General features: G+C 71.3%; 215 protein-coding genes, 1 tRNA gene and 1 pseudogene (2 of these 217 only partly in view). 108 read left to right on the forward strand and 109 right to left on the reverse strand.

The features are described from left to right. The 13 genes from AB0M56_RS14190 to AB0M56_RS14250 all read right to left on the reverse strand — a co-directional run. A protein-coding gene (locus AB0M56_RS14190) for a metallophosphoesterase family protein (protein WP_364175101.1) crosses the window boundary here: on the reverse strand, positions 1-301 show its start. Its footprint begins 1,259 nt before the window's first position; 301 of the gene's 1,560 nt are visible here — the first part of the coding sequence; the start codon lies at positions 299-301; its stop codon lies off the left edge, out of view. Between the two features lie 172 nt (positions 302-473). After that, entirely contained in the window at positions 474-1,010 is a 537-nt protein-coding gene (locus AB0M56_RS14195) for an HD domain-containing protein (RefSeq protein ID WP_364175104.1), read from the reverse strand. After that, positions 1,007-1,828, reverse strand: coding sequence for an inositol monophosphatase family protein (locus AB0M56_RS14200; protein WP_364175107.1), 822 nt, complete (start codon positions 1,826-1,828; stop codon positions 1,007-1,009). Before AB0M56_RS14200 ends, AB0M56_RS14195 begins: the two co-directional genes overlap by 4 nt. A gap of 76 nt (positions 1,829-1,904) precedes the next feature. Next, a complete protein-coding gene (locus tag AB0M56_RS14205) occupies positions 1,905-3,104 on the reverse strand; it encodes an alpha-D-ribose 1-methylphosphonate 5-triphosphate diphosphatase (RefSeq protein WP_364175110.1) in 1,200 nt (399 codons plus the stop codon). A gap of 34 nt (positions 3,105-3,138) precedes the next feature. Then, on the reverse strand, positions 3,139-3,876 hold the full coding sequence (locus tag AB0M56_RS14210) for an ATP-binding cassette domain-containing protein (protein ID WP_364175112.1): 738 nt from the start codon (positions 3,874-3,876) through the stop codon (positions 3,139-3,141). A gap of 5 nt (positions 3,877-3,881) precedes the next feature. Continuing rightward, positions 3,882-5,699: an alpha-D-ribose 1-methylphosphonate 5-phosphate C-P-lyase PhnJ gene (locus tag AB0M56_RS14215; RefSeq protein ID WP_364175115.1), complete on the reverse strand. Its 1,818-nt coding sequence runs from the start codon at positions 5,697-5,699 to the stop codon at positions 3,882-3,884. Continuing rightward, positions 5,699-6,814: a carbon-phosphorus lyase complex subunit PhnI gene (locus tag AB0M56_RS14220; RefSeq protein WP_364175118.1), complete on the reverse strand. Its 1,116-nt coding sequence runs from the start codon at positions 6,812-6,814 to the stop codon at positions 5,699-5,701. The genes AB0M56_RS14215 and AB0M56_RS14220 overlap by 1 nt, the downstream gene beginning before the upstream one ends. Beyond that, positions 6,814-7,395 carry a phosphonate C-P lyase system protein PhnH gene (phnH, locus tag AB0M56_RS14225; protein ID WP_364175714.1) on the reverse strand — a complete coding sequence of 194 codons (582 nt, stop codon included), beginning with the start codon at positions 7,393-7,395 and terminating at the stop codon, positions 6,814-6,816. Before phnH ends, AB0M56_RS14220 begins: the two co-directional genes overlap by 1 nt. A gap of 5 nt (positions 7,396-7,400) precedes the next feature. Further along, positions 7,401-7,835, reverse strand: a complete 435-nt coding sequence (phnG, locus tag AB0M56_RS14230) for a phosphonate C-P lyase system protein PhnG (protein ID WP_364175121.1) — start codon at positions 7,833-7,835, stop codon at positions 7,401-7,403. Further along, a complete protein-coding gene (locus AB0M56_RS14235; RefSeq protein WP_255637778.1) occupies positions 7,828-8,577 on the reverse strand; it encodes a GntR family transcriptional regulator in 750 nt (249 codons plus the stop codon). Before AB0M56_RS14235 ends, phnG begins: the two co-directional genes overlap by 8 nt. A gap of 98 nt (positions 8,578-8,675) precedes the next feature. Beyond that, complete coding sequence (phnE, locus tag AB0M56_RS14240) at positions 8,676-10,322, reverse strand: phosphonate ABC transporter, permease protein PhnE (protein WP_364175124.1); 1,647 nt, start codon at positions 10,320-10,322, stop codon at positions 8,676-8,678. Then, a complete protein-coding gene (gene phnC, locus AB0M56_RS14245; RefSeq protein ID WP_364175127.1) occupies positions 10,319-11,107 on the reverse strand; it encodes a phosphonate ABC transporter ATP-binding protein in 789 nt (262 codons plus the stop codon). Before phnC ends, phnE begins: the two co-directional genes overlap by 4 nt. Further along, on the reverse strand, positions 11,104-12,063 hold the full coding sequence (locus AB0M56_RS14250; RefSeq protein ID WP_364175129.1) for a phosphate/phosphite/phosphonate ABC transporter substrate-binding protein: 960 nt from the start codon (positions 12,061-12,063) through the stop codon (positions 11,104-11,106). The genes phnC and AB0M56_RS14250 overlap by 4 nt, the downstream gene beginning before the upstream one ends. Positions 12,064-12,513: 450 nt before the next feature. Between AB0M56_RS14250 and eno the strand changes: the two genes are divergently transcribed. The 3 genes from eno to AB0M56_RS14265 all read left to right on the forward strand — a co-directional run bounded on the left by eno (position 12,514) and on the right by AB0M56_RS14265 (position 15,376). Next, entirely contained in the window at positions 12,514-13,791 is a 1,278-nt protein-coding gene (gene eno / locus AB0M56_RS14255; RefSeq protein ID WP_364175132.1) for a phosphopyruvate hydratase, read from the forward strand. Positions 13,792-13,888: 97 nt separating this feature from the next. Then, the gene (locus AB0M56_RS14260) at positions 13,889-14,470 is read left to right on the forward strand and encodes a PadR family transcriptional regulator (protein ID WP_364175135.1); all 582 of its coding nucleotides are present in this window, start codon (positions 13,889-13,891) and stop codon (positions 14,468-14,470) included. A 6-nt stretch (positions 14,471-14,476) separates the two neighbouring features. Beyond that, positions 14,477-15,376 carry a LysR family transcriptional regulator gene (locus tag AB0M56_RS14265; protein WP_364175138.1) on the forward strand — a complete coding sequence of 300 codons (900 nt, stop codon included), beginning with the start codon at positions 14,477-14,479 and terminating at the stop codon, positions 15,374-15,376. Between the two features lie 15 nt (positions 15,377-15,391). Here the strand turns inward: AB0M56_RS14265 and AB0M56_RS14270 are convergent, their stop codons facing one another. Together AB0M56_RS14270 and AB0M56_RS14275 are read right to left on the reverse strand one after the other, a co-directional pair. Further along, positions 15,392-16,213 (reverse strand): serine protease, encoded by an 822-nt coding sequence (locus AB0M56_RS14270; RefSeq protein ID WP_364175140.1) that lies wholly within the window; start codon positions 16,211-16,213, stop codon positions 15,392-15,394. Between the two features lie 149 nt (positions 16,214-16,362). Then, complete coding sequence (locus tag AB0M56_RS14275; RefSeq protein ID WP_364175143.1) at positions 16,363-17,613, reverse strand: hypothetical protein; 1,251 nt, start codon at positions 17,611-17,613, stop codon at positions 16,363-16,365. A 286-nt stretch (positions 17,614-17,899) separates the two neighbouring features. Here AB0M56_RS14275 and AB0M56_RS14280 point away from each other — a divergent pair, with 286 nt between their 5' ends. From AB0M56_RS14280 to AB0M56_RS14295, 4 genes are read left to right on the forward strand one after another with little or no spacing between them, the layout of a single operon-like run. Beyond that, complete coding sequence (locus tag AB0M56_RS14280; protein ID WP_364175146.1) at positions 17,900-18,844, forward strand: ABC transporter permease; 945 nt, start codon at positions 17,900-17,902, stop codon at positions 18,842-18,844. Further along, positions 18,844-19,713, forward strand: a complete 870-nt coding sequence (locus AB0M56_RS14285; protein WP_364175149.1) for an ABC transporter permease — start codon at positions 18,844-18,846, stop codon at positions 19,711-19,713. Before AB0M56_RS14280 ends, AB0M56_RS14285 begins: the two co-directional genes overlap by 1 nt. Before the next feature lie 5 nt (positions 19,714-19,718). Then, positions 19,719-21,782 carry an ABC transporter ATP-binding protein gene (locus tag AB0M56_RS14290; RefSeq protein WP_364175152.1) on the forward strand — a complete coding sequence of 688 codons (2,064 nt, stop codon included), beginning with the start codon at positions 19,719-19,721 and terminating at the stop codon, positions 21,780-21,782. Then, on the forward strand, positions 21,779-23,611 hold the full coding sequence (locus tag AB0M56_RS14295) for an ABC transporter substrate-binding protein (protein ID WP_364175155.1): 1,833 nt from the start codon (positions 21,779-21,781) through the stop codon (positions 23,609-23,611). The genes AB0M56_RS14290 and AB0M56_RS14295 overlap by 4 nt, the downstream gene beginning before the upstream one ends. Before the next feature lie 79 nt (positions 23,612-23,690). On the opposite strand, the gene AB0M56_RS14300 is transcribed toward AB0M56_RS14295, so the two are convergent. Further along, positions 23,691-23,891: a hypothetical protein gene (locus AB0M56_RS14300; RefSeq protein WP_364175158.1), complete on the reverse strand. Its 201-nt coding sequence runs from the start codon at positions 23,889-23,891 to the stop codon at positions 23,691-23,693. A 482-nt stretch (positions 23,892-24,373) separates the two neighbouring features. On the opposite strand from AB0M56_RS14300, the gene AB0M56_RS14305 reads away from it, so the two are divergent. Next, on the forward strand, positions 24,374-25,462 hold the full coding sequence (locus tag AB0M56_RS14305; RefSeq protein WP_364175160.1) for an MFS transporter: 1,089 nt from the start codon (positions 24,374-24,376) through the stop codon (positions 25,460-25,462). Between the two features lie 68 nt (positions 25,463-25,530). Next, complete coding sequence (locus AB0M56_RS14310) at positions 25,531-25,887, forward strand: YrdB family protein (protein ID WP_364175163.1); 357 nt, start codon at positions 25,531-25,533, stop codon at positions 25,885-25,887. Here AB0M56_RS14310 and AB0M56_RS14315 read toward each other — a convergent pair. From AB0M56_RS14315 to AB0M56_RS14335, 5 genes are all read right to left on the reverse strand, one after another. After that, a complete protein-coding gene (locus AB0M56_RS14315) occupies positions 25,884-26,270 on the reverse strand; it encodes an Imm1 family immunity protein (RefSeq protein ID WP_364175166.1) in 387 nt (128 codons plus the stop codon). The genes AB0M56_RS14310 and AB0M56_RS14315 overlap by 4 nt on opposite strands. A gap of 97 nt (positions 26,271-26,367) precedes the next feature. Next, a complete protein-coding gene (locus tag AB0M56_RS14320) occupies positions 26,368-27,582 on the reverse strand; it encodes a DUF6596 domain-containing protein (RefSeq protein WP_364175168.1) in 1,215 nt (404 codons plus the stop codon). Then, complete coding sequence (locus AB0M56_RS14325) at positions 27,582-27,977, reverse strand: YciI family protein (protein ID WP_364175171.1); 396 nt, start codon at positions 27,975-27,977, stop codon at positions 27,582-27,584. Before AB0M56_RS14325 ends, AB0M56_RS14320 begins: the two co-directional genes overlap by 1 nt. An 86-nt stretch (positions 27,978-28,063) precedes the next feature. Next, entirely contained in the window at positions 28,064-28,537 is a 474-nt protein-coding gene (locus tag AB0M56_RS14330) for a DUF664 domain-containing protein (RefSeq protein ID WP_364175173.1), read from the reverse strand. 266 nt (positions 28,538-28,803) lie between these two features. Next, on the reverse strand, positions 28,804-28,959 hold the full coding sequence (locus AB0M56_RS14335; protein WP_364175175.1) for a hypothetical protein: 156 nt from the start codon (positions 28,957-28,959) through the stop codon (positions 28,804-28,806). Positions 28,960-29,190: 231 nt separating this feature from the next. On the opposite strand from AB0M56_RS14335, the gene AB0M56_RS14340 reads away from it, so the two are divergent. Continuing rightward, positions 29,191-29,634 carry a nuclear transport factor 2 family protein gene (locus AB0M56_RS14340; protein ID WP_364175177.1) on the forward strand — a complete coding sequence of 148 codons (444 nt, stop codon included), beginning with the start codon at positions 29,191-29,193 and terminating at the stop codon, positions 29,632-29,634. Positions 29,635-29,636: 2 nt separating this feature from the next. On the opposite strand, the gene AB0M56_RS14345 is transcribed toward AB0M56_RS14340, so the two are convergent. The 4 genes from AB0M56_RS14345 to AB0M56_RS14360 are packed head-to-tail and all read right to left on the reverse strand — an operon-like array spanning position 29,637 to position 33,527. Continuing rightward, positions 29,637-30,629 carry an LLM class flavin-dependent oxidoreductase gene (locus tag AB0M56_RS14345; protein WP_364175180.1) on the reverse strand — a complete coding sequence of 331 codons (993 nt, stop codon included), beginning with the start codon at positions 30,627-30,629 and terminating at the stop codon, positions 29,637-29,639. A gap of 48 nt (positions 30,630-30,677) precedes the next feature. Beyond that, the gene (locus AB0M56_RS14350; protein ID WP_364175183.1) at positions 30,678-31,922 is read right to left on the reverse strand and encodes an MFS transporter; all 1,245 of its coding nucleotides are present in this window, start codon (positions 31,920-31,922) and stop codon (positions 30,678-30,680) included. Positions 31,923-31,925: 3 nt separating this feature from the next. Next, positions 31,926-32,702 carry a GntR family transcriptional regulator gene (locus tag AB0M56_RS14355; protein ID WP_364175186.1) on the reverse strand — a complete coding sequence of 259 codons (777 nt, stop codon included), beginning with the start codon at positions 32,700-32,702 and terminating at the stop codon, positions 31,926-31,928. A 3-nt stretch (positions 32,703-32,705) separates the two neighbouring features. Then, positions 32,706-33,527, reverse strand: a complete 822-nt coding sequence (locus AB0M56_RS14360) for a creatininase family protein (RefSeq protein ID WP_285968457.1) — start codon at positions 33,525-33,527, stop codon at positions 32,706-32,708. 102 nt (positions 33,528-33,629) lie between these two features. Between AB0M56_RS14360 and AB0M56_RS14365 the strand changes: the two genes are divergently transcribed. The 7 genes from AB0M56_RS14365 to AB0M56_RS14395 all read left to right on the forward strand — a co-directional run bounded on the left by AB0M56_RS14365 (position 33,630) and on the right by AB0M56_RS14395 (position 41,432). Then, the gene (locus AB0M56_RS14365) at positions 33,630-34,853 is read left to right on the forward strand and encodes an NRAMP family divalent metal transporter (protein ID WP_364175190.1); all 1,224 of its coding nucleotides are present in this window, start codon (positions 33,630-33,632) and stop codon (positions 34,851-34,853) included. A 28-nt stretch (positions 34,854-34,881) separates the two neighbouring features. Further along, positions 34,882-35,646 carry a putative hydro-lyase gene (locus AB0M56_RS14370; RefSeq protein ID WP_364175717.1) on the forward strand — a complete coding sequence of 255 codons (765 nt, stop codon included), beginning with the start codon at positions 34,882-34,884 and terminating at the stop codon, positions 35,644-35,646. A gap of 9 nt (positions 35,647-35,655) precedes the next feature. Continuing rightward, entirely contained in the window at positions 35,656-35,862 is a 207-nt protein-coding gene (locus tag AB0M56_RS14375) for a hypothetical protein (protein WP_364175193.1), read from the forward strand. A 10-nt stretch (positions 35,863-35,872) separates the two neighbouring features. Continuing rightward, complete coding sequence (locus AB0M56_RS14380) at positions 35,873-37,150, forward strand: amidase family protein (protein WP_364175196.1); 1,278 nt, start codon at positions 35,873-35,875, stop codon at positions 37,148-37,150. A gap of 9 nt (positions 37,151-37,159) precedes the next feature. Beyond that, on the forward strand, positions 37,160-39,097 hold the full coding sequence (locus tag AB0M56_RS14385) for a prolyl oligopeptidase family serine peptidase (RefSeq protein ID WP_364175199.1): 1,938 nt from the start codon (positions 37,160-37,162) through the stop codon (positions 39,095-39,097). Positions 39,098-39,318: 221 nt separating this feature from the next. Beyond that, positions 39,319-40,671, forward strand: a complete 1,353-nt coding sequence (locus AB0M56_RS14390; protein WP_364175202.1) for an MFS transporter — start codon at positions 39,319-39,321, stop codon at positions 40,669-40,671. Continuing rightward, a complete protein-coding gene (locus tag AB0M56_RS14395) occupies positions 40,668-41,432 on the forward strand; it encodes an N-acyl homoserine lactonase family protein (protein ID WP_364175205.1) in 765 nt (254 codons plus the stop codon). The genes AB0M56_RS14390 and AB0M56_RS14395 overlap by 4 nt, the downstream gene beginning before the upstream one ends. A 5-nt stretch (positions 41,433-41,437) precedes the next feature. Here the strand turns inward: AB0M56_RS14395 and AB0M56_RS14400 are convergent, their stop codons facing one another. Continuing rightward, a complete protein-coding gene (locus tag AB0M56_RS14400; RefSeq protein WP_285968450.1) occupies positions 41,438-42,094 on the reverse strand; it encodes a TetR/AcrR family transcriptional regulator in 657 nt (218 codons plus the stop codon). Between the two features lie 94 nt (positions 42,095-42,188). Here AB0M56_RS14400 and AB0M56_RS14405 point away from each other — a divergent pair, with 94 nt between their 5' ends. Further along, positions 42,189-43,121: a shikimate dehydrogenase gene (locus AB0M56_RS14405; RefSeq protein ID WP_364175208.1), complete on the forward strand. Its 933-nt coding sequence runs from the start codon at positions 42,189-42,191 to the stop codon at positions 43,119-43,121. Next, positions 43,108-44,952: a TIM barrel protein gene (locus AB0M56_RS14410; RefSeq protein WP_364175211.1), complete on the forward strand. Its 1,845-nt coding sequence runs from the start codon at positions 43,108-43,110 to the stop codon at positions 44,950-44,952. Before AB0M56_RS14405 ends, AB0M56_RS14410 begins: the two co-directional genes overlap by 14 nt. Before the next feature lie 7 nt (positions 44,953-44,959). Here the strand turns inward: AB0M56_RS14410 and AB0M56_RS14415 are convergent, their stop codons facing one another. After that, the gene (locus AB0M56_RS14415; protein ID WP_364175214.1) at positions 44,960-46,132 is read right to left on the reverse strand and encodes a citrate/2-methylcitrate synthase; all 1,173 of its coding nucleotides are present in this window, start codon (positions 46,130-46,132) and stop codon (positions 44,960-44,962) included. Between the two features lie 194 nt (positions 46,133-46,326). Between AB0M56_RS14415 and AB0M56_RS14420 the strand changes: the two genes are divergently transcribed. The 7 genes from AB0M56_RS14420 (at position 46,327) to AB0M56_RS14450 (ending at position 52,706) form a co-directional block, all read left to right on the forward strand. Then, the gene (locus AB0M56_RS14420; protein ID WP_364175217.1) at positions 46,327-47,397 is read left to right on the forward strand and encodes an isocitrate/isopropylmalate family dehydrogenase; all 1,071 of its coding nucleotides are present in this window, start codon (positions 46,327-46,329) and stop codon (positions 47,395-47,397) included. Between the two features lie 35 nt (positions 47,398-47,432). After that, positions 47,433-48,764: an MFS transporter gene (locus tag AB0M56_RS14425; protein ID WP_364175220.1), complete on the forward strand. Its 1,332-nt coding sequence runs from the start codon at positions 47,433-47,435 to the stop codon at positions 48,762-48,764. Next, positions 48,761-49,504 carry an MBL fold metallo-hydrolase gene (locus tag AB0M56_RS14430; RefSeq protein ID WP_364175223.1) on the forward strand — a complete coding sequence of 248 codons (744 nt, stop codon included), beginning with the start codon at positions 48,761-48,763 and terminating at the stop codon, positions 49,502-49,504. Before AB0M56_RS14425 ends, AB0M56_RS14430 begins: the two co-directional genes overlap by 4 nt. Next, entirely contained in the window at positions 49,501-50,538 is a 1,038-nt protein-coding gene (locus AB0M56_RS14435) for an Ldh family oxidoreductase (RefSeq protein ID WP_364175225.1), read from the forward strand. Before AB0M56_RS14430 ends, AB0M56_RS14435 begins: the two co-directional genes overlap by 4 nt. Positions 50,539-50,543: 5 nt before the next feature. Beyond that, the gene (locus tag AB0M56_RS14440; RefSeq protein WP_364175228.1) at positions 50,544-51,377 is read left to right on the forward strand and encodes an amidohydrolase family protein; all 834 of its coding nucleotides are present in this window, start codon (positions 50,544-50,546) and stop codon (positions 51,375-51,377) included. 94 nt (positions 51,378-51,471) lie between these two features. Then, positions 51,472-52,272, forward strand: coding sequence for a thioesterase family protein (locus AB0M56_RS14445; protein ID WP_364175231.1), 801 nt, complete (start codon positions 51,472-51,474; stop codon positions 52,270-52,272). 113 nt (positions 52,273-52,385) lie between these two features. Beyond that, complete coding sequence (locus AB0M56_RS14450) at positions 52,386-52,706, forward strand: hypothetical protein (RefSeq protein ID WP_364175233.1); 321 nt, start codon at positions 52,386-52,388, stop codon at positions 52,704-52,706. Positions 52,707-52,709: 3 nt separating this feature from the next. On the opposite strand, the gene AB0M56_RS14455 is transcribed toward AB0M56_RS14450, so the two are convergent. The 3 genes from AB0M56_RS14455 to AB0M56_RS14465 are packed head-to-tail and all read right to left on the reverse strand — an operon-like array spanning position 52,710 to position 55,827. Beyond that, positions 52,710-53,897: an NAD(P)/FAD-dependent oxidoreductase gene (locus tag AB0M56_RS14455; protein WP_364175236.1), complete on the reverse strand. Its 1,188-nt coding sequence runs from the start codon at positions 53,895-53,897 to the stop codon at positions 52,710-52,712. A gap of 17 nt (positions 53,898-53,914) precedes the next feature. Further along, complete coding sequence (locus tag AB0M56_RS14460) at positions 53,915-54,850, reverse strand: alpha/beta fold hydrolase (RefSeq protein WP_364175238.1); 936 nt, start codon at positions 54,848-54,850, stop codon at positions 53,915-53,917. A gap of 14 nt (positions 54,851-54,864) precedes the next feature. Then, a complete protein-coding gene (locus AB0M56_RS14465) occupies positions 54,865-55,827 on the reverse strand; it encodes an ABC transporter substrate-binding protein (protein ID WP_364175241.1) in 963 nt (320 codons plus the stop codon). A gap of 240 nt (positions 55,828-56,067) precedes the next feature. Here AB0M56_RS14465 and AB0M56_RS14470 point away from each other — a divergent pair, with 240 nt between their 5' ends. The 3 genes from AB0M56_RS14470 to AB0M56_RS14480 are packed head-to-tail and all read left to right on the forward strand — an operon-like array spanning position 56,068 to position 58,413. After that, positions 56,068-56,895: an ABC transporter ATP-binding protein gene (locus tag AB0M56_RS14470; protein WP_364175243.1), complete on the forward strand. Its 828-nt coding sequence runs from the start codon at positions 56,068-56,070 to the stop codon at positions 56,893-56,895. Next, positions 56,892-57,659 (forward strand): ABC transporter permease subunit, encoded by a 768-nt coding sequence (locus AB0M56_RS14475; protein ID WP_364175246.1) that lies wholly within the window; start codon positions 56,892-56,894, stop codon positions 57,657-57,659. Before AB0M56_RS14470 ends, AB0M56_RS14475 begins: the two co-directional genes overlap by 4 nt. Next, positions 57,649-58,413 carry an ABC transporter permease subunit gene (locus tag AB0M56_RS14480; protein ID WP_364175249.1) on the forward strand — a complete coding sequence of 255 codons (765 nt, stop codon included), beginning with the start codon at positions 57,649-57,651 and terminating at the stop codon, positions 58,411-58,413. Before AB0M56_RS14475 ends, AB0M56_RS14480 begins: the two co-directional genes overlap by 11 nt. A gap of 81 nt (positions 58,414-58,494) precedes the next feature. Here the strand turns inward: AB0M56_RS14480 and AB0M56_RS14485 are convergent, their stop codons facing one another. Together AB0M56_RS14485 and AB0M56_RS14490 are read right to left on the reverse strand one after the other, a co-directional pair. Continuing rightward, positions 58,495-59,046 (reverse strand): MarR family transcriptional regulator, encoded by a 552-nt coding sequence (locus tag AB0M56_RS14485; RefSeq protein WP_220239102.1) that lies wholly within the window; start codon positions 59,044-59,046, stop codon positions 58,495-58,497. A 91-nt stretch (positions 59,047-59,137) separates the two neighbouring features. Continuing rightward, positions 59,138-59,674: a MarR family transcriptional regulator gene (locus AB0M56_RS14490; protein WP_364175252.1), complete on the reverse strand. Its 537-nt coding sequence runs from the start codon at positions 59,672-59,674 to the stop codon at positions 59,138-59,140. A 138-nt stretch (positions 59,675-59,812) separates the two neighbouring features. Here AB0M56_RS14490 and AB0M56_RS14495 point away from each other — a divergent pair, with 138 nt between their 5' ends. Both AB0M56_RS14495 and AB0M56_RS14500 read left to right on the forward strand, forming a co-directional pair. Next, a complete protein-coding gene (locus AB0M56_RS14495; RefSeq protein ID WP_364175255.1) occupies positions 59,813-60,376 on the forward strand; it encodes a flavin reductase family protein in 564 nt (187 codons plus the stop codon). Then, on the forward strand, positions 60,373-61,851 hold the full coding sequence (locus AB0M56_RS14500; protein WP_364175258.1) for a 4-hydroxyphenylacetate 3-hydroxylase N-terminal domain-containing protein: 1,479 nt from the start codon (positions 60,373-60,375) through the stop codon (positions 61,849-61,851). The genes AB0M56_RS14495 and AB0M56_RS14500 overlap by 4 nt, the downstream gene beginning before the upstream one ends. Positions 61,852-62,043: 192 nt before the next feature. Here the strand turns inward: AB0M56_RS14500 and AB0M56_RS14505 are convergent, their stop codons facing one another. From AB0M56_RS14505 to AB0M56_RS14525, 5 genes are read right to left on the reverse strand one after another with little or no spacing between them, the layout of a single operon-like run. Then, complete coding sequence (locus tag AB0M56_RS14505; RefSeq protein ID WP_220239106.1) at positions 62,044-62,391, reverse strand: cupin domain-containing protein; 348 nt, start codon at positions 62,389-62,391, stop codon at positions 62,044-62,046. 28 nt (positions 62,392-62,419) lie between these two features. Continuing rightward, on the reverse strand, positions 62,420-63,058 hold the full coding sequence (locus tag AB0M56_RS14510) for a DUF2848 family protein (RefSeq protein WP_364175261.1): 639 nt from the start codon (positions 63,056-63,058) through the stop codon (positions 62,420-62,422). After that, positions 63,055-63,864 carry a carbon-nitrogen family hydrolase gene (locus AB0M56_RS14515; RefSeq protein WP_364175264.1) on the reverse strand — a complete coding sequence of 270 codons (810 nt, stop codon included), beginning with the start codon at positions 63,862-63,864 and terminating at the stop codon, positions 63,055-63,057. Before AB0M56_RS14515 ends, AB0M56_RS14510 begins: the two co-directional genes overlap by 4 nt. Beyond that, entirely contained in the window at positions 63,861-64,796 is a 936-nt protein-coding gene (locus AB0M56_RS14520) for an ABC transporter substrate-binding protein (protein ID WP_364175267.1), read from the reverse strand. Before AB0M56_RS14520 ends, AB0M56_RS14515 begins: the two co-directional genes overlap by 4 nt. Before the next feature lie 32 nt (positions 64,797-64,828). Continuing rightward, positions 64,829-66,187 carry an MFS transporter gene (locus AB0M56_RS14525; RefSeq protein WP_364175270.1) on the reverse strand — a complete coding sequence of 453 codons (1,359 nt, stop codon included), beginning with the start codon at positions 66,185-66,187 and terminating at the stop codon, positions 64,829-64,831. A gap of 352 nt (positions 66,188-66,539) precedes the next feature. Between AB0M56_RS14525 and AB0M56_RS14530 the strand changes: the two genes are divergently transcribed. Further along, positions 66,540-68,081, forward strand: a complete 1,542-nt coding sequence (locus AB0M56_RS14530) for a UbiD family decarboxylase (RefSeq protein ID WP_364175273.1) — start codon at positions 66,540-66,542, stop codon at positions 68,079-68,081. Positions 68,082-68,120: 39 nt separating this feature from the next. Here AB0M56_RS14530 and AB0M56_RS14535 read toward each other — a convergent pair whose 3' ends face one another. Continuing rightward, entirely contained in the window at positions 68,121-68,414 is a 294-nt protein-coding gene (locus AB0M56_RS14535) for a putative quinol monooxygenase (RefSeq protein WP_364175276.1), read from the reverse strand. Here AB0M56_RS14535 and AB0M56_RS14540 point away from each other — a divergent pair. Both AB0M56_RS14540 and AB0M56_RS14545 read left to right on the forward strand, forming a co-directional pair. Next, positions 68,413-69,510 (forward strand): DUF3037 domain-containing protein, encoded by a 1,098-nt coding sequence (locus tag AB0M56_RS14540; protein ID WP_364175279.1) that lies wholly within the window; start codon positions 68,413-68,415, stop codon positions 69,508-69,510. The two genes, AB0M56_RS14535 and AB0M56_RS14540, sit on opposite strands and share 2 nt — an antisense overlap. Next, complete coding sequence (locus AB0M56_RS14545; RefSeq protein WP_364175282.1) at positions 69,401-72,688, forward strand: error-prone DNA polymerase; 3,288 nt, start codon at positions 69,401-69,403, stop codon at positions 72,686-72,688. The genes AB0M56_RS14540 and AB0M56_RS14545 overlap by 110 nt, the downstream gene beginning before the upstream one ends. Here AB0M56_RS14545 and AB0M56_RS14550 read toward each other — a convergent pair. The 4 genes from AB0M56_RS14550 to AB0M56_RS14565 form a co-directional block, all read right to left on the reverse strand. Continuing rightward, entirely contained in the window at positions 72,681-73,850 is a 1,170-nt protein-coding gene (locus AB0M56_RS14550) for a pyridoxal-phosphate dependent enzyme (protein ID WP_364175284.1), read from the reverse strand. The two genes, AB0M56_RS14545 and AB0M56_RS14550, sit on opposite strands and share 8 nt — an antisense overlap. A 251-nt stretch (positions 73,851-74,101) precedes the next feature. After that, positions 74,102-75,148, reverse strand: coding sequence for a M20/M25/M40 family metallo-hydrolase (locus AB0M56_RS14555; RefSeq protein ID WP_364175287.1), 1,047 nt, complete (start codon positions 75,146-75,148; stop codon positions 74,102-74,104). 125 nt (positions 75,149-75,273) lie between these two features. Then, complete coding sequence (locus AB0M56_RS14560; RefSeq protein ID WP_364175290.1) at positions 75,274-75,939, reverse strand: nitroreductase; 666 nt, start codon at positions 75,937-75,939, stop codon at positions 75,274-75,276. A 97-nt stretch (positions 75,940-76,036) separates the two neighbouring features. Next, positions 76,037-77,161, reverse strand: a complete 1,125-nt coding sequence (locus AB0M56_RS14565; protein ID WP_364175293.1) for a cysteine desulfurase family protein — start codon at positions 77,159-77,161, stop codon at positions 76,037-76,039. 77 nt (positions 77,162-77,238) lie between these two features. Here AB0M56_RS14565 and AB0M56_RS14570 point away from each other — a divergent pair, with 77 nt between their 5' ends. After that, the gene (locus AB0M56_RS14570) at positions 77,239-77,484 is read left to right on the forward strand and encodes a hypothetical protein (protein ID WP_364175296.1); all 246 of its coding nucleotides are present in this window, start codon (positions 77,239-77,241) and stop codon (positions 77,482-77,484) included. A 6-nt stretch (positions 77,485-77,490) separates the two neighbouring features. Here the strand turns inward: AB0M56_RS14570 and AB0M56_RS14575 are convergent, their stop codons facing one another. Then, the gene (locus AB0M56_RS14575; protein ID WP_364175299.1) at positions 77,491-78,882 is read right to left on the reverse strand and encodes an MmgE/PrpD family protein; all 1,392 of its coding nucleotides are present in this window, start codon (positions 78,880-78,882) and stop codon (positions 77,491-77,493) included. A gap of 52 nt (positions 78,883-78,934) precedes the next feature. Continuing rightward, positions 78,935-79,666 carry an FCD domain-containing protein gene (locus AB0M56_RS14580; RefSeq protein ID WP_364175303.1) on the reverse strand — a complete coding sequence of 244 codons (732 nt, stop codon included), beginning with the start codon at positions 79,664-79,666 and terminating at the stop codon, positions 78,935-78,937. 170 nt (positions 79,667-79,836) lie between these two features. On the opposite strand from AB0M56_RS14580, the gene AB0M56_RS14585 reads away from it, so the two are divergent. From AB0M56_RS14585 to AB0M56_RS14615, 7 genes are read left to right on the forward strand one after another with little or no spacing between them, the layout of a single operon-like run. After that, entirely contained in the window at positions 79,837-80,361 is a 525-nt protein-coding gene (locus AB0M56_RS14585) for a MaoC family dehydratase (protein WP_354872803.1), read from the forward strand. Beyond that, a complete protein-coding gene (locus tag AB0M56_RS14590) occupies positions 80,358-81,590 on the forward strand; it encodes a CoA transferase (RefSeq protein ID WP_364175305.1) in 1,233 nt (410 codons plus the stop codon). The genes AB0M56_RS14585 and AB0M56_RS14590 overlap by 4 nt, the downstream gene beginning before the upstream one ends. After that, a complete protein-coding gene (locus AB0M56_RS14595; RefSeq protein ID WP_364175308.1) occupies positions 81,575-82,741 on the forward strand; it encodes an acyl-CoA dehydrogenase family protein in 1,167 nt (388 codons plus the stop codon). Before AB0M56_RS14590 ends, AB0M56_RS14595 begins: the two co-directional genes overlap by 16 nt. Then, complete coding sequence (locus AB0M56_RS14600) at positions 82,735-83,598, forward strand: aldolase/citrate lyase family protein (protein WP_364175311.1); 864 nt, start codon at positions 82,735-82,737, stop codon at positions 83,596-83,598. Before AB0M56_RS14595 ends, AB0M56_RS14600 begins: the two co-directional genes overlap by 7 nt. Then, on the forward strand, positions 83,595-85,706 hold the full coding sequence (locus AB0M56_RS14605; RefSeq protein WP_364175314.1) for a hydantoinase/oxoprolinase family protein: 2,112 nt from the start codon (positions 83,595-83,597) through the stop codon (positions 85,704-85,706). The genes AB0M56_RS14600 and AB0M56_RS14605 overlap by 4 nt, the downstream gene beginning before the upstream one ends. After that, positions 85,703-87,517: a hydantoinase B/oxoprolinase family protein gene (locus AB0M56_RS14610; protein ID WP_364175316.1), complete on the forward strand. Its 1,815-nt coding sequence runs from the start codon at positions 85,703-85,705 to the stop codon at positions 87,515-87,517. Before AB0M56_RS14605 ends, AB0M56_RS14610 begins: the two co-directional genes overlap by 4 nt. Before the next feature lie 2 nt (positions 87,518-87,519). Further along, the gene (locus AB0M56_RS14615; protein ID WP_364175319.1) at positions 87,520-88,713 is read left to right on the forward strand and encodes an amidase; all 1,194 of its coding nucleotides are present in this window, start codon (positions 87,520-87,522) and stop codon (positions 88,711-88,713) included. Positions 88,714-88,893: 180 nt separating this feature from the next. Here AB0M56_RS14615 and AB0M56_RS14620 read toward each other — a convergent pair whose 3' ends face one another. Beyond that, on the reverse strand, positions 88,894-89,160 hold the full coding sequence (locus tag AB0M56_RS14620) for a hypothetical protein (protein ID WP_364175322.1): 267 nt from the start codon (positions 89,158-89,160) through the stop codon (positions 88,894-88,896). A 123-nt stretch (positions 89,161-89,283) separates the two neighbouring features. Between AB0M56_RS14620 and AB0M56_RS14625 the strand changes: the two genes are divergently transcribed. After that, positions 89,284-89,679 carry a hypothetical protein gene (locus AB0M56_RS14625; protein ID WP_364175324.1) on the forward strand — a complete coding sequence of 132 codons (396 nt, stop codon included), beginning with the start codon at positions 89,284-89,286 and terminating at the stop codon, positions 89,677-89,679. A gap of 715 nt (positions 89,680-90,394) precedes the next feature. Here AB0M56_RS14625 and AB0M56_RS14630 read toward each other — a convergent pair. The 3 genes from AB0M56_RS14630 to AB0M56_RS14640 form a co-directional block, all read right to left on the reverse strand. Next, on the reverse strand, positions 90,395-92,014 hold the full coding sequence (locus AB0M56_RS14630; protein WP_354872553.1) for an ATP-binding cassette domain-containing protein: 1,620 nt from the start codon (positions 92,012-92,014) through the stop codon (positions 90,395-90,397). An 87-nt stretch (positions 92,015-92,101) separates the two neighbouring features. Further along, complete coding sequence (locus AB0M56_RS14635) at positions 92,102-93,622, reverse strand: catalase (RefSeq protein WP_364175327.1); 1,521 nt, start codon at positions 93,620-93,622, stop codon at positions 92,102-92,104. 124 nt (positions 93,623-93,746) lie between these two features. Further along, positions 93,747-94,409: an FCD domain-containing protein gene (locus AB0M56_RS14640; RefSeq protein ID WP_364175330.1), complete on the reverse strand. Its 663-nt coding sequence runs from the start codon at positions 94,407-94,409 to the stop codon at positions 93,747-93,749. 148 nt (positions 94,410-94,557) lie between these two features. Between AB0M56_RS14640 and AB0M56_RS14645 the strand changes: the two genes are divergently transcribed. From AB0M56_RS14645 to AB0M56_RS14655, 3 genes are read left to right on the forward strand one after another with little or no spacing between them, the layout of a single operon-like run. Further along, positions 94,558-95,478, forward strand: coding sequence for a fumarylacetoacetate hydrolase family protein (locus AB0M56_RS14645; protein ID WP_364175333.1), 921 nt, complete (start codon positions 94,558-94,560; stop codon positions 95,476-95,478). A gap of 24 nt (positions 95,479-95,502) precedes the next feature. After that, positions 95,503-96,264: an alpha/beta hydrolase gene (locus tag AB0M56_RS14650; RefSeq protein WP_364175336.1), complete on the forward strand. Its 762-nt coding sequence runs from the start codon at positions 95,503-95,505 to the stop codon at positions 96,262-96,264. A gap of 40 nt (positions 96,265-96,304) precedes the next feature. Beyond that, positions 96,305-97,534: an amidohydrolase family protein gene (locus tag AB0M56_RS14655; protein ID WP_364175339.1), complete on the forward strand. Its 1,230-nt coding sequence runs from the start codon at positions 96,305-96,307 to the stop codon at positions 97,532-97,534. Positions 97,535-97,582: 48 nt separating this feature from the next. Here the strand turns inward: AB0M56_RS14655 and AB0M56_RS14660 are convergent, their stop codons facing one another. Both AB0M56_RS14660 and AB0M56_RS14665 read right to left on the reverse strand, forming a co-directional pair. Further along, complete coding sequence (locus AB0M56_RS14660) at positions 97,583-98,365, reverse strand: phenylacetaldoxime dehydratase family protein (RefSeq protein WP_364175342.1); 783 nt, start codon at positions 98,363-98,365, stop codon at positions 97,583-97,585. Positions 98,366-98,738: 373 nt separating this feature from the next. After that, positions 98,739-99,446 (reverse strand): SDR family oxidoreductase, encoded by a 708-nt coding sequence (locus tag AB0M56_RS14665; protein WP_364175345.1) that lies wholly within the window; start codon positions 99,444-99,446, stop codon positions 98,739-98,741. A gap of 82 nt (positions 99,447-99,528) precedes the next feature. Here AB0M56_RS14665 and AB0M56_RS14670 point away from each other — a divergent pair, with 82 nt between their 5' ends. After that, positions 99,529-99,990 carry a helix-turn-helix domain-containing protein gene (locus AB0M56_RS14670; protein ID WP_364175348.1) on the forward strand — a complete coding sequence of 154 codons (462 nt, stop codon included), beginning with the start codon at positions 99,529-99,531 and terminating at the stop codon, positions 99,988-99,990. Between the two features lie 4 nt (positions 99,991-99,994). Here the strand turns inward: AB0M56_RS14670 and AB0M56_RS14675 are convergent, their stop codons facing one another. The 4 genes from AB0M56_RS14675 to AB0M56_RS14690 form a co-directional block, all read right to left on the reverse strand. Then, positions 99,995-100,873: an SDR family oxidoreductase gene (locus tag AB0M56_RS14675; protein ID WP_364175351.1), complete on the reverse strand. Its 879-nt coding sequence runs from the start codon at positions 100,871-100,873 to the stop codon at positions 99,995-99,997. A 78-nt stretch (positions 100,874-100,951) separates the two neighbouring features. Next, positions 100,952-101,437: a hypothetical protein gene (locus AB0M56_RS14680; RefSeq protein WP_364175353.1), complete on the reverse strand. Its 486-nt coding sequence runs from the start codon at positions 101,435-101,437 to the stop codon at positions 100,952-100,954. A 94-nt stretch (positions 101,438-101,531) separates the two neighbouring features. After that, positions 101,532-102,746 carry an alginate lyase family protein gene (locus AB0M56_RS14685; protein WP_364175356.1) on the reverse strand — a complete coding sequence of 405 codons (1,215 nt, stop codon included), beginning with the start codon at positions 102,744-102,746 and terminating at the stop codon, positions 101,532-101,534. Positions 102,747-102,884: 138 nt separating this feature from the next. After that, entirely contained in the window at positions 102,885-103,373 is a 489-nt protein-coding gene (locus tag AB0M56_RS14690; protein ID WP_364175359.1) for a MarR family winged helix-turn-helix transcriptional regulator, read from the reverse strand. A gap of 120 nt (positions 103,374-103,493) precedes the next feature. Between AB0M56_RS14690 and AB0M56_RS14695 the strand changes: the two genes are divergently transcribed. Together AB0M56_RS14695 and AB0M56_RS14700 are read left to right on the forward strand one after the other, a co-directional pair. Further along, a complete protein-coding gene (locus AB0M56_RS14695; RefSeq protein ID WP_364175362.1) occupies positions 103,494-104,234 on the forward strand; it encodes an SDR family oxidoreductase in 741 nt (246 codons plus the stop codon). Continuing rightward, positions 104,231-105,103, forward strand: a complete 873-nt coding sequence (locus AB0M56_RS14700; protein WP_364175365.1) for a TIGR03620 family F420-dependent LLM class oxidoreductase — start codon at positions 104,231-104,233, stop codon at positions 105,101-105,103. The genes AB0M56_RS14695 and AB0M56_RS14700 overlap by 4 nt, the downstream gene beginning before the upstream one ends. Here the strand turns inward: AB0M56_RS14700 and AB0M56_RS14705 are convergent. After that, on the reverse strand, positions 105,088-106,143 hold the full coding sequence (locus AB0M56_RS14705; RefSeq protein WP_364175368.1) for an alkene reductase: 1,056 nt from the start codon (positions 106,141-106,143) through the stop codon (positions 105,088-105,090). The genes AB0M56_RS14700 and AB0M56_RS14705 overlap by 16 nt on opposite strands. 116 nt (positions 106,144-106,259) lie before the next feature. Here AB0M56_RS14705 and AB0M56_RS14710 point away from each other — a divergent pair, with 116 nt between their 5' ends. The 4 genes from AB0M56_RS14710 (at position 106,260) to AB0M56_RS14725 (ending at position 109,997) form a co-directional block, all read left to right on the forward strand. Continuing rightward, positions 106,260-106,889 (forward strand): PAS domain-containing protein, encoded by a 630-nt coding sequence (locus AB0M56_RS14710; protein WP_220239138.1) that lies wholly within the window; start codon positions 106,260-106,262, stop codon positions 106,887-106,889. After that, the gene (locus tag AB0M56_RS14715) at positions 106,873-108,006 is read left to right on the forward strand and encodes an aminotransferase class I/II-fold pyridoxal phosphate-dependent enzyme (RefSeq protein WP_364175372.1); all 1,134 of its coding nucleotides are present in this window, start codon (positions 106,873-106,875) and stop codon (positions 108,004-108,006) included. Before AB0M56_RS14710 ends, AB0M56_RS14715 begins: the two co-directional genes overlap by 17 nt. Then, positions 108,003-108,935, forward strand: coding sequence for a hypothetical protein (locus tag AB0M56_RS14720; protein ID WP_364175375.1), 933 nt, complete (start codon positions 108,003-108,005; stop codon positions 108,933-108,935). Before AB0M56_RS14715 ends, AB0M56_RS14720 begins: the two co-directional genes overlap by 4 nt. A 108-nt stretch (positions 108,936-109,043) precedes the next feature. Then, a complete protein-coding gene (locus tag AB0M56_RS14725; protein ID WP_364175377.1) occupies positions 109,044-109,997 on the forward strand; it encodes an alpha/beta hydrolase in 954 nt (317 codons plus the stop codon). 231 nt (positions 109,998-110,228) lie between these two features. On the opposite strand, the gene AB0M56_RS14730 is transcribed toward AB0M56_RS14725, so the two are convergent. The 6 genes from AB0M56_RS14730 to AB0M56_RS14755 all read right to left on the reverse strand — a co-directional run bounded on the left by AB0M56_RS14730 (position 110,229) and on the right by AB0M56_RS14755 (position 114,072). Continuing rightward, the gene (locus AB0M56_RS14730) at positions 110,229-111,281 is read right to left on the reverse strand and encodes a helix-turn-helix domain-containing protein (RefSeq protein ID WP_364175380.1); all 1,053 of its coding nucleotides are present in this window, start codon (positions 111,279-111,281) and stop codon (positions 110,229-110,231) included. A 455-nt stretch (positions 111,282-111,736) separates the two neighbouring features. Beyond that, entirely contained in the window at positions 111,737-112,192 is a 456-nt protein-coding gene (locus AB0M56_RS14735) for an HNH endonuclease (RefSeq protein WP_364175383.1), read from the reverse strand. A 35-nt stretch (positions 112,193-112,227) separates the two neighbouring features. Next, positions 112,228-112,301: transfer RNA gene (locus tag AB0M56_RS14740), tRNA-Cys, on the reverse strand. A gap of 438 nt (positions 112,302-112,739) precedes the next feature. Then, positions 112,740-113,105, reverse strand: coding sequence for a hypothetical protein (locus AB0M56_RS14745; RefSeq protein ID WP_364175386.1), 366 nt, complete (start codon positions 113,103-113,105; stop codon positions 112,740-112,742). A gap of 113 nt (positions 113,106-113,218) precedes the next feature. After that, a complete protein-coding gene (locus AB0M56_RS14750) occupies positions 113,219-113,653 on the reverse strand; it encodes a LysR substrate-binding domain-containing protein (RefSeq protein ID WP_364175389.1) in 435 nt (144 codons plus the stop codon). Next, positions 113,650-114,072 (reverse strand): LysR family transcriptional regulator, encoded by a 423-nt coding sequence (locus tag AB0M56_RS14755; RefSeq protein WP_364175392.1) that lies wholly within the window; start codon positions 114,070-114,072, stop codon positions 113,650-113,652. Before AB0M56_RS14755 ends, AB0M56_RS14750 begins: the two co-directional genes overlap by 4 nt. A 69-nt stretch (positions 114,073-114,141) precedes the next feature. Here AB0M56_RS14755 and AB0M56_RS14760 point away from each other — a divergent pair, with 69 nt between their 5' ends. Both AB0M56_RS14760 and AB0M56_RS14765 read left to right on the forward strand, forming a co-directional pair. Beyond that, complete coding sequence (locus tag AB0M56_RS14760) at positions 114,142-115,140, forward strand: EamA family transporter (RefSeq protein WP_364175395.1); 999 nt, start codon at positions 114,142-114,144, stop codon at positions 115,138-115,140. Then, positions 115,025-116,035 (forward strand): hypothetical protein, encoded by a 1,011-nt coding sequence (locus tag AB0M56_RS14765; protein WP_364175719.1) that lies wholly within the window; start codon positions 115,025-115,027, stop codon positions 116,033-116,035. Before AB0M56_RS14760 ends, AB0M56_RS14765 begins: the two co-directional genes overlap by 116 nt. On the opposite strand, the gene AB0M56_RS14770 is transcribed toward AB0M56_RS14765, so the two are convergent. Together AB0M56_RS14770 and AB0M56_RS14775 are read right to left on the reverse strand one after the other, a co-directional pair. Next, entirely contained in the window at positions 116,032-116,448 is a 417-nt protein-coding gene (locus AB0M56_RS14770; protein WP_364175398.1) for a Fur family transcriptional regulator, read from the reverse strand. The genes AB0M56_RS14765 and AB0M56_RS14770 overlap by 4 nt on opposite strands. Before the next feature lie 76 nt (positions 116,449-116,524). After that, complete coding sequence (locus tag AB0M56_RS14775; protein WP_364175401.1) at positions 116,525-117,325, reverse strand: IclR family transcriptional regulator C-terminal domain-containing protein; 801 nt, start codon at positions 117,323-117,325, stop codon at positions 116,525-116,527. 392 nt (positions 117,326-117,717) lie between these two features. Between AB0M56_RS14775 and AB0M56_RS14780 the strand changes: the two genes are divergently transcribed. Further along, positions 117,718-118,092 (forward strand): hypothetical protein, encoded by a 375-nt coding sequence (locus AB0M56_RS14780; protein WP_364175722.1) that lies wholly within the window; start codon positions 117,718-117,720, stop codon positions 118,090-118,092. Positions 118,093-118,306: 214 nt separating this feature from the next. Here the strand turns inward: AB0M56_RS14780 and AB0M56_RS14785 are convergent, their stop codons facing one another. Further along, the gene (locus AB0M56_RS14785; protein WP_364175404.1) at positions 118,307-118,774 is read right to left on the reverse strand and encodes a hypothetical protein; all 468 of its coding nucleotides are present in this window, start codon (positions 118,772-118,774) and stop codon (positions 118,307-118,309) included. A 109-nt stretch (positions 118,775-118,883) separates the two neighbouring features. Between AB0M56_RS14785 and AB0M56_RS14790 the strand changes: the two genes are divergently transcribed. Then, positions 118,884-119,612: a TetR family transcriptional regulator gene (locus tag AB0M56_RS14790; protein WP_364175406.1), complete on the forward strand. Its 729-nt coding sequence runs from the start codon at positions 118,884-118,886 to the stop codon at positions 119,610-119,612. A gap of 22 nt (positions 119,613-119,634) precedes the next feature. Here the strand turns inward: AB0M56_RS14790 and AB0M56_RS14795 are convergent, their stop codons facing one another. Further along, on the reverse strand, positions 119,635-120,249 hold the full coding sequence (locus tag AB0M56_RS14795) for a hypothetical protein (RefSeq protein WP_364175408.1): 615 nt from the start codon (positions 120,247-120,249) through the stop codon (positions 119,635-119,637). Positions 120,250-120,415: 166 nt separating this feature from the next. Here AB0M56_RS14795 and AB0M56_RS14800 point away from each other — a divergent pair, with 166 nt between their 5' ends. Beyond that, positions 120,416-120,769: a DUF488 family protein gene (locus AB0M56_RS14800; protein ID WP_364175411.1), complete on the forward strand. Its 354-nt coding sequence runs from the start codon at positions 120,416-120,418 to the stop codon at positions 120,767-120,769. A 246-nt stretch (positions 120,770-121,015) separates the two neighbouring features. Here AB0M56_RS14800 and AB0M56_RS14805 read toward each other — a convergent pair whose 3' ends face one another. From AB0M56_RS14805 to AB0M56_RS14815, 3 genes are all read right to left on the reverse strand, one after another. Beyond that, positions 121,016-122,641 carry a M4 family metallopeptidase gene (locus tag AB0M56_RS14805; RefSeq protein WP_364175414.1) on the reverse strand — a complete coding sequence of 542 codons (1,626 nt, stop codon included), beginning with the start codon at positions 122,639-122,641 and terminating at the stop codon, positions 121,016-121,018. A 214-nt stretch (positions 122,642-122,855) separates the two neighbouring features. Continuing rightward, on the reverse strand, positions 122,856-123,878 hold the full coding sequence (locus tag AB0M56_RS14810; RefSeq protein WP_364175417.1) for a serine hydrolase domain-containing protein: 1,023 nt from the start codon (positions 123,876-123,878) through the stop codon (positions 122,856-122,858). Next, a complete protein-coding gene (locus tag AB0M56_RS14815; RefSeq protein ID WP_364175420.1) occupies positions 123,868-124,671 on the reverse strand; it encodes an IclR family transcriptional regulator in 804 nt (267 codons plus the stop codon). Before AB0M56_RS14815 ends, AB0M56_RS14810 begins: the two co-directional genes overlap by 11 nt. A gap of 82 nt (positions 124,672-124,753) precedes the next feature. Here AB0M56_RS14815 and AB0M56_RS14820 point away from each other — a divergent pair, with 82 nt between their 5' ends. The 5 genes from AB0M56_RS14820 to AB0M56_RS14840 are packed head-to-tail and all read left to right on the forward strand — an operon-like array spanning position 124,754 to position 129,747. Beyond that, the gene (locus AB0M56_RS14820; protein WP_364175423.1) at positions 124,754-126,301 is read left to right on the forward strand and encodes an ABC transporter substrate-binding protein; all 1,548 of its coding nucleotides are present in this window, start codon (positions 124,754-124,756) and stop codon (positions 126,299-126,301) included. Further along, positions 126,298-127,272, forward strand: coding sequence for an ABC transporter permease (locus AB0M56_RS14825; RefSeq protein WP_364175425.1), 975 nt, complete (start codon positions 126,298-126,300; stop codon positions 127,270-127,272). The genes AB0M56_RS14820 and AB0M56_RS14825 overlap by 4 nt, the downstream gene beginning before the upstream one ends. Next, positions 127,269-128,162 (forward strand): ABC transporter permease, encoded by an 894-nt coding sequence (locus AB0M56_RS14830; RefSeq protein ID WP_364175428.1) that lies wholly within the window; start codon positions 127,269-127,271, stop codon positions 128,160-128,162. The genes AB0M56_RS14825 and AB0M56_RS14830 overlap by 4 nt, the downstream gene beginning before the upstream one ends. After that, positions 128,159-128,950, forward strand: coding sequence for an ABC transporter ATP-binding protein (locus AB0M56_RS14835; protein WP_364175431.1), 792 nt, complete (start codon positions 128,159-128,161; stop codon positions 128,948-128,950). Before AB0M56_RS14830 ends, AB0M56_RS14835 begins: the two co-directional genes overlap by 4 nt. Further along, entirely contained in the window at positions 128,947-129,747 is an 801-nt protein-coding gene (locus AB0M56_RS14840) for an ATP-binding cassette domain-containing protein (RefSeq protein ID WP_364175438.1), read from the forward strand. The genes AB0M56_RS14835 and AB0M56_RS14840 overlap by 4 nt, the downstream gene beginning before the upstream one ends. 16 nt (positions 129,748-129,763) lie before the next feature. Here AB0M56_RS14840 and AB0M56_RS14845 read toward each other — a convergent pair whose 3' ends face one another. Further along, positions 129,764-130,693, reverse strand: a complete 930-nt coding sequence (locus AB0M56_RS14845) for an ROK family protein (RefSeq protein WP_364175441.1) — start codon at positions 130,691-130,693, stop codon at positions 129,764-129,766. A gap of 41 nt (positions 130,694-130,734) precedes the next feature. On the opposite strand from AB0M56_RS14845, the gene AB0M56_RS14850 reads away from it, so the two are divergent. Together AB0M56_RS14850 and AB0M56_RS14855 are read left to right on the forward strand one after the other, a co-directional pair. After that, positions 130,735-131,484: a creatininase family protein gene (locus tag AB0M56_RS14850; protein ID WP_364175444.1), complete on the forward strand. Its 750-nt coding sequence runs from the start codon at positions 130,735-130,737 to the stop codon at positions 131,482-131,484. After that, the gene (locus tag AB0M56_RS14855; RefSeq protein ID WP_364175447.1) at positions 131,481-132,608 is read left to right on the forward strand and encodes an enolase C-terminal domain-like protein; all 1,128 of its coding nucleotides are present in this window, start codon (positions 131,481-131,483) and stop codon (positions 132,606-132,608) included. Before AB0M56_RS14850 ends, AB0M56_RS14855 begins: the two co-directional genes overlap by 4 nt. Here the strand turns inward: AB0M56_RS14855 and AB0M56_RS14860 are convergent. The 6 genes from AB0M56_RS14860 to AB0M56_RS14885 form a co-directional block, all read right to left on the reverse strand. Then, on the reverse strand, positions 132,598-133,182 hold the full coding sequence (locus AB0M56_RS14860) for a TetR/AcrR family transcriptional regulator (protein ID WP_364175450.1): 585 nt from the start codon (positions 133,180-133,182) through the stop codon (positions 132,598-132,600). The genes AB0M56_RS14855 and AB0M56_RS14860 overlap by 11 nt on opposite strands. Then, the gene (locus AB0M56_RS14865) at positions 133,183-133,479 is read right to left on the reverse strand and encodes an antibiotic biosynthesis monooxygenase family protein (RefSeq protein ID WP_364175453.1); all 297 of its coding nucleotides are present in this window, start codon (positions 133,477-133,479) and stop codon (positions 133,183-133,185) included. A gap of 11 nt (positions 133,480-133,490) precedes the next feature. Then, the gene (locus AB0M56_RS14870) at positions 133,491-134,387 is read right to left on the reverse strand and encodes a sulfurtransferase (protein ID WP_364175455.1); all 897 of its coding nucleotides are present in this window, start codon (positions 134,385-134,387) and stop codon (positions 133,491-133,493) included. An 89-nt stretch (positions 134,388-134,476) separates the two neighbouring features. Next, positions 134,477-135,649 carry a glycoside hydrolase family 64 protein gene (locus AB0M56_RS14875; RefSeq protein WP_364175458.1) on the reverse strand — a complete coding sequence of 391 codons (1,173 nt, stop codon included), beginning with the start codon at positions 135,647-135,649 and terminating at the stop codon, positions 134,477-134,479. A gap of 75 nt (positions 135,650-135,724) precedes the next feature. Then, positions 135,725-136,243 (reverse strand): lytic polysaccharide monooxygenase auxiliary activity family 9 protein, encoded by a 519-nt coding sequence (locus tag AB0M56_RS14880; protein ID WP_364175461.1) that lies wholly within the window; start codon positions 136,241-136,243, stop codon positions 135,725-135,727. Positions 136,244-136,393: 150 nt separating this feature from the next. Then, positions 136,394-137,284 carry a LysR family transcriptional regulator gene (locus AB0M56_RS14885; RefSeq protein WP_364175464.1) on the reverse strand — a complete coding sequence of 297 codons (891 nt, stop codon included), beginning with the start codon at positions 137,282-137,284 and terminating at the stop codon, positions 136,394-136,396. A 116-nt stretch (positions 137,285-137,400) separates the two neighbouring features. On the opposite strand from AB0M56_RS14885, the gene AB0M56_RS14890 reads away from it, so the two are divergent. Genes AB0M56_RS14890 through AB0M56_RS14905 form a run of 4 tightly spaced genes read left to right on the forward strand, consistent with a single transcriptional unit; the run spans position 137,401 to position 142,058 of the window. Continuing rightward, positions 137,401-138,603 carry an enolase C-terminal domain-like protein gene (locus AB0M56_RS14890; protein WP_364175467.1) on the forward strand — a complete coding sequence of 401 codons (1,203 nt, stop codon included), beginning with the start codon at positions 137,401-137,403 and terminating at the stop codon, positions 138,601-138,603. Continuing rightward, the gene (locus AB0M56_RS14895; RefSeq protein WP_364175469.1) at positions 138,600-139,730 is read left to right on the forward strand and encodes a maleylacetate reductase; all 1,131 of its coding nucleotides are present in this window, start codon (positions 138,600-138,602) and stop codon (positions 139,728-139,730) included. Before AB0M56_RS14890 ends, AB0M56_RS14895 begins: the two co-directional genes overlap by 4 nt. Beyond that, positions 139,727-140,740 (forward strand): 2-hydroxyacid dehydrogenase, encoded by a 1,014-nt coding sequence (locus AB0M56_RS14900; RefSeq protein WP_364175472.1) that lies wholly within the window; start codon positions 139,727-139,729, stop codon positions 140,738-140,740. Before AB0M56_RS14895 ends, AB0M56_RS14900 begins: the two co-directional genes overlap by 4 nt. After that, on the forward strand, positions 140,718-142,058 hold the full coding sequence (locus AB0M56_RS14905; RefSeq protein ID WP_364175475.1) for an MFS transporter: 1,341 nt from the start codon (positions 140,718-140,720) through the stop codon (positions 142,056-142,058). The genes AB0M56_RS14900 and AB0M56_RS14905 overlap by 23 nt, the downstream gene beginning before the upstream one ends. Before the next feature lie 56 nt (positions 142,059-142,114). On the opposite strand, the gene AB0M56_RS14910 is transcribed toward AB0M56_RS14905, so the two are convergent. Both AB0M56_RS14910 and AB0M56_RS14915 read right to left on the reverse strand, forming a co-directional pair. Beyond that, positions 142,115-145,954 (reverse strand): ABC transporter ATP-binding protein, encoded by a 3,840-nt coding sequence (locus tag AB0M56_RS14910; RefSeq protein ID WP_364175478.1) that lies wholly within the window; start codon positions 145,952-145,954, stop codon positions 142,115-142,117. After that, on the reverse strand, positions 145,951-146,400 hold the full coding sequence (locus tag AB0M56_RS14915) for a MarR family winged helix-turn-helix transcriptional regulator (RefSeq protein ID WP_364175481.1): 450 nt from the start codon (positions 146,398-146,400) through the stop codon (positions 145,951-145,953). The genes AB0M56_RS14910 and AB0M56_RS14915 overlap by 4 nt, the downstream gene beginning before the upstream one ends. Before the next feature lie 152 nt (positions 146,401-146,552). Between AB0M56_RS14915 and AB0M56_RS14920 the strand changes: the two genes are divergently transcribed. Continuing rightward, positions 146,553-148,067, forward strand: a complete 1,515-nt coding sequence (locus tag AB0M56_RS14920) for a long-chain fatty acid--CoA ligase (RefSeq protein WP_364175484.1) — start codon at positions 146,553-146,555, stop codon at positions 148,065-148,067. Positions 148,068-148,107: 40 nt separating this feature from the next. Here the strand turns inward: AB0M56_RS14920 and AB0M56_RS14925 are convergent, their stop codons facing one another. After that, positions 148,108-149,700 (reverse strand): cytochrome c biogenesis protein DipZ, encoded by a 1,593-nt coding sequence (locus tag AB0M56_RS14925; RefSeq protein ID WP_364175487.1) that lies wholly within the window; start codon positions 149,698-149,700, stop codon positions 148,108-148,110. A gap of 134 nt (positions 149,701-149,834) precedes the next feature. After that, the gene (locus tag AB0M56_RS14930; protein WP_364175490.1) at positions 149,835-150,407 is read right to left on the reverse strand and encodes an ABATE domain-containing protein; all 573 of its coding nucleotides are present in this window, start codon (positions 150,405-150,407) and stop codon (positions 149,835-149,837) included. A 295-nt stretch (positions 150,408-150,702) separates the two neighbouring features. Between AB0M56_RS14930 and AB0M56_RS14935 the strand changes: the two genes are divergently transcribed. From AB0M56_RS14935 to AB0M56_RS14975, 9 genes are all read left to right on the forward strand, one after another. Further along, a complete protein-coding gene (locus tag AB0M56_RS14935) occupies positions 150,703-151,164 on the forward strand; it encodes a DUF664 domain-containing protein (protein ID WP_364175493.1) in 462 nt (153 codons plus the stop codon). Between the two features lie 32 nt (positions 151,165-151,196). Continuing rightward, complete coding sequence (locus tag AB0M56_RS14940) at positions 151,197-151,631, forward strand: Ohr family peroxiredoxin (RefSeq protein WP_364175495.1); 435 nt, start codon at positions 151,197-151,199, stop codon at positions 151,629-151,631. A gap of 29 nt (positions 151,632-151,660) precedes the next feature. Next, positions 151,661-152,671 (forward strand): alpha/beta hydrolase, encoded by a 1,011-nt coding sequence (locus AB0M56_RS14945; RefSeq protein WP_364175498.1) that lies wholly within the window; start codon positions 151,661-151,663, stop codon positions 152,669-152,671. Between the two features lie 56 nt (positions 152,672-152,727). Then, positions 152,728-153,744 (forward strand): helix-turn-helix domain-containing protein, encoded by a 1,017-nt coding sequence (locus AB0M56_RS14950; protein WP_364175501.1) that lies wholly within the window; start codon positions 152,728-152,730, stop codon positions 153,742-153,744. 111 nt (positions 153,745-153,855) lie between these two features. Continuing rightward, positions 153,856-154,161 carry an antibiotic biosynthesis monooxygenase gene (locus tag AB0M56_RS14955; RefSeq protein WP_364175504.1) on the forward strand — a complete coding sequence of 102 codons (306 nt, stop codon included), beginning with the start codon at positions 153,856-153,858 and terminating at the stop codon, positions 154,159-154,161. Between the two features lie 37 nt (positions 154,162-154,198). Continuing rightward, positions 154,199-155,134: a polysaccharide deacetylase family protein gene (locus AB0M56_RS14960; protein ID WP_364175507.1), complete on the forward strand. Its 936-nt coding sequence runs from the start codon at positions 154,199-154,201 to the stop codon at positions 155,132-155,134. Between the two features lie 41 nt (positions 155,135-155,175). Beyond that, a complete protein-coding gene (locus AB0M56_RS14965; protein ID WP_364175509.1) occupies positions 155,176-156,033 on the forward strand; it encodes an alpha/beta hydrolase in 858 nt (285 codons plus the stop codon). A gap of 66 nt (positions 156,034-156,099) precedes the next feature. Beyond that, positions 156,100-156,561 (forward strand): hypothetical protein, encoded by a 462-nt coding sequence (locus tag AB0M56_RS14970; protein ID WP_364175512.1) that lies wholly within the window; start codon positions 156,100-156,102, stop codon positions 156,559-156,561. Positions 156,562-156,600: 39 nt separating this feature from the next. Then, positions 156,601-157,575 carry a zinc-dependent alcohol dehydrogenase family protein gene (locus AB0M56_RS14975; RefSeq protein ID WP_364175514.1) on the forward strand — a complete coding sequence of 325 codons (975 nt, stop codon included), beginning with the start codon at positions 156,601-156,603 and terminating at the stop codon, positions 157,573-157,575. 66 nt (positions 157,576-157,641) lie between these two features. Here AB0M56_RS14975 and hpnH read toward each other — a convergent pair whose 3' ends face one another. The 7 genes from hpnH to hpnC are packed head-to-tail and all read right to left on the reverse strand — an operon-like array spanning position 157,642 to position 166,154. Continuing rightward, positions 157,642-158,643, reverse strand: a complete 1,002-nt coding sequence (gene hpnH / locus AB0M56_RS14980; RefSeq protein ID WP_364175517.1) for an adenosyl-hopene transferase HpnH — start codon at positions 158,641-158,643, stop codon at positions 157,642-157,644. A gap of 3 nt (positions 158,644-158,646) precedes the next feature. After that, positions 158,647-160,119, reverse strand: coding sequence for a 4-hydroxy-3-methylbut-2-enyl diphosphate reductase (ispH, locus tag AB0M56_RS14985; RefSeq protein WP_364175519.1), 1,473 nt, complete (start codon positions 160,117-160,119; stop codon positions 158,647-158,649). After that, complete coding sequence (shc, locus tag AB0M56_RS14990) at positions 160,116-162,038, reverse strand: squalene--hopene cyclase (protein WP_364175522.1); 1,923 nt, start codon at positions 162,036-162,038, stop codon at positions 160,116-160,118. The genes ispH and shc overlap by 4 nt, the downstream gene beginning before the upstream one ends. Beyond that, positions 162,039-163,079 (reverse strand): polyprenyl synthetase family protein, encoded by a 1,041-nt coding sequence (locus AB0M56_RS14995; RefSeq protein WP_364175525.1) that lies wholly within the window; start codon positions 163,077-163,079, stop codon positions 162,039-162,041. Further along, complete coding sequence (hpnE, locus tag AB0M56_RS15000) at positions 163,076-164,428, reverse strand: hydroxysqualene dehydroxylase HpnE (RefSeq protein ID WP_364175528.1); 1,353 nt, start codon at positions 164,426-164,428, stop codon at positions 163,076-163,078. The genes AB0M56_RS14995 and hpnE overlap by 4 nt, the downstream gene beginning before the upstream one ends. Beyond that, positions 164,425-165,282 (reverse strand): presqualene diphosphate synthase HpnD, encoded by an 858-nt coding sequence (gene hpnD / locus AB0M56_RS15005; RefSeq protein WP_364175530.1) that lies wholly within the window; start codon positions 165,280-165,282, stop codon positions 164,425-164,427. Before hpnD ends, hpnE begins: the two co-directional genes overlap by 4 nt. Further along, entirely contained in the window at positions 165,279-166,154 is an 876-nt protein-coding gene (gene hpnC, locus AB0M56_RS15010; RefSeq protein ID WP_364175533.1) for a squalene synthase HpnC, read from the reverse strand. The genes hpnD and hpnC overlap by 4 nt, the downstream gene beginning before the upstream one ends. Before the next feature lie 154 nt (positions 166,155-166,308). Here hpnC and AB0M56_RS15015 point away from each other — a divergent pair, with 154 nt between their 5' ends. Beyond that, complete coding sequence (locus tag AB0M56_RS15015; RefSeq protein WP_364175536.1) at positions 166,309-167,505, forward strand: helix-turn-helix domain-containing protein; 1,197 nt, start codon at positions 166,309-166,311, stop codon at positions 167,503-167,505. Positions 167,506-167,647: 142 nt separating this feature from the next. On the opposite strand, the gene AB0M56_RS15020 is transcribed toward AB0M56_RS15015, so the two are convergent. Further along, entirely contained in the window at positions 167,648-168,406 is a 759-nt protein-coding gene (locus tag AB0M56_RS15020) for an SDR family NAD(P)-dependent oxidoreductase (RefSeq protein WP_364175539.1), read from the reverse strand. Next, positions 168,406-169,059, reverse strand: a complete 654-nt coding sequence (locus AB0M56_RS15025) for a VC0807 family protein (protein WP_364175542.1) — start codon at positions 169,057-169,059, stop codon at positions 168,406-168,408. The genes AB0M56_RS15020 and AB0M56_RS15025 overlap by 1 nt, the downstream gene beginning before the upstream one ends. Positions 169,060-169,175: 116 nt before the next feature. Between AB0M56_RS15025 and AB0M56_RS15030 the strand changes: the two genes are divergently transcribed. Together AB0M56_RS15030 and AB0M56_RS15035 are read left to right on the forward strand one after the other, a co-directional pair. Next, positions 169,176-170,144 carry a DMT family transporter gene (locus tag AB0M56_RS15030; RefSeq protein ID WP_364175545.1) on the forward strand — a complete coding sequence of 323 codons (969 nt, stop codon included), beginning with the start codon at positions 169,176-169,178 and terminating at the stop codon, positions 170,142-170,144. 10 nt (positions 170,145-170,154) lie between these two features. Beyond that, on the forward strand, positions 170,155-172,605 hold the full coding sequence (locus AB0M56_RS15035) for a WS/DGAT domain-containing protein (RefSeq protein WP_364175548.1): 2,451 nt from the start codon (positions 170,155-170,157) through the stop codon (positions 172,603-172,605). A gap of 4 nt (positions 172,606-172,609) precedes the next feature. Here the strand turns inward: AB0M56_RS15035 and AB0M56_RS15040 are convergent, their stop codons facing one another. From AB0M56_RS15040 to AB0M56_RS15055, 4 genes are all read right to left on the reverse strand, one after another. Further along, positions 172,610-173,374, reverse strand: a complete 765-nt coding sequence (locus AB0M56_RS15040; protein ID WP_364175550.1) for a DUF427 domain-containing protein — start codon at positions 173,372-173,374, stop codon at positions 172,610-172,612. Between the two features lie 170 nt (positions 173,375-173,544). Further along, a complete protein-coding gene (gene msrA / locus AB0M56_RS15045) occupies positions 173,545-174,051 on the reverse strand; it encodes a peptide-methionine (S)-S-oxide reductase MsrA (protein WP_364175553.1) in 507 nt (168 codons plus the stop codon). 9 nt (positions 174,052-174,060) lie between these two features. Then, positions 174,061-174,528 carry a peptide-methionine (R)-S-oxide reductase MsrB gene (gene msrB, locus AB0M56_RS15050; protein ID WP_364175556.1) on the reverse strand — a complete coding sequence of 156 codons (468 nt, stop codon included), beginning with the start codon at positions 174,526-174,528 and terminating at the stop codon, positions 174,061-174,063. A 91-nt stretch (positions 174,529-174,619) separates the two neighbouring features. After that, positions 174,620-175,546: a LysR family transcriptional regulator gene (locus tag AB0M56_RS15055; protein ID WP_364175559.1), complete on the reverse strand. Its 927-nt coding sequence runs from the start codon at positions 175,544-175,546 to the stop codon at positions 174,620-174,622. Positions 175,547-175,655: 109 nt separating this feature from the next. On the opposite strand from AB0M56_RS15055, the gene AB0M56_RS15060 reads away from it, so the two are divergent. Continuing rightward, positions 175,656-177,026, forward strand: coding sequence for an MFS transporter (locus AB0M56_RS15060; protein ID WP_364175561.1), 1,371 nt, complete (start codon positions 175,656-175,658; stop codon positions 177,024-177,026). Here the strand turns inward: AB0M56_RS15060 and AB0M56_RS15065 are convergent. The 6 genes and pseudogenes from AB0M56_RS15065 to AB0M56_RS15090 form a co-directional block, all read right to left on the reverse strand. Then, positions 176,957-177,295, reverse strand: a pseudogene (locus tag AB0M56_RS15065) (ATP-binding protein); the annotation flags it as partial. The gene AB0M56_RS15060 and the pseudogene AB0M56_RS15065 sit on opposite strands and share 70 nt — an antisense overlap. After that, complete coding sequence (locus AB0M56_RS15070; protein WP_364175564.1) at positions 177,292-178,869, reverse strand: GAF domain-containing SpoIIE family protein phosphatase; 1,578 nt, start codon at positions 178,867-178,869, stop codon at positions 177,292-177,294. The pseudogene AB0M56_RS15065 and the gene AB0M56_RS15070, both read right to left, overlap by 4 nt. Next, a complete protein-coding gene (locus AB0M56_RS15075; RefSeq protein WP_364175567.1) occupies positions 178,866-179,246 on the reverse strand; it encodes an STAS domain-containing protein in 381 nt (126 codons plus the stop codon). The genes AB0M56_RS15070 and AB0M56_RS15075 overlap by 4 nt, the downstream gene beginning before the upstream one ends. 101 nt (positions 179,247-179,347) lie before the next feature. Next, positions 179,348-179,809, reverse strand: coding sequence for a hypothetical protein (locus AB0M56_RS15080; RefSeq protein WP_364175570.1), 462 nt, complete (start codon positions 179,807-179,809; stop codon positions 179,348-179,350). A 221-nt stretch (positions 179,810-180,030) separates the two neighbouring features. Further along, the gene (locus AB0M56_RS15085) at positions 180,031-180,213 is read right to left on the reverse strand and encodes a CsbD family protein (protein ID WP_364175572.1); all 183 of its coding nucleotides are present in this window, start codon (positions 180,211-180,213) and stop codon (positions 180,031-180,033) included. 91 nt (positions 180,214-180,304) lie between these two features. Next, positions 180,305-180,460 (reverse strand): hypothetical protein, encoded by a 156-nt coding sequence (locus AB0M56_RS15090; RefSeq protein WP_326834498.1) that lies wholly within the window; start codon positions 180,458-180,460, stop codon positions 180,305-180,307. A gap of 309 nt (positions 180,461-180,769) precedes the next feature. Here AB0M56_RS15090 and AB0M56_RS15095 point away from each other — a divergent pair, with 309 nt between their 5' ends. Further along, entirely contained in the window at positions 180,770-182,131 is a 1,362-nt protein-coding gene (locus tag AB0M56_RS15095; RefSeq protein WP_364175575.1) for a PLP-dependent aminotransferase family protein, read from the forward strand. Positions 182,132-182,135: 4 nt separating this feature from the next. Here AB0M56_RS15095 and AB0M56_RS15100 read toward each other — a convergent pair whose 3' ends face one another. Next, positions 182,136-182,423: a putative quinol monooxygenase gene (locus AB0M56_RS15100; protein WP_364175578.1), complete on the reverse strand. Its 288-nt coding sequence runs from the start codon at positions 182,421-182,423 to the stop codon at positions 182,136-182,138. A 162-nt stretch (positions 182,424-182,585) separates the two neighbouring features. Here AB0M56_RS15100 and AB0M56_RS15105 point away from each other — a divergent pair, with 162 nt between their 5' ends. Further along, positions 182,586-183,158 (forward strand): response regulator transcription factor, encoded by a 573-nt coding sequence (locus AB0M56_RS15105; RefSeq protein ID WP_364175581.1) that lies wholly within the window; start codon positions 182,586-182,588, stop codon positions 183,156-183,158. Then, the gene (locus tag AB0M56_RS15110) at positions 183,155-184,150 is read left to right on the forward strand and encodes an NAD-dependent epimerase/dehydratase family protein (protein ID WP_364175583.1); all 996 of its coding nucleotides are present in this window, start codon (positions 183,155-183,157) and stop codon (positions 184,148-184,150) included. Before AB0M56_RS15105 ends, AB0M56_RS15110 begins: the two co-directional genes overlap by 4 nt. A gap of 412 nt (positions 184,151-184,562) precedes the next feature. Here the strand turns inward: AB0M56_RS15110 and AB0M56_RS15115 are convergent, their stop codons facing one another. Then, complete coding sequence (locus tag AB0M56_RS15115; RefSeq protein WP_364175586.1) at positions 184,563-184,937, reverse strand: hypothetical protein; 375 nt, start codon at positions 184,935-184,937, stop codon at positions 184,563-184,565. Positions 184,938-185,320: 383 nt separating this feature from the next. Between AB0M56_RS15115 and AB0M56_RS15120 the strand changes: the two genes are divergently transcribed. Continuing rightward, a complete protein-coding gene (locus tag AB0M56_RS15120; protein ID WP_364175588.1) occupies positions 185,321-185,674 on the forward strand; it encodes a hypothetical protein in 354 nt (117 codons plus the stop codon). 143 nt (positions 185,675-185,817) lie between these two features. On the opposite strand, the gene AB0M56_RS15125 is transcribed toward AB0M56_RS15120, so the two are convergent. Beyond that, a complete protein-coding gene (locus AB0M56_RS15125) occupies positions 185,818-186,360 on the reverse strand; it encodes a DUF2071 domain-containing protein (protein ID WP_364175591.1) in 543 nt (180 codons plus the stop codon). Positions 186,361-186,546: 186 nt separating this feature from the next. Here AB0M56_RS15125 and rpmG point away from each other — a divergent pair, with 186 nt between their 5' ends. Further along, positions 186,547-186,711: a 50S ribosomal protein L33 gene (rpmG, locus tag AB0M56_RS15130; protein WP_220239238.1), complete on the forward strand. Its 165-nt coding sequence runs from the start codon at positions 186,547-186,549 to the stop codon at positions 186,709-186,711. Positions 186,712-186,801: 90 nt separating this feature from the next. Here the strand turns inward: rpmG and AB0M56_RS15135 are convergent, their stop codons facing one another. Next, positions 186,802-188,277, reverse strand: coding sequence for a sialidase family protein (locus tag AB0M56_RS15135; RefSeq protein WP_364175592.1), 1,476 nt, complete (start codon positions 188,275-188,277; stop codon positions 186,802-186,804). A gap of 313 nt (positions 188,278-188,590) precedes the next feature. Between AB0M56_RS15135 and AB0M56_RS15140 the strand changes: the two genes are divergently transcribed. Beyond that, positions 188,591-191,443 (forward strand): BTAD domain-containing putative transcriptional regulator, encoded by a 2,853-nt coding sequence (locus AB0M56_RS15140; RefSeq protein WP_364175595.1) that lies wholly within the window; start codon positions 188,591-188,593, stop codon positions 191,441-191,443. 4 nt (positions 191,444-191,447) lie between these two features. On the opposite strand, the gene AB0M56_RS15145 is transcribed toward AB0M56_RS15140, so the two are convergent. Beyond that, positions 191,448-192,065 (reverse strand): LuxR C-terminal-related transcriptional regulator, encoded by a 618-nt coding sequence (locus AB0M56_RS15145; RefSeq protein ID WP_220239241.1) that lies wholly within the window; start codon positions 192,063-192,065, stop codon positions 191,448-191,450. Positions 192,066-192,271: 206 nt separating this feature from the next. Here AB0M56_RS15145 and AB0M56_RS15150 point away from each other — a divergent pair, with 206 nt between their 5' ends. The 13 genes from AB0M56_RS15150 (at position 192,272) to fgd (ending at position 206,130) form a co-directional block, all read left to right on the forward strand. Then, positions 192,272-193,303: a YcaO-like family protein gene (locus tag AB0M56_RS15150; RefSeq protein ID WP_364175600.1), complete on the forward strand. Its 1,032-nt coding sequence runs from the start codon at positions 192,272-192,274 to the stop codon at positions 193,301-193,303. Between the two features lie 135 nt (positions 193,304-193,438). After that, positions 193,439-195,082, forward strand: coding sequence for a sulfatase-like hydrolase/transferase (locus AB0M56_RS15155; protein ID WP_364175724.1), 1,644 nt, complete (start codon positions 193,439-193,441; stop codon positions 195,080-195,082). A gap of 46 nt (positions 195,083-195,128) precedes the next feature. Beyond that, the gene (locus tag AB0M56_RS15160) at positions 195,129-195,755 is read left to right on the forward strand and encodes a TetR/AcrR family transcriptional regulator (RefSeq protein WP_364175603.1); all 627 of its coding nucleotides are present in this window, start codon (positions 195,129-195,131) and stop codon (positions 195,753-195,755) included. Positions 195,756-195,909: 154 nt separating this feature from the next. Beyond that, positions 195,910-196,749 (forward strand): alpha/beta hydrolase, encoded by an 840-nt coding sequence (locus tag AB0M56_RS15165; RefSeq protein WP_364175606.1) that lies wholly within the window; start codon positions 195,910-195,912, stop codon positions 196,747-196,749. Positions 196,750-197,068: 319 nt separating this feature from the next. Beyond that, positions 197,069-197,794, forward strand: coding sequence for a class II aldolase/adducin family protein (locus tag AB0M56_RS15170; RefSeq protein ID WP_364175609.1), 726 nt, complete (start codon positions 197,069-197,071; stop codon positions 197,792-197,794). A 127-nt stretch (positions 197,795-197,921) separates the two neighbouring features. Then, on the forward strand, positions 197,922-198,785 hold the full coding sequence (locus AB0M56_RS15175) for an ABC transporter permease (RefSeq protein WP_364175612.1): 864 nt from the start codon (positions 197,922-197,924) through the stop codon (positions 198,783-198,785). A 28-nt stretch (positions 198,786-198,813) separates the two neighbouring features. Then, positions 198,814-199,596 carry an ABC transporter ATP-binding protein gene (locus tag AB0M56_RS15180; RefSeq protein ID WP_364175615.1) on the forward strand — a complete coding sequence of 261 codons (783 nt, stop codon included), beginning with the start codon at positions 198,814-198,816 and terminating at the stop codon, positions 199,594-199,596. A 111-nt stretch (positions 199,597-199,707) separates the two neighbouring features. After that, positions 199,708-200,754 carry an ABC transporter substrate-binding protein gene (locus tag AB0M56_RS15185; RefSeq protein WP_364175618.1) on the forward strand — a complete coding sequence of 349 codons (1,047 nt, stop codon included), beginning with the start codon at positions 199,708-199,710 and terminating at the stop codon, positions 200,752-200,754. Positions 200,755-200,920: 166 nt separating this feature from the next. After that, a complete protein-coding gene (locus AB0M56_RS15190; protein WP_364175621.1) occupies positions 200,921-201,694 on the forward strand; it encodes a GntR family transcriptional regulator in 774 nt (257 codons plus the stop codon). 109 nt (positions 201,695-201,803) lie between these two features. Continuing rightward, complete coding sequence (locus AB0M56_RS15195; protein WP_364175624.1) at positions 201,804-202,748, forward strand: alpha/beta fold hydrolase; 945 nt, start codon at positions 201,804-201,806, stop codon at positions 202,746-202,748. Then, positions 202,745-204,136, forward strand: a complete 1,392-nt coding sequence (locus AB0M56_RS15200; protein WP_364175626.1) for a dihydroorotase family protein — start codon at positions 202,745-202,747, stop codon at positions 204,134-204,136. The genes AB0M56_RS15195 and AB0M56_RS15200 overlap by 4 nt, the downstream gene beginning before the upstream one ends. Next, complete coding sequence (locus tag AB0M56_RS15205) at positions 204,133-205,116, forward strand: LLM class flavin-dependent oxidoreductase (RefSeq protein WP_364175629.1); 984 nt, start codon at positions 204,133-204,135, stop codon at positions 205,114-205,116. The genes AB0M56_RS15200 and AB0M56_RS15205 overlap by 4 nt, the downstream gene beginning before the upstream one ends. Before the next feature lie 15 nt (positions 205,117-205,131). Continuing rightward, positions 205,132-206,130 (forward strand): glucose-6-phosphate dehydrogenase (coenzyme-F420), encoded by a 999-nt coding sequence (fgd, locus tag AB0M56_RS15210; RefSeq protein WP_364175631.1) that lies wholly within the window; start codon positions 205,132-205,134, stop codon positions 206,128-206,130. A gap of 52 nt (positions 206,131-206,182) precedes the next feature. On the opposite strand, the gene AB0M56_RS15215 is transcribed toward fgd, so the two are convergent. Then, positions 206,183-207,346: an MFS transporter gene (locus AB0M56_RS15215; RefSeq protein WP_364175634.1), complete on the reverse strand. Its 1,164-nt coding sequence runs from the start codon at positions 207,344-207,346 to the stop codon at positions 206,183-206,185. Between the two features lie 138 nt (positions 207,347-207,484). Next, on the reverse strand, positions 207,485-208,774 hold the full coding sequence (locus AB0M56_RS15220) for an FAD-binding protein (RefSeq protein WP_364175636.1): 1,290 nt from the start codon (positions 208,772-208,774) through the stop codon (positions 207,485-207,487). A gap of 157 nt (positions 208,775-208,931) precedes the next feature. Between AB0M56_RS15220 and AB0M56_RS15225 the strand changes: the two genes are divergently transcribed. From AB0M56_RS15225 to AB0M56_RS15250, 6 genes are all read left to right on the forward strand, one after another. Continuing rightward, a complete protein-coding gene (locus AB0M56_RS15225; protein WP_364175639.1) occupies positions 208,932-209,792 on the forward strand; it encodes an NAD(+)/NADH kinase in 861 nt (286 codons plus the stop codon). A 310-nt stretch (positions 209,793-210,102) separates the two neighbouring features. Continuing rightward, a complete protein-coding gene (locus AB0M56_RS15230) occupies positions 210,103-210,612 on the forward strand; it encodes a sigma-70 family RNA polymerase sigma factor (RefSeq protein WP_364175642.1) in 510 nt (169 codons plus the stop codon). Next, complete coding sequence (locus tag AB0M56_RS15235; protein ID WP_364175645.1) at positions 210,609-211,196, forward strand: hypothetical protein; 588 nt, start codon at positions 210,609-210,611, stop codon at positions 211,194-211,196. Before AB0M56_RS15230 ends, AB0M56_RS15235 begins: the two co-directional genes overlap by 4 nt. Before the next feature lie 390 nt (positions 211,197-211,586). Then, a complete protein-coding gene (locus AB0M56_RS15240; protein WP_364175648.1) occupies positions 211,587-214,457 on the forward strand; it encodes an AAA family ATPase in 2,871 nt (956 codons plus the stop codon). 262 nt (positions 214,458-214,719) lie between these two features. Further along, positions 214,720-214,908, forward strand: a complete 189-nt coding sequence (locus AB0M56_RS15245; RefSeq protein ID WP_364175651.1) for a hypothetical protein — start codon at positions 214,720-214,722, stop codon at positions 214,906-214,908. A gap of 28 nt (positions 214,909-214,936) precedes the next feature. Then, positions 214,937-219,109, forward strand: a complete 4,173-nt coding sequence (locus AB0M56_RS15250; protein ID WP_364175653.1) for a carboxypeptidase regulatory-like domain-containing protein — start codon at positions 214,937-214,939, stop codon at positions 219,107-219,109. Positions 219,110-219,178: 69 nt separating this feature from the next. Here AB0M56_RS15250 and AB0M56_RS15255 read toward each other — a convergent pair whose 3' ends face one another. The 4 genes in view from AB0M56_RS15255 to AB0M56_RS15270 are tightly spaced (at most 36 nt apart) and all read right to left on the reverse strand, a layout consistent with a single transcriptional unit that may run on beyond the window. Further along, positions 219,179-220,345: an acyl-CoA dehydrogenase family protein gene (locus AB0M56_RS15255; protein WP_364175656.1), complete on the reverse strand. Its 1,167-nt coding sequence runs from the start codon at positions 220,343-220,345 to the stop codon at positions 219,179-219,181. A 36-nt stretch (positions 220,346-220,381) separates the two neighbouring features. Continuing rightward, positions 220,382-221,038, reverse strand: a complete 657-nt coding sequence (locus AB0M56_RS15260; protein WP_364175658.1) for a GntR family transcriptional regulator — start codon at positions 221,036-221,038, stop codon at positions 220,382-220,384. After that, positions 221,031-223,259: a penicillin acylase family protein gene (locus AB0M56_RS15265; RefSeq protein ID WP_364175661.1), complete on the reverse strand. Its 2,229-nt coding sequence runs from the start codon at positions 223,257-223,259 to the stop codon at positions 221,031-221,033. Before AB0M56_RS15265 ends, AB0M56_RS15260 begins: the two co-directional genes overlap by 8 nt. Continuing rightward, positions 223,256-223,410: the final stretch of an oligopeptide/dipeptide ABC transporter ATP-binding protein gene (locus tag AB0M56_RS15270; protein ID WP_364175663.1), read on the reverse strand. 811 nt of this gene lie beyond the right edge of the window; the window shows 155 of its 966 coding nt (coding positions 812-966); its start codon lies beyond the right edge, outside the window; the stop codon is at positions 223,256-223,258. Before AB0M56_RS15270 ends, AB0M56_RS15265 begins: the two co-directional genes overlap by 4 nt.

Raw genomic sequence — 223,410 nt, forward strand, 5'->3', positions numbered from 1 at the left:
TGCGCGTGTCGGCCTGCGCCACCGCGCCGAAGCCGCCGTCGAGCGTCCCGTACAGCACGCGCGGCTTGCGCACGGAGGCTTCGGTGATCCACGAGACCACCATCTGGCGCGCGGGGTCACGGCCGAAGGTGAGGTGCAGGCCCTGCACCGGTGTGGTGCCGGAGCCGACCTGCGGCACGAACGCGGCGCTCTGCGGCGCGGCGGCGGCCACTCCGGTGCCCAGCAGGGGCACTGCGGCGCCCGCGCCCAGCAGGCCCAGAGCCCCCCGGCGGCTTACGGTGTGTTTGCTGGTCTCGGACATGACCCTCCTCGGCTTCGGCCAGGAGAACCTAGGCGCGCAGGCCGACGCGGTGATGAACGAGACCTGTCAGCCGCGTGAAGTGTCTCCGAGCGCGGGTGTCCGCTTTGGGCCGGACGGTCCAATCAGGACACCCGCGCACCGGAACTTTTCGGGCATAGGCGGCGAAACCGCGTCAGCGGCTCGCGAGGAACCGGTCGTACGCGGCGACCACGTCGGCGGTCGCCAGCACCGGGCCGTTCGGGTCCTTGGCGTCGTCGTCCCAGCGGCGGACGAGCACGGCCTCCTCGGCGTTCGGGTGGGACGCGAACTCGACGACCTCCGGGGCCGTCATCGGGCCGCCCTGGACCTTCAGCGACGCGACGGACGCGGGGCTGAGGTGGTCGTGGTACTCGGCGTCGGTGGCGACGAGGTAGCGCTTGGCCGGCACGTGCTGCGCGATGATCCACGCGGCGCGCTCGCCGAGGTGGCGGCGCGCGAACTCGGCGCCGGACAGCTCGTGCGGCAGGCCCGGCCACTCCTCGCGGACGGCCCGGGCGCGGCCGATGTCGTGCAGCGTCGCGGCCAGGACGAGCTCGTCGTCGCCGCCGTGCCGCGCGGCGAACCAGCCGGCCTGCAGCGCGTGGGTGCGCTGGTCCACGGCCTCGCCGCCGTAGGGCAGTCCGGCAAGACCGTCGACGAGCTCGGCCAGCGCTTCTCGGGTGAGGGTCACGGCTTCTCCTCCAGCGTGCTGACGAGCTCTTCCGCGAGCTCGCGGGTGGCGGCGACGACACCGGACCAGCGGCGCGTCAGGTCGGGGTCGATCTCCAGCGGACGGCCGTTCACGTCGAGCACGGCGCCGCCGGCGGCGGGGACCATCACCATCGCCGCGGCGAGGTCCATGATCCGGTGGGTGTCGGAGCCCGCGTCGGCGAACGCGTCGGTGGAGCCCTCGGCGACCAGGGCCGCCTCGAGGCAGCTGGTGGACAGGATCCGCACGCGCGAGGCGCGCTTGGCCACGCGCCACCACGCGTCGTCGTCGGAGCCGTGCGGGCGCAGCAGGCTCACGGCCGCGCCGTCGAGCTCACGCCGGCCCGTGGTGCGATACGGCGTCGGCCGGCCGGCGACGGCGTGCCAGCAGCGGCCGGTGTCGAGCCAGCAGGTCAGGGCCTCGGTCGCGACCCCGTCCACGGCCACGACGCCGGCGAACGCCGAGAGCGGCACGCCGGCCGCCGCGTTGGCGGTGCCGTCGACCGGGTCGACGACGAGCGTCACCGACGAACCGTGGTCGATCACGCCGATCTCTTCGCTCAGCAGGTTCACGCGGTGGGAGTCCACGACCTCGGCGACGGCGGTGTCGACGAGGATGTCCAGCCGCATCGTCGGCGTCCCGTCGGCGCCGATCTGCACCTTCTCCGCCAGTTCCGCGCGGGTGTGCTTCGCCCGGGCCGCGGCGAACGCGGCGACGGCCGCGCGGGTGGCGTCGGCGAGGGCGGGGTGCGTGCCCTCGGGGATCACGGGCTCGGGCACGGGCCATCCGATGAAACTCATGCGCGCACCTCGCTGCGCTCGGCGCCGCGGCTGAGCCGCGAAGCGCTGTGTCGATTCGATTCCCTCGCGAGCCCGGTCATGCCTTGCTCACCAGGGTGGTGTGGACGACCGGCCACCGCGGGCCCGCCGCGATGAGGGCGAGGTCGGCGCGCCGGCCGGCTTCGAGCCGGCCGCGGTCGTCGAGCCCCGCGACGGCCGCGGGACCGCTCGTGACGAGCGCGATGGCTTCGGGCAGGGTCACGAGGCCGTCGTCGACGAGCGCGAACGCCGCCGCGAGCAAGCCCGAGGGCAGGTAGTCCGACGCGAGCGCCGTCACCAGGCCCAGAGCGACGAGGTCCCGGCCCGACGCGTTGCCGTTGTGGGAACCGCCGCGCAGCACGTTCGGCGCGCCCATCACCACGGGCAGGCCGTGTTCGCGAGCCTCTCGCGCCGCCTCGACGGTGGTCGGGAACTCGGCGACGGAACCGCCGCGTTCCACCAGCTCGCCGATTTCCTGCGCCGACGCCGGATCGTGGCCCAGCAGGCGGATCCGGCCCGCGCGGGCCTGCTCGCCGAGCCACCCCATCGCGTCCTCGCGCACGCCGAGCCGGCCGTCGCGCTCGGAGATCAGCTTGGTCACGTGGTCCGCCGCTTCCTGCTCCGACAGCCCGCGCACGCCCATGAGGTAGCGCTCGTAATAGCTGCGGTCGGCGTACTGGCCCTGACCGGGCGTGTGGTCCTCATGCGACACGAGCGGCGCGACACCGGTGTCCGGCGCCTCGGCGATCCGGCTCTGCAGCGCCTGAAGGCCTTCGGGGGAGCGGACGTCGAGCCGGTAGAGGATCCGGTGGTCCACCAGGTTCGCCGAGCGCTCGTCCACCGCGTGGCACACGTCGTGGGCGCGCTCGACCGTGCGGGCCAGCCCGCGGCTCTGCTCGAACCCGGCGCCGTGGAACGCGGTCGTCACCGCCGCCGCGCGCAGCTTGCCCTCGAACGACAGCAGCGCGAACTCCATCGGCAGCTCGGCGCCGGGCCGGGGCAGCCGCTCCTTCTCCAGCCCGTCGCTGTGCACGTCGACGAGACCGGGGACGCACAACAGGCCCTGACCGTCCACATCGGCCTCGACGCCGGGCGCGTGCGGCTCAACGGTGGCGACCACGCCGTCGCGCACCGCCACCAGCGCGTCGTCGAGCACGCGGTCCGGCAGCACCGCGCGCACGTGCCCGAGCACGTAGTCCGCGGGCGGCGCGCCGAGCGTCCACTGATCGGTTCGGGACTCGAACACTTCGGCAGTCATGCCGCCTCCGCGGTGGTGAGAACGTCGGCAGTCGTCATGCCACTTCCTCCAGGATTTCTTCAGGCGCGCCGTCGCGAGCGATGCGGCCGTCGCTCATCAGCACGACGCGGGAAGCCAGGCGCCGCATGGCGTCGAGGTCGTGGAACACAGCCAGCACGGCCACGCCCCGCGCGGTGAGCGAGGCGATGAGCTCCAGGGCGGACTCGCGGTTGGCCGGGTCCAGAGCGGACACCGGCTCGTCGAGCAGCAGCAGCCGCGGCGGCCGGACGGTGCCCGCGGCGAGGTTCACGCGCTGGCGCTCGCCACCCGAGAGCACCGAGCAGTCGACGTCCCACAGCGCCTCGTCGAGGTTGAGCCGCTTCAGCGCTTCGGCGGCGGCTTCCCGCGCCTCGGCACGATCCACGCCCCGCCGCCGGGCCGTCGCGGCCACGACTTCGAGCGGTCCGGTACGCGGGGGAGCGGCCAGGAACTGGGACACGTAACCGAATTCGCGGCCGCGCACCCGGGCCATCGCACGGTCGGGCAGCTCCGTCAGCTCGAGCTCGGTGCCGTCGGCGGTGCGCAGCCCGACCGAGCCGGAGTCGGGCAGGTAGGTGCGGTTCACGCAGCGCAGCAGCGACGACTTGCCGGCCCCGCTGGGCCCGGCGAGCGCCACGTGCTCGCCGGCGCGCACGTCGAGGTCGACGCCGTGCAGCGAGTGCACCGTGCGGCCGTCGATCGTGTGCAGCGTGAACGACTTGCGCAGGCCGCGCAAGGACAGGACGGGGGACACGGGGGTCACCTCCGGGCCGCGGCGACGAGCCGCTGGGTGTAGGGGTGGTGGGGGTCGTGGAAGAGCTGGTCGGTCAGGCCGCGCTCGACCACGCGGCCGAGCTGCATCACGATCGTGCGGTCGGTGAGCGCGTCGATCACGGAGAAGTCGTGGCTCACGACCACGGCCGCGATGTCGCGTTCGGACAGCAGGCCGCGCAGCAGGTCGAGCACGCCGGCGGCCACCGACGCGTCGAGCCCGGTGGTCGGCTCGTCGAGCAGCACCACCGGCGGCTCGGTGGCCAGGGCCTTGGCGATCTGCACGCGCTGGCGCATGCCGCCCGAGAACGTCCCCACGGGATCGTCCATCCGCGACAGCGGCACCTCCACGCGGTCGAGCAGCTCGGCCGCGCGCCGGCGGATGTCGTGGTAGCCGCGCCAGCCCGCCGCCGTGAGGCGCTCGGCGATGTTGCCGCCCGCGCTGACCCGCAGGTCCAGCCCGTCGGCGGGGTTCTGGTGCACCACGGCCATCGAGTCCACGCGCAGGCCGCGCCGCTGCGCGTCCGGCAGCGTCATCAGGTCCGTGCGGCCACCGTCCACAGTGGCCAGCCGGACCTCGCCGGCGGTGGCGCGCTCGTCGCCGATCACGCACGCCAGCACGGTCGACTTGCCCGAGCCCGACTCGCCGATCACGCCCAGCGCCTCGCCCGGCGCGACGTCGAAGGACACGTCCCAGGCCGCCACGATCGCGCCCGTCGCGGGGCTGACCGCCGTGCCGTGCTCGGGTCCGGTGCCGGACACCGCGTCCGCGCCGCCCGCGCCGTGCACCTTGCCGATGCCGGTGACCTTCAGCGCCCACTCCGGGGCGTCCGCGGCGATCTCGCGCCGCGGCATCTCCCGGTGCTCCGCAGTCACGGTGGCGCGGGCCCGCCGGTTCGGATCCGGCAGCAGGTTCAGCGGCGCGCGGTGGTAGTGGGCGTCGGCGTCGGCGTCGCCCGCGCGCACCCGGGCGCACCACTCCGTGTCGCTGCAGGCGTAGGCGCCGCTCGTGCCGGCGGCGACGAGGAACGTGTCGTCGCGTCCGCACAGCTTGCACACCGCGCCCGGCGTGTACTCGACCTCGAACGGCACGTCGTCGAAGGTCAGGGGTCTCACGTCGGTGTTCGGCGGCACGGCGTAGATGCGCTTCTCGCGGCCCGCGCCGAAGAGGTTCAGTTGCGGCGACTGGTGCAGCCTCGGCACGTCCCACCGCGGGATCGGCGTCGTGGCCATCACGTACCGGCCGCCGACGAGCACGGGGTAGCCGGTGGTACGGGTGATCATGCCGTTGCGGACGATGTCCTCGTACAGGCTCACCCACATCGCCGAGTAGTCGCCCTCGGCGTGCATCCGGCCGCATTCGGCCATGGACTTCTCGACGCCGCGCAACGGTTCCGGCACCGGCACCTGGTACACGAGCACGTCGCCTTCCGACAACGCCTCCTCGGGCACGCGGTGTCGCGTTTGGACGATCGTCGCCTCGCGCGTGTCGGCCGTCTCGGTCGCCCCGGTGGTGGCGGCGATCATCCGGCGCAGGTTGGTGGCGTTCACGCCGGCGTCGTCACCCTGGTCGATCACCTTCACGGTGTCGGCCGTGCCGACGACGGCGAGCGTCACCTGCAGGCCGCCCGAGCCCCAGCCGCGGGCCACCGGCATCTCGCGGGAGCCGAAGGGCACCTGGTAGCCGGGCACGCACACCGCGGTGAGTGCCGCGCGGCGCACCTCGCGTTTGCCGCCCTCGTCGAGGATGCCCGCCGGTTCGGCGACGGCTTCCAGTTCGGTGAGCAGTTGTTCGGTCGTGCTCATCAGCATTCCCCTCCGAAAGGCTCGGTCTGCCGGGGCGCCGGCCCTTCACCGGTGCCCGCCGCGGCCTGCAGAGCCCGCTTGCGTTCCACCATCGAGCGGAACGTGACGTAGTGCGGGAGCTTGAGGTGCTCCAGGAAACCGCCGGAGTCGAGCCCGTCGGTGGTCAGCAGCAGCAGCTGCTCGAGCGGGCCGGACTTGCCGAAGCGGCGGTTGGCGATGTCGAGGTTCGCCATCGCGATGGCCTTGCGCTCGTTGTGGCCGAAGCACAGTCCGTAGCCCACGTCGAAGCGGCTGCGGTCCTCTTCGGCGCCGTTGAGATCCTCGATGGCCTCGGCCTCGGTCACCCGGAAGTCGCCGACGGACACGGGGTTCCCGGTGTGCGGGTGCTTCACGCGCAGCGGCAGCCGGCCGTGGCGGACCTCGCCGAGCGTGACCTCGTGGAGGTTGCCGTCGGGTCCCAGGATCGAGCGGTACCACAACGACACCAGCGCGCCCGTCTCCGCGCGCGCCATGGCGGCCAGCGCGGCCGAGCGCGGGGCCGGCGGCCGGGCGGGCTTGCGGGTGAGGTCGAACGGCTCGGCGTCCTCGGCCTCGCCGCGGTGATCCACGGCCAGGTCGAGCTCGCGCAGCAGGTCGAGGAACCGCCGCGGCCGGCGCTGCTCGTCGGTGCGCGGCTTCGGAGTGCCCGCCACGTGCTCGCCGGCTTCCGGTGCATCGACCGGCTTTTCGAGCAGCCGCCCGGTGTAGTCGGTGGTGCGGCCCAGCAACTGCGGGCCGTCCGGCTCGCGGAAGGCCGGCACGATCCGGCGCAGGATCAGCATTTCGTCCGGGTCCACCGGCTCGCCCACGGCCAGGCGCGGCAGCGTGGAGCGGTAGGCGCGCAACAGGTGCGACGCCTCCAGCGGGTCGCCTTCGGCCTGGCGGAACGCCGCGGCGGCGGTGTCCTCGTCGAACAGGCCGGCCTCGCCCATCACACGGTCGACCGCGAGCCGGAACCGCGCGACGATCTGCCCGGTGTCGGCCCACGCCACCGGCGCGTGGTCGCGGGCGCGGCGCACCAGGTCTTCGGCCGCGAGGATGGCTTCGAGCCCGCCCCGGGCTCCCGAGTACCCCATCAGTCCTCCTCGACAATCGTGGTGGTGCGCGGCAGGCCGACGACGCGGCCGTCGTCCGTCACCAGCAGCACGTCGATCCCCGCCGGGTAGCCCGCCACGGCTTCGGCGCGCGCGGCGGCGAAGCCCTCCGGCAGGCCGCGCGGGGCTAGGGTCAGTTCGCCGGGCACACCCGGGCCGGAGATTCGCCAGCGGCGCTCGCCGCCGTCCACATCGGACACTGCGAGGGCGGCCAGCGCGGCGTCCTCCGGGGCCGGCGCGGTGCCGCGGCACAAGCGCGTGATCTCGTCGGCGGTCACCGGGCGCACGGCCGCGACGAGGCGGGCCAGCTCGAGCGGCCGGATCGGCGCGGACGTCGCCAGCGCGACGGCGTCGGCCCACTTCGTGCTCTCCTCCAGCACGCAGACGCTGGTGCCGAGGTCGGCGAGCGCGAGCACCGGCAGGACCGCGGGATCCGTGCTGCGCACCAGATCCTGGGGAAGGTCCTGCGGTGCACCCGGACGGGAAAGCGCTTCCAGCAGCGTGCGGAACACCTGCTGCGACCCCGCGGGGCGCAGGACGGCGGTGGGCGTGGTGGCGGTCATGGCGATCACGTCAGCTCCTCGAACTCGACCACGGTCGGGGCCAGCTCGGCCCATTCGCGTTCTTCCCGCTCGACGAGGCGGCGCGCGACCTCCCGGCACAGCTCGTCCACTTCGGCCGCGTGCGCGCGGCCGGCCTCGACCTCGGCGTCGAGCACCGCGGCGGCGAGCACAGCCGCGCGGTCGTCGCCCAGGCGCATCGCCCAGCCGCGATGCCCGGCGAGCTCCACCTCGGCGCGGCACGCGAGCACGTCGCCGAGCAGGAACCGTTCACCGGCAACGGGTTCACGCACCTGGGTCTGCACGCAGCCGACCTCCGGCGCGAGCAGCACCCGCACGTCGGCGCCGTCGGCGAGACAGGCGTCGGCAAGCGCCCGCAGTTCGCCGGGTTCGGCTTCGGCCAGCAGGCCGCAGCGCTCCTCCCGGCTCAAGGGATCAGTCACCCTGTTCTCCTTCACGTTTCGCGGGGAAAGCCGGGTCTTCCAGCTCCACCACCACGCGGACGGCGTCCATGCGCGTCCACGCGCTGCTGGTCATGAGGACCCGGCCGGATTCGGCGTCCCGGTTGACGCTTTCGATGCACCACACCGGGACCCTGGCCTCGATCTGCAGGCCGCGCAGCACCTCGGCCGGCGGGATGTCCACACTCGCCCGGAACCACGCGCGCACCGGCTGCACGCCGCCCAGCTGCCGCAGCACCAGGTCCACCGACTCCACGCTGTGCAGCGCGAGGTCGAGGTTCGGGGCCACGTCGACCGGGATCAGCTCCTCGGTCCAGGAGGCGAGCAGGTCGTCGATGTAGAAGTGGCGGATCACCCGGTGCACGGGTGAGCCCACCGGCCGCTCGAGCTGCCGGGCGGCCGCCTCGCAGGCCTCGACGCGTTCCACACCCTTGATCTGCGACCGCGGCGTCGCCCCGGCCGCCGCCACCGTGGCGTGCCAGGACGGCGGCCGGCTGTGCGAGATCACGTAGTCGATGCGCCGGCTCACGAACGTGCCGGCGCCCTGCACGCGGCGCACGAGCAGCCGGCGCTCCAGCTCCTGCAGCGCCGAACGGGCGGCCGCCCGGCCGACCCCGAAGCGGGTGGCGAGCTCCGGCTCGCTCGCCACCCGCGTCCCGGGTGCGTAGGCCACCAGCTCGGTGGCCAGCTGGTCGGCGATGTCGAGGTACCTCGTCGAGGTCATGTCACCCACAGTGCTCGCCGGGCTTGTCCGGACAACTGCGCCGTGGCCAACGCCCGCACGCCCGAAGGTGAACATCAGCGACACTTGTTGCCGGCGGCTCAGCGCACGACGTGCCGGAGCCAGACCGCGAGCAGTTCCACGAGCAGCACCGTGGCGAACACCAGCAGCAGGACGGTCGTGACCACACCGAACTCGATCACCCGGGAAGCGCTGAGCAGGTCGAAGCCGATCCCGCCCGCCCCCACGATGCCCAGCAGCGTCGCCGAGCGGATGTTCGTGTCGAGCTGGTAGAGCACGTGGGCCACGAACGCGGGGGCCGCCTGCGGCAGCGTGCCCGTGAAGAACACCTGCCACGGCCCCGCCCCGGTCGCCCGGATCGCCTGCTCGACGCCCGGGTCGACCTCCTCGAGCGAGTCGGCCACGAGCTTGCCCAGCAGCCCGACCGCGCCCACGGCGAGCGCCAGCGTGCCTGCCACCGCGCCGAGCCCGGTGATCACCACGAACACGATCGCCAGCACCAGCTCCGGGATGCCGCGGATCAGCACCACGATCAGCCGGAACGTGCGCGCGACCCATGCGGCCGGCGCGACGTTGCGCGCGGCCAGCGACCCGATCGGCACCGCCAGCACCGCCCCGAGCACCGTGGCGCCCAGCGCGATCTGCACGGTGACCCACAGGTCGTCGAGCAGCTGCCCGAAGATCCCGGCCGTCTCGGGCGGCCAGAACAGCCCGGCCGTCTGCCCGAGATTGCCCAGCGCGCCGAAGAACTGCGCGGGGTCGAGGTCGGCACCCCACGCGGACGCCGCGATCACCAGCACGGTCACCAGCGCGTAGGCGGCCTGGCCGACCCGGCGGAACGTCCACCCGGGACTGACCTGGTTCCCCCGTTGCACGGGGATCGCCACGATCTTGCGGGTGTCCTGCCCGCGCAGCAGCGCGCGGCGGATGGCGCCCGAGAGCAGCTCCACCGCCACGCACAGCAGCAGCACCACCAGGGCGAGAGCCATTCCGCGCGGGTAGTCGAGCTGCTGGAACGCCGTGGCGATCGCGTACCCGAGTCCGTCGACGCCGACGAACCCGAGCACCACCGAGACCCGCAGGTTGATGTCCAGCCGGTGCAATGCGGTCGCCACGAACGCAGGCAGCACTTGCGGGAGCACGCCGGTCACGAGCTCCTGGAACGTCCCGGCGCCGCCCGCCCGTACGGCTGAGCGGGCGCCTTCGTCGATCTGCTCGACCGCGTCGGCGTACAACTTGGCGACCATGCCGACCGAGTGCAGGCCCATGGCCAGCACCCCGGTCATGGCGCCGAGGCCGAAGATGCGGAAGAACACGATGGCGAGCACCACGTCGGGCACGGCCCGGGCCAGCACGATGAGCGTGCGGGCCCCGACGCGCATCGTGCGGTGCGGCGTCGTGTTCACGGCCGCGAGGATCGCCAGCGGCACGCTGATGATCACCGACAGCAACGTCGCGGACACCACGATCGCCAGCGTTTTCCCGCACAGCTCCAGCAGCTCGCCCACGGGCGGGAAGTCGAGCGGGAACATCCGGCCGGCGAAGTCGACGGCGTTGTCGGCGCTGTCGACGAATGTGGCGACGTTGATCTTCAGGTCGGCCACCGCCCACACGCCGACGGCGACGATCGCGGCGAGGACCAGCCACGCCGCCGTGCCACCGGCGCGGGGCCGCGCGAGGGACCGCTGCGCCACGCGGGCGGTGGACAGCGGCGGCGCGGCGGTCATCCGACGGCCGCGGGCACGGGCAGCGGGGCCGCGGCCACCTTGGCGTACAGGCCCATGGCCGCGTCGCGGTCCAGCCCGGCCACCGGGGTGTCGAGCACCGCCTGGCCGCCGCGCAGGCCGACCACCCGGTCGCCCCAGCTCAGCGCCAGATCGACCTGGTGCAGGCTGCACAGCACCGTGAGCTTCTGCTCGGCCCCGATCTCCCGGATCAGGGCCATGACCTGAGCCGACGACTCAGGGTCGAGCGAGGCCACCGGCTCGTCGGCGAGCAGGATCTCCGGCCGCTGCATCAGCGCCCGCGCCACGGCGACGCGCTGCTGCTGGCCTCCTGAAAGCGTGTCGGCCCGCTGGAACGCGCGGTCGAGCAGCCCCACGCGCTCGAGGTGGCCGAGTGCCTCGATCCGGACGGACTTCGGGTAGGTGAACAGGCCCAGCCGCGGCCCGCGCAGGCGTCCGAGGGCGCCCGCGCAGACGTTCTCCAGCACCGTGAGGCTGCCGATGAGGTGGAACTGCTGGAACACGAACCCGATCCGCCGGCGCAGGCGCCGCAGCTCACTGCCGTGGGCCTTGCCGACATCGGTGCCGAGCACCGTGACCGAGCCGCCGGTGGGCCGCTGCAACCCGTCGACGTGGCGCAGCAGCGTGGACTTGCCGGAGCCCGAGAGCCCGAGCAGCACCACGACCTCACCCGGGTGGACCTTCAGCGACACCTCGTCCAGCGCCCGGACTTCAGGCCCGAAGTGCTTGCTGACGCTGTCGAAGACGATGACCGGTTCGTCGGTCACGACGCGGTGCACTGCTTGTCCTTGGTGGTCGCGCAGACCTTGCGGACACCGGCGTAGAACGCGTCGTCGACCTTCGCGTAGCCCCAGTCGCCGGCGTCGTCGACCGCCTTGCAGGCGGTGGAGCAGAAGCCGTTGGCGGTGAGGTAGTCGACGTTGGCCTTGTTCTGGAACACGTCGGTGATCTTCGCCTTGAGGTCGGCGGAGAGGTCGTCGTCCACCGCGACCGGCGAGCCGGCGATGATGTCGGACTTCCAGACGGTGTTGATGTCGCCCTGCTTCAGCTGGCCCTTGTCGATCAGGATCTTGTCGACCATGACGTCCTCGGCGAAGCCGGCATCGCACTGGCCGCTATTGACGGCGAGCACGGACGCGTCGTGGCCGCCGGTCATCACCGGGGTGATGTCCTTGACCGGGTCGATGCCGGCCTGCAGCAGCGCGGCCTTCGGGTACAGGTAGCCCGAGGTCGAAGCCGGGTCGACGAAGCAGATCTTCTTGCCCTTGAAGTCGGCGATGCTCTTGATCGGCGAGCCCGCCTTGGTGATGCCGTAGGACTTGTAGCCGGGCGTTTCACCCTTGGTCGTGATCCCGGCGGCGATCGGGCTGGCCTTCACGCCGCTGTTCTTGGCGAGCACGTAGGAGAGCGGGCCGTAGTTGGCGATGTCGACCTTGCCGCTGCGCTGCGCCTCGATCACCGCGGCGTAGTCGGTGGCCGGCTGGAACTTGATCTTCTTGCCGGTCTCCTTCTCGAGGAGGTTGATCACCGGCTGGAAGGACTGCTGCAGGCTCTGCGCGTTTTCGGACGGAACCGCCGAGAAGACGAGCTCATCGGGGTTGCGACCGCCACCATCGGCTGCGTTGCCGGTGTTCGTCGCCGCGCTCTGGCCGCACGCGGCCAGGAGGAAGGCGGCGGCCACGCCGAGGACGGCCGCGGCCGTGCGTCGGGGGAGACGGGACATCGGGGACTCTCCTTTTTTTCGCCCGGGTAGGGCGGCAGGTGTTGACGTCCCGAGAGTCGTTCGGGCCGATGCAGGTGAGGAGAAGCCGTGGTTACGCTTCGCAGAACTCCGCACGTCCCTTGTCACAACCCGGGCGGAGGAGTGCCGTACCGGTGACCGGGATCGCCGACCGTGTGCGATCGCCTGCGATGGGTCATGACGCTCGGGCCGCGGTTCGTGATTCGATCGTGATCCTGAATCCGGGGAACGAGCGGTACGCGGCCGGGATCGTCGCGCAGCCGGCGGTTCGCGCGGGACGTGACCGGCGCGATCGTCCCCGGGAACTCCGGATCGATTCAGTGGATTTCTGCTAGCCTCCCCGTGATTCGCGGCTCACCGTGGTGCCGCCTGCCGCCGCAGTGCCCACGGTCTCGTCGACGAGCGCTCCGGCTTGAACCTCCGAGGAGCGACATGACAAGCATCGTCCGGGTCAAGGGCCGCGAGGTGCTGGACAGCCGCGGGAACCCGACGGTCGAGGTCGATGTGGAGCTGGCCGACGGGTCGCGCGGGCGCGCGGCCGTGCCGTCGGGGGCGTCCACGGGCACGCGCGAGGCCGTGGAGCTGCGTGACGGCGACAAGTCCCGCTACCACGGCAAGGGCGTGCGCAAGGCCGTCGACGCGGTGAACGGCGAGATCGCCGAGGCCGTGACCGGGCTCGACGCCGAGGCGCAGGCCGACGTCGACCGCGCGCTGATCGCGCTCGACGGCACCGCGAACAAGGCCCGTCTCGGCGCCAACGCGACGCTCGGGGTGTCGCTGGCCGTGGTGAAGGCCGCTGCGGCCGCCAGCCACCTGCCGCTCTACCGCTACGTCGGCGGGGTCTACGCGCACCTGCTGCCGATGCCGATGATGAACATCATCAACGGCGGCGCCCACGCCGACAACCCGATCGACTTCCAGGAGTTCATGATCGGCCCGGTCGGCGCCGAGACGTTCGCCGACGCCGTGCGCATGGGCTCCGAGGTGTTCCACACGCTGCGCAAGTCGCTGCACGAGGCCGGCCACAACACCAACGTCGGCGACGAAGGCGGCTTCGCGCCGCAGCTCGGCTCGGCCGACGAGGCGCTCGAGTTCGTGGTGCGCGCGATCGAGCAGACCGGCTATACGCCGGGCGAGGACATCGCGCTGCTGCTCGACCCGGCCGCGTCGGAGTTCTACACCGGCGAGGTCTACGACTACACCGGCGAGGGCCGCAAGCGCAGCATCGAAGAACACGTGGCCTACCTCGAAGACCTCACGCGGCGCTTCCCCATCGTGTCCATCGAGGACGGTCTGGCGCAGGACGACTACACCGGCTGGAAGCAGCTCACCGACACCATCGGCGACCGCGTGCAGCTCGTGGGCGACGACCTGTTCTGCACCAACGTGGAGATCCTGTCCGACGGCATCGAGCGCGGCATCGCGAACTCGATCCTCATCAAGGTCAACCAGATCGGCACGCTCACCGAGACGCTCGCCGCCGTCGAGACCGCGCACAAGGCCGGCTACTCCGCGGTCATGTCGCACCGCTCGGGCGAGACCGAGGACACCACGATCGCCGACCTCGCCGTGGCCACCAACTGCGGCCAGATCAAGACCGGCTCGCTCTCGCGCTCCGACCGCACCGCGAAGTACAACCAGCTCCTGCGCATCGAGGAGGAGCTCGGCACCGAGGCCCGGTACGCGGGGCGCGCCACGCTGCGGGGCTGAGCGCGGCCCGGCAGCGCTCGACGACAACGAGCGGCGGCCCGGCCCGATCTTCCACGACTAGTATCACCGAGACTACTCACGGGCTACAGTGTCGGACGTGGGAAAGTCGGACGGGGAAGACGGAGCCGGGTTGTCCGCTGGGTTGTCACTGAGCGAGTGGATCGTGCTCTGCCTGGTGGCGGAGTCCCCGACGCACGGTTTCGCGCTCGTGCGGCTCACGTCGGAGGCCGGCGAGGTCGGCCGTGTCTGGCGGCTGCCGAAACCCGTCGTCTACCGCGCTGTGGACCGCTTGCTGGCCCGCGGGTTCGTGGTGGGCGCGGGCACCGAACCCGGCGACTCCGGCCCGCCGCGCGCGCTCGTGCAGGCCACACCCGAAGGCCACGCGGCCGTGGCGGAGTGGCTCGCCCGGCCGGCCCGGCACGTGCGTGACGTGCGCTCGGAGCTGCTGGTGAAGCTCGCGTTGCTGGAACGGCGCGGGGCCGACCCGGCGCCGTTGCTCGGCGAGCAGCGGCGGGTGCTGGATCGGATCGTCGACGGGCTCGAGAAGCAGCAGAGCTCCTCCGACGGGTTCGACACCGTGCTGCTCACCTTCCGGTTCGAGAACGCGCGGGCCGCCGTCGCGTTCGTGGACGCGACCCTCGGCGGGCGGGCACCGCAGTACGCCGTCACGGGCGAGTAGGCGCCTGTGCTGGACGTCAGGCGCCTGCGGATCCTCGTCGCGGTGGTCGAAGGGGGTTCGTTCACCGCGGCCGCGCACCGGCTGCAGCTCACGCAGTCGGCGGTCTCGCAGCAGATGTCGGTGATCGAGTGCGAGGTCGGCATGTCGCTGCTCAAACGACTGCCGCGCGGGGTCGAGCTGACCCCGGCGGGCGAGGTGCTCGCCGCGCACGCGAAGAGCCTGGTCGGCGAGCTCTCGGCCATCGAGCAGGAGGTGCGCTCGTTCGGCACCGACCCGGCGGAGCTGCGGATCGAGGCGTTCGCGACCGCCGGGGTCGAGCTGCTGCCGCCGGTGGTGAAGGCGTTCCGCGAACAGCACCCCGGCGTGCGCCTGCGCCTGTCGGCCACTCACGGCGACGACGCGTTCAGCCGGCTGCGCGAGGGCGCCGCGCACGTGGTCCTCGTGTGGGGCTACGACTTCGCGCCGCAGCCCGTGGACCGCGCGTTGCACCACGTGGCCCTGCCAGACGACCCGCTGCACGTCGTGCTGCCGCTGGACCACCCGCTCGTCGACGCGGAAGAGGTGGCGCTGGCCGACCTGCCCGGGGAGCAGTGGGTGACGCGCACGCACCGCGCGCCGTACGAGCAGGCGTACGAGACGATCTGCCGCATCGCCGGGTTCGAACCCCAGATCACCTTCCGCGCGGCGGATTACCAGTCGCTGCAAGGGCTCGTGGCCGCGGGCATGGGTGTGAGCCTCGTGCCGCGGCTGTCGCTGGCGGCGCACCGCAAGGATCTCGCCGACCGTCCGCCGGCGGGTCGCGGGTTCGCCCGGCGCGTCACCGCGGTCACGCTGCCCGAGGCGCCGCGGTCGAAGCCGGTCGCGGATTTCCTCGAGGTGCTGCGCTCGTCGGTCGGCGCCGAGTAAGTCTAGTGTGGACCGTCAGTGGCCGCGGGTCTGCTGGGCGATCGCGCCGGCGAACGTGGTCACGCGCGTGTAGACGCCGGGCTTGCCGGGTTTCGCACAGCCGTCGCCGAAGGACACGATCCCGACGAGTGTGTCGCCGATGACGAGCGGGCCGCCGGAGTCGCCCTTGCACGCGTCGATGCCGCCCTGCCGGTACCCCGCGCACACCATGCTCGCCGGATCGTAGGAGTCGTAGGCCTGCTCGCACGTCGAGTCGCCGACCATCGGCACCACGGCGCTGCGCAGGTAGTCGGAGCGTTCGCCGCCGTCGGCGACGCGGCCCCAGCCGAGCACGGTGGCCTTCGTGCCCGGGGCGTAGCCGTCGGTGTCGCGGGCCACCGACGCCGCGCGGCCCGGCAGGAGGCCGCGCACGGTCAGCACCGCGATGTCGTCGCCCTCTTCGGCCTTCTCGAAGTCCGGGTGCACCCAGGCCTTCGTGACGGCGAACGTGCTGCCCTCGTTCGTTCGCTTGTCCTCCCGGCCGACGACGACGCGGATGTCCTTCGTGGCCACCGCTTCGGCGCAGTGGGCCGCGGTCGCGACCGCCGAGCTGCCCACGATCACGCCGCCGCAGAACTGCGTGCCCGCATCGTCCACGAGGTACACCGCGTACGGGTAGTCGGCCAGCGATGCCTTTTCCCCGCCCACGATCGCGCCTTGCGCGGCCGCTTCCGGGCCGGCGACCACAGTGGTCACCGCCGCCGCACCGAACACCGCGGCACTGAACAGTGAAGTATTGAGCACGGCCGCGGCCAGCACCGCGTTCGGACCTCTTCCGAACAGTCGTGTCCACGGCATGAAAACCCCCTCGGCGCAAAGAAAACGATGGCAGAAACGATAGCCGGGCCGAGGGGAAACCGGTGTCGCTGAACCGGGTGGAAAAAAGCGTTGCGGGTCAAGGTGAACGGTCCGGCGGAGTGTCCCCGCCGGACCGGTCACCGCCGAACTCAGGAGCAGAGCGGGGCGACGGGGAGGTCGGACCCGGTCTTCACGTAGGCATCGGAGATGAAGTTGTCCGCGCCGATGCGGTCCCAGATCGTGCTGGTGCCGAACGTTCCGGTCACCGAAGAACCGTTGACGTAGCATTCGATGCTGACCTTGGCGTAGTTCGCCGCGAGACCCTTGACGGCGGCCGTGGTGCTGGCGCTGGCGCGCACGTTCATCGGGTCGCCGGCGGTGCTCACGACGCCGGTGGCGGCGGCCGAACCGGTCCACAGGTAGGTCACCTTCACGTTGCCGTTGTCGGCGAGCCCGAGCCCGGAGTTGAACACGCCGTCGGCGAGGTCGATGCCGGCCGGGTTGCCCACGGTGTAGCCGAGGTCGTCCTTACCGCCGTTGTAGTGGTTGTGGTAGGCGGCATACGCCTCCGGCTGGCCCTGCGGCAGGTCCTTGTACTCCGAGCGGATCGAGGCCGGGTTCCAGTAGTCGTCCTTGGTGTTCCACGGGCCGACGTCCCATACCGGCGCGTACTCGCAGCGGCTGCCGTCGGTGCGGCACACCTTCACCGTGTAGTTCCCGGTGCCCTTGGGCGAGGTCGCCTTCCCCGAGGGCAGCGCGACGAAGTGGTCGTTGGCCGTGATCACGTGGCCGTTGGCGGTGGTGTGGCCGGTGAGGCCCTCCCGCGTGGCGTAGATCGTGTAGGTCAGCGGGGTCGTGACCGCGAGCGCGTTGGCCTGCGGGGCGAGCGTGCCGTCGAGGTCGACCTCGCGCACGGTCGGGCGCACGCCGTCGGTGGTGCTCGACAGCGAGATCCGCGCCTGCACCACGCTCACCGCGCGGCCGAAGGTCGCGGCCTGCCCGCCGGCCGGCGTCCACTCGGTCCAGTCGTCGGCGCCGGTGCGGCCGCGCACGTCGATCTGCACGTCGGTGCCCTTCGGCAGGTCCGCGGCGACCTTCGTCGTCACGCGGTTCACCGGCGAGGCGAGCTGCCGCGCGGCGGAGACCAGGTAACCCTGGCTGCCGGCGGTGAGCAGATCCGTTCTGTGCCAGGCGGAATCCTTCAGCGTCAGCGCTCCGTCCGCCGCCTCGACGTTGACGTCGTCACCGTCGACGTGGGACAGATCGGCGCGCCACGACCTGGCCGGCGCGGCATTCGCGGGCGCTGCCAGCGCCACCCCGCTCGTGGTGACCGCGCCCGCGGCCAGCACTGCCGCGACCACGCGGCGGGCAGTTGTCTTCCCGACTGTCTTCCCCAGCACGACACTCAGCTCCTTCACTCGTCCGTCGCGAACGGTGAGGAGTCTGTGCCCGTTCCGTACACGATCCGTACAACGCGGGGCAGGGTCGTGTATCACGGTGTGCCCCGGATTGTCCGGTTTGCCGATCATCTACATCGGACACTTCGGGAGCGCTAGCGCCGAAAGTAGGAAGATCACCAGGTGGGACAACAGCACGTCAGTTTCCGTGGACGCCGTGGACAGGTGAGCCGTTGCCGGTGTAGGTGTATGCACCAGGCAAGTACTGGAACGATCACGGGGACGGTTGATGGCGGGGTACCTGGGGCGCCGCGTCCTGCAGTCGGTCGTGGTGGTCGTGCTGGTCGCGGTGCTCACCTTCGTGCTGCTGCAGCTGCTGCCCGGTGGGCCCGCCCGGGCGATCCTGGGGCCGAAGGCCACGCAGCTGCAGATCCGGACCTTCCTCCACGACAACGGATACGACCGTCCGTTGGTCGCGCAGTTCCTCACCTGGGCCGGGCGCGTGCTGCACGGTGACCTCGGCTACTCGTACAAGCTCAACCAGCCGGTGACCGACGTGATCGCCGATCACCTGCCCAAGACGATCCTGCTCATGACACTGTCCACTTTGGTCGCTCTTGTGGTGGCGGTGCCGCTGGGCGTGTACCAGGCGCGCAAGCGCAACACGTTGGGCGACTACGTGGCCACGGGCCTGTCGTTCGCGTTCTACTCGATGCCGAGCTTCTTCCTCGGCGAGATCCTCGTGCTGTTGTTCGCGGTGCAGTTGCAGTGGTTCTCCCCGCTCGGGCCGAGCGGGGACTCACTGGGCGAGATCCTGTCGCAGGCGCCCGCGCTCGTGCTGCCCGTGGTCACACTGGCGCTGATCACCATCGCGTCGTTCAGCCGGTACGCGCGCTCGTCGGTGATGGAGAACCTGAGCCAGGACTACGTGCGCACCGCGCTCGCGGGCGGGGCGAGCGAGGGCAAGGTGCTCACGCGGCACGTGCTGCGCAACTCCCTCATCCCGATCGTCACGCTGCTGGGGCTGTCGCTGCCGCAGCTGTTCGCGGGCGCGCTCATCACCGAGCAGGTGTTCAACTACCCGGGCATGGGCTTCACGTTCATCCAGGGTGCCCAGGTGCACGACTACCCGGTGCTGCTGGGGATCGGGCTCGTCGTCGCGCTCGCGACGGTGGCCGGCTCCCTGCTCGCGGACATCGGCTACGCCGTGCTCGACCCGAGGGTGAACTACTGATGACCCACCAAGCGGCACCCCCGAGATCGGCGGCGCGGGCGACCCTGCGAGCCTTCCTGGAGAACCGCCTGGCGGTCGCGGGGCTCGTGCTGATCGTTCTGTTCGTGCTGTTCTGCTTCTTCGGCCCGCTCGTGTACCACACCGAGCAGATCGCGACGAACCTCGCGGGCGCCAACCAGCCGCCCGGCGCGGGCCACCCGCTGGGCACCGACGACGTGGGCTATGACGAGCTCGGCCGGCTCATGGTCGGCGGCCGGTCGTCGCTCGAGATCGGCGTCGCGGCCGCGGTGCTCGCAACCCTGTTCGGCACGTTCTGGGGCGCCATCGCGGGTTACGTCGGCGGGTTCGTCGACGCGGTGATGATGCGGATCGTCGACACGCTGCTGGCCATCCCCACGCTGTTCCTGCTGCTGATCCTCGCCGCGATCTTCACGCCGACGCTGGGGCTGCTGATCCTGGTGGTGTCGTTCGGCGCGTGGCTCAGTCCTGCCCGGCTCGTGCGCGGCGAGACACTTTCCCTGCGCACCCGCGAGTATGTGCAGGCAGTGCGGATGATGGGCGGCGGCGGGAAACGCGTGGTGCTGCGCCACATCATGCCCAACGCGATCGGCACCATCGTGGTCAACGCGACCTTCCAGGTGGCCGACGCGATCCTGCTCGTGGCGGCGCTGAGCTACCTCGGCCTCGGCATCGCGCCGCCGCACGCCGACTGGGGCAACATGCTGTCCAACGGCACCGAATTCGTGCAGAACGGCTACTGGTGGATGATCGTGGGCCCCGGCATCGCGATCATGCTCGTGGTCGTGGCGTTCAACCTGCTCGGCGACGCCCTGCGCGACGCGCTCGAAGTGCGGCTGCGGAGGCGCTGAACCCCATGAACCCCGTCTTGCGCCTGGAAGACCTGCACACCACCATCGACGTCCGCGACGGCGTCGTCCACCCGGTCGACGGCGTGACGCTCGAAGTCGGGCGCGGCGAGCTGCTCGGGCTCGTCGGCGAGTCCGGCTGCGGCAAGACGATGACGGCCCTGTCGATCCTGCGGCTGCTCCCGTCCGGCGGGCACATCGCGTCGGGGCGGATCCTGCTCGGCGGCGACGACGTCGCGGCCATGACCCCCGCCGAGCTGCGGGAGGTCCGCGGCAAGCGCATCGGCACGGTGTTCCAGGACCCGATGACCTCGCTCAACCCGTCGCTGCCCATCGGGCGCCAGGTGAGCGAACCGCTGGAGCTGCACTCGACGCTCTCTCGACGGGAACTGCACGAGCGCGCCGTCGCGATGCTGGAGCTGGTCGGGCTGCCGGACGCGCGCAAGCGGGCCGAGGACTACCCGCACCAGCTCTCCGGCGGCATGCGCCAGCGCGTGATGATCGCCCGCGCGCTGGTGTGCGAGCCGGAGCTGCTCATCGCCGACGAGCCGACCACCGCGCTCGACGTGACCGTGCAGCACCAGATCCTGGAGCTGATCGACGACCTGCGCCGGCGCCTCGGCATGGCCGTGATCCTGGTGACGCACGACCTCGGTGTGGTCGCGGGCCGCGCCGATCGCGTCGCCGTGATGTACGCGGGGAAGATCGCGGAGCTCACCGACACGCGCCGGCTGTTCGGCAATCCGCGTCACCCGTACACCGAGGCGTTGTTCGAGGCGCTGCCGGAGAATTCGGCGGAGTCGGGGGAGAAGCTCTACAGCATCCCCGGCCTGCCGCCGGATCTGCGCGAGCCGCCGGCCGGGTGCCGCTTCGCGCCGCGCTGCCGCTACGCGACCGATGAGTGCGTCGAGAAGGAGCCGGAGCTGCGCGCCGACGTGGCCGGGCACGAGTACGCGTGTTTCCACCCGGTCGGTTCGGCCGGCGTCGAGGAGCCGTCGGCCGTGGTCCGCGTGCACGAACGGGCGGGCGCGCCGGCCTCGGAGCCGACAGCGGGCGCGCCGCTCCTGGAAGTCGAGAACCTGGTGAAGGACTTCCCCGTCACCAAGGGCGCGGTGCTGCGGCGGCGCACGGGCACGGTGTCCGCGGTGGCCGGCGTGAGCTTCTCCGTGGCGGCGGGGGAGACCTTCGGCCTGGTCGGGGAATCGGGCTGCGGCAAGACGACCGTCGGCCGGGCCGTGGTCGGGCTCGACGAACCGACGGCGGGCCACATCCGGATCGGCGGCACGGAGCTGACTTCCTTGCGCGGGGCCGAGTTGCGACAGCGCCACCGCGACACACACCTGGTGTTCCAGGACCCGTACGCCTCGCTCGACCCGCGCATGCGCGTCGGCGCGATCCTGGCCGAACCGCTGGAGATCCACGGCGCCGGCACGCGGGCGCAGCGCAGCCGGCGCGTCCGCGAGCTGCTGGGCGAGGTGGGCCTGCCCGCCGACGCCGCGCAGCGGTACCCGCACGAGTTCTCCGGCGGGCAGCGTCAGCGCGTCGGGCTCGCGCGGGCACTGGCGCTGGAGCCGAAGCTGATCGTGGCCGACGAGCCGGTGTCGGCGCTGGACGTGTCCGTGCAGGCGCAGATCCTGAACCTGATGAACGACCTGCGCGAGCGCCACGGGCTCACGTATGTGTTCATCTCGCACGACCTGTCCGTGGTGCGGTACCTGGCGCAGCGCATCGGCGTGATGTATCTCGGCAAGCTCGTGGAGACCGGCCCGGCCGCCGAGGTGCACGGTAACCCGCGGCACCCGTACACCCGCGGGCTGATCGACACGGTCCCGGTCGCGGACCCGTGGGCCGCGCGCCACGGCGCCGGGGTGTCGGGGGAGCTGCCGTCGGCCATGTCGCCGCCGTCGGGCTGCCGGTTCCGCACCCGCTGCCCGTTCGCGCAGGAGATCTGCGCCGCCGAGGAGCCCGTGCTGCGGCCGTTCGGCGCCGGGCACGAGGCGGCCTGTCACTTCCCGCTCGACGCCGCTCGTGAGCACGACGCGACGAAGGTCTACCAAGGAGAGAACGGATGAGACTGCGCAAGGCACTCGTGGCGCCGGTGGTGGTGCTGGCCGCGGCCGCGCTCGCCACCGCGTGCAGCGGCGGGAGCTCGTCTTCCGGCGGCGGTACCCCGACCGAAGGCGGCACGGCCGTGTTCGCCGAACCGCCGGGCACTCAGCCGAACTGGATCTTCCCGTTCGTGGACTCGGCCCACAACAGCGGTTACGCCACCGGTGACCTGCAGCAGCTGATGTACCGCGAGCTGTACTGGTTCGGCGACGCCAACGGCAGCACCGGGGTCAACACGCGCAAGAGCCTCGCCGACCCGCCCGTGTTCAGCGACAACAACACGAAGGTGGTGATCAACGTCAAGCCGTACAAGTGGTCCAACGGCGAGACGGTGAACGCTCGCGACGTGGTGTTCTGGATGAACATGATGTTCGCGGAGAAGGCCAACTGGTACGGCTACGTGCCGGGCCAGTTCCCCGACAACGTGAAGTCGGCGACGGCGACCGGGCCGCAGCAGGTGACGCTGCAGCTCACGGACTCGTACTCGCCGACGTGGTTCACCGGCCAGGAGCTCGCGCAGATCGCGCCGCTGCCGATGGCGTGGGACAAAACCTCCGACTCCGCGGCGGCGGGCAGCGGCGGCTGCGCGGACGACCGCGCGAAGTGCGACGCGGTGTACAAGTACTTGTTCACCAAGAGCAAGGACCTCTCGACCTACGCGACGGATCCGTTGTGGCAGGTCGTGGACGGCCCGTGGCACCTCACGTCGTTCGATGCCGAGGGGAACATCAGCTACGACCCGAACCCGAAGTACAGCGGGCCGGACAAGCCGCACCTCGCGCACTACAAGATGCAGCCGTTCACGAGCACCAGCGCGGAGTTCAACACCCTGCGCAGCGGCCGGACCATCTCCGTCGGCGGCGTGCAGGGCGCGGACCTGCCGCAGAAGAAGGCGAACGAGAAGCTGCCGGCGACGAACCCGTTGCAGGCCAACTACAACCTCGTGCCCGCCGCGGCGTGGGGCTGGAGCTCGACGATCCTGAACATGGACAACCCGAAGTTCGGGGCCGTGTTCAAGCAGCTCTATGTGCGGCAGGCGTTCCAGCAGACCCTGGACCAGGTAACGGACGTGAACGTCGCCTACCGCGGCTACGCCACCGTGACCACCGGCCCGGTGCCGATCAACCCGGACAATTCCTACGTGACCGCCGCCGAACGGGGCGCGGGCCCGTACCCGTTCGACAAGGCGAAGGCGAAAGCCTTGCTGACGTCGCACGGCTGGACCCTGCAGAACGGCGCCATGACGTGCACCGCGCCCGGCACCGCTCCGAACCAGTGCGGCGCCGGCGTCGCGGCCGGCACGCGGTTGCAGCTCACTTTGCAGTACTCCACCGGCAATCCGGCGTACGGGCGGATCATGCAGCAGTGGAAGTCGGACGCCGCCGAGGCGGGCATCGTGTTCGACCTGAAGGGCCAGGAGTTCAACGCGGTGCTGAGCGACGTCAGCGACTGTCACGGCTCCGGCCCCGCGTGCGACTGGCAGATGGGCTACTTCGGGTACCAGCAGTACAACGCCGTGCCCACCGGTGACCAGCTGCTGCTCCCCGGCTCCACCGGCAACATCGGCAACTACGACGACCCGCAGCTGGACAAGCTCATCGAGGCCACGCTGCACAGCGACGACAAGAACGCCTTCGCCGCCTACGAGGACTACGCGACGAAGACCCTGCCGGGCCAGATCAACATGCCCCTGCGCGGCACGACGGAGGTCGTCGCGAAAGACCTCGGCGGCGTCTCGTTCCCGGCCGTGCAGACGGCGCGCAGCCCTGAGGATTGGTACTTCACGAAGTAGGGCCTTCTTTTCCGGGGCCGCCCTTGTCCCTGGGGCGGCCCCGTTCTTGTGCCGTTGGGCCCTGGTTGCCCGGGATGGTTCAGTCGTCGTCTCTTCGCCCCAGCCGCAGCAGCTCGAACACGAAGATCCACGTCAGCAGCCCCACCAGCAAGCTCCCGCCCAGCCAGCTCCACCACGTGGCCGCCGACCACCACAGGCTCGCCACCAGGAACCCCAGCCCGGCGACGATGCCCAGGCCCGCCATCTGGACCGTGCGAATCCCGGTCCTTCGGTCGTTCATGGCGGAGAAGATTACTGAGACCCACGGTAGAGCGACGCCGCCGAACGAAGGACACGATCCCGGCTCGCTGCTCCGTTCGAGCGCTACCCATCGTGACCACTGCCCGGAACTACCACCGAGGGTGGCCCTTGGCCTCTTGGCAGGTGATTTTTGCGGCCCATGGCCCGTTTCGGCGCCGCGAATCCCGGCGCAGGCCCGCGTGGTCGGGCGGCCCCGGTGGAAAACCGTCCGGCACCACCACGCGGCGCTGCTACCGTGCGCGCCGTGGGGAGTCCTGAGGCCAACAGAGTGGCGCCACCGGTCGAGCGGTGGCGTTGCGGGGTCTGTGTTCTTTAGCGGCCGTGTTCTTTAGCGGCTGTGTTCCCTGGTGGCCGTGTTCCCCGGGGCTGTGTTCCCTAGGGCTGACGCCACGCGCTCCGATCGATCGTGCCTTTTTCCACCGTCCGAACAGGACGGTCACGTCGATCTCAGGAGTGTCTGTCTTGCGTGTTTTGCCGTATCTGCTCGCCCTGGCCGTGTTCGCCCAGGGGACGTCGGAGTTCATGGTGTCGGGCCTGGTGCCCGAGGTCGCGCGGGACCTGGGGGTTTCCGTGGCCGCGGCGGGGTCGCTGACTGCCGTGTTCGCCGTGGGGATGGTGATCGGGGCGCCGGTGCTGGCGGTCGCGGGCCGGGGGTGGCCGCGGCGGGTGGCGTTGCTGGGATACCTCGGGGTGTTCGTCGCGGTGCACGTGGCGGGGGCGCTGGCGCCCGGGTTCGGGGTCCTGCTCGTCACGCGGCTGGTGGCCGCGCTGGCGACGGCCGGGTTTCTCGCCGTCGCGCTGACGGTGGCGGCCGATACCGCGCCCGGAGCCGAGGGGAGGGCAACCGCCGTCGTCCTGACCGGGACCACGCTGGCGTGCATCGCCGGGGTGCCGGCGGGCGCCGTGCTCGGGCAGGCGTGGGGGTGGCGCTCGGCGTTCTGGGCGGTCGCGCTGGTGTCCGTGCCCGCGTTCGCCGCCATTGCGCGGTGGGCGCCCGAGACGGAGATCGCGAGCGTGCCCGTCAAAGTCGAGTTCGCGGTGGTGAAGCGGCCGCGGGTGCTGGCCGCGCTCGGCAGGGGCGCGCTCGTGAACGGCGCCACCTTCGCCGTCTTCACCTACCTCGCCCCGCTTGCGACCTCGCAAGGCGAAGGCCGGCTGCCCGTCCTCCTCGCGTTGTTCGGCATCGGCGCCGCCGCCGGGGTCGCGCTCGCCGGTCGGCGTCCGGCTACGCGAAAAGCGCAGGTGGCGCTCGCCGTCGGCTGGCTCGCCCTCGCGCTCGGCGCGGGGAATACGACAGTGCTGTTCGTCCTGGTCCCGCTGCAAGCGCTGCTGTCTTTCGCCGTCGGGTCCACCGCCGTCGCGCAGGTGCTCCGCGCCGCCCCGGACGCGCCGGCGCTCCGGGGCGCGTTCGCCACTGCCGCGCTAAACGTCGGCGCTGCCGCCGGGCCGTGGCTCGCCGCCGCCCTCATCGGCACCGGTTACCGCGCGCCGGTGTGGCTCGCTGCCGTCCTCGCGGCCGCCGCCCTGGCCATCCGAGAGCAGTGCTCTTGACAACGCCAACACGACGGGTGAACACTGCTCCCAACAGAGAGCACTGCTCTCACGTCAAGGAGGCGACCGTGATCGAGTCCGTGTGGCGCTGGGGAAACCTGGGCCTGGCTTTCCTGCTGGAGCTGGCCGCGATCGTCGCGCTGGGGTACTGGGGCTTCCACGCGGGGGAGTCCACCGCGGGCAAGCTGCTGCTCGGCCTGGGCGCGCCCGCCGTGGGCATCGGCCTGTGGGCCCTGTTCGCCGCGCCGACCGCGAAACTGCACACGCCGCTGCTCTACGCGCTCACCGTCGTGGTGGTGGTCGGCGGCGCCGGCATGGGCCTGTGGTTCTCGGGACTGCGGACGCTCGGGCTCCTGCTGCCCGCCCTGTTCGTCGCGAACCTCGCCGTGGTGAAGCTGATGCACCTCGACGTGGCGACGGCCTAGGGCAGCTTCCAGGCGACGCACTCCGGCCGGACCCGGGTCTGGGCGAACTCCCGCACCGCGCGGAGCACGAGCTCGGCCGGCACCTCGCTGCCCGCGGGCTGCGGGAAGTGGCCGCCCTGCAGGCTGTAGTAGTCGGCGGCCGCGGCGCCGGCGCCGTCGGCGGGCAGGTGCGCGGCGCCGTTCTCCTGCCACACCAGGGCGCCGCGCTCACCGCGCAGGCCGACGACGAGGTGGGGCGTGCCAGGGCCCCGACCGGCGTAGATCCACCAGACGACCCCCGTGGTGGCCGACGGCGGCACGGCAGCCTGCAGCGCGGCGAGCACCGTCTCGGCGGGCACGCTCGAGATGTCGTACCCCGTCCGCCGATCACCCGTGGTGGCCATGGTCCGCTCCGCTTCCAGTGAGGATCGGTGCTGATCCTAACGGGCCACAGTGTGAGAGCGAAGTGTGGAACATCAACTGAGTGTCCGAAGAGGACAGTCAGGGGTGGTCCGCCCGCAGCCGCGCGGCGCGAACCGTGAGGTAGCGGCGTTCCGGGGCGTTGGTGGTGCGCGCCGCGGCGGCCTCGTAGCAACCGATCGCGGCCGTGGTTTCGCCCGCGCGCTCCAGCAGGTGAGCGCGTACGGCGTCGAGGCGGTAGTGGCCGGCGAGCTGCTCGTCGAGCGTCGCGAGCAGGTCCAGACCGGTGGTGGGCCCGTGGACCATCGCGGTCGCGATCGCGCGGTTCAGCGTGACCATCGGGTTGTCCCCCAGTGTTTCAAGCCGCAGGTAGAGCGCCAGGATCCGCGGCCAGTCCGTGTCCTGCGCGCGCAACGCGATGTCGTAGCTCGCCGCGATCGCCGCCTGCAGCCCGTACTCACCGGCTGGCCCGTCGGAAAGCGCCGCAGTGGCAAGCGAGACGCCTTCCCTGATCAACGACCGGTCCCACAACGAACGGTCCTGGTCCTCCAGCGGCACCAGGTCTCCGTCGGGCCCGGTCCGCGCGGGGCGCCGCGCATCGGTGAGCAGCATGAGGGCCAGCAGGCCTGTGACCTCGCCGTCCTCGGGCAGCACCCGGTGCAACAGGCGCGCGAGCCGGATCGCCTCGCCCGAGAGTTCCGCGCGGTGCAGGCTGGCCCCGGCGCTGCTGGTGTAGCCCTCGTTGAACACCAGGTAGAGCACGTGCAGCACCGATTTCAGCCGCGTCGCGCGTTCGTCGCCGGCCGGCAGCCGGAACGGCACACCCGACGTCTTGATCTTCCCCTTTGCCCGGCTGATCCGCTGCGCCATCGTCGCCTCGGGCACGAGGAACGCGCCCGCGATCTCCGCCGTCGTCAGGCCGCCGACGGCCCGGAGCGTGAGCGCGATGGCCGAAGCCGACGTCAAAGACGGGTGACAGCACAGGAACAGCAGCGTGAGCGTGTCGTCCTCGTCCGGCACCTCGGCGCCCGCCGGCTCGGCGAACACCGCCAGCTCACGCCGCGCGCGGGCTTCGTCACTGCGGTACGCGTCGGTCAGCCGCCGCGCCGCCGCCTGGATCAACCAGCCGCGCGGGTTGTCCGGCACGCCGTCGTCGGGCCAGTGCAGCGCCGCGGCGAGCAGCGCCTCCTGCACGGCGTCCTCGGCGGCGTCGAAGTCGCCGAACCGCCGGGCCAGCACGCCGAGGACCTGCGGCGCGAGCGTGCGCAGCAGGTCCTCGATGCGGTCGGCCGTCATCAGGCCGGCGCGCTCATCACCTGGCGGACCTCGATCGGCTGGCGGATCGGCGTGCCCCCGAGCCCGGGGGCCGCCGAGAGCCGCGCCGCGATCTCGAGCGCCCGCTCTTCCGAGTCGACGTCGATGATCCGGTACCCCGCGAGCAGCTCCTTGCTCTCGGTGAACGGCCCGTCGGTCACCACGGTCCCGCCCGCCCCGCCGGACACGACCTTCTTCGCCGCCTCCGGCCCGGCCAGCCCCTGCGCGTCCACCAGCTCGCCCTTGTCGGCGAGCTCCTCGTTGAGCGCCCGCTGGAACGCGACGTGCGCGCGGATGTCGTCGGGGGACCACTCGGTCATCGGCACGTCGCAGGCCTCGCCGCCCGAGTACGTCTGCATCACCATGTACTTCGTCATCGTGGCTCCTCCGCCCTTCCGGCGTGCCGCGCGTCGGCACGCTCACTGTAAGGACGGAGCCGCCCTCGTGTCCTCTACACAGCCTTCTACACAGTTTTCTCCACGCGTCCGAGCAGCACGTCGCGGGTGAGGTCGAGATGGCCGCGGTGCTGGGCCAGCTCCTCGTACACGTGCAGCAGCGCCGCGCCCTGAGCCGCGCCGATCGGGGTGTCGCGGTACTTCGGCGGGACCTCGCCCTTCGGCGGCGCCTCCGGGGCGCACCCGGCGACATCGGCGCCGAATCGCTCCCGGACGGCCCGCATCCGCTCCACCAGCGGCGCGACGGGTCCCGCCGCCTCGAACTCCGCCGCCCGGTCGCGCGTCACGTCGCGGCCCGCCACGACCTGGCCACCCCAGAACGCCATCACCCCGAGGCAGTGCGTGACGATCGCGTACGGCGAGTTCGTCCCGGCCGCCCCGGGGCGCGCGTTCGCGAGCTCGTCGCCGAGTTCGGTGAGCGTGGCCGCCATCCCGTCGAGTGCGCGGTCGACGAGGTACAGGTATCCGTCCGTGGTGATCACGCGGGTGAGCGTAGCCCCGCGATCGCGGCTGGGTCCACTGTGGACCGTCGCTCGTCGCCGTCCTGAAGAACGGCAGCGCGGGCAGCTTCACCCTGACCGCCCTCGGTGAGGTCATCACCGCGGAGAACGTGGCGCACCTCAGCAAGGTCGACTTCTGGACATGGACCTGTTCGCGGCCGCCATGAGGGAACGCAACGCACCGGCGGCCGTGGTGACGGCCCGGGCGGTTGCGGGGGCCGGCGGGTTGGTGGAGTTGATGAGGACGCTCACGAAGTAGCGGTCAGCGTCTCCCGCAGCAGCCCGGCGTCACGTACCTCGACCGGCGGCTCGACGCGCAACGGCCCGGAGGCCGAGGGCACCAGGGGTTGGCGAATCGGCGCGGAAGGCGCGCCGATTCGCACGAGCCACAGTGTGAGCTTCACAGCGCCCACCTCGGCCGTCTCCGCATCGAGCGTCCGGGCCGTCGCGGGCGCCAGAGGGAACCGAACCCCGAAGCCAAGATGTCGAGCATGGCCGGGCAAGGTCCGCCGAGGCGCGCGAAAACTGCGGACCGTTCACCGGATCGAGGGAAGCCGCGGCGGCCGGAACTGTCGGTGCCGGGTCCTACCGTTCTCGGCTACGGGACCCACCCGGATCGAGAACAGGACAGCCCCATGACCGTGGAACACCTCGAAGACTTCGCCGCCCTCGACCCGTTTTTCGGTGTCGTCCAACGAGGCCTCGCCGGCCTCGCTGAGGGCGAGCACTTCTTCGACCTGCTCGCCGAAGATCTCGTCACCGAGTTCGTCGTCACCGTCCCCGGCTACCCGAAAAGAGTCGAAGGCCGCGCGGCGCTGGCCGAGCTCTACCGTGGCTACGGCGACGCCATCGTGCTCGACGGGGCCGGCGACCTGGCCGTGCACCACGACCGCGAGAAGTCCGTGATCACCCTCGAGTACTCGGTGCGCGGCCGGATCGTCAAAACCGGCCGGCCGTACGAGAACCGCTTCGTCTCCATCGTCACCGTCGCGAACAGCAAGGTCGTGCACTGGCGCGACTACCTCGACTCGCTGGCCGTGGTGCAGGCGTTGGGCGAAGCGGTTCCCGTGCGGGACTGAAACTAGCCCGCGGCCAGGCGGGGGCCGATGACGTCGGCGAACGCGGCGACGTCGGCCTCCGGCAGGTCGTAGCCGCTCTCGGCCGTGTGCGACGGGAAGAAGAACACGTGCTCCACGCCCGATTCCTCGCGCGCCTGCAGGAGCCGCTCCGCGCAGTACTCGGCGGGCCCGAAGAGCCCGAACGCGTCACTGATCTCCTTGGCCTGCGCGGAGGTGAACGCGGTGGGGTCGTGGTCTTCGGGGATGTCGAGGCCGGCCGCGCGCAGCCAGCGCAGGTTCGCCGTGCTCGGGTAGTTGAGGAACGGCTTGTCCGGCCGGAAGTAGCGCCGCACCCACTCGCGCGCGGTGTCGAACGGCTCGATCGCCGTCGGCACGATGAGGATCTCCTGCACGGACTCCGGCGCGCGACCGGCCCGCTGGGCACCCGCACGCACGTGCGAGCGCGCCGCCTCGATGCTGTCCGGGTGCAGGCCCGCGAGCATCACCACGCCGTCCGCGACCTCGCCGGCCAGCTCCAGCATCTTCGGCCCGGCGGCGAGCACGAAGATCCCGGGCGCGGGCTTGGCCACGTTGTTCATCTTGATCTCGTGACCGTCCACAGTGGCCGTTTCGCCGGCCACGAGCTTGCGGATGGCCGTGACCGCCTCGCCGAGCTGCTCGCGCCGCCCCTGCGGGCGGCCCGCCTTCTCGACGGAGAGGAACCCCGGTGCGAGGGTGAGCAGCACACGGCCCGGGCCGATCTCGGCGAGCGAGTTCGCGATCGCCGCGAGCACGAGCGGGTGGCGCGTCACCGTGTTGGTGGTGGCCGGGTACAGCTGCAGCTTCGACGTCGCCGCCGCGGCCAGCGTCAGGGCGGAGTAGACGTCGCGGCCCGAGTGGTGGTGGTCGTGCACGCCGACGCCGTTGAACCCGGCCTCTTCACACGACACGATGAACTTCGTCAGCTCGGGCAGCGGGCGGCCGACGGGAACCCGGATGTCGACCTTCACGGTCATGGGTGGTCCTTTCTTCCAGCGAGAAGCACTCAGTCCGGCGAGAAACACTCAGTCCGGCAAGGGTTTGCCCTTGGTCTCGGGCAGGAACAGCACGGCGAGCATGCCGAGCAGGTAGATCGGGGCGAAGATCGCGGCGGCGTGGCCGAACCCGCCCACGGCCGAGGCCAGCGGACCGATCAGCACGGCGCCGGCCATGGCCAGGTACCGCGAACCGCTGAACACCACGCTGATCGCCGTCGCGCGGATCGACGTGGAGAACAGCTCCGGCGTGTGCACGGTGTACCAGCTGTACACGCCGCCGGTGAGGAACCCGGCGACGAGCTGCAGCCACGTGGCGGTCGCCGCGTCGTGCACCAGCAGGAACACGATGGGCACGATCGCCACGCACCCGGCGAAGTACACCTGGATCGAGAGCTTGCGGCCCCAGCTCTCGGCGAGGAACCCGAGCAGGACGCAGCCCGCGATCTCGCCGAGGTTGTACAGCGCCCCGGCCCAGCCCGTGTAGAACGCGACGCGCTTCGGATCGTCGACGAGCCCGCCGACGAAGCTGGGCAGGAACGAGCTCACCGCCCACCAGCCGCCGGTGATCGCGATCGAAACCGCCAGCGCGCCCAGGAAATTGCGTCGCACGCCGGGCGCCAGCAGCTCGCCCAGCCCGACTTTTCGCTTGCGTTGCGCCGCCCAGCGCGGGGATTCGGGGATGCTGCGGCGCACCAGCAGCACCACCACGAGCGGAATCACCCCGAACAGGTACATCCAGCGCCACGACAGCCCGAGCGTCGAGCCGAGCAGCACCCACAGGCCCGACACGAGCACGCCGCCGACGGAGAACCCCGCCTGCAGCAGGCCGGCGCCGCGGGCGCGCCACCGCTCCGGCCACACCTCCTGCAGCAGCGAAGTGCCCACACCCCACTCGGCGCCGATCCCGAGCCCGGTGAGGAACCGCGTGAGCCCGAAGATCCACCAGTTCCCGGACAACGCCGAGCACGCCGTGAAGACGCTGTACACGGCGACGGCCACGATCATGGTCCGCCGCCGGCCCAGCCGGTCGCCGAGCACGCCGCCGACGATCCCGCCCGTGGCCCAGCCCGCGAGCGTGATGGCGACCAGGTAACCCTGGTACGTCGTGAGGTGCGGCAGCTGGTCGTGCGGCAGCAGCTCGGTGAGCGTCGGCCGCGCGGTGATCAGCAGCACGAACGTGTCGTAGCCGTCGGCGACCCAGAACACCAGGGTCAGCGCCAGCACGCCCCACGCCTTGCGGTCGAGCCGCGATGGGTTGGCCAGTGTGGTCATCTCTCACTCATCGAGGTAGGTCCGGATCACGGAGAACCGCAGGTACTCGTCGTTGACGTGCGCGATGGTGACGGCCACGGGCTGCTCGTCGGCCCGGATGTGGGTGTGGCGCAACCGAAGCAACGGCTGCGTCGCCGGGATCTTCAGCGCCGCGGCCACGTCCGGCGGTGGCAGCACCGGCCGGACCTCGGCCACGGAGTAGCACACCGGCGGGCCGAGGTGGCGCTCCACGAACTCGAACGTCGACTGCGCGGGTTCCGGCGCCCGCGGGTCCTCGCCGAGCAGTCGCACCGGGAAGTGGTCGACGCTGTGCACCGCGGGCTGACCCGAGGCGGCGAAGACGCGCTCGATCCGCAGCGCCTGCTCGCCGGCCGGGATCTCCAGCGACGCCGCCATATCCGCCTCGAGCGCCGCCACCCGCTGGTCGGCCGTGCTCACCGACGCCTCGTGACCGGCCTTGGCGAGCAGGTCCAGGAACGCGCCCGCCTCGGCCAGGTTGGCGCCGAGGCCCAGCGCGTGGCGGTTGATGAACGTGCCGTGGCCGTGCAGCCGGCGGATCCGCCCCTCTTTCTGCAGCGACTGCAGCGCCGAACGCAGCGTCGCCCGGCTCACGCCGAGCGCGGCCGAGAGCTCCGCCTCCGACGGCAGCCGCAGCCGGCCCGCCTCGCCGAGGCGGGTGATCACCTCGCGCAGCCGGTCCTTGACCTGCCGGTACGCGTCGGACGTGATCGCCGTGAGGTCGGCCGGCAGAGCGGGTTCGGGGTGGATCCGCGTGACCACGGGTCAGTCCTCGCGGCGGCCGATGGGGCCGTCGTACGTGCGCAGCCAGTCGACCAGCTCGCCCAGGCGCCCGACGATGTGGTCGTGGTAGCGCTTGCCCTTGTCCTCCGAGAGGCCCTTCGACGAGCTGAAGGAGCCGGTCGGGGTGAACGCGCGCTGCTCGTCGCCGGACCAGATGATCTCGACGCCGTCGGGCGCCGGGCCGAACAGGTCGTTGCCGACGAAGCCGCCGAAGACCTTGTCGAAGTCGACGGAGGCGTCGGTGAGCCGGTCGGTGCGGATCTTGCCCGGGTAGCGGTAGTGCACGTGGGAGAGTTCGAGCTCACCGGCGTGGTGCTCGTTGGTCTCCTTGATCGTCGGCGACGCCGACCGCGCGAGGTGCAGCGGGTCCGCGACGGCGAAGAGCACCTCGGGCAGCTCCTCGTCGTGCAGCACGCGCACGGCGCTGTTGAGCGCGGGCAGGTTCGAGCCCTTGTGCCCGTTGAGCAGGATGATGCGGGTGAAGCCGTGGCGCGCGAGGCTGCGGGCGACGTCGCGGATCAGCAGCGTCAGCGTGTCCGGGCGCACCGTGATGGTGCCGGGGAACGCGCCGTGGTGCGACGAGTCGCCGTACCAGATGGGGGGCGCGACCAGCACGCCCTTGCGCTCGGCCACGTCCTCGGCCAACGTGATGGCCACGTACGAGTCGACTCCCAGCACACCGGCCGGGCCGTGCTGCTCGGTGCTGCCGATCGGCACGATCACAATCCGCTCGTGCTCCAGGTACGAGCTCACTTCTTCCCAGGTCAGGTCCTGGATCCAGACCGAAGGCAGGGTGTCCGCCACGGGTACCTCCCAGATGGTGAAACAGGTCGTAAGACGTCAGACGTCTAACTTAAGCTGCGCGGCAACCCCCGCCAATCGGGACCAAGGAGTGGGATGGAAAGCGTGACCAGGACCGACGGCCGGCCTGCCCGGCCGGGCAGGCTGCGCGTGCCGCCGTTGTTCGGCGCGGCGCTGCTGATGGCCATGAGCGCGGCGGGACCGGGGTTCATCACCCAGACCGCCTCGTTCACCGTGCTCTACGGGGCCTCGTTCGCGTGCGCGGTGGTGGTCTCGATGATCATCGACGTCGCCGTGCAGCTCAACGTCTGGCGCATCCTCGGCATCTCGGGGCAGCGCGCGCAGGACATCGCGAGCAAGGTGTTCCCGGGCGCCGGCCAGGTGCTCACGGTGTTCGTGGTGCTGGGCGCGGTCGTGTTCAACATCGGCAACATCGCCGGCACCGGCCTCGGCCTGCACAACCTGCTGGGCATCGACCCGCGGATCGGCGCGGCCATCAGCGGCATCCTCACCATCGCGATCTTCCTGGTCCGCTCGGTGCTCACGGCCGTGGACCGCGTGATGGTGGTGCTCGGGTTCGTGAAGATCGCGCTGATCATCGCGCTGGTCGTGGCCACGGCGCCGCCGGTGGGCCAGGCCGCCGTGGGCACCGTCGACCCGAAGGGCCTGCCGTTCCTGCCCATCCTCACGCTGATCGGCGGCACCGTCGGCGGGTTCATCACCTACTCCGGCGCGCACCGGCTGATCGACGCCGGCATCACCGGGGTGGCGAACCTCAAGCGCATCAACCGCGGCGCGTGGACCGGCATCCTCGTGGCCTGCGTGCTGCGGATCGTGCTGTTCCTCGGCTTCTTCGGGGTGGTCGCGACCGGCGCGACGCTGGCGAACAAGAACGACGCCGCCGGCTCGGCGTTCCTCTCCGCGTTCGGCACGGTGGGGCTGCACCTGTTCGGCCTGGTGTTCTGGGCCGCCGGGATGACGAGCGTGATCGGCAACTCCTACACCACCGCCACGTTCCTGCAGTCCTACGTCAAGCCCGTGCGGACGCACTTCAACCGCGCCGTGATCGTGCTGATCGGCCTCGCGACGATCATCTTCATCGCCGCTGGACAGACGCCGCAGTCGATGCTGGTGTTCGCGGGCGCGATCAACGGGCTGGTGCTGCCCATCGGCCTGGCCATCATCCTGTGGGTGGCGCTGCGCCGCCGCGACCTGATCGCGGGCTACCGCTACCCGAAGGTGCTGCTCGGCGTCGGCATCGCCGCCTGGCTGTTCACCGCGTACGCCGCCGTGGAATCCCTGACCTCACTCGGTTCGATCTTCTCCTGAGGAGTTGCTGATGACTGTCACCCCCGCTCTGAGCCCGGCCGAATCCCGCGAAGCCTTCCGCGGCGGCCTGCGCGTGCCGACCGCCGGCTGGGCGCCGGGCTACGCCCAGGCCAACATGATCATCGTGCCGCGCGAGTACGCCTACGACGCGCTCCTGTTCGGCCAGCGCAACCCCAAGCCGTGCCCGATCATCGGCGTCACCGACACCGGCAGCCCCCACACCGACCTCGCGCCCGGCGCCGACCTGCGCACCGACCTCGGCGCCTACCGCGTCTGGCGCGACGGCGAGCTGGTCGACGAGCCGGACGACGTGCTGGAGTACTGGAACGACGACCTCGTCACGTTCCTCATCGGCTGCAGCTACACGTTCGAGACGCCCATGGTCGCCGCGGGCATCGAGGTTCGCCACATCAGCAAGGGCCAGAACGTCTCGATGTACAAGACTTCCCGCGAGTGCGCCCCCGCGGGCCGCCTGAGCGGCCCCATGGTCGTCTCGATGCGCCCGATCGCCGCCGACCGCGTCGCCGACGCCGTGCGCATCTCCGGCCAGTTCCCGTCCGTACACGGCGCGCCGGTCCACATCGGAGCACCCGAAGCCCTCGGTATCGAGGACCTGTCGAAGCCGGACTTCGGTGACCCGGTGGAGATCCGCGAGGGTGAGGTGCCGGTGTTCTGGGCGTGCGGCGTGACCCCGCAGGCCGCGATCATGCGGTCGAAGCCGCCGTTCGCAATCACGCACGCGCCGGGGTACATGTTCGTCACCGACGTGCCGGACTACACGTACGCCGTGTGAGACTTCGCCGTGCTCGACCTCGAGACGGTGACCGTCGCGCAGCTGACGGAGTTGCTCCATACCCGGCAGCTGTCCGCCGTGGCCCTCGCCCGCGCGTGCCTCGACCGCATCGCGGCACTCGACGAGCGGGGCCCGGCGCTGCACGCGCTGCGCGCGCTGAACCCCGGCGCGCTGGCCGACGCGCAGGCGGCCGAACCAGCGGTTGCTCGCGGGTGAGGGCGGCCGCTTGACCGGGATCCCGGTGCTGCTGAAGGACAACATCGACGTCCTCGGGATGCCGACCACCGCGGGCTCCCTCGCGCTGGAGCACTCGTACCCGGCGGCCGACGCGCCGCTGGTGACCGCGCTGCGCCGGGCGGGCGCCGTGGTCCTCGGCAAGGTCAACCTGACCGAGCTGGCGAACTTCCTCACCGTCGGCATGCCCGGCGGCTACAGCTCGCTCGGTGGCCAGGTGCTCAACCCGTACGACGTGACGCAGACGCCGAGCGGGTCGAGTTCCGGGTCGGCCGTCGCGGTGGCGGCGGGGTTCGCACCGCTGAGCGTCGGATCGGAGACGTCGGGCTCGATCCTCGGGCCGGCCTGCGCGAACTCCGTGGTGGGGCTCAAGCCGACGGTCGGGCTGGTGCCGCGCACGGGGCTCGTGCCGATCGCCGCCAGCCAGGACACCGCGGGCCCGCTCGCCCGCACGGTCGCCGACGTGGCCGCGCTGCTGACCGTCCTCGCCACGCGCGACGAGCGCGACCCCGCGACGGCCGCGAACCCCTTGGTGGACCACGACTTCACCGTCGACCTCGACCCCCAGGCCCTGCGGGGCCGGCGGATCGGCGTCGTGCTGGGCAGTGCTCCCGCGGGCGACAATCGGACCCTCTGGGACAACGCCACGCAGGCGATGCGCGACCTGGGTGCGACCCTGGTGCCCGTCGAACTCGACACGCGAAGCGGCATCGAGGACGGCTCATCGGTGCTGACCTACGAGTTCCGGCGCGACCTCGACACCTATCTGTCCGGTTTGCCCGACGACGCGCCGTGCCGCTCGCTCGCCGACCTGATCGGCTTCAACGAAGCGCACTCCGCGGCCACCCTCAAGTTCGGCCAGACCCGCGCACTCGCCGCGCAGGCCAAGGACCACGCACCCGGCAGCGCCGACACCCGCAAGTACCTCGCCGACCGCGCGCAGGACCTCGCCGAGAGCAAGGACCGCCTCGATTCGCTGCTGCAGTCGGAAACCCTCGCGGCCCTGCTGTTCGCCGGCTACCCGGGCGCGAGCCTCGGCGCCCGGGCGGGATACCCCTCGCTGGCCCTGCCCGCCGGCTACCGCGCGGCGGACCGCCGGCCGTTCAGCATCACCCTGCTCGGCCCGGCGTGGAGCGAACCGCTGCTCCTCGCCCTCGGCTACGCGTTCGAACGGGCCACCCAGCTGCGGCGCGCGCCGTCGGTGGTCAATCCGGCATTGTCGCGCGGCCGTCGGTGCAGTACGGCCGACGAGACACGCGAGATCGGCTAGCGTGGCGCCGTGCAGATCTCCGAGTTCGGTTCCTGGGCCACACCGTTCACCGCCGACCTGATCACGCAGAGCGCCGTGCGCGTCACGGATGTGCGCGCCGATGGGCGGGCCGTGGTGTGGTCGGAGGCGAGGCCGGCGGAGGGTGGGCGGGTGCAGCTCGTGCGGCGGGAAGCCGACGGGAGCACCGCCGACCTGCTGCCGGAGGGGTTCGGGGCGCGGACGTCGGTGCACGAGTACGGCGGGGCCGACTGGTGGGTGCGCGACGGCGTGGTGTGGTTCGCCAACTGGGCCGATCAGCGGCTGTACCGCCTCGGCCGCGACGGTGAGCCGGAAGCCGTCACCCCCGAGCCCGAGGTCCCGCGCGGCGATCGGTACGCCGACGGCGACCTGACCGCCGACGGGACGCGCCTGGCCGTGGTGCGTGAGCACCACCCGAAAACGAGCCGGGGCGCGGCCGACGTGCGCAACGAGATCGTGCTGCTGACCGGGAACACGGAGCCCGAGGTGCTCGTGTCCGGCCCGGACTTCGTCGCGAGCCCGCGCTTCTCGCCCGACGCGGGGAAGCTCGCGTGGGTCGCGTGGGACCACCCGAACATGCCGTGGGACTCGACCGAGCTGCGCGTGCGCGACCTGGCCACCGGCGAGGAGACCGTGGTCGCGGGCGGGCCGGGGGAGTCGGTGTCCGAGCCGCGCTGGCACGCCGACGGCACGCTGTACTTCCTGTCCGACCGCACCGGCTGGTGGAACCTCTACCGGCTCGGCGAGAGCGGCACCGTCGAGCCGGTGGTCGTGCTCGACGCCGAGATCGGCGTGCCGGCCTGGGGCCTGGGCACGGGCCGGTACGTGGTGCTGGCCGACCACCGGGTGGTGTTCGCCCGCTGGTCCGGCGGCATCGACGGGCTCGCCCTCGCGAGCCCGGACGGCACCGTGACCGACCTCGACACCCCGTTCACCGCGATCAGCGCGCTGCGCCCGGCCGGCGGCGACGAGCTGCTCCTCATCGCCGGCTCGCCCACCGCCGAGCCGAGCGTGTACACGCTGACCGCCGAGGGCAAGGTCGCCACCGTGCGCGAACCCCGCGACACCGGGATCGGCGCCGAGTACGTGTCCGCGCCCGAGGCGATCGACTTCCCGTCGGGCGAGCGCGTGTCCCACGCGTTGTTCTACCCGCCCGTGAACCCGGACTTCGAGGGTCCCGCGGGGTCGAAGCCGCCGGTCGTCGTGGTCGTCCACGGTGGACCGACGTCGCACGCGGTTCCCGTGCTGTCGGCGGGTATCCAGTACTGGACCAGTCGCGGGTTCGGTGTCGTGGACGTGAACTACGCGGGCTCCACCGGCTTCGGCCGCGCCTACCGCGAGGAACTCCACGGCACGTGGGGAATCCTCGACGTCGCCGACTGCATCGCGGCCGTCCGCTGGCTCGCCGCCGAAGGCCGCGTCGACGGCGACAAGCTCCTCATCCGGGGCGGCTCGGCCGGCGGGTACACGGTGCTGGCTGCCCTTTCGCGTGCTGACACGCCCTTCGCCGCCGGCACCGATCTCTTCGGCGTCGCCGACCTCCAGGCGTTGGCTGCCGACACGCACAAGTTCGAGAGCCGCTACCTCGACCGCCTGATCGGCCCGTACCCCGAGCTGCGCGATGTCTACCTCGACCGCTCGCCGATCCAGCACGTCGACGCCTTCACGCGGCCTCTGCTCGTGCTGCAGGGCGCCGACGACCCCGTCGTGCCGCCCAACCAGTCGGAGCTCATCGTCGACGCCCTGCGCTCGCGCAAGGTGCCCGTCGCCTACCTCCTCTTCGAAGGCGAGCAGCACGGCTTCCGCCGCGCCGAGAACATCCGCCGGGCCCTCGACGCGGAGCTGAGCTTCTACAGCCAGATCCTCGGCTTCGACCTCCCCGAAGGTGAGGCCATCGAGCTGGTCGAGGTGGAGAACCTCCGGCCGTAGCGCTCCCGGCCCGCCGGAAACCACTGGCCATCACGGGTTTCCGGTGCGTTTCGCGCACCCTCCACAAAGGATCACTCCGCGGTCCGTCGCGCCCGGACGGAGTCGATCTTGTGTCGAAACTCGTCCTTGACAACCTCGGGTGCGCCCTTCACTCTCTCTAATTAACCGCACGGTACATTAGCCGTCGGGCGAGGCAACGGTGCACCGCAGAGGAGACAAACGTGAACGGTCGAGCAGATCGAGCGGCGCCCGCCGCGGGCCGGCCCGCGAAAGCGGCGCTCGCCGCCTGGATCGGCAGCGCGCTCGAGTACTACGACTTCTTCATCTACGGCACCGCGGCCGCGCTGGTCTTCGGCAAGATCTTCTTCCCGGCGTCCTCACCGGCCGCGGGCACGCTGCTCGCACTCTCCACGTTCGGCGTCGGCTACGTCACGCGTCCCCTCGGCGCGCTGCTGCTCGGCCACCTCGGCGACCGGTTCGGCCGCAAACGCGTGCTCATCGCGACATTGCTGCTCATGGGCCTGTCCACTGTGCTCGTCGGCTGCCTGCCAAGCTACGAGGCGATCGGTGTCGCGTCGCCGGTGCTGCTCGTCGTTCTGCGGCTGCTGCAAGGGCTTTCCGCCGGCGGCGAGCAGGCCAGCGCCAACTCGATGAGCCTCGAACACGCGCCGGAACACCGCCGCGCGTACTACACGAGCTTCACCCTCAGCGGCACCCAGGCCGGCCAGATCGTGGCCACGGCGGTGTTCCTGCCCGTCGCCGCGCTGCCGCAGGACGCGCTGCTGTCGTGGGGCTGGCGCGTGCCGTTCTGGCTCAGCGCCGTGATGGTCGCGGTCGGGTACTTCATCCGCCGCTCGGTGGAGGAGACGCCGGTGTTCCGCGAGGAGGTCGCGGCCGGCGAGGTCGTCCGGCTGCCGCTCGCCGTGCTGCTGCGCGACCACTGGGCCGACGTTTTGCGCGTGATCGTCGCCGCGCTCATCGCGTCGGTCAGCACGATTTTCACCGTCTACGCGTTGAGCTACGCAGTGAACACGGTGGGGCTGAGCAAAACGCCGATGCTGTGGGTCGGCGTGCTCGCCAACGTCGCGGCGGTGATCTCGATCCCGCTGTGGGCCAAGCTGTCCGACCGCAAGGGCCGCAAGAAGATCTTCATCGCGGGCTCGCTGGGTTGCGCGGTACTCATCTTCGGCTACCTCGGCGCGATCGCCGCCGGCAGCTACTTGTGGATCTTCGTCCTCGGCATCGGCATGTTCGGCATCGTCTACACCGCGACGAGCGCCATCTGGCCCTCGTTCTACGGCGAGATGTTCCCGGCCCGCGTGCGCCTGTCGGGTACCGCGATCGGCACGCAGATCGGCTTTGCCATCAGCGGTTTCCTGCCGAGCGTGGCGGCGGCCGTCGCCGGTGACGGGCGGGGCGCGTGGCTCGGCGTCGCGATCTTCACCGCGGGCCTGTGCGTGGTCAACGCGATCGCCGTGGCCACCGGCCGCGAGACCTACCGCGTCCCGACCGCGTTGCTCGGCCTGAAGAACGCGCCGGCGCGGCAGGCGAGTGAGGTCGGCGTCCAGCAGTGAGCACGTTCGAGGTTCACGCTCTGTGCTACGCCCGGCGCGACGGCGTCCGCGGAGACCACTTCCTGGGCTACCGCACCGATTCCACCGAGCCGCACCCGACGGCGTACTACGTGTGGCTCGCCGTCTCACCGGAGCACACGGTGCTCGTCGACGCCGGGATGCGCCCGCAGCGCGCGGCGCGAGTGCCCGGACTGGAGTACACCGACCCGGTGGAGTTGCTCGCGGAGTTCGGCGTCGAGCCCGAAGGCGTGGACCACGTGGTGCTCACCCACCTGCACTACGACCACGCCGGCCGGGCGAGCGCCTTCCCGGACGCGGCCCACGTCGTGCAGCAGTCCGAAATGGACTACTGGACCGGGCCGTGGGCCAAGCGCATCACGCGGGAACACTGGCTGCTGGACGAGGTCGAGCTGCACCGGCTCCGGGCCCACGACCGGCTGCGGCTCGTCGACGGTGACGCCGACGTCGTGCCCGGCCTCAGCGTCCACCTCGTCGGCGGGCACACCGCCGGCACGCAGGTGGTGCGGATCGCCACCGCGGCCGGCCCGGTCGTGGTCGCTTCCGATGCCAGCCACTTCTACGAGAACCTCGAGGCCGACCTCCCCGCGCCGTTGCTGCATTCGACCACCGGGGTGTACAGCGGCTTCGACCGCATCCGGGAGCTGGCCGGGCCTTCGGGGATCTTCCTGCCGGGCCACGACCCCCGCGTGCTCGACCGCTACCCGACACACCCGTCGGGCCGGATCGCGAGGATCGCGTGAAGGCCTCAGCTCGCGGTCAGGTAGCTCACGAGCAGGTCGCCGAGCATGCGCCGGTGGTGCTCGCGCGTGGCCGGGTCGAGCAGGTCGCGGCCGAAGATCGCGTTGAACGTGTAGCGGTTCGCGGTGCGGAACACGCAGAACGCGCTGATGGCCATGTGCACGTCGAGCGCGTCCACGTCCTCGCGGAAGAGCCCGGCCGCGCGGCCGCGTTCGAGGATGCGGGTGAGTACGTCGAGCGCCGGGTTGGCGAGCGTCGACAGCGTGGTGGAACGCGCGATGTGCTCGGCGCGGTGGATGTTCTCGATGCTCACCAGCCGCACGAAGCCGGGGTGGGACTCGTGGTGGTCGAAGGTGAGCTCGGCGAGCTGGCGGATCGCGTCGACCGGGTCGAGGTGGTCGACGTCGAGCTCCTGCTCCAGCGACCGGATCACCGTGTAGGCCCGCTCCAGCACGGTGACGAAGAGCTGGTCCTTGCTGGTGAAGTAGTAGTAGATCATCCGCTTGGTGGTGCGGGTCTTCGCCGCGATCTCCTCCACGCGGGCGCCGTCGTAGCCCTTCTCGGCGAACTCCGCGGCGGCGACGTCGAGGATCTCGGCCTTGGTCCGCTCGGCGTCGCGGGTGCGGTCTTTCCCGGCGGCGTCTTCCGGCGACGGTGCGGCCACGGACGTCCCTTCTCCCTCCCGACGGATCTCGTCCCACTGTAGGCCGCTTCACCGCGAACCCGCCCGGCACCACCGGCCTGTCGAAAGGAAACCTGTGTACCCAGCCACGGTCGTGGACGCGGTCCGCGAGCACGCCCGCCGCTCCGGCCCGGGCACCGTGCTCGCCGGGCTCGTCGGTTCGGGCATCGGCCCGTCGCTGAGCCCGCCGCTGCACGAGGCCGAGGCGCGCCGGCTCGGCGTGCGCCTGGCCTACGGCCGCTTCGACCTCGACGACTGGGGCCTGCCCGCGAGCGCTGCGGGCGACGTGGTGGCGGCCGCGCGCGCCGCGGGCTACGCCGGCCTCAACGTGACGCACCCGTGCAAGCAGGTCGTGCTGGACCACCTCGACGAGCTGTCGGCCGACGCCGCCGCGCTCGCCGCCGTGAACACCGTGGTGTTCCGGGAAGGCACGGCGGCCGGGCACAACACCGACTGGTCCGGTTTCGCGCGCGGCCTCGAAACGGGACTGCCGGGCGTGCCGCTGGGCTCCGTCGTGCTGCTGGGCGCAGGCGGCGCCGGCGCGGCCGTGGCCCACGGCCTGCTGACACTCGGCGCGGGCCGCGTGCGGGTGCTCGACCTGGACCCCACGCGGGCCGAGGCGCTCGCCGTGGCACTGCAAGCGCGCTTCGGTACTGAGCGGGCTTCGGTCGGCGGCTCGGTGGCGTCGGCGCTGGCCACCGCCGACGGTCTGGTCCACGCCACTCCCGTCGGCATGGCCGCGCACCCGGGCCTGCCGCTGCCCGCCGAGCTGCTGGACCCGCGGCTGTGGGTCGCCGAGGTCGTGTACCGGCCGCTGGAGACGGAGCTCGTGCGCGTCGCCTCCGACCGCGGCTGCCGCGTGCTCGACGGCGGCCGGATGGCCGTGTTCCAAGCCGCCGACGCGCTCGCGTTGTTCACCGGCGCCGAACCCGACGCCGCCCGCATGCGACGGCACTTCGACCGCCTCGCCGCCCCAGGGGAAAGGGAACCTGCCGATGTCCTCGACTGAAGCGCGGACTGAGTTCCGTCGCGCGATCGCCACCGTCTGCCTGTCCGGAACGCTGGAGGACAAGCTGACCGCCGCCGCGGCCGCCCGGTTCGACGGCGTGGAGATCTTCGAGAACGACCTCCTCGCCTCGCCGTGGTCGCCGAAGCAGGTGCGTGAGCACTGCGCGGACCTCGGCCTGTCGGTGGACCTCTACCAGCCGTTCCGTGACTTCGAGGCCGTGGCTCCCGCCGTGCTCGCGGCGAACCTGCGCCGCGCGGAGCTCAAGTTCGACGTGATGGAGCAGCTCGGCGCGGACACGATGCTCGTGTGCTCCTCGGTGTCCCCGGACGCGGTCGACGACGACGATCTCGCCGCCGAACAACTGCACACGCTGGCCGAGCGCGCCGCCGCGCGCGGGTTGCGGATCGCGTACGAAGCCCTGGCGTGGGGCCGGTTCGTGAACACCTACGAGCACTCGTGGCGGATCGTGCGCCGCGCCGCGCACCCCGCGCTCGGGCTGTGCCTCGACAGTTTCCACATCCTGTCCAGGGGCAGTGATCCCGCCGCGATCCGGACGATCCCGGGGGAGAAGCTGTTCTTCCTCCAGCTGGCCGACGCGCCGCGGCTGGAGATGGACGTGCTGCAGTGGAGCCGCCACCACCGGCTCTTCCCGGGCCAGGGCGCGTTCGACCTCACGGCCTTCACCGGCCATGTGCTTGCGGCCGGTTACGACGGGCCGCTGTCGCTGGAGGTGTTCAACGACGTGTTCCGCCAGGCCGACCCCGGCCCGGCGGCCGTCGACGCCATGCGATCGCTGCTGGCGCTGGAGGAATCGCTCGGCGCGACGACGTTGCCGGCCGCACCGGCGCTGAGCGGGCACGCGTTCACGGAGATCGCCACTGCCGGTGCCGAGGTCGGGCAGGCGTTGGCGGCACTCGGTTTCGCGCACGTCGGGCAGCACCGGACGAAACCCGTGGCGCTGTGGCAGCAGGGCGAAGCGCGGATTCTCGTGAACTCCGCTTCGCCCACCACAGTTTCCGACACTGCCTCGGGCAAAGCGGCCGGCGAAAGCGCCTCGGTGGCCGCGCTGGGAGTGGAGAGCGCGGACCCGGTGACCTCGGCGGACCGTGCGCAGCGGCTGCTCGCGCCGGTGCTGCCGCGCACGCACAGCGTGGGGGAGGCCGACCTGTCCGCGGTCGCCGCGCCCGACGGCACCTCGGTGTTTTTCTGCCGCACCGGTCCCGGCGACAGCTGGCTCGACGATTTCGCCGCCGTGGCGGGAAAAACCGTCGATGCCGGAGTGACGGGTGTGGACCACGTGTCGCTGACGCAGCCGTTCGACCACTTCGACGAGGCCGCGCTGTTCTACCGCGCGGTGCTCGGCCTCGAACCGGATCCGGTCACGGAGTTCGCCGCGCCGTTCGGCCTGGTGCGCAGCCGCACGGTCAGCGGCGGCACCGTGCGCATTGCCCTGGACTCCGCCCTGCTGCGCCGCGGCGACTGGGCCCCGGGCGTGCGCGAACCGCAGCACATCGCCTTCACCACGGCCGACGCGCTCGCCAGCGCCCGCGCGATGCGCGACCTCGGCGCCCCGCTCCTGCCGATCCCCGGTAACTACTACGACGACCTCGACGCCCGCTTGGCCCCGCCGCCGGACCTGCTCGAAGCCCTGCGTGCCCACTCGATCCTCTACGACCGCGACGAACACGGCGTCCTGCTGCACTTCTTCACCGAGATCCTGGGCGGGCGCGTGTTCTTCGAGGTCCTGCAACGCCTCGACGGCTATGCCGGCTACGGCGCCGTCAACGCGCCCGTCCGCATGGCCGCCCACCGCCGCAGCCGGCTCGCCTGAGGCGTCCTCACCGGACGGTGTAGGTCTCCAGCGAGTGCGCGATCCACCCCGCCGTGCGCGCGATCACGAACACTGCCTCACCGGCGCCCTCGGCCATGCCGTGCACGAAACACAACGCGCCCAACGCGAACTCGACGTTCGGCTCGAGATCGCGCCGGCGGCGGACGAGGTCTATGGCGGCCCCGACGATCGCGAGCCGTTCGGGGTCCGCGGGCGCTTGGGCGAGCAGGCGCAGCAGCTCCGACGCGCGTGGATCGGCACTGCGGTACCTAGGCTGCCCGAACCCGGACAGCCGGTCGCCGCGCAGGAGGCGTTGTTCGAGCACCCGCGAAACGGAGGCGGGCGAGGCGATATCACCCAGCCACGCCTGCACAGCGAGTGAGGAACCACCGCCCAACAACAGTCCACTCGCGACACTCATGCCCGCGAGCACGGCCGAATACGGGTCCGCCGCCTTGGCCGCGGCCTCGCGCACGGCACGCGTCGACGGGCCGAGGCCGTGGTCGGCCAGCAGGACCAGCGCGGCCGAGAGCACCGCGATCCGTTCCGGCGTCGCGGGTTCCGCCGTCAGCCGGCCCCACAGCCGCTCCGCGATGGGCCGGCCGCGCTCGCACACCGCGCCCGGCTGCGGCAGCGACTCCACGAACGCGGGCGCCATCGTGCGCGCCGCCGAGAGCACCGACGGCACGGACAGGTCGTAGCGGAACGAGTCGCGCGCGCCGAGCAGCGTCGCGGTGACTTTGAGCCGGTCGAGCGGCAGGCTGTCGGCCGGCATCGTGTCCTGCAGCCGGCGGATGGCGGAGACGAGCTCCGGTTCGAGGTCCCGCGCGGGCGCCACGTCGGGCTGCTCCCACAGCAGCTCGGCCACCTCTTCGTACGACGCCGTTCGTGCGAGCTCCACGGCGTCACGCTCGCGGTAGAGCAGCGTGTCACCGTCGAGGCGCGCGACCTGGCTGGTGTCGGACGAGACCGCCGGCTCGTCGTCGTGCAGGAGCGTGCGCGTGCCCTTGCGCTGCCCGAAGCCCTCGACCTCGCTGCGCGAGAGCCAGCTGCGCCGGTCGCGGGGGAGCCGGTGGCGCTTCAGCAGGCCACGGCTGATGTAGGCGTACACCGTGCTCTGCTTGACCCCGAGGACGTCGGCTGCCTCGGCGATCGACAGCACCTCAGTGTCGGTGCTCACGACTGATGACCCCTCCTCTTCCGGCGATCTCGTGTCGCGTTGACGATTCGCGGCGAGTCTAGTGACCACTGATGCTTGTCACGGAACAGAAACATCGGGTTGACAACGGATTCCGGACAGGCCTACGGTCTCGTCGTTCTCGTCAATGTTGACTCTCAATGTTGATTGTATTGATTTTCCGAGGTGGAGCGCCAGTGCAGGTTCACGACATTGCCGTCATCCGCGGGGACGGGATCGGTCCCGAGCTGGTCGACGCCGCGCTCACCGTGCTGGGTACGGTCACGGCCAAGAGCGGCTTCGAACTGCGCTACACCGACGTCGACGCCGGCGCCGACACCTACCGCCGCACCGGCGTGGCCTGCTCACCCGAAGACCTCGACTACCTGCGCACGGCCGTCGCGGCCACGCTCAAGGGCCCGGTCGGCCTGCCCGACGTGCGGTTCCCGGACGGCACCGAGGCCGGCCTGCTCGGCGGCATCCTGCGGATCGGGCTCGACGCGTACGCCAACGTCCGCCCCGCGCTGCTGCTGCCCGGCGTCACGTCGGCGCTGGGCGGAGTGAAGGCCGGCGGCATCGACTACGTCATCGTCCGCGAGAACACCGAAGGCCTCTACGCCTCACGCGGCAAGGGCGTCGGCAACCGCTGGGCCGTGTCCGACACGCTCATGACCACCCGCGAGGGCACGCTGCGAATCTGCCGTCGCGCGTTCGAGCTCGCGGCGGCCCGCGGCGGCGCGCCCAGCGATGGCAAACACCGCGTGACCTGCGTGGACAAGAGCAATGTGCTGCGCAGCCACGCGCTGTTCCGGGAGATCTTCTTCGAGGTCGCCGCCGGCTTCCCGGACATCGAGACCGAGGTCCTCTACGCCGACGCCGCGGCCCAGGCCCTGGTGCTGCGCCCCGGCGACTTCGACGTGCTGGTGATGGAGAACTTCCTCGGCGACGTGCTCAGCGACCTCGGTGGCGCGACCGTCGGCGGTATCTCGCTGTGCGGCTCCGGCAACATCGGCGACGTCAGCGCGTACTTCGAGCCCATCCACGGCAGCGCGCCCTCGATCGCCGGCAAGGGTCTCGCGAACCCGATCGGGCAGATCCTCGCCGCCGCGATGATGCTCGACCACCTGCACCACGCCGCCGAGGGGGACCTCGTGCGCGCGGCCGTCGCCGGCGCGCTCGAGGCCGGCGACATCGGCATCCGCCCCGACGGCTCGGCGACGGGCGGTCCCGAGGCCGTCGCGGAAGCCGTCGCGGCGCGACTCACCTGACTCCTTTCCCGATGAAGAGAACGGAAACACCCGTCATGAACACGGAGCTCGAGTTCACCGGCGCCCGCCGGCGCCGCATCATCATCGCGGCGTCGGCAGGCAACTTCGCCGAGTGGTACGACTGGGGCGTCTACGGCGTGGTCGCCACGATCATCGCCGCGAAGTTCTTCCCCGGCAACGATCCCGCCGTGGCGCTGCTCAACACCTACGCCGTGTTCGCGCTCGGCTACATCGCCCGCCCCATCGGCGGCATCTTCTTCGGCTGGATCGGCGACAAGTACGGCCGCCGCCGCGCGCTGTCGATCTCGATCCTGTTCACGTGCTTCGGCACCGCGCTCATGGGTGTGCTGCCCACCTACGCGCAGATCGGCCTCCTGGCACCCGTGCTGCTGCTCGTCTGCCGCCTCGCGCAGTCGATGGGTGCGGGCGGCGAGTACGCGAGTGCGATCAGCTTCGTGTTCGAGCACAGCCCGGCCGCGAGGCGCGCCCGCAACGTGAGCACGCTGATCGCCACCACGTTCATCGGGATCCTCTGTGGATCGCTGCTCGCGCGGGTGTTCTCGAGCATCCTCACGAAGGACGAGTACCAGACGTTCGGCTGGCGCATCCTGTTCCTCGTCGGCCTGCCGCTGGCCGCGTTCGGCGTGTACCTGCGCTCGAAGGTCGAGGAGAGCCCGGAGTTCGAGCTGCTGGTCAAGGCGCGCGAGAAGGCGAAGGCCGCCGCCACTCCGCTGCGCGACGCCCTGCGGCTGCACTGGGTGCCGATCGTCATCTTCATCGTCTGCACCGCGAGCTACGCGCTGCTGAGCACCACGATCACGTCGTTCCTCACCACGTTCCTCATCAACGTCGGCAAGCTCGACAGCACCGAGGCCTACAACGCGACGATCGTGAGCAACGTGCTCGTCATCGCCGGCACGCTCGTGATGGGCCCGGTGGCGGACAAGATCGGGCTGCGCAAGGCGCTGAGCCTGACCGGGCTCGTGGTCGCGATCCTCGCGGTGCCGTCGCTGGCGCTCGCCGCGGGTGGCGGGGTCGGCGCGTTCACCGGCGGCGCGCTCATCGGTGCCTGCAAGGGTCTGCTCGCGCTGCCGGCGCTGCTCGCGATCAGCCAGATCTTCCCGACGGCCGTGCGCGTCACGGCGGGGGCGCTCGCCTACAACGTGGCGCAGGCCGTGTTCGGCGGCACGGGCCCGATCATCGGCGTGTGGCTCAACGACGTGACCGGCGGCCCGTACGGCCTCGGTGTGTACCTGGCCGTGCTCGGCCTGGTGACGGCGATCGTCGCGTTCCGCGCGCGGCGTACGTTCGACCACGACGAGGTTGTCGTCCCCGCCACCGACACGGTGTCCCCGGAGGCGCGGTGAACATCCTTCCGTTGACCCAGGGTTATCCCGGCAAGAGCACCCAGCACGGCGGGCTCGGCTGGAGCAGCGTCACGCTCGTGCGCCACGGCGAGCGGCTGATCCTGGCCGACACGGGCTCGTTCGGAATGCGCTCTCTGCTCGCGCAGCGGCTGGCCGGCCACGGCGTGGATCCGCGCGAGGTCACCGACATCCTGCTCACGCACGCGCACTACGACCACGCCGCGAACTACCTGCTCTTCCCCTCGGCCACCGTGTGGGTGGGCGCGGCGGAGCTGGAGTGGGCGGCGGGGCGCGAGCCGGGGTTCGACCCGTTGCCCGAGCTGTACGCCGCCGATCTGGCGAGCAACCCGCGGACGCGGCGGGTGAGCGAAGACGGTGAGCTCTTCCCCGGCGTCGAGGCGTTCGCCGCGGCCGGGCACACGCCGGGCTCGCTCGTGTTCCGGGTGGCAGGTTCCGTGCTGTTCAGTGGCGATGCCGCGAAGAACCGCGCGGAGCTGCTGGGCGGCGATGTCGACATGACGCTCGACCGCGACGCGAGCCGCGCGTCTTTGCGCAAGATCCTCACCCTGTGGCGGGAACACCCGGACACGCTGCTCGTGCCGGGCCACGACGTGCCGATGCTGTGGCACGACCGTCCTGTTTACACGGACACCCGGCGAGCCGGGATCCGTTCGTGGTTCGGCGAAGACCTCGTCGCGACCACCGAGTTTGACCTCACCGAAGGAGAAGAGCACCGATGACCGGCGACACCCAGATCACCGCCGAGGACCTGCGCGGGCTGGCGGCCCGCGCGCTGGCGGGGAACGGGATGTCCGAAGAGGACTCCGCGCGCGTCGCCGACGTGCTGGTGCTCGCCGACCTCTTCGGCATCCGCACGCACGGCGTCGCGCGGATCCCGCAGTACCTCGACCGCGCGCGCCTCGGCGGCGTCGACCTGCACGCGAAGGTGGCGGTGGACCAGGTCGCGCCGGCGTTGTCCCGAGTGGACGGTGCCAACGGCATCGGGCCGCTGGTCGGCTCGCGCGCGCTGGACGCGGCGCTGGATTCGGCCCGGGCAACCGGCCTGGGGGCGGCTTTTGTGCGTGGCAGCAACCACTTCGGGCCCGTGATGCCGTACCTGTTCCGCGCGGCGGAGCAGGGGTTCGCGGCGATCATCGCGAGCAACGCGACCACCACGATCGCCCCGTGGGGCGGCCGTGAGGCGCGGCTGGGCAACAACCCGCTCGGCATCGGCGTGCCCACGCCCGGCGGTGACCCGGTGCTGCTGGACATCGCGATGAGCGTGGCGGCGCGCGCGAAGATCCGCGCGGCCGCGGCGGCGGGGGAGTCCATTCCGGACACCTGGGCCACCGACCGCGACGGCAAACCGACGACGGATCCGGCAGCCGCGTTGGACGGGTTCCTGCAGCCGCTGGGCGGGCACAAGGGTTACGGCCTGTCGGTGATGGTCGACCTGTTCGCCGGCGTACTCTCCGGTGCCGGGTACCTCACGCGCATCAGCTCGTGGAGCGTCGACCCGGAGCGGCCGCAGAATCTGGGCCACGTGTTCTTCCTGATCGACGCGTCGAAGCTCGTGCCCGGCGCCGAGCTGGCGTCCCGGATGGACGATTTCGCCGGGATCCTGCGCACCACGCCGCCCGCGGACCCGGCGCAGCCCGTGCGGCTGCCGGGTGAGTTCGAGCTCGCGCGCTACCACCGGCAGCTGCGCGACGGTGTGCCGGTCGAGGACGGCGTGCTGGCCCGGCTGTCCGAGTTCGCGGGCGCCGTGCGGTGACGGTGGTGCCCTCGGGTTCGTGCGACTGTCACGTGCACGTCTTCGACCCGCGGTTCCCCTACGCCGGGGACCGGGCCTACACGCCCGGCCCGGCGAGCGGCGAGCAGCTGGACGAGCTGCACTGGCGGCTCGGCGTGAGCCGGGCGGTGCTCGTGCAGCCGAGCCCGTACGGCACGGACAATTCGTGCCTGCTCGCGCAGCTGCGCGTCCGGGGCGACCGGGCGCGGGGTGTGGTGGTGTTCGACCCCGCCGCTCCGGCGCCGCTGGGGGAGTGGCATGCCCTTGGGGTGCGCGGGGCGCGGGTGAACCTGGCGACGTTCGCGGTCGACGACCCGGCCGTGGCCCTGGCGCCGCTGCGCGCGACCGCGGCGGCCATCGCGGACCTCGGCTGGCACCTGCAGGTGTTCACGGAGCTGTCCGTGGTCGCGGCGCTCGCCGACGACCTCGCGCGGCTGCCGGTGCCGGTCGTCCTCGACCACTTCGCGCTCGCTTCTCCCGACCTCGGTCAGCCCGAGTTGCCCGAGCTGACCGACCTCCTGCGATCCGGTGCGGCGTACGTCAAGCTCTCTGCGCCGCACCGGATTTCCACTGCTTTCGACCACGCGGACGTCGCGCCGCTGGTTCGCGCGTTGGCGGCCGCCGCCCCGGACCGGTTGTTGTGGGGCACCGACTGGCCCCACACCGGGGGCCGGCCGCGCACTTCGGGCAACCGCCTGAGCGTCGAGCCGTTCGAGCCGATCGACGACGCGCGGGCCCTGGCCCGCCTGCTCGAATGGACCGGCCCGGACGTGGGCCGGCGGATCCTGGTCGACAACCCGGTCGGGTTGTACGGGTTCTGACCGGGGTGGTTTCCGTCTCACTCGACGGGCACGCAGGAGCCGGGCGAGCTAAGTTGCGCGGAACAACCCTCTGCCCGGCGAGGAGGCGGTCCCGGTGAGCACGACGACCTTCGCCGCGGTGTCCGCCGTCAAACGGCGGTCGCCCGGTGGTTTCGACGCGGACATCAGCCCGCAGTGGACGATCGGCGGCAAGCCCAACGGCGGCTACCTGCTGTCGCTGCTCGCGCGCGCCGCCGTCGTCGAGCGCGAGCACTCCGACGTGCTCGCCGCCAGCGCCCACTACCTGCGCTCACCCGACCCGGGCCCGGCCGAGGTCGAGATCGAGACGCTGCGCACCGGCCGCGGCTCCAGCCAGGTGCGTGGCCGCCTCGTCCAGAACGGCAAGACGGCCGTCGAGGCCCTGTTCACCGTCGGCCCCCTCACCGAAGGCGAGGTGTACTGGCAGGACGGCCGGCCCGACCCGCGCCCGGACATCGAATCGACGTTCCGCGTCCCGGGCACCACGCCGCTCGGCCTGCCGGTGGCCATCATGGACGAGATCGAGGTCCGCCTCGACCCCGACAGCGCCCGCGTCTTCACCGACGGACCGTCCGGCCGCGGCGAACTCCTGGGCCGCCTCGCCCTCCCCGGCGGCGAACCCTTCGACCCGATCAGCCTCCTGTTCGCCGTCGACGCCTTCCCGCCCGCGACGTTCGACATCTCGGCCAGCGGCTGGGTGCCGACCCTCGAGCTCACCGCCTACGTCCGTGCCCGCCCGGCCCCCGGCCCGCTCCGCGTGCTGCACCGCGCCCACCTGATCACCGACGGCCGCGTCGACGAGTCCTGCCACGTCTGGGACAGCACCGGCACATTGGTCGCCCAGGGCACCCAGCTCGCCGGTATCCGCCTCGGCTGACGCTCGTTTCACCTCACGCTGGGACGTTCGGCCGCCGAAGTGCCGCCGTCCGGACCACCGGCAGACGCCTTCCCCTGTGATCGGATGAAAGGTCTGGACCAGGGGAGGGCGCGGTGCACATCAGAGGAAGACGCCGTTCGATCGACTTCGACGGCCGGAAGATCACGCTGAAGATCGCGGTCAAGTACGGCGTGTCGGGCTCGGATCGCAAGTACGAGTTCCCGGTGCGCAGTCTCACCGGGTTCCATCACCAGCAGGCCACGGCGTGGAAGCGCGGCCGGCTGGAGTTCACGGCACCGGCCCTTTCCTCCGCGATCGTCACGGACGTGCCGCTGTTCGCGGACAAGTTGCCTGGCAATGTCTTCGAATACGGCTACGGCGACGAAAAGCGCGTGAGCGCTTTCGTCGCCGCAGTGAACAAAGCCCGAGGTTGAGCCTCAGCCGAGCGACTCGGCCCGTGCCACGCTGTTGAGCAACGACGAGTTCATCAGGAACTTCAACTCCAACTCGGCATCGTCGCCCAGCGCCGCGAGTTCCGCCAGCCGTTCCTTCCGCCGCACCGGGTCCTTCTCCTCCAGTCGGCGCTTGTTCGTCACCGTCTGCTGCTGCACGAACTCGATGTTCACCGTGCGGCGGCGCAGGTCGTAGCGATCGAGCACGGATTCGTCGCCCGAGGAGGCGAACGCGTGCAGCGAGGAGGCCAGCTCGACGGCGTCGTGGATGCCGCAGTTGAGGCCGAGGCCGCCGATCGGATTGTTGACGTGGGCGGCGTCGCCGGCCAGGAAGACGCGGCCGGAGCGGAAGCTGGCCGCCACGCGCTGGTGGACGTTGTACAGCTTGCGGTGCACGAGCTGGTCCGCCGGGTTCGCTGAGAGGGCCAGGCCCGAAAGCCGGGCTCGCGCGCCCTCGTCACCGACGGCTTCCTCGTCGGTTTCGCCCACGGTGGTGGGGAAGACGGCGCGCCAGCGGCCCTTGCCATCGTCGCCGGCGACCTTGAAGAGGTTGACCCACTCGCGCGGGTCGGCCCAGTAGTTGCGGTAGCTGCAGTCCAGTTCGGACTGGAAGTCGAACAGCGTGGTGAGCACCAGGAACCGCTCGGGCCACGTGTAGCCCTCGAACTCGATCCCCAGCGCCTTGCGCACGGTGCTGCGCCCGCCGTCGGCGCCGATCACGTAGTCGGCGGTCACCGGGCCCTCGGACGTGTGCACGGTGGCGGAATCCCCGTCCTGCGTCACGCCCGTCACCGCGGCGCCGAAGCGGACGTCCACTCCGGACAGCCGCTCCAGCACCATGTTCACGATCTTGTGCTGTTCGATCTGGACCACGAACGGGTAAGGCGTCACGTCGCGCAGCACATCGTGGTCGAGCCGAGCGATGAGCGAGCGCTCCGGCCGGTCCCAGAAATCGAAGTACCGCGCGACGAGCCCGCGGGCGACCACGTCGTCCATCAGGCCCAGCTCGCCGAGCATCGCCAGGGTGGAGGGGTGCACTGTCGCGGCTCGCGGGGCGTCCTCGACGGCCTGCTCCGCTTCCAGCAGCGTCACGTCGAACCCCCGCCGAGCGGCCGCGAGCGCGAACACCGCGCCCACCGGACCCGCGCCCACGACCACCACGCTCTGTCCCATGTCTTCGTCAGTTCCTTTCAGCCGAGTTTCGCGAGCCAGCCGGCCACGGTGTCCACCAGCGACTCGCCCGAGCCGTCGAAGCGGTGCCCTTCCGTGCCTTCCGGCGAGGGCAGCGACACCGATGTGACCGACGGCGAGATGCCCTGCTCCAGGGCCGCCTCCAGCCAGCCGGGCTCGAAGTCGTGGATCACGGTGTCGTGCTGGTCGCGCACCATGAGGATCGGGTTCGGCACGCGGGCGATCCACTCGATGCTGCGCGCGCCCGCGGTGCCCGTGCGCCGGTAGGTGAGGAAGTGCTGCGCCGTCACGGACATCGACCGCCCGCCGAGCCACGACATCTTCGTCGCCAGCGTGCGGCCGAAGTCGCCGGCCTGCACGGCCGCCACGGCTTCCTCGGTGAGCGCGCGGTAGGTGGCCTCGTCGTTGATCAGCAAGTGCCGCGACTTCCACGGCAGATCGGCGAACATGCCGGTCAGCGCGATGCCCGCGATCTCGCGGTGGAAGTGCGTGGCAGCGAAGTACGTGACCTGCGAGGTGCCCAGGCTGTGGCCGTGCAGCACGATCTTCGAGTATCCGAGCGAGCGCGCTGTCCAGAACGCCGCCTCGATGTCGCGCACCGTCGCGTAGAAGCTGTCGGTGTTCACGGCGTCGCCCGACTGGCGGGTGTTGATCGCGAGCACCGGCACGCCGCGGCCGCTGAGGCCCAGCGCGAGCGTGCGCACCGGCAGGCTGCCGATGCTGCCGCCGCTGCCGTGCACGCTCAGCACGAGCGGCGCGTCGGGCAGCGGCTCGGCCGGCACGAGGTGCGCGGCCGGGCCGGAGCGGCCGTCGAGCGAGGTGATCTCGTAGTACTGCAGCGACACGCCGTCGGGAGCGTGGAAGTCGAGCAGGGACTCCGGGGTCTCCGCGGGGCGGTACGTGACCGCCGCCGCTGTTCTGTCCTCAGTGGACACTTGTGGTGCTCCCGTCACTTCGAGCCGGTGTAGACGAGCTTGCTGTAGTCGACCGTGCCGCCGAAGCCGCCGAACTGCTTCATGGCGTCGCCCCAGATCTTCAGGTCGTCCTGCGAGACCTCGGTGGTGAACTCGCCCAGCGGCGACTTCTTCGCCTGCTCGGCCGTGACCTTCGTGTAGGCGGCCAGCGCGGTGTAGGCCTTGTCGTTGTTGGCCTTGATCCACTGCGCCGCGTCCTGCAGCGCCGCCTTGAACCCGTCGGCGAGCTTGGGGTTCGCCGAGGTCCAGTCCTTCGATGCGATCCAGTACGTGCCGCCGAGGTAGTTCGGGCTCAGCGCCCGCTCCGGGTCGCCGAGGCTGCGCATCCCGGCTTGCTTGCCGACGGTGATGAAGGGGTTGATCACCTCGACGGCGTCGACCTGGCCGGCCTTCAGCTCGTCGATCATGTTCGGCGTGGGTACCTGCACGAACTGCTCGGCCGCGGGGTCCACGCCGTTCTTCGACAGCCACGCCTTCGTGGCGATGTTGATGTTGCCGGTGAGCGTCGGCGAGCCGATGCGCTTGCCCTGCAACTGTTTGACGTCCGTGATGTCCGGGCGCACGAAGATCTGCACGCTCTGGTCCTCTGGCGAGTCGCCGTTGTTGCCCGACACGGCCACGAGCGGGACGCCGGACGAAGACGCGCGCAGCATGATCGGCGCGACGCTGAACCCGAGGTCGTACTGCTTGTTCAGCAGTGAGGGCACCAGCGTGATGTCGTTGAGGGTCGTCGTCTTGACGTCCTTGATGCCGTGCTTGGTGAAGAAGCCCTGTTGCTGGGCGACGACGACCGCGAGCGAGTCGTTGGTGTTGTTCAGTGCCACGCGGATCGTGCCGTCGCTCGACGAGGTGGAGCCGCTCGAACCGCTGCAGCCGGACACGGCGAGCGCGCCCGCGAGCAGTGCGGTGGCCAGGGCGGTGATGCGGGTGCCCCTCATGACGCCTCCGTGGGAGTTTGGGGGAACGGGTGGGGGATCGGGGAGAAGTTCACTATCCGAAGTAGTTGAGCAGAGACAGTAACTCAGGTTAGCTAATCTCTCAACTGTCCAGCTCAGGACACTGGTAACAGACTTGTTAAGGCTGGATCGCAGACCAAAAAGCACTACTCAAGTCATTGACGTGTGGAAGGTTAGGCGCCCATCATGGCCAACGCCAGCCCTGAAGGAGGTCCCGATCCCGTGACCGTAGAAGCCACCGCGCCGGCCACCGAGACGGCGGATGCGTTTTCCTGTTCGAAGCTTTTCGTCGAGTACCGCACGCGCAACAAGGTGCTGCGAGTGCTCGAGGATGTCGGTTTTTCCTGTGCCCAAGGCGAGTTCCTCAGCATTCTCGGGCCGTCCGGCACCGGGAAGACGACCCTGCTGCGGATCCTCGCCGGGCTCCTCGTCCCGGGCGAGGGCTCGTCCGTGCGGTTCCGCGGGAAGGAGATCACCGGTCCGCCCGCCGGCGTCGGCATCGTGTTCCAGAACTACGCCGCGTCGCTGCTGCAGTGGCGCACGGTGGAGCGCAACGTCGCGCTGGGCCTGGAAGGCCGCACGAGCAAGTCCGAACGCGACGAACGCGTCCGCGAGGCGCTCGAGCTGGTCGGCCTCGCCGACCGCGGCAAGGACTACCCGTGGCAGCTCTCGGGCGGCATGCAGCAGCGCGTGCAGATCGCGCGCTCGCTCGTGATGCGCCCCGAGGTGCTGCTGATGGACGAGCCCTTCGGCGCGCTCGACGCGATGACCAAAGCACAGCTGCAGGACGAGCTGCTCAAGGTCGCCGAGGTCACCGGCGCGACGGTCGTGTTCGTGACCCACGACATCGACGAGGCCGTGTACCTGTCCGACCGCGTGCTCGTGCTCGCGGGCCGTCCGGCCACGGTCGGGCGCGAGCTGCGCATCGACCTGCCGCGCCCGCGTGACCAGGTGGCCACGAAGGAGCTCCCGGCCTACCTCGCCGCTCGGCACCGCGTGTACGAGGCGCTCAAAGCCGAGTCCGAGGCGCATGATGCGGGGGTCGAATGAGGCGCCTGATCGGGTTCGCGGTGCCGGTGGCCGTGATCCTGCTGTGGCAGCTGGTGAAGTCGGCCGGGCTGCTGCCGTACGACAACGTCCCGGCACCGTCGGACATCTGGTCGTCCACAGTGGATCTCGCGTCGTCCGGTGAGCTGATGACGAACACCGGGCACACGCTCGCCGCCTGCCTCGGCGGCTGGGCGCTGGGCTCCGTGCTGGGTCTGTTGCTGGGGTTGCTGCTCGGGCTCGTCCGTCCCGCGTGGACCTACGGCATGGCCTCGGTGGAGGTGCTGCGCGCGCTGCCCGCGATCTCGTTCGTGCCGATCGTGGTGATCCTGCTGGCGCAGACCGTGGAGATGGAGATCGTGATCGCCGCGTGGGTCGCGATCTGGCCCGTGGCGATCAGCACGATCGACGGCGTGCGCGGTGTGAACCCGGTGCACCAGGACCTCGCGCGCACCCTCGGTCTTTCGCCGGTGGCGAAGGTGGTCAAGTTCGCGCTGCCCACGGCGTTGCCGAAGATCATCGTGGCCCTGCGGCTGAGCCTCTCGGCCGCGCTGGTGCTGGCCATCGTCGCCGAGATCGTCGGCGACCCCGAGGGCATCGGCTACGCGCTCGTGCAATCGCAGCAGTCGCTGCGCCCGGCGGCGATGTTCTCCTACATCCTGCTCACCGGCGTGCTCGGCATCGTGCTCAACTTCATTCTCGTGTGGACACTCCGGTTCGTGCCGGGTGCCCGTCAAGCCGCCGGGGGAGCCGACGATGCCGCGTAAAACCCGCAAGTCCGGGGTCGCGCCCCTGCGGGGCCTGTTGCCGCTGGCGCTGCTGCTCGTGCTGTGGCAGGTGATCGGGGACAGCACGAGCACGTTCTTCCCGCCTCCGGCGAAGTGGTTCAGTCAGACGTGGGAGCTCACCTCCGGCGGCGCGCTGCTGGGCGGGCTGCTCGCCACGCTCGAGACGTTCGTGATCTCGTTGCTGGCCGCGACCGTGCTCGGCACGGTCCTCGGCCTGCTCATCGGCCACGTCCCGCTCGCGGAACGGCTGCTCGGCCCGATCCTCGAGTACTTCCGGTTCCTGCCGGGGGTCGCGCTCGTGCCGCTCGCCGTGCTGCTCGTGGGCTACACCGAGTCGATGAAGCTCTACGTGGTGGTCTTCGGTGCTCTGTGGCCCGTGCTCCTGCAGGTGCGCCAGTCGGCGAAGGCGGCCGACGTGATCCTCTCCGACGTGGCCTCGACGCTGCGGCTCGGGAAGTTCGCGGCCTTCCGCAAGATCCACCTGCCCGCGATCGTGCCGGGACTGCTGCTGGGCGTGAAGATCGCGGCGCCGCTCACGCTGGTGCTGGTGCTCGTGGTCGAGATCAGCACGCAGGTGTCCGGGCTGGGCAAGCTCATGGAGACCGCGCAGCAGAACTTCCAGTCGGCCCAGGTCTACGGGCTCGTGGTCGTGGTCGGGCTGGTGGCGCTCGTGATCAACATGCTCGTGTCGGGAATCGAGGGGTTCCTGCTGCGGTATCGCCCGCAGAACTGATCGAGACCGGGAGGCTCCGGTCCGGTGTGGACGCACCCGGGCCGGAGCCTCTCTCCATGCCCGGGTTGTCCGGCAGGTGCCTCAGTGGTGGTGCGCGTGCGCGTGGTGCCCGGCCGCGGTGAGCAGCAGCGCCAGCCGGGGGTCCGAGTCCAGCCCCAGGTAGAACGAGAACGTGGCCAGCGCGCCGAACTTGCCCTCGTCGGTGAGCTGGCGCTGGAAGTGGTTCACGTGGTGGTGCACGGCGTTGTCGATGGTGCGCAGCACCTCGATGCCGGCTTCCGACGCGTGCACGGCGATGACCCGGCGGTCGTCGGGGATGCGGGCGCGGTGCACGAGCCCCTTCTCCTCGAGTTGGCGGATCAGGCGCGACGCGAGCGCGGGCGCGATGTCGAGGCGGTCGGCGACCTTGTTCACCGGCAGCGGGTCCTCGGCGCCGAAGATCTGCAGCAGCGCCTGGTGCTGCAGCGGCTGGAGGCCGCCGGCGATCGCCTGCTCGTCGAGAAGCCGGAGGATCTTGCGCAGCACGAAGCGCGCGTGGGCGATCGCCTTGACGTGGTTGGCGAAGTCGAGGTCGCTCGACGCGACCGCGCCCTTGCCCCACAGGGCGAGTAGCTCAGCGGTCCCGTCCTCCACCGTGATCCCCCTCCGCGCAGTGTCCTCGACGACGGCATCCGTCGATTACATCTCCAGGTCAATAACCTGAGGACACTATATCAGGCAAGGCTCAGGAATCAGCGGCCGCGCGGATGGCTTCCGCGATGGCCGAGTCCGGGTCGAGGCCCACGTAGAAGGCGAAGATCGACAGCGCCGACAGGCGTTCGTCCTCGTTGAGCTGGTGCTGCAGGAAAGCGATGCTGTGGTGCACCTCGTCGTCGATCTCGGCGAGCTTCTCGGCTCCCGCGGTGGTGGCCACGACGTTGGTCGCGCGGCGGTCGCTCTCCGACGCCTCGCGGGTCACCAGGCCCAGCTCTTCGAGCCGGCGCACCATGCGCGAGGCGAACGCGGCCGCCACGTCGAGCCTGGCGGCCAGGGTGCTCACGGTGATGCCGTGGGCCTCGCCGGTTCCGTAGACCTGCAGGAGTGCTTGGTGCAGCAGCGGTTCCAGGCCGTGGGTCTTCGCCTGCTCGTCGACTATCCGTAGCACGCGGCGGGTCACGTAGCGCGCGTCGGCGATGTTCTTCACGTACGCCTGGAACTCACGGCTGCGCTTGGCGTCGCCGATGTCGGCCCACTTCGTGTAGGCGCGCATTGCGTCGTTCATGCGGCTGGCTTCCCTTCGGACGAGCACGGCCTCTCGGACGAGCGCGGCGGCGAGTGAACCCGGCGATCATACGTCGCACCATTTTAGTTGACTAAAGTAAGGTATTCTTGTTAGCCTTCTGGCCCAGGAGGTCACCCCATGGCTCTGCACCCCGCGGACAGTGATCCCAGCGGATTCAAAGCGGCGCTCGGCTCTTTCGCGGCCAGCGTCAACGTCATCACCCTCTGGGACGCGGCCGGTCGCCCACTCGGCATGACCGCCACCGCGTTCTCGTCGGTGTCCGTCGATCCGCTCATGATCCTGGTCTGTGTCAACCGTTCCACCCGCACCTACGAGCGTATCGCCGAAACCCGCCGGTTCGGCGTGAACATCCTCGGCTCGCCCGCCCGCGAGATCTCGGACCACTGTGCCCGCCCGGGTGCCGACAAGTCCTTGCCCGAGGAATGGCTCACCGACCACGAGGGCTGGCGCAGCCCGGCGCTGGCGGGCGCTCTCGCGTTCCTGGACTGCGAAATCGACCAGGACGTGCAAGCGGGCACGCACGCCGTGCTCATCGCCAAAGTCGGCGGCATCGGGCTCAGCTCGGCGCTGCCGCACCACGAACCGCTCCTGCACTTCCGCGGCCGCTACCGGCAGCTGCAGGCAGGAGTCCACCACCCGCGGCCCCGGCCGCTACCGATCGCACTGGAGGAATCGGCGTGACGCGTTCCGGCAAGGACTACGTCGAAGGACTGCGCGACAACCGGCGAGTGTTCGTCGACGGCGAATACGTCTCCGACGTCGCCGCACACCCCGCGTTCAAGGGGGCCGTCGAGTCCATCGCGCGCGTGTACGACGTCGCGCACGACCCGGCCAACGCCGCGGAGATGACGTTCCCGTCCCCGACCACCGGCGCCCCGGTGAACCTGTCGTACCTCATCCCGCGCGGCGAGGACGACCTGCGCCGCCGCCGTGTCGCGCTGCGCAAGACGGCCGAGGCGACCTTCGGCCTCATGGGCCGCGGGCCCGAGCACGTCGCGGGCTTCCTGGCCGGCTGGGCGGGCCGGTCCGACGTCTTCGCGGCGGGCGAGCAGCGTTTCGCCGACAACGTCACGAAGTTCTACGAATACGTGCGCGACAACGACCTCTACTGCTCGTACGCGATCGTGCCGCCGCAGATCGACCGCAGCAAGCCCGCGCACCAGCAGGCCGACCCGCACCTGTACGCGGGCGTCAAGGAGGAGCGCGAGGACGGCATCGTCATCGCCGGCGCGCAGATGCTCGGCACGGGCGCGGCGATCTCCGACTACCTCATCCTCAGCTGCATCGTGCCGCTGCAGCCGGGTGACGAGGACCAGGCGATCTCCGTCGCCGTCCCGATCGGCGCCGAAGGCCTGAAGATCTACTCGCGCCGCAGCTACGCCGAAGCCGCCACGAGCGTGTACGACTACCCGCTCGCCACGCGCTTCGACGAGACCGACTCGCTCATCGTGTTCGACGACGTCTTCGTGCCGTGGGACAAGGTGTTCGTGTTCCGCGACCGCCAGATCACCAGCGACCAGTGGAGCCGCACGCCGGCGCACCTGCTGGGCAACAACCAGGCCCAGATCCGCTTCTCCGTGAAGCTGGACCTGCTGGCGGGCCTGGCGTTGCGAGTGGCGCGCATGAACGGCTCGGACAAGTTCCCGCCGGTGCGCGGGGTGCTCGGCGAGCTGGCCGCCCACGCGGCCATGGTGTCCGGTCTCGTCTACGCGCAGGAGCAGAACTGCGAGCTCGACGAGAAGGGCGTGGCCTGGCCCGGCCGCGAAGAGTGCTACGCGACCATGACGCTGCAGTCGGACTTCTACCCGAAGCTGCTGCACCTGGTGCGTGACCTCGTCGGCGGCGGCGTGATCCAGCTGCCGTCCTCGGCCGCCGACTTCGAGAACCCCGAGGCGCGCGCCGACTTCGAGCGGTACGTGCAGTCCCCGGGCCACCCGACCGTTGAGCGCGTGAAGCTGCTCAAGCTCGTGTGGGATCTCGTCGGCTCGGAGTTCGCGAGCCGCCACCAACAGTACGAGATGTTCTACGCGGGCGCGCCCTTCCTCGTGAAGTCGCGCATGAGCCAGATCTACGACTTCGCCCGCGCGGAGGCCCTCGTGGACGGCGCGCTGGCCGGCTACGACCTCGGTGGCGGCACGGAGACCGTGCAGACCTGAGCGAGGCAGACAGACCGCGGGGCGCCCGGCGAACGCCGGGCGCCCCGTTTCCATGCCCGCACAACGATGACGCTTGCCGGCCCGCGAAGACGTGGACCGCGAAGACGTGGACCGCGAAGACGTGGACCGCGAAGACGAGAAAGGGCGCCCGGCCGAAGCCGGGCGCCCTTCTCAGTGTCCGCCGTGGACGGTTCAGCTCGCGCGGTAGCGCACCTCGAACGTGAGGCAGCCTTCCTCGCTCGTCCACGGGCCGTGCTCCATGCCCGGCGGGCGGCAGGCGTAGTCGCCGGCCGAGAAGGTCTTGCCGAGGCGCGTGTCGTGGAACGAGCCTTCGAGGATGTAGACCTCTTCCCAGAAGTCGTGCACCTGCACGCCGTTCGGGGTGGTGTCCGTGCCGGGCTCGAAGCGCAGGATGCGCGTCGCGACGCCACTGTCGCCGTCGGCGGCGAGGATGCGTTCGGTCAGCTGCGGCACGACGCCCGCGCAGGGCGTGAACTCCACCGTCTTGGCGGGGAAGAACTCGTGTTCCGGTTTGGCCATGGGGGTTTCTCTCTCCAGGTACGAGGGGTCAGGACACGGAGTAGGCGTGGGTGAGCTCGGGACCGCCGGGCAGGGCCAGCGACAGCGTCCAGGCCTTCCCGGGCACGAACTTGCCGTCGAGCAGCGTCAGGGTGCCGCAGAACATCACCAGGTCGCGCTCGGCCGAGCCGCCGCGCAGCTCCAGCACGTCGGTGGGGATGCGCAGGGCGCTGAGCGGGCCGTGCTGGTAGCGCACGCCGTCCACAGTGGATTCGGCGACGATCGCGTCCCAGTCGGGGTTCTCGACCGGGACCACGGTGGTGCCCAGCGGCTTGGGGCAGGCCGCCTTCGAGTCCTTGACACTGGAGGTCTCGATGTCGCGGTCGGTGTGGTCGGAGCCCACGGTGAGGTAGAGCTTGCCGCCCGCGCGCACGAGCACCGGCTCGACCTCGCCGGAGGTGTTGGTGCCGTCGACGGAGATGGTCGCGGCCTGCGTCGCCAGCGCCGCGTCGAGTTCGTAGAACGCCGGGACGGAGTCGGGCGGCGGCACGCCGATGGCGGCGAGCTCGTCGATGTGGTGCTTCACGGCGGCCTCGTCGCGGCCGGTGTAGCCCGCGACCACGAGGTCGAAGTCGGCGACCGCGACGGTTTCGCCCGTCCCGGCCACGGTGAAGGTGAGTGCGGTCATGCGTGCGCTCCTCGGATGGTCAGTTCGCGGTAGCTGGGGAGCCGGTCGTCGAGCACGGGGAACTGCTCGCGCGTGGCGGGGACGACGCCGGGATCGACGTCGCACCAGGTGATCCCCTCTTCGGTGCCGGCTTCGGCGAGCACGGTGCCCCACGGGTCGACGACGCGGCTGTGCCCGCCGAGCTCGACCCCGCCCTGCGTGCCGGTGGCGTTGCACGCCACCACGAGCACCTGGTCCTCCACGGCTCGCGCGGTGGTGAACAGGCGCCAGTGCGCGAGCCGCGCCGCGGGCCAGGCGGCCGGCACGATCACGATCTCCGCACCGGCGTCGACGAGGCAGCGCCACAGCTCGGGGAAGCGCAGGTCGTAACACGTGGTGCCGGCGACCGCGCCGAACGGTGTCGCCACCGCGGACACGTGGTCACCGGGCTTGAGCAGCTGCGCTTCCTTCGACTCGTAGCCGAACACGTGCACCTTGCTGTAGCTGTGCACGAGCTCGCCGTTCGGGTCGAACAGCACGGCGGTGTTGCGCAGCGCGCCGTCGGGCAGCCGCTCGACGAAACTGCCGCCGTGCAGGTAGGAACCGGTTTCGCGGGCGAGCTCACCGAGCCGCGCGAGCGACGGGCCGTCGGCCGGCTCGGCGTCGCGGGCGTAGTCGTCGAAGGCGAAGTACCCGGTGGCCCACAGCTCGGGCAGCACGATCAGATCGGCCGAGGCCGCCGAGCGGACGAGCCCGGCCACCCGGTCGAACCGGGCGGCGACGGGCTCGTCCTCGGGGCTGCCGATCTGGACGAGGGCGATCTTCACGAGGCCTGCCACAGCTCGCGGGCGCTCGCGGCGACGATGTCGTCGTACGAAAGCTCGCGGTCGGTGAGCCCGGTCGCGCGGGCGAACCCGGCGAGCCCGGCCACGGCCTCGGGGGAGATCGCCGGCTCGTAGAACGGCCCGTCCCGCTCGATCAGGCCGGCGATGAGACCGGCCTCCATCTCCGGGAACAGCGCGGTGCCCACCTTCGTGGCCAGCGAGGGGTCCCGGACCAGCTCGCGCTGGGCCCGCAGCACACCGCGGGTGACGGCCGCCGCCTCCTCGGGGCGGTCGGCTGCCGTGCGGTCCGTGGTCATCAGGGCGGGGAAGGTGTACAGCGAGTGGGCGGAGCCGTCGCGGCGGGCGTCCACCACGACCTTGCCGACACCGCGCTGCACGGCGACCTCGGTGCCCATCCCGTTGGCCCAGAAGGCGTCGATCTTGCCTTCGGCCAGGGCCTTGGCGGCGGTGACGCCGAACGAGACGTCACCGGCCACCCCCGCGACGGGGGCGATGGTCACGTTCGCCCCCTTCAGGTCCACGCCCTCGGCGTCGAGCAGGCGGTGCAGGCCGAGGTCGGGGCCGGGTGCGGCACCGATGCGGACGTCGTGGAGCTTGGCGAGCGTCTCGCGGGTGATGTCGAGGTCGGGCCGTACCACGAGGAACCAGTACATGTTCTGCGCAAGCGCGGCCAGCAGCTTCTGCCCGCCCCAGGTGGAGTCGGCGTAGAGCGGGGCGTGGGCGCACCCGGCGAGGTAGTCGATCCGCCCCTCGCGAAGGGCGATTGCTGCGTCGGTGACGGGGAACAGGAGTTCCAGCTCCACGTCGAGACCCTCGTCGCGAAGGTATCCGAGCTCCACGGCCGCGATGGCGGGGAAGTAGGAGTTCGAGACGAGATCGGGCACGGCAAGGCGCATGGTTGCCTTCCTGATCAAGAAATTAACAGTACTCAAGTAATGTACTTAGCTTAGTATTTCGGGTCAAGCTGGCGTGCCACGGGCGCCGGTTCCGGCTTTTTGACGGCCCGCAGTACCACCACGGTGATCGAACACAGCACCGCCGGCACCGCGAAGGCCAGGAAGTACACCGGGAAGGGCAGTGAAGCGGCGAGCAGGTAACCGCCGATCAGCGGGCCCAGTAGCCCGCCGAGGCGGCCGATGCCCAGCGCCCAGCCGAGGCCTGTCGCGCGGGCCTCCGGCCCGTAGGTGCCCATCACGAGCGTGTGCACCACGTTCTGGCCGCCGATGATGAACGCGCCGGCCAGGGCGTTGAGGATGTAGAGCGCGACCACCGAGCTCGCGAAGCCGAACAGCACCAGGCACACCCCGCCGGCCGCGAACGCGATGGCGAGTGCCACGTACTGGTTCATGCGGTCGAGCACCCAGCCGAGGATGAACCCGCCGATCGTGGCCGCGGCGGCCTGCTCGATCGCGTAGGAGTAGCTGCTGACCAGCGACAGGCCGTGCTTCACGAGCAGCGACACCATCCAGAAGTCGAGTGCGTAGACCACGAACTGCAGGAACAGATACAGCAGCGAGATCGTGAGCGTGGAGTTGCGGTAGCGCGGCGTCCACAGCGTGCGCAGCTGGATCTTGCCGTTCTCGGTGCGCGGGCCCGTGAAGAACGTGGCCGGGTCGGCGGCCTGCGCGGTGGGCCAGATCGTCGGGTAGACCTTCTTGACGGTCGCGAGGGCTTCCTCGTACCGGCTGCGCGTGGCGAGGAACTGCGGCGTCTCGGGCACGAACCACGCGATCAGGGCGGCGACGATCAGGGCCGCGTAGGAGATGTGGAACAGCGGGCGCCAGCCGAAGCTCGGCACCAGCAGTGTCGCGGCCACGGCCGCGAGCACGAAGCCGAACGTGAAGCAGCCGGCCGACGCGGCGATCATCCGGCCGCGCTTGCGCACGGGCACGTATTCGCCGAGCATCGCGATCGTCGCGGGCAGCACGCCGCCCATGCCGATGGCGGCGCAGAACCGCAGGATCGCGAACTGTGTGTAGTCGCCGGCGAACCCGGCCGTGCCCATGAAAACCGCGAACACGGACACGCCCAGCACGAGCATGCGTTTGCGGCCGAAGCGGTCGCCGAGCGCGCCGAGTCCGACGGCGCCGATGAACAGGCCGACGAACGTGAACGACGCGAGCAGCCCCGCCTGGACGGGGGAGATGTGCCACTCGGCGACGATCTTGGGCAGCCCGTAAGCCAGGGCCTGCAGGTCGTAGCCGTCGAAGATCACCGCGGCGCCGCCGATGGCGGCGATCGCGAGGACTTTGGGGGACAATGGGGTCTCGGTGAGACAGTGGTCGAACGTGGCAGCGGGTCGCATCCGCGCTCCTCGGCCCGGGCGGCACCCAGCACCACGACACTCGTCGACGAGTGCGGGCGGGGGACGGGCGCCGCGGGTTGATGGGATTTATTTAACTTTAGTACCTGACTTGACAGCCATAAATGATGCGGGAGACGATAGGTCGCGCCCGGTGCTGTGTCAACGCCGGACCGCGAGGGCGGTCAGGATGATGTGGACTCGGACCGGGCCGGAGACCCTTGCTGGCAAGGAGAATCGTGATCGTGCCGTGTCCGGGCCCGTGCGGTTTCGTGGTGCGGCACGCGTTTGTTAACGGCCTCTGTAACAAGGAGTCCGTGAGTTCTTCCCGTCGACGAAAGAGGAACCGACAGCCGTGAACGACTACCCCTACGGTGACCTCCGGGAGTACCTGGCCGAGCTGGACCGCCGCGGGCTGCTGGTGCGCGTGAGCCGGCCCGTCGACAAGGACACCGAGCTGGTTCCGTTGGTGCGCCTGCAGTTCCGCGGACTGCCGGAGGCCGAGCGCAAGGCGTTCCTCTTCGAGAACGTGACCGACGGGTCCGGGCGGCGTTACGACGGCACCGTGGTGATGGGGGCGTTCGCGTCCTCGCGCGCGGTGTACACCACGGCGCTGGCTGCGAAGCCCGACGAGGTGGCCGGGCGCTGGGCCGCGGCGCTCGCGAACCCCGTCGAGCCGGTGGTGGTCGAGACCGGACCGTGCAAGGAGAACGTCCTCACGGGACAGTCCCTCCTGGACGCCGGCGGCGTCGACGGGTTCCCGCACCCGATCTCGACGCCCGGCTTCGACCCGGCGCCGTTCCTCACCGCGCCGTACTGGATCACGAAGGACCCGGAGGACGGCACGTACAACGTCGGCATCTACCGCGGCATGGTGAAGGGCCCGGACCGCATCGGGCTGCAGATGGACACGCCCACGCAGCACATCGCGATCCACCTCGCCAAGGCGCGGCGCCTCGGCAAGAAGCTCGAGGCCGCGATCGTGCTCGGGGCGGTGCCCGCGGTCGGGTTCGCCGGCGCGCAGAAGATCCCGTTCGGCGTCAGCGAGTACGCCGTGGCCGGCGGCCTGATGGGCCGCCCGCTCGAGGTGGTGCGCTGCGAGACCGTGGACCTCGAGGTGCCCGCGCACGCGGAGATCGTGCTCGAGGGCGAGATCGACCCGGAGCACCTGGAGCCGGAGGGTCCCTTCGGCGAGGCGAGCGGCTACATGGGCCCGCAGACGACGTCGCCGGTGTTCCGCGTCCGCTGCATCACCCACCGCACGGCGCCGGTGGTGCAGGCGTTCATCAGCGAGTTCCCGCCCAGCGAGTCGACGTTGATGCGCAAGATCGCGTTCGAGAACGTGTACCTGCGGTTCCTCAAGCAGGCGTGCAACATCAACGCGGTGCAGCGCTTCGTCACGCACGAGAGCGGCACGTGCAACATGTTCTTCGTGATCCAGCTGAAGAACCCGACGCCCGGCCAGGCGCGCCAAGCGCTGTACGCCGCGTCCGGGTACGAGGCGTCGATGGGCAAGACGATCATCGCCGTGGACGACGACGTCGACCCCGAGGATCTCAGCGCCGTGGTTTGGGCGATGAGCTTCCGCATGCAGCCCGCGCGCGACGTCACGATCCTGCCGGGCAAGCTGCCGCGCCTCGACCCGTCGGCCGCCGAGGACGGCAGCCTGTCCTCGGCGCTGCTCATCGACGCCACGCGCAAGCGCCCGTACCCGCCGACCTCGTTGCCGGCCAAGGAGTTCATGGACCGAGCGCAGGACCTGTGGCAGGAGCTCGGCCTGCCGGAGCTGTCACTGGCCGAACCGTGGCACGGTTACGAGCTCGGCGAATGGTCCGACGCCGACCGGCACCGGGCGGCAGAAGCGGTGCAGGGTCGCTACGCCTCGACCGAGGAGTGAAGCTGTGTCCACAGTGGGCCTTAGTGGTCCACTGTGGACTTACTCGGCGACGTCGAAGAGCTCCACGGCCCGGTCGTCCAGCAGCGGCACGATGCCGCCGAGGACGAGCCGCTTGAAGTGCTCCGTCTCGCGGTGCTCGGCGAACGCCTCCCGCGAGACGTAGCGCTCCAGCAGGACCACCGATCGCGGGTCGTCGAACGAGCGGTAGACGTCGAACGCCAGGTTGCCCGGCTCGGTCCGCGCCGCCTTCGCCAGCTGCGGCACCAGCGCGGCGACCTCGTCCTCCTTGCCGGCGGACACGATGTAGCGGGCGATCACCTGGAGCTGGGGCATGCTCGGTCTCCTCGCGGTCTGGTGTAGTGATGGCTTCAGTTCCGGGGCGGACTGTAGTCGAGGTGCGGGCCGGGCGACCCGGTTCTGTGGCCTGCCTCGCGTCCTCGATCATGAGCGCAAGAAGCAGCAGACCGCGCGGCTGGTCTCCGACGTCGCGATCGGGCTGTTCGTCGAGCGCGGCTTCGGCGAGGTGACGATCGCCGAGGTGGCCGAGGCGGCGGACGTCTCGGAAGGCACCGTCTACAACTACTTCCGCACCAAGGAAGACCTGGTGCTGCCGCCCGGCGACGCGTCGCCGAAGCGGCTGGCCGGCATCGTCGCCGAGCGCGCCGTCGGCCGGTCCGCCGCCCGCGCAGTGCTCGCGCGCCTGCGGGAAGTGATCCGCGGCCGGGAGCGGACCGTCGGGCTCACGCCCGGGTTCGGGCGCGTACTGGCGCTGATGCCGGCGACGCCGTCGCGAGCGGGTGCGGCTCACGCGCTGCATCTCGCCGTTTCGCGAGTTCCGGCCACCGCCGTCGACCTCGGCTCGCAGCGCCTGCGCGCACACGACCCCACTGCCGACGCGGACACCGTGCGCGCCCTACTCACCGCCATCGCGGCCGGCTGCGCCGACGCCCCCGACGAGGGACGCCACTTCCGCTGGCTCACTGCGCCCCGCAGCACGGTCGTCAGCGCGGGCTTCGCTCACCGGGCAGCAGCGCGCGGTCCTCTTGGAAGCCTCGAACCGCCGACTGGCACGCGAGGCGCTTCGCTCCCACGACGCGGCTTCGAGCACGGTCAGGAAATCCGGCACCACGAACCTGGCACCGGACCCGGGGTACTGGTCCCGCCGCAGCGTCGAGGTATGGTGCTAATCGAACACCTGTTCCCATCCTGGGTTCGGGTCCGGACACGCTGTCTCCCCGCGGCGGTTTCACGCGAGCGAGGGCAGTGCGGTGGACCAGCAGGATCAGCAACACCGGCGAGGCGGCTTCAACAACCCCCTCATGCGGTGGTCGGAGCTGGAGCGGATCGCGGCGGGGCGGGCGCCCGTGCGGGGCGACGGCGGGGACTCGCCGGCGTGGTCGCGCAAGCGGGAGGGGTACCGGGCGCCTGAGCGGTTGCGGCCGTGGGCGGACGTGGAAGCCGACGGGCGGCGGGTGCCGTACGCGGAGCTGCACCTGCATTCGTACTTCTCGTTCCTCGACGGCGTCGCCTCACCGGAGGCGCTCGTCGAGGAAGCCGTGCGGCTGGGGCTCGACGCGCTGGTGCTCACCGACCGCGACGGGATGTACGGCGCCGTCCGGTTCGCCGAGGCCGCGCGCGAGATCGGGGTGCGCACGGGCTACGGCGCGGAGCTGTCGCTCGGGCTGCCGGCGCCGCAGGGTGGCGTGGCCGACCCCGTCGGGACGCACCTGCAGGTGATCGCACGCGACATCAAGGGGTACGGGCACCTGTGCTCGGTCATCTCGCGTGGGCAGCTGGCGGGGGAGAAGGGCCGCCCGGTGCTCGCGCTCGATGACGTGGCCGACGAGCTGCGCGGCCACGTCCTCGTGCTCAGCGGTTGCCGCAAGGGCGCGGTCCGCAGCGCGCTCGCGCGGGGCGACGACGCCGGGGCGGCCGCGGCGCTGCGGACGCTGGCCGAGCGGTTCGGCCGGGAGAACGTGGCCGTCGAGCTGCTGGAGGAAGGCTTGCCGCTCGATGCCGTGCACAACGATCGCCTCGCCGAGCTGGCGCGGGAGCTGCGGCTGCCGACGGTGGCGTCGAACAACGTCCACTACGCGCGGCCTGAGCAGGCCCGCCACGCCGCGGCCGTCGCGGCGATCCGGGCGCGGCGGTCCGTCGACGAGCTGGAGGGCTGGCTACCCCCCGACGGCACGGCGTTCCTTCGCAGCGGCGCGGAACAAGCCGGCCGCTTCGCGCGGTACCCGGGCGCGGTGCAGCGGGCCGCGCTGCTGGGGGTGGAGTGCGCGTTCGACCTCGCTTTGGTGGCTCCGAAACTGCCGCCGTTCGCCGTGCCCAAGGGGTTCGCCGACGAGGACGACTACCTGCGCCACCTGACGTTCGAGGGCGCCGCCGCGCGCTACGGCGGCCGCGCGGACAACCCCAAGGCCTACGCCCAGCTCGACCACGAGCTCGCGGTGATCCGGCAGCTCGGGTTCCCCGGCTACTTCCTCGTGGTGTGGGACATTGTCAGGTTCTGTCGGGAAACGAACATCCTCGCGCAGGGCCGGGGTTCGGCCGCGAACTCCGCGGTGTGCTTCGCGTTGCGAATCAGCCACGCCGACCCCGTGAAGTGGGGGTTGTTGTTCGAACGTTTTCTCGCCCCCGAACGCGACGGCCCGCCGGACATCGACGTCGACATCGAGTCCGACCGGCGCGAGGAGGTGATCCAGTATGTCTACGCCAAACATGGTCGTTTTCACGCGGCGCAGGTTGCGAATGTCATCACTTATCGTTCGCGTTCCGCCATCCGCGACGCCGCCAAGGCGCTCGGGTACTCCACTGGCCAGCAGGACGCGTTCGGCAAGCGGGTGGACCGCTGGTCGTGCGTGGCCAGCGGCTCGACGCCGGGGGAGCAGGGCCACGAGATCCCCGACGACGTGCTGGAGTGCGCCGCCTGGCTGGAGGACACGCCACGGCACCTGGGCGTGCATTCGGGTGGCATGGTGATCGCGAAGACGCCGGTGTCGGAGATCGTGCCGGTGGAGTGGGCGACGGCGGCCGACCGCAGCGTGCTGCAGTGGGACAAGGACGACTGCGCCGCGATCGGGCTCACGAAGTTCGACCTGCTGGGCCTCGGCATGCTGTCCGCGCTGCACTACATGATCGACCTCGTCGCCGAGCACCACGACGTCCACATCGGACTGCACGACCTCGACCTCGCCGACCCGGCCGTGTACGACATGCTGTGCGAGGCCGACGCGGTCGGGGTGTTCCAGGTGGAGTCCCGCGCGCAGCTCGGCACCCTGCCTCGCCTGCGGCCGCGCAGGTTCTACGACCTCGTGGTGGAGGTCGCGCTAATCCGGCCGGGGCCGATCCAGGGCGGTTCGGTGCACCCGTACATCCGGCGCCGGCGGGGCGAGGAGGAGTGGTCGCACGCGCATCCGCTGCTGGCGCCGGCTTTGGAGCGGACCCTGGGCGTGCCCCTGTTCCAGGAACAGGTGATGCAGATGGCGCGCGACGTCGCGTCGTTCACCGCGGCCGAGGCCGACCAGCTGCGCCGGGCCATGGGCGCCAAGCGCTCCAGCGAGAAGATGCGGCGGCTGGCGGGTCGCTTTTTCGAGGGCGCCGCGGCCAACGGCCTGCCGGTCGACCTCGCCGCCCGGATCTTCGAGCAGATCCACGCCTTTTCCGGCTACGGTTTCCCCGAGGCGCACTCGATGTCGTTCGCGCTGCTCGTGTATGCGTCGGCGTGGTTCAAGCGCTACTACCCGGCCGCCTTCTGCGCCGGTCTGCTGCGCGCGCAGCCCATGGGTTTCTACAGTCCGCAGTCGCTCGTCGCCGACGCGCGCCACCACGGCGTCGTCACTCGCTCGCCGGACCTCAACCTCTCCCTCCCCCACGCGACGCTGGAGTCCTGTTCGGACAGTACCGGCGGCGTCGCGATCCGCCTGGGACTCGCCGGCATCCGCTCGGTGGGCCAGGACGTCGCCGACCGCATCGTCGCCGAGCGCGACGCCGGCGGCCCGTTCGCGTCCATCGGCGACCTCGCCGAACGCGTCCAGCTCGCTCGCCCGGTCGTCGAATCCCTCGCCACGGCAGGCGTTTTCGGCGACCGCCGCTCGGCGCTGTGGGCCGCCGGGCCCGCCTCCGCCACACGGCCCGACCACCTGCCCGGCCTCTCACTCGGCCACCACGCGCCCCCGCTGCCCGGCATGACGACGTTCGAACTGGCCACCGCCGACCTGTGGGCCACGGGCATCACGCCGGACCGCCACCCCGTCTCGTTCCTGCGCACCCACCTCGACACCCTGGGCGCCCTTCCGGCCGCCTCACTCCTGTCGGTCCCCGACGGCACCCGCATCCGCGTCGGCGGCGCCGTCACCCACAAACAACGCCCCGCCACCGCAGGGGGCATCACGTTCCTCAACCTGGAGGACGAAACGGGCATGATCAACGTCATCGTGTCCGTCGGCGTATGGCGCCGCAACCGCCGCCTGCTGCAGAACCACTCGGTGATCCTGGTGCGCGGCATCGCCCAGGTGGGTCAGGGCACGGTCTCGGTGGTGGCGGACCACCTGGCGGCCCTGGACTTGACGGGCCTGGCCTTGAAGTCCAGGGACTTCAGGTGAGGCTCTTCGCCTCGGCGATATGGCCGACGACCTGGGGGATCTCGAACAGGTTGCCGGTGTCGCCGGTGTGCAGGAAGGCCACGTTGCTACCGGCGGGGATCCGGCCGGTGCGGGCGTGATCGAGCAGCCCCGCCAGGCCTTTGCCGGTGTAGACAGGGCCGACGAAGATGCCTTCGGCCCGTGCCAGTTCGCGGATGGCGGCCGTGCTTTCCGGGGAGGGGACGGCGTAGTCCTCGCCGATGAACCGCTGGTCGACGTCGATCTCGGCGCGGATGGTCGCGTCGTCGGGCACCGGCGCACCCAGCGTGGCCAGGACCGCTTTGGTCCGCTCGACGATGACGCCGGGGTTCATCCGGTCGCCGTCGTCGTACGGCAGGATCGAGATCGAGCGGAACCTCACCGGATGCCGCATGGCCAGCTTGGCCGCGAGCATTCCCGGTAGTGCGGTTCCGGTGCCGATCGTGTGGTAGACGAAGTCGAGTTGGACGCCCGCGGCGTCGGACTGTTCGAGCAGCTCCCGGAACGTCACGGCGTGCGCGACGAACGCGTCGGGGTGGGTACCGCCGGGACCGACGATAAAGACCTTGTGGCCCTGGGCCTCGAGTTCGGTCTTGCGGCCCTCGATCGCGTCGGCGACGCGCGCGGCCGGTTCGGGGTCGTTCCAGACGTCGCCGGTGAGGTTGATGACGTGCGTCTCGACGCCCATCGTCTGGTTGAGCAGGTAGTTGCCGCGAGACTCGGCCAGCTGCCCGTGCCGGGGAACATTGCGGGTCAGGAACAGGATCGGCGTGATCCGTGCGCTCAGGCACGCCGCCGCGAACTGCAGACCCGAGTTGGTCAGGTATGCGCCCTGGGTGATCAGATGCGTCACCCCGGCATCGACGGCCCGGCCCAGGACGAACTCGGCCAGCCGCATCTTGCTCCCGCTGATCGCACTGGGGCCCGCCAGATCCTCGCGCTTCATGAACAGGTTGACCCCGTACGCCGCCGACAGGTTCGGCAGGGCGTGGAACGGCGTCGGATAGAACCCGATCCGACGCCGGGGCAGCTTGCTGATGGCAGAGTCGAGGTACGTGAAGTCCATGCAGTCCAGCGTCGGGCACCTGCAACATAAGAGCAAACGATCGTTTCTGCTCGATCCATTAGCTGCACTGAAGTCCATGGGCTGGACCTTCGACCCGCGTCATCTGCGGACCCTCGAGGCCGTCGTACGGCTCGGCTCCTTCACTGCCGCGGCCGACCATCTCGGCGCACCCAACCTCGTCGCGTCCGGTCTGGGCGTCGCGCTCTTGCCCCGGCTGCTCCTCCTGGACGCGCCTGCCGGTGCTGTGGTCCGCCCCATGAGACAGCACAAACTCCTCCGCCGCCTCTACACGTGCCGCCTCGACACCAGCGGCGTGACTCGGCGCGAACCTACCGGAGGAGTGACGCGTCCGTGGTCGCGAAGTGGGCGACCGTCCCGGCAAGGGCGGCGAGGTAGTGGCTCAGGACCACGCGGTTGACGTTGTCGAGACGGTCGCAGGCCTGGTGGTAGCAGGGGTCGTACCGTTCGTCGGCCGCCCCGCCCCAGGACTGGGCCTGTGCCTCGGATTTTTCCTTGTGGTCGCCGTTTTCCGCGCCGCCGGAAGGAATGCCGGCCTCGATGAACGGCGATTCGTCGTCGCCGACGAACTCGATGATCTCCGGTCGCACCCCCGTCTTCGCCAGTTGGCCGGCGAGGGCGGCGGCGACGGTGGCCGAGCCGGGCGGGCCGGTGGCGGACTCGTCGTCGCCCACCCCGCCCTGGGCGAAGTAGCCTCCGTTGGGCGAGGCCACCATGTCCACGTTCAGGTACAGCACGATCTTGTCGCGATCGTCGGCGGAAAGGCCTCGAACGTAGGCTTTCGAACCTTGGGAACCACTCTCTTCAGAGCCGAAGAACGCGAACCGGACCGCGTTGCGCAGCGGCGCCGAGGGCCCCAGGCGGCTCGCGATCTCCAGCAGCGTCGCGACGCCGGAGCCGTTGTCGACGATGCCCGGGCCGTCCTCCACCGAATCCAGGTGCGCCCCGATCACCACCACGTGGCCCGGGTCGCCGGTGCGGGTCTGCGTGACGACGTTCCGCACCGTGGTCCCCTCGCGACCGCGCCGCCCGGACGCCTCGTAGGTCGGCGTGCTGACGTCGTAACCGGAGGCGCGGAGGGTGCCGGCGACGTAGTCGACGCTCGCGTCGTAACCGGGCCCCGGCGAAGCCCGGTTGCCCCCGTTCTCATCGGCGATCTTTTGCAACGCCGCGAGATGGACGACGGCTCCGGCATCGGTGACCGAGCTCTTCAGCTGCTGAGCCACCGGGCCGTCCACTGCCGAGACGTCCGGTTCCGGCGGCGCCTGGGCGGGGGAGGAACAGCCGGCGGCCACGACACCCGCGATCAGTGCGAGGGTAAGTCTTCTACGGTGCCGGGCTCGTTTCAGTGACCGCATCACCGTCGCTCCTCGTCCGGCTCGCACCCCGAGCCTGTCTTCAGGACGTGCCTCTTCCGAGCTCCATCGTCGCGAACCCGCGCGGCCGGGGCACCGCACGGCGAAGGTGAGATTGTCGCGGCGCGTCAGCCTTCGACGAACCTCACCGTCTCCTCGAGCGGCGCCCGCCCCGTGCGGCCGAGGTCAAGCGACGTGTCTTCGTGGCCTATGGACATCCCGCAGAACAGGATGAGGTCCTCCGGCGGCGACACGATCTCGGCCACGGTCTTGGGGAACTTCGCCCACGCCATCTGCGGGCAGCTGTGCAAGCCTTCGGCGCGCAGCAGCAGCATGACGGTCTGCAGATACATCCCGGCATCGGACCACTGGGGCCGCCCCATGGTGGGGTCGAGGTAACAGAACAGGGCGGCCGGGGCGCCGAAGCAGTCCCAGTTCGCCGCGGCGGCGCGCTGGCTCGCCTCGACGTCCTCGCGGGAGATGCCGAGCGCGCCGTAGCGCTGCTTGCCGAACGCGGCGCGACGGTCGGCATACGGCGACTTCAGCGTGGCCGGGTACTGCTCGTACTGGGCCTCGTCCCACGCGTCCCCGCCCGCGATCCGCTCGCCGGCGCGCTTCTTCAGCTCCGCCAGCGGCGCCCCCGTCACCACGTACACGTGCCACGGCTGCAGGTTCGACCCGGACGGCGCAGCCGCGGCCGCCGCCAGCACCCGCCGAAGCACCTCCGGCGCGACCGGCTCGTCGGTGAACCCGCGCACGGCCCGCCGGCTCGTGACTGCCTCGTAGACGTCCATGGGCCTCCCTCCCCGTCCCAGATTGGTGTCTACTGAAAAAGTATCATTCAATACTATATTGGCGGCAGTCTCTGACCGTGTGCGGACGCTTACACGATTACGCGGCGCGGACGAGCGCCTTCACTGCGACGTCGACGTCACTCGGTCCAGTGAGGCGGCCCAGGGAAAGCCGGATCGCCGAGAGCGCGCGCTCCGGCGCGACGCCCATCGCGGTGAGTACGGGCGAAGGGGAGTGGACCCCGCTGTGGCAGGCCGACCCGGTTGACGCGGCGAGCTCCGGGCAGGCGGCCAGCAGCTCGTGCCCCCGGACGCCGTCGATGCTCACGTTGAGCGTGTTCGGAAGCCGCCGCGCGGGACCGTTCACGTGCACGCGACCGGGCAACGCGGCGGCCAGTCGGTCGTGGAGCGAATCCCGCAGGCCGGCCAGACGGGCGCCTTCCGCCGTGACGTCGGCCGCCAGCTGCGCGGCGGTGCCGAGCGCCACTGCGAGGGCGACGTTCTCGGTGCCGGCTCGCAGACCACGCTCCTGACCCCCGCCGTAGACGACGGGTTCCAGCTCGACGCCGCGGCGCACGTACAGTGCCGCTGCCCCGCGCGGCGCATACATCTTGTGCCCGACGATCGTGAGCAGGTCGACCCCCAGTCGCGACACGTCGACCGGGATCTTCGCGCACGCCTGCGCCGCGTCGCAGTGCACGAGGGCGCCGTGCTCGTGCGCGATCGCCGCGAGCTCGGGGATCGGTTGCAGGGCACCGGTCTCGTTATTGGCCGCCATGATCGCCACCACGATCTTGGCCGAGGGAATGCGCACAGCGGCTTCGAGGGAGACCAGTTCGACGAGTCCTTTGTGGTCGACCGGCAACACGGTGACACGCGTGCCGTGCAGCCGCGCCATCGCGCGCGCCGTCTCCAGTACGGACGGGTGTTCGGTCGCCTGGACGACCAGGTGCGCGTCCGAGCCGGCCACCGCGCCTCGCAACGCCAGCAGGTTCGCCTCGGACCCCGACGCGGTGAACACCACCTCGTCCGCCTGCGCCCCGGCGAACTCCGCCACCTGCTCGCGCGCCTCCTCCAGCGCCCGCCGCGGCACGGTGGCGTAGGCGTGGTCGCTGGAGGGATTGCCGAACCACTCGGCCCAGAACGGCAGCGCTGCCTCCACGACCCGCGGGTCGACGGGCGTGGTCGCGTTGTAGTCCAGGTACACCGGCGCGGGCTGATTCACCGAGTCCTCCACGGATCAAAGGAGGAGCCTAGCCCCGGTAGTCCCGGTAGGTTGGGCCGCGGCGAAGGGGGATTCCGATGGCGACGTACTCGATTTCGGTCCGGTTGCAGCGCACGACGGTCGAGGAGGCCTACGTGTCGGTGCCGGTCAGTGAGGCGGTCCTGCGGGACGGGCCGGAAGCCGACGGCTCCATGCGCCTCGACCCGGAGAAGGTGATGGCCGCGGCCGTCGAGCTGGGCCGCGCGGCGGAGTGGTCGGCGGAAGACCTGCGGGTCACGCCGCACCCGATCCAGAAGCCACGGCCCGGCGCCGGGCAAAGCTGACCGCTCTCACTCCGCCCGCGAGCAAGCCTCCCCGAACTCCAGTGCCGGGGTCGTGTCGTCGGCGCCCAGTGTCAAAACGGCGGAGCGAACCCGCGCGGCAGTGGCGTCGTCGGTGACCAGGGCCATGTTCGCCGCGTACTTGGCCGAGATGTCCTCGACGGACAGTGGCCGCTCGGCATGACCGCGGTTCACCTGCTCGCGCCGGAACAACCGGCGGCCGTCCCGCAGTGTTACCTCCACCGCGGCCGAATAGGCCTCCGGAAACCGCGATTCCGGGTCATCCGCGAAGTCCACCCGGTCGGCGACCGCGTGGATGGCGGGGTCGGCGAGCGAGTCCTCCGTGAACTCCGCCAAGGTGAGACGGCCGCGGGTCAGGCAGGCGCCCGCGATGTACGGCACGCTGAACTTCGCGTCGTACAGGTCGCGTGGGCGGCGTTTGCGTTCCGCGGGCTCGAAGACGGCCGCCGCGGCGGTGGGGTGGATGAGGCAGCGGATGTGTTCGACGTCGTCGGCCGTGAAACCCTCGTCCGCGCGCAGGGTCAGCAATGCGTCGGCGAAGCCGTGGCTGAAGTGGCAGCTCGGGTACGGCTTCACACCCGTCGTGAGCAGTTCCCAGCGGGAGCCGAGGTCGGCGGTCAGCGCGTCGGGGTCCCAGGAGCGACCACCCAGGTGGGTGGCATAGAGCCCGTACCGGCCCTCGTAGACCCGGCCCGGCCCCGGCCAGCCCGCTCGGGCGAACGCCGTCGCCGTCAGGCCCGAAGCGGCGGCCCAGCCCGGGTGGAGGCGTTTCGTCCACGCGCCGTCCTCCAGGAACTCCAGGATCCCCGACGCCATCGAGCCCACGATCTCCTGCGCGCCCGCGATCCCGGCGGCGTCGAGGCCGCCGAGTTTCGCCGCGGCCACCGCGGAGCCGAACGCGCCGGCGACGCCGGTCGGGTGGAAGCCTGCGTCGTGGAAGCCGCCGTGCGCCGCCAGCCCGACGCGGGCGCTCACCTCGATCGCCAGCACGTAGGCCACCAGCAGTTCCCGCGTCGTCCGCCCGGCCGCGATCGCGGCGGCCAGCGAAGCGGGCAACGCCGACGCGGACACGTGCACGATCGAGCCGATGTGCGTGTCGTCGAAGTCGTGGCCGTGCACGAGGATCCCGCCCAGCATCGCGGCGTCGCGCGCCGGCAGGCGGTCGCCGACGGCGAGTACGGGCTGGTCACCGGAGCCGAGCAGGGCGAAGGCCTCGCGGGCGCGACGCGCGAACGGCTCGTCCGCCGCGCAGAACGCGAGCCCCACCGCGTCGAGCGCGAGGTGGCGCGCCTGCTCGACGACGGCAGTGGGCAGGTCTTCGAACCGGACGCCGGCGGCGAACTCCCCGAGCCGGCCGGCGAGCGTGGTGGTCGGGTGCATGCCCAGCAGTGTGCAGGGCTCGATCAAAAGCCGCAAGGCATATGTCGGACGTTTAGTCTTCCATCTTTTCGTACAACGGCCGCAGGCTGTGCAGGTGCTCGCGCGTGAGCCGCTCGGCCGCGTCGGCGTCGCCGTCGGCCACGGCGCGGTGGATGTCGACGTGGTCGGCGTCGACCTGGTCCCACACGTCGCGCGGGACGCGGTCGCGGTGCAGCCGGCCGCGCAGCACGTCGTTGATCGGGCGGCACATCAGGTGCAGCAGCGGGTTGCCGGTGATGGCGACCAGCGTCGTGTGGAAGTCCCAGTGCACGACGAACCCGCTCGACGGGGCCAGCGCCGACGTGCTCGCCGTTGCCCCCGCCAATGCCTCCAGTCCTGCGGCATCGGCTCGCGAAGCCGCCAGCCGCGCGGCCAGCGGCTCGAGGATCAGCCGTGCCTCGAGCAGGTTCTCCACGCTCATGTCCTGCGCGTTCACCAGCAGCCCCAGCGCGCCGCCCAGGTTCTCGGCGACGCTCAGCGCGTCCGGGCTCGACACGAACGTCCCGCCGGTCGCGCCGCGCGTGGTGTCCACCAGGTTCTGGCTCGCGAGCAGCCGCAGGGCCTCGCGCACGGTGCTGCGACTGACCCCGAACAGCCGGGCCAGGTCGGCCTCGTTGGGCAGCCGGGTGCCGGCGGTCAGCTCCCCGGTGAGGATCTGGTCCTTGAGCTGGTCGGCCACCTGGCGGTACGCGGCCTGAACCCGGCGCACCCGCAGGCCGGCCTGCGTGCCGGCGGTCTCGCTCATCGGTTTCCCCTCGGTTCGAAAAGCTTGGTCCCCGAAGCGTAGGACATCGGGAACGAGTGCGGCACCAGCTGCGCGATTTAAATGTCTGAGGTATTGCCAACCGCAGGTCCGATGCGCATACTTCAGCGCAGATTCCCACCCGCCGACTCCCCGGAGGTGCCGTTTTGACGGTGCACGACGGCCGGCAAGGGCGCTACTACGAGGACTTCGCCGTGGGCGACGTCTACCGCCACCCGCTGGGTCGCACGATCAGCGAAGCGGACAACACGTGGTTCACCTTGCTCACCATGAACACCCACCCCGCGCACTTCGACGCGCACTACGCCGAGCGCACGCCGTTCGGCCGGATCCTGGTCAACTCGGGGCTCACGATCGCGATGCTGCTGGGCCAGAGCGTCTCCGACATCAGCCAGCGGGCGATCGCGAACCTCGCGATGACGGACGTGCGGCTGACGCACCCGGTCTTCATCGGCGACACGCTCTACGGCGAGTCGATCTGCACCGCGAAGCGCGAGTCGGCCTCGAAACCGTACGCAGGGCTCGTGTCCGTGCACACCCGCGGCCTCAACGGCGACGGCGACGAATGCCTGTCGTTCGACCGCACTGTGCTGGTGTACAAGCGGTCCGAGGCGGGTGCCATCGACTCGTTCCCCGCCGCGAAGACCGGCCCGCTGACGCTGGGGGACCGCGCATGACCCGCTCCCTGCCCCTGGCCGACGTCCGGGTGCTCGCCGTGGAGCAGTACGGCGCGGGCCCGTTCGGCTCCGTGCACCTGGCCGACCTCGGCGCCGAGATCGTGAAGATCGAGGACCCCGGCACCGGCGGCGACGTCGGTCGCCACACCCCGCCCTACGCCGAGGACGGTGATTCGCTCTTCTTCGAGGCCTTCAACCGCAACAAGCGGTCCGTGGTCCTCGACCTCACCGACCCCGCGGGCCGCGAGGTCTTCGAGGAGCTCGTGAAGGTCAGCGACGCCGTGTACTCCAACCTGCGCGGCGACGTGCCGGCCAAGATGCGCATCCGCTACGAGGACCTCAAGCACCTCAACCCGAAGATCGTGTGCTGCTCACTCTCGGGCTACGGCATGACCGGTCCGCGCAGCGCCCAGCCCGGGTACGACTACCTGCTGCAGGGCCTCGCCGGCTGGATGTCCGTGACGGGTGAGCCGGACGGCCCGCCCACCAAATCGGGACTGTCCATGGTGGACTACACCGGCGGGATCGTCGCCGCGCTCTCGATGGTCACGGCCGTCCACGCGGCCCGCCGCGACGGTGTCGGCACCGACTGCGACGTGAGCCTCTACGACACCGCGGTCGGCATGCTCACCTACCTCGCGACCTGGCACCTCAACCGCGGCTTCGAACCCGGGCGCGCGCACCACTCCGCGCACCCGAGCCTGGTGCCGTTCCAGAACTTCGAGACGGCCGACTCGTGGGTCGTCATCGGCTGTGCGAAGCAGAAGTTCTGGGACCGCCTGGTGACGGCCATCGGCTCCCCGGTCTGGGCCGCCGACGAACGGTTCTCGACTCCCGCGGGCCGCTACGCGAACTCGGCAGAATGCCTGGGGCACCTGGAAAAGGAGCTCCTCACGCGGACGACGGCCGAGTGGCTGTCCGTGCTCGAACCCGCCGGCGTGCCGTGTGCGCCGATCAACACCATCCCGCAGGCGTTGGTGGAAGAACACACCGCGGCCCGGGGTCTTTTGGTGACAACCGAACATCCCAGGTTCGGTTCCGTACAGCAGGTCGCCTCGCCGGTGCGGGTCGGGGAACCGCGACAAGACCACCACCGCGCCCCGTTGCTGGGCGAACACACCGCCGCGGTCCTCGGCGAGCTGCTCGGCACGTCCGAAGCGGACTACCAGGCGCTCGCCGACCGGGGTGCTTTCGGAACGGACAGGAGCGCGCCGTGGATTTCACGCTGAGCCCCGACCAGGAGCAGTTCCGCGCGATCCTGCGCGACTTCGTCGACGCGGAGATCGTGCCCGTCGCCCGCGACTGGGAACACGAAGGCCGCTACCCGGCCGAGATCGTGGCGAAGATGGCCGACCTCGGCCTGTTCGGGCTGATGATCCCCGACGAGTACGGCGGCGGCGAGGCCGACTTCGTCTCGTTCACCCTGATGTTCGAGGAGATCTCGCGCGGCTGGATGGGCATCGCGGGCATCCTGGGCAGCCACTCACTCGCGTGCTGGATGCTCGCCCACCACGGCACCGCGGAGCAGAAGCAGCGCTACCTGCCCGAGCTCGCCACGGGGCAACGCCGCACCGGCATCGCGCTCACCGAGCCCGACGCCGGCACCGACTTGCAGGGCATCCGCACCACCGCGACCCGCGACGGCGACAGCTACGTGGTCAGCGGCACCAAGATGTGGATCACCAACGCCCGCCACGCCGACCCGTTGCCTGTGTTGGTGAAAACCGACCGCACGACGACACCGGCCCACAAGGGCATGAGCGTGCTGCTCGTCGACGCGGACTCACCGGGTTTCCAGGTCACGCGCGACATCCCCAAGCTCGGTTACAAGGGCACCGAATCGTGTGAGGTCGTGCTCGACGAGGTCCGAGTGCCGGCGGCGAACCTGCTCGGCGGCGTGGAAGGACGCGGGTTGCAGCAGGTGCTCTCGGCGCTGGAGGTCGGCCGCCTCAACATCGCCGGCCGCAGCCTCGGCATCGCCCAGCGCGCCTACGACGAGGCCCTCGCGTACTCCTCGCAGCGCAAGGCGTTCGGCAAGCCGATCGCCGAGTTCCAGGCCACGCAGATCCGACTCGCCGAGATGGCGACGCAGCTGCAGGCCGCACGGCTGCTCACCTACTGGTCGGCGTCCTCTTTGGACCGCGGCCAACGCTCCGACCTGCAGACGGGCATGGCCAAACTGTTCGCTTCGGAGGTCGCCCTGCAGGCCGCGCAGGACTCCATGCGCGTGCACGGTGGTTATTCCTACTCCACGGAGTTCGAAATCGAACGCCTCTACCGCGACTCGATCCTCATGACGATCGGCGAGGGCACCAGCGACGTGATGCGCACCGTCATCGCGAAGTCGCTCATCGCGGGGAAGGGCCGGGTCGGATGGTGACCCGCAGCGGGCTCTTCTGCCCCGGCGACCGCCCCGACCGTCTCACGAAGGCGGCCGCGGTGGCCGACGTGGTGGTCGCCGACCTCGAAGACGCTGTTGCGCCACAAGCGAAGGCCGTCGCCCGGAAGGCGGTCGCCGTGTGGCTGCGGGAGCGGCCGGACCTCGCACCGCGGACGTGGGTGCGGATCAACAACGACCGGCACCTCGAAGCCGACCTCGACGCCGTCACCACGCTGGGCATCGCCGGTGTCGTCCTGCCGAAAGCCGAGCTCGCGGGCGTCGCCGAAGTCACCGCCCGCACCGAAGCCGCCGTCTTCGCCCTGGTGGAGACGGCGAACGGACTGCAAGAGCTGCCCGCCCTCGCCCGCCACCCGGCCGTGACCCGGCTCGGGCTGGGCGAGTACGACCTCGCCGCGGAGCTCGGCACCGCCGCGCCGACACTCGCCGAGAACACCGGACCGCTCGCCTGGGCGCGGGCCCAGGTCGTGGTGGCCTCCGCGGCGGCCGGCCTCGCCCCACCACCCGCCGCCGTCAGCGCGGAACTCGACGACCCCGCCGGGTTCCGCGCCGACACTCTGGCGCAGCAGCGCGCCGGGTTCTTCGGCCGCTTGTGCGTCCACCCCGCCCAGGTCGCCGTCACCCACGAAGTCCTCGTCCCCACCACCGAGGAAGTCACGCACGCGCAGGAAGTCCTGCGTGCTCTGGAAAACGCCAGGAACACCGGGAACACCGAGAACACCGGGGTCACCGTGGTCGCGGGACGGATGGTCGACGCGGCCGTCGTCCGTCGTGCCCGCCGCGTGCTCGCCCTGGCCGAAGCAGCCGCCGATCAGCTGATCAAGGAGGACCAGCAGTGAAACGCATCGGAGTCGACGTCGGTGGCACGTTCACCGACCTGATGTACTGGGACGAGGACGGTGCCGTCGCGGTGCACAAGGTCCCGTCCACCCCGCACGATCCGGCACTGGCCACCATGGACGGTGTCCGGCAGCTGAGCGAGCGCCTCGGCATCGCGGTGTCGGATCTGGACCAGTTCCTGCACGGCACCACCGTCGCCACCAACATCGTGCTGGAGCACAACGGCGCGGACGTCGGCCTCATCACCACCGAGGGTTTCCGCGACATCCTGCACATCGCCCGCAAGAAGCGGCCGCTGAACTACTCGTCCTACCAGGATCTGCCGTGGCAGAAGTGGCAGCTCGTCCGCCGCCGCAACCGCCGCGTGGTGCCCGAGCGTGTCGACTCCTCCGGGGCGGTCCTCGTGCCGCTCGACGAGGACGCCGTGCGCGAGCAGGTCCGTGTGTTGCGCGACAACGGCGTGCAGGCGATCGCCGTGTGCTTCCTGCACTCCTACCGCAACCCCGCCCACGAGCAGGCGGTGAAGCGGATCATCGAGCAGGAGTGCCCCGACGTGTTCATCTCGCTCTCCAGCGAGGTCGCGCCGCAGTACCGCGAGTACGAGCGCTTCTCCACCACCGCGCTCAACGCGTTCGTCGGCCCCAAGGTCTCGCGCTACGTCGACAACCTGGCCAACACGACCCGCGCTGCCGGCGTGCGCGGCGAGGTCGGCCTGATGACGTCGGCCGGCGGCCTGATCACCGCGCGCGGTGCCGTGGACAACCCGGTGCTGCTGCTCACCAGCGGTGTCGTCGCCGGGCTGCTCGGCGGCTGCGCGATCGGCGAGGCGTCCGGCTTCCCGAGCGTGATCACGCTCGACGTCGGCGGCACCTCGGCCGACATCGGCGTGGCCCCCGACGGCAAGCTGCGCATGAAACACCTGCTCGACACGCGGATCGGCGATTACCACGCCATGGTCCCGATGGCCGAGGTCGACACCATCGGCGCGGGCGGCGGCTCGATCGCGTTCATCGACGAGGGTGGCATGTTCCGCGTCGGCCCACGCAGCGCCGGTGCGACACCCGGCCCCGCGTGTTACGGCCGCGGCGGCACCGAGCCCACGAGCACCGATGCCATGGTCGCGCTCGGCTGGCTGCGCGCCGACAGTTTCCTGTCCGGCACCATGGAGGTCGAGCCGCAGCTCGCGGTGAAGGCGATCGACGAGCACATCGCCGAGAAGCTCGGCACGTCCGTGAGTCACGCGGCCATCGGCATCTTCCAGATCGCGGCCCACGCGATGACCGAGGCGATCAGCCTGCACTCGGTGCGCAAGGGCTACGACCCGCGCGACTTCTCGCTCGTCGCCGAGGGCGGCGCCGGACCGCTGTACGCATGGCACATCGCCGAGCAGCTCGGCATCCCGCGCGTGATCGTGCCGCACCACCCCGGCATCGCGTCGGCGATGGGCCTGCTGGCCACCGACATCCGCAGCGAGACCCCGGCGACGGTGTGGACCTCCTCGGCCGACCCCGACCTGGAGCGGATCACCGCGGAATTCGACCGGCTCACCGCGCACGCGGTGGAACAGCTCGGCGCCGACGGCCTCGCGCCCGAGGACGTGGTGATCGAGCGCAGCCTCGACTGCCGCTACATCGGCCAGGGTTACGAGCTGCGCGTGCCCGCGCCGTCCGGCGAGATCGACGCGGATTGGGTGGCCAGGGCGGCGGCCGCGTTCCACGATGTTCACGAACGAACATATCTGCAGCGGTTCGACGACAAACCTGTCCACCTGGTGAACGTGCGCGTGACCGCGGTGGGCAAGGTCGGGCACGTGCCGCTGGCCGACGTCGAGGCGGGTGGCACCGACCCGTCGGCCGCCGTGAAGACCACCACCGACGCGGTGTTCTGGTCCGGTACCGGGGAGGCCACACCGTTTCCCACCAAGGTCTACGACCGCGCGCTGCTCAAAGCCGGCAACGTGCTCGAAGGTCCCGCGATCGTCGAGCAGTTCGACTCCACGACCATCATCGGCCCCGGTCAGCGCGCCACCGCCGACCGCGTGGGCCACCTCGTCATCGACACCGCCGTGGCCCAGCCCGGCCGAGCCATCAAAGGAGGCCAGCGGTGACCGCTCTGGACCCCGCCGGCGTTTCGCTCGCCGGAGTCGCCCCCGGCGACTTCACGACCGTCGACGTCGACCCGATCACCCTGCGCGTGATCGGCGGCGCGCTCAACTCCATCGCCAAGGAGATGGCCCAGATCCTCTACCGGATGGCGTACTCCAGCCTCATCCGCGAATCGGAGGACCTCGGCGCCGGCATCTTCGACGCCAACGGGCGCGAGCTGTGCGAATCGGACTCCACACCGATGCACTGCGGGTCGATCCCCGCCTACATCCGCGGGATCAACCGCAAGCTCGCCGGCACCTACCGGCCCGGTGACGTGGTGCTGCACAACCACCCGTACCACGGCGCGGCGCACTCGCCGGACTACGGGATCATGATCCCGATCTTCTTCGGCGGCAAGCACATCGGCTTCGCCGGCTGCACCGGGCACGTGTCCGACATCGGCGGCAACTTCCCCGGCCTGTGCATGGACGTGGTCGACGTCTGGGCCGAGGGCAAGCTCATGGACGCCGTGAAGATCTACGACGGCGGCGTGCGCAACGAAGCCCTCATCCAGCACATCCTCGACAACGTGCGCACCCCGGAGCAGAACGCCGGTGACCTCGAGGCGCTCATCGCGTGCGCGCGGCTGGGCGAACGGCGGTTCGTCGACCTGCTGGAGCGCTACGGCCTCGACGTGGTGATGTCCGCGGCCGACAAGTGGATGGACTACTCCGAGGACATGCTGCGCCGCCGGATCCAGGAGATCCCGGACGGCAGCTACGAGGCTCCGCTGTCCTTTTTGGACGACGACGGCAAGAACCGCGACGTCCCGCTCAAGGTCGCGGTAACGGTGAAGGTCGAGGGCAGCGACATCGTCGTCGACCTCACCGGCTCCCACGAGCAGGTGCCGACCGCGTTCAACGTGCCGTTCGAGGGTTCGGTGCTGCCGACCGTCGCCTCCGCCGTGCGCACGCTGCTGCTCGACGAGGCGCTCACCGAGGAGTTCGTGCCGCAGAACGACGGCTGTTTCCGCCCCGCCAAGGCGTACGCGCCGGAAGGCACGCTGTTCAACCCGGACTTCCCGGCGTCGTGCTTCGCGCGGTTCTCGCAGATCAACCGGATCTTCGACTCGATCAACCTGGCGCTGGCCGACGTGCTGCCGGACCGGGCCGTCGCGGGTTCGTCGGCGGCGCTGTGCGCGATCGCGTACTCGGGCCTGGCTGCGGACGGGCAGTCGTACTGGGTCTACATCGAGATCAACGAGGGCTCCTACGGTGCGCGCAACGGCAAGGACGGCCTCGACTGCGTCGACGCGCTGATGGCCAACACCCGCAACAACCCCATCGAGGAGCTCGAGCTCAACCACGCGATGCTCGCCGAGCGTTACGAGCTGCGCGACGAGCCGCCCGCGCCCGGCCGCTACCGCGGGGGCATCGGCAGCATCCGCAAGTGGAAGATGCTCACCGACACGTTCATCGGCTCGGAGGCGGACAACCGCACCGACCCGCCGCGGGGTCTGGCGGGCGGGCACGACGGCGTGGCGGGGTCGTTCGTGCGCAACGCGGGCACCGAGCGTGAGGAGCTGCTGTACTCCAAGGTGACGCAGGAGAAGTGCGCCGCGGGCGACACGTTGGAGATCAAGCTGCCCTCCGGCGGCGGCTACGGCGACCCGTTCGAGCGGGACGCGCGGGACGTGCGCGAGGACGTGCTCGACGACTACCTCTCGGCCGCCGACGCCCGCGAGCACTACGGCGTGGTGCTCGACGCGCGCGCACTGGCGCTGGACGAGGAGGCGACGGCCCGCGTGCGTGGGCAGCGGACGGGAGGCTGACGGTGGAGACCCGGCTCGAGCTCGGGCGGCGGCTGCGCGCCCTCATCACCGTGCTCCCGGGCCCGGCCGGCGGCACGACCGCGACGGTGAAGGACAACATCGACGTCGCGGGCGTGCCGACCACCGCCGGCTCCGCGTCCTTCGCCACCGGCCCGGCCGAGGCCGACGCCGACGTCGTGCGGTCGCTGCGCGAAGCCGGGTACGCCTTGGTGGGCAAGAACAACCTGGCGGAGTTCGCGATGGGTGCGACCGGCCGCAACGCCGCGTTCGGCGACTGCCTCAACGCGTGGGACCCGGCGCGCATCGCCGGCGGGTCCAGCAGCGGTTCGGCCGTGGCCGTCGCGGCGGGGCTGTCGGACGTGTCGCTGGGCACCGACACCGGCGGTTCGGGCCGGATCCCCGCGTCGGTGAACGGGGTCGTGGGCGTGCGGCCGACGCTCGGCCGGGTCTCCAACCGCGGCGTGCTGCCGGTGAGCCCGTCGTTCGACACGGTGACGCCGATGGCGCGCGACGTCCGCACGGCCGCGGCGGTGCTGGCGGCGCTCGACCGAGGGGGCTCGGGGCCGGTCGACGCGCTGCTCGGGTCGGGTGTCCTGCCGCGGATCGGCTTGGCGGGCGGGTTTTTCGCCGTCGGCGTCGATCCCGGCGTGGCGGAAGTGGTGCGGGCGGCCGTCGAGGTGTTCCGCGGGCTCGGCGCGCAGGTGTCGCCGGTGGAGGTGCCGTCGGCAGCGCAGGCGCAGGCGCGGATGCTCGACGTGATGTACCCGGAGGCCGCGGCCGTGCACGCGGCTCGGCTGCGGGACGCGCCCGACAGCATCGACCCTGACGTCCGGCGGCGGCTCCTGCTCGGGCTCGGGGTGCCTCCGACGCGGACGGCGGCGGCGCGGGAGTGGCTCACCGGGTTCCGCGCGCGGGTGGACGCGGTGTTCACCGAGGTCGACGTGGTCCTGACCCCGACGATCCCCGTGGACGTGCCGCTGCGCGAGGGCGTGGACCTCGCGGCGTCGACGCGGGAGATCGCCCGGTTCACCTACGCGTGGTCGGCGTACGGCGGGCCGTCGCTGAGCGTGCCGGGTGGGCTGCATCCGACGTCGGGCATGCCGGTCGGCGTGCAGCTGAGCGCGGCGCCGTGGCGGGAAGACGTGCTGCTGGGAGCGGCCGCGGCCTTCGAGGGGGCGCGCGGCCGACTGCGGTGACGCAGGCGTCCACTGTGGCCGGTGGTGGACTTTTCGCGGACCCGATGTTTACGGGGTGGTAATGGTGTCTATCCGCTTTCCATGGCATCGGCGGCAGGGCCCGGCTGCCGAGGCCCCAGGTCTCGCCGGTTGAGTGTTACAGCCGGCGGGGCCGCGCCTCCTGCGTCCGCGCGGTTCGATTCAGCGCACGCGAGTCCGCCGCTTGTGCCTACGGTGGGCGGCGAGCGCGGCGAGCACCCGCATCAGCCCGCGCCTGCGCACGACGAAGATCACGGACTCGGCCTGCCTGGCTGGTTTGCCCAGCGCTTTGTCCACCTGGTGGAACCGCGCCAGCCCCTCCCTGAACGCCTCCGCGTCGCCACCCGCGTCGGGGTGGTGGGTGCGCACGAACTCCCGGTAAGCGGCCTTTTCCGCGGCTGACCAGGTGCTTCGTGGCTTGTCGGGCACCTGCTCACCTCCGGTCGTCCGTTCCAGCATATGGCCGCGTCTTAACTCGGACGGTTGAACCCTGCAGGCTCTGGGTACCTGCACTGCGCTCGATCATCGCCCGACAGGGGAGGGGCCACCACCATGACGGAGGATTCGCGGCCGCCCGGCGCCGCCACGGCCGTGTTCAACGGCCCGGACACCGCGGAGGCCGCACGGGTCACGCTGAGGGCCATGCTGGCCCACGTGCCCGCCCCCGTGGTCGGCGACGCCGTGCAGCTCATGGACGAGCTCGTCACCGACGCCACCCGCGACGGCGCCTCCTTCCGCGCCCTGCGCCTCGGCCTGGCCGCCCACCCGCCCCGCCTGCGCATCGACGTCGAACGCGACGAGCCCGACGAACCCCGCGTCACCGCGATGTCCCCGGAACGCGTCGAAGGCCGCTTCCTCCTGGAGGAACTCGCGTCGACCTGGTGGTCCCACACCCTGGGCTCGATCTCGGTGACGCGCGCGGAGCTGGCTCTGCCGTTGCCGCGCTGATCAGCAGGTCTGTTCGTCCGGCGAGCCGGCTGAAGGGCCTCGGTCTCGTAGCCCGCGCAACTGGCTCCGCCTCCGCCGGCGGTCGCGTTCGCCCCGCGGTTCGGCGGGGCGGGTTCCACGGGTCGCGTGGCCTGATAGCCTCGGCGCCGGACCCGCGCCGTCCTTGCCGCGCTGATCAGCGGGCCCGCTCCACCCGCCGTTCGCCGGGTCCGGCGAGCTGGCTGTCGGGCCGGGCCCGCCGATTCGGTCTCGTGACTCGCGTGGCTGACTTCGTCCCGCGGTTCGGCGCGCCGCGGGCCGCTGCCGCGTCGGCCGCTTGGCCTCGTCGCCGGACCGGCGCCGTCCTTGCCGCGCTGATCAGCGGGCCCGCTCCACCCGCCGTTCGTCGGGTCCGGCGTGCTGGCTGCCGGGCCAGGCCCGCCGACTCGGTCTCGTGACTCGCGTGGCTGACTTCGCACTGCGGTTCGGCGCGCCCGGGCCGCTGCCGCGTCGGCCGCTCAGCCTCAGCGCCGGACCAGTGTCGCCGCCGCTCTGATCAGCGGGCCCGCTCGACCCGCCGTTCGTCGGGTCCGGCGAGCTGGCTGTCGTGCCGGGCCCGCTGACTCGGGTCTCGTGACTCGCGTGGCTGACTTCTCTCCGCGGTTCGGCGCGCCGCGGGCCGCTGCCGCGTCGGCCGCTCAGCCTCAGCGCCGGACCAGTGTCGCCGCCGCTCTGATCAGCGGGCCCGCTCCACCCGCCGTTCGTCCCACACCGGTTCCGCGGTTTCGCGCACCACGCCGTCGGAGCCGAAGACCAGGTAGCGGTCGAAGCTGCGCGCGAACCAGCGGTCGTGGGTGACCGCGAGGACGGTGCCTTCGTAGGCCTCCAAGCCCGCCTGCAGGGCTTCGGCCGATTCGAGGTCGAGGTTGTCCGTCGGCTCGTCCAGGAGCAGGGCGGTGGCGCCGCCGAGTTCCAGGAGCAGGATCTGGAAGCGGGCCTGCTGGCCGCCCGACAGGCGGTCGAACGGCTGGTCACCCTGGCGTTCGAGCTCGTAGCGCCGCAGCACCGCCATGGCGCCGCCGCGGTCCTTGGCGTGGGTGGTCCACAGGATGTCGACCAGGGTGCGGCCGGTGAGCTCCGGGTGGGCGTGCGTCTGGGCGAAGTGGCCGGGCACCACACGGGCGCCGGTCTTCCACAGGCCCGTGTGCGCGACGTCGCCGCCGGCGAGCAGGCGCAGGAAGTGTGACTTGCCGGACCCGTTGGAACCCAGCACGGCCACGCGTTCGCCGAAAAAGATCTCCAGCGAGAACGGCTTCATCAGGCCCGTGAGCTCCAGGTTTTCGCACGTCACGGCGCGCAGGCCGGTACGTCCGCCGCGCAGCCGCATGCGGATGTCCTGCCGACGTGGTGGCTCCGGAGGCGGGCCGGCCTCCTCGAACTTGCGCAGGCGCGTCTTCGCCGCCTTGTAGCGGGACGCCATCTCGTCGCTGCGGGCGGCGTACTGCTGCATGTCGAGCACGAGCTTCTTGAGCTGCGCGTACTTCTCGGCCCAGCGCCGCTTCAGCTCTTCGTAGCGGGCGAAGCGATCGTCGCGCGCCTCGTGGTAGGTCGCGAACCCGCCGCCGTGCACCCACGCGTCGCTGCCGGCCGGCCCGGGCTCCACGCTCACGATCTTCTTCGCCGCCCGCGCGAGCAGCTCCCGGTCGTGCGAGACGAACAGCACCGTCTTGCGCGTCTCCGCCAAGCGGGCCTCGAGCCAGCGTTTGCCGGGCACGTCGAGGTAGTTGTCGGGCTCGTCGAGCAGCAGCACCTCGTCCGGGCCGCGCAGCAGCGCCTCGAGCACGAGCCGCTTCTGCTCGCCCCCGCTCAACGTGCGCACGAGCCGCCACTGCGCCTTCTCGTACGGCACGCCGAGCGCGGCCGTGGTGCACACGTCCCAGGTCGTCTCCGACTCGTAGCCGCGCACCTCCGCCCAGTCGCTCAACGCCTGGGCGTACTTCATCTGCGCGGCCTCGTCGTCGACGGTCAGCAGCCGCTCCTCGGCCGCGTCCACGGCCGCCGCGGCGGTGCGGATGCGCTCGGGCGACACCGACACGAGCAGGTCTCGCACCGTGCGCTCGTCGCGGACCGAGCCGACGAACTGGCCCATCACGCCCAGCCCGCCGGACACCGTCACCGTGCCGCCGTGCGGCTTCAGCTCACCGGAGAGCAGGCGCAGCAGCGTCGTCTTCCCGGCGCCGTTGGGGCCGACCAGCGCGACGACGGCACCGTCGGAGACCCGGAACGACACATCACCGAGCAGGGGCCGCCCGTCGGGCAGCGAGTAGTCGAGGTGCGCGACCTCCAGGTGACCCATGGACGCGCACTCTACCGGCGGGCCCGGCGGACGCCGTCCGAGTTTCCGCCGGGCCCCGCAACCGTCACCAGTCCGAAGTGGACGGACTCACGCCTTCCGCTGCATGTCGCTGCGCGCCGGGTTGCCCTGCTCCGCCGCCTTGGGGTCCCTCTCGTCCGCCTTCGCGCGCACACCGGACTCGATGCGGTCGCCGAGGTCCTTGTCCACGTTGTGCCAGTATTCGAACGCCCGCTGCAACACCGGCTCACTCACCCCGTTCAGCAAGTGACCGACGATGTTGGAAACCAAACGTTCCCGCGCCGCGTCGTCGAGGACCTCGCGCACCATCGTGCCCGCCTGGCCCCAGTCGTCGTCCTCGGAGTGGTCGACGTAGGCCGAGCGTGTGATCTCGCCGTCGGCGTGCCAGCCGGCCGGGGTGCCGTAGCGCTCGACGTCGGCGCTCGGGCCACCCTTCGAGTTCGGCGCGTACACCGGGTCGGACACCTTGGTGTAGCGCATCGCGCCGTCCTTGCTGTAGCTGTGCACCGGCGACTTCGACGCGTTCACCGGCAGCTGCTTGTAGTTCGGCCCGATGCGGTATCGGTGCGCGTCGGCGTAGGCGAACAGCCGGCCCAGCAGCATCCGGTCCGGGCTCGGCCCGATGCCGGGCACGAGGTTGTTGGGCTCGAACGCCGCCTGTTCGATCTCCGCGTGGTGGTCGGTGGGGTTGCGGTCGAGGGTCATGCGGCCGACCTCGATCAGCGGGTAGTCGCCGTGCGGCCACACCTTGGTGAGGTCGAACGGGTTGAACCGGTAGCCCGCCGCGTCGTCGTACGGCATCACCTGCACGGACAGCGTCCAGCTCGGGTGGTCGCCGCGCGCGATCGCCTCGAACAGGTCGCGGGTGTGGTAGTCGGTGTCCGCCGACGCCATCTGGTCGGCCTCGTCCTGCGTGAAGAACTCCATGCCCTGATCGGTTTTGAAGTGGTATTTCACCCAGAACCGTTCGCCTTGTGCGTTCACCCACAGATAAGTGTGCGAACTGTAACCGTTCATGTGCCGCCACGTGCGCGGAATACCGCGGTCGCCCATCAGCCACGTCACCTGGTGCGCCGACTCGGGGGACAGGGTCCAGAAGTCCCACTGCATGTCGTGGTCGCGCAGGTTGTTGTCCGCTCGCCGTTTCTGCGAACGGATGAAGTGCTGGAACTTCAACGGGTCTTTCACGAAGAACACCGGCGTGTTGTTGCCGACCATGTCGTACACGCCTTCGCTCGTGTAGAACTTCAGTGCGAACCCGCGCGGATCGCGCCACGTGTCGGGGCTGCCCCGCTCGCCGGCCACCGTGGAAAACCGCGCCACCATCTCCGTTTTCGTGCCCGGCTGGAACACCGCGGCCTTCGTGTACGGGCTGACGTCGGCCGTCACCTCGAACCGGCCGAACGCGCCGCTGCCCTTGGCGTGCGGCTGGCGCTCGGGCACACGTTCGCGGTTGAACTGCGCCATCTGCTCGATGAGGTAGTGGTCCTGCAGCAGGATCGGCCCGCCCGGCCCCACGGTGAGCGAATGTTCGTCGCTTTCCACCGGGATACCGGCGTCGGTGGTGGTGGTCCGTTCCGTCTGCGTCATTTCGCCATCTCCTCGTGGTGGGATTCGAACACGGGTACCCGGCGAACACGGGCTCACACGTGGGAACTCACTCACGTAGGAACCACGGGACCTCAGTCAGGTGGAAGCTCAATCGGGAGGAAGCTCAGTCGCGCCCCAGCAGGGTGTCGGCCACGTGTTGGAGATGGCGCCGCATGTGTTCGCCGGCGCTCACGGGGTCCCGGTCGCACAGTGCTTCGACGATCAACGTGTGTTCGTCGTGGTAACACGAACGCAGCTCCGGTGTGGACGTGCGCCGCTTGAGGCTGCCCCACACCGGCAGTGAACGCGCGGTGTTCATGACGTCGAACATGTTCATCAGCAACCCGTTGTGGGCCGCGACGGCGATCGCGCGGTGCAGCCCGGCGTCGGCGCGCTCGAAGCCTTCGAAGTCGCCGGCCGCGGCCCCCGCGCCGAGCGCGGCCCCGATTCGGTCGAGGTCCGCCTGCGTGGCCACCCGCGCGGCCAGCGTCGCGACCTGTGGTTCCAGCAGCTGGCGCACCTGCATGATTTCCGCCGGGCTCGTGTCGGCAGGAGCGGGCTCCACGTGCTGCGCCGCCACATCGGTGAGAAACGTGCCGCGCCCGACGTGCCGGATCACGAGCCCGTCGCGTTCCAGCGAATGCAGTGCGCGCCGCACGGCACTGCGCGGCGCGGAAAGCCGCTGCACGAGGTCGCGCTCGGTGGGCAGCTTGGCGCCCGGGCCGAGGCTGCCGTCGGCCGCGCCTTCGTCGAGCAGTGCGCGCAGGGCGTGTTCCACCGTGGTCATGGGCGCACTCTACCGAACGACTTGAGACCAATCGAGACCAATAGGCGAAGCGGTGACCAGAACAAGTCCTGCATATCGACAACAGATGCCGAGACGCGTACGGTCGATCATGTCCGCATTGGTTCATATTGGTTCAGATTGGTCTCACATGAAGCTGGTGACCTTCTCCGCCGGGAACTCCACCGGGGACGCCGACCGCGTCGGGGTCGTGACCGGCGAAAGCGAGGTCCGGGACGTCACCGATCTCGTGCCGGGCGGAACGCTCCTCGGCGCCGTCGAACGCTGGGGCGAGGTCGGGACCATCCTCACCGACCAGGCCGCGGACCGCACGCCGGTACCCCTCGCTGACGTGCGGCTCCGCGCGCCGTTCCCCACTCCGCGGCGCAACATCTACTGCGTCGGCAAGAACTACCGCGAGCACGCCGCGGAGTTCGGCCGCAGCGGCTACGACAGCCCGGACCGCTCGGAAGACCTGCCGGCCCGGCCGATCCTGTTCTCCAAGGCCACCACGGCCGTGATCGGCCCCGGCGACAACATCGACCCGCACGCCGGCCTCACCTCCGAGCTCGACTACGAAGGTGAGCTCGCCGTGATCATCGGCCGCGGCGGCCGCGGGATCACCCGCGAAGCCGCGCCGGCGCACGTCTGGGGTTACACGATTCTCGACGACGTCACGGCCCGCGACCTGCAGCGCGACCACCGCCAGTGGCTGCTCGGCAAGTCGCTCGACACGCATTGCCCGATGGGTCCGTACGCGGTGACCGCCGACGAGATCCCCGACGTGACCGCGCTGGAGCTCGAAACCACCGTCAACGGCGAACGCCGCCAGCACGCCCGGGTCAAGGACCTCATCTTCGACATCCCCGAGCTGATCGCCACCCTCTCGGCCGGCATCACGCTGCTGCCCGGCGACGTGATCGCCACCGGCACGCCCGCGGGCGTCGGCATCGGCTTCGACCCGCCGAAGTTCCTGGCGAGCGGCGACGTCGTGGAGGTGACCATTACCGGTCTCGGCGTGCTGCGCAACCGTGTCGCCTCAACCCCTGTCGCGTCAACCCCTCGCGTCTGAACCCCCGTACCGAAAGGAGCCCGCATGAAGATCAACGGAACGGACCTCGCGGTCGAGGTCGAGGGCAGCGGTCCCGCTGTGCTGCTGGTGCACGGCCTTGGCGGCACCGGCAACTTCTACCAGGTCCAGGCCGACGCGCTGGCCTCGAGCCGCCAGGTGATCCGCGTCGACTCCGCGGGTGCCGGGCGCTCCGGCCTGCGTGAGGGCATCGGCATCGAGTCGCACGCCGACGACCTGGCCGCGGTGCTCGACCAGGTCGGCGTCGCGTCGGCGGCCGTGGTCGGGCACTCGATGGGCACGCTCGTCGCCCGCAGCTTCGCGGCCCGCCACCGGGACAAGGTGACTGCGCTGGCGCTGCTCGGCGCCGTCGCGGAGCCGCCCGAGGCCGGGCGCCAGGCCCAGCACGACCGCGCGGCCCTGCTCCGCGCGGAAGGCACCGCGGCCGTGGCGCCGGGCGTCGTCGCCAACGCGCTGTCGGAAGCCACCCGCCGCGACAAGCCCGAGGTGGCGGCGTTCGTGCGGGAGCTCGTGATGCGCCAGGACGCCGAGGGCTACGCGCGCAACTGCGAGGCGCTCGCCGCCGCGACCGACCCCGGGCCTGTCGATCCCGCGTTGCCGCTGCTGCTGATCACCGGTGCCGACGACAAGGTCGGCCCGCCCGCCGTGAGCGAGGCGCTCGCCGCCGCCCACGGCAGCGCGAACCTGGAGGTGCTGCCGGGCGTCGGTCACTGGACCGCGCTCGAAGCCGCCGCCGACGTCACCTCGATGCTGCTGAAGTTCCTTTAACCACAACGTTTTCGCGCCTCAACGACGAGGAGGAACCACCGTGCCGCTCACCGCCGACAGGACCCTGTTCCGCGAAGTGTCCATTCTGGACTCCACGGGCGCGCTGCCCTACCGGGGCGACGTGCTCGTGGACCACGACCGCATCACCGCCGTCGGCACCGTCGACCCGGCCGCCGCCCAGGGCTCGCGGGTGGTCGAGGGCCGCGGCCGCACGCTGATGTCCGGGCTGTGCGACGCCCACACCCACTTCACCTGGAACAACAGCGCCGACCTCGACGGGCTGGCCGCCCTGCCGGTGGAGGAGCACCTGCTGTTCGCCGTGGAGTCGGCCAAGTCCTATCTGGACTCCGGCTACACGATGTGCCTGGGTGCCGCGTCGGCGAAGGATCGGCTCGACGTCGTGTGCCGCGACGCGATCAACGCCGGGCGGATCCCCGGCCCGCGTTACCTCGCCAACGGACCCGAGATCGCCGTGACGGGCGGGGAGCTCGTGAAGGGCATCACCTGGTTCGCTGACGGCCCCGACGAGATGCGCAAAGCCGTGCGCCGTCTCGTCGAGATCGGCGTCGACCAGATCAAGCTGTCGATGACCGGCGAGGAGATCACCGGCACGCAGCGCGCCGAGGACACCTACATGTCCGACGAGGAGGTGGCGATGGCCGTCGCCGAGGCACACCGGCGGGGCAAGCGGGTGTGCGCCCACGCGCGCAGCGCCGAGAGCGTGAAGATGTGCGTGCGCCACGGCGTCGACATCGTCTACCACGCCAGCTTCACCGACCCCGAGGGCATGGATCTGCTCGAGCAGGCCAGAGACTGGGTGTTCGTGGCGCCGGGTGTCAACTGGCTCGTCGCGACGCTCTACGAAGCCGCCGACTTCGGGTTCCCGCAGGAGGCGGCCGAAGCTGTCGGCTACAAGCGCGAGCTGGAAAAGGCGACGGCGGCGATGATCGAGATGCACCGGCGCGGCATCCGCGTGCTGCCCGGCGGTGACTACGGCTTCGCCTGGACCCCGCACGGCACCTACGCGCGCGACCTGCAACATTTCGTCGAGCGCTTCGAGTTCACGCCGATGGAGGCCATCCTCGCCGCCACCGCGCAGGGCGGCGAGATCATGCTGCGCGGCGACGAGCTCGGCAAGGTCCAGCCCGGGTACCTCGCCGACCTGCTGCTCGTGGACGGCGACCCGCTCGCCGACATCACCGTGTTGCAGGACAAGGAAAAGCTCCACGCGATCATGAAGGACGGCCAGTTCCACAAAGACCCGGCCTGAGCCCGTCCGCGGTGCGCCGCCCGGCCGGGGGCGGCGCACCGGGAGCTCTCACCGGACCGCGCTCAGCAGGCCCGTGCGGTCGTGGCAGCCGAGGTAGCGGAATTCCTGCTCGCCGGCGTCGGTCACGGTGACCTCGTGGTAGAGCCGCAGCCGCGCCGCCGGCGCCTGCGTGGACAGGTACTTCATGGCAGCGCGGAAGATCGCGACGTGCGTCGGGTGCGATTCGGCCCACGCCTCGAGGTCGGCGAGGCTGTGCCACCAGCTCATCCCGTAGCTCTTGTCCGTCTCGGCACCGGTGTCGTCGGTGACGCGTACGTAGCGGTTGGCGTAGCAGCCGATGCCGAGTCCGTCGTCGCGCAGGAACTCCATGCCGGCGCGCAGCACGGGTTCCACGTCGCCGAGGTACATCCCGCGTTCGTCGCCCTCGGTCTCGGTCCACTCCTGGCCGGAGCGGATGAGGCACAGGTTTCCCCGCGGCGACACGGTGACGACGCCCGTCTCCGGATCGGTCTCCGCGGTCGGCCGACTGCCGGGTTCGAGCCGGTCGGTCTGCGCGATCGGCAGCCGGTCGCGGGCGCCGCCCCAGTAGTCGTGTTCGTGCTGCGGGCCGGTCCACGCTTCGCGGGCCTTCGCCCAGCGGTCGTACTCGGCGGGATCGGTCCAGTAGAACGTGGTGAGCACGGTCGCGTAGCCGGCCTCGTCGACGAACCGCGCCCGGTCGTGGTGGTCGGGCGCGTGCTCGCCTGAGTGTGCGGAATCGAGCGCCGCGAGTGCGGCGACCACCATCGGCGGTGGCTGCGGTGTCCGGTACTGAACACCGAGGTACGCCATCACCACCTGGTCGACGGCGGGGTCGAAGCGCGCGGAGAACGACGGGTAGGGCGGGTGAAAGCTGTCCGGCTTGCGGCGCGGTGGACCCGGTCGACGCGCATGTGCTCGCGATCGAGGATTCCACGGCGTCACCCCGCCGTTTCGTGGTGGGTCATGGTGGCCTCCGGGGAACGTGGTGCCGGTTGTTGCCGACCGAACGTAGACACGGGGGCCACCTGTGACTTGCTTCACAGCGCACCGGGAGTTGCTGCACAGCGCATGTGCGATTCCGAACGTCCGATTTCGAACACCTCGAACATCACACGATCCACAGTGGACTCGAGGCGCGGACTCGCAGCACGGGCTCACCACCACGGGCTCGCGTCCGGCCGGCTCACACCGTCGCGGTCAGCTCCGGGTACAGCGCCTCCACCGGACCGGACAGGTTTTCCTTGATGTCTCGCGACGTCTTGTCCGCCAGTACCTCGAGCGCGCCCGCTTCCAGTCCGTCGTAGATCGCCGTCACGATGTCGCGCGGGTCTTCCTTCTCGACGGTCAGCGCCCGGGTCATCGGGGTGTCGGTGTAGCCGAGGTGCGCACCCAGCACGTGCGTCTTCTGGCCGGCGAGGTCGAGCCGCAGTGAGTTGGTGATCTGCCACAGTGCGGCTTTGCTCGACGAGTACGCGCCCGACTTGGCCAGCCAGCTCAGTGCCGAGTGGATGTCGACGAGGGCACCGCCGCCGTTGGCCGCCAGCACGGGCGCGAACGCCTGCGCGACGGCGAGCGCGCCGAAGACGTTCGTCTCGTACATCGCGCGCACCTCGGCCAGCGGCACGGTGAGCAGGCTCTGCCGTCCGCTGACTCCCGCGTTGTTCACCACCACCGTGGTGTCCGGGGCAGCCGCGGCCGCGGCTGCGACCGAGGCCTCGTCGGTGACGTCGAGCGCGAGCGGCACCACGCGCTCGTCGTCCCACTGGCGCGGCGTGCGCGCCGTGGCGTACACACGCCGCGCCCCGCGCTCCAGTGCCTGGTTGACGAACTCGATGCCGAGCCCGCCGTTCGCCCCGGTGACCAGGACAACCGCACCCTGCAGATCGGTCATGACTTCCTCCGGTTCTCTTGCTTGTCAATTCCAAGTTAGCAAGCTGACTCCGAAATGCCAAGTGTGATGTACGATGGGGGTCATGAAGGCCATGGCGATCCCGACCAACAGCCGCTGCTCGATCGCGCGCAGCCTGGAGGTGCTGGGGCAGAAGTGGAGTCTGCTGATCGTCCGCGAGGCGTTTCGCGGGCGGACCCGCTTCGCCGAGTTCCAGAAGATCGGCGTGCCGACGGATCTCCTCGCGTCCCGGCTGGAATCCCTGGTCGAGGCGGGAATCCTCGCTCGGCGGCCCTATCAGGAGCCGGGGCAACGGGCCCGCGTCGAGTACGTGCTCACCCCGGTCGGCGAGGACCTGCTGCCGGTGCTGGCCGCGCTGTCGGAGTGGGGCGACGAGTACCTCCCGACCGGCCACGGCCCGGCGACGGTCTACGTCGACACGACCGACGACCGGCCCGTGCACCTGGCCTTCGTCGACGAAGACGGCCACGTCGTCGACCCCGCGAAGGTCGCCTACCGCCGCGGGCCGGGGGCGCTCGAAGACTGACGCGTCAGGCGCGGTCTGCGAGCACGTCGTCGGCGTCGGTGCTCAGCGCCAGGTCGCGCTGGGCGGTGAGCGCTTCGAGGCGCTGCTGCCACGCGGTGGTGATGGCCTCGTAGGCCGCGGCGCCGAACACGAGCCGCCGGGGCGCGGGCGTGGTGCTCGCGGAGGTGATGATCGCGCGGGCGATCTTCGCCGGATCGCCCGCGACGGCGTGGCGCAGCGTGGTTTCGTCCATCCCGCCCGCGAGCGCGCCGCGCACCTGGCCGAGCACGCCGTCCTCGTAGGCGGGCAGCGGTTCGGCCTGCGCGATGTTGGCGTTGAACGCCGTGCGCGTGCCGCCCGGGGCGATCAACGTCACCGAAATCCCGAACGCCGCCAGCTCCACCGCCGCCGACTCGAAGAAGCCCTCGACGCCGAACTTCGACGCGTTGTACACGCTCATGCCCGGGTCCGGCACGTGGCCGCCGGAGCTGGACATCTGGATGATCCGCCCACCGGCCTGCGCCCGCAGCCACGGCGTGACCGCGCGCGTGAGGTGAATCGGTCCGAGCAGGTTCACGGCGAGCTGCCGGTTCAGCAGCTCGTCCGACAGCTCCTCGGCGGCGCCCAGCGCACCGAAGCCGGCGCTGGAGAACACGACGTCGATCCGGTCGAGCTCGGTGAAGGCCTGCTCGACCGTCGCGTGGACGGTCTTGGGATCGGTGACGTCCAGCTCCGCGGTCCACAGCCGATCGCCGTGCCGGCGCGCGAGCTCCTTCAGTGCCGGGCTCAGATCGCGGCTCGTGGCGGCGACGCGGTGGCCGCCGGCCAGCAGCTGGGCGGTGACCTCGAGCCCGAAGCCGGAGCCGGCGCCGGTGATGAGCCAGGTCTGGGTGGGAGCAGGCACGACGGAGTCCTTTCGGTAGGCGTCCGCCAATGTAGTCGCCGGCAACAATCTAGTCAACGACTACATAGCCCGACGAGCTCAGTCGAAGCGGGAGTCGTCACCCCAGATCTTGTCCTGGGACGATTCACTCGACGGCGACACGCGGATCACAGCCCCGGTGGCGTCGATGTCCAGCACGGTGACGGTGATCCGGTTGGCCAGGCTCACGTAGCCCTCGCCGCGGAAATGGCCCTTGATGTCGGGCAGTTCGGTGCGGTCGATGGCGAAGTCCAGCCGGTCGGGCGCCGACTGCGTGAGCGTCAGCCGGCGCGTGGCGAACCGCGCGTCGAGCGGCACGGTCACGGAACCGTGGATGAGCACGTCGCACGAACCGTCGCGGCACGCGGTGAGGTCGGACCCGTCTTTCGCGATCAAGGTGCGCGACGTCGGCGTGGTGGGCTGGGCCGGCACCGTCGAGACGGACGGTGGCGCCACGATCGGCTCGGGCGGCGGCGGAGGTGGCTGGGGCGGCGTCGAACAGCCCGCCGCGAGCAGCAAGAACGAGCAGGCGAGCGCTTTTCTCATGCGCTCTTGGTAGCACCTCGCCGGGCCGGCGGGCGGGGCTTCGCGGATTCCGGGGCCGCCGCGCTCGGCACGGTGGCCCCGGAACCGAATCCGGTCAGGCCGGATTGTCGCCGTGGGTCAGGGTCTCCCACGAGACAAACAAGTCGTTGCTGCCCTGGGGACGGTGGCTCGTGGTGTAGGCCTGAGTGTTGGTCATGGCGATGCCGAGGCGGTTGTGCAGCGCGTTGTACCCGACCTCGGTCACCGGGCCGAGGCCGCGCTTGACCGTGCCGCCGCAGAGCCACGACGGTGCGGCGGTGAGCTCGTACTTGGTCTGGAAGCCCAGCGCCTGGCGCAGCCGCTCGCCGATGTCGGTGCCGTAGAGGTCCTGGCCCTGGATGCGCGAGGTCTCGGCCACCTCCGCGATCGCGGCGATGCCGTAGCCGGTGTGGACGAAGTCGCGGCAGGTCTCCTGGGTGAGACCGTCGACGAAGGTGGACTGGCCCTGCCAGTAGCCGACGATCTGGTCGCGGGTGTTCAGGCCGCTGCCGGGCACGGTCTTCGGGAGCGCGCCGTCGGAGCTGAGGTAGATGAACGCGGGCACGCGGTTGCGGTAAATCGACATGCCGCGGTCGTAGATCGTCTTGTCCTCGAGGAACACGCCGATGCCGACGATGGCCTCGGCGATGCTGAGCTCCCAGTTGCCGGTGCGCCCGTCGCTGCCCTGGATCTCGTTGTAGTAGACGTTGCGCAGCATCGTGGCGAACCGGCCGGAGTTGGGCCACGTCCCGTAGGCGTACTTGATGATCTCCGCCGCGCGCGGCCACGTCGAGGCCGACCAGGCGGTCTGCAGGTGCGCGTTGTCGCTGGTGTGGTCCTTGATGGTGGCCGACCACGCGTCCATGATCTGGATGGCCTTGTTCGCGTAGCGCGCGTCGCGGGTCACGTACCAGGCCAGGGACTGCGTGTACGCGGCGATCGCGTCCTCACGCTCGTCGGTGCAGCCGTTGTTGGGCATCGAGCTGGGCCCGCAGTCGACCACGGCGCGCGGGTGCGGCGTGTAAGACAGCGACGCGTACTTCGAGCCCATCATCGAGTCGTACGCTTGTTTCTGTGGCTGCGTGCCGGCCTGCACGCGCTGGCGCATGGTGTCCAGCTGAGCCTGGCTGACCAGCACGCCCGGGTGTGTGAAGGTGGCCGGCGCGGGCGGTGCCGCGGGTGCGGCCGGCTGGGCCGACGCCGCCGGACCGGTGGCGATCACCACGGCGGTGGCGGCCGCGGCCGCCAGGCAACGAACGAACTTCCGGTGCATGAGCTGCCCTTCGTCCACGACTTTGAGAACAGGGCGCAGGCTGGCGGACCGTGCGTGAAAGGTGAATTTACTTCACTCCCATTGGTCTGGTCCACCGAGTGCGAAAACCCGTGTTCCACTGGCAGGGACGGCTTTTTCCTTGCGGCAGTGGCAGTCTCACGGTGGGGGCAGCGTGCCGCGCTCCAGGATGTTGGCGTAGATGTTCTCCATCGCCTCGGTCAGCGGGGTGAGCAGCTCGGCGGGCAGGCCGTCGAAGAAGAGGCCGCGCACCAGCTCGACGTGGCCCGGCGCCGCCTTCTCCAGCAGCTCGCGGCCCTGCGCGGTCAAGGTGACCTCGGTGGCGCGCCGGTCGGTGCTCGAGGTGCGCGCGTCGACGAGCCCGCGCGTCGCCATGCGGCGCACGTGGTGGCCGGTGCGGCTGCGTTCCCAGCCGATCTGGTTGGCCAGCGCGGTCATCTGCATCCGCTCGCCGGGGGCGTTCGCGAGTGCGGTGAGCACGTCGTAGTCCGGCATGGACAGGTCGCTGTCGGTCTGCAGCTGCCGGTTGATCTCGTAGCTCAGCCGCAGCTGGACGCGGATGTAGGCGAGCCAGGCGCGCTGCTGGCGTGCGTCGAGCCAGGGGTCGTTTTTGCCTTTAGGTGACATGTCCCGTAATCTGTCGTAGTGGTCGGCGGTGGAGCGAAGGGGCCCCATTGTCCCGCGCAGACCGGCCGAGCGGAACGACCACGCCTGGGCCGGGCGAGTACAGGGACGGGAAACACGGTAATGAACGCACTACAGGGGAAGACCGCCGTCGTCACAGGCGGCTCGAGCGGCATCGGGCTCGCGACGGCCCGGCGGTTCGCGGACGAGGGCGCGCGCGTCTTCGTGACGGGACGGCGCAAGGACGTGCTGGACGCGGCCGTCGCGGACATCGGCGGCGACGTGACCGGGGTCCAGGTGGACAGCTCCGACCCGGCCGACCTCGACCGGCTCTACGAAACCGTCGGCGGGCCGATCGACGTGCTCTTCGCCAACGCGGGCGGCGGCGAGTTCTCGACGTTGGCCCAGGTCACCGAGCAGCACTTCGACGAGACCTTCGGAACCAACGTGAAAGGCACGCTGTTCACGGTCCAGAAAGCGCTTCCTCTGCTGACGGACGGTGCTTCGGTGATCCTGACCGGTTCGACCGCGGGCACGAAGGGCACCGATGCTTTCGGCGTGTACGCCGCGTCGAAGGCGGCTGTCCGCTCGTTCGCGCGGACGTGGGCGAAAGAGCTGAGCGGCCGCGGGATTCGGGTCAACTCGGTGAGCCCGGGACCGGTCGACACACCGGGGATCAGCGGGCTCGCGAGCGCCGATTTCGGCGAGGAGCAGCTGAAGGCGGCGCTGGTGAGCTCTGTCCCCTTGGGACGGATGGGCCGGCCGGAGGAGATCGCGTCGGTGGCGCTGTTCCTCGCGACGGACGCCAGCAGCTTCGTCACCGGGGTGGAGCTCTTCGCCGACGGCGGGGCGAACCAGGTATGACCCTCGACATCGGCCGCGTCGGAATCTGGAGCGTCGAGCTGCGCACGGCCGCGCCGGACGAGATCGCCGACGCGGCGGCCGAACTCGACGAGCTGAGCTTCGGCGCGCTCTGGATCCCCGGTTTGGGTGGCGGCGACATAGTGGGAGACCTCGAGCGGCTGCTCGAGGTGACCCGAGGGCTCACGGTCGCGCCGGCGGTGTCGAGCATCTGGCGCCACCCGGCGAAGGAACTGGCCGCGGGCCACGCGCGGCTCACGGGGACCTACGGCGACCGGGTGCTACTCGGTCTCGGCGTGAGCGACCCGGGCACCGCCGCCGAGCACGGCCACGAGTATCGGCCGCTGCACGACATGGCCGCGTACCTCGACGAGCTCGACGCCGAGCCGGACCCGGTGGCGGCGGAACGGCTGATCCTCGCGGCGATGGGGCCGAAGATGGTCGGTCTGGCGCGGCGGCGGGCCGGCGGGACGCACCCGTTCCTCGTCACAGCGGACTACTCGGCGACGGCGCGCGAACTGCTCGGTACCGGGCCATTGCTCGCGCCGTACCTGGCCGTGACCCTGGAGCGGGACCCGGCGAAGGCGCGGGCAGCCGGCCGGGGTTTCCTCGCCTGGTTCTTCGGGGCGCCTGCCTACCGCAAGAGCCTGCTGGCGCAGGGGTTCACGGAAGCCGATCTTGCCGAGGGCGGCAGCGACCGGCTCGTGGACAGCGTCCTCGCCTGGGGCGACATCGACGCGATCGGCAAGCGCGTGGAGGAACACCTCCAGGCGGGCGCGGACCACGTGGCCCTTCACGTAGTAGGCGGCGGTGACGGTATGCCGATGCCGCAGTGGCGTGAGCTCGCCGGGCTGGCTCAGAGCGCCGGATAGTCCGTGTAGCCCTCGGCGCCGCCGCCGTAGAAGGTGGCGGGGTCGGGGGAGTTGAGGGCCGCGCCGGTCCGCAGGCGGGCGACGACGTCGGGGTTGGCCAGCGCCAGGCGGCCGAGGGTGACGAGGTCGGCGAGGCCGCTTTCGACGTCGGCGGCGCGTTCTCGGACGGTGGCGCCCGGGCGGGTCAGCAGCAGCGGGCCGGGGAACGCGGTGCGCAGTTCGGCCAGGAGCGCGTCATCGCCGTGGTGGGTGACATGGAGGAAGGCGAGGTCGAGGCGGGCGAGGGCGCGGACCAGGTGGGCGTAGGTCGCCGGCCCGGTCTCGCCTTCGTCGATGCCGAAGCCGCGCAGGCCGGGGGAGAGGCGCACGGCCGTGCGGTCGGCGCCGATCTCCGCGGCGACGGCCTCGGTCACCTCGAGCGCGAACCGGGTGCGGCCGGCGATGGAGCCGCCGTACGCGTCGGTGCGGTGGTTGGCGTTGGCCGAGAGGAACTGCTGCACGAGGAAACCGTTGGCGCCGTGGACTTCCACACCGTCGGCGCCGGCCTCGATCGCGGCGGCGGCCGCGCGGCGGAAGTCGTCGACGGTCGCGCGGACCTCTTTCGTGGACAGCTCCCGCGGTGGCGGGACCTGCTGGTTGCCGCTCGGGGTGTGGATGCCGACGCCCGCCGCGACGGCCGACGGCGCGACCGGCACCCGGCCGTGCGGCGTGTTGTCGGGGTGCGCAACGCGGCCGGCGTGCATGAGCTGCACGAACAGGTGCCCGCCCGCGTCGTGCACCGCCTTGGTGACCTGCTGCCAGCCGGCGATGTGCGCGTCGGTGCGGCAGCCGTGGCTGAGCAGGAACCCCTGCCCGTCGGCCGAGGGCTGCGTGCCGCCGGTGATCAGCAACCCGAGCGACGCTCGTTGCGCGAAGTACTCGGCGTCGAGCGGGGTGGGTGATCCGTCGGGCAGCGCGCGGTTGCGCATCATCGGCGACAGCGCCAGCCGGTGGCGCAAACGCATGCGGCCGACGTCGACGGGACTCCAGAGACCGGGCACGCGGGTTCCTTCCCTCGGCTGGCTGACTGTCTGTACTGGATCGTACAGAACGAAGTGTACGGTTCGGTCCAGTGGGGGTTGGACTCTTCGTCCATGCTGGATGTAGTGTCCAGATCATGGACGGGAGGACGGCGCGCTGGGCGCCGGTGTGCGAGGCGATCGTGCGCCTGCTTTCGCCGCACGCGGAGGTGGTGCTGCACGACCCGCGCACGGACTGCGTGCTCGGCATCTGGAACGCGTTCTCCGGGCGTGAACCCGGGGACCCGTCGCTGCTCGGCGAGCTCGACGGCCTGCGGCCCGCGGGGAAGGACGTCTACGGCCCGTACCCGAAGTCACTGCCCGACGGACGGCGGCTGTCGAGTGTGAGCGCCGTGGTGAGAGACGAACACGGCAATGCCGAAGTGGTGTTGTGCGTGAACGTCGACCGCACCGCGTTCGACCAGGCCGCGCAGTTGCTGTCCGGGTTCGCGGCTCCGGTGACCGGACAGCCCCAGGCGTTGTTCGAACGCGACTGGACCGAGACGCTCAACGACGTGGTGGGCGAGTTCGTTCGCGATCACGCCACCCCGGTCGAGGTGTTGACCCGCGAACAGCGCCTGGTGCTTCTCGCACGTCTGGACGCCGCCGGCGTGTTCGCGCAGCGACGATCCGTGCCCGTGGTCGCACGCGCGTTGCGCATCTCCCGTTCGGCCACCTACCAACTGCTCGCCGAGATGCGCAAGGAGCCCGATGCCGACGCTTCCTGACTTCCGCCTGGAGACGTACTTCTCCCGCTGGGAGTTCACCGCCCGCCACCACCTCACGGCGTCCGACGTGCAGACCATGACCGTCGCCGAACTGCTGGCGCTGGCCGACGACGACGGCCGCGAACGCTGGGGAACTCTCGCGCTCGGCTACACCGAGACCTACGGCCTGCCCGCGCTGCGGGAGGAGATCGCCGCGACCTACACCGACGTCGGCCCCGAGGACGTGCTGTGCTTCGCCGGCGCCGAAGAAGGCCTCTACCTGGCGATGCGGACGTTGCTCGAACCCGGCGACCACGCCGTGGTGATCACGCCGAACTATCAGGCCGCCGAGACGATCCCGCTCGCGATCGGCGAGGTGTCCGGCGTCGCGCTGCGGCCCGAGGACGGCTGGGCCCTCGACGTCGACGAGATCGAGCGGCAGCTGCGGCCCACCACGCGCCTGGTGTCGGTGAACTTCCCCAACAACCCGACCGGCGCCGTGCCGGACCTCGAGACCTGGACGCGGCTCGTGCGCCTGTGCGAGGAGCGCGGCGTGCTGCTGTTCAGCGACGAGGTCTACCGCGGGCTGGAGCTCGATCCGCCGGCGACGCTGCCGCAGGCCGCCGACCTGTCCACGTCGGCGCTTTCGCTCAACGTGATGTCCAAGGCCTACGGGCTCCCTGGCCTGCGCGTGGGCTGGATCGCCTGCCGCGACCCGCAAATCCTGCGGCGGCTCGAGCGGGCCAAGCACTACACGTCGATCTGCAACTCGGCGCCGAGCGAGGTGCTCGCGCTGATCGGGCTGCGCGCGCGGGACGCGATCCTGGCGCGCAACCGCGCGGTGATCGCGGAGAACGTGCCGAAGTTCGACGCGTTTTTCGAGAATTACCAAGATCTGTTCGATTGGGCACCGCCACAGGGCGGCTGCGTGTGCTTCCCGCGCTACCTCGGCGCGGACGGCGTCGAGGCGATGTGCACCGAGCTCGTCGAGCAGCGCGGCGTGCTGCTGCTGCCGGCGAGCATCTACCGATCCGACCTCACGGCGACGCCCGAGGACCGGTTCCGCGTCGGCGTGGGCCGTCGTGGTCCGGACGAAGGGCTGGCCGCGTGGGCGGAGTTCCTGGAGGAGCGGCGATGACGCTGGACGTGGTGGGACTGCCCGAGATCGAGGCCGTGGCGACGCGGGGGCTGGTGTTCGACGCCGTACGCGGCGCGTTGATCGCGCACGCCGAGGGCCGCGCGCAGATGCCCGCCCCGATCGCGATGTGGTTCCCCGAGGCCGAGGGCGATTGCCACGTGAAGGCCGGCTACCTCGAAGGCGCCTCGCACTTCGGCGTGAAGGTGGCGTCGGGCTTCTACCGCAACGCCGAGCGCGGCCTGCCGACCAACAGCGGCCTCATGCTGGTCTTCGACGCCTCGACCGGCGTGCCCGCCGCGGTGCTGGCCGACGAGGGCTGGCTCACGGCGTGGCGGACGGCCGCCGCCGGCGCCCTGATCACCCACGCGCTGACCCCGCCGGACGTCGACGAGGTGGCCGTGTTCGGCACGGGACTGCAGGCGCGGCTGCAGGTCGAGTGGCTCGCGGACTTGCGGCCGCTGACCCGGGTGCGGGTGTGCGGGCGGCGGCCCGAGGCCGTTCGGAAGCTGTGTGCCGAGCTGGGCGAAGCCGGGCTGACGGCCGCGCCCGCGACCGCGGAGGAAGCGGCGGCCACGCCGTGCGTGATCACGGCGACGGCGTCGACCAGCCCGGTGGCGCCGGCGGAAGCGTTCGCCGCGGTGCACGTGACCGGGATCGGCACCGACCTGCCGGGCAAGGCGGAGCTGCCGGCCGGGCTGTTCGCCCGCGCCACGGCGATCGCGACCGACGACCACGCGCAGTGCCTCGCGCACGGCGACTTCGGCAACGCTGTACGGGCCGGGACCGTCGCCGACGACGCGGACGTTGCCGTCGGGCTGGTCCTGCGCGACGGGGTGCGGGATCGCTCCGGCCTGACGATCGCCGATCTCACCGGCGTCGGCGTGGCCGACGCCGCGGTGGCGACGGCCGTGTTCCGGCACCTGGGCTGAACTCCGCCGCGTGGCGGGCCCGGCGCCGCGGGTCGGCGACGCTTGGCGGATGAACGCGGCGGGTGCCGGCCGGGAGGATGGACGGCACCCGCACTCCTGGAGGCCCGCATGGACTACGCGTTCGATCCCGAGATCGCCGCCGCTCTCCCGATGATCCCCGACACCGGCGATCTGAGGGACCTGGTGTCGGCGCGGGAAAAGATGAAGGAGATGACGGCCGAGCTGGTCGGCGACGTCGACGAGACCGGCGTGACCGTGCGCGACACGACCGTGCCCGGCCCCGAGGGCGCGCCCGACGCGGCTGTTCGGATTTACACACCGGACAACATCGCGTCGCCCGCGCTGCTGTTCAACGTTCACGGCGGCGGCTTCATCGTCGGTGACGTCGACACCGATCACGCGGTCGTGGTCGAGCTCGCGCGGGACCTCGGGGTGGTCGTGGTGTCGGTGGACTACCGGCTCGCGCCCGAGGCGCCGTACCCGGCGGGCCTGGAGGACTGCTACGCGGCGCTCGTGTGGTCGGTCAAGCACGCCGACGAGCTCGGCATCGACCCCGAGCGCGTGGTCATCCACGGCGTCAGCGCGGGCGGCGGCCTGTGCGCCGCGCTCGCGCTGCTGGCGCGCGACCGCGGCGGGCCGGCCATCGCGTTCCAGTTCCTCGGCATCCCGGAGATCGACGATCGCCTGCAGACGCCCAGCATGCGCCGCTTCGACGACACTCCACTGTGGAACCTCCCCAACGCCGAGCTCAGCTGGGACTGCTACCTCGGCCCGGGCGTCCGCGGCACCGACGGCGTGCCCGTCTACGCCGCGCCCTCCCGCGCGACCGACTTGGCGGACCTCCCGCCCGCGTATATCTCGGTGATGGAGTTCGACCCGCTGCGCGACGAGGGCATCGCCTACGCGCAGGCGCTGCTGGCCGCCGGCGTGACCACCGAGCTGCACCTGTTCCCCGGTACCTTCCACGGCTCCGCCATGGTCCGCCACGCGACCATTACCCACCGCGAGGCCGCGGAGTCCCGCGCTGTGCTGGCGCGGGCGCTGGGTGTGGAGCTGGGCTGACGTTTTGAGACGACGCGGTGTGGCGACGCGGCGTGGCGTGGCGACGTGGCGTCGTGACGTGGCGTGGCGTGGTGACGCGGTGTGGTGACGCAGCGTGGTGCCGTCGCGTGATGCCGTCGCGTGCGACGCGGTGTGGCGTGGTGACGTGGCGTGGCGACGCGGCGCCCGGGTGGCCGCCCGGACGCCGCGTCTTCGTTGTGTGGCTTGGTTTCGGGCTCCGGCCGCGGCTGGTCAGGTGCGGTGGGCCGGTCGGTGAGCCAGCAGGGCGAGCCGGGTGCGGAAGCGGCCGGCGGGGTCGTCCAGCGGCCAGCCGAGCGCGTCTTCCACGTGGGCGAGCCGGGTGGCGACGGAGCTGTGGTGGCGGTGCAGCGCGACGGCCGCCTGGCGCAGGGAACCGTTGCGGCAGAAGGCTTCGAGCGCTTCGAGGTCGGGCGCGTCGAGGGCTCGGACGTCGGGCTGCGTCCGCAGGCGGTCGGCGGGGATCTGCGCCAGGAGGGTCAGCGACCCGAGGTTCTCGTGGACCACAAGCGGCTCCGTCGCGGGCACGGCGAAGCGCTCGGCGAGGCGAGCCTGTAGCCAGGACCGCCGCGCCTGGAGCCCGGCGACGGCATCGCCCACCCCCACCCGCACACTCCCGGACGACCCACGTTCGCGAGCGTGCAGGGAAAGTGCGTTTTCCAACACCCCCACCACCGTGGCCGGCCCCTCTCTGGGCTGCACCAGCACCGCCGCGACCTCCCCGACCACCGCGACCCGCGCACCCAGCGCCGTACCCCCGCGAGCAACCAGGGCGACAGCGGCGGCGCCCGGGTCGCGCCCGTCCTCGGCCCCGACCGCGACGACCCGCAACGGCCGCCCCACGTCCAGCCCGAGCAACACGAGCGCCCGCGACCGGTCCTCCTCCGCCGCGCGCTCACCCAGCGCCAACTCCACCAGCGCCGGGTCCGCCAAATGCGGCTGCGCGCCCTGTGGCGCCGGCCCCAGCACCCGCGCGGCGATCGCGAAGCGCTCCAGCACGAGATCGTCGAGCGGCCCGGGCTCGCCGTCCCGCTCGAGCCACACCCGCCCCGCGGCCTCACCCCCGAGCTCGGTCGCCACAACGCGTGGTGCTGCCAGCGCCTCGCCGCCGCGCTCGCTCTCCTGGGTGGGGGTCTTGTCGTCGTGTGTGTCGGTGAGGTCGGTTGGGACGGCGCGTGGTGCTGCCAGCGCCTCGCCGCGCAGGTCGCTCGCCGGGGTGCGTGCCTCGGCGGGGGTCTCGCGCCCGTCGTCGAAGCCGGTCGCCACCAGACAGGGGTGAGCCGGGGCCGCGTCGTCAGGCGTGAGTCCACCGGGGTCGGCCGCGGCTGTGTGAGCTTCCCTGCCGGTCTCGCGCCCGCCGCCGAGGTCGGTTGCCCCGGGCCGAGGTTCGCCCGGTGTCCTGCCGTCGCGCGTGGGGCTGCCCGGCTGAGTCGCCACCGTGCGCGCGCTTCCGTCCCGACCGCACGGGTGCCGTCGGGACGGAAGCGCAAGGGTGGTTCGCCGCCGCGTTGGAGGCCGGCGACGCATTCGGCGAGGGAGGCCGTGGCGCGGACCAGGTCGGCGATCGTGGCGCGGTGGGCCACGAGCTCGTCGAAGTACGCGATCACCCGCACCGCGGCCTCGGCGTCGGAGTCGACGGCCGAGAGGCGCAACAGCAGCCCGTTCATGGGAGCCAACCTAGCGCCGCCCGGTCGTCGCGCACAGGTGTCGCATGTGGACGGTCAGCGCAGCAGGTGCAGCTGGTCCCACGTGGGCACGTGCGGCGTGATCCGCAGCGTCAGCCCGGTCTCGGCGAGGGTCCGGTCGGCCTTGCGGGCGTTGCAGCTGCGCGCGGTGCCACCGCACGCGGCGACGGTGTTGAGCCAGCTGGTGCGCTCACCGCCGCGGGACGTCGGGATGATGTGGTCGACCGTCGTCGCGTGGCGGCCGCAGTACGCGCACGTGTAGCCGTCGCGCTGGAGCACGCCGCGGCGCGACCACCGGGGCGGGCCGGTATAGCGCCACTTCATCACCACGTAGCGCAGCAGCCGCACGACCTTCGGGCGCGGGAAGATGCCCAGGTCGGCGCCGTCGCTCTCGTGGACGACGGCGACGTGGCGCACGAGCATCCGGATCGCGTGGGGGACGGAGACGGTGTGCAGGGGCTCGTAGCCGGCGTTGAGGACCAGGACACCCATGGCGGCGGGCACCTCCTTTTCGGTTTTCGCTCGGGTGGAGACCGCGACCGGAGTCGAACCGGTTTGACCCGCTTTGCAGGCGGTTCCCTGGCCGTTCGGGCACGTGGTCGGAAAGGGGATCGGAAATCGGGGTCGGAAAATGGCGCCGGAAATGTCACGAAAAAGTCACGGAGAACGAAAAAGCCGCCCTGATCGGTCTCCCGACGGGCGGCTCCGTGCTGCGACGCGTTCTGGGCGTGTCACGGCGTGGAGCCTGGTGCCTCGGCGGCGTAAGGCAGGCGCCGAGCGTCGCCCGCGATGCCGAAGCACCCCGGACAAGCCTTGCGCTCTTCGCCGCCGAACATTCTCGTCACTCCTCGGTTGGTGGTGTACCACCACATCATGACCGACTTCGCGCGACGGCGTCAACGGTGATAATTCGCCCGGCGAACGACCTCGCCGGCCCCCGGAAATGTATCGCGGGGCCGTCCACGCGTCCACAGTGGACGGGACGGCCCCGCACCTCCCCGGCCGGCGGGTGCTCGTGACCCCGACGGCCGGAGGGAACCTACTTGCAGCGCTTGCCACCCTCGACCGACGGCCACCACGTGCCCAGGGGCGGCGCCGGCGTCTTGGTCCAGGTGATCTTCGCGCACTTGCCCTCGCTGCGGGCCTTCTTCGCGGTCACGACCAGCGCCGCGATGGCGACGCCGCAAGCGAGATTGCCCGGCGTCGGGATGTTCTTGCAGACGCGGATCGCAGGCGCGCCTTCGGAGATCAGCTTCGTGGTGTTCTTGCTGAACACCCAGCTGCACGCGAAGAACCCGCAGTCGAGATCGGTGACGGCGGGCACCGCGGACGCCGGAGCCGGCGCGACGAACAGGCTCGCGGCCACCAGTGGTGCCGCCAGCAGGGCAGCCCGGAGATTCCCCATGAAACGCCCCTCCTGTTCGCGTTTGTCCGAAATGGAGCATCCCGCGTGAAGTCGCCGATGTCTGCCCCCGCACGATTCTTACGCCCGAAGGGGTGACCGTCCACTGTGGCGGTTCAGCGGGCCCGGTAGAGCTCGCTCAGCAGCGCCACCGCGGCGTGCGTGGCGGGATGGGGGTCGTGGCCGTGCCAGATCAGCCGCACCGGAACGGGGGCCGCGTCACGCACGCGGCGGAAGGCGATGCCGTCGCGGCGGTACTGGGTCACCGTGGAATGCGGTGTGACGCCGACGCAGCGACCGGTGGCGATTGCGGCCAGCCAGTCGTCGATCTCGTGGGTGGGCTCCACGCGCGGGCGCTCCGCCGGCGGCCACAGGTCGGTGGTCGTGGTGCCGGTGCGGCGGTCGATCACCAGGACGCGCGGGCTGAGATCGGCGAGCGTGACGGTGCGGCGGCGCGCCAGGGGGTCGTCGGTGGCCATGGCGCAGTAGCGGGCCTCGTGGCCGACGGTCGCGTGCGCGTACTTGCGGCTGTCCACGGCGGTGCGGATCACGGCGAGGTCGCACAGCCTTCGGCCAGCCCACCGGTAGCGGTGTTGGTGCGGACCAGCAGCAGTTCGATGTCGGGGTGGCGATCGGCCCAGCGGCGCTGGAACTCGGCCGTGTGGCGGCCCATCGCGGACCACGCGTGGCCGACGCGCAGCCGGGTGTGCCCCGTGGTGGCCTCGCGCACGAGTTCTTCGGCGTCGGCCAGCAGGTGCCGGGCGCGGGCGAGTACCTGCACGCCGGCCGTCGTCGGGGTGACGCTGCGGCTCGTGCGGTGGAGAAGTCGCACGCCGAGTGCGGATTCCAACGAAAGAAGTGTGCGCGACACCGCCGCTTGGGAGACTCCGAGCTCGATCGCCGCGTCCGTGAACGTTCCTGTGTCCACGATCGCCACCAGGCACCGCAGGTGCCGCAGCTCCAGATCCATGACTCCAGCGTATGCGTGCCGCGATGAATGCATTTTGCGCATGCACGGCCGCGCCGCAGGCTCGCCGGCATGACCCAGGACAACCGCACCGGCGTGGCGTTGATGTTCGGCGGCGCGACCGCGAACCAGCTCGGCGCGGCCACCGCGGCGCTGGCGTTCCCGGTGCTCGGGCCCGCCGGCGTGGTGGCCGTGCGCCAGTGGGTGGCCGCCGTGCTGCTGCTCGCCGTGGGACGCCCGCGGCTGCGGTCGTTCACCGCTCGCCAGTGGCGCCCGGTGCTCGGGCTCGCGGCGGTGTTCGCGACGATGAATCTCTCGCTCTACTCCGCCATCGACCGGATCGGCCTCGGGCTGGCCGTGACGCTGGAGTTCCTCGGCCCGCTGGCCGTCGCGCTGGCCGGCTCGCGTCGCCGAACGGACCTGGCCTGTGCGATGGCCGCCGCCGCGGCTGTCGGAATTCTCACGCGGCCCCGGTCCAGCACCGACTACCTCGGCGTCGCACTCGCGCTGGTCGCCGCCGCGTGCTGGGCCTGCTACATCCTGCTCAACCGCACCGTCGGCCGCCGGCTGCCCGGCGTGCAGGGCTCCGCCGCAGCGGCGGGCGTGTCCGGCCTGCTGTACCTGCCCGTCGGGATCGTGGTGTTTTTCCACCACCGCCCCACGCCGGCGGCACTCGGCGCCGCGCTCGCGGCCGGGGTGCTGTCGTCTGCGTTGCCGTTTGTCGCCGACCTGCTGGCGCTGCGCCGGGTCCCGACGCGGTTCTTCGGGGTCTTCATGAGCGTGAACCCGGTGCTGGCCGCGCTGGTGGGCGAAGTGGTGCTCCACCAGCGGCTCGACGCCCCGGCGTGGGCGGCGATCACGGTGATCGTGGCGGCCAACACGGTGGCGGCGTGTCGGGTGAAGGGCGCGAACGCGGGCGCCGTACCGTCGGCGCAGGAGGTGGCGGATGGTGCGGATGTCGGACCGCGCGTGGCCGTCGACGGTGATCCCGAGCGACGAGCACGAACGCGCGCAGGCGACCGGTGTCCTGTTCCGGCGCATGGGCTGGGTGACGGAGACGCTGACGCGTGACGAGCGCGAGGACGTCGAGCGCCAGCTCGAGTTCTGGTACAGCAGCGGCTACTGCCCCGACGCGCTGCTGATCGCGCTCAGCACGCTGCCCGACGGCACGCGCCAGCGCCCCCGCCAGTCCGGCGAACGTCCGGGTGGCTTCCTGCGCTCGCGGCTGGAGGGCTGGTTCAACGACGCGGCTCAGGCCGCGATGACCGAGGTCCACGAGCCGCCGCGGCGCGGGCAGTCGTTCGAGGCGTGGTTCGAGAACAACCGCCGCCAGGCGGCGGCCGAGGGCACGGGCCGGCAACGCCCGCGCGTCACCGAGGCGGGGCAGCGCGCGCGTGATGAAGCTCGAACATTCGCGGCGTCCCGGCGTAAAGATCCGCTCGCGCGCCTGCGCGAAAGTGAACAACGCCGGGCCGCGGCGCTCGACAGCCTGCGCGTGGAGGGTGCCGCCGCACCCGTGATCCCGGCTTCTCCGCAGGAGACTCGCTCGACCCCGCGGATGGTGGCGTCGTTCGCGGCCCGCCAGTCCGTGGCGGCGAGGTCACCTCAGGTGGTGCGAATCGTCCAACGGTTGCGCGAAGAGAAACGCGGACCGTCGCCGGCCGAACTCGCCGTGCTGCGCAACGCCGTCCGCGACGCCCGCCACAACGCCGGCCTCGGCACCCTCGAAGCGGCGAGCGCGCAGATCGGCGACGACACCTCGGCGCTCACCCCGGAGGGGCTGCGCGTGTTGTCGTTTCTCGACCACGCGGACGAGAGCAAGCTGCCGGTGGAGGCGATGATCCGCCTGCTCACCCTGACCGTCGACGAGACGGCGACTCCCGAGACCGCAACCCCCGAGAGCACAACCCGCGAGGCGGCCACCCCGGAGACCGCCACTCCTGAGCCGAACCCGGAGCAGGACTAAGCCTGTGCCGCACATTCGGCGCACTGGCCCCACCACGTGACCTCGGCCTCGTCGATCGTGAATCCGGGCGCCGACGACGGGTGCAGGCACGGCGCCGAGCCGACGGCGCACGGCACGTCCTCGATCCGGCCACAACCGCGGCACACCAGGTGGTGGTGGTTGTCGTGCTTGTCGAGCTCGAAGCGCGCGGGCGAGCCGGCCGGTTCGAGCGTGCGCAGCAGACCGACGCCGACGAGGTCGTCCAGCACGTTGTAGAGCCCTTGCCGCGACAGCCCGCCTGTGCCGGCCTCGACGGCCGCCGCGATCTCGGCGGCCGTGGTGTGCGGGTGGTCGCGCACGGCACCGAGCACCGCCCGGCGCTGGGCCGTGTTCCGCAGTCCCCTCCGCTTCAGCTGGACCGCGAAGTCATCCATGACCCGATGGTAACTTCGCACCACTCTGTGACACCGATCGAGGGACCCGGGTCACATCAGACCCGGAACGGCCTGCTCAGGCCCCGTCCTCGTCGCCGACGCCGAACGACTGGCGCCGCCGCGCGATGGCCCGCAGGTCCGCCTCGATCTCGCCCGCGGTGCGGCGCAGCGGTTCGAGCAGCTGCCCGCGCATCTCTTCTTTCGAACGCCGGGTCGAGTGCATAGAGACGTTCAGCGACGTGTACACCTGCCCGTCCTCGTGCCGCAGCGGCACGGCGATCGAGCGCAGCCCCAGGTCGAGTTCCTGGTCGACGAGCGCGAAGTCGTCGGCGCGCACGCGGTCGAGGATCGCGCCCAGCTTCGCCGGGTCCTTCACCGTGCGCGGCGTGAATGGCTGCAGTTCGACGCGCTTCAGGTACTCCGCGCGCCACTCTTCGGGCTGGAACGCGAGCAGCACGCGACCCATCGACGACGGGTGCGCCGGGATCCGGCTGCCGATCGTCACGTTGAGCGCCATGATCCGCCGTGCGGGCGTGTGGACCAGTCCGACGTAGACGATCTCGTCGTCCTCGAGCACACACAGTGCAGCCGAGTCGTCGACCTCCGCCACCAGCTTGTCCAGGTGCGGGCGCGCGACCTGCGCGAGGCCCTGGCTCGACAGGAACGCGTTCCCGAGCTCGAGAATCCGCGGCCGCAGCCAAAACCGCTTGCCGTCGGTGTGCACGTAGCCGACCTCGGCGAGCGTGAGCAGGAAGCGGCGGGCGGCCGCGCGCGTGAACCGCCGCAGTCCGCCTCGATTCTTGACAGCCCGACGACGGCGAGGCTGGTTTGTGCGAGCTACGGAAACTTGTTCGACCTCCGCACAAACCCTGCGCATGGCCCGTTGGTACATTCGACTCCCAGCGCCCGGACGGCAGTTGCGGCCCCAGCGGCTTCCTCGTCGCCGAGCCGAACGACAGCCGCGCCATCGAGAAGACCGCCGAGCACACGCTGTGGGTGCACATGATGCTCACGAGCCTCGCGGCGGCTGCGAACCGCGGACCCGTGGCCGCCGGCCGGTAGAGTCCACAAAGGACGACGGCGGGGAAGTCTGCCTCGCGGACGAGCCGGCATCGCCGCCCCGAACTCGGGCAGGGGTGGTGCCGAATGCGGCGAAACCGGTGATCGGCAAGGAAACCCCGGCGGCGTTCACCCGATCCGGTGGCCTTCGCGTGTCGAACGGCTGAGCGGGCCCGCCACCCCCGCGTCTGGGCCGAGACTCGCCCGGTGATGAACACCTCCCTCGACGACGCCGGCCGCTGCCTCCTCTCGGTGGCTTGGAACATCCGCACCGGCGTCCCGCGGGCGGGGGCCCGCAAGGAGGAGATCCGGGCCAGGCTGCAGGCCGTGTGCCGCTCGATGGGGCACGCCGCGTGCGCCCGCGCGGCGGCCGGTTCGCCGCCGGACCACGTGCCGTTCCTGAAGCTCGCGGACCTCGCCTACGAGATCGACACGCTCCTGCTGCTCGTCGACACCGCGCTGGCGCCCGACGTCGACCGCGACCGCCGCCGGTGGGCCGAGATCGAGTCGCTCGTCGCCGGCGTGGACGACCTCGTGGACCAGGCTGCGACCATCCTCGGAGGACAGCTCGCGGCCAGCCGCTGACGCTTTCCCCGCGAGGGGTGTTCGAATCCTGACAGGACTTGTGCGTTGCCCACTCGCCGTTTGACAGGGCGCGCACATTTTCCGGGGCCGAGGTGACCGGCGACGACCATGGACCTCGCCCGAGGGCATCACGGTCGGGCGCGGCCGGACGTGAACCTCGGCCGGCTGGACAAACGGTGGGTCGGGGCAGCGACGATGGCGCGCCCGACCGTCGTCAGTGGCGGACGCGGACCCCGGCCAGCACCGCGCTGAGGCTCGGCAGCCAGCGCTGCCGCGGGTCGGGGGCGGCGAGCCACTCCGTCGAGACGCCGGGGACCTGCGGGCCGATCGGCAGGGGGACGAGGGCGCCGCAGTCGAGGAGTTCGACGTCGGCGGGCAGGGTGGTGCGGGGCGGGACCAGGCCGTCGGTCTCAGCGAGGATGGCGACGCGCGGGCCGTGCTGCGTCGGCAGGACGAGGACGGGGCCCTGGCAGCCGGTGTCGGCGAGGTGGCGCAGCACCGGGCCGGCGGCGAGCTTCGGCAGGGTCACGGCGCACAGGCCGTTTTCGAGCGCGAGGAACAGCCGGCTGCCCTGCCAGCGCACCGACCAGCCGAAGAGCCGGCCGTAGTAGGCGTCGAATCGCTCGTGCGCGCGCTCAGCCGGCGCGAGCTCGGTCGGCTGGAGCTGCTGGTCGAGGCTCATCGTCGACGCCTTCCGGTCGTGAGGGAGTGGCCACAGGGGTCCGAGGTCCGACCACGAGTCTAACGGCACTCAGTGCCACTAGCAAGGCGGCCTGCTACCGTCTTCGGGCATGACGGAATCGCAGCGCCGCGCGCCGGCCACCCGGGTCGGGGCGACGCCCGCCGGCCGACGGCAGCTGCGCCGCGCGCTGTCCTCGGCGGCCGTGGACCTGTTCGTGGCCAACGGGTACGAGGCGACGACCGTCGACGAGATCGCCGCCGCGGCGGGGGTCGGGCGCCGCACGTTCTTCCGGTATTTCGACACCAAGGACGACGTGCTCTTCGCCAATCACGACGAGATCGTCACGGAGATGGAGCAGGCCTTCGAACGCGCGGATCCGTCGCGCGATCCGGTCGAGGTGGCTTGTTCGACGGTGAGCCTGGTGCTCGACTACTACGCCGCGGACCTCGACGTGTCGCTGAAGCGGTTCACGCTCACGCGGACGGTGGCTTCGTTGCGGGACAAGGAAGTCGCGACCGTCGACCGGTACCAGCGCGTGCTCGCGCGGTACCTGCAGACGCGGTTCGCCGAGCAGGGTGACGGCACGGCGAGCCTGCGAGCGGCCGTGGCCGCGGCGGCGATCGCGGCGGCGAACAACCATGTGCTGCGGCGATGGCTGCGCAGTGGCGGCAAGGACGACATCGCGGCGAGTGCGGCGCGGGCGTTTGCGCTGGTGGGGGACGCTTTTCGGCCGGTGAACGCCGAGACGACGGTGGTCGCGGTGTTGAGTACCGCGACGCCGCTGCCGGAGGTCATGGCGCGGCTCGGCGCGGCCTTCCAGGACTCGGAACAGGACTGATAACTGCACTCAGTGCCATTGCTCAGCGTGCCGTCGCGGCGATCTCGACCGGGTAGCCGCCGCGGAGGACGGCGATGGTCGCGGGTGGCGTGATGACCTGGGCCGTTCCGCGGCGGGGCAGGGCGTGGCGCGGGCCGTAGCCGGAGGTCGTCCAGTCGGTCAGGCCGCCGTCCACGACCAGTGCCGGGCCGTCTTCGCGCAGGACGAACACGCCATCCGGCAGCTCCGTCCACGGCAGCTCGTGCAGCCGGCGTCGGCGACCGGCGAGGCGTTCGGCGTGCAGCTGCTGGTTCATGGCCCGCGCGGACGGCGGCGCGACGTCCAGCGCCTCGGCCCAGCCGTCGCGGTACCTCACGTAGTCCGCGCGACGGCATTCCCCGCACGGGCGGTGCCCGGCGGCGAACGAGACGGCCTCGTCGTGGAAGTACAGGTGCGTGTAGCGGTGCGGCAGCCACTGCTCGCGCCACCGGCCGCGGAACTCGAGCCGGCAGGTGAGCCACAGGTCGCTCGCGTGGGTGCGCACGATCTCGTGTCCGGAGTGGAGAATGCCGCGGTTGCCCGTCCACGCGCCGCGCAGCGGAATCGCGACGATCTCGCCCAGCGGCGTCGCCCGGTTGCGCTCGGGCTCGCTAGCCACGGCCGGCTCCACTGTGCCTGGCGACGCTGTGCCTGGCGACGCTGTGCCTGGCGACGCTGTGCCGGATAACGCTGTGCCTGGCGACGCCGTGCCGGACGACGCCGTGCCTGACGACACAGTGCCGGATAACGCTGTGCCTGACGATCGGATGGACGACAATGACCCGATGGTCCGCATCGCACGCGTCTACGACCCGGCCGGCCCCGACGACGGCACCCGCGTCCTCGTGGATCGCGTGTGGCCGCGCGGCCTGGCCAAGGCGAAGGCCGCCCTCGACGACTGGTGCAAGGCCGTCGCGCCCACCACCGAGCTGCGCAAGTGGTACGCGCACGACCCCGACCGGTTCGCCGAGTTCACCCGCCGCTACCGCGCGGAGCTCACCGCGCCCGGCCCGGCCGCCGAGGCCCTGGCCGCCCTGCGCGACCGCGCCGCACAGGGTCCGCTCACGCTGCTCACCGCGAGCCGCGCCCTGGACATCAGCCAGGCCGCCGTCCTGGCGCAGCTGCTTTCGGAAGACTGACACAGCCCCATCGTCCCCGCTCGCGGCACCGAACGCTGGCAGGTTCGCGACACGCACGCGAAAGCTGCCGGCAGCCGAAGAACGGGCGCCGACGGCAACCGGGTTGCGCGGCTGCCACGGCGAGTGGCCTGGGCGGTTCTCGCATCCCCGCGGCGTCGGATACTGCCGGGTTCGCGACGCACACGTGAAAAAGCCGCTGCCGGCACCCGCGGAAGCGAGCGCCGGCAGCGGCCAAGGAGAAAAGCCTTACGGAGCCAGGTTCAGCTGCGTGGCATTCACCGCGTTGGCGACCTGGGTGCAGTCGGCCGTGGTGGTGCCGGCGACGCCGGTGCGGGCGTTGGTGATGCAGGCGGAGTTCAGCGCCGTGCCGAGGTCCTTGAAGGTGGACGTGGGGCGCAGCAGGTTCTCGACCTTCCACCACAGCGCGATGGCCTTGTCCTCGCCGATGCTGCGGACGGTCTGGCCGTTGAAGGTGTCGCCGTCGGTGATGAGGTAGTCCGTCTTGTCGACGACGCCGGCGTCGATGTGCGGGTCGCCGTTGGCGCCGACCCAGAACTGGCCGTTGACGCGGTCGGGGCTGGGGCCCTCGCCCGAGTTGGGCGGGTTCTTCATGTCCCGGACCTGCCCGATGGACGAGCCCGCGCCCATCAGCCAGCGGTTCGCGCCCTGCACGTTGGCGTCGCCGGACTTGATGGCGATGAACTGGCCCATCACGTCGGACATGCCCTCGTTGAGCGCGCCCGCGTAGCCGTTGCCGAGCTGCGAGGTGTGCTGGGTGACGCCGTGGGTGAGCTCGTGACCGGTGATGTCCATAGTGGTCACGCCCTCGCCGAAGGCCATTTGCTCGCCTTCCCAGAACGCGTTGGCCCACGGGCACTGCGTGTGGCGGCGACCGTCCGATTCGGTCTCGACCTCGCACATGCGCACAGTGGCGCGCAGGGCCTTGCCCTTGCCGTCGTGGTAGTCGGCGCCGATGTTGGCCGTCAGGTCGTACGAGGCGAACTGGGAGTAGAAGTTCTGTGCGTCGCCGAAGAAGTCGTAGACACTGTTGACGTCCGCCGTCGCGACCGCGGCCTGGCCCTCACCGCGGGTCACGCCGAACGCGGTGCCCACGCCGCAGCGCAGGTCGGCCAGCGTCGCGATGTCGAGGTCCACGACCTTGCGCTTCGCGTCGCACACCACGCGGTTGGTGGCAGCCTCCGACTCGCCCCACACCTGCAGGACCTTGCCGGTGTCGGCGCCAACGACGACCGTCCACTTGTCCTCGGGGTCCACGCCGTTGACGGGCACGAAGTAGGTCGGCACGGCGGTGGCGCTCGCGCCGTCGCCGCCGAGGCTGGCGTCGTACCAGTACGCGGTTTCCGCGCCGGTCTTCAGCACGCCGGCGTCCTTCTGTGCCACGGCGGTGTGCGCGGCCTTGGCCGCTCGGTCCTGCGCGCTCTTCGCGTCGGCCGGGAACGAGCCCTGCGTGCGTTGCGTGGTCTTGCCGAGCGCGGCCATGAGCGCGCCGCTGCCGTCGAGGTCCTGCACGATCTGCGCGCCGTACACCGGCACCCCGCCGACGTTCTGCTGCAGCCGCGCGACGCTGCCGCCCGGAAGGGACTGCACGCTGGTGAGCGTGAGATCGCCGACGGCGAGACCGAACTGCCGGGCCAGGTCCGCGGTGTGCGACTGCGCGGCCGCGGCGGCATTCCCGGCGAGGCCGCGTGCGGCGGCGACGGGGGCCGCGGGCTGGACGGCGATGACGCGGCCGAGGGAGTCGGTGCTCACCTGGGTCTGCTGGGGCGACGCGCTCGCGGCGCCACCGGCGGCCACGAGGATCGACGAAGCCGTAACTGCTGTAGCCAGCACGGCCAGTCGTTTCGAAGACATTCGGTCTACCTTCCGCACGGAGGGCCAACCCGAGTGGCCCGTGGAAGAAGTTTCGGATTCCGGTCCGAAACTCAGAAGCGCCGAAAGTAGGGAGTGGATCGTGGTCCAGCCATTGGATGGAAAATACCCAAAACGGACACGTTGGAGCGGATTTCGTTCTCCGCCAACGACTTCGGGCCTGGCGGCGAAAACGGCCGATGTCCAGGATGTGGGATCAGAGAACCGCGGCTTGCGCGTGGAATTCGCGCCGCACCTTTTCGATCCCGGGCGTGGACCGCGAAGGGTGCACGCGGTTCGTCAGCAGCACGTAGAAACGGCCACGCTCCGGCTCGACCCACAGACTGGTCCCGGTGAAGCCGGTGTGGCCGTAAGCGGTGGGTTCCAAGGCGGTGCCGACGGGGGAGCCCGGCACGTCGAGGCCCTGCCAGGCGAGTCCGCGGCGCAGCGCGAGACCTTCGGTGTGGCAGGCGATCATCTCCGCGTGTGACGCGGGTTTGAGCAGCTCCTGCGCGCCGCCGGCCAGCGCCCGCCCGAGCCGCTCGACGTCGCCGAGCGTGGCGAACAAGCCGGCGTGCCCGCAGATCCCGCCCAGCACCACGGCGTTCTCGTCGTGCACCTGTCCACACACGACCCGGCCGCGCCACGGACAGTCCTCAGTGGCCACCGCGTCGGCCAGAAACCCCTCGGCAGGTCCGAAACCGGTGGCCGTGAGCCCCAATGGCTGCGTGACGAGCTCCGCCACGAGCCGGTCGAGCGGCGCACCGGCCGCGGCCTCGGCGATCAGCCCGAGCAGGATGAACCCCTGCGACGAATACTCGACCCGCGTGCCGGGCGAAGAACGCAACGGCCCCGTCCGGATCGCCTCCAGCAGTGCGTGTCGCGTCGGATGTTCGCGGTAGAGCGGAGTGCCGCCGGGCAGCCCGGACGTGTGCGCGAGCAGCTGCCGCACGGTGATCCCGGCCTTGTCGCCGCCCGCATACGCCGGCAGGTGCCGGGGGAGTGGCTCGTCGAGGTCGAGCAGCCCCCGTTCGGCCAGCGCCACCACCACGATCCCGACGACCGGCTTCGTCACCGACGCGAGGTCCCACCGGCTGTCCTCAGTCGCCTCCGGGCCGCCGTGCCAACGCGTACCGAGCACCCCGCGGTCGAGTACCTCGTCGGCAGTGCCGACAGACCACGCCGCGGCCGAGAACAAACCCGACGCAGACGCAAGAAGATCGAGCAGCTCAGTCCTCATCGGACACCGCCTGCAAACCGGCCGGCCCCAGCTTCGCCGAGATCCGGTTCGCCGCCTCGGCCACCAGTGGGCCGAGCGCCGCAAACGCCTCCGGCTGCAGAGTGAACGTCAGCCCCGACACGCTGACCGCTCCGGCGACCACCCCGTCGGCATCCACCACCGGCGCCGCCACACACCGCACGTGCGCCTCGTACTGCTCGTCGTCGACCACGTACCCGAGACTGTCCACAGTGGCCAGCGAAGCGCGGATGGCGGCCGGATCCGTCGAAGTCTTCGCCGTCCACGCCTTCAACGGCCCGGAGAGCACCGCGTCGACCTCGGTCTCCGGCAACCGCGACAGGATCGCCCGCCCGACGCCCGTGCAGTACAGCGGCACCTCGCCGCCCGGCCGCGTGTTCAGCCGGTACGCCTGCTGCGGCTCGAGCTTCTCCACGTACACCGCCCGGTCGGCGTGGCGCACCGCGTAGTGCACCGTGTGCCCGGTCCGCCGCCGCAGGTCGGCGAGTACGGGGCGGGTGGACCGGGTGGTGCGGCTGCCGGCGAGCACGGCGGCCGAGAGTCCGAGCAGTCGCGGCCCGACGTCGTACTGGCCACCGCCCGTCGCGGCGGCGAAACCGGCGTCCGCGAACGTCTGCAGCATGCGGTGCGCGGTGGGTTTCGGCAGGTCGCAGGCCCTCGCGACGTCGGCGAGCCGGTGCGGCCCACCCGGGAGCGCGAGTGTCGCCAGCACTTCGAGCGCCTTGTCCACCGCGCCGCGGGGACTGTTCGCCGAGTCGTTGACAGCCTTGGTCACGGCGCCTACCTTAGCGCAATCGCATTCCATCTGACGGAACGGTCTTTCACTTCACGAAACGATCGAAAGGAGTAGGCGCCCCGTGGCCCCTCCGCGTCCCCGCCTGTCCCGCCGCGACGCCCTCCGGCTCGGTGGCCTCGCGCTGCCCGCGCTCGCTGTGGGCGGCCTGCTCACCGCGTGCGGCAGCGCCGCCGGCACTCCCGGCACCGTGCTGCGCGTGGCCCAGACCTCGGACCCGAAAACCCTGGATCCCCAGAAACAGGGCGACCTGACCTCCATGAACGTGCTGATCAACATGTTCGACACGCTCACCACCCGAGGTCCGGACAACCAGCTCAAACCCGGGCTGGCCCTGTCGTGGTCCTCGCCCGACCCGCTGACCTGGCGCTTCAAACTCCGGCCCGGCGTGAAGTTCCACAACGGCGAGCCGTGTGACGCCGAGGCCGTGGCCTTCAGCATCAACCGGTTGCTCGACCCCGCCACGAAGTCACCGATCGTCGAGCTGCGCTACGTGAAGCAGGCCGTCGTCGTCGACCCACTGACGGTGGACCTGCGCTGCAGCGCTGCCGACCCGATCATCCCCGCGAAGGTCTCGCTGTTCGGCGGCGTCGCCGTGCCACCGAAGTACCTCAAGCAGGTCGGTTCGGCCGGCTTCGCGAAGCATCCGGTAGGCACCGGGCCGTTCACCTTCGAGAAGTTCGAGCGCGACCACCAGCTGCGGATGCGCGCGAACCCCGCCTACTGGGGCGGCAAACCGGCCTACGACGAGCTCGTGTTCCTGCCGATGGCCGACCCGTCGTCCTCGCTCGCGTCGCTGCAGAGCGACGAGGTCGACATCGTCGCGGGCCTGACGCCCGATGCCGCGCTGCAGATCCAGGGGTACCCGGGCGTCGAGATCCGCCACTTCCCGGGCATCCGCACCTCGTACCTCTCGCTCGACACCACGCAGGGCCCGTTGCGCGACGTGCGGGTGCGCCAGGCGCTCAACCACGCCGTCGACGTGCCGCTGCTGATCAAGGCGGTGCTCGACGGCAAGGCCCGCGAGGTGCCGACGATGTTCCCGCGCGAGTCGTTCGGCTTCGACCCGTCGATCGCGCCGTACACCCGCGACCTCGGCGAAGCCAAGCGGTTGCTCACCGAAGCCGGTTTCCCGAACGGCTTCGACACCTCGATCACCGCGCTGACGGCCGACTCCAACGTCGCCGAAGCGATCTCCGGGCTGCTGGCGAAGGTCGGCGTGCGGGCGCGCGTCGACCTGATGGACTCCGGCACCTACACCAGCCGCCTCACCTCGAACAACCGCAGCGCGCTCGGCCCGATCTACCTCGCCGCCAGCACCGGCTGGACGCTCGACGCCGAGAGCCTCGTGCAGTCCAACGTCCGCCACGACCGGCGGCAGAGCCGCTGGCACAACGCCGACGCCGACCGGCTCATCGACGCCGAGGAGCTCTCCCTCGCACCCGCCGCCCGGCAGCAGGCGTTCACGTCGCTGCAGAAACTTCTGAAGCAGGAGGCGCCGTTCGTGTTCCTCTACCAGATCGACAACACCTACGCGGTCAACACGAGGCCGACGTGGCAGCCCGGTGTCGTCGGCGTGCTCGCCATGGCCTCGGCGAAGGTGACCCCGTGACGGCGCCGGTCACCACCGCCACCCGGCCGGTCGCGCGAGCCGGGGCGGGCGTGCTGCGGGTGGTCGTGACGAAGGTGCTCACCGCGATCGTCGTGCTGTTCTTCGTGGCCACGGCGGCGTTCCTGCTCGTGCGGCTCTCGGGCGACCCCGTGAAGCTGATCCTGCCGCCCGACGCCACCGCGGCCCAGGAGGCGACGCTGCGCGCGAGCCTCGGGCTCGACCGGCCGCTGATCACGCAGTACCTCGACTACCTCGCCGGCCTGCCGCGGCTTCAGCTCGGCAATTCGCTCGTCTACGACCAGCCGGTGACCGACGTGCTGTTCTCCCGCGTCCCGGCGACGCTGGAGCTGGCCGGTTCCGCGCTGCTCGTGGCGCTGGCACTGGCCGTGCCGGCGGGCACGTTCGCCGCGATGCGCCGCGGCCGCGCCGGTGACTCCGGCGTGATGGCCGGTGTCCTGGTCGGACAGTCCACTCCGGCCTTCTGGGTCGGGATCCTGCTCATCCTGATCTTCGCCGTGCAGCTGAAGATCCTGCCGGCTTCGGGCTACGGCGGCATCGAGCACCTGATCCTGCCCGCCGTGACGCTGGCCGTGTACTCGGTGGCGGTGATCGCGCGGCTGCTGCGCTCGTCGCTGATCGACGTGCTCGGCTCGGACTTCATCCGCACCGCGAAAGCCAAGGGCCTCGGCACCGGCGGGATCGTGCTGGGCCACGGCATGCGCAACGCCGCGCTGCCCGTGGTCACGGTCATCGGCCTCGAGGTCGGCTCGCTCCTGGGCGGCGCGATCCTCACGGAGCAGGTGTTCTCGTGGCCCGGTCTCGGCCGGCTCACGGTCGAGGCGATCCAGAACCGCGACTTCCCGCTCGTGCAGGCGGCGGTGCTGTTCTTCGCAGCCACGTTCGTGATCGTGAACCTGCTGGTGGACCTGTCCTACACAATTCTCGACCCGAGGGTGCGGGTGACCTCATGACCGCCATCACCGCTGTCGCCGCCGCCGCGCGGTCGGCCCGGCCGAGCGCCGTGCGCGCGATGTTGCGCAACCGGCTGGGTGCCGTCGCCGTGACCGTGCTCGTGCTGATGGTGCTCATCGCGCTGTTCGCGCCGCTGATCGCGCCGTACGACCCGGGCGCGCAGGACCTGCTCGTGCGCCTGCACCCGCCGGCGTGGCAGTCGGGTGGCGACGCGAGCCATCTGCTCGGCACCGACCAGCTCGGCCGCGACATCCTGTCGAGGCTCTTCTACGGCGCCCGGATCTCGCTGCTCGTCGGCGCCTGCGCCGCTCTGCTGGCGGGGATCGTCGGCGCCGCGATCGGGCTTGTGGCCGGGTTCCTCGGCGGCTGGTTCGACCGGATCCTCATGCGCCTGGCCGACATCCAGCTCGCGTTCCCGCCGATCCTGCTGGCGCTCGCGATCGTCGGGTTCCTCGGCTCGGGCCTGTGGTACGTGGTGCTCGTGCTCGGCTTCACCGGCTGGGTCTCCTACGCCCGCGTGATCCGCTCCGAGGTGCTTTCCTTGCGCACCAGGGAGTTCGTCACGGAGGCGCGGGCGATCGGCGTCACCGACCTCGCGATCATGCGCCGCCACCTGCTGCCCAACGTGATGGCGCCGCTCGCCACCATCGGCACGCTGCACGTGGCCGCCGCGATCGTGGCCGAGGCGTCGCTGAGCTACCTCGGCCTCGGCGTGCCGAAACAGACCGTGACGTGGGGCGGCATGCTCAGCGACGGCCAGCTGTACCTGGGCACGTCGTGGTGGGTGGCCGTGTTCCCCGGCATCGCGCTGATGCTCACCGCGCTGTCCGTCAACATCACCGGAGACGTCCTGCGCGACGTCGCGGACCCGAAGGCGTACCGCTCATGAGCCTCGTGGAGATCAAGGACCTGCGGGTCGAGTTCCGGCTGGACACCGGCACGGTCACGGCCGTCGACGGCGTGAGCTTCGCCGTGGACGAGGGCGAGACGCTGGCGGTCGTGGGAGAGTCGGGCAGCGGCAAAACGGCCACAGCGCTGTCGCTGCTGCGGCTCAACCCCGAACCGCCGTGCGTTTACGAGGGCGAGGTGCTGCTCGACGGGCGCGACGTGCTGCGACTGTCCGAAAAGGACCTCCGGCAAGTGCGCGGCAACGACGTCGCCATGGTCTTCCAGGACCCGATGACGAGCCTCAACCCCGTCAAACGGGTTGGTGCGCAGGTCGCGGAAGTCGTCCGCCGGCACGCACGCGCTTCGCGGGCCGACGCGGCCAAAGCCGCGGTCGAAGCGCTGGCCGAGGCCGGGATCCCGGACGCGGGGCGGCGGGCGGCCCAGTACCCGCACCAGCTTTCCGGTGGGCTGCGCCAGCGCGTGATGATCGCGATGGCGCTGGTCGGCCGGCCGCGGGTGCTCGTGGCCGACGAACCGACGACCGCGCTCGACGTGACCGTGCAGGCGCAGATCCTGGAGCTGCTGGTGGAGCTGCAGCGCCGCCACGGCATGGCGATCGTGCTCATCACCCACGACCTGGGTGTGGTGGCCGAGGTCGCGGACCGGGTCGTGGTGATGCGCTCGGGCCGCGTGGTCGAGACCGGCGGCGTGCTGCCGGTGTTCGAGACACCGCAAGAGGAGTACACGCGCGAGCTGCTGCGCGCCACACCGAAGCTGGAGCGGGTATGACGAACCTGGTCGAGATCCGGGGCCTGCGCAAGGACTACGGCGCGGTGGCCGCCGTGGACGACGTCGACCTCGACGTGGTCTCCGGCGAGACGCTCGCCGTCGTCGGCGAATCGGGGTCGGGCAAGACGACGCTGACGCGGCTGTTGCTGCGGCTGGCGGAACCGACGGCGGGCAGTGTCCGCTTCGACGGCGCCGACCTGGCGACGCTGCCCGCGGCCCGCCTGCGCAAGGTGCGCCGCGAGATGCAGGTGGTGCTGCAGGATCCGTACTCCAGCATGAACCCGCGCCTGCGCGTCACCGAGATCGTGGGCGAACCGCTGGTCACGCACGAGCGTGGCCTGCGCGGTCGGCGTGGCCGCACGCGGTTGCGCGCGCGGGTCGGTGAGCTGCTCGACGCCGTCGGCCTCGCGCCGGAGGTGCAGGACCGCTACCCGCACGAGTTCTCCGGCGGGCAGCGCCAGCGCATCTCCATCGCCCGCGCGCTCGCCCTCGAACCGCGGCTGGTCGTGCTGGACGAGCCGACGAGCGCCCTCGACGTCTCCGTGCAGGCGCAGGTGCTCGACCTGCTCGCCGAACTGCAGTCGCGGCTACAGCTGACGTACGTATTCGTGTCGCACAACCTCGCGGTCGTGCAGCAGATCGCCGACCGGGTGGCGGTGATGCGCGCGGGCCGGATCGTGGAGCTCGCGTCGAAACAGCGGCTCTTCTCGGCGCCGGAGCACGACTACACGCGGACGTTGCTCGACGCGGTGCCGGACCCGGATCCGCGGCGGGCCCGGCGATGGGCCGCGTCGTGAGGTGGCCGACGTGAGCTCAGTGCCGCGACAGCACCAGGCCCGCGCCGCCGAGCAGCACGATGTCGTCGGCCGGGCCGGTATTGACCAGCACCCGCGGGGGTTCCGCGCCGGTGGCCCACGACGAGTCCTCGCGCAGCCGGTGCTCGATGCGGGCGCGGAACGCTTCGCCGCCATCGGAGGCTTCGCCGTGCAGGATGAAGAGGCCGGGGGCGAACAGCTGCTGGATGTTGACCAGGCCCAGGGCGATGTTGCCCGCGTACTCGTCGAGCAGCGGGTCGCCGGCCAGCTCGCGGACACCGCGGGCGGCCAGGCCGCGCCGTTCGGCCTCGGCGCGCAGCCACGACGTGGTCGCGACGGTTTTCCAGCAGCCGCGCGCGCCGCAGGTGCAGGGCAGGCCACTGGCGGCCACCGTCATGTGCGCGCCGCTGCGCCCGCCCGGAGGGGCGAGCACCTCGCCGTCGTAGAGGATGCCGACGCCGAGGACCTCGCCGGTGGACACCGACGCGAACGTCGTGCGGCCGCGGCCCGGGCCGAACCAGCGGTCGCCGAGGACCTGCACGCGGGCGAGGTGCTCCACATGCACGGGGACACCCACGAGCCGGGTCACCACTTCGGCCACGGGGTAGCCGTGCAGCGCGGGCACCTCGTGGACCTCGATGATCACGCCCGCCGACGCGTCGACCAGGCCCGCGGCGGCGATCCCGACACCGGCCGGCGGACTGGGGAAGCGCACCGCCGAGGTGAGCGCGGCGTCGATCTCGCCGGGGTCGGCCGTGCCGTGCGGGTACGTCGCCTCGGCCTGCCAGCGCACCGTGCCCGACAGGTCGAGCAACGCGGCGCGCACACGCCCGGGCACCAGCTCGACGGCGCCGAGCAGCGGTGCGTCCGGCGTGCGCGGCTCGGCAGCCGGGACCAGCCGCAGTGCTGGTCGTTCGCCGGAACTCATGCGGTCACGATGCCACGCCCGGCCCGACGAGGGGAGCCCACATGCCCGAACTGACGCGGATGACCTGGCGGGAGGTGCGCGTGGCCGCGCCGTCGGCCATCGCGGTGCTGCCGATCGGCTCGCAGGAGCAGCACGCGGGCCACCTGCCGATGGGCACCGACACGATGCTCGCCGAGGCCGTGGTCGACGGCGCGCTCACCCGCCTCGGCGGCGATCCGGAGGTCGTGCGGCTGCCCGCGCTGCCGTTCGGCCACAGCCCGCACCACCTGTTCGCCGCGGCTGTGTCGCTCTCGGCCGCCACGCTGCAGGCCGTGCTCGCCGACGTGCTCGATTCGCTCGTGCGCAGCGGCTTCCGGCGCGTGTTCGTCGTCAACGGCCACGGCGGCAACGACGAGATCATGCGCCTGGCGGTGAAGCAGTACGCGCTGCAGGCCGACGTCGCGCTCGCCGCGTGCTCGTACTGGTCGCTCGGCGAAGCCGCTTCGCCTGGCCACGCCGGGCTGTTCGAGACGTCGTTGATGCTCTCCGCGAAGCCGGACCTGGTGCGCGAACCCGCGCCGCGGCCGGACGTGACCCCGCCGCCGCTGTTCGACCGGCCGCCCTATCCCGGGCTGACGGTCGAGCGCCACGGCGAGTGGGCCCGTGTCGGGGGCTCCACCGACGACGCCACGGCGGCGACCGCCGACCGCGGTGCCGACCTGCTCGACCGGCGGGTGGCGGCCCTGGCGGCCGCGATCCGCGCCTTCGCCGGCGCCACCCGCGAACACGCTCAAACCGAAGGGGAGGCATGAAGATCACCGACGTCGACGTGCAGGTCGTGAACCTGCCGTTGACCAACCCGTTCACCAGCTCGTTCGAGACCAAGACGGGGGAGACCCGCACGGTCGTGCGCCTGCGCACCGACACCGGTGTGGAGGGCTGGGGCGAGACGATGTGGGGCCGCCCGGTCGCGGAGCTCACGCGCCAGCTCGGCGCGGAGCTGGTGGGCAAGAGCCCGTTCGCGCTGGAGGCGTTCCACCAGCGGCATCACATGGTGCCCTTCTTCCACGGCTACCTGGGCTACGCGGCGCTGGCGGCGCTGGACGTCGCGTGCTGGGACGTGATGGGCAAGGCCACCGGCCAGCGCGTGACCGACCTGCTCGGTGGCCCGGTGCGCGAGGAGGTGCCGATCACCGCGCTGGTGACCCGCGCCGACGCGCCGGGCGCGCAGGGCCGTGAGCTGGCGCAGGGGATCGCTGATCACGCGGCGAAGGTCGTGGCCGAAGGCGGCTTCACGGCCGTGAAGCTCAAGGGCACCACGGATGTCTTCGGTGACGTCAAGATCATGCGGGAGCTGCGGCGGGCGCTGCCGGACGTCCAGCTGCGCGTGGACCCGAACGCCGCGTGGTCCGTGCCCGACTCGATCCGCGCGGGGCTGGCGATGGAGGAACTCGACCTGGAGTATCTCGAAGACCCGTGCGTGGGCATCGAGGGCATGAGCCAGGTCCGCGCGAAGGTGCGGATTCCCTTGTGCACCAACATGTGCGTGGTGCGGTTCGAGGAGTTCGCCCCGGCGATGCGGCTCGGCGCGGTGGACGTGATCCACGGCGACGTCTACAAGTGGGGCGGCATCGCGGCGACGAAGGCGCTCGCCGCGCACTGCGAGACGTTCGGTCTCGGCATGAACCTGCACAGCGGCGGCGAGCTCGGCATCGCGACGGCCGCGCATCTCGCCGTGGTCGCCAGCACGCCGGTGCTCTCGCGCGCGATCGACAGCATGTACTACCTGCACGTGGACGACATCGTCCAGCCGCTGCACCTGGAGGACGGCCGTCTGCGCGTGCCGACCGGTCCCGGCCTGGGCGTGGAGGTCGACGAGGACAAGCTGGCCTTCTACGCGGCGAAGAACGCCGCCGAAGGCGACCTCACCGGCTGACGCGCGCGAGCACGTCGTCGAGGGAGCACGCCAGCGCTTCGGGCGAGCCGTGCAGGTGGGACAGCGCGGTGCCGCCCTGCTGGGCGGTGAGCAGCGTCAGGGCGAGGTGCTCCGGGGAGACGTCCTCGGAGATCTCGCCCGCAGCCTGGGCGCGGCGGACGAGCGTGGTGATCGCGTCCTGCCAGCGGTCGAAGAGGCGCGCGAGGGTGGTGCGCAGCTCGGCGTCGTCGTCGACCTGGCCGACGAAGGCGCCGAGCGGGCAGTTGCCGTAGTCGCTCTCGTCGGCCGCGGCGAGTACCTCGTCACGCCAGCGGCGCAGGTCGGTGCACTCCTCGTCCTGCAGCGACGGCTGCGCGGCCAGCACGCGCGCCAGCTGGTGCTCCAGCACGGCGACGGCGAGGTCCTGCTTGCCGCCGAAGTAGTGGTACAGCTGGGATTTGCCGGTGCCGCTCTCGGCGAGCACCTCCTCCAGCGGCGTGCCGCCGATGCCGCGCTCGTGCATCAGCCGCGCGGCCGTGGTCACGATCTTCTCGCGCGTGCGGCGGCCGCGGCTCGTGGTCGGTTCGGGGCGCATCTACGCGGGATAGGTCTCGTAGTGGCGGGTGTCGAGCGTCGCGGGGTCGAACTTGCCCGCGATCGAGCCGATCCACTGCTTGAACAGCGGGCTCGACCGGAAGCCCTGCTCGTGCGCCTCGACCGACGTCCAGTCCACCGACACCGTGAAGCGGCCGGGCTCCTCGACGCAGCGGCTGACCGTGGCCGACAGGCAGTCCGGGTGCTCGCGCAGGTAGGGCACGCCCGAGGCGATGGCCCGGCCCAGCTCGTCCTCGCCGCCGGTAAGCGCGGTGAGGGTGGCGACTTCGGTGACCATGAGTGCCTCCCTCAGGCGGTTTCGACGGGCAGGTCGGCGCGGGCGCTCCACTCGTTCCACGAGCCGTCGTAGTTGGTCCCGAGGGGGAAGCCGGCGATGGCGAGTCCGAAGAGGACGGTCGAGGCCGCGACGCCGCCGTTGCAGTAGGCCACGACCGGCCGGCCGGGGTCGAGCTCGGCCGCGGTGAAGAGGTCCTTCAGCTCGGCCGCGGAGCGCCAGGTGCCGGTGGCGAGGTCCACGAGGTCTTCGCGCGGCACGTTCACGGCGCCGGGGATGTGCCCCGGCCGGTTGCCGGGACGCGCGATCTCGCCGGTGTACTGGCCGGGATCGCGGGCGTCGACGAGCTGGATCTCCGGTTTGTCCAGTGCGGCCAGCACGTCCTCGGCCGTGGCTCGCAGTTCGGGGCGGGTGTGCGGGGTGAACACCGCGCACGGGTGCTGCGGCACGGCCGTGTCGACGGCCCGGTTTTCCTGCTGCCACAGGGTGAAGCCGCCGTCGAGCACGACCACGCGGTGGTGGCCGTCGTAGTGCAGCGCCCACCACAGGCGCGTGGCGAAGGTCGACGCCGGGTGCGTGTCGTAGGCCACCACCAGGTGCTCGTCACCGATCCCCGCCCGCGCCATCGCGTCGGCGAACTGCCGCTCGGTGGCCACCTGCACGGGCACGGCGTCGTCCGGGTCGACGATGTCGCGCGTCCAGTCGAGGAACACCGCGCCGGGCACGTGACCGGCGGCGTACTCGTCGGCCGAGCTCTCGTAGCCGAGGCCGGCCGGCCTCGGTGAAGAGGTCGCCGCGCCCTGGCCGGGCAGCGGCGGCACGGAGCCGCGGATGTCGACGACCCGGACGTCCGGATCGTGCAGGTGTGCGGCCAGCCACTCGGTGGTGACCAGGAAATCGGCGCGTGGCATCGGCTCGGGCCCGTCCCTCCGGCGGGGCCGGTGCCCGCCTTCAGTCTGTACCATACAGTACAGTTCCGGGCGGTGTCGTTCCCAGCAGGTCAGCGCAGCGCGTTGATCGTGATGGTGAGCGTGTCCGGGTCGCCCGCCTGCACGGCGCCGCTGAAGTCCGGGCCGGGGGAGACGTCGTCGTAAGGGAAGGCGTAGCCGCGGTTGTCCGGCAGGCGGCTGTGGACGATGCGGGCGTAGTGGTTGGTCTCGGCGGCGGTGTAGAACTTGGCGGGGTCTTCGCCGTCCGGCTGGTTCGGGTTGTCGAGCAGCGTCGTGCGGTTCAGCGCGGCCGCCAGCCGGGGGACGATGGCCTTGCGCGCGTCGCTGTCCCCCTCCTTCAGTGTGAACGGGCCGCTGTTGCAGCTCCACACGTCGGCGGTGACCGGTTTGGCGAAGCGCTCGCCGTTGGTGAAGGTCAGCATGCCGTCGCTGCCGACGCGGCCGGTGAACTTGCCCAGGCCCGGGACCTGCGAGTCGACGGTGAGGTCGGTGCCCGCGTACTTCTGCCAGACGGAGTCGATGTACCCGTCGAGATAACCGGTGAAGCGGTCGGCCCGGTGCTGCGCGGACAACGCACGCAGCGGACGGCCGTCGGCCCCGGCGTCCACCAGGTCGGCCCACGCGCCGCCCTGGGCTTTGAGTGCGGCGCAGATCGGGTCGAGCGAGCCGGCGGGCAGGCCGGGCACGGTCTGGTCGCCCGAGACCGTCGTCCGCAGGTGCAGGCCCATCGGGATCGCGACGAAGTCGACGTAGCTGATGTTGGCGAACAGCACCGCGTCGTTGAAGGTGAACTCGCAGAACGACCAGTCGCGGCCGTGGTTCGGGTCCGCGGTGTTGACGAAGCTCGGGTGCACCAGTGCGGGGCCGGGGTTGACGAAGAAATCGAGCTTCGCGTCGGTCACCACGTAGATCCGCGCGCCCGCCATCTTCGGCACGCTCACCTGCGGCAGCGATTTCACCGGGATGGCGCAGTCCTCGGCGAGCGGCGTCTGGTCCGCCGCGGGGGAGGGCGGGTAGTACGGCGTGCCGTCGGCCTTGAGGATAACGGGCCGGCTGTCCGGCGCGATGCCGGTGATGTAGGCGTAGGTCTGGCCGGCGCCGGAGCGGTCGTCGAACGCGACTTTCACCGTGTCCGGAGTTGCGGCGGAGGCGATGCCCCTGCCCCACAACGGAAAGGTGGCCGCCGCGGCGGACGCGCCGAGGAAAGCTCGTCGGGAAATCAAGGAAAACGCCTCCTGGGGACGGGGGAGTGTTCGGTGGGCCGGTGGGGCCCGCCGCCGCAGGCCCCACCGGCCGGGTCAGCCGACCTGGAGGTCGATGCAGGAGTAGAACGCGTTGGCCGTGTCCGCGATGTTCCACACGGCCAGCACGGTCTGGCGGCCGGTGTGGCCGCTCAGGTCCACCTGGTGCGTCACGGTTTCCGGCGGCTGCTGGTTGTGGCCGTCGAAGCTCGCGATCTTCTCGTCGCCCAGGTAGTACTCGTAGTTCGCCGTGCTGTGTCGCGCGGTAAAGGTCCACGTGAACGTGACCGTGGAGCCGACGGACGCGGCCTGCCAGGGCTTGGAGTTGTCGTTCAGCTCGGCGTACTCTTCCTTGCCGCCGTTGCAGCTGTGCAGGCCCTTGGGCCCTTCGACGCTCTGCGGTTCGTACTTGATCGCTCCGCAGTCCACGATCCCCTGCGCGCACTGTGCCTGCCGGCTGGCGGGGGAGTTGACGTAGCCGTGGGCGCTCGCGATGCCGGTGGGTCCGACGAGCACGAGCACGGGTGCGAGGGCGGCGCCGGTGAGGCCGGCGATGATCTTCCGGTTCGCTTTCATCCGAGCTCCTTCGGGGACTGCTCGCGACCCGAGGGGACGGCGAGCGAAGGATCGATTCGTGGTCTAGACCATAACCACAGGAACCGGAATCGGTCAACAACTGGCGAAGTGCATATGGAAGTTGGTTATCGGGCAACTGATCGTCATGGTTCAGTGCATCGACGCGCCGGCTTCCCGGGCTGCGTGGAGGAACGTGCGCACGGCCGGGGCGATCCCGTCGGCGTGATAAGCGACCCCGATGCCCAGCTGTGGCCGTGGGCCCCGGATCGGCCGGTAGACCACGCCGGCGCGGGTGAGGCGCTGCGTCTCCGAGGCGATGAACCCGAGACCGAGCCCGGCCGCGACCAGCGCGATGATCGACTGCGCGGGGTGGGCTTCCATGGCGATCTTCAGGCTGAAACCCGCTTCGCGGCACAGCAGCAGCACGGTGTCGTAGAGCTGAGGCGCGATCTGGCGCGGGAAGATCACCACCTGCTCGCCTTCGAGGTCGCCCAACTCGAGCGACTCGTGCGCCGTCAGCGGGTGGCCTTCAGGGAGCGCGAGCTGGAACGGTGCCCGGCCGATCTCTTCGACGGCGATGCCGGCGTCGTCCAGTGGCGGGTGCACCACGCCGACGTCGAGGTCGCCACGGCGCAGCGCGTGCTCCTGCTCCGCGGTGGTCAGCTCGCGGACCACGAGGCCGACGTTCGGGAGCCGTGCGCGGAACAACGCGGCGATCTCCGGGTAGACGACGTAGAGCGCGGGCGAGGTGACGCCGACCGTGAGCTGACCGACCTCGCCGCGGTCGGTTCGCAGGGTGAGCGCCGCGGCGTCGTCCATCTGCCGCAGCACCTTGCGCGCCTCGGCCAGGAAGACCTCTCCCGCCCGCGTGAGCGAGACCGAGCGCTTGTTCCGGTGGGCGAGACGCACGTCGAGTGCTCGCTCGAGCCGCAGGATCTGCTGGCTCATCGCCGGCTGGCTGATGTGACAGCGCTCGGCGGCCCGGCTGAAGTGCAGTTCTTCGGCGAGTGCCACGAAGCACTCGAGTCCGGTCCGGTCCATTGGCCCAGCTAACTCTGATAACCAGAACAAATCAATAGATCCAGACAAAGAGTTGGACCCAATCGTCTCGGCGCTCTTACCGTGGCCTGCGCCACTCGAAGAACGGAGAGCACCGAATGCTGTTGCCGACGTCCGACGGTCCGCCGATTCGCGTCACGTCCGTGGAGACGACCGTCGTCAACGCGGAGCTGCGGAACTGGATCCTGGTCAAGGTCCGCACCGACCAGGACGGCTTGTACGGCTGGGGCGAGGCGAGCCTCAACTGGAAGACCCGGGCCGTGACCGGGGCGATCGAGGATCTCGCGCCGCTGGTGGTCGGCCGCGACCCGCGGGACATCGAGCAGATCGTGCGCGTGCTGACCAAGCACAGCTACTACCGCCTCGGCATCATCGGGTCCACCGCGATCAGCGGTATCGAGCACGCGCTGTGGGACATCTTCGGCAAGTCCGTCGGGCTGCCGGTGTGGCGGCTGCTCGGCGGCCGGGTCCGCGACTCGGTGCGCGTGTACACCCACCTCGGGCTCGGCGACATGAGTTCGGTGTACGACACGGCCGACGCCGGCCGGCTGCGCGAGAAGGCCGCGGCGGTCGTCGAGCAGGGCTACGACGCGCTCAAAGTCGTGTTCATCCCCTACGGCAACCACCTGACCGTCGCCGCGGAGCGCCGGCACGTCGACAAGCTGATGGCGACGCTGCGCGACACCGTCGGCCCCGACGTGGACATCATGGTCGACTTCCACGGGCGCACCGCGTCCGTCGCCGCGGCCTCGCAGTACATCGAGGTGCTGGCGCCGTACGAGCCGCTCTTCTGCGAAGAACCCGTACAGCCCGGTGACACGGAAGCACTGCGGCAGGTCGCCGAGCGTTCGCGCGTGCCGATCGCGACCGGGGAACGGCTGGTGGGCCTCGGCGAGTTCCTGCCGGTGTTCGCGGCGAAAGCGGTGCACGTCGCGCAGCCCGACCTCAACCACACCGGCGGGTTGCTGGAGGGCAAGCGCATCGCGGCCGTCGCCGACACCGAGCTCGTGGGCGTCGCGCCGCACAACCCCAACGGCCCGATCGCCGGGGCCGCGGCCCTGCACTTCGACGTGAGCACCCCGAACTTCGTGATCCAAGAGGAGATGAGCGGCGCGGTGAGCTGGTACGACGAGGTCGTGCGCACCCCGATGACCCGGGTGGGCAGCCACTGGCAGGTCCCCGACGCACCCGGGCTCGGGGTCGAGGTGGACGAGCGGGAGGCCGCGAAGCACCCGTTCAAGCCGGAAGTGCCGCACAGCAGCTCGGCCGTACTGGCCGACGGAACGGTGGTGGACTGGTGACCACCACGATGCGGACGTTCGACCACCCCGCCGGCGTGCACAACGCCACGCCGCCGCGGGTGGTCTTCGGCCCCGGCACCTCGGCCGGCCTGCGCGACGAGGTGGAGCGGCTCGGCGCGAGCCGGGCGCTGGTCGTCACGACCCCGGGCCGCACCGAGCTCGGTGACCGGTTCGCGACCGCGATCGGCGATCGCTGCGCGGGGCTGCTGCCCGAGGCCGTGAGCCAGGTGCCGGTGGAGCTCACGCGCCGCGGCGCCGAGAAGGCCGCGAGCCGGGGCGCCGATTGCCTCGTCGCGGTTGGCGGCGGCGCGGCGACAGGCCTGTGCAAGGGCATCGCGTACCTCTCCGGACTGCCCATCATCGCCCTGCCCACGACCTACTCCGGCTCGGAGATGACGGGCTTCTGCGGGATGACCGCCGACGGCGTGAAGCGCATGCACGAAAGCCTTGCGATGCGACCGTCCACAGTGGTCTACGACGCCGAGCTCTCGCTCTCGCTGCCGCCGGCGGTCAGCGCGTCGAGCGCGATGAACGCGCTGGCGCACTGTGTCGACGCGATCTACCTGCCCAGTCTGAGCCCGCTGATCGCGCCCGCGGCCGTCGAGGGCGCCCGGGTGGTGGCGACCACGCTGCCGGCGCTGCTCGCGGACCCGGGTGATCTCGCGCTGCGGAACGAAATGCTCTACGGCGCCTACCTTTCCGGGGCCGCGCTCACCGGCGGGTTCGCGATGCAGCACGCGATCGCGCACATGCTCGGCGGCAGCTACGACGTGGAGCACGGCGTCGCGCACGCCGTGGTGCTGCCCTACGTGACCGACCACCTCGTGCGCCACGCGCCCGGGCCGCTCGGCCGGATCGCGGCCGCGCTCGGCACCGACGACCTCGCCGGCGCCCTGTGGGACCTGGCCGTCGGCGCGGGACTCCCGGTGCGCCTCGCCGACGTCGGCTTCGGCCCCGGCGACGAGGACCGCGCCGTCGAGATCGCGACCACGGCCGACGGTGCCCCGGCCACGCCCGACACCCACGACGGCGGCCGGGCGGGCAACCCGGCGCCGGTCACGCCGGCCGCCGTGCGCGCCATCCTCCGCGCGGCTGCCGACGGGACCAGGCCGGGTGGCTCGCGATGAGGATCCTGCTGATCGGCGAAGCCGCGGACCACGAGGACGACCTGCGCGCGCACCTGGCGCAGCCGTACGAGGTGGCCGGATTGCCGTGGGCGGCCGCCGACTCGGCCGCGTTCGACGGCGAGCTCGGCCCGGACGACGTCGTCGTCTCGTTGCGGTTCTCCCGCCCGGAGGGGCAGGCGCCGCCGTTCCGGCTGCTGCACGTGCCGGGCGCGGGCCTCGACCGGATCGACTTCGCCGCGCTGGCCCCGGAAACCGCTGTGGCCAACGTGTTCGAGCACGAAACGCCGATCGCGGAGTTCGTCCTCGCTCGGCTGCTGGAGTGGGAGATCCAGGCTGCCGCGCTGCAGGCTTCGTTCAGCGCGGACGCGTGGCCGGAGCTCTACGCGCACCGCGTCCCGCACGGCGAGCTGTACGGCAAGACGCTCGGTCTCGTCGGCTACGGGCGCATCGGGCGGGCCATCGCCGAGCGCGCCGCCGGGTTCGGTGTCGAGGTGCTCGCGGTGGACGACTTCGCGAGGGGCGACGGCATCGCGCAGGTGCTGCCGACCGCCCGGCTGGCGCAGGTGCAGGAAACGGCCGACTACCTCGTGCTCGCCTGCCCGCTCACCGCGGAGACGACGGGGCTGATCGACGCCGCGGCGCTGGCGCGGATGCCGGCGCACGCCGTGCTGGTGAACATCTCCCGCGCGCCGATCGTCGACGAGACCGCGCTCTACGAAGCATTGCGGGACAACGGGATCGGCGGTGCGATCCTCGACGTCTGGTACCGCTACCCCGGCAGCGGCGGGGAAGCCGTGGCCCCCGCGGCTCACCCGCTGTGGGACCTGCCGAACGCCTGGTGCACGCCGCACTCCAGCGCCTGGACCACCCAGCTGCCGCGCCGCCGCTACGCGGTCATCGCGGACAACATCAACCGGCTCGCCGCAGGGGAGCCGTTGCGCCACGTCGTTCGCCCGCCGAATGGCACCGCTCAAGGAGGAGCAAGCCATGACCCCCACCGGAACACCTGACCAGATCTGGGCCGAGTCCCGGCGCCGCCTCATCCCGGGGACGGTGATCGGGAGCCTCATCGAGTGGTACGACATCGCCGTCTACGGCCAGGCCGCGGCGCTCGTGTTCGGCACGCTGTTCTTCCCCCAGTTCTCCGACACCGCCGGGCGCGTCGCCGCGTTCGCGACCTTCGGCGTGGGCTACTTCGCCCGGCCGCTCGGCGCGATGATCTTCGGTCACGTGGGAGACAAATACGGTCGCCGGTTCTCCCTCGTCTGCACCCTGCTGCTGATGGGGATCGCGACTGTCGTGATCGGGCTGCTGCCCACCTACGCGGGCATCGGGATGCTCGCGCCGGTGCTGCTCGTGGTCTGCCGGCTGCTGCAGGGGCTCGGCGTCGGCGCCGAGTACGTGGGCGCCGTGACCATGGTCGCGGAGTTCGCGCCGGCGAAGAAGCGCGGCTACTTCGCCTCCCTGCCCGCCTCCGGGGTGTTCCTCGGGATCGGGCTGGCGGCCGCGGTGAGCGCGAGCGTCTCGGCGCTGCCGAACGACCAGCTGATGAGCTGGGGCTGGCGGGTGCCGTTCCTGCTGAGCTTCGTCGTGGTCGGCATCGGGCTGCTCATCCGCCTGCGCGTGCCCGAGTCACCGGTGTTCGCCGAGCTGAAGGAAGCTCGGGCCCGCACCAAGGTGCCGGCCCTCACCATGATCAAGGCGATGCCGAAGCGGCTGCTGCTGGTGATGGTCGCCAACGGCGTGCTGGCGTTCAACATCTACGTGGTGCAGACCTATTCGCTCAGCTACCTGGCCGGCAAGGGCGTGGCCAAGAGCAGCGCGCTCGTGGCGGTGCTGGTCGGCTGCGCGGTCGGTGCGGCGGTGATCCCCGTGCTGGGCAAGGTTTCCGACCGCTCCGGGCGCAAGCCGGTGTACCTCGCGGTGAGCGCTTTCTGCGCGGTGGTGCCGTTCCCGTTCTTCTGGCTGCTGGACACCCGCAACGTGGGCCTGATCGTGCTCGCCTTCGCCCTCGCGCTCGGCGGCTGCCTCGCGATGTTCGGTTCGCAGGCCGCGTTCTACGCCGAGCTGTTCCCCGCGCAGTACCGCTTCAGCGGTTTCGCGCTGGGCCGCGAGATCCCCGGCGCGGTGCTCTCCGGACCCGCCCCGGTGATCTGCGTCGGCCTCGTGACGCTCGGCGCCGGTTCCCCGAGCCTCGTGGCGGTCGCGATGGTCGTGGTGGCCGTCGCGGGCCTGCTCGCGGTGCTCGCCCTGCCGGAGACCCGCGGCACCGACCTGGCACCCATGGTCGAGCCCTTTCCCGCCGTGACCGAGCGCGCCGGCGCCTGACCCCCGTTCCGGGCCGGCTGCCCCCCACCGGTCCGGACGGGTTCCACACCACGTCCCTACGAACGCTGTCCCGACAGCAGCTCGAACGCCTCCCACATCCCGGCGTAGCGGCCGCCGCGGGCGAGCAGTTCGTCGTGGCTGCCGGCCTCGGCGATGCGGCCGCGGTCGAGCACCACGATGCGGTCGGCCGACTGCGCGGTCTGCAGCCGGTGGGCGATCACGATGGTCGTGCGCCCCGCCGAGAGCGTCCGCATCGCCTCGGCGACGTGAGCTTCGGCCGCGAGGTCGAGGTTCGACGTCGCCTCGTCGAGCAGCAGGATCGCCGGGTCCACGAGCTGGGCGCGGGCGAGCGCGAGGAGCTGGCGCTGCCCGGCCGAGAGCGAGCGGCCGCGTTCGGCGATTTCGTGCAGGTAGCCGCCGGGCAGCGTGGCCACGAACTCGTGCGCCCCGACGGCCCGGGCGGCCGCCTCCACCTCTGCGTCGGTGGCGTCGGCGCGGCCGTAGGCGATGTTGTCGAGCACGGTGCCGGTGAACAGGAACGCCTCCTGGGGCACGTAGCCGAGCGCGCGACGGTAGGCGGCGAGGTCGAGAGAGCGCAGGTCGTGGCCGTCGACGCGGACGCTGCCGGTATCCGGGTCGTAGAAGCGCGCGAGCAGCTTCACCAGCGTCGACTTGCCCGCGCCCGTCTCGCCGACCAGCGCCACGGTCTCGCCGGCCGCGATCGTCAGGTCGACCTCGCGCAGCGCCTCCGGCGGTTTCGCCACGGCCTGCGAGCCCGCGACCAGCCGCGGGTCGGCGGGACCACGGCGTTCACCCGTGCCGAGCGCCGGCGCCGAGGGGTACGCGAAGCGCACGCTGTCGAACGTGATCTCGCCGCGTAGCCGGCCGGGGTCGATCGCCTGGACGGCGGGCGGGGTGAGCGTCTCCAGCCGCATCAGGTCGGAGATGCGGCTCACCGACACCCGCGTCTGCAGCCACGAGTCGAACACCTGCGACAGCTGCTGGATGGGGGAGAAGAACAGGTCGATGTAGAGGATGAACGCGATCAGCGCGCCCGGCGTCAGGTGGCCGGAGTAGATCATCCCGGCGCCGACCCCGAGCACGATCGCGTCGGCGCCCGCCGAGAGGAACTGCACGAACGGGAAGTACGTGGCGGCCAGCCGCTGCGCGGAGTAGCGCGAGTCGAGGTAGTCGCGCCCGAGCCGGCGGAACCGGCGGATCGTCTCGTCCTCGTGGGCGAACGCCTGCGACTCACGCACACCCGAAAGACTCTCCTGGAAGTCGGCGTTCACGATCGCCACGCGGTCGCGCGCCACGTCGTAGAGCTTCGCGGCGCGCCGGCGGAAGATCACCGTGCCGATGGCCAGCGGCACCACCACCGACAGCGTGCACAGGCCCAGCAGAGGGTTGACCACGACCAGCGTCACGCCGACCCCGGCGAAGGTCACGAACGCGACCAGCGCCGAGAGCAGCCCGTTCTGGATCAGCGACTCGAACTGGTCGACGTCGGTGGTCATCCGCGTCATGATCCGGCCGGCCATCTCGCGCTCGTAGTAGTCGAGCGAAAGGCGTTGCAGCTGCGCCCAGATCCGGATCCGCAGCGACAGCATCACGCGCTGCGCGGTCCGGCCGGTCACGAACGTCTGCGCCACCTCGTCGAGGAAGGCGATCAGCGTGATCAGCAGGAACAGCCCTGCGGCGCCGAAGAGCACGGCCTGCGAGCCCTGCAGCACGCCGTCGTCGATGCCGCTCTTGACGAAGACCGGCCCGATCACCGACGCGACGGCGTCGATCACCACGAGCAGCAGCCCGAACAGCAGCGGCCGGCGGAACTCGCGCAGCAGTGTGCGCAGGGAGAACGTGCGCTCCTGGCGGGCTTCGGTGGCGAGGTCGACCTTCGCGAAGTCCCGCACGGGTTTCAGCTGGTCGACGCGGGCGAGCAGCTGAGGGGTCGGGGGCAGTGCGGCGCGCCAGCCGCTGCCGCCGGCCGAGCCGCCGAGGCCGGCGCCGATGCCCGCGGCTCCGGTCGCGCGGGTCGTGAAGCGCCGGCCGTTGCCGTTCTGCCCGTTTCCGTTGTGCCCGTTGCGTTCCCCACGCCAGGCCGACGCGGTAGTGCCGGCCACGGTGAGGGCCTCGATGCGGTCGCCGACACGTTCGGCGGCTTCCTCCTCGAGGCCGGTGAGCAGCGTGCGGTAGAGGGCGCTGCGCTCGACCAGCTCCTCGTGGGTGCCCTGGTCGGCGACCACGCCGCCGTCGAGCACCACCACGCGGTCGGCCAGGTGCAGCGTCGAGCGGCGGTGTGCGACGAGCAGCGTGGTGCGCCCGGCCAGCACCGCGCGCAGCGACGCGTTGATCGACTCCTCGGTGTTGGCATCGACGGCGCTGGTGGCGTCGTCGAGCACGAGAATCCGGGGGTCGGTGAGGATCGCGCGGGCCAGCGCCACGCGCTGGCGCTGCCCGCCCGAGAGCGAGAGCCCGCGTTCGCCGACCACGGTCTCGTAGCCCTGCGGCAGGGCGCGGATGAAGGCGTCGGCCTCGGCGACCTCGGCGGCGGCGAGGATCTCCTCGTCGGTGGCGTCCGATCTGCCGTAGGCGATGTTGGCGCGGATGGTGTCGGAGAACAGGAAACTCTCCTCGAACACCACGCCGACCTGGGACCGCAGGGATTCGAGCCGCACCGTGCGCAGGTCGTGCCCGTCGAGCAGCACGGCGCCGGACTCCGGGTCGTGGAAGCGGGACACGAGCGTGGTCGCGGTGGTCTTGCCGCTGCCGCTCGGGCCGATCAGCGCCACGCGTTCGCCGGCCGCGATGTGCAGGTCGAAGCCCCGCAGCACCGGCGCGTCGGGCGAGTATCCGAAGTGGACGTTCTCGAAGGTGATCTCCCCTTTGGCCGTCGGCAGTTCCACGGCGTCGGGGGCGTCGGCGATGTCCGGTTTCAGGTCGATCAGCTGGAAGATCCGCTCGACGCCGGCGCGGGCCTGCTGGCTGATCGCGAGCACACCGGCGAGCTGGCGCGCCGGGGCCATCAGCTGCCCCACGTAGGTGGAGAAGGCGAGGAACGTGCCCAGGCTGAGCCCGTGGTGCAGCGCGAGCCAGCCGCCGAGCACGAGGATCGCGACCTGTCCGAGCGCGGGGATCGCCTGAAGAAGCGGCTGGTAACGCGACTGCAGCCGCACGGCCCGCAGCTGCATGCCGTAGAGGTCGCCGGCGGTGTCGGCCAGGCGGCCCAGCTCTCGGTCCTCCTGACCGAACGCCTTGACCACGCGCACGCCGTTGACGTCCTCGTCGACGATCTGCACCACGTCGCCCTCGCGCTGCTGCGCGGCCCAGGTGGCGGGGAAGATCCGCCGGCGCATCCGGTAGGACACCATGAGCAGCAGCGGCACCACGACCAGGCTCACGAGCGCGAGCAGCGGCGAAAGGACCAGCATCACGCTGAGCGAGAGCAGGACCAGCAGGATGTTGCCGCTCATGATGGGCAACAGGCTCAGCAGGCCCTGCACGAGCGCGGAGTCGGACGTCGCGCGCGACACGAGCTGGCCCGTGGGCATGCGATCGAGGTTCGCGAAGTCCATGCGCTGCAGGTGGGCCTGGATGTCGTTGCGCAGGTCGTACTGCACGGCCAGCGCGACCCGGCCACCGCGGTAGCGCCGCTGGTAGGCGAACACGAACGCGGCCGCGGCGAGCACGAGCAGCGCGATCAGCCACGGCCACAGCGAAGCCGAGCGGCTGAGGATCACCCCGTCCACGATCTGGCGTTCCAGCAGCGGCACCACGGTCTGGCAGGCGCTGCCGAGCACGGCGGCGCCGAAGGCGATCAGCAGCTCGCGGCGGTGGCGCAGGACGTAGCCGCCGAGGCGGCGCAACCAGCGGGACTTCTCTTCGGGTTCGCTCACCGGTTTCCGGCCAACCGCTCGGCCATGACCTCGTCGATCGCGTCACCCAGCCGGCCCAGCGACTCGAGCACCACGTCGCCGTCGGGCGTGCGGGCGACCAGCGCGAGGAGCTCCTTGATCATCTCGGCCTCGGTGGTGGCGAGCAGCCGTTCGCCTTCCGGCGTCAGGGAAAGCGCCGTGGCCCGGTGGTCGGCGTCGACGTCGCCGCGGACCAGGAGGCCGCGTTTCGTGAGCGCGTCGACCGCGGCGCTGATCGCCGGACGGCCGAGCGCGAGCCGCCGCGCCACGCGGGAGGCCCGCTCGTCGCCCGAGGCGATGGCGGACAGCACGCGGTAGTGGGCGAGGTTCAGCTCTCCGGACGAGCGCTCCAGCAGCCGCGAGACGCGGGCCAGTGCGCGCACGGCGCTCGTCGCGGTCTGCTCGCGGGATTCTCCGGGGGAGGGCATGATCCCGACTGTAACCCCTGTTTGTTCGATCGTCGAACTAGTAGGTCTCGGCGGACCGAACAGGATTCGGTAGCCTGGGCTCGACCGGCCTGGGTCGACAACGGAGTTCTCTGCTCACGCGCGCCGCGGGCAGAACGAGGTTCGGAGGTAGTGTGAGCTTCAACCTGGCCACGATCTTGCACGAGTCCGCGCTCGCCCAGCCGGAAAAGGACTTTCTGCGTTTTCCGGGTGGAATCCACTCCTACGCCGCGGTGGACGAGGCGTCCGGCCGGGTCGCGGCGGCGTTGCGCGCGCGGGGTTTCGCGCCGGGCGACAAGATCGCCGTGCAGCTGGCCAATGTGCCCGAGTTTGTGTTCGCGTACTTCGGGATCCTCAAGGCCGGGCTCACAATTGTCCCGCTGAACCCGCTGCTCAAGGCCGACGAGATCGCCTACCACCTGGCCGACTCCGATTCGCGGCTGCTCATCGCCGACACGGCGCTGGCCGGCGAGGTAGCGAAGGCGCTCGCCGAGGTGCCGGAGGTGACCGCGGTCGTCGTGGGCGGGCCGGACGGGTGGCCCGCCGGTGCGGTCGGGTTCGCCGAGCTGCTCGACGCCGAGGACGACGGCGACCTGTACCCCGGCGCGGCCGACGACACCGCCGTGCTGCTGTACACGAGCGGCACCACCGGACGTCCGAAAGGCGCCGAGCTGTCGCATTTCTCGCTGTACATGACGTGCACGATCGGCGGCCAGACGTTCGGCACGGAGCCCGAGGACGTGGTGCTCGCGGTGCTGCCGTTCTTCCACGTCTACGGCTTGTCCAGCATCCTCAACTCCGCAGCCCGCCACGCGCGCACGGTGTCGGTCGTCCGGCGGTTCGAGCCGAAGGCGGTGCTGGAGGCCATCGAGCGCGACCGCGTGACGATCATGGCCGGCGTGCCCACGATGTACCACGCGCTGGCCGTCGCCGACAGCTCCGCGTACGACACGAGCAGCCTGCGCATCGGCAGCTCCGGCGGCGCCGCGATCCCGGAGCAGGTGCTGCTGGCGTTCGAACAGAAGTACGGCATCCCCGTGCTGGAGGGCTACGGCCTGTCCGAGTCCGCGTCGACGACCACGGTGAACCCGGGCGCCGCCGACCGCAAGGTGCTCTCCATCGGCAAGCCGATCTGGGGCGTACAGCTGCGCATCGTCGACGCGCAGGACCGGCCCCTGCCTGCCGGTGCCGACCACGTGGGCGAGATCGTGCTGCGCGGGCACAACATCACGAAGGGCTACTACAAGCGGCCTGCCGAAACCGCCGAAGCGTTCCGGGGTGGGTGGTTCCACACCGGGGACCTCGGTTACGTCGACGAGGACGGGTTCGTGTTCGTCGTGGACCGCAAGAAGGACCTCGTGATCCGCGGCGGGTACAACGTGTACCCGCGTGAGGTGGAGGAACTCCTCTACCGGCATCCGGCTGTCGGGGAGGCCGCGGTGATCGGAGAACCGGACGAGCGGCTGGGCGAGGAGATCGTCGCCGTGGTCTCTCTGAAGGCGGGTGCGTCGGCGGAACCGGAGGAGATCGTGGCGTGGGCGAAGGAACGGATCGCCGCGTACAAGTACCCGCGCCGGGTGCGGATCGTCGACGAGCTGCCGAAGGGGCCGACGGGGAAGATCACGAAGCTGCCGTTGCGGGGGCACTGACCGTCCACTGTGGTCGGATGGTTCGGCTCGTTCAGTCGGCTCAGTCGAACGTGAAGTCGTACGCCTGAAGTCCCGGGGTGAGCGACAGTGTCAGCGTCGAATGGCGGGCGGCCGGGCCGGAAACCAGGGTGTAGAGCTTCGGCACGCCCGAAGCCGCCACTGTCGTGTGGGTGCCGTCGAGATCGACGATGAGCGTGCCCGTGCCGGCGAGGACGAGGTGGACGGCACGGGCACGGAAGTTCAGGCGCAGGCGCGCGGCCGGGCCCGCGGTGAGGGACTCGCCCGACGCGGTCCAGGTGCCGTCCAGGGCGAACGTGTCGGAGGCGACGGCGGCGGGGAAGCGCAGCGTGCGGGTCCGGCCCGGTGGTGGCTGGTCGCCGGTGATGTCGAGGGGCGCGTTGGCCGGGCCGAGGTAGGTCTCCGGCGTGGCGGCTTGCACCGGGGTCCGGTCGGGGACGTCGGTGGGCGGCGGCAGGGGACCGGCGCCCGCGTCGGTGAGGAGGCCGCGGAGCTGCTGTTCGGTGTCCGCGTAGGCGCCTTCGCCGAAGTGGGAGCCGCGGACCTGGCCGGAGGCGTCGACGAGGTAGGAGGCGGGCCAGTACTGGTTGCCGTAGGCGTTCCAGGTGGCGTAGTCGTTGTCGATCGCCACGGGGTAGTCGACGCCGAGTGCCTCCACCTGGGCGGCGACGTTGGCGGGCTCGTGCTCGAACGCGAACTCCGGCGTGTGCACGCCGAGCACCACGAGCCCTGAATCGCGATAGGTGCGGTACCAGCTTTCGTAGTGCGGCATGGCGCGCAGGCAGTTCACGCAGCTGTAGGTCCAGAACGTGACGAGCACGACCTTCCCGTGCCGGCTCGCGAGCGTCAACGGCCGCCCGCCGGGGGTGTTGAGCCACGCGGTGATGCCCGTGGGCTCGGGCGCGGCGGCGAGCTCGTGCAGGTTCGCGGTCGCGGAAGTGCCGGCCTCGAACGACTTCTGCAGCGCCGCGGTGTAGTCGGGCACCGCGCGCTGCAGGCCGGCGGTGAGGTCGAACGCCGTGGCCGCCGCGACCGCCAGCAGCGCGACGCCGGTGGTCACGCGGATCGCCCGGGCTCGGGTGCGCAGGGACCGGACGCGGCGGGTCAGCGCGTCGCCGGCCAGCGCGAGCGCGAGCAGCGGGATCCCGGCCCCGACGCCGAACGCCGCCGTGAGGCCCAGCGCGCCGAACCCGATCCGGTGCGTCGCGCCCAGCACGGCGATGGTCGCGAGCACCGGGCCCGCGCACGGCACGTAGACGAGGCCGAGAGCGAGGCCGACGGTGAACCCGCCCGAGTCCGGGTCGGCCGCGCGTCCGCGAAGGTGCGCGAACGGCCGTTCCAGCAGCTCGCCGACGCGCCGCGAGACCAGGCCCAGCCCGAGCAGGGTGAGGACCGCGATCCCGGCGTCGCGCAGCAGGTCCTGTGGCAGGTGGAACGCGCTGAGCACGAGTGAACCGAACAGCGTCGCGAGGCTGAAGCTCGCCACGAGCCCGGCAACCACGCGCACGGGCCGACGCGACCCGGCCGTGAGGACCACGGGCAGGACCGGCAGCACGCACGGCGAAATGCTCGTGACCGCGCCCGCGAGCAGACCGGCGAGCACAAGAGTGAGCATGGTTTCTCCCCGGAGATGAATTGCTCGTAGCTTAGCGGCTATTCGTAACCCGTCAAAATGGTTATGACTTGAGACACGAAAAAGGCCGGTGAAGGCGGAATGCCTTCACCGGCCTGGTCGTGCCGGGGAGTGGGTCAGCCGACCTGTCGCGACGGGGACAGGGGCGGGTTGCCGCGCTGGCGCGCCCGGTAGGCGGCGGCCTTCATCTTGTTCCCGCAGGTCGCCATGGCGCACCACTCGCGCCGCGACCCGCGGGAGCGGTCGAGGTAGACCTGGGTGCACTCGGGCCGGCCGCACTCCTTGAGCAGGTCGGCGTCCGGGCCGCCGAGGATCTCCACGGCCTCGCGAGCCACCGACGACAGCGCCTGCGCGGGGGTCGCTTCGAGCCGGCGACCCTCCGGTGCCAGCTGCGGAACGGTCGAAGGATGCGCCGCGAACTCGTTGACCACGTCCATCGCCCGCAGGTCGGGCTCGTGGTGGGTCAGCCGCGCCGCGACCAGCGCGTAGATCGCCTCGCGCAGCTCGATCGCGGCGGTCACGTCCTGCGGCCGGCTCCCCGGGTCCGTGTCGGTGACGCCCGACTCGCGGAACCACGCGTCGAGGTTGCGCGGTGAACCGAGCTTCTCCAGGGGTTCGGCGTTGCGCCGGGCGCGCAGGGTCCCGACGAAGTCGAGTGCCGGGTTCCCGCAGGGGAAGGCGTGCTCCATTGCACCAGTCTGACAGGTGACGAAAAAGAACGCAACAATCGCTAACCGGTAAAAGCAATTTAACTGGAATTTGCGGCAAAATGTGTAACCTTCTTGACTGGTGACGAATACGCGTGCGAGAGTTTCGGCATCGCCACCGGGCCCCGCGGAAACCGCGTTGGCGGCCCCCGTCCGGAAAGGTCTCGCCTTCGATGGATCCGACTGTCTCGCTTCTGCTCGTCCTGCGGAATCTGCTCGCCGTCTTGGGTTCGCTCACCGGCACCCTGGCGCCCGTTTACGTGGCTGGGGAGTACCTGTGATCACCACCGGCCAGTACCTGCACGTCGTCACCCGCGCGCTGACCGGCATGGCCGCGGTCGTCGAGCAGCTCGGCGACGACCTGGCCAACACCCGCCTCGAGCTGCCCGGTGCCAACACGCCGTTCGCGGTGCTCAACCACTGTCTCGGCGCCACGGCCTACTGGGCCGGCGAGGTCGTCTCCGGCCGCGCCGCCCACCGCGACCGCGACGCCGAGTTCACCGCCGCCGGCCCGGTCGCGCCGCTGCTCGACCGCGTGCGCACGACCGTGCGCCAGCTGAAGAAGGACGTGACCCGCGCGGATCCGCACGCGACCGTGCCCGCCGCTCTGGCCGGCCTCGGCGACCCGCTCGACGCCGGCGGCGCACTGCTGCACCTGTGCGCCGACCTCGTCCAGCACCACGGCCAGCTCGAAATCCTGCGCGACGTACTGCTCGCGCAAGCCCGCACCGCCGCCTGACCCCGAAGTTCTGTCGAGAAAGGACAGTTGCCATGACTGAAACCACCTACACCGCGGTTGTCACCGCCACCGGCGAGGGCCGCAACGGCGGGCGCGCCACCGCCGCCGACGGTTCGCTCGACGTCACCCTCGCCATCCCGAAGGAGCTCGGCGGCAACGGCGGCGCGACCAACCCGGAGCAGCTGCTCGGCGCCGGCTGGGCGTCGTGTTTCCTCGGCGCGGTGAAGATCGTTGCCGCGCAGAAGAAGGTGAAGCTCGCCGACCTCGCCGTGGTCGCCGACATCACCCTCCACAACGAGTCGGCCGACTTCTGGCTCAGCGCCGCCCTGCACCTCGAAGTGTCCGGTGTGGACCAGACGACCGCCGAAGAGCTGGGCCACGCCGCGCACCAGATCTGCCCGTATTCGAAGGCGACCCGGGGCAACGTCGAGGTCACCATCGACGCCACTGTCGCCACCGTCGCCTGACGGTGCGCCCGACCGACGAGGAGCACACCATGATCTCCCGGCGGGCGTTCGGGAAGGCCGTGGGAGCGGGGGCGGTCGTCGCCTCGCTCCCGGCCTTCTCCGCGGAGGCCTCGGCCGTCTCGGCCGTGGCCTCCGGGCTGGGTCCGGTCCGCCACGTGCGCACCGACCTGCTCGACCTCGCCTACCACGAGGTCGGCCCGGCCCGCGGCGACGTGGTGCTGCTCGGCCACGGCTGGCCGTACAGCCCGCACGCCTACGCCGAGGTCGCGCCCGCGCTCGCGCGCCGCGGCTACCGCGTGCTCGTGCCGTACCTGCGTGGCCACGGCGCCACCCGCTTCCGCGACGCCACGACGATGCGTTCCGGCCAGCAGGCCGCGCTCGGCGCCGACCTGATCGCGTTCCTCGACGCGCTCGGCGTCGAACGCGCGGTGTTCGGCGGCTACGACTGGGGCGGGCGCGCCCTCGACGTCGCCGCGGCGCTGTGGCCGGGGCGGTGCCGCCGGCTGGTGTCGGTCAACAGCTACCTGATCCAGAACCTGGACCCGGGCGTGCTCGCGTCCTCCCCGGACGCGCCCGGCACCGAATCAGCGCACTGGTACTTCTACTTCTTCTTGACCGATCGCGGCCGCACGGCGCTGACACGTTCGCGGCGTGACCTGGCGGAAGTGGTGTGGCGGCGCAACTCGCCGCAGTGGCGCTTCACGAGCGCCGACCTCGACATCGCGGCCGCCGCGATGGACAATCCGGACTACGTGGACGTCGTCATCCACAACTACCGCGTGCGCCAGGGCGCGGCGCCGGGCGATCCTCGTTACGCCGGCCTCGAGGCGCGGCTGCTGGCGCAGCCACCGATCACAGTGCCGGCGGTGACGCTCGACGGGCTCGCCGACGGCAGCTTCCCGGCGACCGACGGCACGGCGTCGGCGAAACATTTCACCGGCCCGCGCGTGCACCACCGCGTGCCCGGGGCGGGGCACAACCTGCCCCAGGAGAAGCCGCGCGCGTTCGTGGACGCCGTGCTCGAAGCGGTCCGGTTGTGACCCCGCTCGGCGGCGAGGCCCCGGCCCCCTGGGCATCCGCCGGATCAGGAGCAGTGATGCACCCCGCCAAGACGCCCGTCACCTCGCGCGGCCGTGCCAAGCACGTGATCGCGGTGCTGGTCGTGCCCGATTCCGTGGCGCTGGAGGTCACGGTGGTGCACCAGGTGTTCGGGCCGCGGATGGCGGCGATCGCCGAGCTGACCGGCGATGTCGGCAGTGCGTACGAGGTGGTGCTCTGCGGCGAGGAGCCGCGCCAGGTGCTGTCTTCGGGCGTGGACTTCGGGGAGCTCGCGCCGCTGGAGACGCTGCTGACGGCCGACACGGTGATGGTGCCGGGCGTCGAGGAGCCGCTGGCGGAGCGGCCGCGGTCCGTGGTGCGGGCGTTGCGGGGCGCGGCGGAGGCCGGCGCGCGCATGGTGTCGTTCTGCGGGGGTGCGTTCCTGCTGGCCCGGGCCGGGTTGCTGGACGGGCGCCGGGCGACCACGCACTGGCTGTTCACCGAGGAGTTCTGCCGGGAGTTCCCGCAGGTCAAGCTGGAGCCAGGCTGCCTGTACGTGGACGACGGCAGGGTGCACACGTCGGGTGGGATCTTCTCGGCGACGGACCTCGCGTTGCACCTGCTGGCCGAGGATCTGGGCCAGGCTTACGCGGGGGATGTCGGGCGGCTGCTGGTGACGGCGCCGCGGCGGCCGGGTGGGCAGGCGCAGTTCGTGAAGGACTCCATCCGGATCGCGGGGGAGCCGGCGCTCGGTTCGTTCCTGGCGTGGCTGCGAGAGCACCTGCACGAGCCGTTGACGCTGGCCGGGCTGGCCTCGCAGGTGCACCTGAGCGAGCGGAGCCTGGTGCGGAAGTTCCGGCGGGCCACCGGGATGACGGTGTTCGACTGGATCAACCGCGAGCGCGTGGCGGCCGCCAAGGTGCTGCTGGAGACGACGGACCACCGGATCTCGGAGATCGCCGCGATGGTGGGGTTCGGGTCCGCGGAGACGCTGCGCCGCCACTTCGAACGCCAGGTCGGCACCACGGCGGGCAGCTACCGGGCCACCTTTCGCGCCACTCCGGCCGCGTCGTGACGAACCCGGCGCCGGGTGAGGCTCGATTTGGCGGGATTCGAGCGTCGGCCACGGTTCCCGCCAGCTAGCGTCGAAGAGCGGGCCACGGTGGCCCCGGTGAGGAGGAAAACCATGCCGGCGTACGGATTTTTCATCGAGTTCGAAGCGAAGCTCGGGAAGGAGGACGACGTGGCGCAGTTCCTGACTGCCGCCAAGTCCCTTGTGGACGCCGAACCGGGCACCTTGGCCTGGTTCAGCTTCCGCCTCGGGCCGTCGTCGTTCCGGATCTTCGACGCGTTCGAGACCGACGAGGACCGCGAAGCCCACCTCCAGGGTGAGGTCCGCCGGCAGATCGAGTTGCGCGGCGACGAGCTATTCGCCGTGCCGCCCACGATCACACCGGTGGACCTGCTGGCCACGAAGCTCCCGCCGCACTGACCCTGCCGCGCCACGGCGGCCGTGCCACGCTGGGTTGGTGCCCGAACCCCGTGACCCGGCCACCGCGTCCTCGCGTGACTTCGTCGGCTACGGCCGGTACCCGCCGCGCGTGCGCTGGCCCGGCGACGCCAAGGTCGTGGTGAACGTCGTCGTGAACTACGAGGAGGGGGCCGAGTACTCGATCCCCGACGGCGACGGCCGCAACGACGGCTGGGGCGAGTACGCCTACGAGGTCGGGCCCGAGGTGCGTGACTTCGGCACCGAGACGCACTACGAGTTCGGCAGCCGCGTCGGCATCTGGCGGCTGGCGCGGATCTTCGACCGGTACTCGGTGCCGGTGAGCGTCGGCGCGTGCGCGGTGGCGCTGGAGCGCAACCCGGCCGTCGCGGAGTGGATCCGCGAACGCGGCCACGACGTGATCGGCCACGGCTACCGCTGGCTCGACTACGCGCGGATGTCCGTCGACGAGGAGCGCGACCACCTGCACCGCGCGATCGCGTCGCTGGAGCGGACGACGGGCCAGCGGCCGCGCGGGTGGTACGTGCGGTCGTTCCCGAGCGAGCACACGCTCGACCTGCTCGTGGAGGAGGGCGGGTTTCTCTACGATTCGGATCCGTGCAACGACGAGCTGCCGTACTTTTCGGAGCTCGGGCTGCTGATCGTGCCGTATTCCAAGGTTTACAACGACACCCGCTACCTGCTGAGTCCGACCTACGGCTCGCCGGCGCAGTTCTTCGAGAGCCTGCGGCTCGCGCTCGACTACCTGTGCGAGGAAGCCGACGACGGCTTCGGGGCGCGGATGATGACCGTCGGGCTGCACCCGCGGTGGAGCGGTCAGGCCGGGCGCGCGGCGGCCGTGCGGGATTTCGTCCGATATGCCACGGAGCAGCCGGGTGTCCGCTTCCTGCGGCGGCTCGACATCGCGCAGTGGTGGTCGGACCACCACCGGGATTGGGAGCCGATCGGCCCGTGACGTGACTGTCCACAGTGGTCCTGGGTCGTTACGGTGTCCTCATGGTGGATGACGCGAGGACGGTGTCGGTGCCGGTCGAGGGCGGAGCGCTGGCCGTGGAGGTGGTGGCCGGGGCTTCGACGCCGGTGCTCGCCGTTCACGGGGTGACCGGCAACCGGCGGTTGTGGAACTGGCTGCGGGCCGAGGCGCCGGACCTGTCGCTGGTGATGCCGGACCTGCGTGGGCGCGCGGGCAGCTTCGCGGTCGCCGGCCCGTCTTCGTTGCGGCAGCACGCTTCGGACCTGTTACGGGTGCTCGACGCGCTGGGCCACCCGGTGGTCGACGTGTGCGGGATGTCCCTGGGCGGGTTCGTCGCGGTGGAGCTCGCCACGCGCCGGCCGGACCGTGTCCGCGGGCTCGTGCTGGTCGACGGCGGGCTCCCGATGGCCGTGCCGTCGGGCCTCACGCCCGAGACGGTGCCCGCCGCGTTCGCCCCGCAGCTGGAGCGCGTCTCGCGGCGCTGGGCGGACGTCGAAGAGTACTTGGCCTATTTCACGCGCGCCAACCCCTTGCTCGACGCCGCCGACCCGCTCCTGCGCGACTGCCTCGACCACGACCTGTCCGACGGCCGCGTCTTCCTCAGCCGGGAAGCCGTGCTGGCCGACGCGACCGACGTGTTCTTCGGCGAGTCACGCTGGCAGGAGATCACCGTACCGACCGAGCTGGTGTGCGCCGAGTGGAGCTCGGGGGCGGGCATGCCGCCCGCGTACAGCGACGAGGCTCTGGCCGGTTTCCGTGCCGCCGTGCCCTCCCTGCGCCGCCCCCGGCGCATCACCGGCGCCGACCACGCGGCCACGATCATGACCCACTCGGGCGCGGCCGTCGTCGGCGCGGCGCTGCACGATCTGCTGGCCCGATAGAGCCGTCGTCGAGTCGGGTGTTTCTCCTGCGCTTGACAATTATGACGGTTGTCATAGCCTTCGGGGGTGGCCGATCCCTGGTTCTTCTCCCGCTTGTCACCCGGCGTCCGCCTCGCCGGCACCATCCTCGACGGCGTACTCCAGGGCCCGGAGGCCGTGAAGACGCAGGTCCGCGCCGTGGGGGCGTGCTACTCGGGCATGACGGTCCGCTGGCGCCTCGACGCCGGGGACCGGCAGGTGGAGGAGTACACGGCCCAGGTCCGCGGCCACACCATCTTCGGCACCGGCACCTTCCACTTCGACGAACGCGGCGAGATCGACGAAATCGTGGTGAACCACCGTCCACTGGGGGCGGCGCTGGTTCTGGCGGGGCTGGCCGGGGGTGAGGGCGCGCCGGGGTTGGCGGTTTCCGAGGCTGTCGCTTCTGACGACGCGCCGGGTGCTGCTGTTGCCGCCAGCGGGGCGGGTTCGGCCGGTTCCGAGGGCGGGGTCGCTCCTGGTGATCCGCCGTCCGCGGGTTCGCACTGATCCGTTCCTGCTGCCGACTTCCCTGAAAGGACTTCCCCGATGGCCCGCCTTCTGTTGACCGAGTTCGGTGACCCCGCCACCTCCGTCCGCCTCGACGACGCCCCGGCTCCGAAGCCCGGGCCGGACGACGTTGTGGTCGAGATGCTCGCCGCCCCGCTCAACCCCGCGGACTTCCTGCTGATGCGCGGCCTCTACGGCGTCCGCCCGGCGCTGCCCGCGCCCCTCGGCGCGGAGGGCGTGGGCCGGGTCGTGGCGGGCGATGCCGGCCTGGTGGGCAAGCGCGTGCTCATCCTCCCGACCATGGAACAGGGCCTGTGGGCGGACAAAGTGGTGCTCCCGCGCCGAAACGTGCTGCCGATCCGCGAGGACGCCGACGTCCTGCAGCTGTCCATGCTCGCCGTCAACCCCGCCACGGCCTATCAACTGCTGCGCCTGCACGGCCCGCTGGAGCCGGGTTCGTGGATCGCCCAGACTGCCGCGAACTCCGCCATGGGCCGCTATTTGATCACCCTCGCGCGCCGAGCCGGCCTGCGCACCCTCAACGTCGTCCGCAGCCCTGCCGCGGCCGCCGAAGTCCTCTCCGCGGGCGGCGACCAGGCCGTCGTCGCCGACGACAACTTCCGCGCCTCCCTGAAATCCGCCCTGGCCGGCGAGCGGCTGTCCCTGATCCTCGACGCCACCGGCGGCCCGGTCGTCAAGGACCTCACCCGCGCCCTCGAAGACGGCGGCACCGTCGTCACCTACGCCTTCCCCGAAGGCGCCCCACGGATCTCCCCGGCGGACCTCGTCTTCCGCGGGATCACCCTCACGGGCTTCTGGCTGATGAACTGGCTCCGCACCGCCACGGCCGCCGAGGTGACCACCTTGTACTCCGACTTGGCCGATCTGGTGGCCACCGGCGAGCTGACGGCGCCGGTCGAGGCGACGTATCGGCTGGAGGACTACGAGGCAGCCTTCGCGCACTCCCTGACTCCTGGCCGCCGAGGCAAGATCCTCTTCACCTTCGGCGAGTAAAGGCCAAGCGAACAAGAAGAAAGCCGCAAGTCCCCAGGACCTGCGGCTTTCCCCAAGAGCAAAACCTCAGTGCCCCACAGCCGCCCGCACCGACTCCTTCAGTGAGCCCAGCGTGGCGATCACCGCGGTCGGCTCGTAACCACAGTGCGCCATGCAGTTGTCGCACCGAGGGTCCTTGCCGCGGCCGAAGGCGTCCCAGTCGGTGTCCTCGATGAGTTCCTTGTAGGTCTTCGCGTAGCCGTCGTCGAGGAGGTAGCACGGGCGCTGCCAGCCGAGCAGCGAGTAGGACGGGATGCCCCACGGGGTGCACTCCAGGTCGCGCTTGCCTTCGAGGAAGTCGAGGAACACGGGGGAGTGGTTGAGGCGCCAGCGTTTGCGGTTGCCGCCGCCGAAGGCCTTCGTGAAGAGCTCGCGGGTCTGCTGCACGCCGAGCCAGTGTTCCTGGTCCGGGGCCTTCTCGTAGGCGTACGCGGGCGAAATCTGCATGTTGTCGACGCCCAGGTCGTTGAGGAAGTTGAGCACGTCGACGACGTCTTCGGCGGTGTCCCCGTCGAAGAACGTCGTGTTCGTCATGACCCGGAAGCCCTTTTCCTTGGCGAGCTTGATCGCCTCGACGGCCGCGGCGAACCCGCCCTCCTTGCGCACCGACGCGTCGTGGCGGTCTTCGAGGCCGTCGATGTGCACCATCCACGCGAAGTTGTGGTGGGGCTTGAACTTGTGGATGTGCTTGTGCAGCAGCAGGGCGTTGGTGCAGAGGAACACGATCTTGCGCCGGTCGAGCAGCTGCCGCACGATCTCGTCGATCTTCGGGTGCATCAGCGGCTCACCGCCGGCGATGGACACCATCGGCGCGCCGCTCTCCTCGATGGCGCCCACGGCCTGCTCCACTGGCATGCGCTGCTTGAGCAGGGTGTGGGGTTGCGCGATCTTGCCGCAGCCGGCGCACTTGAGGTTGCAGGCGAACAGCGGCTCAAGCTCGACCAGCAGCGGGAACTTTTCCTTGCGCAGCAGCTTCTGCTTCATCAGATAACCGCCCAGTCGCACGGACTGACGCAACGGCATGGCCATGGCTCAGAGCACCTCCCGAGGTAGGGTGAAAGTGATTTCTTCCTCCGTCAGCCGATTTTCGGCGACGGTGACCGGCCCGAGTCCGCGCAGGCTCGCCACGACCTCGTCGACGAGGTGCGGCGGCGCCGAAGCGCCCGCGGTGAGGCCGATCCGGCCCGCGCCCGCCAGGCGGCGCAGGTCGATGTCCGAAACTCCGTCGACCAGCACGGCCGGCGTTCCCTCGCGCTCCGCGACTTCCACGAGCCGGCGCGAGTTGGACGAATTGGCGGAGCCCACCACCAGCACGAGGTCGACCTCGCGGGCGATCGCCCGCAGCGCCTGCTGCCGGTTGGTGGTGGCGTAGCAGATGTCGTCCTTGCGCGGCGCCGAAAGCCCGGGGAACCGCTCGCGCAGCACGGACGCGATCTCCTCGGCCTCGTCGAGCGCCAGCGTGGTCTGCATGGTGTACGCGACACCCTGGGTGGCGGGCACGGTCACGGTGCGGGCCGCCGCGACGTCCTCCACCACCACGACCGAACCGGGGGCCTCCCCGACGGTGCCTTCCACTTCTTCGTGCTCCGCGTGCCCGATCAGGAACACCGTGTCGCCGCGCCCGCTGTAGCGGCGCACCTCGTTGTGCACCTTGGTCACCAGCGGGCACGTCGCGTCGATCACCGACAGGCCGCGGCCGGCCGCGTCGCGCCGCACCGCCGGGGTCACGCCGTGGGCGGCGAACACGAGCGTCGCGCCCTCCGGCACTTCCTCGACCTCGTCGACGAACACCGCGCCGCGCTCCTGCAATTCCCGCACCACGTGGGTGTTGTGCACGATCTGGCGCCGCACGTACACCGGCGCGCCGTGCTTGGCCAACGCACGGTCCACGATGTCGATCGCCCGCTCCACGCCGGCACAGAACGAGCGCGGGCTCGCCATCACCAGCTGCCGCGGCCCGGTCGCGGCGGCCCACGCCGTGAGCGCGGGCACGGCCGCCCGCAGGCTGCGCAGCCCGGCAAGGCCGTGGGAAACCGTGGCGGGCCGCACCAGTGGTGCGCCGACCGTGTCCACAATGGACCGCACGACGGCGAACGGCTGCCCGGCAGCGGCCAGCCGGTGTGACTCCATGTCGACCGCCAACGCGCCCGACGAGGCCAGCGAAGCACGTTCCCGTTCGCCCACCACGTGGTCGACCCCGAGTACCGGTCCGACGTGGACGGTCAGCCCGAGCCGCCGCAACGCGCCGGCCAGCAGTGCGGCGGTCGGCACCTCGACCACTCCGTCGGGCCCGCGCACCTCGTCGGCCACCACGACGTCACCCGGTCGCACGTGTGACGCGAGCCCGCCGCCGATCCCCGCGACGAGGCGTGGCCCGGAAGGCAACCGGGCCGCGGTCGCTGCCGCCCGCCGAGGACCGAGGCCTGTGCGCACTACCGGCAGGCCGGCCGAGCGCAACGCGGCCCGCTCGATCCGCAGCGGCGCGCACAACACGGCCGGCCTCACGAGGAGCTCCGCACGTACCGGCCCAGCGCCGACAGGGGGAACACCACGCGGTAGAGGTGATACGAAAGGTAGAAGTCGCCGGGGAAGCCGGTGCCGGTGTGGAAGTCCTCGTCCCAGCCGCCGTCTGCGCGCTGCTGCTCGCAGAGCCACGCCACGCCCTCCGTCGTCGCGGCGGAGTCTCGCTCGCCGGCGGCCAGCAGCGCGAGCAGCGCCCACGCGGTCTGCGACGGCGTCGACTCGCCGCGGCCCGACCACTTCCCCGGGTCGTCGTAGGAGCGCAGGTCCTCGCCCCAGCCCCCGTCGGGATTCTGGTGCTCGGTCAGGTACCGCACGGCGCGGCGGATCCGGACGTCGGACGCCGGCATCCCGGCGAGGACCAGCGCGGGGACGACCGCGCCCGTGCCGTAGACGTAGTTCGCGCCCCACCGGCCGAACCACGAACCGTCGGCCTCCTGGTTGTCCAGCAGCCACTTGACGCCGCGGCGGCATTCGGTCGTGTCCGCCTTGCCCTCGGCCGCCAGCATCTCCACGACGTGCGCGGTGACGTCCGCCGACGGCGGGTCGATCACGGCGCCGAAGTCGCAGAACGGCAGCTTCGTGGCGAGCACCTGCGTGTTGTCCGCGTCGAACGCGCCCCAGCCGCCGTCGCTCGACTGCATGCCTTCGAGCCACTTCACGCTGCGGTCGATCGCCCCGCGGATGCGCAGGTGGTCGGGCCGGCCCATGCGCCGCAGTGCCAGCACCACCTCGGCCGTGTCGTCGGTGTCCGGGTAACCGTCGTTGGCGAACTCGAACGCGAACCCGCCCGGCGCCAGCGTGGGGCGGCGCACCATCCAGTCGCCCGGCACGGTGATCTCCTCGCCGAGCATCCACTCCGTCGCGCGCACCAGCGTCTCGTCGCCGGGGGAGACGCCCGCGTCGAGCAGCGCGGTCATCGCGAGCGCGGTGTCCCACACCGGCGACTGGCACGCCTCGAGCCGGCGCACCCAGCCCTGCTCGGTCTCCTCGCGGATGGTGAAGTCTTCGAGACCTTCGAGGCCGGCCTTGAGCGCGGGGTGGTCGAGCGGGTAGCCGAGCAGGTGCAGCGCGAGGATGGAGTACACCCACGGCGGCTGGATGCCGCCCCACGAGCCGTCGGACTCCTGGCGCGCCAGGATCCACTCGGCGGCCTGGCGCATCGCGACCTTGCGCACCGGGTTGAACGGCAGCTTCGCGTACGTGTGCAGCGCGGTGTCGAGGTTCTGGAACACCCCGTCCCACGACCACGGCGCCGCGGACTTCTTCGGGCTCTCACCGACGCGCAGCTCCGCCACGTCGAACGGCAGCTTTCGCTTCGGCCGCAGCGTGCCGACGATCGTGAGCGGCACGATGGTCTGGCGTGCCCAGCACGCGAAATCGTAGACGTTGAGCGGAAACCAAGACGGCAGGAAGATCAGCTCCGGTGGCAGGTTCGGCAGGTCGGCCCACGACCACTGCCCGAACATCGCGAGCCAGATCCGCGTGAACACGCGGGTGCTCTCCAGGCCGCCGTTCGCGCGGATCCAGCCGGCCGCCTCGACGAGCCACGGCGCGTCGGCCGGGTCGCCGGCCAGCCGCAAGGCGACCCACGCCTCCACGGTGGTCGACAGGTCCGCCGGGCCGCCGGGGAAGTTGGCCCACGTGCCGTCGTCGCGCTGCTGCGAACGGATCCAGCGCGCCGACTCTTCTTTCTGCTGTTCGGTGAGGATGCCGAGGAACTGGCGCAACAGCAGGTCTTCGGCGTCCATCGTGACATTGGTGGCGAGCTCACCCTTCCACCAGCCGGCCGCGTCCTGCTCGCCGCGCAGGAACTCGACGCCGGCGGCGAGGGTTTCTTCCGGAGTACGCGAGCGTTCGCGCGGGGTGTCCGAAGTGGACGTCCCGGGGACGGTCTGCGTCATTCACGCCTCCCTGTGCACGATGAAGCGTGCGATGCCGATGAGCTCTTGGCGTGGCCCGGAACGAATTGCCGACAGCGCTCGCTCGGCCGTCTCGACGCGGCGGGCGGCCTCGGCCGTGGTCCACTCGCGGCCGCCGGCCGACTCCACGAGCGCGGCGACGCGCGCCAGCTCGGCCTCGTCACCCGTTTCCTCACCCGCGAGCCACTCCGCGAGCTCGCGGCCTTTCGCACCGCCATGGGTGATCGCATAGGTGACGGGCAACGACTTCTTGCGCGCCCGTAGATCGGAGTACACGGGCTTGCCGGTCACGGCCGCGTCGCCCCAGATGCCGAGCACGTCGTCCACGAGCTGGAACGCCAGCCCGACCTCTTCGCCGAACACCGCGAGGGCGTCGACGGTCTCGGCGGGCGCGCCGGCGAGCACGGCGCCGATCGCGGCGCTGCAGGACAGCAGCGCGCCGGTCTTGCCGCCGGCCATGGTGACGCACTCGGGCAGCGTCACGTCGTCGCGCTGCTCGAACTGGACGTCGAGCACCTGGCCGTGGATGAGCCGGCGGGTGGTCTCCGACAGCAGCCGCGCGGCGGGGATCGCGTGCGGGGAATCGCTGTCCAGCACCACTTCCTGCGCGAGCGCGAGCATCGCGTCGCCGGTGAGGATGGCGGCCGGCGCACCCCACAGCGCCCACACGGTGGGCCGGTGGCGGCGTTCGGTGTCGCCGTCCATGAGGTCGTCGTGGACGAGCGAGAAGTTGTGCACCAGCTCGACGGCGACGGCTCCGGGCACGCCGGTCTCGGCGGGCGCGCCGGCGGCCAGCGCCGAGAGCACCGCGAGCGCGGACCGCACGGCCTTGCCGCCGTTGCCGCTCACCGGCGCGCCGTCGGCGTCGGTCCAGCCGAGGTGGTACGCGCTGATCGCGCGGCTGGTCTCGTCCAGCCGGCCGACGGCCTCGCGCAGCGCGGGCTGCACGACGTCGCGGGTGCGGCCGAGTGCTGCCGGCACCGCAGGGGCCGCCTCGGCGGCGGGTCGCATGGTGGCGGTCATGCTCCGACTCCCTCCTTCTCCTCGTGCACGTTGTTCTCGAGGAGGGCGGTCGCCGCGGCCGCACCGCTGCGGGCAGCGCCCTCCATCGTCGCGGGCCAGCCGGTGGCGGTCCACGCCCCGGCCAGGTAGAGCCCCCGCGCGGACGTCTCCGCGGCCGGACGCAGCGACGCAGTGCCCGGGCCGGGCCGGAACGTCGCGTGCCGTTCCCGGGTCACGAAGAAATCCAGCACCTGCGCGCCGCGAGCTTCGGGCAGCAGCCCGGTGAGCTCCGGCAGCAGGCGCTCGCGCAACGTCGCGGTCGGCAGGTCGATCAGGTCGTCGGCGGCCGAGAGCGACATCGCCAGGTATTGCCCCGATTCGAGGCCCGACTGGCGCGTGCGGTCGAAGACCCACTGCACCGGCGTGCGCACGCCGGCCACGAACGGCTCGTCCAGCACGTGCCGGTCGAGCACCACGTGGACGTTCACGATCGGCGAGCTGCCCAGCCCGCCCGACCAGCCGGGCGGCAACGGGATCGCGCCCGGCGGCGCGAGTTTCTCCGTGACGGGCGGGGGAGCGGCGAGCACGACGTGGGCGAAGGTGGCCTCGCCATCGTCGGTGCGCACGCGCCAGCCGCCGGCCGTCTCCTCGATGCCGCGCACCTTCGTGCCGGTCCGCACGTCGGCGCCGGCCGTGGTGAGCGCGTCGAGCGCCGCGTCGCCGTGCAGCTCGCGCAACGGCACGAGCGACCAGCCGATGTCGGCCGCGGCCGGGTCGGTGAGCAGGCCTTCCTGGAACACCGTGGCCGCGAGGGCCAGCGACGCTTCGTCGGCCGTCGCGTTGAGCGTCGCGACGCCGACGAGGTCCCACAGCGCCTCGATCGCGGCGGCGCTCTGCCCGTGGCGGCGCAGCCATTCGCCGAACGACTGCCGGTCCGTGCGGTCGTCGGTCGGGTCCACGCGCCGCAACGCCAGCGCTGCCAACGCGAAGCGCGCGCGGTCGAGCGGGCGCAGCGGGTCGTAGCGCAGCAGGGACGCGGCCAGGTGCAGTGGCGCGGGCAGGTCGCCGCGGCGCAGCCACGTCGACTCCGTCGAACCCGGCGTGCGGATCGGGATCTCCAGGCGCGGCTGCAGCATCACGCGGTCGGCGACGCCGAGGCGGTTCAGCAGCGCGAGGTAGGCGGTGCAGCAGCGGAGAAACACGTGCTGGCCGTTGTCCACGTGCAGCTCGCCGCGCGTGAACGAGTGCGTGAGCCCGCCCAGGTGCGGCCGGGCCTCGAACAGCGTCACCGAGCGCCCGGCGTCGGCGCAGCGCAGCGCAGTGGCGATGCCGGCGAGCCCGCCGCCGACGACCGCGACCTCGGAGGTCATCGGCCGATCCCCGTGAGCGCCCGAACCGCGACCACCGCCTTTTCCCTGCCGGACAAGGAAAGCCTGCGGTCGAACACGAGCGAGGGCTGCTCGTCGATGCGGTCGAGCAGCGTGCGGTAGATCCCGGACATCGCCGTGCAGCACGCGGCGCTGCGGCGGTCGAGCGAGGGCACGAGCTGCAGGCCGCGGGCGTACCACTCGCGAGCGCGGGCGGCGCTGAAGTGGACCAGCGCGGTCAGCCCGCCGCCGTCGTCGGCCAGCCGGCCGTCCTCGCCGACCTTCAGCTCCACGCCGAACTTGTCGAGGTCTTCCTTGGGCAGGTACACGCGCCCGTTGAGGAGGTCTTCGCGGATGTCGCGCAGGATGTTGGTCTGCTGCAACGCGATTCCGAGCTCGTCGGCGTACGTCGGTGCCTCGGGCTCGGGCCTGCTGCCGAACACGCCGAGGCACAGCCGCCCGACCGAACCGGCCACGCAGCGGCAGTACTCCACGAGGTCCTCGAACCGCACGTACTCGCGGCCGGTCACGTCCATCTCCACGCCGTCGAGCAGCTCCTCGAACGCGCCGAGCGGGATCGGGTAGCGCCGCGCCGCGTCGGCGACCGCGACGTACACCGGGTCGGCGCCGGCGGACAGGTCACCGAGCGACTTGCGGATGTCGGCCAGGCCCTGCAGCTTCGCCTCGGGCGCGAGATCGCCGTCGCCGATGTCGTCGACGATCCGGGCCAGCGCGTAGACCGCGCACAGCGCCGAACGCTTGTCGGGCGGCAGCAGCCGGATCCCGTAGTAGAAGTTGCGCGCCTGGTCCTTGGTGACCAGTGCGCAGTGCTCATACGCCTCTTCGACCGTGCTCATCCCGACCGCCTCCCCGTCCTGGGCTCACCCACCTGCAGCCACACGAGCCACGCCAGCACACCCGCTTTGCCCGGCTTGGCCTGCGTGGCGAGTACGTCTCCGTTCGTCTCCCGCAGCGCGTCGACGGTCGCCAGCCCGCCGGCCACGAATCCGCTCACGGCCAGCCGGCCCCAGCCGGACAAGAGCCCGACCAGACCAGCGCCGCTGCCCAGAAGGGCCGCGGCGCGGTCGATCTCGAAGCGCATCAGCTCTCTCAGCCGGCGCGACGCCCGCGCCGCGCCGAGCTCGTCTTCGGTGACGCGAAAGGCCGCGAGGTCCTCTTGTGGCAGGTAGATCCGGCCGTTCCCGTGGTCCTCGGCCACGTCCTGCCAGTGCTCCAGCAGCTGCAGCGCGGTGCACACGCGGTCCGAGAGCTCCTCAGCGTGCGCGTCGTGCACGTCGAACAGCCGCAGCACGATCCGGCCCACCGGGTCGGCCGACAGCCGGCAGTACGCGCGGAGGTCCTCATACGTCGCGTACCGCGTCACGTGCTGGTCTTGCAGATTGGCCTCGACCAGCCGGCGGAACGGTTCGAGCTCCACCCGCCCCGCGCGCATCGCGGGCACCAGGCCACGGATCACGGGGTCGGTGGGATCGGCGCCGTCGAAGGCGGCCGACAGCTCGTCCCCGAACGCCTTCAGCAGCGCGCTGCGGTCGCCTTCGGCTTCGTCGCCGAGGTCGTCGATCGTGCGCGCGACGGCGTAAACGGCCTGCAGATCCGACCGGAGCCGCCGGGGCAGCACTCGGAGCGCGACCGGGAAGTTCTCCGCATGCCGCTTCTCCCGCAGACCGTCCGTGTCCGCTGCGTGACCGTCAGGTGAAGTCGATCTCATTGCACACAGTCTGACTCGCACGGATGGGCGGCTTCTGCGACCGGAAGAAGAATTTTGCTGGCTTCGACTTGGCACGAGCGGACAAAGTGGGGTGAGGATAAGGCGGACCGAACCCATAGACCTGCTACCTGCTACGGAAGGACGAGCTGCGCTCATGGGATCAGACCAGGTGACCCGTCTGGGTGAGCTGGAGACCGTCGTGACCAGGCGACTCCCGGCCATTCTGAACGAGGTTCGTGATCAGCTCGTCGAGCAGCACCCCGACTACGCTGCGTTCCTCACCGAAGAGCTGGCGGAGATCGTGACGGCCAGCGCCGGGTTCGTGCGCCGGCTCATCAACCTCGCCGAACAGCCGGACGAGAACCTGCCCGAGCTCGGCTCGGGCGTCGAGCAAGTGGTGTTCGAGGAGATCGGGCGGACGCAGTACCGCCAGGGCCGGCGCGTGACGAGCCTGCTCTCGGCCTATCGCGTGGGTGCGCGGGTCGCGTGGCGCCACGTGTCGGAAGCCGCGCTGGACCTCGAGGTGCCGGCGGAGCTGTTCGCCTCGCTCGCCACCACGGTGTTCGCGCTGGTGGACCAGCTGTCGGAGTCCTCGCTCAAGGGCTACCTGCAGGAGCAGTCCGATGCCGTGCGCATGCGCGAGCGGCTGCGCGACGAGCTGACCGAGCTGCTGCTGTCCGATCGCGCCGACGGGGCGGCGGTGCAGGCCGCCGCGCTGCGGGCGGAGTGGCGGCTGCCGCGTTCGGCGACGGTGGTGCTGGTGGAGGACGAGAACCAGCTGGGCCGCGACCTCGTGGCGCGGCTCGACGACACCTGCCTGCGGCTGCGCCGGCCGGGCCAGCTCGTGACGATCGTGCCGGACCCGGGTGGCCCGGGCCGGCGCGCGTGGCTGGCCCGGGCGCTGCGTGGCGGTGGCGCGGTGGTCGGGGCGACCGTGCCCGTCGACCGGCTCCCGGCGAGCCTGCGGATCGCGGAGGTGACCGCCCGGCTGCGCCGCGACCGCCTGCTGTCCGACGACCCGGTTTTCGCCGACGAGCACCTCGACGCGATCATCGTGCACCGCGACGACCGGCTGCTGGAGGTGCTGCGCAAGCGGTCGCTGGCGCCGCTGGACGACCTCAACGACTCCTCGCGCGAGCGCCTGCAGACCACGCTGCGCTCGTGGCTGCTGCACCTCGGCGACCGCAAGGCCGTGGCCGAGGACCTGCACATCCACCCGCAGACGGTGTCCTACCGCCTCGGCCGCCTGCACGAGCTGTTCGGGCCCGCGCTCGACGACCCGGAGGCCAGGGCGACGTTGCTGCTGGCCCTGGCCTGGGGTCCGCCCGGGGGACAGCCGACATCGGAGTGACTCAGGGAATAACCCCGAGGACAGAGTTGGTTAGCAGGGCTAAGTTGTTCACGGACGGCGAAGACGAGGCGAGACACAGGAGACGCTTGCAGGCATGACTTGGGGCGAGGGAGGTGCCGTGCGCGGTCCGCTGGGCGACCGGTCAGCTTTCGGCGCCGAACCGCGTCGCCAGCGCGCGGTACGCGCCGGGCAGCGCGCCACGCAGCGCGACCGGCACGCGCAGCCAGCGGGGCACGTAGTAGTCACCGGGCCGCTGCGTCGCGCGCACGACCGCAGCGGCCACGCGCTGCGCGGACACCGGCCGTGGCGTCGTGCGGGTGTAGGGCCGGCCGCGACGCTCGAAGAACGCGGTGCGCACCACGCCGGGCACGACCACGCCGACGTCCACGCCCGTGCCGTGCAGCTCGAAGCGGAGGCTGTCGGCGAACGCGTCGAGCCCGGACTTGGTCGCCGCGTACACGGCTTCGCCCGCGACGCCGGTGCGCCCGGCGATCGACGTCACGAAGACGATCCGGCCGCGGCCCCGCGCCAGCATGCCGGGCAGCAGCGCGCGGGTGAGCTCGAGCGGCGCGGTCAGGTTCACGGTGACCAGCCGGGAGAGGAGCTCGGAGGAGAGCTCGGGCAGGGGACCGGCCCAGCCGAGGCCCGCGTTGTTCACGAGCGTGTCGACGCGGCCGGTGACGGCCAGCGCGCGTTCGGCCAGTTTGCCCGCGGCTTCGGGGTCCGCGAGATCGGCTTCGAGCGCGGTGCCGCCGGTTTCCGCGGCGAGCGCGGCCAGGCGCTCGCGGTCGCGTCCGTGCAGCAGAACGTGGGTTCCCGCGGCGGCGAGCAGGCGCGCGGTGGCCTCGCCGATTCCCGAGGAAGCGCCGGTGACCAGCGCTGTGCCGCGGGGAGCGGGCATCAGACGGCGGTGAGCGCGGGCTTGTGCGAGGCCATCCGCAGCACGATGCCCTCCGAGCGCAGCGAGCGCCGGAACCACAGCAGCGAGCCGACGATCGCCAGCGCGACCAGGCTGTATGAGCCCGCAGTGCTGACCATGAGGAAGTTGCCGACCGTCGCTTTCGCGAGCATCACCAGCGTCACGGAACCGTTCACGGCGAACACCAGCGCCCACAGCACCGACACGCGCTGGAAGAAGCGCCGCATGCCGGGGTGGCCCGACAGCGTGTCCGGGAACGAGCAGAAGTCACCGGCCAGCCGCGCGAGCAGCGGTTTGTTGAACGGCGCGGAGACGAGGAACAGGCTGGCGATAACGAAGTTCTGTAGGGTCGGCTGCAGGAAATACAGGAAGGCGCTGCCGGTGGCCAGGCCCAACGCGGTCCGGGCGATCAGCAGCACGGACGTGAGCCACAGGACCGCGGGGACGGGCTTGCGCATCACCAGGCGCGTCACGATGACGACGACCGACCAGCACAGCGCGGCGATGACCCCGCTGTCGAAGCTGACCAGAGTCAGGAGGAGGTAGAAGAGGCCGGCTGGTACGAGAGTGGACTCCAGCAGATGCCGACCCCCGCCCACGACCAAGTTGCGGAACGACGGGAGGTCGATCGTCATGTGGTGTCGCATGCGGTTCAAGTACCTCCGGTGCGGGGTGACCATCCCCCCAACGGCCCACGAATTTTTCAACAGCATAGGCACGGCGGATGGGAATGGTGTGAGGTGAGTATTCCATGAGTGTCACGGGGGTGTCGCTTTTCGTGGCCGTCCCTGCCGCGGTGCTGGGCGCGGCGTGCATGGGAATCGCCAGCGCCGCCCAGGCAAAGGCGGCCAAAGAGGTCGAGCCGGCGAACCCGCTCGATCTCACGTTGTTCAGGCGCCTCGTCGGTCGACCATTGTGGCTCATCGGCATCGTGGCGACCGTACTGGGGCTCGTGCTGCAGCTCGTCGCGCTCGCGTTCGGGCCGTTGCTGCTGGTCCAGCCGTTGCTCATCACGTCGCTGATCTTCGCTGGGTTCGTCTTCGCGCGGCTCGAGCGACGAGGTCCCGACCGGGTGATGAGCGCCGGCTCGGCGCTGTGCGTTGTCGGGCTCGCGGTGTTCCTCGTGATCGCCCGCCCCAGCGGCAACGGCGACGTGCTCGTCACGGGCGCCAAGCTGCTCCCGCTCGGCATCGCGCTGGCCGTGGTGACGATCGCGGGCCTCGCGCTCGCCGCGCTCACCCACTCCGGCTCCGGGCGCGTGCTGGGCCTCGCTGTGGCCACGGGCGTGCTCTACGGCCTGACCGCCGGCCTGATGAAGGTCGTCGCCGGGCAGTTCCGCCAGGGCCTGGACGAACCGTTCAAGCACTGGACGCTCTACATCGTCTGCGTGGTCGGCCCGCTCGGGTTCCTGCTCAGCCAGAACACCTTCCAGCAGGGCCGCTATCTCACGCCGGCGCTGGCTGTCATCACGGCCCTCGACCCGCTCGTGGGGGTCGCGATCGGGCTGTCCTGGATGGGGGAGAGCGCCAACGGCACGCCGTGGGGGCTCGCGGGCGAGGCGTTCGCCGGTGCGGTGATCGTGGTCGGCATCGCGATGCTCTCGACGCGCGCGGCTCACCTGGACGTGGCCGCGATCGAGGAAGAACACGAACACGCCGAGGCCGAGCACGCCGGGTCGGACCCCGACGACGGGTACGGTCTGGCCGGATCCACCTGTTAGGAAACAGCTGGTGACCGCCGCTCGCGGCACCTCTGGCGAAGGGGGCGCGTTGGAGCGCGTGCTGATCGTCTCGGCGAACATGGGGGAAGGGCACAACGCCACCGGACGGGCGCTGGAGGGCGCCGTGCGGGAGCGCTGGCCCGCGGCCGAGGTGAAGTGGCTCGACGCCCTCGACCAGCTGGGGCCGGGTTTCGGAGGCCTGTTCCGCCGCATCTACGTCGCCAACGTCGAGACCACCCCGTGGCTGTACGAGTTCTTCTACGACGCCATCTGGCGCCTCGCCTGGTTCGCGGCGGCGTCGAAGCGCTTCACCGCGTCCTGGTGCGGGCGGCGCCTCGCGAAACCGGTGGCGGACTTCGCGCCGGACCTCGTGTTGTCCACCTATCCGATGGGCACGGCCGGGCTGGCGTGGCTGCGCCGGCGCGGGAAGCTGGAGGCGCCGATCGGTGCGTGGGTGTCGGACTTCGCGCCGCACCCGTTCTGGGTCTACGGCTCGGCCGACCTCACGATGGTGATGCACGAAGTCGCCGTGGGCCTGGCGCGCCGTTGCGCGCCCTCGGCCGCGGTCGGGGTGTCGGCGCCGCCGGTGCGCGCCGAGTTCCGGCCCGGCGACCGTGCAGGCGCGCGTCAGTGGCTGGGCTTGCGGCCGGACGCGTTCGTGGCGTTGGTTTCGTGCGGCTCGCTCGGGTTCGGCGACGTCGAGGGCACGGTGCGTGAGCTGCTCGCCGCCGGGCCCGAGGTGGTGCCCGTGGCGATCTGCGGCCGCAACGAGGCTTTGCGGCACCGGCTCGAACGGCTCGACGAGCCGCGCCTGCGGGTCGTGGGCTGGACCGACCGGATGGCCGACTACACGATCGCCTCCGACGTCGTGGTGACGAACGCCGGTGGCGCGACCGGGCTGGAAGCCCTGGCGTGCGGGCGGCCCGTGCTCATGCACCGGCCCATCGCCGCGCACGGCAAGGCCAACGCCCGGCTGATGGCCGGGGCCGGTCTCGCGCTCGTGACCGAGAAGGACGGTGAGCTCACCGGCTCCGTCCGCACGCTGCTCGCCGAACCGGAGCGGCTCAAGGCGATGGCGGAGGCGGCCACGCGCCACTGCGATTCGGCCACTTCGCTCACGGCGGCGCTCGAGTCGCTCGTCGACTCGCCGCTCAACCCGGCGCCGCAGCGGCTGCGGCCCGAAGACGCGTTGTTCCTCCACGTCGCGACGCCGCAGGTGCCGCAGCAGGTCGGCGCGGTGCTGATGCTCGACCCGAAGGCCGACGGTTCCCGCCCCACGCACGCGGACGCCGTCCACCTGCTCTCGGCGACGCCCGGCTTGCGCGCGCGGCTCTTGCCGGGCGGTGGCCTGTGGCGGGCGAAGTGGCAGGAGGACCCGGCGCGCACGGCCGACGGCATCCTCGGCGACGTCGAGCTGCCGGCGGGCAGCGAGCTCGAGTCCTCGCTCACCGCGCAGATGGACGACTTCTTCTCCGAGCCGGTCTCCCCGGAACACCCGGTGCGCGCGCGGCTCGTGACGGGCATCGAGGGCGAGCAGGGCGCGTTGCTCATCGCCCTGCACCACGCGGCGAGCGACGGCATCGCGGTGATCGGCGCCCTCGTCGGGCAGGCTCGCGGCAAACCGCCGCTGGACCCGCCGCCGGCGCTGATGCGCCGCAGCCGGCTGCGCGGGGCGGCCGACCGTGTCTCGGCCGCGGCGCGGAAACGGCCTGGGCGCAGGAAGGAAGCCGAGGAGCTGGCCCGCGGCATCTGGGCGCTCGCGCGGGCGGGCACCGCGCCGCGCGTGCGGGGGGTGACCGAGATCTCGGGCCCGCGGCGGCATTACGCGCGAGCGCACCTGTCGGCGCCGCAGGTGCGGGCGGCCGCACGCAAGGTCGGCGTGCCGACCACGGACTTCGTGCTCGCGCTCGTCGCGGAAGCCGTGCACCAGGAACTGGGCGCGGCCGCGCCGGAGCGGGTGCGGGTGCTGATCCCGATGTCCATTCGCGACACCGGCACGTTCCGCCAGCTGGGGAACCACACAGGGGCCGCGAGCGTCGACCTGCCGACCGGTGCGATGTCGCTGGCCGAACGCGTGCGCGCGACGCGGGAGCTGCTGGCCGAGCAGGTGACCCGGGGCGCGCCCCGGGCGGGCAACGCCGTGGTGCGCGTGATCGGGATCCTGCCGCCGTGGCTGCACCGGCGCGTGGCACGGTTGGTCTACCGCGGCACCTGGTTCAGCATGATCGCCTCGGTGCTGCCGGGCGCGCGTTCGCCGGTGGTGCTCAACGGTTCCCTCGTGCGCACCGTGTACCCCGTGCTGTCGCTGGCGCCGGACGTGCCGGTGGCGGTGGGTGTGATGACGTGGGCCGACCGGTTCACCGTGTGTGTGACGGTGCCCGCCGGCCACGCCGCGCGAGGCGACCGGATGGCGGGCACCGTGACCTCGGCGTTCGCCCGGTTGCAGTCCGAAGTGGACTGACCCGTCAGGAGAAGTGCGTGGTCGGCCGGGGGATCTCCTGGCCGTCGACGAAGAGGTCGACCTTCTCGTTGTAGAAGCAGATCAGGTTGGAGATCGCGCTGAGCGAGCGCGTGGGGAAGTCGTAGGACCAGGCCAGGTCCTGGTGCACGACGTCGCCGACGCGCACGGACCAGTAGCCGGTGGTGGTGCCCTTGTACGGGCACTCGGTGACGGTGGCGGTGGGCACGAGGTGGGAGAAGTCCACCTCGGTGCGGTTGAGGTAGTATCGCGTCGGCAGGCCGGTTTCGAACAGCAGCACCGGAGACGACGACTCGGCGAGCGTCCGGCCTTCCAGCGCGACGCGCACGTGCCGGGTGGAACGCAGGGCGTCGACGCGCGCGTACGGGTTGCGCGGGTGGACGAACACCTGCTCGTCCTCCTCGAACCACGCGTCGAGGGCCGCCCACTCGAACCGGACGTGGTCCGCGAGCCCGGAGGTGGCGTCCTCACCGTAGAGGCGCGCGGCCGCGGTCTTGACCTCGTCGCCCGCCTTGAGGGTCTGGCGGCGCGCGGTGCCGCGCTTGAGGTGCTGCGGGTGGTTCTCGTCCACGAGCACGCCGGGCGTCACGTCGGCGGCCGGGATGTAGTACTGCGGGTAGTACGGCCACTCCCACACGTACAGCGCGCGGGTGGTGTCGAGTACCGTCTCACCGCCGAGCACGGCGCGGATCCGCCGGGGCACGGGCTCGACGTGGTCGATCGGGGTGATCGCGTCCGGGTAGTCGCGCATCGGGATCTCCTCGGTTCGGCCGGGCCGGTTTCCGGTGTGACAGCTCCGGCTGCGCTGGAACTGGGGCGTTGAAAAAGGAGCGCTGAAAAAGAGGCGCCGAAACCCGGGCGCTGGAAAAAAGGCGCCGAAAAGCGCGCGGCGCGCGGACGTGGGTCCGCGCGCCGTCGTGATCAGGCCGTCGCCCGCTTGGGCAGCTTCCACCCGGGGCGGGGGAAGTGGCAGGTGTAGCCGTTCGGGTACTTCTGGAGGTAGTCCTGGTGCTCGGGCTCGGCCTCCCAGAAGTCACCGGCCGGGGTGACCTCGGTGACGACCTTGCCGGGCCAGAGGCCGGAGGCCTCGACGTCGGCGATGGTGTCTTCGGAGACCTTCTTCTGCTCGTCGTTCGTGTAGTAGATCGCCGAGCGGTAGCTCATGCCGATGTCGTTGCCCTGGCGGTTCTTCGTCGTGGGGTCGTGGACCTGGAAGAAGAACTCGAGCAGGTTGCGGAAGTCCGTCTGGGAGGGGTCGTAGAGGACCTCGATGGCCTCGGCGTGGGTGCCGTGGTTGCGGTAGGTGGCGTTGGGTGTGTCGCCGCCGCTGTAGCCGACGCGCGTGGACACGACGCCGGGCTGGTGGCGGAACAGCTCCTCCATGCCCCAGAAGCACCCGCCGGCGAGGATCGCCTTTTCGGTCGTCACGTCGTCTCCTTACTTGTCGGTGTTGTCGGTGAAGAGGGCACGGAAGTCTCCATACCCCTCTTTGTCCAGGTCGTCGAGGTGGATGAACTTCAACGACGCGGAGTTGATGCAGTAGCGCAGGCCGCCCTTGTCGAGCGGGCCGTCGTCGAAGACGTGGCCGAGGTGGCTGTCACCGTGCAGCGAACGGACCTCCGCCCGGATCATGCCGTGGCTGAAGTCGTTGCGCTCGACGACGTTCGTCGTCTTCTGGATCGGCTTGGTGAAGCTCGGCCAGCCGGAGTGGCTGTCGTACTTGTCGACCGACGCGAACAGCGGCTCGCCGGACACGACGTCGACGTAGATGCCGGGCTCGTGGTTGTCCCAGTAGGCGTTCGCGAACGCCCGCTCGGTCCCGTCCTGCTGGGTCACGCGGTACTGCTCCGGGGTCAGCCGGGACACGGCTTCCGGGTTCTTGTTGTACTGGGTCTGCTGGGACACAGCTCTCCCTTCGCGGCCTCTCGGCTCGGGCTGGGGAACCAGGTGAAACGCACCTGAACGTACAGTTATACAGACACCGTACGGGCACTTTCTATTCCCTCGGACGGCCGCTTGCGCCCCCGTCCGACTTCTGTAAGAAATCGGTCTCCACCAGCAGATCGAGCAGGGTCCGCAGCGCCCGGCCGGGGGCCTTTTCACCGTGGCTCACGACCGAGAGCGGCCACGTGAGCCCGGCGTCGTCCAGCGGCACCACGGCCGTGCCGGGAGCGGTCAGCGGCACGAGGTCCGGGACCACGGCGACGCCCAGCCCCGCGGCGACGTACAGGGGCATCACCCGGAGGTCGGCGACCTCCACGGGAACCCGGCGCCCGACGCCGAGGGACTCGCAGGCCCGGTCGATGGCGATGCGGTTGCCGAAGCCGCGGGGCGCGTCCACGAACCGCTCGCCGGCCAGGTCCCGCAACGAGATCGACGGCCGGCCGGCGAGCGGGTGCGCGGCCGGGAGCACGGCGAGGTAGGGGACCGTGACGATCGTGCGCACGGTCAGGCCCGGCAGCTCGCTCTCGGGCAGGCCGAGCAGCGCGAGGTCGAGCCGGCCGTGGCGGACGTCCTCGGCCAGGCCGGTCGAGCCCGTCACCGACACCGTGAGGTGCAGGTCGACCAGCGGGTGCCGGTCGTGGAACGTGCCGAGCAGCGCGGGCAGGTCGAGGGCGCCGACGCTGGTGAGCGTGCCCACCCGCAGGCTCCCGCGCAGGCCGGCCGAGGCCTCCTGCACCACCTCGCGGGCGCGCTCCACGGCGTCGAGCGCCGCCTTCGCCTCCGGCAGGAACAACGCGCCCGAGGCCGAGAGCGCGACCCTGCGCGTCGAGCGGTCGAACAACGTCGTGCCCAGCTCCGTCTCCAGCGTGCGGATCGTGGCCGACACCGTGGACTGGACGGCGAACAACCGCTGAGCCGCGCGCGTGAAGCTGAGCTCCTCGGCCACGGCCACGAAGTACTCGAGCTGGCGGGTCTCCACGGCATGAATTATCGCATCGAGCGATAACTGTTGCCAAGACTTTTCGTTGGACGGAATGAGTCGCCGAGGGGATGGTTGAAGGCACAAGGATCTTCCGGGGAAGGCAGCCATGCTCCACACCGTTTCGCCCGTCACAGCCCGCACAATCCGCCCGCGGCTCACTCACGACTGGGGCTTCCGCGTGATCGCCCTCGCGTTCGCCGCGTCGCTCGCGTTCTCCACCGTGCCGACGCCGCTGTACTCGATTTACCAGCGCCAGGACGGGTTCCCGACGTTCGTGGTCACCCTCGTCTTCGTCGCCTACGCCGTGGGCGTGATGGCGAGCCTCTACCTCGCCGGCCACGTGAGCGACTGGCTCGGCCGGCGCCGCGTGATCGTCGCCGCCACACTCGCCGAAGCGCTGGCGGCCGCGTTGTTCCTGTCGTCGCCGGAGGCGCCGGTGCTCCTGCTGGCCCGGCTGGTCAGCGGCGCCGGCATCGGCGCGCTCACCGCCACTGCCACCGCGCACCTGTCGGAGCTGCGCGCGGTCGCGCGGCCCGGTGAGCACGCCGGCCGCGCCGGGCTGATCGCGAGCGTGGTGAACCTCGGCGGGCTCGGCCTCGGCCCGCTCGTCGGCGGGTTCTTCGCGAAGTACGCGACGAGCCCGCTCACCACACCGTTCGCGGTGTTCCTGGTGGTGCTGCTCGTGGCCGCGATCGCCGTGGCGCTGGTGCCCGAGACCGTCGAGCCGTGGGACGAGCCGCCCGCGTACCGGCCGCAGCGGCTGACGCTCCCGGCCGACGCGAAGCCGACGTTCTTCGGCGCGGCCATCGCGGTGTTCGCCTCGTTCGCGATCACGGGACTGTTCGCGGCCCTGGCGCCGACGCTGCTCGCCCAGGGTCTGCACCAAAGCGGCCATCTGCTCGCCGGGATCGCGGCGGCGTCACTGCTGGTCGCCGCCGCGTTCGGGCAGATCGTCTTCGCGCGACTCACGGTCGCGCGCCAGCTGCGGCTCGGCTTCACGCTGATGGCCGTGGGACTCGTGGTGCTGCCGGTCGCCGCGCTGCTGCCTTCGTTGTGGCTGTTCTTCGCCGGCAGCCTGCTGGCCGGCACGGGCATGGGGCTCGGATTCCGCGCGTCGGTGACCACTGTGGCCACGCTGACCGGTCCGCGCTCGCGCGGGCAGGTGCTGGCGGCGCTGTTCCTCGCGGCTTACGCGGGCCTCGTCGTGCCGGTGCTCGCCGTCGGGCTGGCGCTGGTGTGGGTGTCGAGCCCGATGGCGCTGCTGGGGTTTTCCGCGGCCGAGCTCCTGCTGCTCGTCTGGTCGGCGAACCGCATCCTGCGGCCCGCTACCCGGGCCGGTTCGAGCCGCCAGTTGAGCGTCACCGTGGTGCCGTCCGGGCGCTGCACGCATTCGCTTTCGTGCGCCAGTCCCTGCATCAACGGCAGGCCGCGGCCGCGCAGGCCGTTGGTCGGGCGGGGCGGCAGCCAGCGGCCGTAGTCGGTGACGATCACGGTGACGGTTCCGCCCACGCAGGTCGCGAGGACGTCGAGGACGCCGGTTTCCCGGCCCTCGTAGGCGTGTTCGGCGGAGTTGGCCATGGCCTCGTAGCTCGCCATCACCACGTCCTCCTGCTGCGTGGTGCTCATGCCGAGGCCCGCGACCCAGCCGGCGAGGCCGCGGCGCAGGCCGCTCAGCGGCTCCGGCGCGGCGGTGACGCGGCGGCGGAACTCCGGCGTCAGGCGATCTTCGGTCGCGCGCCCCGTCACGCCGCACCTCCGTCGCGGCGGCGCACGTGGATCAGGGCGATGTCGTCGTCGTGGCTGCCGCCGGTGAGTTCGTGGATCAGGCGGTCCCGCGCGGTTTCCGCGTCGGAGCCCTCGAGCAGGCCATCGCGCAGGCCACCGAGCGCGTCGAGCAGCCCGGCGATGCCGGCGGTGAGGTCGCGGATGCGGCTCTCGACCAGACCGTCGGTGTAGAGCACGAGGTCGGTGCCGGGCGGGAAAGCCACCTGCTCCTGCGGGAACTCCGCGCCGACGCCGAGCGGCTGGGCGAGCGCCTCGCCGATCTGCTGGGGCGTGCCGTCGGCGTGGACGAGCACGGCGGGCAGGTGCCCGGCGTTCGCGTACGTCAGCGAGTGGTCTGCGGGGTCGTGCACGGCGTAGAAACAGGTCACGAAACTCGGCTCGGCGAACCGGCCGGTGAGCTGTGAGACGTTGCGCAGGACCTCCGACGGCGGCAGCTCCAGTAGCGCGTATGAGCGGATCGCGGTGCGGACCTGGCCCATCACGGTGGCGGCGGTGACGCCGTGGCCGACGACGTCGCCGATCACGAACGCGGTGGCGCCCGAGCCAAGGCGGAGCACGTCGAACCAGTCGCCGCCGACCTTGCTGCCGGTGGCGGCCGGCGGGTAGCGCGTGACGAGGTCGAGGCCCGGGATCCGCGGCGCGGCGGGCACCATGCTCCGCGAGAGCTCGGCGGCGAGGGTCCGCTCGCGTTCGAAGAGGCGGGCGTTGTCCAACGCGATGGCGGCGTAGCCCGCGATGCCTTCGGCGAGGTACTCGTGGCGCTCGGTGAACCGGCCGGTTTCGGGGTGGCCGAAGAAGAACCCGCCGAGCACGTCGCCGCTGGTGGGGCTGACGACCGACACGGCGAGATAGCTGCGCACGGGCAGGTGCCCTTCGGGCATGCCGTGGTAGGGCGCGTTGTGGCCGAACCGCGGGTCGGCCGTGATGTCCGCGCTGCGGACGGTGAGGGTGCCGTCGAACGTCGGGCCGAACACGGCGGTGTTGCGGGGCACGGGGAAGCGGGAGAACGCTTCGCGCGGCACGCCGGAGAGGGTGTAGAGCGTGTACGACTCGCCGAACTGGTCGACGAGGTTGTAGAAGAACGCGCCGACGGCCGCGCCCGTCGCCCCGGTGGCGGCGTCGGTCGCTTCCTGGACCACGACGTCGAGGTCGAGCTGGGCGGTGAGCCGGCGGCCGATCGAGTGCAGCGCGTCGACGACGCCGGCCTCGGCGCGCAGCCGCCTGACGGTGCCGGTGAGCTCGGCCGTCGCGGCGTCGACCCCGGCCGCGGTCGGTGCGAGGCGGGCGCCCTCGGGAGCGTCGGTGTGCAGCAGCACGGTGGCGTCCTCGTCGGTGACGACCACGGCGCCCGTCACGCGTTGAGCCGGGACGAGCTGGGCCACGGTCGCGGCGTCGGGGACCACGATCCGGCCGCGGCCCCGGTAGTCCGCGGCGTCGAGCCGGCGGATCCGCACGGCCACGGGCCGACCCTCGGCGTCGACGAACGCCTTGCGCACGGCCGCGGCCACGGGCCCGAGGCCGTCGGCGGTGGTCATGCGCCCGCCAGCGCGGCGGGCACGGACGGGAACACGGCGAGCTCGTCGGTCAGGCGGGTCAACTCCAGCGGCCGCAGTGTGAGCCGGCTGCTCGCGACCACGCGCACGTCGGCGGGTTCGGCCTGCCGGTGGGCCCACACGAGCACCGCCATCCCCGCCGACGCCAGGAAGTCGACGGCGCTGAGGTCGATCACGAGCACCGGCGCCCCCGTGCGCGCGGCGCGGTCCACGAGGCGGCGCAGCTTGGGGGCGAGCGCGAGGTCGAGAGCGCCGCTCACGGCCGGCACCGTGGCGCCGTCGTCCTCACTGAGCGCGACGGCGCCGCCCGTGGTTTCCACCCGGCCCGCGTCGTCGGAGGGGGCACCGGACTCAGCCATGCGCAGATAATGCCAAGCCGCGTCCGTCTCGCCCGGCTGTACCCCGTTCGGTGCAGTGCGGGGCAATCTCGGGGCCGGCGACCGGTTCGGTGACCGAATGATCAGGCGTCGTTCAGCGCCCGGGCGAAGGCGGTGTGCACGCGCAGGTACTGGCGAAGCGGAAGGGCGTCGCCGGGCGCGGGGGAGGCCAGCCGGCGGGTGGCCCACGTGTTCCAGGTGAGGTGCGCTTGGGCAATCGACAGCCGCGCGGCCGCGGCGACCTCGGCGGGGCCTTCGCCGGCGAGAACGGCTTCGTGCATGAGACGCGGGCTGCTGCGCCGGATCCAGTCCTGCAGCGAAGCCATGGCCGCGAGGCGGTGGAGCTGAGAGCCGGATCCCCCGGTGTCGGTGTTCGTGTCCGGGGCAGTTGTGTGCACGCCGGTGAGGTCCGGCGCGGTGGCGCCCGGTGCGCCGGCGTCCAGTGCGGGCGCGGCCGGAGCCGGTGCCGCACGCGGGAATTCGGAGCGTCCGGCGAGTTTCGCGGGCGCCTTTTCGGTGATCTCGGGGGTGAGTGAGGTCGTCATGGCGATTCTCCCTGGTCGGGCGGTCAGCCACACCGCGATCGTGGCCGCGCCGGTCGGGACGGGCGGCGTCCCACGGCTACCCTCTCACCCTTCGGTTCAATCCTCGGTTTTGTGAGACCGTGATCTCACTCGTTCGGGGGCGATTTCCCTTGGGGCGCCTCACCTTCCGGGACGCGCGAGCGCCGCCGGGCGGGACCCGGCGGCGCTCGTTCACCCGCGTGTCAGCCCTTGTTCTTCAGCCCGTCGACCGCGTCCTTGACCTTCTCGCCGGCCTGCTTGAGCGCACCCTTGGTCTGGTCCGCCTTGCCCTCGGTCTGCCACTGCTCGTTTCCGGTGGCGTTTCCGAGCGCTTCTTTGGCGCGGCCCTTCAATTCATCGGCCTTGTTCTGCATTTTGTCGTTCACGACCGCTCCTTTCGCGAAGCCGGGTGGCTACCCGTTTTCCGGCGGTTCAAACAAGTGGCCCGGTAACAAAGTGGCCCGGTGACCCAGTGGCTCAGTACCAGTGCGCGCGGCCGCCGACCTTGCGGCCGGTTCCGCCCAGGATGGCCAGGACCGCACCGATGACCAGCAGGACGATGCCGATCGTCCACAGGATCGAGATGCCGGTGATGAAACCGACGACGAGCAGGATGACTCCGAGCACGATCATGGATTCTCCAGCTGTTCGTTTGGGGACCGATGGTTCCGGAGTACCCGGCCGGGCGATCTCGCAAACACTCTCGGGTCCGGTCCGGTGTGGACGTACCAGTGGTCTGATCCGGTGGCCGAATCGGTGGAACCGGTTCCGGAGAGTTCATTCGGTCACCGAAGGAATATGCGCACAGGTGGGCGAAGCTGCGGTTTTGTACCGCCTTTGCCAGGGCCGACCAGGATGTGAAACCGCTTTGCGGCGGGGTGCAAGCGGCCTAGCTTTTGAGCCCGACAGATCGATTTCTCACCGAATGAGGGGAGCCGGTGCGTGGCCTCGGGCGAACTCGCGACGACGGCGCCGGTCGGGCTCGGCTGGCTCGCCGTGCGGATCGGCGAACGCACGGCGCGCGGCATCGCGGGCGCGGTGTCGGGCCTCATCCGCGACGGTGAGGTACTGCCCGGCACGCGGCTGCCGACCGTGCGCGCGCTCGCGGCCGAGCTGTCGGTGAGTCCCACGACGATCGCGGAGGCGTGGGCGCAGCTGCGCGCGGCCGGGCTGATCGGCACCGGCCGCAGGCGTGGCACGACAGTGCTGGCCCCGCCCGCCGGGCTCCCGCCCGCGCAGATGTTCCCGGGCTGGCAGTCGGTGGACCTGGAGCACGGCTCACCCGATCCCGCGCTGCTGCCGCCGCTGGAGGACGCGGTGGCCGCCGGGGTGCGGGCGGAGCGGCCGGCGGCGAAGGAACCGATTAGCTCCCGGCTGCGGGCCGCGGTGAAGCCGGAGTGGCCGTTCGCGGCGGAAGCTTGGACGGTCGCCGCCGGTGGTCAGGAAGGCGTGGCGTTGGCGTGCCGGGCGGTGGCCCGGCCCGGCGACGTGGTCGCGGTCGAGGAACCCACCGCGCCGTGGCTGCTGCGGCACCTGCGCGCGGCGCGCATCCACGTGGTTCCGGTGCGCTGCGACGAAACCGGCCCGCGCGCCGACGCGCTCGAAGCCGCGCTGGCGCACCGGCCCGTCGCCTTCGTCTACCAGCCGCGCGCGCAGAACCCGCTGGGCCACACCGTGTCCGCCGCTCGCGTCGCCGAGCTCGCCGCCGTGCTCGCGCGTACCGACGCGGCCGTGATCGAGGCCGACGACTTCGGCCCGCTCGCCGCCTCGGCGGGGGCGAGCCTGGGCACGCACCTGCCCGGGCAGGTGCTGCTGGTGCGGTCGTATTGCACGGCCTTCGGCACCGAGCTGCGCAGCTGCGTGCTCGGCGGCTCGGCCGCGCTCGTGGAGCGAGTGCGCGCACACCGGGCGTTCGGCACCGCGTGGTCCAGCCGGGTGCTGCAGGACGCGCAGGCGTTCCTGCTCACCGACACCGCCACGGACGCGCTGGTCCACCGCGCGCGCCGGCGCTACGCGGGTCGCCGGGCGGTGCTCGCCGAGGCCCTGCGCGACCACGGCCTCGACGTGGCCGTGGGCGACGGGCTCACGCTGTGGGTGCCGGTGCCCGAGGAAACCCGCACTTTGGTCACGCTGGCCGCGCACGGTGTTTCCGTCGGCGCGGGCAGCCGGTGTTTCACCGGCCGCTCCGGCGCGCCGCACATCCGCGTCGCCGTGGGCCAGCTGCCCGACGACCCGGCCCCGGTCGCCGACCTGGCCGGGATGATCGCGCGGGCAGCCGGCGTCCGGTCCCGCCGCAGCGCCTGACCCGTCAGACGGCCTCGAAGTGCTCCACCCGAGGCGGCGCGGCGAGGTAGGGCCCGAGCAACGCGCCGTACGCCGCGTAGCGGTCGGTGCCCCGGAAGTGCTCCAGGTGGTGCTGCTTCGACTCCCACTCGACGACGCCGACGAAGCGGTCCGGGCTCTCTTCACTGCGCATCATCCGCGCACTGCGGCAGCCGGGCGTGGTCGCGAGCAGCTCGTGGGCTTTCGCGTACGCGGCGGCGAATTCGTCGCCGGCGCCCGGTTTCACGTCGACGATCGCGATTTCGGTGATCACCCCTGTCGTTCTACTCCGGACTCGCGATCACCGGTACTGCCGGCTCGGTGATCGCCTGAGGGACTAGTACCTCCGCCGCTTCCGGCGCGCGGGCCGGGTGGCGCGCATGATCCGTCCCCACCTGTCCGGCGGGCCCGCCGCTGGACGATCTCGCTCGCCGTCGTGCTCGTGCTGGTGCTCGCCGGCGGGTACGCCCTGCTGCGGGTGGCCGACGCGCGCACGTTCCAGTTCTTCGGCGGCCTCACCGACCAGGTCGAGACCTTGCTGCGGCGGCTGCGGGTGCGCGCGCCCGGCCCGCGCGTGGTGATGCTGACGACGATCGGGCGGGCGAGCGACATTCGCCGCGCCCTGGCCGAGGGCGCGGACGGGTTCGTGCTCAAGGACTCCACGGGCGAAGAGCTGGCCGCCGCCGTCCGCGCGGCGCACGCGGGGATGACCGCCGTCAGCGCGGCCGTCGCCGCGGAGCTCGGGGTGCCGGCCGAACCGTTCACCCCGCGCGAACGCGACGTGCTGGCGTTGCTCGGCCGCGGACTGTCCAATCGGGACATCGCCGCCGAGCTCGGCCTGGCGGAACGCACGGTCAAGGTCCACGCGGGCAACTGCTCGCGAAGCTTCAGGTGGGCAGCCGCACGCAGGCGGCGCCGGCGGCGGAGCGGGTGCTGGGCTGAGGCGTGCGTTCGCCCTCCGCGAGACCGGTGGTGGCGCCGCGGCGGGCGCGCCAGGGTGAGGGCATGAGACTTCTCGTGCTGGGTGGGACGGTGTTCGTCGGACGGGCCGTCGCGGCGGAGGCGCTGCGACGGGGTCACGAGGTCGTGTGCGCGGCGCGCGGCGAGTCGGGGACAGTGCCCGACGGTGCGCGGCTGATCAAGGTGGACCGGGACGATCCGGACGGATTGGCTTCGCTACCCGATTTCGACGCCGTGGTGGACGTGGCGCCGATGTCGTTCCCGTGGGTGCAGCGGGCGCTGGCGGCGCTCGCGGACCGCGTGGCGCACTGGACGTTCGTCTCGACGATCAACGTCTACGCCGACGAGGCGACGCCCGGCCAGACCCCGGCGACCGGCCCACTGGTGGACTCGCTGCCGCGCCACGCGACCCGCGACGACCTGACCGCGGAAGGCGGCACCGGGCTGTACGGCGGCATCAAGGTGGCCGGCGAGAACGCCGTGCGCGCCGCGCTGGAGGAGCGCGCCTTCGTGGTGCGGCCCGGCCTGATCACCGGCCCCGGCGACGGCAGCGACCGCTTCGGCTACTGGCCCGGCCGCTTCGCCCGCGGCGGGCGCGTGCTCGTGCCCGCCTCCGACCGGCTCGCGCAGTACATCGACGTGCGCGACCTCGCGGCCTGGATCGTCACCGCGTTCGAGACGGGAATGGGCGGCACCTTCGACGGGATCGGGCCCGCGGTCGACCTGGACAAGCTGCTCGCGGACATCGCCGCGGCCGTCGGAACCGACGTCGAGTTCGTGCCCGCCACGGATACCCAGCTGGAAACCGCCGGCGTCGCCCCGTGGTCCGGTCCACGTTCCCTGCCGCTGTGGCTCCCACCCACCTACGCCGGCCTCGCCTCCCACGACCCGGCCCCGTCGCTGGCGGCGGGCCTGGACGTCCGTCCCCTCGCCGACGCCGTCGCGGGCGCCCTGGCGCGCGAACACGAGCTGGGCCTGGACCGCGACCGGCGCTCGGGCCTGTCGGCAGCCGAGGAGGCGGAGGTGCTGGCGGGGTTGTGATCAGGTGAGATCTGGGGGAGGGGCGTGGCTGCTGGGGGAGCTGGGTCGGTTCGCGGGCAGCCGCTTCACCGCCGGGACGCGCCGGCGAGCAGGGGTTGGCTTTCGCGAGTCACTCCGCCGACGGTCACGGGGACCGGGTCGGTTCGTCACGAACCGGTCCACGGGCGGGGCAGGCGATGGGTGAACTCGCGGCAAGCCACTTCGCAGGCCGGCGGGAGTCGGTGTACCAGGCCGGTTCGCGGCGAAGCCGCTTGCCGCCGGGCACGCGGCAGGGGGCTGGGGTCGGTTCGGGCGGGCCGTCTCACCAGTTCTCGGGCGTCGGTGCCTGGCGAGGTCACGTCAAACGACCGCGCGGGCCAGAAGGCGCAGCAAACCCGGAGCCGCGCCTGTCGTCAGTAGCTGGTGAGGCGGGTCAGCTTGCGGCGAGCCACTTCGCCGTGCCCGGGCGGACCGGGACCCAGCAGCCGCCCGACACAGCGGGGGTGGTTTCGTCGGGGAGGGCGAGGAGATCGGCCAGCACGCGGGTGGCGGGGCCGCTGGTGCGCCAGAGCCAGGTGCTCGGCGTGAAAACGTTTTCCTCGTCCGCCGGCATGCGGGTGGCGGTGGCGTCGTCCTCGGCGTCGAGGCGGAAGACGTCCACGACGTCGCCGTGGACGCGGACGCCGACGACCGCGAGGACGGCGCCGGTGGCGTCGCTCGGGTGCACGAACTGGTAGCCGCGGGCGATGAGGGCGCGCAGGCCGGATTCGACGTCGCAGGGTGGCCGGGCCGCTCGGTGGTTCATCATCCCCGCTTTCCGTTGCCAGCTCGGGCATCCGCACGTGCATCTGCGCGCTAGTGCGGACGTTAGCACGACCTCCCCCAGCGTAGGACAGACACACTTCTCTTTTCGGTCCCGTCTGCGCGCTTATGTAGAAGATCGGGCACCGCGCGAAAAGGGTCGTTCGTACCACGGCTTGGTGGTCGACCGGGCAATGGCGACACGGGCGTGACGAATCTCGCTCACCATGTCAAGTGACGTTCACGAGGCGGACGCCACCACGGCCGGGTGGTGATCCTGTTGGCCATGTGGCAACCGGCGCTAGCATCGACTACCCCGCGAAGCACGGGGGACGGACCGCCGAGGCGAGCGGTCACGGTGCCGGTGTCCGCGCACCTCTGGGGTCGGTGATGGGACTGTTCGCGATGGTGATCGCCGGTCTGCCCTTGGCAGGCGGGCCGTTCGCCGCGGCGCTGCTGGTGCTGCGCCGCCGCCCCGCCCTGCGCACAGCGCGCGCCGTCCGCACGCAGGCGCGGCTCGCAGAGGAGCTGCGCGCGGTCGCCGAGGTTCTGCCGCGCGTACGGCCCGCGCCCGACCAGCACGCCCTGCCGAAACGAGCGACCGTCGAACCCGTGCCGATCGTCAGCGAGTGCCAGCCGTGCCGCGCGGCCGCTGTACCCCAGCCTCGGCGGCCCCTGGCCCCCATCGAACCCGACCCCGTACCCGCACCCGCGACACAAGCCTGCGCCGCCTGCACCCACTGACGCACTCACGCCCCGAACGGCGCCCCGAACCGCGCCGGCACCCCCGGCGAATACAGCACGCTCACCGGCTCGCCCGCCACCGCGACCCCGCCCAGCCCCACCAGGTCGTCGCGCAGCTCCAGCAGCGACGCGCGGTGCAGCGGTCACTCGGAGTGGTCGTTGGGCACGTACAACGTCCGCCCGTGCCACGTCACGTGCAGCCCCCACCGCGCGGTCAGGAACGTCTCCAGCTCCGACGCCCGCTCGATCCGCGCGCCGGCCCGCACCACCAGCCGGCTCGAACCCCGCCCGGACCGGCGCCGGCATTCGTAGGCGAGCACGTCGCCGTCGCGGCGCAGGCTCATCGACGACCACCGGTACGGCAGCGAGAACGCGAGCCGCCCAGCCAGCGCGGGCACGAGCCGGGCGGCGTCGAGCGAGCGGAACACCACGCCCCGGCGCCCGGCCGCGTCCACGGAGTACAGCCGGACGTTCGTCTCGCAGAAGCTCCCGAAGTACGGCACCGCGGGCCCGCCCAGCGGCCGCACCCGATCCATCCGGAACGGCACGAGCCCGACGTAGGTGACGCCGTCGGCCGTGTCGGGCCGCGTGCCCTCGGGCAACAGCGGTGCGACGGTCGCCGGGTCCACCGGCCAGTGCGCGAACACGAGGTCGCGCCACCACTGCGCGAGCACGCCGCGCGTCACCCGCCGGGCGACGTGACGGTGATCGGCTCCACGAACTCCACCGTACGCGTCCGAAGTGGACGGTCGCCCGGCGGCGTGACCCCGGCCACTGCCCGCCGGGACTTTTCCGTGCCCTCCCACTGTTACACCTGCTGCGGAAGCCGGAGGAACCCGGCGACCGCCACGAGCAGGAAGGGGTGAGAACCGATGGCGAAGAGCGTATTGCGCCCGGTGATCAAGCTGCGTTCCACCGCCGGCACGGGTTACACGTATGTGGTGACCAAGAACCGCCGCAACGACCCGGACCGGATGGTCCTGCGCAAGTACGACCCGGTCGTCCGCGAGCACGTGGACTTCCGCGAAGAGCGCTGACACCGAGCAAGACACAGGGGCTGAGGGTGGTCACCACGACCACCCTCAGCCCCTTTTTCGGTGGCGCCGCGTCAGCGGCGGCACGCGAAGTCAGCCGCAGTGCCCCAGCGGCGCGTCGAACTTCACGGTGCCGACCGAGCCGCCCCACGTCACGCACTTGCCGGCCGCCGAAGCCGTGACCGGCCCGGCGAACCGGGAAAACGAGCCGGAGTCCGTCTGCTTCGTCCCGCCCTGCACCTGCAGGTACGCGGTGGTCTGCGACGGCGTGCCCGCGCCGGAGTTCTTCATCGTGCTCACGCAGTTCTTGCCGGTGGACGCGTTGTAGGACAAGTACACCGTCCCAGCGGTGCCGAGCGAGCCCTGGTCGATCACGCCGTAGCCCGAGCCGCACGCGGGCGCGCCCAGGTCCGCGTCGGTGAACTTCGCCCAGCGGATCGCCGCGCTGGAGTTGCCCTGCGGGCCGCCCTCCAACAGCACGCCGGCCGAACCGGTGCCGAGCGAGACGAGGTCGGAGTACGCCGCGTCCTGGCTCCACACCAGGAACCCGTCGGTGTCACCCAACCAGCTGCCGCCCTCGTCGAACGACGAGCGGATGCGCAGCGCGTGGCGGTGGTCGCACACCGACGGCCCGGCGAAGATCAGCCGCGTGTAGGCGCCGCCGGTGTCGGTGGCGCTCATCGCGAGCGTGGACCCCTGCACGTCGGGCGTCTTCGCCAGACCCGGCTCGGTCACGAACTTCTGGCTGAACGTCAGCCCGCCGTCGGAGCTGATCGCGTACGCCCGCTCGACGGTGGAACACATCGTCCCGGCGTTGTTGCGCGCGGAGGCGTAGATCTTGCCGTCGGGCAGCTCGGTGAGGCTGATCTCCTGCGGGTTGAGGGTGCTGTTGTTCGTGCTCGCGTCGGTGGCGCCGCGGTGCCAGGTCGCACCGCGGTCGTCGCTGTAGATGATCGCGCCCGTGTCGGGCGCGGAGCTGTTGACCTGGTAGCTCATGCCGGCGACCAGACGCCCCTTGTGGGCACTGCGGGTGAGCACCGAAGCGTGCGACGGCCCGGTCGCGAGCCAGCCCGGCGCCGCCGCGAAGCCGAGCTGCGTGGTGAGCACCTGAGGCGCGGCCCACGTGGAGCCGTTGTCCTTGCTGACGCTCACGCGGGGAACGCGGCCGCACGCGGCGTGCGGGGCGACGCACTGCATCACCGACAGCAGCACCACGCGGCCGTTGGGTTCGTCCACGGTCGGCGGCACGACGACGGGCGTGGGGTTGCCCTTCACATCGCCGAAGCCCTGGATCACGATCTGCAGCGGGCCCCACGTGGAGCTGCCCTTGGCCTGGCGCTTCATGACCAGGTCGATGTCGCCGGTGTCGGCGCAGCTGTTCTTGCGGCCCTCGGCGAAGGCGAGCAGGTCGCCGTTGTTGGCCTTGACGATGGCGGGGATGCGGAAGCACGAGTAGCCGCCGGTGCCGGCCTGGTACACCACCGTGCTGGCCGCGTCGGCCGACGCGGCGGGGGTCGCGCCCGGCACCACGGCCGCCGCGGCGAACGCCGTCGCCCCGGCCACTGCCATGAGCAGTCCTCGTGCGACACGTCTCAGATTCACTGTCGGTCTCCGTCCTGGGGGCCGTCCCCGCGATCACGGGGCGGCTGCCGAAAGTGCTCCCAGGCTCCGGCGCGGTCGTACACACGCCGTACAACCGCACGCACAATCGCTTTTGTACCAAGGAGAACTGTTTGCCCGGCGGTGACCTGGCCGTGATCGTCCCACGTCCTACCTGCGGGACCGTTGTCCTGTCGGCAGGGCGCTCTCGCGGACCCGCGCTGTAACGGGCGCTACGCTCAACAGGAGACGTGCCCGCAACCGGTGAGCGAGGGAGGAACCGGTGAGCGAACCCGGTGCCCCCGTCGGGGTCCGGTTCGAGCTGCTGGGACCGCTGCGCGCCTGGCGCGGTGGCCACGAGCTCGCGATCGGGTCGCCGGCGCAGAACCTGCTCCTGGCGGTGCTGCTCGCGCGCGCCGGCCAGCCGACCGGGGTCGACGAGCTCGTGGGCCAGCTGTGGGACGACCAGCCGCCGGCCAGCGCCGTGAACGTGATCCAGCGCTACGTCGGCGCCCTTCGCCGGCTCGTCGAGCCCGACCTGCCCGCGCGTTCGCCCGGCCACTGGCTCGTGCGCCACCCCGGCGGCTACGGCCTGCAGGTCGACGCCGCCTCCTCCGACCTCGTCGAGTTCCGCGCCCGCGTGCAGCGAGCGCGGCGCGCAGAGAACGCCGACGACGCGCTCGCCGAGTTCAACGCCGCCCTCGCCCTGTGGCGCGGTCCGTGCGCGGCCGGGCTGATGATGCCCGGGCGCGCCCGCGCGCTGCTGGCCGGCATCGACCAGGAGGGCCTGGCCACGGTCGTCGAGGCCGCCGACGTCGCCCACGCGGCCGGGCGCCCGCTGCAGCCGTTGCTGCTGCACCTGGAGCGGGCCGTGAAAGCCGATCCCTTCAACGAGACCGTGCACGCCCGGCTCATGCTCGCGCTGGACTCGGTCGGGCGCCGGGCCGCGGCGCTCGAGGTGTACCGCGAGATCCGCAAGCGGCTGGTCGACGAGCTCGGCGTCGAGCCCGGCGCGGAGCTCACGCGCATGCAGCACGACGTGCTGACGCAGCAGGCCGAGGAGGTGCCCGCGGTCCGCGCGCCGCAGGCCCGGCCCGTGGTGCGCCCGGCGCAGCTGCCGCCGGACCTGCCGACGTTCACCGGCCGCCGCGACCAGCTCACCCGGCTCGCCGGGTTGTTCGACTGCGCCGCCGAGCGCCGGCGCGTCACCGTCGCGGTGATCGACGGGCTGGCCGGCACCGGCAAGACCTCGCTGGCCATCCACCTCGCGCACCAGGTCGCCGAGCGCTTCCCCGACGGGCAGCTCTACGTCAACATGCGCGGTTTCGACCCCACGGGTGCCACCGTTGACCCGGCCGACGCGCTGCGCGGATTCCTCGACGTGCTCGGCATCGAGGCCACGCAGGCGCCCTCGGGTCTCGACGCGCGCAGCGGTCTCTACCGCAGCCTGCTCGCCGGGCGCCAGATGCTGGTGGTGCTCGACAACGTCCGAGACTCCGAGCAGGTCCGGCCGCTGCTGCCGGGCAGCGCCGGGTCGGCCGTGATCGTGACCAGCCGCAACCGCCTCAGCGCCCTGGTCGCCACCGAGGACGCCGACGTGCTGACGCTCGACACGCTCTCGTCGTCGGAAGCCCGCGAGACGCTCGTGCGCCGGCTCGGCGAGGAGAAGGTGGCGGCCGAACCCGAGGCCGTGGAGGAGATCATCGAGCTGTGCGGCCGGCTGCCGCTCGCGTTGGCGATCGTCGCCGCGCGCGCCCGGACGCACCCGCAGTTCTCGCTCGCCGACATCACCGCGAAGCTGCGCGCCACCCAGGGGACGCTGGAGGCGTTCCGCGGCGACAGCGCGGGCGACGTGCGCACGGTGTTCTCTTGGTCCTACCGCGTACTCGAACCCGGTGCGGCGCGGCTGTTCCGCCTGCTGTCGCTGCACCGCGGCGCCGACTTCTCGACCGCGGCGGCCGCGAGCCTCGCCGGGGTGCCCCTGCCGCAGGCGCAGGACCTGCTCGAAGAGCTCACGCGCATCCGCTACCTCAGCGAGCACCGCCCGGGGCGCTACCTCGCCCACGACCTCGTGCGCTCGTACGCGATGGAGCTGCGCGAGCAGACCGACCCGGCCGACGAACAGGCCGACGCCCTCGCGCGGCTGGTGAACCACTACCTGTGCAGCACCCACGGCGCGTACCTCGCGCTGAACCCGCACCAGCTGCCGATCGACCCGCCCGTGCTGGAGCCGGGCGTGACCGCCGACCTCGCGCGGGGCTACGGCGAGGCGATGGAGTGGTTCGAGGCCGAGCTGCCCGCGTTGACACTGCTGATCCGGCAGATCGCCGGAGTGCCGCGCCTGGCCGGCAACGTGTGCAAGCTGGTGCTGAGCCTGCAGCCGTACTACCAGCGCAGCGCCCTCTACCACGACTGGGTCACGCAGGCGGAGCTCGCGTTGCGCGTCGCCGTCGGCACCGGAGACCTGGCGGCGCAGGCCAACGTGCACCGCAGCCTCGCGGGCGCCTACCACTTCGTCGAGCGCTACGACGAAGCGCTGGAGCACCTCAACCGCACCGCGGAGCTGTTCGAACAGCTGGGTTTGGCGGCCGATCAGGCCTACGTGCACAGCAACTTCGGCACGGTGTTCGCCAAGCTGGGCCGGTTCAACGCGGCCCTGGAGCACCACGAGCGCGCGTTCGAGCTCTACCGGGCCAGCGGCAACGTCAAGGGCGAGGCCATCGGACTGGAAGGCATCGGCCGCTGCCTGAGCGAGATGGGCGGCAACGCCGAGGCCGTGCCGCTGATCCTGCGGGCGATGAAGCTGTACGAGGACATCGGCGACCGCAACGGCGAGGGCAACTGCTGGAGCACGCTGGCCACGGCGTACGGCTCGCTCGGGCACCTCGACCAGGCGATCGACGCGTGGCGCCGCGCCGTGACCTACTACCGCGAGCTCGGGAACCGCTCCGACGAGTCCGACTCCCTCGTGGCGCTTGGCGACGCGCTCAACGCGGCGGGCGACCCGGAAGGCGCGGAGAAGGCGTGGCGCGAGGCGCTCCACGTGCTCGACGCGTTCGGCATGCCCGCCGCCGACGACGTGCGGCTGCGCCTCGGCGACCCGGACTCGCGCGTGGTGTCGCCGCCAGGCGCGTGAGCGGTCAGATCAGGCCTTCGCGGATCGCGTAGGCCACGGCGTGGGCGCGGTTGCGCAGCTCCAGCCGGACGGTCATCTTGCTGATGATGTTCTTCACCGTGCGCTCGCTGTAACCCAGCTGGTTGGCCACTTCGCCGGCCGAGAGACCGTCGGCGAGGAAGCGCAGGATGTCGGTCTCGCGGCGGTCGAGGCGGTTCTGCCGGGCCGCCGCGTGCGTCAGCCGGCGCACCTGCGTGCTCAGCCGCTCGACGGGGTCCGCCGGGTGCGCGCCGGCCGCGTCGATCACGGCCTGCGTGACGGCCTCGCTGCGGCTGGTCGTCTTGTCCAGGATCGTGACCACGCGGTGCTGGGCGAGCTCGGTGATCGGCAGGTCGTCGAGCCGGCCGATGACCAGCACGGACGGGATGTCGAGCGTCGCGGCGACGCGTTCCAGGATGTCGCGCGTGCGCGGCGTGAACCGGTCGGTGACCACGAGCGAGACCTCGGCGCCCATCGGGCGCGTGCGGTCGACCACGGCTACTTCGGGCTTCCCGTCGAAGTAGCTTTCGAGGCACGCGCGCGTGAGCGCGTCGGAGACCGAGAGCAGGGTACGCACGGTTCCGGTCCGCAGGGTCTGGTTCATGCTGCCAGCATGCGCGAGTGGACTGATCAACTACTCCGGGCGCGTTCAGTCGTCGTTCAGTGGCCGCGCAGAGCACCCCGCGGTGGTGGCCGTTCGGTCACGCGTGCGGGAAAGTGCTCGACTCACCGGCGGTGATCGAGTTTGATGCGGGCAGGGGGCAGGTGGGTCCTTCTCAGGACCCCGGACGACGAGCTGGTGCGAACAAGATGGACGACGTTTTGGCCGAGGTGGCCGACCTGGGGCTGACCGCGAAGCTGACTCCGGTGGCGGGCGGGATCGCCGCCGTGTGGCGCTGTGACCTGCTGCGCGACGGCGTGGCGCTCTCGGCCGGGCCGGGCTACGGCGCGGGTGCCACCGCGGAGCGTGATGCCGTGCTCGACGCGCTGACCCGCCGGTTCGGCGGTGCTGCCTGGCTGCGCCCGGCCGACGTTCGCGCGGTGCCGGCGCCTGAGCTGGCGACGGGCCCGCTGGCTGCCGACGAGACCGTGTGCTCCCTGGCCCGCTACACCGACCTGCCCGTCGGCACGCTCGCGTACCGGCGGCTGATGCCCACCGGCCTCGGCCCGGTCGCCGCCGTGCCGGCCGTGCTCGCGATCACCGACTACGGCCGAGCCGGGCACCTGCTGCTGCGCCACTCCGTGGGCGACGTCGTGGGCTACGAAGCGCTCGGCACCCGGCCGGCCGCCGCTTCGTGGGGCGCCGCGACGACCAGCCCCGAGGCGACCGTGCGCGCGCTGATCGGCCTGCTCGACCACAACGCCCACGAGTCGATGCTCGCCGGTGCCCGCCCGGCGCTGCTCGACCCGGCCGGCCTGCCCCCGGACCTTTCCGCCCTGCTCGCCTCCGCGTCGCTCGCCGCGGGCGGGCCCGTGCGCGTCGCCGACCTCACGCCCCAGCTCGGCGTGCCCGCTTACCTGGCCGGCGACCGCGCCGCCTGGGGCGCCGGCGTGTCGTTCAGCCGGCGGTGCGCCCTGACCGACGCGTTGACCGGCTTGCTGCGCCGTCGCGCCGCGACCCCGGCCGCCCGGTACCCGGCCCTGGCCGAGGCCGCGGAATTCGTGCCGTTCCGGGAGAACAACCTCTCCGGTACGGCGCCGGAGCTGCTGGCCGAGCTCCTGGACAGCCTCGCCGCGCGGGAACTGACGGCCTACCTCCGCGAGCACCACACCGGCCGGGTGTCGGTGGTCCACGTGTTGGTGCCGGGGCTGCGGTGCCGGGAGGGGCTCACTTCGGTGTGATCCGGGGCAACCCGCTGAACCGCTCGGCGTTTCCGTCCGTGTAACGAAGAGGAGCACCGGCCGCCGTGCCGGTTTCGGGCGGAAAGGAACCCCGTGTCACTTTTCACGCGCACCGACGACCGCGAGCTGTCCGGAGTGGAGGATCCGGACCCCGCGCCGCCGGAGCGCAGCCGGGCGCGGCGCGTGACGGCGGTGGTGCTCACGGTGCTGGCGTGCCTGCTCGTGTTGTTCGCGTTGGTGGCGCCGAACAACCTGGGGGAACTCTCGCCCGCGGCGTTCGTCCGGATTCCGGTGGAGGCGCTGGTCGTCACGGCACTCGCGCTGGTGCTGCCGCCGCGGTGGCGGCGCGTGCTGGCCGGCGTGGTCGGCGCGGTGCTCGGCGTGCTGACGGTGCTGAAGCTCGTGGACATGGGGTTCAACGAGGTGCTCTCGCGCCCGTTCGACCCGATCTTCGACTGGAGCTTCGTGAGCGCGGGGCTCGACTTCCTGCGTGGTGAGGTCGGCGGCGCCGGGGCGATCGCCGCCGCGGTGGGCGTGGTGCTGCTGATCCTGGCGGTGGTCGTGTTCACGACGCTCGCCACGATGCGGCTCACGCGCCTGGCGGCCGGGCGGCGCACGGCGTCGACGCGCGTGGTGGCGGTGCTCGGGGTCGTGTGGATCGTCGCGGCGGTGTTCGGGGTGCAGCTCGCGCCCGGGCAGCCGATCGCGTCGCGCAGCGCGGCCGCGCTCGCCTTCGACGACATCCGGCAGGTCGGGACCGACCTGCACGACAAGCAGGACTTCGCGGCGCAGCTGGCCGACGACCACTTCGCCAACACTCCGGGTGACCAGCTGTTGCAGGGGTTGAAGGGCAAAGACGTGCTGCTGACCTTTGTGGAGAGTTACGGCCGCTTCGCGATCGAGGGCTCCGACATCGCCCCGGCCATCGACATCCAGCTCGATCAGGAGACGAAGAGCCTGCAGGCGGCCGGGTTCGCGGCGAAGAGCGGGTTCCTGGACTCGTCGACCTTCGGCGGCGGCAGCTGGCTCGCGCACTCGACCGTCCAATCGGGAACGTGGGTGGACAACCAGCAGCGCTACAACGACCTCCTGGCGAGCAACCGGCTTTCGCTGACGCGCGCGTTCGGCAAGGCCGGCTGGAAGACGGTCCAGGACGTGCCCGCGCACACGATGCCGTGGCCGGAAGGCAAGTACTACGGGTTCCAGCAGTACTACGACTTCCACACCGTCGGGTACCAGGGCCCAGGCTATGCGTACGCCACGATGCCCGACCAGTACACGCTGTCCTTCCTGCAGCGCACCGAACTCGCCGCGCAGAACCGCAAACCCGTGATGGCCGAGGTCGACTTCGTGTCGAGCCACGCGCCGTGGTCGCCGCGTCCGTCGCTTGTGGACTGGAACAAGGTCGGCGACGGCTCGATCTTCGACCCGCAGCCGGCGATGGGCGAGGACCCGGAGCAGGTGTGGAAGGACCCGAACCAGATCCGCGACGCATACGGCAAGGCGATCCAGTACACCCTCTCGACACTGACGTCCTATTTGGAGACCTACGGCCACGACAACACGGTGCTGGTGTTCCTGGGCGACCACCAGCCGCCCGTCGTCACGCCGGCCGGGGTCACGCACCAGGTGCCGATCACCATCGTGGCGAAGGACCCGGCGGTGCTGAACCGGGTGTCTTCGTGGAACTGGACCGACGGCATGCGCCCGGCGGCCAACGCGCCGGTGTGGCGCATGGACACCTTCCGGGACCGGTTCCTGACCGCGTTCGCCAAGTAGGCGGCCGGTCGCTGCGCGCCGTGCGGCCATCGGGGAAGCTGTCGGGGTGGAAGACGAAGCGGCGGAACGGACGGGCTATCGGCGGTCGGCGGGGTCGCCGCGCGGGGAGGCGCGGCGGCGCGAGCTGCTGGCGCGCGTGACGGACGACCTCGCCGTGAACGGCCTCGTCGACTTCTCCCTCCGGCGCGCGGCGCGGGCGGCCGGTACCACGCACAAGGTGCTGCTCTACCACTTCGCCGGCGCGGAGGACCTGCTCGCGCAAGCCGTGTTCGCGTTGCGCGACCGCCGGATCGGCAACGCGCTCGCCGCCATGTCCGACGGCGCGAAGCAGCGCACGCTCGCCGGCCGTGTGCGCGTGGCGTGGCAGACGCTGCGTGACGAGGACCCCGGTCTGCGCCGAGTGCTCGACCAGGCCGTGGGGCTCACCATGTACGACCCCGAGCGCTACGCCGACCTCGGCCGCGGTTCGACGCGGCAGTACCTGAACCTGCTGGTGTCGTTCTGCCCCCAGCGGTGGCCCGAGCAGCGCAAACGGGAGGTGGCCGAGCTCGTACTGGCGACGTTGCGCGGGTTCGTCGTGCACCGCCTGACCAGCGACGATCCCGGCGGAGCCGACGCGGGCTTCGCGGCGCTGGAGCGGGCGCTGGAGCGGGAGGAAGCAGCGGGAGAGTGAGCCGCTCGGGCGGTTTCCCGGGGCGGCGGGACTGGACGCGTTTGCGAACCACGTGGTTCACTTCTGGTGGGGCGAACGACCGGGAGGTCCGCATGTGGTGTCGGCGAGCACGGTTCGGGGAGTTCGGCGATCCGTCCGCGGGGGAGGCGGGCGAATGAACGAGATCGAGCTGTCCGCGGGGACGATCGAGTACGAGGACACGGGCGGCCTCGGGCCGGTTCTGGTGTTCCTGCACGGGTTGCTGATGGACTCGTCGCTGTGGGCCGAGACGATCGCGGACCTCGCGGGGGAGTACCGGTGCGTCGCGCCGACGTTGCCACTCGGGGCGCACCGGAAAGCGATGCGGCCCGACGCCGAGCTGTCGATGCCGGCGCTCGCGCGGCTGGCGGGGGAGTTCTTGGCACACTTGGATCTTCGTGAGGTGACGCTGGTCGGCGTGGACACCGGTGGGGCGCTCGTGCAACTGCTGATGGCCGGGGAAGCCGGCCGGGTGCGGCGGGTGGTGCTCGCGTCGTGCGACGCGTTCGACAACTTCCCGCCGGGGTTGACGGGGAAGACATTGTTTCTCCTGGGCCGGTTGTCGCCGGGGTTGTTCGGGGCCTTCATGCAGCAGATGCGGCTGAAAGCCCTCCGCCGCTTGCCGATCGCGTTCGGGTGGCTCACGAAACGGGGCGACGCGGCCGTGGTCCGGTGGCTGCGGCCCCTGCTGAAAGAGTCCGGGATCCGCCGCGACACCGTCCGCGTGCTGCGGGCCGCGGCGGCCGAACCCGGGATCCTCGTCGAAGCCGCGGCGCACCTGCCAGAGTTCGACCGTCCCGCGCTGGTGGTGTGGGCGAGCGAGGACCGCGTGATGCCACCGGAACACGGGCGACGGCTGGCCGGGCTACTGCCGAAGGCACAACTGTCCGAAGTGGATGACAGCTTCACCCTGCTGCCGCTCGACCGGCCGGCCGAGCTGGCCCGGCTTATCGGCGAGTTCGCGCGCACCACCTGAGCCTCACTGTCCACAAAGGTCACTTCGCGGCCATCGGGCCCGCGCCGGTCACTGTGCGTGGTCTTGGTGGCCGCGATCGTGCTCTCGACGCGCTTTCCCATGTTGACGTCTGTCCCGTCGCGACTCGATCGGGAAAATCGGAAGCGTTACCTCAGATGATGGCGCCGGGCGGCGCGGAGGCCTAACCTTCCCGCAGCAACAGCCCCACCCCGCACGCCGGCCGCAACTCCGTGGCCGGTTCGCGACCTGGAGATACTTCCGCTGTGAAAGTGTTTCCTTTATCCTGGATCCAATCGCCAATCCGAGAGGAAGGGCTTTCATGATCGATTCCCAGGCCGACACCGTCGCCGACCGAGTACGGGCCGATCTCGTCACCTGCACCAGCTTGCTCGTGTTCAAGGGTGTCCTCGACTACAGTGGCCACCTCTCCGCGCGGGTGCCGGGCACCGACGACCGCATCTTCATCCAGCCGCGCGACGCGAGCCGGGCGGCGCTGCGACCCGAAGACCTGCTGGTCGTGGACCTGGACGGCAACCTCGTCGAGGGCGAGCTCCCGCCGCCGGCCGAGACGGCCATCCACACCGGTGTCTACCGCGCGCGGCCCGAAGTGGACTTCATCTGCCACGGCCACCCCACGCTGTCGACCACCTTCACCATGGTCGACCACCCGTTCCTGCCGATGCGCCACTTCGCGTACAAGTTCCCCGACGGCCTGGCCGTGCACCCCGACCCCACGCACATCCGCTCGCGCGAGCAGGGTGACGCCGTGGCGAAGACTCTCGGCGACGCCGGCGCGTGTCTGCTGCGCTCGCACGGCACGGTCGTGGTCGCGAACCGCATCCAGGAACTGCTGATGGACTGCCTCGACCTCGAGGAGAACGCCCGCACGCTCCTCATTGCGCGCCAGCTCGGCACCCCGCTGCCGCTCACGCCCGAAGAGATCGTGCAGGTCGCCGAGAGCTACGACCGCGGCGGGCACCGCCCCGGCAAGCTCTGGGACCACTACGTGCACCTCGGCCGCCGCGCCGGCGTGCTCGCCGCCTGACCACACAGGACAGCTCCACACAGGACGCAACACCGTCGGCCGGGGAAAACCGGCCGGTGGTAGTCGTTGTGCGCATCCTTGATGTCGAATGGATCCAGGCTCCAACTGACAACCGGAGGAGGTCACGGTGTCCCTCACCGAAGACACGAGCTTGGCCAGTTCGGCCCCGGACCGGGCCGGACCACCGGCCGCGCCACCCAGGAAGTTCCGGATCCCGTGGAACGCGAAGGTCCGCCGGCGGGTGCTGCCCGTCGCGTCGGTCGTGGTGTTCCTGGGCGTGTGGCAGATCTTCGGCGCGCAGGTCAACCCGATCCTGCTGGCCACCCCGTCGGCGGTCGCCGCGTCCTTTGTGGACATCATCGGCAACGGTGAGCTCGGCGCGGCCTTCCTGCGGGCGATGGAGGTACTCGCGGCGGGCTTCGGTCTCTCGGCCGTGGTCGGCATCGCGGTGGGCGTGTGGATGGGCCGGCGCGAAACCGTGTCGCGCGTGCTCAACCCCTACGTCAGCTTCTTCCAGGCCACGCCGCTGATCGCGCTCACGCCGCTCGTGGTGATCTGGACGGGCATCGGGTTCACCTCCGAGGTCACGATCACCTTCCTGCTCGCGGTGTGGTCGATCATCATCAACACGGCCGAAGGCACCCGCACCACCCCGGCGATCCTGCTCGACATGGCGAAGGTCTACCGGGCGGGGGAGTGGTCGGTGGTTCGCCACGTCGCGATGCCCAACGCCGTGCCCTACATCTTCGCCGGCCTGCGCATCGCGCTGGCCAAGGCCCTGATCGGTGTGATCATCGGCGAGATGGACATCAGCCTCAAGGGTCTCGGCGGGCTGATCCAGAACTACGGCGACTCGTTCCAGACCGCGCCGCTGCTCGCCTCGATCATCAGCTCCTCGATCGTCGGCGTGATCGGCACGATCGTCCTCGAGGTCCTGCGCCGCAAGCTCGCCCCGTGGTCGTCCAACGCCTCGGCCCACACCCGCGTCTGAACCCGGCACCGTCAATGAAAGGTTCGCCATGAGCGCACCCACGGCCTGCATCGAGATCGAGCACGTGTCCAAGCGCTACCAGCGCCCGGGCCGCAAGGCCGAGAGCTTCCTCGCCGTCTCCGACGTGCATTTCGACATCCGCCAGGGTGAGTTCATCTCGCTGATCGGCGCCTCGGGCTGCGGCAAGACCACGCTGCTGCGGATGATGTCCGGGCTCATCCCGGTCGACGACGGCCAGATCCGCATCAACGGCAACCCTGTGCAGGGCGTGCCGGGCTCGATCGGGTTCGTGTTCCAGGAGCCTGCGCTGCTGCCGTGGAAGACCGTGCGCGAGAACATGGTCTTCGCCTTGAAGGCCAAGGAGCTCCCGCCCGAAGAGGTCGACGCCGCGATCGCCGCGAAGCTCGAGATGACGAGCTTGCAGGACTTCGCGGGCTACTACCCGTCGGCGCTGTCGGGCGGCATGCAGCAGCGCGCGGGCCTGGCCCGGGCCCTGGCCTGCGACCCCGATGTGCTCTTCATGGACGAACCCCTGTCCGCGCTCGACGCCTTCACCCGGCGCCGGCTCCAGCAGGACATCGCCACGATCATCGAAGGCATCGGCGCGACCACGGTGCTCGTGACCCACGACGTAGACGAGGCCGTGTTCTTCTCCGACCGCATCGTGGTGATGGGCACCTCGCCCGGCTCGGCCCGCGACGTCGTCGAGGTCCCGTTCCCCAAACCGCGGACGCACGCGGAGCTGCTCGGCGATCCCGAGGTGGCGAAGCTGCGCGATCACGTGCTGGGCATCGTGCTCGGCCTGCACTGAAGTTCCCGCACTGAAGTTCCTGCACTGGAGCACCACGCTCGAACCGCTCTCCCAACCCCCATTTCCCTCCCCACCCCACCGTCAGATCCAGTCCAGAAAGGAGGGTCCGCGATGTCCGCTCCCTCTTCGCGGCGGCGCCGCACGGCGCTCGTCGTCGGCGCGATCGCCGCGCTCACCGTGTCGCTCACGGCCGCGTGCGGCTCCGGCGACGCGGCCACCGGCACCGGCGACAAGCTGCCGACCTCGGCCGACGGCACGCCGAACCTCAAGGGCACCACCATCCGGATCGTCACCGGCGCCGCCCCCGCCATCGAGGACACCAAGATCGCCCTCGTGGCGCAGGTGCTCAAGAGCTGGGGCGCCGACGCGACGATCGTCAACCAGACCGGCGACCCCTCGGCCATCCGGGTGCTGCTCGCCGGCGACGCCGACATCGGCACGCTCGCCGTGTCGTCGTCGATCAACTCGGGCCTGAAGATCTTCGGGCCGAGCCAGCCGCGGCTGGACTACCACTTCATCGGCGCCCCTTCGCTGAGCTCGATGAAGGATCTGCCCGGCCACGTCTACGGCACCTCGAACGTCCACGGCGTCGAGGCGCTGATGTTCGCCGACCTGCTGGCGAAGAACAACATCGACCCCAAGGCGGTCACCACGACCGTGGCCGGTGGCGCGTCGGTGCGCGTGAGCGCCATGCTCACCCACCACATCGACGCGACGTTCGCGCACGCCACCGACGTCTCGAAGCTGACCTCGGCCGGCTTCCACGACCTCGTGACGATGTCGAAGACCGCGCCGGAGCTCGCGGACTCGTTCCTCGCGACCTCACCGCAGTGGCTCGCGAGCCACGGCGCGCTGGCCGTGGCGATCGACCAGGCGTGGATCAAGGCGGCGCAGATCTTCAACACCGACAAGGACCAGTGGGTCAAGGCCGCGGTCGCCTACGCCAAGGCGGACGAGAAGGAAGCGTCGAGCACCTACGACGCACTCAAGGCAGCGGACACGTTCCCCGCTTCGAAGGACGCCTACTCCGAGGCTTCCGCGAAGGTCCAGGAGGATCTGGCCAACAAGGTCGGCGCGATCACCAAGGCACCGGCCACGTCCGTCTGGGTCGACACCGCCACGTGGGACAAGGCGACGGCGGCCATGAAGATCAACTGATCCACCTGGTCGGCAACGGAAAGACCCGGTGAAAAGTGCCCAGTGGGAAAGGACTCGTCCGGGTCGGTCCGATAATGGATCCAGGATACGATTGTCCGGCAAAACCAGGACGAATGGTAACCGCTTGACGGCCGGCGCACGCCGGTCGAGGGGAGGCTAGGTCACGATGGCTCAGCGTCAGTCCGGAGGAGTCGGCGGCGGTACGGGAGGCGGCACCCCGGAGGGGGCCGCGATCACCGGCCGCGCCAGCTTCGACGAGGTCGTGTCGCGGTTGTCGAGCGGCTACCGTTCGATCGGCGACATGGTCTACGAAGTCCTGCGCCAGGCGTTGCTCTCCGGGGCGTTCGCCCCCGGGGAGCACCTCCGGCAGGAGGCGCTGGCCACCGCGATCGGGGTGTCCCGGCTCCCGGTGCGGGCCGCGCTGCTGCGGCTCGACGCCGAGGGGCTCGTGGAGTTCCACCCGCGCCGCGGCGCGGTGGTCAAGACGCTGACGGCCGAACAGCTCGTGGAGATCTACGAGCTGCGCGACCTGCTCGAGACCCACGCGCTGCGCAAGTCGATGAAGACGATGACCGCGGACCGGATCGCGAGCCTGCGCCGCAACGCGGAGCTGCTCGACGCCGAGGAGGAGGGCGAAGGCTTCCTCGACGTCCGCGTGCGGTTCTACCGGGAGCTCTACGACGCCGAGCGCAATCCGCGGCTGGTGGAGCTGATCGAGGATCTGCGCAGCAGCGTCGGGCGGTACCTGCTCGGCTGGCGGGTGTCGGGCAGCCGCAGCCACCACGGACGCCACACCACGCTGGTCGACCACGTCGAGCGCGGTGACGTCGAGAAGGCCGAAGCGGCTCTGCACGACCACCTTCGCGAAGTGAGCGAAGGCGTCGCCAAGATCCTTTCCGGCGAAAGCGATCGCGAACCCGAAAGCGAATTCCCCGCGTAACAGAATCCTTTCTCGCAAATCGAAAAAAGCGTTGTCGGCAAACCCGGCCGAATCGCCGGGCAGGTACCCCCTGCCCGGAAACCGGCGGGCAGGAGTGAACGGAAACGGCATGCGAACTGACGAGGTCTCCTGGTTCAGCGACGGCGAACGCATCAGCGGGCTCTGGCGCACCCCGGACGAGGGCGACGGGCCCTACCGCGTCGTCGTGCAGGGCCCGGGCTGGATGGGTCTGAAGGACGCGAAGCTCTACGTGCGCTACCACCAGGCGCTCACCGACGCCGGTTTCGCCGTGCTGGTGTTCGACTACCGCGGCTTCGGTGGTTCCGAGGGCGATCCGGAGCGGCTCTCGCCGGCCCGCCAGCTTGCCGATCTGCGCAGCGCGGTCACCTACGCCGAGGCGCGGCCCGACGTGCTGCCCGACTCGATCGGCGTGTTCGGCAGCGGCGGCACGGGCGGGGGCAACGCGGTGCTGCTCGCGGCCGTCGACCCGCGGGTGCGGGCGGCGGTGAGCCAGCTGCCCGTCGCCGACGGCGGCGACTGGCTGCACCGCATGCGCAGCGAGTACCAGTGGCTCGACTTCCTGGCGGAGCTGGACGCCGACCGGCGCGAGCGGACGCTGCACGGCGTGGGCAAGCTCGTGAACCCGCGCGAAGAGATCATGGTGCCGACCTCGGAACGCCGCGCCACGAGCGTGAAATCCGATGTGGACGGACGCGTGCCGAAGCAGGTACTCCTGTCCGCGGCGGAGGAGATCATCGCCTACCGCCCGGCCGAGGCGGCGGCGACGCTGACCACGCCGCTGCTCGTGATCGGCGTGGAGAACGACGCCACCACGCCCACCGACCACGCGGAGCGGATCTACGAAGCCGCGCGCGGGCCGAAGGAACTGATCATGCAGCGGCACACGAGTCACTACGCCGCCTACGACAAGTACTGGACCGCGACGACGCCCCGCATCGTCGCGTGGTTCGAGGAGTATCTCCGCCCGGCCGATGTGGTCGTGCGTTCGAGCCGGCCGGGCGGACACCCGGCCGTAGTGGAGGTGAAGGCATGAGCATCGATCTTCGCGTGAGCGGTGGCCGGGTCCAGTTGCCCAGCGGCGCCGTGGACGGCGACCTGCTGGTGAACGAGAGCAAGGTCGTCGGGGTCGTATCCGGCTCCGTCGAGATCGCCGACGTCGGCCGCACCGTCGACGCCACCGGGAAACTGGTGCTGCCCGGCATGGTCGACGTCCACGTGCACACCCGCGAACCCGGGTTCGAGCACAAGGAAGACATCTACACGACGTCGCTGCAGGCGGCTGCGGGCGGCGTCACCACGATCTTCGGGATGCCGAACCTGAATCCCCCGACCACCACCGCGAAGACGCTGCGCGAGGTGTTCGACCTCTACGCCGAGAAGTCCATCGTGGACTGGAACCACAACCCGGCGGCCACGCAGCCCGACGAGATCGCGCCGATGGCCGCGATGGGCGTAAACGCATACAAGATCTACATGGTCGTGGACACCGGCCGCACCTACCCGCACCCGGCCGGCACCGGCATGCACGGGCACGGCGACCTGCTGCGCATGATGGACACCATCGCCAAGACGGGTAAGCGCTTCATCATCCACCCGCACGACCAGTCCTTGATGGACTACATCGAGGGCGAATACCTGGCTCGCGGGGAAAACACGCCGCAGGGCTACGCGTCGGCCTACGCCGCGCGCAACGGCGTCATCTGGGACACCGCGATCGAGGTAGTGCTGCGCCTGGCCGAGGCGTCGGGCTGCAAGGTGCACCTCGCGCACATCCAGACGCGCCGCTCCGTCGAGGCCGTGCGCCGGGCCCGTCAGCACGGCGTGGACGTGACGTGCGAGGTCAACCACTGGCTGCCGTTCCTGTCCACTTGGGACGATGTGGAGAAGCTCGGCCCGTACGCGCTGTCCTACTGGGTGCCCGACGACGGCCGCGAAGCCGTGTGGGAGGGCCTTCGCGACGGCACGATCGACATGTTCTCCTCCGACCACGCGCCGCACACGCGCGAGGAGAAGGAGATCGGCTGGACGCAGATGTGGAGCTCCCACACGGGAACCCCCGGCATCCAGTACTTCTACCCGCTCGCGCTCGACGCGGTGAACAAGGGACTGCTCACGCTCGACCGCGCGGTGGAGCTCGTCGCCGGCGCGCCGGCCGCGAAGTTCGGCCTGCAGGGCGTGAAAGGCGCGCTGACCCCGGGCTGCGACGCGGACTTCGTGATCGCGGACCTCGACGCGCCCTGGACGATCACGAACGACGGCGTGCTGTCGAAGATCGGCTGGACCCCGTATGACGGCCGGCAGCTCACGGCCGGCATCGAGCAGACCTACGTCCGCGGCACCGAGGTGTTCGCGGGCGGCAAGGTGACCGGCGAGGCCGGGCACGGCAAGCAGGCGGTGTCAGGAAAGGTGCAGAACGCATGAAGTTCGGACTGCTGCTCCCGCATTTCGGCGAGCACGCCTCGCGCGACAACGTGCTCCAGGGCGCGATCATGGCCGAGAAGGCCGGGTTCGACTCGGTCTGGGTGCGTGACCACCTGGTGTTCGAGCCGCACGGCGAGATGGAGAAACCCAACCGCACGTTCTACGACGCGCTCACCACGCTCACGGCCATCGGCGCCGTGACCGAGCGCATCGAGCTGGGCACGGGTTCGCTGATCCCGTTCCGGCACCCGCTGGTCACGGCCCTGATGACGGGCACGATGACCCAGCTGTTCGGCCCGCGCGTGATCCTCGGGTTCGGCGCCGGCACATTCGACCACGAGTTCGAGGCCATCGAGTGGGGCGAGCGCGACCGCGTGGAGCTCGTGCGCTCCAACGCCGAGATTTTCAAGCGCGTGTTCACCGAGAACGACGTGACCTACTCGGACGCGAACTTCTCGTTCAGCGACATCACGATCGAACCGAAGCCGCTGGGTGGGCGGGTACCGTTCTGGTACTGCGGTGCCACCCCTCGTTCGGCCCGGCTCGCGGTCGAGTTCTGCGACGGCTGGATGCCGGGCCGGATCTCGATGGCGACGCTGGACAAGCGCGTGACGACCATGCGGGAGCTCTCGGACCAGGCCGGGCGCACGATGCCGACCGTGGCCGTGATCCCGCCCACGTCGATCGAGCGCACGTACGAGGAAGCGGTGAAGCACGTGAACGTGCCGGGCCTGCTGGCCTGGGCGAACAAGGCGAAGTTCGCGGTGAAGCCACCGTCGGGCACATTCGAGACCGTGAAGGATCTCTCAGGGCAGCTCATCGTCGGGACACCGGAGGATGCTCTGGAGGAGATCGACCGCTTTGCCGCGACGGGAGTGGAGCACCTGGTGTTCGACTTCCGGTTCAAGTTCGATCGGTGGTTCGATCAGATCGAGCTGCTCGGGTCGGAGATCATCGGCAAGGTGAACGCGGGCGTCTGAGAAGGGACGAGTCCAGTGGTGAGGTTCGGGTACAAGGCGTCGGCGGAGCAGTTCGCGCCGGCGGAGCTGCTGCGCTACGGCGTGCTGGCCGAGGAGAACGGGTTCGACTCGGTGTTCGTGAGCGACCACCTGCAGCCGTGGCGCCACGACGGCGGCCACGCGCCGGCCGCGCTGCCGTGGCTGGGCGCGCTCGGTTCGGCGACGCAGCGGGTGGTGCTCGGCACGAGCGTGCTGACGCCGACGTTCCGCTACCACCCGGCGGTGGTGGCGCAGGCGTTCGCCACGCTCGGGTGCCTGTTCCCGGGCCGCGTGGTGCTGGGCATCGGGTCGGGCGAGTCGATGAACGAGGCCCCGCTCGGCATCGAGTGGCCGGAGCCGAAGGTGCGGTTCGCGCGGCTGAAGGAGGCGATCGAGCTCATCCGCCGCCTGTGGACGGAGGAGCGCGTGGACTTCGAAGGTGCGCACTACCGCACGGAGAAGGCCACGGTGTACGACCGGCCGGAGGTGCCGGTGCCGCTCTACATCGCGGGCTCCGGCCCGGCGGCCACGCGGCTCGCGGGCCGGCGGGGTGACGGGTTCATCACCACGAGTGGCAAGGCGCCGTCGCTGTACACGGACACGTTGCTGCCCGCCGTGCGCGAGGGCGTGGAGCAGTCGGGCCGGGCGGTCGGCGACGTGGACATGATGATCGAGGTCAAGGTCTCGTTCGACGCCGATGCCGACCGCGCGTTGCAGGACACGCGGTTCTGGGGCGCGCTGGCGTTGAAGCCGGAGGAGAAGACGGGTGTCGAGGACCCGGTCGAGATGCAGCGGCTGGCCGACGCGCTGCCGATCGAGCGGGCCGCGAGCCGGTTCATCGTGTCGTCCGACCCGGACGAGCACGTGGCGGCGATCAAGCGGTACCTCGACCTGGGCTTCACGCACCTGGTGTTCCACGCCCCCGGGCCGGACCAGGAGCGGTTCCTGAAGGCCTACGGCACGGAGATCCTGCCGCGGCTGCGCAAGCTGGTGTGACGTAGGTGCCGCGGGCCTGGCGAGTGCGCCGGGCCCGCGGTGTCCACTGTGGTCAGTGCGCCGGCACTGGTGTTTTCGCGCGATCCAGCCGGCCTGACACGACGGCCAGCGCGAGGGCGGCCACCGTCATGGCGGCGCCGACCCAGTTGGTCGACGCGTAGCCGTAGCCCGCGGCGATGACGACGCCGCCGAGCCAGGCGGCCAGCGCGTTGCCGAGGTTGAACGCGCCGATGTTCACGGCACTGGCGACCGTGGGTGCCGCCTCCGCGCTGGCCAGCATCCGCATCTGCAACGGCGGCACGGTGGCGAAGCCAAAGCCGCCCAGCAGGAACAGCGTGACGATCGCGGGCACGGCCGCGTGAGCGGTGAAGGCGAACACCGCGAGCACCACCGCCAGCGCGATCAGAACCGTGTACAGCGTCGGCATCAGCGCGCGATCGGCGAACTTGCCGCCGACGAGGTTGCCGAGCACCAGCCCGACGCCGAACAGCACCAGCAGCCAGCTCACCGCGCTGCTCGGCAGGCCGGCGACCTCGGTCATCATCGGCGCGATGTAGGTGAAGCTCGCGAACACGCCGCCGAAGCCCAGGATCGTCGGGCCGACCGCCAGCCACACCCGCGCGTGGCGGAACACGGCGAACTCCGTCTTGATGCTCGTGTTCTCGGGCCTCGGGGTGTCCGGCACGAGCGCGGCGACGCCGGCCAGCCCGAGCACGCCCAGCCCCGCGACCACCCAGAACGTCGCTCGCCACCCCAGGCCCTGCCCGATGAACGTGCCCAGCGGCACGCCGAGCACATTGGCCAGCGTCAGCCCGGTGAACATGAGCGCGATGGCGCCGGCCTTCTTCTCCGGCTTGACCAGGTCCGCGGCCACCACCGCGCCGACCCCGAAAAACGCCCCGTGCGTCAACGCCGCGACGATCCGGCCGGCCAGCAGCGCCCCGTAGCTCGGCGCCAGCGCCGACAACGCGTTGCCGACGATGAACACCCCCATCAGCAGGAGCAGCAGGTGCTTGCGCCGCATCCTGGTGCCGAGCGCCGTCATCGGCAACGCACCGGCCGCCACCCCCAGCGCGTACCCGGTGATCAGCCACCCCGCGGCCGGGATGGACACCCCGAAATCGGCCGCCACCTCGGGCAGCAACCCGGCGATCACGAACTCCGTCGTGCCGATGCCGAACGCGCCGATGGCCAGCGCGAGCAGGGCGAGCGGCATGGGACTTCCTCCTGAAGCGTGGACAACTACCGTCGCTGGCAATAGTTGCATACGCCTGATATTGAGGCTGCCGACTGTGATCAGCGGAACTCGGTGCGCGCGAAAGCTCGCCCCGGCGTGGTGAGCGGTGCGGCGTGATCAGCTGCCGAAGACGTGCCGGTCCAGGAACGGGTTGCGGAACTTTCCCGCGGGGTCCAGCCGGGTCGCCAGGGAGCGGAAGTCGGCCGACCGCGGGTAGGCCAGGTCGAGTGCCTCGCCGTGGAAGAGTTTGCCCCAGTGGGGGCGGGGGGCGAAGGGGGCGAGGGTGGACTCGATGGTCGGCAGAAGGGTCTCGACCTCGGGTTGGCGGGGGAGCCAGGTGAAGTGGATCGCCACGCTGTCGCGGCCCGACGAGGGGCTGAGCCAGAGGTCGTCGGCGGCGATGGTGCGGATTTCGGACACCAGGAGCAGTGGGGCGATGAGGTGGCCGATGCCGCGCAGGGCTTCGAAGGCGGCGGGGGCAGCGGCGCGGGGCACGAAGTACTCGGTCTGGAGTTCGGCGCCGACGCTCGGGGTGAAGCCGAGGCGGAAGTGGGGGAGGCGGTCATACCAGGGGCCGGGGGCGCCGAGCTGGGCGGTGGTGTTGCCGGCCGGCACGCCGGCCGCGTGGGCAGGATGGCGGGGACCGTCGGCGGGGACGGCGCCGAACAGTGAAGGCGGGACAGCGGCGGGCGGCGAAGCCGGAAACTCGGCCGGGGTGCGGCTCTTCAGCCAGACCTGGTCGACGACGTCGCGGGCCCAGTTCGTGAACAGGCTGACGCTGTAGCCCGCCGCCTGGATCTCGTCGAAGTGCTCGACGGCAGCGGACCACGGCAGGTTGTCGAACACGTCCTGGCGCACGGTGAACGACGGGATCAGGTCGAGCGTCAGCCGGGTCACCACGCCGAGAGCTCCGAGGCCGACGACGACACCGGCGAAGTCGGCGTCGCCCCGGGTGAAGGTCAGCAGCGAGCCGTCGGCGGTCAGCAGGTCCACCGCGGAGACGGCCGCGGCCAAGCCGGGGTGGCGTTCGCCCGAGCCGTGGGTGCCGGTGGCGACGCTGCCGGCCACGGTGATGTGCGGCAGCGACGCGAGGTTCTCCAGCGCGAAGCCGGCTTCGTCGAGCCGGGCCACGAGGTCGCCGTAGCGGACCGAACCCCCGACGGTCACGGTGGCAGCGCGAGTGTCCAGCGACGGTGAACCCGAGATCCCCGAAAGATCCAGCTGCACGCCACCGGGGCTGTCGGCCACGTCGTTGAAGCTGTGCCGGCTGCCGAGCGCCTTGATCCGCTCCGCGGAGGCGACCAGCTCGCGGGCCTCGTCGAGCGTCCGCGGGGTCAGCACCTCGCGGGCGCCGTAGGTGAGGTTCCCCGCCCAGTTGGCGGCCGCGCCGCGCGCACTCTCGATCACGAACGCCCAGCTTAGGCGGGGCTCGCCAAAGGCGTCGGATCCGGGCAGACTTGGCCCATGCTTCTCGTACAGCCAGTGCGCCCCGGACCGGCAGCGCTCTTCGAACCGGCAGCGTTGTTCGAACCGGTAGTGCGTTTCGGACCGGCAGGGCGCTGACGTGCACTCGGCCGGACTGGTACTGCACCCGAAGCGGGACTCCGCCCCGGCGGTCGAGGCCGTCCTCGCGTGGGCCGCGAACCGCGGGATCAAGATCCTCGGCATCGCCGAAGAGATCGTGCGCCTGGACTGCAAGGCGGTGGGGGTGTCGGCGGAAGAGCTCGCCACCCAGTCCGACCTGCTGGTGAGCCTCGGCGGCGACGGCACCATGCTGCGCGCCATGCGCCTGGCCGACGGGCAGCGCGCCCCCGTGCTGGGCGTGAACCTCGGCAAGCTCGGCTTCCTGGCGGAGGTCGACGTGCCCGACCTGCCCGGCGCGTTGTCGATGATCGACGCGCGCGAGTTCACCGTCGAGCCGCGCCTGGCGGTCGACGCGGTGATCGGCGGCCGGACCGTGACGGCGTTCAACGACGTCGCCGTGGTCCGCGTGCCCGGCGACGGCGGGGCGCTGGTCGCGGTGCGCGTGAACGAGGAGCAGTTCGTGAGCTACGCGGCCGACGCGGTCATCGTCGCGACGCCGACCGGCTCCACGGCCTACAGCTTCTCCGCCGGCGGCCCGATCACGAGCCCCGCCGTGGAGGCGCTGCTGGTCACGCCGGCCGCCCCGCACTCCGCGTACGGCCGCGGCGTGGTGCTCTCCGTCCACGACACGCTGGCGCTCGAGCTGCTGCCGGGCAGCGGCCGGCTGGCGGTGGAGGTCGACGGGATCGTCGAGGGCTACGTGGAGCCGGGGGAGCGCATCGAGCTGTGCGCCCGCCCGAGCGCGGCCCGGGTCGTGCGGCTGGGTCATACCACGTTCTTCCAACGGGCCCGGCGCAAGCTGCGGCTGAGTGACTCGGCGGAGATCGCGCCGTCGTCCTGACGGGGCACTCCGCAGGACCACAAAACCGCGTCCACGACTCTGACGCGTGATCCTGCGCGGCCCAGCCCTGCCGCTGTCCCGCTCGGGCACCAACACCGGCGACCCCGCCGCAGCACGCAGTCACACCCCGCGCACGCCGGCTGCTTCGCGGCGAACAGGAGCACCTCGTCCGTTCCGACGAGAGCGATGTGCGGCGCTGGAGGACCTGGCCAAGGCAGGCCTGGCAGCCGCGCGCCGGAAAGATTTCGGCTAGCCATGCAACCTCGCGCGGTCCCCGCGTCGTATGGGGTGGTCGACGAGGGGTGGTGACGTGGCGGATCGAAAGAGCTTCACCGACGTGGCGAGGGACCGCGCGCCGGTGTGGTGCCGGGTGTCGTTCCTGATGTGCGGGGACTGGGCCCTGGCCGAGGACATCGTGCAGGTGACGTTGCTGCGGCTGTACAAGCGCTGGCACCGGCTGGATCCCGCGGGAATCGAGGCCTACGCGCGCAAGGTCATGGCCCGGTTGGCGATCGACGCCTCCCGCCGGCCGCACCGCCGCAGCGAAGTGCTGACGAAGCCCCCCGAACGCACGCAGCGCGCCGCGGCCCCCGAGGACGGCGCTGATGTCCGCGCCGCGCTCCGCACGTTGGGGCCACGGCAGCGTGCCGTGCTGGCGTTGCGCTTCTACTGCGACCTCTCGGTCGCCGAGACCGCGGCGACGCTGCGGATCAGCGAAGGCACGGTGAAGTCCCAGTCCGCGCGCGCCCTGGCCGCGCTGCGGACGCTGCTGTCCGACGACTCGACCACGCTCAACCCGACCGAAAGGGTTCTGCCATGACGACAGAACGGGAGCTGCTCGAGCGGGCCCTGGGCTCCCGCCGGCCGCCGGTGTCGCTGGACTTCGAGGCGATCGAGGCCCAGGGGGCACGAGCGGTGCGGCGACGCACCAAGCTGGCTCTGGCAGGCACTGCCGCCGCGGTGGTCCTCGTCGGACTCGGCGGGGCGGCGCTGTTCACCAGCGGAACCCCGCAGACGGTGACCCCGGCCGCCGGCGGGCAGGTCACCACCGCGGCGCCGACCGAGCGCGAGATCGCCTACTGCTACCAGAACGCGGACATCACCAGCAGCGCGGACGGTCAGCACGTCGCCGTCGGCGTCAGCGGCAACAGCGCCAACGGCCGCGGTGACACCGCGGCCCACATCATGTCGTACTGCAAGACCGCCTGGGCTGAGGACTACTACCGGTGGCAGAAGCCCGGGCTGCCCCGGGTCGTTCCTCCGCTCGTCGCGTGCGTCCTGACGTCCGCGGCCGTCAACATCGACCAGGCGGCGGTCGGCGCGGTCGGTGTGTTCCCCGGTGACGCGACAACGTGCGCTGCGATGGGGCTGCCCGTCGCGAAAAACCTGGAATCTTCGCGTTAGTCGAAATCGCCGAATTTCTTCATGATCTAGGTCTCGCCCGGTTGGTTCTCGATAGTTTTCATACTGCTGACATGGTTTTCGACCGAAGGCAACCAGCTGACCGAGCCTGCACAGGCCACGGCGCAATGTCAGGGTCAGCGACGAGCAGTTCCCCGGTGCCTCGGACCGTGGGCGTGTGACGTCGGTTCAGTGGGGGAGGGCCGCGCCGGCTTCTTCGAGGAAGCTCGGAAGTACTGGTTGCAGGTCCACTCCGGACGGTTGCGCCGATCGGCCGACGGCGTTGCGCCACTTGCTCGTGGCGTGTCGATTTTTGTCGGAAACGTGTGACAGCAGTGTGAATCACGGTCCGGACGCTTGCCCGCGCGGGGCCGACGTGCCGAGAATCCAGCGGTGATCGGCGAGGCGAGCGAGGTACGCGTAGCAGCGGACAGGCGTGACCTCCCCGCGGTCGGCACGCCCCGGCTCATCGGCCGCGACGACGAGCTCACCCGCCTCGCCGCGGCGCTCGCGTCGCCGCCGGGGGTGGTGCTGGTCTCGGGCGAGGCGGGCATCGGCAAGAGCCGGCTCGTGCGGGAGCTGCCGCAGGAGCCCGGTGTGCTCGTCGCGCGCTGCCCGCCGCTGCGGGAGGCGCTCACGCTCGGCCCGATCGTCGACGCGTTGCGCCAGGCGCGCCCCGGCGTCGCCGGCCTGGAGCTGAGCCCGCTGGCCGGCACGCTGCGGCCGTTGTTCCCGGAGTGGGACCTGCCGCCGGCGCCGGAGGCGCTGGCCGACGCGGGCGCGGCCCGGCACCGGCTGCTGCGCGCGCTGGCCGAGCTGCTCGACCGCATCGACGTCGACGTGCTCGTGGTCGAAGACGTGCACTGGGCCGACGAGACCACGCTGGAGTTCCTGCTGTTCCTCGCCGCCCGGCAGCAGCGGCCGGGACTCGTGCTCACCTACCGGCCCGACGAGGTCGGCGACGACAGCCTGCTGCTGCGGCTGTCCTCGCGTTACCCGCGCATCACCCTCGGCGCGCTCGACGTGGCCCAGACCGCGCAGTTGGTGTCGTCGATGCTGGGCGACGAGCGCGTGTCGGAGCCGTTCGCGCGGTTCCTGCACCGGCACACCGACGGGATCCCGTTCGCGCTCGAGGAATCCGTCCGGCTGCTGCGCGACCGCGCCGACCTCATCCGCCAGGGCGGTGAGTGGATCCGGCGTTCGCTCACCGACATCGCCGTACCGCCGACGATCCGCGACGCGCTGGCCGAACGGCTCGTGCGGCTCACGCCCGACGCCCAGGCGGTGCTGCGGGCGTGCGCGGTGCTCGCGACCCCCGCGGCCGAACCTGACGTCGTCGAGGTCTGCGGGCTGCCGGCCGAACGCGCGGGCACGGCGATCGACGAGGCCGCGCGCAGCGGTCTGCTCGTCGAGGACGAACGCGGGCGGCTCGGCTTCCGGCATTTGCTGGCCGCGAAGGCCGTGTACGACGGCATGGGCGGGCGCGAACGCCGCGAGCTGCACCGGCGTTCGGGCAAGGCGCTGTCGGCTTGGGACCCCGCGCCGGTCGCCGTGCTCGCGCACCACTTCCGTGAGGCCGGCGAGACGGAGAAGTGGTGCGAGTACGCGGAACGCGCGGCGGATCTCGCGCTCGCGTCCGGCGACCACCACACGGCCGTGTCCTTCCTCCACGGCCTGCTCGCCTCGCCCGCCCTGCCGCCGACGGCCGTGGCCAGGCTTTCGCGCAAGACGCCGCTGTTCGCGTTCACCGGCTACCTCGGGCGGGTCGACCTCGTGCGGACGGTGCGTGGGGTGCTCGACAGCGCCGTGCTCGACCGGCGCGAGACCGCGGAGATCCGCAGCCAGCTGGGCCGGTTGCTGATGCACGCCGGCGACTACGCCGAGGGCGCCGCCGAGCTGGCACGCGCGATCCCCGATCTGGCGGACAATCCGGTCGCCGTCGCGCAGGCGATGTCCGTGCTCGGCCGGCCCGCCGGGGCGTCGTGGCCCGCGCTGGCGCACCGCGAGTGGCTGGACCGCGCCGACGCTGTCGTGCGCTCGGCCGTGCCGGAGGACGAGCGGCTGTCGTTCACCGTCGATCGCGCGACGGCGTTGCTCGAGATGGGCGACGAAGCCGGCTGGACGGTCGCGGACACCCTGCCCGCGGACGACGCCCACGACCCGCTGCAGATCACCCGCGGCCTGCTCAACTACGGCGACGCCGCTCTGCAGTGGGGCCGCTACGCCGACGCGCGCGCCAAACTGACCCGGTCCGTCGAGCTGGCGGAGCGGCAGGGGTTGCAGCGGTTGCGCGACATGGGGCTCGCGACGCTGATCCGCCTCGACTGGCTGACCGGCTCGTGGCAGGGGCTGGCTTCGCGCGTCGCCGAGTTCGCGGATCTCGCTGAGGAACCGCTGATCCAGCTGGACACGACGTTGGTGGGCGCGCTGCTGCAGTCCGCCACCGAGCCCGGCAGCGAGGCCGAGGTCGAGCGCAAGCTGACGCTGGTGCTCGACGCCGCCCGGCAACGCGGGATTGTCGACATGCCGCTCGAACCGGCCGCGGCGCTGGCCCGGCTGCACCTCGCGGCCGGGCGCCCGGAGCCGGCGCTGGCGGTCACCGAGGAACCGATGGCCGTGGTGGCGCGCAAGCAGATCTGGCTGTGGGCGGACGAACTGGCGCCGGTGCGGGTGGAAGCGCTGCTGGCCGCCGGCCGGGTCACCGAGGCCTCGGCCCTTACCGCCGAGTTCGCCGCCGGCCACCCCGGCGCGACGGGCGCGGCGCACTGGTGCCGGGCACTGCTCACCGAGGCCGCGGGCGACCACGCCGGCGCCGCGCGGGAGTGGGCCGATGCCGCCGCCGCATGGGCGGCATTGCCGCGACCGTACGACGCCCTGCTCGCCCGCGAACGTGCAGCGCTGTGCCTGCTGGCCGGCGGTTCGAGCGCTCCTGCGTTGGAACAGCTGGAAAAGGTGCTCGCGGACTGCGTCGCCTTGGGTGCCTCTGCCGCCGCCTCTCGCGTCCGCTCACACCTCCCCGGCACCGCCGTGTGGCGCGGCGGCCGCCGCGGCTACGGCGACCAGCTGTCCCCTCGCGAGCTGGAAGTCGTGCGGCTCCTGCTGACGGGCCTCACCAACCCGGAGATCGCCCAGGTCCTGTCCCGCTCCCCGAAAACCGTGGCGGCCCAGCTGAACTCCGCGATGCGCAAACACCGCGTGTCCTCCCGCACCGCGCTCGCGGTGAGCGCCACCCAGGCCGGCATCACCCCGGCGACGGCGGACTGAACCAGCGTCGATCACCGGGCCGGCCGCCCGGCGAGGGCCAGAGATCCTGGCGCCGCCGCTGGGCTCCGCGGTGCGCACCTGCGGTTCGCGTCGCGTGTGGTGGTCGCCGGGAGCGCGTTGTCGCGGGGAGCCTGATGGCCGCGCCGGACTGAACCAAGTGGCGGACCGGCCGATCCGGAGCCGTGGACTAAGCCGGCGCGGGCCGGAGATTAGGTCATCCGCCCAATCGCGAACGGAGCGTGCGCGCCCCGATACTTCGCCGGTGAACGCGACGAGACCCGGCGATGACCGTCCGGTGGACGGCACCGCGATACCCCGGCCCGACGCGGGAACGGATCCCCACCCCACCACCGCGGATCCCGCCGACGCCGCACCGGCGCCCGGCGATCGGTCCGACCGGGCAGTCGACGAAGCCGGGCGCGACCTGCCCGCGGGGTATGAACCCCTGTGACTGCCCGGGCGAACGGAAAGGTTATCCCTTGAGAGTCCCCCGGGGGCGCCTGCTGGCGCTCATTCTCCCGGTGCTGGCCGGCCTGGCGCTGGTCGTCGGCACCACCCAAGCCGGCACGACCCAACCCCGCGCGGCACAACCACAACCGTCCGCGAACGCACTCGCCACCGCCGGGCAGGCCGTGCTCGACGCGGCCAACACCTCCGGCGACGCGAAGCCCGTCGCCGCCGACAAGGCCACCCGGACGGCCACCGGCAAGACCGCCGCGAAGGCACCCAAGGCGCTCTACGCCCCGACCGGCTGCAACCCCGCCAAGCCGAAGCCGCACACCGTCACGTGCAACTCGCTGTTCAAGGCGGGCAAGGACCTGCGCCCGCTGACCAGCAACGCCGGTCCGCTGCCGGACTCGCTCGGCCCGGCCGACATCAAGGCCGCCTACGACCTCCCCGACGGCGGCGCGGGCAAGACCGTCGCCATCATCGACGCGCTCGGCGACTCCCACGCCGAAGCCGACCTCGCCGTGTACCGCGCGCAGTACGGCCTCCCGCCGTGCACCACGGACAACGGCTGCTTCCGCAAGGTCGATCAGAACGGCGGCGTGAACTACCCGGCCGACGACGACGGCTGGGCGCAGGAGACCGCGCTCGACCTCGACGCCGTCTCGGCCGCGTGCCCCGCGTGCCACATCCTGCTCGTCGAGGGCGCCTCCACCAGCCCCTACGACATCGTGGTCGGCGTGGACACCGCCGTGCGCCTGGGCGCGAAGTTCGTCTCGAACTCCTACGGCATCGACGGTGAAGACCCCGAAGAGGGCACGCTCGACTCGCACTACACCGTGCCCGGCGTCGCGATGGTCGCCTCGACCGGCGACCACGCCTACGGCCTGCAGGACTGGCCCGCCGCCAACCCGAACGTCGTCGCCGCCGGCGGCACGAACCTCTACCGCGACCCGGCGAACCCGCGCGGCTGGAGCGAGCAGGCCTGGTCCGACGCCGGCTCCGGCTGCTCCCCGTACGAGCCGAAGCCCGAGTACCAGCAGGAGCTCGCCACCGGCTGCGCGAACCGCGCCATCGCCGACGTCTCCGCCATCGCCGACCCGGCGAGTGGCTTCGCGATCTACGACTCCGGCAAGTCCGGCGGCTGGGGTCAGGTGGGCGGCACGAGCCTGTCGTCGCCGCTGATCGCCTCGATGTTCGCCCTCGCCGGCGACCCGCGTCCGGGCACGAACCCCGCGACCTACGCCTACTTCAACCACGGCAACGACCTCTACGACGTCACCGAGGGCACCAACGGCTCGTGCGCCGCGGCCACGGCGCTGTGCACTGCCGGACCCGGCTGGGACGGCCCCACCGGCCTCGGCTCACCCCACGGCGTCGCGACGCTCGCCTACACTCCACAAGGGACGGTCGCCGGGCACGTCCGCGACACCGCGGGCACGCCGATCGCCGGCGCCACCGTGACCGCCACCGGCAAGGGCACCGGCAACGTCTACCACGCCACGACCGACGCCCGGGGTGCCTACCACCTCGCCGTCGCCGCCGACTCCTACCGGATCGCGGTCACCCGCTTCGGCTACGAGAACGGCAGCGGCGAGCTGTCCATCGTGGACGGTCAGGCCACCACCTCCGACTACGCCGTCACGAAGATCGCCACGCAGACGGTGTCCGGCACGGTCACCGACGGCTCGGGCCACGGCTGGCCGCTGTACGCGAAGATCACCGTGGACGGTTACCCCGGCGGCGCGATCTTCACCGACCCGTTCTCCGGGCACTACAGCGTCGACCTGCCGCAGGGTGGCGACTACCAGGTGCACATCTCGGCCGTGCAGCCCGGGTACGCGACGATCGACCGGCAGGTGAGCGTCAACGATTCGAGCGTGCGGCAGAACTTCACCGCCACCGCCGATCAGCAGGCGTGCAGCGCGCTCGGCTACGGCCACGCCGCGCTGACGAACTTCGAAGGCTGGCTCGGCACCACGCCGAAGGACGGCTGGACGATCACCGACACCGCGTCGCCCGGCTGGTCGTTCGACAACGGCATCGAGCTGTTCAACTTCATCGGCACCGGGAACTACGCCATCGCCAGCCCGATCACCCGCGACGGCAAGGCGGAGGACACCGAGTTCGTGTCGCCGGTGCTCGACCTGAGTGGTGACCTCGCTCCCGCGCTGTCGTTCGGCGGGCTGTACGTGCCGGACGGGGACAGCGTGTTCGACACCGACCTGTCCCTCGACGGCGGTGTCACCTGGACCACGCTGGCGCACCACACGACGGATCTCCTGCAGAGGCAGGTGTCGATCCCGCTGCCGCAGGCCGCGGGCAAGGACAAGGTGCGCGTGCGGTTCCACTTCAGCGGTGCCGGCAACTCGCTCGCGGAGCTCGACGACGTCGTGGTCGGTTCGTGCACCCCGACCGAGGGTGGCCTGGTCGCCGGGGTCGTCACCGACGCCAACACCGGCGAGGCGCGCGACGACGTGACGGTGGCGGACTCCGCCACGGCCCGCTCGGCGGTGAGCACCCCGACGTCCGACGACGCGGCTCTGCCCGACGGTTTCTACGAGCTGTTCGACACCACCGGTACGCACCAGTACACGGCGACCCTGCCGCGGTACTCGTCACCGGCGCTGTCGACGACAACCGGCCTGAACTCCGTGGCCCGCCTGGACGTCAAGCTCAAAGCCGGGCAGCTGGCGGTCGGTTCGACCGCGCTGGCCGTGAGCAAGACGATGGGCCAGGTCGCGAACCAGACGGTGAACCTCACCAACACCGGCACGGCACCGGTGCACGTGTCGCTCGGCGAGCACGTCACCGGATTCACCGGGGTCGACCCGTCGGCGGCGGCCGGCTGGCAGCCGCTGGCGGACGTCCCGGAGTTCACCTACGAAAGCGCGCTCGGCGGTTACCAGGGCAAGATCTACAGCGCGGGCGGCATGCCCATGCACATGCTCTCGCCCTCGGCCCGCAGCTACGTGTACGACCCGGTCACCGCCGCGTGGTCGCCGATCGCGGACATGCCGGAACCGGTGATGCGTGGTGCGGCGGCGTTCCTGAACGGTTCGCTGTACGTCGTCGGCGGAGCCGGGATGCCCGGCGTCCTGTCCACGACGTACGCCTACCACCCGCAGACGAACACGTGGTCGCGGCTGGCGGACCTGCCGGCCAAGCTCTACGGCAGCACCGCCGCCACCCTGGGCGGCAAGCTGTACGTGGTCGGCGGCTGCGCGAGCGTGTGCGGCAAGGACCCGGTGAAGTCGGCGTTCGTCTACGACCCGGGGCACAACACCTGGTCGGCGCTGCCCGACTACCCGGAGGCCGAGAGCGACGCGGCCTGCGCCGGTATCCACGCTGAGCTCGTGTGCGCCGGCGGATACCTCGGTGGCGTCACGAACATCAAGTCGACCTATGTGTTCAAGCCGGGTACCACCGCGTGGACGAAGGTGGCCGACGCGCCGTACGAGGTCTCGCAGATGGCTTACAGCGGGGCGAACGGTCGCCTGCAGCTCGCCGGTGGTGAGACCGGGACCGGCACGGTCGTCTCGCAGGCCGGCGAAACCGCGCACACCATCGAATACGACCCGGTGAGCGACAAGTGGTCGTCGCTGCCGGACCTGCCGCAGGAGTACTACGGCGGCGGGCGCGGGGCGTGCGCGCTCTACCAGGTCGGTTCGTTCGTGCCGGCGCTGCGCACCACGGCGATGCTGCCGGGCTACGACCAGTGCGGTGACGACGACGCCGGCTGGCTCTCCGAAGGCAGCACCGAGCTGGACCTCGCACCCGGCGCCACCGCGAACGTCGCGGTGACCGTCGACTCCGGCAAGGTCACGCAGCCCGGCAAGTACACGGCGACGATCGCGCTCGACACCGACTCGCCCTACGCGGTGGCGGCTCTGCCCGTCACGCTGCAGGCCGCGGCCCCCAAGGCCTGGGGTGAGCTTTCGGGCACGGTCACCGACGCCGCGTCGGGCGCCCCGGTGTCCGACGCCACGGTGCAGGTCTGCACGATGGTCCACAATGGAGTGTGCGGCCAGGTCTCGTACACCCTCAAGACCGACGCGCAGGGCCACTACCGGCTGTGGCTGGACAAGGGTTACAACCCGCTGATGGTCACCGTCGCCGCCAACGGGTACCAGCCGCAGTTCCGGCAGGTGAAGGTGATGGCGGGCACGGCCACGGTGAACGACGTGGCCTTGCCGAAGATCTAGGCGCGGCCCGGAAAGCCGAAGCGGTCCCACCCGGCATCCCCCGGGTGGGACCGCTTCGGCGTGCCGGTCTCAGTACGACTTGGGCAGCCCCAGCACGTGCGTGGAGACGTAGTTCAGCACCATCTCCTGGCTCACCGGCGCGATGCGCAGCAGGCGGGCTTCGCGGAAGTAACGCTCGACGTGGTACTCCTTCGCGTAGCCCATGCCGCCGAGGGTCTGCATCGCGCGGTCGGCGGCCTGGAAGCCGGCGTCGGCGCAGAGCCACTTGGCCATGTTGGCCTCGCGCCCGCAGGAGAGGCCCTGGTCGTAGCGCCAGGCGGCGTTGCGGGCCATGAGCGCGGCGGCGTCGAGGCGCGTCTGGGCTTCGGCGAGCGGGAACGCGATGCCCTGGTTCTGCCCGATCGGCCGGTCGAACACGACGCGCTCGCGCGCGTAGGTCACGGCGCGGTCCACGGCGGCGCGGCCGAGGCCGAGGGCTTCGTGGGCGAGCAGGATGCGTTCGGGGTTCAGACCGTCGAGCAGGTAGCGGAAGCCCTGGCCTTCCTCGCCGATGCGGGCCGACGCGGGCACGCGCAGGTCGTCGATCGCGACCTCGTAGGAGCTGACGGCGTTGCGGCCCATCTTCGGGATCGCGTTCAGCGTGATCGCATCCGGATCGACGTCCACGAGGAACAATGACATGCCGTCGGTGGGCCGCTCGACGTCCTCGAGCGGGGTGGTGCGCGCGATGAGCACCATCTTCTGCGACTGGCCGGCCTTGGTGATCCAGACCTTGCGGCCGTTGATCACGTAACCGTCGCCGTCGCGGCGGGCGAAGGTGCGGATGCGCGTGGTGTCGGTGCCGGCGTCGGGTTCGGTCACGCCGAAGCAGACGTGCAGCGAGCCGTCGGCGGCGCGGGGGAGGATTTCCTCGCGCAGGGCGGCGCTGCCGTGTTTGACGATGGTGTTGAGGCCGAAGATCGTGAGGTGCATGGTGCTGCACCCGTTCATCCCGGCGCCCGAGGCGGCGACTTCTTCCAGCAGCAGCGCGGCTTCGAAGATCCCGAGGCCGCCACCGCCGTACTCCTCGGGAATCGCGATGCCGAGCCACCCGGCGTCGGCGAACGCGGTGTAGAAGTCCCACGGGAACGTGCCCTCGGCGTCACACCGTGCCCAGTACTCGTCGGGGAACCTCGCCGCCAGCTCGCGGGCGCCGCGGCGCAGTGCTTCCTGGTCTTCGGTCAGCCCGAAGTCCACGTGCTCCACCTCCGTGTGTCGTTACGACGGCAGTTGTCATTCCGGCAGTGCCGACTCCAACGCCCGGATGACCTGGGCGACGTGCCGGCGCGTCGCCTGTTCCGCGGCCGCCGTGTCGCCGGAGCGCAGCGCGTCCAGGATCTCCCCGTGCTCGTCGAGGCTGGCCTCGGGGCGGCCCGCGACGGTGATCGTCACGTTCTGGCCCAGCTGCAGCTGCGCGCCGAGCAGGTCGGCGATGGCCAGCAGGCGGCGGTTGGCCGAGCCCTGCCAGATCAGGCCGTGGAACTCGCGGTCGAGCTCGGCGTAGCGCGGCACGTCGCCGGAGGCCAGGGCCGCCTGCTGGCCCTCGACGAGCTCGCCCAGCCGGGCGAGCAGCTCCGCCGGCTGCGTGCGGGCGATGTCCCGCGCGGCGAGCGTGTCGACAGCGGAGCGCAGCTCGTAGATGTCGCGCATGTCCGCGACGGTCAGCTCGGCGACGAAGTACCCCGAGTGCCGGCGAGCCACGAGGAACCCCTCGCGTTCGAGGATCGCCAGCGCGGCCTTGACCGGCGTCGGCGAGATGCCGAGCCGCTCGGTCAGCGGCCGCACGGTCACCCGCTCGCCGGGCAGCAGCTGCCGCTCCAGCACGGCCTCGCGGATCGCCCGGTACGCGGTGCGGACCAGGCTGGCCGGTTCTGGGGGCTGGTCAGTCACCGGGTCGCGGCTCCTCGATCGTGGCTGCGGTTGCTGTGGTTCCGGGCGGGTGCATCGGGACGAGCTCGTGGTGCTGCCACGAGGTCAGCTGGTCAGAATAGTGCCGCGAACCGGGCGAGCCGGACGCTCCGCCCGGAATCACCCAGCCGGAGGCGTCGAGATCGGCCAGATCGAGCACCTGGCGGTAGACCGACAGGTTGGTGATGTCGAACCGCCCACCAGGGGTCCAGCCGTAAGCGCCGTTCTGGATCGTCTCGTTGTCGCCGCCGATGCCGATGGCCGGCGGGTCGAACTCCGAGCCGACGACGGGGTGCAGTGGGTGCTTCGCCGCGGTCCGGTGCACCTCGCCCCACGGCCGCGGGCCCGTTTCCGCCACGCGGCGCCAGGCCGCGGCGAGCGCGTCGGCCAGCAGGTCGTCGCCGAGCCGCTCGGCGGGCCACTCGCCCTCGCGCGGCCAGGTCAGGCTCGCGAACCAGCGTCGCAGAACCACCGGCATGCCCGGCAGCCCGCACTTCATCAGCCACGCCCGCGTGTCCGCACCGATCTCGGCGTCCAGCACGCGCGCGGCGATCTCGCGGCGGAAGCACGCGTGCACGAGCCCCGTGGCCTCGCCGGGCCCGAGGTCGCCCCGCCCGGCCACGATCACGGCGCGGGCGAGCTCCGCGTCTCCGGAAAAAGCACCGTACCGGCCGCGCCCGTCGAGCAGCTCTGCCCAGCGCCGGGCCGCGACCGACGTCGTGTCGCCCTGCCACGCGCGCATGTCGTCGGCGGTCGCGGGGCCGGCCGCGGCGGCCAGCTCGTGGATGCGCTCGGAGCGGTAGGAATCGTTGACGGCGTGGGAGATGACCGGGTGCGTGGCGGCGGTGACCGTGTTGTTCGACGTGACGATGAGGTCTTCCGGCGGGTCCTCGGTCCGCGGCATCTCGCCGAACGGCACGCGGCCGCGCCAGCGGTGCGCCGACTCCCAGCCGGGCACCGGCACCTGCGTCGCGGCGTGGTTGTCGCGCGCCGGGAGCTGCCCGCGCAGCAGGTAGCCGACGTGTCCGACAGGTCCGTTGTTGTCGGCGGCCAGGAGGTTGTTGACCGGGTCGACCCAGCCGTCCTGAGCGTCGAGCAGCGTGGGTACGTCGGGGGCGAGCAGCATCCGGCGCAGCACGCCGAACTGCTCGCACGCGCCGTCGGTGGCCGTCCAGCGCAGCGACAGGGCCGCGCCGCTCGCCGGATCGCCGTGCACGACGGGACCGTTCGGGGTCAGCCAGCAGCGTTCGACGCGGTCCTCGCCGTCGCGTACGTGGATGACCTCGTCGCGCACGGACGCGTCCGCCCAGCCGTCGGCCGTGCGCACCTGCTCACCGCGGAAGTGCTCCACGTAGAGGTCCTGCGCGTCGGCAGCGGCGTTGGTGATCGCCCAGCCGACGCGGCCGTTGTGGCCGAAGTGCGGGAAGCCCGGGAGCCCGGGGAACGTCGCCCCGGACACTGTGAACCCCGGGCAGCGCACGTGGGCCTGCCAGTAGGTGTTCGGCACGTCGAGCGCGCGGTGGGAGTCGTTGACCAGCAACGGTTTCCCGCTCGCGGTGCGGCTGCCGCCGAGCACCCACGCGTTGGACCCGCCCTCGGACTCGCTCAGGAACCCGAGGTGCTCGGACGCCGCCTCGACGTCGGCGCGCGCCTGCTCGAACAGCTTCGCGCGGGCCTCGCCGACCCGGCCTAGCGGCGGCACCGTCACGCGCATGCCCGGCAACGGCCGCGGGTCCAGCTTCGCGGCCACCTCGGCGCCGGCCGTCGCGCGCAGCACGGCGCGGGCGATCTTGTACTGCCACACGCCCATCAGCACGTGGCGGATCTTGAACATCAGCAGCGAGTCCCGTGGCGTCCACGGTTCCCAGCCGATGCCGCCGCGTTCGTGCTCGACGCCCGTGCCGTGCTCGGCGACGTGGGCGTTGACGCCCGCCGCGTAGTGCTCGAACGTCGCGAGCGTGGCGGCGTCCATGGCCGCCAGGTCGCGGTCGGCGGCGTCGGCGAGGCGCAGCCGGCGCGCGAGCCGGTCGGCGGCCACGGCCGGCTCGCCCACGACCTCGGCCCAGCGCCCGCGGGCGCGGCGGCGGTCGTACTCCAGCTGCCACAGCCGATCCTCGGCGGCGGCGAGGCCGAGCTCGAACCACGCCTGGTCCTCGGTTTCCGCCACCACCGAGGGAATTCCGTACTCGTCGCGAGTGATCATGCGGCCCCGACCCGCGCGGTCTCGGCGTAGTGGCACGCCGCGGCGCGCGTGTCCGCGAGGGGCCGCAGCGCGGGATCCTCGGTGCGGCAGCGGTCCGTGGCCAGCGGGCAGCGCGGGGCGAACGAGCAGCCGCTCGAGCGCGCCAGCGCAC

Origin of the sequence: Amycolatopsis sp. NPDC051372, assembly GCF_040682095.1 — a bacterium.
GTDB lineage: Bacteria > Actinomycetota > Actinomycetes > Mycobacteriales > Pseudonocardiaceae > Amycolatopsis.

What these genes read in the sequence shown, in the direction of transcription:
- AB0M56_RS14660 (WP_364175342.1), bottom strand. Translation starts at nt 98,365, where the DNA reads ATGGCGTACCTCGGTGTTCAGTACCGGACACCGCAGCCACCGCCGATG.
- AB0M56_RS14880 (WP_364175461.1), bottom strand. Translation starts at nt 136,243, where the DNA reads ATGAAAGCGAACCGGAAGATCATCGCCGGCCTCACCGGCGCCGCCCTC.
- AB0M56_RS14860 (WP_364175450.1), bottom strand. Translation starts at nt 133,182, where the DNA reads ATGCGCCCCGAACCGACCACGAGCCGCGGCCGCCGCACGCGCGAGAAG.
- AB0M56_RS14765 (WP_364175719.1), top strand. Translation starts at nt 115,025, where the DNA reads ATGTCGGACCGCGCGTGGCCGTCGACGGTGATCCCGAGCGACGAGCAC.
- AB0M56_RS14775 (WP_364175401.1), bottom strand. Translation starts at nt 117,325, where the DNA reads ATGCGCAGGGTTTGTGCGGAGGTCGAACAAGTTTCCGTAGCTCGCACA.
- AB0M56_RS14930 (WP_364175490.1), bottom strand. Translation starts at nt 150,407, where the DNA reads ATGGAGCACGCCTTCCCCTGCGGGAACCCGGCACTCGACTTCGTCGGG.
- AB0M56_RS15170 (WP_364175609.1), top strand. Translation starts at nt 197,069, where the DNA reads ATGATCGATTCCCAGGCCGACACCGTCGCCGACCGAGTACGGGCCGAT.
- AB0M56_RS14715 (WP_364175372.1), top strand. Translation starts at nt 106,873, where the DNA reads ATGCCGACGCTTCCTGACTTCCGCCTGGAGACGTACTTCTCCCGCTGG.
- AB0M56_RS14690 (WP_364175359.1), bottom strand. Translation starts at nt 103,373, where the DNA reads ATGTCACCTAAAGGCAAAAACGACCCCTGGCTCGACGCACGCCAGCAG.
- AB0M56_RS14760 (WP_364175395.1), top strand. Translation starts at nt 114,142, where the DNA reads ATGACCCAGGACAACCGCACCGGCGTGGCGTTGATGTTCGGCGGCGCG.
- AB0M56_RS14890 (WP_364175467.1), top strand. Translation starts at nt 137,401, where the DNA reads ATGCTGTTGCCGACGTCCGACGGTCCGCCGATTCGCGTCACGTCCGTG.
- AB0M56_RS14695 (WP_364175362.1), top strand. Translation starts at nt 103,494, where the DNA reads ATGAACGCACTACAGGGGAAGACCGCCGTCGTCACAGGCGGCTCGAGC.
- AB0M56_RS14885 (WP_364175464.1), bottom strand. Translation starts at nt 137,284, where the DNA reads ATGGACCGGACCGGACTCGAGTGCTTCGTGGCACTCGCCGAAGAACTG.
- AB0M56_RS14555 (WP_364175287.1), bottom strand. Translation starts at nt 75,148, where the DNA reads ATGCGGTCACTGAAACGAGCCCGGCACCGTAGAAGACTTACCCTCGCA.
- hpnH (WP_364175517.1), bottom strand. Translation starts at nt 158,643, where the DNA reads ATGGCCATGCCGTTGCGTCAGTCCGTGCGACTGGGCGGTTATCTGATG.
- AB0M56_RS15020 (WP_364175539.1), bottom strand. Translation starts at nt 168,406, where the DNA reads ATGCCCGCTCCCCGCGGCACAGCGCTGGTCACCGGCGCTTCCTCGGGA.
- AB0M56_RS14870 (WP_364175455.1), bottom strand. Translation starts at nt 134,387, where the DNA reads ATGCCACGCGCCGATTTCCTGGTCACCACCGAGTGGCTGGCCGCACAC.
- AB0M56_RS14545 (WP_364175282.1), top strand. Translation starts at nt 69,401, where the DNA reads ATGCGGTGGTCGGAGCTGGAGCGGATCGCGGCGGGGCGGGCGCCCGTG.
- AB0M56_RS15190 (WP_364175621.1), top strand. Translation starts at nt 200,921, where the DNA reads ATGGCTCAGCGTCAGTCCGGAGGAGTCGGCGGCGGTACGGGAGGCGGC.
- AB0M56_RS14940 (WP_364175495.1), top strand. Translation starts at nt 151,197, where the DNA reads ATGACTGAAACCACCTACACCGCGGTTGTCACCGCCACCGGCGAGGGC.
- AB0M56_RS14250 (WP_364175129.1), bottom strand. Translation starts at nt 12,063, where the DNA reads ATGTCCCGTCTCCCCCGACGCACGGCCGCGGCCGTCCTCGGCGTGGCC.
- AB0M56_RS15165 (WP_364175606.1), top strand. Translation starts at nt 195,910, where the DNA reads ATGAACGAGATCGAGCTGTCCGCGGGGACGATCGAGTACGAGGACACG.
- AB0M56_RS14495 (WP_364175255.1), top strand. Translation starts at nt 59,813, where the DNA reads ATGGCTCTGCACCCCGCGGACAGTGATCCCAGCGGATTCAAAGCGGCG.
- AB0M56_RS14630 (WP_354872553.1), bottom strand. Translation starts at nt 92,014, where the DNA reads ATGGGTCACCTGGAGGTCGCGCACCTCGACTACTCGCTGCCCGACGGG.
- hpnC (WP_364175533.1), bottom strand. Translation starts at nt 166,154, where the DNA reads ATGAGATCGACTTCACCTGACGGTCACGCAGCGGACACGGACGGTCTG.
- AB0M56_RS14945 (WP_364175498.1), top strand. Translation starts at nt 151,661, where the DNA reads ATGATCTCCCGGCGGGCGTTCGGGAAGGCCGTGGGAGCGGGGGCGGTC.
- AB0M56_RS14575 (WP_364175299.1), bottom strand. Translation starts at nt 78,882, where the DNA reads ATGCACCCGACCACCACGCTCGCCGGCCGGCTCGGGGAGTTCGCCGCC.
- AB0M56_RS14435 (WP_364175225.1), top strand. Translation starts at nt 49,501, where the DNA reads ATGACCGGCGACACCCAGATCACCGCCGAGGACCTGCGCGGGCTGGCG.
- AB0M56_RS14830 (WP_364175428.1), top strand. Translation starts at nt 127,269, where the DNA reads ATGACCGCCATCACCGCTGTCGCCGCCGCCGCGCGGTCGGCCCGGCCG.
- AB0M56_RS14745 (WP_364175386.1), bottom strand. Translation starts at nt 113,105, where the DNA reads ATGGGGAATCTCCGGGCTGCCCTGCTGGCGGCACCACTGGTGGCCGCG.
- AB0M56_RS14570 (WP_364175296.1), top strand. Translation starts at nt 77,239, where the DNA reads ATGGCGACGTACTCGATTTCGGTCCGGTTGCAGCGCACGACGGTCGAG.
- AB0M56_RS14300 (WP_364175158.1), bottom strand. Translation starts at nt 23,891, where the DNA reads ATGAACGACCGAAGGACCGGGATTCGCACGGTCCAGATGGCGGGCCTG.
- AB0M56_RS14725 (WP_364175377.1), top strand. Translation starts at nt 109,044, where the DNA reads ATGGACTACGCGTTCGATCCCGAGATCGCCGCCGCTCTCCCGATGATC.
- AB0M56_RS14645 (WP_364175333.1), top strand. Translation starts at nt 94,558, where the DNA reads ATGAAGCTGGTGACCTTCTCCGCCGGGAACTCCACCGGGGACGCCGAC.
- AB0M56_RS15150 (WP_364175600.1), top strand. Translation starts at nt 192,272, where the DNA reads ATGGACGACGTTTTGGCCGAGGTGGCCGACCTGGGGCTGACCGCGAAG.
- AB0M56_RS14900 (WP_364175472.1), top strand. Translation starts at nt 139,727, where the DNA reads ATGAGGATCCTGCTGATCGGCGAAGCCGCGGACCACGAGGACGACCTG.
- AB0M56_RS14625 (WP_364175324.1), top strand. Translation starts at nt 89,284, where the DNA reads ATGACGGAGGATTCGCGGCCGCCCGGCGCCGCCACGGCCGTGTTCAAC.
- AB0M56_RS14665 (WP_364175345.1), bottom strand. Translation starts at nt 99,446, where the DNA reads ATGACCGATCTGCAGGGTGCGGTTGTCCTGGTCACCGGGGCGAACGGC.
- AB0M56_RS15060 (WP_364175561.1), top strand. Translation starts at nt 175,656, where the DNA reads ATGCTCCACACCGTTTCGCCCGTCACAGCCCGCACAATCCGCCCGCGG.
- AB0M56_RS14410 (WP_364175211.1), top strand. Translation starts at nt 43,108, where the DNA reads ATGTCCTCGACTGAAGCGCGGACTGAGTTCCGTCGCGCGATCGCCACC.
- AB0M56_RS14865 (WP_364175453.1), bottom strand. Translation starts at nt 133,479, where the DNA reads ATGGTCACCGAAGTCGCCACCCTCACCGCGCTTACCGGCGGCGAGGAC.
- AB0M56_RS14280 (WP_364175146.1), top strand. Translation starts at nt 17,900, where the DNA reads ATGGCGGGGTACCTGGGGCGCCGCGTCCTGCAGTCGGTCGTGGTGGTC.
- AB0M56_RS14805 (WP_364175414.1), bottom strand. Translation starts at nt 122,641, where the DNA reads ATGTCTTCGAAACGACTGGCCGTGCTGGCTACAGCAGTTACGGCTTCG.
- AB0M56_RS14480 (WP_364175249.1), top strand. Translation starts at nt 57,649, where the DNA reads ATGCCGCGTAAAACCCGCAAGTCCGGGGTCGCGCCCCTGCGGGGCCTG.
- shc (WP_364175522.1), bottom strand. Translation starts at nt 162,038, where the DNA reads ATGACGCAGACCGTCCCCGGGACGTCCACTTCGGACACCCCGCGCGAA.
- AB0M56_RS15145 (WP_220239241.1), bottom strand. Translation starts at nt 192,065, where the DNA reads ATGAACCAGACCCTGCGGACCGGAACCGTGCGTACCCTGCTCTCGGTC.
- AB0M56_RS14540 (WP_364175279.1), top strand. Translation starts at nt 68,413, where the DNA reads ATGCTCGGTCTCCTCGCGGTCTGGTGTAGTGATGGCTTCAGTTCCGGG.
- AB0M56_RS14550 (WP_364175284.1), bottom strand. Translation starts at nt 73,850, where the DNA reads ATGGACTTCAGTGCAGCTAATGGATCGAGCAGAAACGATCGTTTGCTC.
- AB0M56_RS14325 (WP_364175171.1), bottom strand. Translation starts at nt 27,977, where the DNA reads ATGACGAAGTACATGGTGATGCAGACGTACTCGGGCGGCGAGGCCTGC.
- AB0M56_RS14285 (WP_364175149.1), top strand. Translation starts at nt 18,844, where the DNA reads ATGACCCACCAAGCGGCACCCCCGAGATCGGCGGCGCGGGCGACCCTG.
- rpmG (WP_220239238.1), top strand. Translation starts at nt 186,547, where the DNA reads ATGGCGAAGAGCGTATTGCGCCCGGTGATCAAGCTGCGTTCCACCGCC.
- AB0M56_RS14975 (WP_364175514.1), top strand. Translation starts at nt 156,601, where the DNA reads ATGGCCCGCCTTCTGTTGACCGAGTTCGGTGACCCCGCCACCTCCGTC.
- AB0M56_RS15015 (WP_364175536.1), top strand. Translation starts at nt 166,309, where the DNA reads ATGGGATCAGACCAGGTGACCCGTCTGGGTGAGCTGGAGACCGTCGTG.
- AB0M56_RS14600 (WP_364175311.1), top strand. Translation starts at nt 82,735, where the DNA reads ATGGTGACCCGCAGCGGGCTCTTCTGCCCCGGCGACCGCCCCGACCGT.
- AB0M56_RS15110 (WP_364175583.1), top strand. Translation starts at nt 183,155, where the DNA reads ATGAGACTTCTCGTGCTGGGTGGGACGGTGTTCGTCGGACGGGCCGTC.
- AB0M56_RS14475 (WP_364175246.1), top strand. Translation starts at nt 56,892, where the DNA reads ATGAGGCGCCTGATCGGGTTCGCGGTGCCGGTGGCCGTGATCCTGCTG.
- AB0M56_RS15200 (WP_364175626.1), top strand. Translation starts at nt 202,745, where the DNA reads ATGAGCATCGATCTTCGCGTGAGCGGTGGCCGGGTCCAGTTGCCCAGC.
- AB0M56_RS14270 (WP_364175140.1), bottom strand. Translation starts at nt 16,213, where the DNA reads ATGCCGTGGACACGACTGTTCGGAAGAGGTCCGAACGCGGTGCTGGCC.
- AB0M56_RS14295 (WP_364175155.1), top strand. Translation starts at nt 21,779, where the DNA reads ATGAGACTGCGCAAGGCACTCGTGGCGCCGGTGGTGGTGCTGGCCGCG.
- AB0M56_RS14465 (WP_364175241.1), bottom strand. Translation starts at nt 55,827, where the DNA reads ATGAGGGGCACCCGCATCACCGCCCTGGCCACCGCACTGCTCGCGGGC.
- AB0M56_RS14560 (WP_364175290.1), bottom strand. Translation starts at nt 75,939, where the DNA reads ATGGACGTCTACGAGGCAGTCACGAGCCGGCGGGCCGTGCGCGGGTTC.
- AB0M56_RS14790 (WP_364175406.1), top strand. Translation starts at nt 118,884, where the DNA reads ATGACGGAATCGCAGCGCCGCGCGCCGGCCACCCGGGTCGGGGCGACG.
- AB0M56_RS14525 (WP_364175270.1), bottom strand. Translation starts at nt 66,187, where the DNA reads ATGCGACCCGCTGCCACGTTCGACCACTGTCTCACCGAGACCCCATTG.
- AB0M56_RS14320 (WP_364175168.1), bottom strand. Translation starts at nt 27,582, where the DNA reads ATGACGGCCGACCGCATCGAGGACCTGCTGCGCACGCTCGCGCCGCAG.
- AB0M56_RS14580 (WP_364175303.1), bottom strand. Translation starts at nt 79,666, where the DNA reads ATGAGCGAGACCGCCGGCACGCAGGCCGGCCTGCGGGTGCGCCGGGTT.
- AB0M56_RS15030 (WP_364175545.1), top strand. Translation starts at nt 169,176, where the DNA reads ATGAGTGTCACGGGGGTGTCGCTTTTCGTGGCCGTCCCTGCCGCGGTG.
- AB0M56_RS14735 (WP_364175383.1), bottom strand. Translation starts at nt 112,192, where the DNA reads ATGGGTGTCCTGGTCCTCAACGCCGGCTACGAGCCCCTGCACACCGTC.
- phnH (WP_364175714.1), bottom strand. Translation starts at nt 7,395, where the DNA reads ATGACCGCCACCACGCCCACCGCCGTCCTGCGCCCCGCGGGGTCGCAG.
- AB0M56_RS15180 (WP_364175615.1), top strand. Translation starts at nt 198,814, where the DNA reads ATGAGCGCACCCACGGCCTGCATCGAGATCGAGCACGTGTCCAAGCGC.
- AB0M56_RS14200 (WP_364175107.1), bottom strand. Translation starts at nt 1,828, where the DNA reads ATGAGTTTCATCGGATGGCCCGTGCCCGAGCCCGTGATCCCCGAGGGC.
- AB0M56_RS15195 (WP_364175624.1), top strand. Translation starts at nt 201,804, where the DNA reads ATGCGAACTGACGAGGTCTCCTGGTTCAGCGACGGCGAACGCATCAGC.
- AB0M56_RS14680 (WP_364175353.1), bottom strand. Translation starts at nt 101,437, where the DNA reads ATGAGAAAAGCGCTCGCCTGCTCGTTCTTGCTGCTCGCGGCGGGCTGT.
- eno (WP_364175132.1), top strand. Translation starts at nt 12,514, where the DNA reads ATGACAAGCATCGTCCGGGTCAAGGGCCGCGAGGTGCTGGACAGCCGC.
- AB0M56_RS14535 (WP_364175276.1), bottom strand. Translation starts at nt 68,414, where the DNA reads ATGCCCCAGCTCCAGGTGATCGCCCGCTACATCGTGTCCGCCGGCAAG.
- AB0M56_RS14720 (WP_364175375.1), top strand. Translation starts at nt 108,003, where the DNA reads ATGACGCTGGACGTGGTGGGACTGCCCGAGATCGAGGCCGTGGCGACG.
- AB0M56_RS14215 (WP_364175115.1), bottom strand. Translation starts at nt 5,699, where the DNA reads ATGAGCACGACCGAACAACTGCTCACCGAACTGGAAGCCGTCGCCGAA.
- AB0M56_RS14340 (WP_364175177.1), top strand. Translation starts at nt 29,191, where the DNA reads ATGACCGTGGAACACCTCGAAGACTTCGCCGCCCTCGACCCGTTTTTC.
- AB0M56_RS14235 (WP_255637778.1), bottom strand. Translation starts at nt 8,577, where the DNA reads ATGACCTCGACGAGGTACCTCGACATCGCCGACCAGCTGGCCACCGAG.
- AB0M56_RS14915 (WP_364175481.1), bottom strand. Translation starts at nt 146,400, where the DNA reads ATGCCCTCCCCCGGAGAATCCCGCGAGCAGACCGCGACGAGCGCCGTG.
- AB0M56_RS15120 (WP_364175588.1), top strand. Translation starts at nt 185,321, where the DNA reads ATGGGACTGTTCGCGATGGTGATCGCCGGTCTGCCCTTGGCAGGCGGG.
- AB0M56_RS15185 (WP_364175618.1), top strand. Translation starts at nt 199,708, where the DNA reads ATGTCCGCTCCCTCTTCGCGGCGGCGCCGCACGGCGCTCGTCGTCGGC.
- AB0M56_RS14290 (WP_364175152.1), top strand. Translation starts at nt 19,719, where the DNA reads ATGAACCCCGTCTTGCGCCTGGAAGACCTGCACACCACCATCGACGTC.
- AB0M56_RS15115 (WP_364175586.1), bottom strand. Translation starts at nt 184,937, where the DNA reads ATGATGAACCACCGAGCGGCCCGGCCACCCTGCGACGTCGAATCCGGC.
- AB0M56_RS14840 (WP_364175438.1), top strand. Translation starts at nt 128,947, where the DNA reads ATGACGAACCTGGTCGAGATCCGGGGCCTGCGCAAGGACTACGGCGCG.
- AB0M56_RS15265 (WP_364175661.1), bottom strand. Translation starts at nt 223,259, where the DNA reads ATGATCACTCGCGACGAGTACGGAATTCCCTCGGTGGTGGCGGAAACC.
- AB0M56_RS14710 (WP_220239138.1), top strand. Translation starts at nt 106,260, where the DNA reads ATGGACGGGAGGACGGCGCGCTGGGCGCCGGTGTGCGAGGCGATCGTG.
- AB0M56_RS14845 (WP_364175441.1), bottom strand. Translation starts at nt 130,693, where the DNA reads ATGAGTTCCGGCGAACGACCAGCACTGCGGCTGGTCCCGGCTGCCGAG.
- hpnD (WP_364175530.1), bottom strand. Translation starts at nt 165,282, where the DNA reads ATGAGCACGGTCGAAGAGGCGTATGAGCACTGCGCACTGGTCACCAAG.
- AB0M56_RS15040 (WP_364175550.1), bottom strand. Translation starts at nt 173,374, where the DNA reads ATGCGCGACTACCCGGACGCGATCACCCCGATCGACCACGTCGAGCCC.
- AB0M56_RS14965 (WP_364175509.1), top strand. Translation starts at nt 155,176, where the DNA reads ATGGTGGATGACGCGAGGACGGTGTCGGTGCCGGTCGAGGGCGGAGCG.
- hpnE (WP_364175528.1), bottom strand. Translation starts at nt 164,428, where the DNA reads ATGACCTCCGAGGTCGCGGTCGTCGGCGGCGGGCTCGCCGGCATCGCC.
- AB0M56_RS14850 (WP_364175444.1), top strand. Translation starts at nt 130,735, where the DNA reads ATGCCCGAACTGACGCGGATGACCTGGCGGGAGGTGCGCGTGGCCGCG.
- AB0M56_RS14780 (WP_364175722.1), top strand. Translation starts at nt 117,718, where the DNA reads ATGAACACCTCCCTCGACGACGCCGGCCGCTGCCTCCTCTCGGTGGCT.
- AB0M56_RS14315 (WP_364175166.1), bottom strand. Translation starts at nt 26,270, where the DNA reads ATGGCCACCACGGGTGATCGGCGGACGGGGTACGACATCTCGAGCGTG.
- AB0M56_RS14855 (WP_364175447.1), top strand. Translation starts at nt 131,481, where the DNA reads ATGAAGATCACCGACGTCGACGTGCAGGTCGTGAACCTGCCGTTGACC.
- AB0M56_RS15235 (WP_364175645.1), top strand. Translation starts at nt 210,609, where the DNA reads ATGACGACAGAACGGGAGCTGCTCGAGCGGGCCCTGGGCTCCCGCCGG.
- AB0M56_RS15205 (WP_364175629.1), top strand. Translation starts at nt 204,133, where the DNA reads ATGAAGTTCGGACTGCTGCTCCCGCATTTCGGCGAGCACGCCTCGCGC.
- AB0M56_RS14350 (WP_364175183.1), bottom strand. Translation starts at nt 31,922, where the DNA reads ATGACCACACTGGCCAACCCATCGCGGCTCGACCGCAAGGCGTGGGGC.
- AB0M56_RS14800 (WP_364175411.1), top strand. Translation starts at nt 120,416, where the DNA reads ATGGTCCGCATCGCACGCGTCTACGACCCGGCCGGCCCCGACGACGGC.
- AB0M56_RS14770 (WP_364175398.1), bottom strand. Translation starts at nt 116,448, where the DNA reads ATGGATGACTTCGCGGTCCAGCTGAAGCGGAGGGGACTGCGGAACACG.
- AB0M56_RS14455 (WP_364175236.1), bottom strand. Translation starts at nt 53,897, where the DNA reads ATGGGACAGAGCGTGGTGGTCGTGGGCGCGGGTCCGGTGGGCGCGGTG.
- AB0M56_RS14700 (WP_364175365.1), top strand. Translation starts at nt 104,231, where the DNA reads ATGACCCTCGACATCGGCCGCGTCGGAATCTGGAGCGTCGAGCTGCGC.
- AB0M56_RS14785 (WP_364175404.1), bottom strand. Translation starts at nt 118,774, where the DNA reads ATGAGCCTCGACCAGCAGCTCCAGCCGACCGAGCTCGCGCCGGCTGAG.
- AB0M56_RS15135 (WP_364175592.1), bottom strand. Translation starts at nt 188,277, where the DNA reads ATGGCAGTGGCCGGGGCGACGGCGTTCGCCGCGGCGGCCGTGGTGCCG.
- AB0M56_RS14490 (WP_364175252.1), bottom strand. Translation starts at nt 59,674, where the DNA reads ATGAACGACGCAATGCGCGCCTACACGAAGTGGGCCGACATCGGCGAC.
- AB0M56_RS14425 (WP_364175220.1), top strand. Translation starts at nt 47,433, where the DNA reads ATGAACACGGAGCTCGAGTTCACCGGCGCCCGCCGGCGCCGCATCATC.
- AB0M56_RS14670 (WP_364175348.1), top strand. Translation starts at nt 99,529, where the DNA reads ATGAAGGCCATGGCGATCCCGACCAACAGCCGCTGCTCGATCGCGCGC.
- AB0M56_RS14505 (WP_220239106.1), bottom strand. Translation starts at nt 62,391, where the DNA reads ATGGCCAAACCGGAACACGAGTTCTTCCCCGCCAAGACGGTGGAGTTC.
- AB0M56_RS14925 (WP_364175487.1), bottom strand. Translation starts at nt 149,700, where the DNA reads ATGCTCACTCTTGTGCTCGCCGGTCTGCTCGCGGGCGCGGTCACGAGC.
- AB0M56_RS14950 (WP_364175501.1), top strand. Translation starts at nt 152,728, where the DNA reads ATGCACCCCGCCAAGACGCCCGTCACCTCGCGCGGCCGTGCCAAGCAC.
- AB0M56_RS14590 (WP_364175305.1), top strand. Translation starts at nt 80,358, where the DNA reads ATGACCCGCTCCCTGCCCCTGGCCGACGTCCGGGTGCTCGCCGTGGAG.
- AB0M56_RS14345 (WP_364175180.1), bottom strand. Translation starts at nt 30,629, where the DNA reads ATGACCGTGAAGGTCGACATCCGGGTTCCCGTCGGCCGCCCGCTGCCC.
- phnE (WP_364175124.1), bottom strand. Translation starts at nt 10,322, where the DNA reads ATGACCGCCGCGCCGCCGCTGTCCACCGCCCGCGTGGCGCAGCGGTCC.
- AB0M56_RS14640 (WP_364175330.1), bottom strand. Translation starts at nt 94,409, where the DNA reads ATGACCACGGTGGAACACGCCCTGCGCGCACTGCTCGACGAAGGCGCG.
- AB0M56_RS14510 (WP_364175261.1), bottom strand. Translation starts at nt 63,058, where the DNA reads ATGACCGCACTCACCTTCACCGTGGCCGGGACGGGCGAAACCGTCGCG.
- AB0M56_RS14755 (WP_364175392.1), bottom strand. Translation starts at nt 114,072, where the DNA reads ATGGATCTGGAGCTGCGGCACCTGCGGTGCCTGGTGGCGATCGTGGAC.
- AB0M56_RS14955 (WP_364175504.1), top strand. Translation starts at nt 153,856, where the DNA reads ATGCCGGCGTACGGATTTTTCATCGAGTTCGAAGCGAAGCTCGGGAAG.
- AB0M56_RS14905 (WP_364175475.1), top strand. Translation starts at nt 140,718, where the DNA reads ATGACCCCCACCGGAACACCTGACCAGATCTGGGCCGAGTCCCGGCGC.
- AB0M56_RS14835 (WP_364175431.1), top strand. Translation starts at nt 128,159, where the DNA reads ATGAGCCTCGTGGAGATCAAGGACCTGCGGGTCGAGTTCCGGCTGGAC.
- AB0M56_RS15215 (WP_364175634.1), bottom strand. Translation starts at nt 207,346, where the DNA reads ATGCCGCTCGCCCTGCTCGCGCTGGCCATCGGCGCGTTCGGCATCGGC.
- AB0M56_RS15090 (WP_326834498.1), bottom strand. Translation starts at nt 180,460, where the DNA reads ATGATCGTGCTCGGAGTCATCCTGCTCGTCGTCGGTTTCATCACCGGC.
- AB0M56_RS14810 (WP_364175417.1), bottom strand. Translation starts at nt 123,878, where the DNA reads ATGAGGACTGAGCTGCTCGATCTTCTTGCGTCTGCGTCGGGTTTGTTC.
- AB0M56_RS14995 (WP_364175525.1), bottom strand. Translation starts at nt 163,079, where the DNA reads ATGACCGCCACCATGCGACCCGCCGCCGAGGCGGCCCCTGCGGTGCCG.
- AB0M56_RS14650 (WP_364175336.1), top strand. Translation starts at nt 95,503, where the DNA reads ATGAAGATCAACGGAACGGACCTCGCGGTCGAGGTCGAGGGCAGCGGT.
- AB0M56_RS15075 (WP_364175567.1), bottom strand. Translation starts at nt 179,246, where the DNA reads ATGGCTGAGTCCGGTGCCCCCTCCGACGACGCGGGCCGGGTGGAAACC.
- AB0M56_RS15070 (WP_364175564.1), bottom strand. Translation starts at nt 178,869, where the DNA reads ATGACCACCGCCGACGGCCTCGGGCCCGTGGCCGCGGCCGTGCGCAAG.
- AB0M56_RS14220 (WP_364175118.1), bottom strand. Translation starts at nt 6,814, where the DNA reads ATGGGGTACTCGGGAGCCCGGGGCGGGCTCGAAGCCATCCTCGCGGCC.
- AB0M56_RS15025 (WP_364175542.1), bottom strand. Translation starts at nt 169,059, where the DNA reads ATGACGATCGACCTCCCGTCGTTCCGCAACTTGGTCGTGGGCGGGGGT.
- AB0M56_RS14205 (WP_364175110.1), bottom strand. Translation starts at nt 3,104, where the DNA reads ATGACTGCCGAAGTGTTCGAGTCCCGAACCGATCAGTGGACGCTCGGC.
- AB0M56_RS14635 (WP_364175327.1), bottom strand. Translation starts at nt 93,622, where the DNA reads ATGACGCAGACGGAACGGACCACCACCACCGACGCCGGTATCCCGGTG.
- AB0M56_RS15080 (WP_364175570.1), bottom strand. Translation starts at nt 179,809, where the DNA reads ATGACGACCTCACTCACCCCCGAGATCACCGAAAAGGCGCCCGCGAAA.